This is a genomic window from Bacteroides sp. MSK.20.82, assembly GCF_019052485.1.
Taxonomy (GTDB): Bacteria; Bacteroidota; Bacteroidia; order Bacteroidales; family Bacteroidaceae; genus Bacteroides; species Bacteroides thetaiotaomicron.
Genome location: NZ_JAHQUN010000002.1, coordinates 229,644 through 460,329 on the forward strand (window position 1 = coordinate 229,644; position 230,686 = coordinate 460,329).

General features: G+C 47.8%; 209 protein-coding genes and 2 pseudogenes (2 of these 211 only partly in view). 108 read left to right on the top strand and 103 right to left on the bottom strand.

The genetic code is table 11. The features are described 5' to 3' along the window. The 27 genes from KTR07_RS03050 to KTR07_RS03180 all read right to left on the bottom strand — a co-directional run. Nucleotides 1-251, bottom strand: partial view of a DUF4313 domain-containing protein gene (locus tag KTR07_RS03050; RefSeq protein ID WP_217315063.1) — the beginning only. Its footprint begins 595 nt before the window's first position; 251 of the gene's 846 nt are visible here — the first part of the coding sequence; it begins with the start codon at nucleotides 249-251; its stop codon lies off the left edge, out of view. A 66-nt stretch (nucleotides 252-317) separates the two neighbouring features. Next, the gene (locus KTR07_RS03055; RefSeq protein ID WP_217315064.1) at nucleotides 318-1,196 is read right to left on the bottom strand and encodes a hypothetical protein; all 879 of its coding nucleotides are present in this window, start codon (nucleotides 1,194-1,196) and stop codon (nucleotides 318-320) included. 19 nt (nucleotides 1,197-1,215) lie between these two features. Beyond that, nucleotides 1,216-1,797, bottom strand: coding sequence for a hypothetical protein (locus KTR07_RS03060; protein ID WP_217315065.1), 582 nt, complete (start codon nucleotides 1,795-1,797; stop codon nucleotides 1,216-1,218). A gap of 11 nt (nucleotides 1,798-1,808) precedes the next feature. Continuing rightward, nucleotides 1,809-2,234, bottom strand: a complete 426-nt coding sequence (locus tag KTR07_RS28350; RefSeq protein ID WP_234133455.1) for a hypothetical protein — start codon at nucleotides 2,232-2,234, stop codon at nucleotides 1,809-1,811. Between the two features lie 313 nt (nucleotides 2,235-2,547). Beyond that, nucleotides 2,548-2,835 (bottom strand): hypothetical protein, encoded by a 288-nt coding sequence (locus KTR07_RS03070; protein WP_217315067.1) that lies wholly within the window; start codon nucleotides 2,833-2,835, stop codon nucleotides 2,548-2,550. A 12-nt stretch (nucleotides 2,836-2,847) separates the two neighbouring features. Beyond that, nucleotides 2,848-3,027, bottom strand: a complete 180-nt coding sequence (locus KTR07_RS03075; RefSeq protein WP_231945905.1) for a hypothetical protein — start codon at nucleotides 3,025-3,027, stop codon at nucleotides 2,848-2,850. After that, the gene (locus tag KTR07_RS03080) at nucleotides 3,002-3,187 is read right to left on the bottom strand and encodes a hypothetical protein (RefSeq protein WP_217315070.1); all 186 of its coding nucleotides are present in this window, start codon (nucleotides 3,185-3,187) and stop codon (nucleotides 3,002-3,004) included. The genes KTR07_RS03075 and KTR07_RS03080 overlap by 26 nt, the downstream gene beginning before the upstream one ends. Nucleotides 3,188-3,389: 202 nt before the next feature. Further along, the gene (locus KTR07_RS03085) at nucleotides 3,390-4,478 is read right to left on the bottom strand and encodes a ubiquitin carboxyl-hydrolase (RefSeq protein WP_217315072.1); all 1,089 of its coding nucleotides are present in this window, start codon (nucleotides 4,476-4,478) and stop codon (nucleotides 3,390-3,392) included. Continuing rightward, on the bottom strand, nucleotides 4,475-4,954 hold the full coding sequence (locus tag KTR07_RS03090; protein ID WP_217315074.1) for a hypothetical protein: 480 nt from the start codon (nucleotides 4,952-4,954) through the stop codon (nucleotides 4,475-4,477). The genes KTR07_RS03085 and KTR07_RS03090 overlap by 4 nt, the downstream gene beginning before the upstream one ends. A 176-nt stretch (nucleotides 4,955-5,130) precedes the next feature. Further along, nucleotides 5,131-5,502, bottom strand: a complete 372-nt coding sequence (locus tag KTR07_RS03095; protein ID WP_230325962.1) for a hypothetical protein — start codon at nucleotides 5,500-5,502, stop codon at nucleotides 5,131-5,133. A gap of 322 nt (nucleotides 5,503-5,824) precedes the next feature. Further along, a complete protein-coding gene (locus tag KTR07_RS03100) occupies nucleotides 5,825-7,090 on the bottom strand; it encodes a reverse transcriptase domain-containing protein (protein ID WP_217315076.1) in 1,266 nt (421 codons plus the stop codon). A 17-nt stretch (nucleotides 7,091-7,107) separates the two neighbouring features. After that, nucleotides 7,108-7,734 carry a hypothetical protein gene (locus KTR07_RS03105; protein WP_217315078.1) on the bottom strand — a complete coding sequence of 209 codons (627 nt, stop codon included), beginning with the start codon at nucleotides 7,732-7,734 and terminating at the stop codon, nucleotides 7,108-7,110. Nucleotides 7,735-7,777: 43 nt separating this feature from the next. Further along, nucleotides 7,778-8,434, bottom strand: a complete 657-nt coding sequence (locus tag KTR07_RS03110) for a hypothetical protein (RefSeq protein WP_196069332.1) — start codon at nucleotides 8,432-8,434, stop codon at nucleotides 7,778-7,780. A gap of 30 nt (nucleotides 8,435-8,464) precedes the next feature. Next, entirely contained in the window at nucleotides 8,465-8,710 is a 246-nt protein-coding gene (locus tag KTR07_RS03115) for a hypothetical protein (RefSeq protein ID WP_196045543.1), read from the bottom strand. A 12-nt stretch (nucleotides 8,711-8,722) separates the two neighbouring features. Further along, complete coding sequence (locus tag KTR07_RS03120) at nucleotides 8,723-8,902, bottom strand: hypothetical protein (RefSeq protein WP_196045545.1); 180 nt, start codon at nucleotides 8,900-8,902, stop codon at nucleotides 8,723-8,725. 10 nt (nucleotides 8,903-8,912) lie between these two features. Beyond that, on the bottom strand, nucleotides 8,913-9,134 hold the full coding sequence (locus KTR07_RS03125) for a hypothetical protein (protein ID WP_234062456.1): 222 nt from the start codon (nucleotides 9,132-9,134) through the stop codon (nucleotides 8,913-8,915). A 105-nt stretch (nucleotides 9,135-9,239) separates the two neighbouring features. Then, nucleotides 9,240-9,719 carry a hypothetical protein gene (locus KTR07_RS03130; RefSeq protein ID WP_217315193.1) on the bottom strand — a complete coding sequence of 160 codons (480 nt, stop codon included), beginning with the start codon at nucleotides 9,717-9,719 and terminating at the stop codon, nucleotides 9,240-9,242. A gap of 5 nt (nucleotides 9,720-9,724) precedes the next feature. Beyond that, nucleotides 9,725-10,000, bottom strand: a complete 276-nt coding sequence (locus KTR07_RS03135; RefSeq protein ID WP_032534369.1) for a DUF3846 domain-containing protein — start codon at nucleotides 9,998-10,000, stop codon at nucleotides 9,725-9,727. Next, nucleotides 9,997-10,275, bottom strand: coding sequence for a hypothetical protein (locus KTR07_RS03140; RefSeq protein WP_196045549.1), 279 nt, complete (start codon nucleotides 10,273-10,275; stop codon nucleotides 9,997-9,999). The genes KTR07_RS03135 and KTR07_RS03140 overlap by 4 nt, the downstream gene beginning before the upstream one ends. After that, entirely contained in the window at nucleotides 10,248-11,138 is an 891-nt protein-coding gene (locus tag KTR07_RS03145; protein ID WP_217315080.1) for a hypothetical protein, read from the bottom strand. The genes KTR07_RS03140 and KTR07_RS03145 overlap by 28 nt, the downstream gene beginning before the upstream one ends. 12 nt (nucleotides 11,139-11,150) lie before the next feature. Beyond that, the gene (locus KTR07_RS03150) at nucleotides 11,151-12,227 is read right to left on the bottom strand and encodes a hypothetical protein (RefSeq protein WP_217315082.1); all 1,077 of its coding nucleotides are present in this window, start codon (nucleotides 12,225-12,227) and stop codon (nucleotides 11,151-11,153) included. Between the two features lie 35 nt (nucleotides 12,228-12,262). Further along, nucleotides 12,263-12,790, bottom strand: coding sequence for a hypothetical protein (locus tag KTR07_RS03155; RefSeq protein WP_196045555.1), 528 nt, complete (start codon nucleotides 12,788-12,790; stop codon nucleotides 12,263-12,265). Beyond that, entirely contained in the window at nucleotides 12,787-13,035 is a 249-nt protein-coding gene (locus KTR07_RS03160; RefSeq protein ID WP_217315084.1) for a hypothetical protein, read from the bottom strand. The genes KTR07_RS03155 and KTR07_RS03160 overlap by 4 nt, the downstream gene beginning before the upstream one ends. Before the next feature lie 100 nt (nucleotides 13,036-13,135). Further along, nucleotides 13,136-13,417 (bottom strand): hypothetical protein, encoded by a 282-nt coding sequence (locus KTR07_RS03165; RefSeq protein ID WP_032534365.1) that lies wholly within the window; start codon nucleotides 13,415-13,417, stop codon nucleotides 13,136-13,138. A 28-nt stretch (nucleotides 13,418-13,445) separates the two neighbouring features. Beyond that, a complete protein-coding gene (locus KTR07_RS03170) occupies nucleotides 13,446-13,841 on the bottom strand; it encodes a hypothetical protein (RefSeq protein ID WP_101602776.1) in 396 nt (131 codons plus the stop codon). Nucleotides 13,842-14,363: 522 nt separating this feature from the next. Then, complete coding sequence (locus KTR07_RS03175) at nucleotides 14,364-15,101, bottom strand: molecular chaperone DnaJ (RefSeq protein WP_217315085.1); 738 nt, start codon at nucleotides 15,099-15,101, stop codon at nucleotides 14,364-14,366. Nucleotides 15,102-15,757: 656 nt separating this feature from the next. After that, entirely contained in the window at nucleotides 15,758-16,093 is a 336-nt protein-coding gene (locus KTR07_RS03180) for a hypothetical protein (protein WP_217315087.1), read from the bottom strand. 876 nt (nucleotides 16,094-16,969) lie between these two features. On the opposite strand from KTR07_RS03180, the gene KTR07_RS03185 reads away from it, so the two are divergent. Further along, nucleotides 16,970-17,749, top strand: a complete 780-nt coding sequence (locus KTR07_RS03185; RefSeq protein WP_048697869.1) for a hypothetical protein — start codon at nucleotides 16,970-16,972, stop codon at nucleotides 17,747-17,749. A 428-nt stretch (nucleotides 17,750-18,177) separates the two neighbouring features. Here KTR07_RS03185 and KTR07_RS03190 read toward each other — a convergent pair whose 3' ends face one another. Both KTR07_RS03190 and KTR07_RS03195 read right to left on the bottom strand, forming a co-directional pair. Next, nucleotides 18,178-18,606, bottom strand: a complete 429-nt coding sequence (locus KTR07_RS03190; RefSeq protein ID WP_230297121.1) for a hypothetical protein — start codon at nucleotides 18,604-18,606, stop codon at nucleotides 18,178-18,180. 36 nt (nucleotides 18,607-18,642) lie between these two features. Further along, complete coding sequence (locus KTR07_RS03195) at nucleotides 18,643-18,864, bottom strand: hypothetical protein (protein ID WP_048697934.1); 222 nt, start codon at nucleotides 18,862-18,864, stop codon at nucleotides 18,643-18,645. Between the two features lie 242 nt (nucleotides 18,865-19,106). On the opposite strand from KTR07_RS03195, the gene KTR07_RS03200 reads away from it, so the two are divergent. Further along, the gene (locus tag KTR07_RS03200) at nucleotides 19,107-19,346 is read left to right on the top strand and encodes a hypothetical protein (RefSeq protein WP_193390222.1); all 240 of its coding nucleotides are present in this window, start codon (nucleotides 19,107-19,109) and stop codon (nucleotides 19,344-19,346) included. Here KTR07_RS03200 and KTR07_RS03205 read toward each other — a convergent pair. Genes KTR07_RS03205 through KTR07_RS03215 form a run of 3 tightly spaced genes read right to left on the bottom strand, consistent with a single transcriptional unit; the run spans nucleotide 19,332 to nucleotide 21,256 of the window. Continuing rightward, on the bottom strand, nucleotides 19,332-20,468 hold the full coding sequence (locus tag KTR07_RS03205) for a phage antirepressor KilAC domain-containing protein (RefSeq protein ID WP_048697881.1): 1,137 nt from the start codon (nucleotides 20,466-20,468) through the stop codon (nucleotides 19,332-19,334). The genes KTR07_RS03200 and KTR07_RS03205 overlap by 15 nt on opposite strands. Continuing rightward, complete coding sequence (locus KTR07_RS03210) at nucleotides 20,455-20,793, bottom strand: hypothetical protein (protein WP_048697938.1); 339 nt, start codon at nucleotides 20,791-20,793, stop codon at nucleotides 20,455-20,457. Before KTR07_RS03210 ends, KTR07_RS03205 begins: the two co-directional genes overlap by 14 nt. 19 nt (nucleotides 20,794-20,812) lie before the next feature. Then, a complete protein-coding gene (locus KTR07_RS03215) occupies nucleotides 20,813-21,256 on the bottom strand; it encodes a hypothetical protein (RefSeq protein WP_181980442.1) in 444 nt (147 codons plus the stop codon). A gap of 286 nt (nucleotides 21,257-21,542) precedes the next feature. Between KTR07_RS03215 and KTR07_RS03220 the strand changes: the two genes are divergently transcribed. The 10 genes from KTR07_RS03220 (at nucleotide 21,543) to KTR07_RS03265 (ending at nucleotide 30,397) form a co-directional block, all read left to right on the top strand. Further along, on the top strand, nucleotides 21,543-22,865 hold the full coding sequence (locus KTR07_RS03220; protein WP_048697888.1) for a DUF935 family protein: 1,323 nt from the start codon (nucleotides 21,543-21,545) through the stop codon (nucleotides 22,863-22,865). 224 nt (nucleotides 22,866-23,089) lie between these two features. Continuing rightward, nucleotides 23,090-23,725: a phage minor head protein gene (locus tag KTR07_RS03225; RefSeq protein WP_217315195.1), complete on the top strand. Its 636-nt coding sequence runs from the start codon at nucleotides 23,090-23,092 to the stop codon at nucleotides 23,723-23,725. Then, a complete protein-coding gene (locus KTR07_RS03230) occupies nucleotides 23,703-24,287 on the top strand; it encodes a hypothetical protein (RefSeq protein WP_217315089.1) in 585 nt (194 codons plus the stop codon). The genes KTR07_RS03225 and KTR07_RS03230 overlap by 23 nt, the downstream gene beginning before the upstream one ends. After that, a complete protein-coding gene (locus tag KTR07_RS03235; RefSeq protein ID WP_048697894.1) occupies nucleotides 24,284-25,024 on the top strand; it encodes a hypothetical protein in 741 nt (246 codons plus the stop codon). The genes KTR07_RS03230 and KTR07_RS03235 overlap by 4 nt, the downstream gene beginning before the upstream one ends. Nucleotides 25,025-25,271: 247 nt before the next feature. Beyond that, the gene (locus KTR07_RS03240) at nucleotides 25,272-26,510 is read left to right on the top strand and encodes an ATP-dependent Clp protease proteolytic subunit (protein ID WP_217315092.1); all 1,239 of its coding nucleotides are present in this window, start codon (nucleotides 25,272-25,274) and stop codon (nucleotides 26,508-26,510) included. Between the two features lie 115 nt (nucleotides 26,511-26,625). Continuing rightward, a complete protein-coding gene (locus KTR07_RS03245) occupies nucleotides 26,626-27,675 on the top strand; it encodes a hypothetical protein (protein ID WP_048697900.1) in 1,050 nt (349 codons plus the stop codon). Between the two features lie 77 nt (nucleotides 27,676-27,752). After that, complete coding sequence (locus tag KTR07_RS03250) at nucleotides 27,753-28,088, top strand: hypothetical protein (protein ID WP_217315094.1); 336 nt, start codon at nucleotides 27,753-27,755, stop codon at nucleotides 28,086-28,088. Beyond that, on the top strand, nucleotides 28,088-29,440 hold the full coding sequence (locus KTR07_RS03255; protein WP_217315096.1) for a DUF2586 family protein: 1,353 nt from the start codon (nucleotides 28,088-28,090) through the stop codon (nucleotides 29,438-29,440). Before KTR07_RS03250 ends, KTR07_RS03255 begins: the two co-directional genes overlap by 1 nt. Before the next feature lie 3 nt (nucleotides 29,441-29,443). After that, nucleotides 29,444-29,899, top strand: coding sequence for a hypothetical protein (locus KTR07_RS03260; RefSeq protein WP_032534349.1), 456 nt, complete (start codon nucleotides 29,444-29,446; stop codon nucleotides 29,897-29,899). Between the two features lie 6 nt (nucleotides 29,900-29,905). Beyond that, on the top strand, nucleotides 29,906-30,397 hold the full coding sequence (locus KTR07_RS03265) for a phage N-6-adenine-methyltransferase (RefSeq protein WP_217315098.1): 492 nt from the start codon (nucleotides 29,906-29,908) through the stop codon (nucleotides 30,395-30,397). A 342-nt stretch (nucleotides 30,398-30,739) separates the two neighbouring features. Here KTR07_RS03265 and KTR07_RS03270 read toward each other — a convergent pair whose 3' ends face one another. From KTR07_RS03270 to KTR07_RS03280, 3 genes are all read right to left on the bottom strand, one after another. After that, nucleotides 30,740-33,073, bottom strand: a complete 2,334-nt coding sequence (locus KTR07_RS03270) for a S8 family peptidase (protein WP_217315099.1) — start codon at nucleotides 33,071-33,073, stop codon at nucleotides 30,740-30,742. A gap of 10 nt (nucleotides 33,074-33,083) precedes the next feature. Next, nucleotides 33,084-34,178, bottom strand: a complete 1,095-nt coding sequence (locus tag KTR07_RS03275) for an AAA family ATPase (protein WP_121972069.1) — start codon at nucleotides 34,176-34,178, stop codon at nucleotides 33,084-33,086. Nucleotides 34,179-34,698: 520 nt separating this feature from the next. Then, nucleotides 34,699-34,917, bottom strand: coding sequence for a hypothetical protein (locus KTR07_RS03280; RefSeq protein ID WP_146352288.1), 219 nt, complete (start codon nucleotides 34,915-34,917; stop codon nucleotides 34,699-34,701). Between the two features lie 281 nt (nucleotides 34,918-35,198). On the opposite strand from KTR07_RS03280, the gene KTR07_RS03285 reads away from it, so the two are divergent. The 5 genes from KTR07_RS03285 (at nucleotide 35,199) to KTR07_RS03305 (ending at nucleotide 42,003) form a co-directional block, all read left to right on the top strand. Then, nucleotides 35,199-35,555, top strand: coding sequence for a hypothetical protein (locus tag KTR07_RS03285; protein WP_121972070.1), 357 nt, complete (start codon nucleotides 35,199-35,201; stop codon nucleotides 35,553-35,555). 8 nt (nucleotides 35,556-35,563) lie between these two features. Next, on the top strand, nucleotides 35,564-35,752 hold the full coding sequence (locus tag KTR07_RS03290; RefSeq protein WP_226776871.1) for a hypothetical protein: 189 nt from the start codon (nucleotides 35,564-35,566) through the stop codon (nucleotides 35,750-35,752). A 94-nt stretch (nucleotides 35,753-35,846) separates the two neighbouring features. After that, a complete protein-coding gene (locus tag KTR07_RS03295; RefSeq protein ID WP_217315101.1) occupies nucleotides 35,847-39,689 on the top strand; it encodes a phage tail tape measure protein in 3,843 nt (1,280 codons plus the stop codon). A 14-nt stretch (nucleotides 39,690-39,703) separates the two neighbouring features. Continuing rightward, complete coding sequence (locus KTR07_RS03300) at nucleotides 39,704-40,681, top strand: DUF6046 domain-containing protein (protein ID WP_217315103.1); 978 nt, start codon at nucleotides 39,704-39,706, stop codon at nucleotides 40,679-40,681. Next, nucleotides 40,672-42,003: a hypothetical protein gene (locus KTR07_RS03305; RefSeq protein ID WP_217315105.1), complete on the top strand. Its 1,332-nt coding sequence runs from the start codon at nucleotides 40,672-40,674 to the stop codon at nucleotides 42,001-42,003. Before KTR07_RS03300 ends, KTR07_RS03305 begins: the two co-directional genes overlap by 10 nt. A 594-nt stretch (nucleotides 42,004-42,597) precedes the next feature. Here KTR07_RS03305 and KTR07_RS03310 read toward each other — a convergent pair. Beyond that, the gene (locus tag KTR07_RS03310) at nucleotides 42,598-43,569 is read right to left on the bottom strand and encodes a helix-turn-helix domain-containing protein (RefSeq protein ID WP_217315107.1); all 972 of its coding nucleotides are present in this window, start codon (nucleotides 43,567-43,569) and stop codon (nucleotides 42,598-42,600) included. Nucleotides 43,570-43,661: 92 nt separating this feature from the next. Here KTR07_RS03310 and KTR07_RS03315 point away from each other — a divergent pair, with 92 nt between their 5' ends. From KTR07_RS03315 to KTR07_RS03330, 4 genes and pseudogenes are all read left to right on the top strand, one after another. After that, nucleotides 43,662-44,267, top strand: a complete 606-nt coding sequence (locus tag KTR07_RS03315; RefSeq protein ID WP_121972073.1) for a nitroreductase family protein — start codon at nucleotides 43,662-43,664, stop codon at nucleotides 44,265-44,267. Nucleotides 44,268-44,386: 119 nt separating this feature from the next. After that, nucleotides 44,387-44,623, top strand: coding sequence for a GNAT family N-acetyltransferase (locus KTR07_RS03320; RefSeq protein ID WP_226776872.1), 237 nt, complete (start codon nucleotides 44,387-44,389; stop codon nucleotides 44,621-44,623). Nucleotides 44,624-44,675: 52 nt separating this feature from the next. Beyond that, the gene (locus tag KTR07_RS03325) at nucleotides 44,676-45,386 is read left to right on the top strand and encodes a pirin family protein (RefSeq protein ID WP_048695751.1); all 711 of its coding nucleotides are present in this window, start codon (nucleotides 44,676-44,678) and stop codon (nucleotides 45,384-45,386) included. 461 nt (nucleotides 45,387-45,847) lie between these two features. Further along, nucleotides 45,848-47,205, top strand: a pseudogene (locus tag KTR07_RS03330) (transposase). Between the two features lie 751 nt (nucleotides 47,206-47,956). Here the strand turns inward: KTR07_RS03330 and KTR07_RS03335 are convergent. The 8 genes from KTR07_RS03335 to KTR07_RS03370 form a co-directional block, all read right to left on the bottom strand. After that, complete coding sequence (locus KTR07_RS03335) at nucleotides 47,957-49,774, bottom strand: ABC transporter ATP-binding protein (protein WP_048695745.1); 1,818 nt, start codon at nucleotides 49,772-49,774, stop codon at nucleotides 47,957-47,959. A gap of 22 nt (nucleotides 49,775-49,796) precedes the next feature. Next, nucleotides 49,797-51,545, bottom strand: a complete 1,749-nt coding sequence (locus KTR07_RS03340; RefSeq protein ID WP_196044874.1) for an ABC transporter ATP-binding protein — start codon at nucleotides 51,543-51,545, stop codon at nucleotides 49,797-49,799. A 110-nt stretch (nucleotides 51,546-51,655) separates the two neighbouring features. Then, nucleotides 51,656-52,852, bottom strand: a complete 1,197-nt coding sequence (locus KTR07_RS03345) for a hypothetical protein (protein ID WP_217315109.1) — start codon at nucleotides 52,850-52,852, stop codon at nucleotides 51,656-51,658. Nucleotides 52,853-52,893: 41 nt separating this feature from the next. Further along, nucleotides 52,894-55,239, bottom strand: coding sequence for a TonB-dependent receptor (locus tag KTR07_RS03350; protein ID WP_217315111.1), 2,346 nt, complete (start codon nucleotides 55,237-55,239; stop codon nucleotides 52,894-52,896). 76 nt (nucleotides 55,240-55,315) lie between these two features. Then, on the bottom strand, nucleotides 55,316-55,555 hold the full coding sequence (locus KTR07_RS03355) for a DUF1858 domain-containing protein (protein WP_048695731.1): 240 nt from the start codon (nucleotides 55,553-55,555) through the stop codon (nucleotides 55,316-55,318). A 31-nt stretch (nucleotides 55,556-55,586) separates the two neighbouring features. Beyond that, entirely contained in the window at nucleotides 55,587-56,846 is a 1,260-nt protein-coding gene (locus tag KTR07_RS03360; RefSeq protein ID WP_048695727.1) for a DUF1302 family protein, read from the bottom strand. Further along, a complete protein-coding gene (locus KTR07_RS03365; protein WP_048695724.1) occupies nucleotides 56,846-57,628 on the bottom strand; it encodes an outer membrane lipoprotein-sorting protein in 783 nt (260 codons plus the stop codon). Before KTR07_RS03365 ends, KTR07_RS03360 begins: the two co-directional genes overlap by 1 nt. 68 nt (nucleotides 57,629-57,696) lie before the next feature. Then, nucleotides 57,697-60,066, bottom strand: a complete 2,370-nt coding sequence (locus KTR07_RS03370; RefSeq protein ID WP_217315113.1) for an RND family transporter — start codon at nucleotides 60,064-60,066, stop codon at nucleotides 57,697-57,699. Between the two features lie 270 nt (nucleotides 60,067-60,336). Between KTR07_RS03370 and KTR07_RS03375 the strand changes: the two genes are divergently transcribed. The 16 genes and pseudogenes from KTR07_RS03375 to KTR07_RS03450 form a co-directional block, all read left to right on the top strand. Then, on the top strand, nucleotides 60,337-62,592 hold the full coding sequence (locus KTR07_RS03375; protein ID WP_048695714.1) for a TonB-dependent receptor domain-containing protein: 2,256 nt from the start codon (nucleotides 60,337-60,339) through the stop codon (nucleotides 62,590-62,592). Nucleotides 62,593-62,644: 52 nt separating this feature from the next. After that, nucleotides 62,645-66,022 carry a SusC/RagA family TonB-linked outer membrane protein gene (locus KTR07_RS03380; protein ID WP_217315115.1) on the top strand — a complete coding sequence of 1,126 codons (3,378 nt, stop codon included), beginning with the start codon at nucleotides 62,645-62,647 and terminating at the stop codon, nucleotides 66,020-66,022. A gap of 10 nt (nucleotides 66,023-66,032) precedes the next feature. Continuing rightward, nucleotides 66,033-67,538, top strand: coding sequence for a RagB/SusD family nutrient uptake outer membrane protein (locus tag KTR07_RS03385; RefSeq protein WP_121972136.1), 1,506 nt, complete (start codon nucleotides 66,033-66,035; stop codon nucleotides 67,536-67,538). A gap of 38 nt (nucleotides 67,539-67,576) precedes the next feature. Beyond that, a complete protein-coding gene (locus KTR07_RS03390) occupies nucleotides 67,577-68,578 on the top strand; it encodes a putative zinc-binding metallopeptidase (RefSeq protein ID WP_121972078.1) in 1,002 nt (333 codons plus the stop codon). Nucleotides 68,579-68,583: 5 nt separating this feature from the next. Then, complete coding sequence (locus KTR07_RS03395) at nucleotides 68,584-69,612, top strand: DUF4302 domain-containing protein (protein WP_048695703.1); 1,029 nt, start codon at nucleotides 68,584-68,586, stop codon at nucleotides 69,610-69,612. Between the two features lie 16 nt (nucleotides 69,613-69,628). Further along, the gene (locus KTR07_RS03400) at nucleotides 69,629-70,297 is read left to right on the top strand and encodes a hypothetical protein (RefSeq protein WP_121972080.1); all 669 of its coding nucleotides are present in this window, start codon (nucleotides 69,629-69,631) and stop codon (nucleotides 70,295-70,297) included. A gap of 12 nt (nucleotides 70,298-70,309) precedes the next feature. Beyond that, the gene (locus KTR07_RS03405; protein WP_217315117.1) at nucleotides 70,310-71,494 is read left to right on the top strand and encodes a DUF4856 domain-containing protein; all 1,185 of its coding nucleotides are present in this window, start codon (nucleotides 70,310-70,312) and stop codon (nucleotides 71,492-71,494) included. Nucleotides 71,495-71,501: 7 nt separating this feature from the next. Then, on the top strand, nucleotides 71,502-72,650 hold the full coding sequence (locus KTR07_RS03410; protein WP_217315119.1) for a fibronectin type III domain-containing protein: 1,149 nt from the start codon (nucleotides 71,502-71,504) through the stop codon (nucleotides 72,648-72,650). Nucleotides 72,651-72,683: 33 nt separating this feature from the next. Then, complete coding sequence (locus tag KTR07_RS03415; RefSeq protein ID WP_121972083.1) at nucleotides 72,684-73,610, top strand: hypothetical protein; 927 nt, start codon at nucleotides 72,684-72,686, stop codon at nucleotides 73,608-73,610. Between the two features lie 332 nt (nucleotides 73,611-73,942). Then, complete coding sequence (locus tag KTR07_RS03420) at nucleotides 73,943-74,347, top strand: hypothetical protein (RefSeq protein ID WP_048695687.1); 405 nt, start codon at nucleotides 73,943-73,945, stop codon at nucleotides 74,345-74,347. Then, a complete protein-coding gene (locus KTR07_RS03425) occupies nucleotides 74,344-75,624 on the top strand; it encodes a DUF3440 domain-containing protein (protein ID WP_217315121.1) in 1,281 nt (426 codons plus the stop codon). Before KTR07_RS03420 ends, KTR07_RS03425 begins: the two co-directional genes overlap by 4 nt. A 5-nt stretch (nucleotides 75,625-75,629) precedes the next feature. Further along, nucleotides 75,630-76,151, top strand: a complete 522-nt coding sequence (locus tag KTR07_RS03430) for a ParB/RepB/Spo0J family partition protein (RefSeq protein WP_048695681.1) — start codon at nucleotides 75,630-75,632, stop codon at nucleotides 76,149-76,151. Nucleotides 76,152-76,257: 106 nt separating this feature from the next. Then, nucleotides 76,258-76,590: a hypothetical protein gene (locus KTR07_RS28360; protein WP_080979859.1), complete on the top strand. Its 333-nt coding sequence runs from the start codon at nucleotides 76,258-76,260 to the stop codon at nucleotides 76,588-76,590. 97 nt (nucleotides 76,591-76,687) lie between these two features. Then, a complete protein-coding gene (locus tag KTR07_RS03440) occupies nucleotides 76,688-79,024 on the top strand; it encodes a TonB-dependent receptor (protein ID WP_217315123.1) in 2,337 nt (778 codons plus the stop codon). Between the two features lie 42 nt (nucleotides 79,025-79,066). Then, on the top strand, nucleotides 79,067-80,083 hold the full coding sequence (locus tag KTR07_RS03445) for a hypothetical protein (RefSeq protein ID WP_217315125.1): 1,017 nt from the start codon (nucleotides 79,067-79,069) through the stop codon (nucleotides 80,081-80,083). 373 nt (nucleotides 80,084-80,456) lie between these two features. After that, a pseudogene (locus KTR07_RS03450) lies at nucleotides 80,457-81,668 on the top strand (tyrosine-type recombinase/integrase); the annotation flags it as partial. A gap of 572 nt (nucleotides 81,669-82,240) precedes the next feature. Here the strand turns inward: KTR07_RS03450 and KTR07_RS03455 are convergent. Next, a complete protein-coding gene (locus tag KTR07_RS03455; RefSeq protein ID WP_121972087.1) occupies nucleotides 82,241-83,086 on the bottom strand; it encodes an AraC family transcriptional regulator in 846 nt (281 codons plus the stop codon). Nucleotides 83,087-83,281: 195 nt separating this feature from the next. Between KTR07_RS03455 and KTR07_RS03460 the strand changes: the two genes are divergently transcribed. From KTR07_RS03460 to KTR07_RS03490, 7 genes are all read left to right on the top strand, one after another. Then, nucleotides 83,282-83,566 (top strand): hypothetical protein, encoded by a 285-nt coding sequence (locus tag KTR07_RS03460; RefSeq protein ID WP_121972088.1) that lies wholly within the window; start codon nucleotides 83,282-83,284, stop codon nucleotides 83,564-83,566. A gap of 12 nt (nucleotides 83,567-83,578) precedes the next feature. Further along, nucleotides 83,579-84,190, top strand: a complete 612-nt coding sequence (locus tag KTR07_RS03465) for a DUF3575 domain-containing protein (protein ID WP_117981437.1) — start codon at nucleotides 83,579-83,581, stop codon at nucleotides 84,188-84,190. A 55-nt stretch (nucleotides 84,191-84,245) separates the two neighbouring features. Then, nucleotides 84,246-85,748, top strand: a complete 1,503-nt coding sequence (locus KTR07_RS03470) for a hypothetical protein (RefSeq protein WP_217315127.1) — start codon at nucleotides 84,246-84,248, stop codon at nucleotides 85,746-85,748. 55 nt (nucleotides 85,749-85,803) lie between these two features. Next, the gene (locus KTR07_RS03475; RefSeq protein ID WP_217315129.1) at nucleotides 85,804-87,237 is read left to right on the top strand and encodes a hypothetical protein; all 1,434 of its coding nucleotides are present in this window, start codon (nucleotides 85,804-85,806) and stop codon (nucleotides 87,235-87,237) included. Nucleotides 87,238-87,431: 194 nt separating this feature from the next. Next, nucleotides 87,432-88,346: a FimB/Mfa2 family fimbrial subunit gene (locus KTR07_RS03480; RefSeq protein WP_217315131.1), complete on the top strand. Its 915-nt coding sequence runs from the start codon at nucleotides 87,432-87,434 to the stop codon at nucleotides 88,344-88,346. Next, complete coding sequence (locus KTR07_RS03485; protein WP_121972091.1) at nucleotides 88,346-89,758, top strand: DUF5042 domain-containing protein; 1,413 nt, start codon at nucleotides 88,346-88,348, stop codon at nucleotides 89,756-89,758. The genes KTR07_RS03480 and KTR07_RS03485 overlap by 1 nt, the downstream gene beginning before the upstream one ends. A gap of 35 nt (nucleotides 89,759-89,793) precedes the next feature. Then, a complete protein-coding gene (locus KTR07_RS03490) occupies nucleotides 89,794-93,048 on the top strand; it encodes a fimbrial protein (protein WP_217315133.1) in 3,255 nt (1,084 codons plus the stop codon). Between the two features lie 316 nt (nucleotides 93,049-93,364). Here KTR07_RS03490 and KTR07_RS03495 read toward each other — a convergent pair whose 3' ends face one another. The 11 genes from KTR07_RS03495 to KTR07_RS03545 all read right to left on the bottom strand — a co-directional run bounded on the left by KTR07_RS03495 (nucleotide 93,365) and on the right by KTR07_RS03545 (nucleotide 102,476). After that, nucleotides 93,365-93,967, bottom strand: coding sequence for a DUF6549 family protein (locus tag KTR07_RS03495; protein ID WP_121972093.1), 603 nt, complete (start codon nucleotides 93,965-93,967; stop codon nucleotides 93,365-93,367). Continuing rightward, nucleotides 93,960-94,166, bottom strand: a complete 207-nt coding sequence (locus tag KTR07_RS03500; protein WP_217315135.1) for a hypothetical protein — start codon at nucleotides 94,164-94,166, stop codon at nucleotides 93,960-93,962. Before KTR07_RS03500 ends, KTR07_RS03495 begins: the two co-directional genes overlap by 8 nt. Before the next feature lie 12 nt (nucleotides 94,167-94,178). Then, complete coding sequence (locus KTR07_RS03505; protein WP_048695795.1) at nucleotides 94,179-94,475, bottom strand: hypothetical protein; 297 nt, start codon at nucleotides 94,473-94,475, stop codon at nucleotides 94,179-94,181. 144 nt (nucleotides 94,476-94,619) lie between these two features. After that, nucleotides 94,620-95,141, bottom strand: a complete 522-nt coding sequence (locus KTR07_RS03510; RefSeq protein ID WP_121972095.1) for a hypothetical protein — start codon at nucleotides 95,139-95,141, stop codon at nucleotides 94,620-94,622. Further along, nucleotides 95,110-95,469, bottom strand: coding sequence for a hypothetical protein (locus KTR07_RS03515; protein ID WP_196045292.1), 360 nt, complete (start codon nucleotides 95,467-95,469; stop codon nucleotides 95,110-95,112). Before KTR07_RS03515 ends, KTR07_RS03510 begins: the two co-directional genes overlap by 32 nt. Then, a complete protein-coding gene (locus KTR07_RS03520) occupies nucleotides 95,466-96,233 on the bottom strand; it encodes a PolC-type DNA polymerase III (protein ID WP_196045293.1) in 768 nt (255 codons plus the stop codon). Before KTR07_RS03520 ends, KTR07_RS03515 begins: the two co-directional genes overlap by 4 nt. Before the next feature lie 6 nt (nucleotides 96,234-96,239). Continuing rightward, complete coding sequence (locus KTR07_RS03525) at nucleotides 96,240-98,417, bottom strand: DNA polymerase III subunit alpha (protein ID WP_217315137.1); 2,178 nt, start codon at nucleotides 98,415-98,417, stop codon at nucleotides 96,240-96,242. Further along, nucleotides 98,414-98,956: an HNH endonuclease gene (locus KTR07_RS03530; protein ID WP_217315139.1), complete on the bottom strand. Its 543-nt coding sequence runs from the start codon at nucleotides 98,954-98,956 to the stop codon at nucleotides 98,414-98,416. Before KTR07_RS03530 ends, KTR07_RS03525 begins: the two co-directional genes overlap by 4 nt. After that, entirely contained in the window at nucleotides 98,949-99,716 is a 768-nt protein-coding gene (locus tag KTR07_RS03535; protein WP_121972100.1) for a site-specific DNA-methyltransferase, read from the bottom strand. Before KTR07_RS03535 ends, KTR07_RS03530 begins: the two co-directional genes overlap by 8 nt. After that, nucleotides 99,682-101,439, bottom strand: coding sequence for a PHP domain-containing protein (locus tag KTR07_RS28705; RefSeq protein ID WP_217315141.1), 1,758 nt, complete (start codon nucleotides 101,437-101,439; stop codon nucleotides 99,682-99,684). The genes KTR07_RS03535 and KTR07_RS28705 overlap by 35 nt, the downstream gene beginning before the upstream one ends. Then, complete coding sequence (locus KTR07_RS03545; RefSeq protein WP_121972102.1) at nucleotides 101,436-102,476, bottom strand: toprim domain-containing protein; 1,041 nt, start codon at nucleotides 102,474-102,476, stop codon at nucleotides 101,436-101,438. Before KTR07_RS03545 ends, KTR07_RS28705 begins: the two co-directional genes overlap by 4 nt. A 233-nt stretch (nucleotides 102,477-102,709) precedes the next feature. Between KTR07_RS03545 and KTR07_RS03550 the strand changes: the two genes are divergently transcribed. Both KTR07_RS03550 and KTR07_RS28375 read left to right on the top strand, forming a co-directional pair. Further along, nucleotides 102,710-103,111, top strand: coding sequence for a hypothetical protein (locus tag KTR07_RS03550; protein WP_217315143.1), 402 nt, complete (start codon nucleotides 102,710-102,712; stop codon nucleotides 103,109-103,111). Next, nucleotides 103,108-103,443, top strand: a complete 336-nt coding sequence (locus tag KTR07_RS28375) for a hypothetical protein (RefSeq protein WP_298549926.1) — start codon at nucleotides 103,108-103,110, stop codon at nucleotides 103,441-103,443. Before KTR07_RS03550 ends, KTR07_RS28375 begins: the two co-directional genes overlap by 4 nt. A gap of 84 nt (nucleotides 103,444-103,527) precedes the next feature. Here KTR07_RS28375 and KTR07_RS03560 read toward each other — a convergent pair whose 3' ends face one another. Beyond that, entirely contained in the window at nucleotides 103,528-104,538 is a 1,011-nt protein-coding gene (locus KTR07_RS03560; protein WP_121972104.1) for a LuxR C-terminal-related transcriptional regulator, read from the bottom strand. Nucleotides 104,539-104,880: 342 nt separating this feature from the next. Between KTR07_RS03560 and KTR07_RS03565 the strand changes: the two genes are divergently transcribed. The 6 genes from KTR07_RS03565 to KTR07_RS03590 all read left to right on the top strand — a co-directional run bounded on the left by KTR07_RS03565 (nucleotide 104,881) and on the right by KTR07_RS03590 (nucleotide 112,331). Then, a complete protein-coding gene (locus KTR07_RS03565) occupies nucleotides 104,881-106,140 on the top strand; it encodes a DUF3575 domain-containing protein (protein ID WP_254306530.1) in 1,260 nt (419 codons plus the stop codon). After that, nucleotides 106,137-107,090, top strand: a complete 954-nt coding sequence (locus KTR07_RS03570; protein ID WP_217315145.1) for a DUF5119 domain-containing protein — start codon at nucleotides 106,137-106,139, stop codon at nucleotides 107,088-107,090. The genes KTR07_RS03565 and KTR07_RS03570 overlap by 4 nt, the downstream gene beginning before the upstream one ends. A gap of 38 nt (nucleotides 107,091-107,128) precedes the next feature. Continuing rightward, nucleotides 107,129-108,199: a fimbrillin family protein gene (locus KTR07_RS03575; protein WP_217315147.1), complete on the top strand. Its 1,071-nt coding sequence runs from the start codon at nucleotides 107,129-107,131 to the stop codon at nucleotides 108,197-108,199. Nucleotides 108,200-108,284: 85 nt separating this feature from the next. Next, nucleotides 108,285-110,993: a fimbrillin family protein gene (locus tag KTR07_RS03580; RefSeq protein ID WP_217315150.1), complete on the top strand. Its 2,709-nt coding sequence runs from the start codon at nucleotides 108,285-108,287 to the stop codon at nucleotides 110,991-110,993. 250 nt (nucleotides 110,994-111,243) lie between these two features. Then, complete coding sequence (locus tag KTR07_RS03585; RefSeq protein ID WP_121972108.1) at nucleotides 111,244-111,615, top strand: hypothetical protein; 372 nt, start codon at nucleotides 111,244-111,246, stop codon at nucleotides 111,613-111,615. A 386-nt stretch (nucleotides 111,616-112,001) separates the two neighbouring features. Beyond that, entirely contained in the window at nucleotides 112,002-112,331 is a 330-nt protein-coding gene (locus KTR07_RS03590; RefSeq protein WP_182424610.1) for an ATP-binding protein, read from the top strand. 74 nt (nucleotides 112,332-112,405) lie between these two features. Here the strand turns inward: KTR07_RS03590 and KTR07_RS03595 are convergent, their stop codons facing one another. The 7 genes from KTR07_RS03595 to KTR07_RS03625 form a co-directional block, all read right to left on the bottom strand. Continuing rightward, nucleotides 112,406-113,761, bottom strand: a complete 1,356-nt coding sequence (locus KTR07_RS03595; RefSeq protein WP_217315152.1) for a DnaB-like helicase C-terminal domain-containing protein — start codon at nucleotides 113,759-113,761, stop codon at nucleotides 112,406-112,408. Continuing rightward, the gene (locus tag KTR07_RS03600; protein WP_217315154.1) at nucleotides 113,758-114,375 is read right to left on the bottom strand and encodes a hypothetical protein; all 618 of its coding nucleotides are present in this window, start codon (nucleotides 114,373-114,375) and stop codon (nucleotides 113,758-113,760) included. Before KTR07_RS03600 ends, KTR07_RS03595 begins: the two co-directional genes overlap by 4 nt. Further along, nucleotides 114,353-114,955, bottom strand: a complete 603-nt coding sequence (locus tag KTR07_RS03605; protein ID WP_217315156.1) for an RNA polymerase sigma factor — start codon at nucleotides 114,953-114,955, stop codon at nucleotides 114,353-114,355. Before KTR07_RS03605 ends, KTR07_RS03600 begins: the two co-directional genes overlap by 23 nt. Before the next feature lie 144 nt (nucleotides 114,956-115,099). After that, nucleotides 115,100-115,585 carry a crossover junction endodeoxyribonuclease RuvC gene (locus KTR07_RS03610; protein WP_004293563.1) on the bottom strand — a complete coding sequence of 162 codons (486 nt, stop codon included), beginning with the start codon at nucleotides 115,583-115,585 and terminating at the stop codon, nucleotides 115,100-115,102. Then, nucleotides 115,560-117,884 (bottom strand): SMC family ATPase, encoded by a 2,325-nt coding sequence (locus KTR07_RS03615; RefSeq protein WP_217315158.1) that lies wholly within the window; start codon nucleotides 117,882-117,884, stop codon nucleotides 115,560-115,562. The genes KTR07_RS03610 and KTR07_RS03615 overlap by 26 nt, the downstream gene beginning before the upstream one ends. After that, a complete protein-coding gene (locus KTR07_RS03620; RefSeq protein WP_217315160.1) occupies nucleotides 117,872-118,939 on the bottom strand; it encodes a phosphoesterase in 1,068 nt (355 codons plus the stop codon). Before KTR07_RS03620 ends, KTR07_RS03615 begins: the two co-directional genes overlap by 13 nt. A 74-nt stretch (nucleotides 118,940-119,013) precedes the next feature. Beyond that, complete coding sequence (locus tag KTR07_RS03625; RefSeq protein ID WP_217315162.1) at nucleotides 119,014-120,279, bottom strand: hypothetical protein; 1,266 nt, start codon at nucleotides 120,277-120,279, stop codon at nucleotides 119,014-119,016. 14 nt (nucleotides 120,280-120,293) lie between these two features. On the opposite strand from KTR07_RS03625, the gene KTR07_RS03630 reads away from it, so the two are divergent. Further along, entirely contained in the window at nucleotides 120,294-120,452 is a 159-nt protein-coding gene (locus tag KTR07_RS03630; RefSeq protein WP_004322843.1) for a hypothetical protein, read from the top strand. Between the two features lie 108 nt (nucleotides 120,453-120,560). Here the strand turns inward: KTR07_RS03630 and KTR07_RS03635 are convergent, their stop codons facing one another. The 3 genes from KTR07_RS03635 to KTR07_RS03645 form a co-directional block, all read right to left on the bottom strand. Beyond that, nucleotides 120,561-121,055, bottom strand: a complete 495-nt coding sequence (locus KTR07_RS03635) for a hypothetical protein (RefSeq protein WP_048699037.1) — start codon at nucleotides 121,053-121,055, stop codon at nucleotides 120,561-120,563. Between the two features lie 114 nt (nucleotides 121,056-121,169). Continuing rightward, nucleotides 121,170-123,752, bottom strand: coding sequence for a hypothetical protein (locus KTR07_RS03640; protein ID WP_217315164.1), 2,583 nt, complete (start codon nucleotides 123,750-123,752; stop codon nucleotides 121,170-121,172). Further along, nucleotides 123,749-124,153, bottom strand: a complete 405-nt coding sequence (locus tag KTR07_RS03645) for a hypothetical protein (protein WP_254306531.1) — start codon at nucleotides 124,151-124,153, stop codon at nucleotides 123,749-123,751. The genes KTR07_RS03640 and KTR07_RS03645 overlap by 4 nt, the downstream gene beginning before the upstream one ends. 12 nt (nucleotides 124,154-124,165) lie before the next feature. On the opposite strand from KTR07_RS03645, the gene KTR07_RS28380 reads away from it, so the two are divergent. Further along, nucleotides 124,166-124,303, top strand: coding sequence for a hypothetical protein (locus KTR07_RS28380; RefSeq protein WP_230325894.1), 138 nt, complete (start codon nucleotides 124,166-124,168; stop codon nucleotides 124,301-124,303). Between the two features lies 1 nt (nucleotide 124,304). Here the strand turns inward: KTR07_RS28380 and KTR07_RS03650 are convergent, their stop codons facing one another. From KTR07_RS03650 to KTR07_RS03675, 6 genes are all read right to left on the bottom strand, one after another. After that, nucleotides 124,305-125,198 carry a hypothetical protein gene (locus tag KTR07_RS03650; protein WP_217315168.1) on the bottom strand — a complete coding sequence of 298 codons (894 nt, stop codon included), beginning with the start codon at nucleotides 125,196-125,198 and terminating at the stop codon, nucleotides 124,305-124,307. Continuing rightward, entirely contained in the window at nucleotides 125,195-126,127 is a 933-nt protein-coding gene (locus tag KTR07_RS03655; RefSeq protein WP_217315170.1) for a hypothetical protein, read from the bottom strand. Before KTR07_RS03655 ends, KTR07_RS03650 begins: the two co-directional genes overlap by 4 nt. Next, nucleotides 126,120-126,803 carry a hypothetical protein gene (locus tag KTR07_RS03660; RefSeq protein ID WP_217315199.1) on the bottom strand — a complete coding sequence of 228 codons (684 nt, stop codon included), beginning with the start codon at nucleotides 126,801-126,803 and terminating at the stop codon, nucleotides 126,120-126,122. The genes KTR07_RS03655 and KTR07_RS03660 overlap by 8 nt, the downstream gene beginning before the upstream one ends. 112 nt (nucleotides 126,804-126,915) lie before the next feature. Then, nucleotides 126,916-127,242, bottom strand: coding sequence for an RNA-binding protein (locus KTR07_RS03665; RefSeq protein WP_121972120.1), 327 nt, complete (start codon nucleotides 127,240-127,242; stop codon nucleotides 126,916-126,918). Next, entirely contained in the window at nucleotides 127,242-127,535 is a 294-nt protein-coding gene (locus KTR07_RS03670; protein WP_121972121.1) for a hypothetical protein, read from the bottom strand. Before KTR07_RS03670 ends, KTR07_RS03665 begins: the two co-directional genes overlap by 1 nt. Before the next feature lie 49 nt (nucleotides 127,536-127,584). Beyond that, entirely contained in the window at nucleotides 127,585-132,351 is a 4,767-nt protein-coding gene (locus tag KTR07_RS03675; protein WP_217315172.1) for a hypothetical protein, read from the bottom strand. Nucleotides 132,352-132,353: 2 nt separating this feature from the next. Here KTR07_RS03675 and KTR07_RS03680 point away from each other — a divergent pair, with 2 nt between their 5' ends. Together KTR07_RS03680 and KTR07_RS03685 are read left to right on the top strand one after the other, a co-directional pair. Continuing rightward, complete coding sequence (locus tag KTR07_RS03680) at nucleotides 132,354-132,614, top strand: hypothetical protein (RefSeq protein WP_121972123.1); 261 nt, start codon at nucleotides 132,354-132,356, stop codon at nucleotides 132,612-132,614. Between the two features lie 198 nt (nucleotides 132,615-132,812). Next, nucleotides 132,813-133,049: a winged helix-turn-helix domain-containing protein gene (locus KTR07_RS03685; RefSeq protein ID WP_121972124.1), complete on the top strand. Its 237-nt coding sequence runs from the start codon at nucleotides 132,813-132,815 to the stop codon at nucleotides 133,047-133,049. A gap of 265 nt (nucleotides 133,050-133,314) precedes the next feature. On the opposite strand, the gene KTR07_RS03690 is transcribed toward KTR07_RS03685, so the two are convergent. The 9 genes from KTR07_RS03690 to KTR07_RS03730 all read right to left on the bottom strand — a co-directional run bounded on the left by KTR07_RS03690 (nucleotide 133,315) and on the right by KTR07_RS03730 (nucleotide 146,039). Continuing rightward, the gene (locus KTR07_RS03690; protein ID WP_121972125.1) at nucleotides 133,315-134,625 is read right to left on the bottom strand and encodes a hypothetical protein; all 1,311 of its coding nucleotides are present in this window, start codon (nucleotides 134,623-134,625) and stop codon (nucleotides 133,315-133,317) included. Nucleotides 134,626-134,629: 4 nt separating this feature from the next. After that, complete coding sequence (locus tag KTR07_RS03695; RefSeq protein WP_217315174.1) at nucleotides 134,630-136,900, bottom strand: hypothetical protein; 2,271 nt, start codon at nucleotides 136,898-136,900, stop codon at nucleotides 134,630-134,632. A gap of 3 nt (nucleotides 136,901-136,903) precedes the next feature. Next, on the bottom strand, nucleotides 136,904-138,592 hold the full coding sequence (locus KTR07_RS03700) for a hypothetical protein (RefSeq protein WP_217315176.1): 1,689 nt from the start codon (nucleotides 138,590-138,592) through the stop codon (nucleotides 136,904-136,906). Next, complete coding sequence (locus KTR07_RS03705; protein ID WP_217315178.1) at nucleotides 138,589-139,479, bottom strand: hypothetical protein; 891 nt, start codon at nucleotides 139,477-139,479, stop codon at nucleotides 138,589-138,591. The genes KTR07_RS03700 and KTR07_RS03705 overlap by 4 nt, the downstream gene beginning before the upstream one ends. 369 nt (nucleotides 139,480-139,848) lie before the next feature. Next, entirely contained in the window at nucleotides 139,849-140,664 is an 816-nt protein-coding gene (gene zupT / locus KTR07_RS03710) for a zinc transporter ZupT (RefSeq protein ID WP_121972128.1), read from the bottom strand. Nucleotides 140,665-140,829: 165 nt separating this feature from the next. Further along, a complete protein-coding gene (locus tag KTR07_RS03715; protein ID WP_121972129.1) occupies nucleotides 140,830-141,015 on the bottom strand; it encodes a hypothetical protein in 186 nt (61 codons plus the stop codon). An 857-nt stretch (nucleotides 141,016-141,872) separates the two neighbouring features. Next, the gene (locus KTR07_RS03720) at nucleotides 141,873-142,892 is read right to left on the bottom strand and encodes a hypothetical protein (protein ID WP_195527356.1); all 1,020 of its coding nucleotides are present in this window, start codon (nucleotides 142,890-142,892) and stop codon (nucleotides 141,873-141,875) included. Nucleotides 142,893-142,908: 16 nt separating this feature from the next. Then, on the bottom strand, nucleotides 142,909-145,599 hold the full coding sequence (locus KTR07_RS03725; protein ID WP_217315180.1) for a phage terminase large subunit: 2,691 nt from the start codon (nucleotides 145,597-145,599) through the stop codon (nucleotides 142,909-142,911). 5 nt (nucleotides 145,600-145,604) lie between these two features. Further along, on the bottom strand, nucleotides 145,605-146,039 hold the full coding sequence (locus tag KTR07_RS03730; RefSeq protein ID WP_048699078.1) for a DUF5675 family protein: 435 nt from the start codon (nucleotides 146,037-146,039) through the stop codon (nucleotides 145,605-145,607). 136 nt (nucleotides 146,040-146,175) lie between these two features. On the opposite strand from KTR07_RS03730, the gene KTR07_RS03735 reads away from it, so the two are divergent. Then, on the top strand, nucleotides 146,176-146,457 hold the full coding sequence (locus KTR07_RS03735; RefSeq protein WP_217315182.1) for an HU family DNA-binding protein: 282 nt from the start codon (nucleotides 146,176-146,178) through the stop codon (nucleotides 146,455-146,457). 23 nt (nucleotides 146,458-146,480) lie between these two features. Here KTR07_RS03735 and KTR07_RS03740 read toward each other — a convergent pair whose 3' ends face one another. From KTR07_RS03740 to KTR07_RS03760, 5 genes are all read right to left on the bottom strand, one after another. After that, nucleotides 146,481-146,717 (bottom strand): hypothetical protein, encoded by a 237-nt coding sequence (locus tag KTR07_RS03740; RefSeq protein WP_048699083.1) that lies wholly within the window; start codon nucleotides 146,715-146,717, stop codon nucleotides 146,481-146,483. A 294-nt stretch (nucleotides 146,718-147,011) separates the two neighbouring features. Continuing rightward, nucleotides 147,012-147,188, bottom strand: a complete 177-nt coding sequence (locus tag KTR07_RS03745) for a histone H1 (RefSeq protein ID WP_048699090.1) — start codon at nucleotides 147,186-147,188, stop codon at nucleotides 147,012-147,014. A 211-nt stretch (nucleotides 147,189-147,399) separates the two neighbouring features. Further along, entirely contained in the window at nucleotides 147,400-148,677 is a 1,278-nt protein-coding gene (locus KTR07_RS03750; RefSeq protein WP_217315184.1) for a phage integrase SAM-like domain-containing protein, read from the bottom strand. 254 nt (nucleotides 148,678-148,931) lie between these two features. Then, entirely contained in the window at nucleotides 148,932-150,629 is a 1,698-nt protein-coding gene (locus tag KTR07_RS03755) for an ABC transporter ATP-binding protein (protein ID WP_117981152.1), read from the bottom strand. 3 nt (nucleotides 150,630-150,632) lie between these two features. Further along, a complete protein-coding gene (locus tag KTR07_RS03760) occupies nucleotides 150,633-152,378 on the bottom strand; it encodes an ABC transporter ATP-binding protein (protein WP_118214547.1) in 1,746 nt (581 codons plus the stop codon). 199 nt (nucleotides 152,379-152,577) lie between these two features. Here KTR07_RS03760 and KTR07_RS03765 point away from each other — a divergent pair, with 199 nt between their 5' ends. The 8 genes from KTR07_RS03765 to KTR07_RS03800 all read left to right on the top strand — a co-directional run bounded on the left by KTR07_RS03765 (nucleotide 152,578) and on the right by KTR07_RS03800 (nucleotide 162,581). Then, on the top strand, nucleotides 152,578-154,953 hold the full coding sequence (locus tag KTR07_RS03765) for a TonB-dependent receptor domain-containing protein (RefSeq protein WP_118214546.1): 2,376 nt from the start codon (nucleotides 152,578-152,580) through the stop codon (nucleotides 154,951-154,953). Nucleotides 154,954-154,971: 18 nt separating this feature from the next. Further along, on the top strand, nucleotides 154,972-156,153 hold the full coding sequence (locus KTR07_RS03770; protein WP_117981155.1) for a hypothetical protein: 1,182 nt from the start codon (nucleotides 154,972-154,974) through the stop codon (nucleotides 156,151-156,153). A gap of 139 nt (nucleotides 156,154-156,292) precedes the next feature. After that, nucleotides 156,293-157,273 carry an AraC family transcriptional regulator gene (locus KTR07_RS03775; protein WP_117981156.1) on the top strand — a complete coding sequence of 327 codons (981 nt, stop codon included), beginning with the start codon at nucleotides 156,293-156,295 and terminating at the stop codon, nucleotides 157,271-157,273. A gap of 88 nt (nucleotides 157,274-157,361) precedes the next feature. Further along, nucleotides 157,362-158,657 (top strand): hypothetical protein, encoded by a 1,296-nt coding sequence (locus KTR07_RS03780; RefSeq protein WP_117981157.1) that lies wholly within the window; start codon nucleotides 157,362-157,364, stop codon nucleotides 158,655-158,657. 26 nt (nucleotides 158,658-158,683) lie between these two features. Continuing rightward, complete coding sequence (locus tag KTR07_RS03785) at nucleotides 158,684-160,969, top strand: RND family transporter (RefSeq protein WP_117981158.1); 2,286 nt, start codon at nucleotides 158,684-158,686, stop codon at nucleotides 160,967-160,969. 112 nt (nucleotides 160,970-161,081) lie between these two features. Then, nucleotides 161,082-161,885: an outer membrane lipoprotein-sorting protein gene (locus KTR07_RS03790; RefSeq protein WP_254306533.1), complete on the top strand. Its 804-nt coding sequence runs from the start codon at nucleotides 161,082-161,084 to the stop codon at nucleotides 161,883-161,885. A 113-nt stretch (nucleotides 161,886-161,998) separates the two neighbouring features. After that, the gene (locus KTR07_RS03795) at nucleotides 161,999-162,232 is read left to right on the top strand and encodes a ribosome biogenesis protein (RefSeq protein ID WP_117981160.1); all 234 of its coding nucleotides are present in this window, start codon (nucleotides 161,999-162,001) and stop codon (nucleotides 162,230-162,232) included. A gap of 22 nt (nucleotides 162,233-162,254) precedes the next feature. Next, nucleotides 162,255-162,581, top strand: coding sequence for an RteC domain-containing protein (locus KTR07_RS03800; RefSeq protein WP_254306541.1), 327 nt, complete (start codon nucleotides 162,255-162,257; stop codon nucleotides 162,579-162,581). 219 nt (nucleotides 162,582-162,800) lie between these two features. Here the strand turns inward: KTR07_RS03800 and KTR07_RS03805 are convergent, their stop codons facing one another. From KTR07_RS03805 to mobA, 4 genes are all read right to left on the bottom strand, one after another. After that, nucleotides 162,801-163,247 (bottom strand): hypothetical protein, encoded by a 447-nt coding sequence (locus tag KTR07_RS03805; protein ID WP_117981162.1) that lies wholly within the window; start codon nucleotides 163,245-163,247, stop codon nucleotides 162,801-162,803. Nucleotides 163,248-163,319: 72 nt separating this feature from the next. Further along, nucleotides 163,320-165,335 carry a conjugal transfer protein MobC gene (gene mobC, locus KTR07_RS03810; protein ID WP_117981163.1) on the bottom strand — a complete coding sequence of 672 codons (2,016 nt, stop codon included), beginning with the start codon at nucleotides 165,333-165,335 and terminating at the stop codon, nucleotides 163,320-163,322. A 12-nt stretch (nucleotides 165,336-165,347) separates the two neighbouring features. Then, the gene (gene mobB, locus KTR07_RS03815) at nucleotides 165,348-166,580 is read right to left on the bottom strand and encodes a conjugal transfer protein MobB (RefSeq protein ID WP_117981164.1); all 1,233 of its coding nucleotides are present in this window, start codon (nucleotides 166,578-166,580) and stop codon (nucleotides 165,348-165,350) included. Beyond that, entirely contained in the window at nucleotides 166,565-166,978 is a 414-nt protein-coding gene (gene mobA / locus KTR07_RS03820) for a conjugal transfer protein MobA (RefSeq protein WP_024999196.1), read from the bottom strand. Before mobA ends, mobB begins: the two co-directional genes overlap by 16 nt. Nucleotides 166,979-167,527: 549 nt before the next feature. Here mobA and KTR07_RS03825 point away from each other — a divergent pair. From KTR07_RS03825 to KTR07_RS03925, 21 genes are all read left to right on the top strand, one after another. Continuing rightward, nucleotides 167,528-167,833 carry a hypothetical protein gene (locus KTR07_RS03825; RefSeq protein ID WP_147399450.1) on the top strand — a complete coding sequence of 102 codons (306 nt, stop codon included), beginning with the start codon at nucleotides 167,528-167,530 and terminating at the stop codon, nucleotides 167,831-167,833. A 1-nt stretch (nucleotide 167,834) separates the two neighbouring features. Further along, nucleotides 167,835-168,617, top strand: a complete 783-nt coding sequence (locus KTR07_RS03830) for a ParA family protein (RefSeq protein ID WP_117981165.1) — start codon at nucleotides 167,835-167,837, stop codon at nucleotides 168,615-168,617. Continuing rightward, complete coding sequence (locus KTR07_RS03835) at nucleotides 168,601-169,029, top strand: DUF3408 domain-containing protein (protein ID WP_117981166.1); 429 nt, start codon at nucleotides 168,601-168,603, stop codon at nucleotides 169,027-169,029. The genes KTR07_RS03830 and KTR07_RS03835 overlap by 17 nt, the downstream gene beginning before the upstream one ends. Before the next feature lie 25 nt (nucleotides 169,030-169,054). Next, nucleotides 169,055-169,408, top strand: a complete 354-nt coding sequence (locus tag KTR07_RS03840; protein WP_117981197.1) for a DUF3408 domain-containing protein — start codon at nucleotides 169,055-169,057, stop codon at nucleotides 169,406-169,408. Further along, the gene (locus KTR07_RS03845) at nucleotides 169,405-169,998 is read left to right on the top strand and encodes a hypothetical protein (RefSeq protein ID WP_117981167.1); all 594 of its coding nucleotides are present in this window, start codon (nucleotides 169,405-169,407) and stop codon (nucleotides 169,996-169,998) included. Before KTR07_RS03840 ends, KTR07_RS03845 begins: the two co-directional genes overlap by 4 nt. A 29-nt stretch (nucleotides 169,999-170,027) precedes the next feature. After that, nucleotides 170,028-170,768 carry a ParA family protein gene (locus tag KTR07_RS03850; RefSeq protein ID WP_117981168.1) on the top strand — a complete coding sequence of 247 codons (741 nt, stop codon included), beginning with the start codon at nucleotides 170,028-170,030 and terminating at the stop codon, nucleotides 170,766-170,768. After that, a complete protein-coding gene (locus KTR07_RS03855) occupies nucleotides 170,756-171,346 on the top strand; it encodes a conjugal transfer protein (RefSeq protein WP_117981169.1) in 591 nt (196 codons plus the stop codon). Before KTR07_RS03850 ends, KTR07_RS03855 begins: the two co-directional genes overlap by 13 nt. Before the next feature lie 174 nt (nucleotides 171,347-171,520). Next, nucleotides 171,521-171,820 (top strand): DUF4134 domain-containing protein, encoded by a 300-nt coding sequence (locus tag KTR07_RS03860; RefSeq protein ID WP_117981170.1) that lies wholly within the window; start codon nucleotides 171,521-171,523, stop codon nucleotides 171,818-171,820. A 4-nt stretch (nucleotides 171,821-171,824) separates the two neighbouring features. Further along, nucleotides 171,825-172,202 (top strand): DUF4133 domain-containing protein, encoded by a 378-nt coding sequence (locus KTR07_RS03865; RefSeq protein WP_117981171.1) that lies wholly within the window; start codon nucleotides 171,825-171,827, stop codon nucleotides 172,200-172,202. Continuing rightward, nucleotides 172,199-174,685, top strand: coding sequence for a TraG family conjugative transposon ATPase (locus tag KTR07_RS03870; RefSeq protein ID WP_117981172.1), 2,487 nt, complete (start codon nucleotides 172,199-172,201; stop codon nucleotides 174,683-174,685). Before KTR07_RS03865 ends, KTR07_RS03870 begins: the two co-directional genes overlap by 4 nt. A 149-nt stretch (nucleotides 174,686-174,834) precedes the next feature. Beyond that, nucleotides 174,835-175,464, top strand: coding sequence for a DUF4141 domain-containing protein (locus KTR07_RS03875; protein ID WP_181981925.1), 630 nt, complete (start codon nucleotides 174,835-174,837; stop codon nucleotides 175,462-175,464). A gap of 2 nt (nucleotides 175,465-175,466) precedes the next feature. Continuing rightward, on the top strand, nucleotides 175,467-176,543 hold the full coding sequence (traJ, locus tag KTR07_RS03880; RefSeq protein WP_117981174.1) for a conjugative transposon protein TraJ: 1,077 nt from the start codon (nucleotides 175,467-175,469) through the stop codon (nucleotides 176,541-176,543). A gap of 19 nt (nucleotides 176,544-176,562) precedes the next feature. Then, nucleotides 176,563-177,186, top strand: coding sequence for a conjugative transposon protein TraK (traK, locus tag KTR07_RS03885; RefSeq protein WP_117981175.1), 624 nt, complete (start codon nucleotides 176,563-176,565; stop codon nucleotides 177,184-177,186). After that, nucleotides 177,183-177,515, top strand: coding sequence for a TraL conjugative transposon family protein (locus KTR07_RS03890; RefSeq protein ID WP_117981176.1), 333 nt, complete (start codon nucleotides 177,183-177,185; stop codon nucleotides 177,513-177,515). Before traK ends, KTR07_RS03890 begins: the two co-directional genes overlap by 4 nt. Then, a complete protein-coding gene (gene traM, locus KTR07_RS03895) occupies nucleotides 177,466-178,824 on the top strand; it encodes a conjugative transposon protein TraM (RefSeq protein ID WP_117981177.1) in 1,359 nt (452 codons plus the stop codon). Before KTR07_RS03890 ends, traM begins: the two co-directional genes overlap by 50 nt. A gap of 131 nt (nucleotides 178,825-178,955) precedes the next feature. Then, nucleotides 178,956-179,876 (top strand): conjugative transposon protein TraN, encoded by a 921-nt coding sequence (traN, locus tag KTR07_RS03900; protein ID WP_117981178.1) that lies wholly within the window; start codon nucleotides 178,956-178,958, stop codon nucleotides 179,874-179,876. Between the two features lies 1 nt (nucleotide 179,877). Continuing rightward, entirely contained in the window at nucleotides 179,878-180,462 is a 585-nt protein-coding gene (locus tag KTR07_RS03905) for a conjugal transfer protein TraO (protein ID WP_117981179.1), read from the top strand. Nucleotides 180,463-180,464: 2 nt separating this feature from the next. Next, a complete protein-coding gene (locus KTR07_RS03910; protein ID WP_117981198.1) occupies nucleotides 180,465-181,319 on the top strand; it encodes a toprim domain-containing protein in 855 nt (284 codons plus the stop codon). A gap of 20 nt (nucleotides 181,320-181,339) precedes the next feature. Then, on the top strand, nucleotides 181,340-181,798 hold the full coding sequence (locus KTR07_RS03915; RefSeq protein WP_117981180.1) for a DUF3872 domain-containing protein: 459 nt from the start codon (nucleotides 181,340-181,342) through the stop codon (nucleotides 181,796-181,798). Further along, the gene (locus KTR07_RS03920) at nucleotides 181,782-182,291 is read left to right on the top strand and encodes a lysozyme (RefSeq protein WP_117981181.1); all 510 of its coding nucleotides are present in this window, start codon (nucleotides 181,782-181,784) and stop codon (nucleotides 182,289-182,291) included. Before KTR07_RS03915 ends, KTR07_RS03920 begins: the two co-directional genes overlap by 17 nt. A gap of 113 nt (nucleotides 182,292-182,404) precedes the next feature. Then, a complete protein-coding gene (locus KTR07_RS03925) occupies nucleotides 182,405-186,019 on the top strand; it encodes a hypothetical protein (protein WP_181981926.1) in 3,615 nt (1,204 codons plus the stop codon). 146 nt (nucleotides 186,020-186,165) lie between these two features. Here KTR07_RS03925 and KTR07_RS03930 read toward each other — a convergent pair whose 3' ends face one another. The 7 genes from KTR07_RS03930 to KTR07_RS03960 form a co-directional block, all read right to left on the bottom strand. Continuing rightward, nucleotides 186,166-186,411: a hypothetical protein gene (locus tag KTR07_RS03930; RefSeq protein ID WP_117981182.1), complete on the bottom strand. Its 246-nt coding sequence runs from the start codon at nucleotides 186,409-186,411 to the stop codon at nucleotides 186,166-186,168. Beyond that, nucleotides 186,401-186,655 (bottom strand): hypothetical protein, encoded by a 255-nt coding sequence (locus KTR07_RS03935; protein WP_117981183.1) that lies wholly within the window; start codon nucleotides 186,653-186,655, stop codon nucleotides 186,401-186,403. The genes KTR07_RS03930 and KTR07_RS03935 overlap by 11 nt, the downstream gene beginning before the upstream one ends. Before the next feature lie 27 nt (nucleotides 186,656-186,682). After that, nucleotides 186,683-187,957: a PcfJ domain-containing protein gene (locus tag KTR07_RS03940; RefSeq protein WP_117981184.1), complete on the bottom strand. Its 1,275-nt coding sequence runs from the start codon at nucleotides 187,955-187,957 to the stop codon at nucleotides 186,683-186,685. A 16-nt stretch (nucleotides 187,958-187,973) separates the two neighbouring features. After that, nucleotides 187,974-188,504, bottom strand: a complete 531-nt coding sequence (locus KTR07_RS03945) for an antirestriction protein ArdA (protein WP_117981185.1) — start codon at nucleotides 188,502-188,504, stop codon at nucleotides 187,974-187,976. Between the two features lie 69 nt (nucleotides 188,505-188,573). After that, on the bottom strand, nucleotides 188,574-188,936 hold the full coding sequence (locus KTR07_RS03950) for a PcfK-like family protein (RefSeq protein ID WP_117981186.1): 363 nt from the start codon (nucleotides 188,934-188,936) through the stop codon (nucleotides 188,574-188,576). A 12-nt stretch (nucleotides 188,937-188,948) separates the two neighbouring features. Then, nucleotides 188,949-189,167, bottom strand: coding sequence for a hypothetical protein (locus KTR07_RS03955; protein WP_117981187.1), 219 nt, complete (start codon nucleotides 189,165-189,167; stop codon nucleotides 188,949-188,951). 13 nt (nucleotides 189,168-189,180) lie between these two features. Beyond that, on the bottom strand, nucleotides 189,181-189,390 hold the full coding sequence (locus tag KTR07_RS03960; RefSeq protein WP_068906461.1) for a hypothetical protein: 210 nt from the start codon (nucleotides 189,388-189,390) through the stop codon (nucleotides 189,181-189,183). Between the two features lie 694 nt (nucleotides 189,391-190,084). Here KTR07_RS03960 and KTR07_RS03965 point away from each other — a divergent pair. The 11 genes from KTR07_RS03965 to ccsA are packed head-to-tail and all read left to right on the top strand — an operon-like array spanning nucleotide 190,085 to nucleotide 204,395. Then, nucleotides 190,085-191,173, top strand: coding sequence for an SMP-30/gluconolactonase/LRE family protein (locus KTR07_RS03965; RefSeq protein ID WP_008764572.1), 1,089 nt, complete (start codon nucleotides 190,085-190,087; stop codon nucleotides 191,171-191,173). 56 nt (nucleotides 191,174-191,229) lie between these two features. After that, entirely contained in the window at nucleotides 191,230-191,601 is a 372-nt protein-coding gene (locus KTR07_RS03970; RefSeq protein WP_008760087.1) for a hypothetical protein, read from the top strand. Nucleotides 191,602-191,614: 13 nt separating this feature from the next. Beyond that, the gene (locus tag KTR07_RS03975) at nucleotides 191,615-192,094 is read left to right on the top strand and encodes a hypothetical protein (protein WP_008760088.1); all 480 of its coding nucleotides are present in this window, start codon (nucleotides 191,615-191,617) and stop codon (nucleotides 192,092-192,094) included. Between the two features lie 28 nt (nucleotides 192,095-192,122). Beyond that, a complete protein-coding gene (xylB, locus tag KTR07_RS03980) occupies nucleotides 192,123-193,640 on the top strand; it encodes a xylulokinase (RefSeq protein ID WP_008764573.1) in 1,518 nt (505 codons plus the stop codon). Nucleotides 193,641-193,664: 24 nt separating this feature from the next. Beyond that, on the top strand, nucleotides 193,665-194,699 hold the full coding sequence (locus tag KTR07_RS03985; RefSeq protein WP_008764574.1) for a zinc-binding dehydrogenase: 1,035 nt from the start codon (nucleotides 193,665-193,667) through the stop codon (nucleotides 194,697-194,699). A gap of 39 nt (nucleotides 194,700-194,738) precedes the next feature. Continuing rightward, a complete protein-coding gene (gene deoC, locus KTR07_RS03990) occupies nucleotides 194,739-195,455 on the top strand; it encodes a deoxyribose-phosphate aldolase (protein WP_008764575.1) in 717 nt (238 codons plus the stop codon). Nucleotides 195,456-195,499: 44 nt separating this feature from the next. Continuing rightward, nucleotides 195,500-198,034: a hypothetical protein gene (locus tag KTR07_RS03995; RefSeq protein WP_011109257.1), complete on the top strand. Its 2,535-nt coding sequence runs from the start codon at nucleotides 195,500-195,502 to the stop codon at nucleotides 198,032-198,034. Then, entirely contained in the window at nucleotides 198,034-199,833 is a 1,800-nt protein-coding gene (locus tag KTR07_RS04000) for a YncE family protein (protein WP_008764577.1), read from the top strand. The genes KTR07_RS03995 and KTR07_RS04000 overlap by 1 nt, the downstream gene beginning before the upstream one ends. 36 nt (nucleotides 199,834-199,869) lie before the next feature. After that, complete coding sequence (locus tag KTR07_RS04005) at nucleotides 199,870-200,760, top strand: hypothetical protein (protein WP_008760094.1); 891 nt, start codon at nucleotides 199,870-199,872, stop codon at nucleotides 200,758-200,760. A 40-nt stretch (nucleotides 200,761-200,800) separates the two neighbouring features. Then, complete coding sequence (locus tag KTR07_RS04010; RefSeq protein ID WP_008764578.1) at nucleotides 200,801-201,946, top strand: PTS cellobiose transporter subunit IIC; 1,146 nt, start codon at nucleotides 200,801-200,803, stop codon at nucleotides 201,944-201,946. 13 nt (nucleotides 201,947-201,959) lie between these two features. Then, entirely contained in the window at nucleotides 201,960-204,395 is a 2,436-nt protein-coding gene (gene ccsA / locus KTR07_RS04015; protein ID WP_008764579.1) for a cytochrome c biogenesis protein CcsA, read from the top strand. Nucleotides 204,396-204,590: 195 nt separating this feature from the next. Here ccsA and KTR07_RS04020 read toward each other — a convergent pair whose 3' ends face one another. Together KTR07_RS04020 and KTR07_RS04025 are read right to left on the bottom strand one after the other, a co-directional pair. Continuing rightward, a complete protein-coding gene (locus KTR07_RS04020; protein ID WP_117981188.1) occupies nucleotides 204,591-206,390 on the bottom strand; it encodes a hypothetical protein in 1,800 nt (599 codons plus the stop codon). A 4-nt stretch (nucleotides 206,391-206,394) separates the two neighbouring features. Continuing rightward, nucleotides 206,395-206,808 carry an HU family DNA-binding protein gene (locus KTR07_RS04025; RefSeq protein ID WP_008760098.1) on the bottom strand — a complete coding sequence of 138 codons (414 nt, stop codon included), beginning with the start codon at nucleotides 206,806-206,808 and terminating at the stop codon, nucleotides 206,395-206,397. A gap of 694 nt (nucleotides 206,809-207,502) precedes the next feature. Here KTR07_RS04025 and KTR07_RS04030 point away from each other — a divergent pair. The 4 genes from KTR07_RS04030 to KTR07_RS04045 all read left to right on the top strand — a co-directional run bounded on the left by KTR07_RS04030 (nucleotide 207,503) and on the right by KTR07_RS04045 (nucleotide 210,216). Then, the gene (locus tag KTR07_RS04030; protein ID WP_008764582.1) at nucleotides 207,503-207,952 is read left to right on the top strand and encodes a hypothetical protein; all 450 of its coding nucleotides are present in this window, start codon (nucleotides 207,503-207,505) and stop codon (nucleotides 207,950-207,952) included. A 171-nt stretch (nucleotides 207,953-208,123) separates the two neighbouring features. Further along, nucleotides 208,124-208,585, top strand: a complete 462-nt coding sequence (locus KTR07_RS04035) for a hypothetical protein (protein ID WP_008764583.1) — start codon at nucleotides 208,124-208,126, stop codon at nucleotides 208,583-208,585. Nucleotides 208,586-208,645: 60 nt separating this feature from the next. Continuing rightward, nucleotides 208,646-209,353, top strand: coding sequence for a hypothetical protein (locus KTR07_RS04040; RefSeq protein WP_008764584.1), 708 nt, complete (start codon nucleotides 208,646-208,648; stop codon nucleotides 209,351-209,353). Between the two features lie 158 nt (nucleotides 209,354-209,511). Further along, nucleotides 209,512-210,216 carry an Ig-like domain-containing protein gene (locus KTR07_RS04045; protein WP_008764585.1) on the top strand — a complete coding sequence of 235 codons (705 nt, stop codon included), beginning with the start codon at nucleotides 209,512-209,514 and terminating at the stop codon, nucleotides 210,214-210,216. 74 nt (nucleotides 210,217-210,290) lie between these two features. On the opposite strand, the gene KTR07_RS04050 is transcribed toward KTR07_RS04045, so the two are convergent. Beyond that, nucleotides 210,291-210,977: a DUF4468 domain-containing protein gene (locus KTR07_RS04050; RefSeq protein ID WP_008764586.1), complete on the bottom strand. Its 687-nt coding sequence runs from the start codon at nucleotides 210,975-210,977 to the stop codon at nucleotides 210,291-210,293. 55 nt (nucleotides 210,978-211,032) lie between these two features. Beyond that, nucleotides 211,033-211,509, bottom strand: coding sequence for a hypothetical protein (locus KTR07_RS04055; protein ID WP_128832524.1), 477 nt, complete (start codon nucleotides 211,507-211,509; stop codon nucleotides 211,033-211,035). A 588-nt stretch (nucleotides 211,510-212,097) separates the two neighbouring features. Between KTR07_RS04055 and KTR07_RS04060 the strand changes: the two genes are divergently transcribed. Further along, nucleotides 212,098-212,478, top strand: a complete 381-nt coding sequence (locus tag KTR07_RS04060; RefSeq protein WP_008764589.1) for a DUF5640 domain-containing protein — start codon at nucleotides 212,098-212,100, stop codon at nucleotides 212,476-212,478. Between the two features lie 133 nt (nucleotides 212,479-212,611). On the opposite strand, the gene KTR07_RS04065 is transcribed toward KTR07_RS04060, so the two are convergent. After that, nucleotides 212,612-213,337 (bottom strand): hypothetical protein, encoded by a 726-nt coding sequence (locus KTR07_RS04065; RefSeq protein ID WP_128832523.1) that lies wholly within the window; start codon nucleotides 213,335-213,337, stop codon nucleotides 212,612-212,614. Nucleotides 213,338-213,629: 292 nt separating this feature from the next. On the opposite strand from KTR07_RS04065, the gene KTR07_RS04070 reads away from it, so the two are divergent. The 6 genes in view from KTR07_RS04070 to KTR07_RS04095 are tightly spaced (at most 26 nt apart) and all read left to right on the top strand, a layout consistent with a single transcriptional unit that may run on beyond the window. Next, nucleotides 213,630-217,805, top strand: a complete 4,176-nt coding sequence (locus KTR07_RS04070; RefSeq protein WP_113748714.1) for a tape measure protein — start codon at nucleotides 213,630-213,632, stop codon at nucleotides 217,803-217,805. Nucleotides 217,806-217,809: 4 nt separating this feature from the next. Continuing rightward, complete coding sequence (locus KTR07_RS04075; protein ID WP_217315187.1) at nucleotides 217,810-218,223, top strand: hypothetical protein; 414 nt, start codon at nucleotides 217,810-217,812, stop codon at nucleotides 218,221-218,223. After that, on the top strand, nucleotides 218,210-221,416 hold the full coding sequence (locus KTR07_RS04080) for a hypothetical protein (protein ID WP_008764593.1): 3,207 nt from the start codon (nucleotides 218,210-218,212) through the stop codon (nucleotides 221,414-221,416). Before KTR07_RS04075 ends, KTR07_RS04080 begins: the two co-directional genes overlap by 14 nt. A gap of 2 nt (nucleotides 221,417-221,418) precedes the next feature. Further along, the gene (locus KTR07_RS04085; RefSeq protein WP_008764594.1) at nucleotides 221,419-224,955 is read left to right on the top strand and encodes a hypothetical protein; all 3,537 of its coding nucleotides are present in this window, start codon (nucleotides 221,419-221,421) and stop codon (nucleotides 224,953-224,955) included. Between the two features lie 26 nt (nucleotides 224,956-224,981). Beyond that, nucleotides 224,982-225,254: a hypothetical protein gene (locus tag KTR07_RS04090; RefSeq protein ID WP_008764595.1), complete on the top strand. Its 273-nt coding sequence runs from the start codon at nucleotides 224,982-224,984 to the stop codon at nucleotides 225,252-225,254. A 1-nt stretch (nucleotide 225,255) separates the two neighbouring features. After that, nucleotides 225,256-230,686 carry the 5' portion of a leucine-rich repeat protein gene (locus KTR07_RS04095; RefSeq protein ID WP_062695547.1) on the top strand. The gene runs 1,157 nt beyond the window's last position, so only the first 5,431 of its 6,588 coding nucleotides appear in the window; its start codon is at nucleotides 225,256-225,258; the stop codon falls past the right edge of the window.

Below are 230,686 nucleotides of genomic sequence, written 5' to 3' on the forward strand. Positions count from 1 at the left end.
AGGCACAGCTCGTCAAGGAGCTGGAAAGGAGAGCGGATTACCCTGGCGGCGTCTTTTTTGTTCTCCTTTTCGAGAAGGCGGTAGATCTCTTCAAGGTCGTATTCGTTGTCTATCGGTTGCCCGTGCTCCGTATCCACGATGACCACACCGGTATTGGCCAGGTGGCATTCCGCTATTGTCTTGTCATAATCGCTCCATTCAGGATTGATTTCTTTTACCGTGTTGAATTCAAGTCCGTATGATGTTATCATTATATATGTTTTTTATAGTTATACTTTTGATTTGTATTTTTAGTTATTGTGACTGTTTTTCTTGTTCTACGGGATATCGTTCCCGTTCTTTTCCAGCCAATGATAATAGGCGAGCGCCTCGTCATAGTCTTCCCGTGCCTTGCGTAACCTGCATTCCCTGGCGTCACGGACCTGCTCATGGGACAGGTCATAACCGATGGTCTCGTCCATGAAATAGAAAACCGTGCGCCCGTAGCAGTGGTCCGTGCGGGTTTCCACCACACTACGGAAGATGTCGTCACACCGCCTGCCGAGTGTTCCGATTACGTCGCTGATATGTCGGTCATGGAACTCGTATCCGAAAAAACGGATGTAACTTTCATGTTCCTGCCGGTTTGTCTTTCCCGCGTAATACTCGTACCACCGTGCATCGCACCTGGTGTGCCGCCGGGTGACCTTGAATATGGCGTACTCTTCGCCGATCCATGTAAAACGTGAGAGTATCCCGCTTGCCTCTTCCTCATCGTAGCAATCCCGCCAGTTCAGCTCTTCGGTCCGGCTGAGCGGGAGGAATGACTGTTTGGTAATCCACTGCCCGAACCCCTTGCGTGTGACATGCGGAAGCCCTTTCACGACCTTGTCCCATGCCCCGTCGCATGCCTCGTCCAACGAAGGGAAACTTTCGGGAAAGCGTTCCCTGTCCATTCCGTCGCGCAGCACCTCGTTCCAGTCCTTGTCACATATGACAAGGGTGAGGTCCGCCCTTACATGGCAGTCCCTCTCGCAATATCCGTAGGGGGCGTCGCATAACGTGTACCACTCCTTCGGGCCATAACCGTCGTCACGTCCCAGATAGCGCCCGGGCTTGCCTTCCTCCGTCTGCACCTCCCACACTTCCGTGCAGTTTCCCCGGTCGATATGGTGCAGGCGTACCTTGATCTCCTTGTAATCCTGTTTTTTTTCCATGTCAATCATTTTTTTTATTCTATGCCGCCTTGTCCAGTCCGTCGATGATGTGCCTGCATTCGGCCTCCATCTCTTTCAGACTGTCCGTTCCGTAGAATCCCCAACAGCTGTCCAGTTCGTTGGAGTCGTCATCCTCCGGTGTTATGCAATATCCGAAGACCTCTCCGGTGTAGTAGTCGTCAAGGGTTTTGATTTCACCTTGCAGGTATTCCTCGATCCGCTTCCTGCGTTCCCCGGTGATGTTCTTCCACCCGTATTCCCGGCGCACCTTGTCCAACGGTACCGCGATGATGCCGAAAAATCCGGAATCCCACGGGCAGCTGAACGGCGAGGTGGATACCGTAGTGCCGCCATGGTCGTAGAGGTAGACCGGCAGGGCGATATATTCTTTCAGGAACGATTCCCGGAAATTTCCGATATGCCCTTCAAAAACCTTGTCGATATCGAAGTGGTCATCGAACTCCTTCTCCGGGCGGTAGCGACGATGTGCCGTATAAAGCGTACCGAGATTGTCATACGCTTCACGCGGGCTTCGGGCGTCATCATCATTGTAGATGTTGATGTGATACCCGTTATATTTGATTTGATTATATAGGTTCATTTGCCTGGGTATTATGTCTTGTTACAAAGTCTTACAAATTGTTCCGTAATCTCGTCCCGCTCGAACTCGTCGCTGTTCAGGTCGAAGAATATACCCGAAGCCGCGAGTATGTCACGGGCTTCCCCGTAGGTGAGGTCGTTCCTGTGCCTGTATCTGTCCACCATGTCCCGATGTTCGGCTTCCACCCGGTCGTGCAGCCTCATTTTATACTGCCTGTACCATGCGGGGAACTGTTCCTTGGAAACCATATGTTCCAGCTGCAAGTCCCGGTATCTTCCCGGTGCCAGCAGGATGTGGCTGTCAATGTAGGACTTCGCCTCGGCTATGATTCCCTCCCTGGTGAAGGGACGGTGGGAGCGTGCCGTGAAATGCACCCATCCGTCATGCAGCGGGTGTTCGATTTCAATCTGCACACCCTGCCTCCTGACATGTACCACGATATAGGCGGTCTGGCCGGGGAACATATCGTCCTTGAGGCTCACTTCCCGGCAGGCCGGCGGGTCAACATGGATGTAGTGGTCCTGCTTTGCGCCCCCGAGGAACCTTTCAAGCTGCCGCATCGACTGGCAGTAGATGAATGTTCCCACGCGGCACTGGCCGCGGCGAATATCGCCGTAATAGTACTTTCTTGCCTTTGCCCCGGTGATGCAGGACTCGTCCGATGCTTCGAAATAGCTCCGATAGGTATCGTCCGTACGACAGAAATCATATATTTCCTGAAAAGTCCTTGTTTTCATTTGTTACTCCTTTTTATGTATTGTCTTCTTCCGGCGGGGGAAATTCCCCCGTCCTGTAAAATATCTCTCCGAGACGGTCAGCCAGTTCCGCCAGACCTCTCTTCCGGACAGTCGACACGGCCTCGCGTGCGGCCTTCTCGTACATGCCCGGCAGCATCGCCTCGGGCAGGCGTTTCGTCCGCCACACCTCCTGTGCGGTGGCGAGCATCTCCACCTCGCAGCCCAGATGGGCGGCTGTGAGGATAATGACGGCATTGCCGATAAAGTTCGGTACGCGTTCTTCCTGTTGTTCTCCTTTCATTGTTCCATTCTTTTAATCCGGTTCAAACTCGTCCTCATGGACTTCGATCTCCTTTCCGCTCTCACAGATGCGTGCCAGCCAGGTGTATTGGAGCTGTTCCACCAGCTCTATGCGGCGATAGCCCTTGTAGGGCACTTTCAATGTTGCAATGTCTCCCGGTTTCATGTCAGGCAGGTATTTCAAACTGGACATGGAAATGGAACTCGCTTATTAGGCTGCAGATATGCGGTACTGATTTAGGATCCTCCCCGTAAGGGTAGAAGATGGTCCGGCAACGTGTCAGGCATCGGATATCCTGTTTTCGTAACCGGTGCAGCAGGTAGGCCCTGCGTCGTAGTTGTTTCTTGCTCATCGTAAAAAGGATTATGTCGTTTTGATTAGAATAGCAGTGTGGTCGTCAAACAGGGGCATCTCTTTACGTTTTCGATGTAATGCCTCCATTGAAAGATGCTCATCTTGTGTTAACAGGGATGAGCATCATTTCAATGGAGGGAGTACTGATTTATTCTGACCCGCCACACCGTGCCGCCTACCGGGCGGATGGAGATGACGGCCTATTTTTTACGCCATGCCGCCATCTTCTTTTTGATGTTGATATTGTTGTCCGCCAGCATTTTTTTCAGGACTGCCAGCAACCGCCATCCTTCTCCGTTTTTATACTCTTCCGCCTTGGCTGACAGGAACGCCAGTGACTGGTACTTGTCCAGCCTGCGCCCCGAGTCATCAATGGCCGTGCAGCCATGGAAACGGATCAGGTTCTGCATGGTAAAGAACGCCCCGGCGCCCTTATAAGCGTCCATCCATGCCTTGCTTTGAGGAGTGCTCCATGGCAGCCGGATACGGCGGTCATTGAACTGTCTGACCGCGTTGTAAAGCTGTGTGGCGTCCAGCGCGTGCCTGATGTGGGTTATCGCGATGGAAAGCGGGTAGTACAGTTTGGATTGCAGGTCCTCCACGAAAATATTACGGCCGTGTACACGCTTGTAGGGAACTCCCTTGCATTTTCTTGTTTCCAGGTTGCCCACGTGTTTTTTCAGCGCGCTGACATAGTCGCTCGCGATGGCCAAAACCACGTCACGGTTGAACCAGCGGTTTCTCTCGGCAAAACCCGTGATGTCCTTGTGTTCCATCTTCATCTGGGCGTGCAGCTCGTTCAAGAGCATTTTCCACTGGTAATCATAGCCTTTCCGGTGAATCATCTCGGTCACCCCTGCCGGCTCTTTTTCACGGTAATGCGTGTATGACATCATATGGAACATTTGTGCCATGACCCACCGGCGGAAGAGTCGGTTGTTGGGAACGGTACCCTGTGCCATGATGCTGCCGAATATCGGGTCGTTGTCATCCAGGATGGAAAGTTTCCCGTCTTTGTTGGAGGCGATATACTCGCCGCCCTCGGCTCCCTGCATGGCGAACAGGCAGCTCACGTCCACACCGGCACCGCGGAGTGCCTCGATACGCTCCCGCGCCCCTTTGGGAAGTCCGGCGGGAGGATTATGGCCGGCCACCGCCGGATAGACCGTGCCCAAACCCGAATTCTTGCCGATAACAGTACCCGTGGCGGTAAATTCCTTGTCCGCGATGGCGAATTCCGTGCCGCATCCGGGACACAGGATTTTTGTCTCTTGTTTCTTTCTGCTCATTGTGAATTTGTTAATAGTTGATTACTTCCGGGCTCCACCCATTCTCTGAGTATCACCAGGTCCTTGTCTTTTTCGCTTTGCCAGAACCATTTGCCCATCGTTTCGGGATTCCATGTGAACCCGCCCATAATCCGGCAGAGGATATAGAATTCCAGCTCGAATTGCGCGGTGTCCCGGTGTTGCCCGTACAGCATGTCCCCGTCCTCGAGGTCACTTTCGGGCAATGCCATGAAATACCGGCGGGACTTGCTCTGGCTGCGCTCCGATGGTATCGAATGTTTATAGCGGCGGTACAGCTCCTCCACATCCGTGAAAAAATCCCCGCAGCCGTACTCCGGCAACCACGGAGCGCCATCATGCCTGCCGTTCCGTATCATGTGTCTCCCGTTTACTTTTAAACTTCTGGACCGGAAATCAATCCGGAAATTTGCGCCGTTCTCTATGGCGGTGACGGTTTCTCGGTAAATATCTTCCATTTTCTCACCTGTTTACAATTAATGGCACTCAAACCCCTGACGCGTATCTTTATAGTCCTGATAAATACAGTATGACTTCGGTCCTGAACCAGGTAGTAGCCTGGCTCAGGACCAAGCTTGAATACTGTATCTTGAATTTGGGTTCCTCGTGCATATGCGGTCGCGTTACCTTCTGTTCAGGGGGGCTCATCCGGACGGCACATCCCTTTAAAAACCTGATACGGGCCGCGAGTACGGCTGGACCCTGTGTCATCTGTCGTGTTAGCAGGAGATGACAAAGGTTCCAGCCGCGTAAATCGCGGCTCTGTTGAAATCCCGGCCTTGCCCCCTTTGTCCTGTGCTGTTCTTTTTGCGGTTCCCGGAATGCCGGCACGTTCCTTTACAGGTCCGATGTCTGCTGTGGCGGAAGCCGGAATGGCGCCGTCGTATGACGTTAGGGATACGACGGCGCGATACGGGCTTATCGGGGACAGCGGGCTGAATCCATTCCCCCGAACCGCACGTTCCCGTGCTGGAAAAGACTGAAAGTTCTCATAATACCGGCACATGGCTTTATGCTTCCGATGTATCCCGCGTATGGGTCTTCTGCGGAGTCCGAAGGCGACGGTCAGCCGCCTTCAGACTCGGAAAGAAGACGTCGGTACGCGGGATGCCCAAACCTATTCCTTGAACTTTCCCGGTGTGCTCCGGTAACGGGTGCGGGACAGACGGCACATGACTCTAATTTCCCGATACATTACAGGCGCAGCCAGAATCAAGGTGGGATTAACCGGCTGTTAGACCGGTTAATTCCTATATGGATTCTGGTTATAAGCCTGTAACGTTGAATAACCTGCCCGTTCACCCGTTCTGCCGTGTGCCCGGCATGCCCTATAACGATGCTACCAGCGTATTGTACACCGCCCGGCTCGTCAATAAGGCGCCGCGCATGCATCCTATGGTCAGGTAGCCCGGAATGATTCCCGGGGTCTTGCCCCGGTTCGCCTTCACGTTGCGCCCTTTGCCCCGGACAATGCAGCCGTCCTGCCCGGTACTGACATATCCCAGGCCGCCTACCTTCCGCTTGCCCGTACTTACGGCCCGGAGGCAGTCCATCACGAACTTGTTCAGTTCGTCAAGGTCCCTGCGGACATTGCATACCGGAAGCACCTGGGTCGCCCAGCTGAACTCACCGTTGCCCTTATACAGGTAGCGGTTGACGGCATTTACCGCTTTTGCCAGGGTCGTGCGGGGATTACGGACCGTGCGAAGTTCAATCTCTTTCTGGAAGGTCTTGATACGGCTTGCCGAAGGGGAGATCATGTCCCCCTTGATGCTGAACCCGAGAAACTTGAACCAGCGGTCGGACATCAGGTATTCCACCTTCTTCGGGTTGAGTTTCATGCTTTTCTCACCGAGCTTTTGTTCCAGCACTTGCATTGCTTTCCCGTAGTCTTTCCCGATGAACAGCATGTCGTCCGAGTATCGGATGTAGTAGCCCGTCATTCCTGACAGTTCCCCGTCAAGATCGTGGAGCAGCACGTCGGCCAGCCAGCTTGCCACGGCACATCCCTGCTTGAGGGACTGGTACTTGGCTTGAAGGCGGTTGTCTTCATCGAAGTAAAGATCGTTGTGGTAGTACTTCCTGAGCACGTCAATTAAGGAGGAGCGTCCGTGTCTGGCCTCGACCTTGTCGAACGCCTCGTCAATGTACCGTATCGGCACACTATCGAAATATTTGCTCAGATCCGACTTCCAGCCCAGAATGCCGCCGCCTCTCGTTTCCGCTATCCGGCGGCTGGCCTCGGTGACTACGCTGCCACAGCCGATACCGCTCTGGTAGGACTTGCACGAGGGGTGTACCATTTCCGGCATGAGCTCAAAGAGCAGGTCGTTGGCGATGCCCAGCACTACCCGGTCAACGGGCTCGTTGATGTATACCGTACGGAACTCGCCGTTTTCCTTCGGTATCTGCGCGGTATGCGGGGGAGCGATTTCGTACTTCCCCTGTATCATGGCATCGGCCATGGCCATACGGGTATGCTCGTCGGTCAGCCGGATAAGCTGGTCTTTCCGGATGTCTTTCAGCACTCCTTTCTCAATGGCCTTTTTCCACCGGCCGATGTCGAAGAACATCTGTAATATCTTGTCTGACATGGTTCGTCTGTTTTTTATTATTTTTCCTGACAATACCGTTCAAAGCGTTGGAGGTTATAACTTTCTGTCTGCAGGTTCTCCCAGCAGTCCCGGATAAACTCCTCCCGTACCCCAGCTTTTGCCTGCGGGAATTCTTCCTCCAGCACTCTTCGGGCAAATTCTTTCCAGTTCCTGTTTTCTGCCAGTTCCTTGCGGATTTCAGGCAACAGCCGTTCGTATTCTTCTACCGTTCCGCACAAGGACAGCAGGTCGTCATTTGAGAGGTACTCTTCCGCGTCGTGGATTTTTCCGGCCTCGTCGGTAGGGATGAGGATTTTTCCTTCCGCAGTCAGCTCTACCGATACGGCACTGCTGCAGGCTGCAAAACCGTACTTGTCGTATATGGTCACCAAGCAGGGATAGAATCCCTTCCCGTCCAGCAGGTCACCGGCCGGATCACCCGTCGGAAGGATGAAGCGGACTTTCCGCCCGTATTTTTGCCCAAGGTATTCCTTGAGCAGGCGCATAAGTTTTTCACGGATAGCGGCCATATATTCTTTGCCGGCATCTTTTTCCTTGACAAGTCTCAGCAGGATGTCGTCCGGCATGGGAATGCCGGTATCCGATATGCCGTTTTCTTGCGTTTTACTCGGTTCTTTTTTCATTTTCAATTGTCTTTATCTGTGTATATCGTATCATTTCCCAGTTTCATCCCCTTTCTACAAATGCGGTGAGGCCTTCTTGCGGGAGGAGAAACTCCTTTTCCTGTTCACAGTAATAATAAATACCTTCGTCGATCCTTTCCGCGGCTTTTGAAACGGGTGCGCCGCTCCTGCGTCCGATGAGCTTCTTCTGCAACGCGGTGACCGATACGGTTGTTTCCATTTCCTGTTCCGTCCCCCGGAACAGTGTCAGCTTCCTTATGGGGTACTCCTTTCCCTGCCACTCGATGACGTCGAGCAGGCTTCCCTCTTCGGGATATACCCTGCAGAATGCAGCGTGCACGCTTGCCGACGCCTTGCCACAAAGCAGGCATATCTGTTCCCCCAGGCCCAGAGAGCCGTTTCTGATCATCGCTTCGAGCAGGTCCGTGCCTGCCCCGTTGTCCGCCGCCTGTGTGAGGGCCTCCCAGTATCCCCTGCCGAAGTGGCTTATGAAGGGCACGAGCTGCGAGGCCCTGACCGTCTTTTCCGACCCGTATCCCGATTGCAGCGCCTCTATTCCGGCGGATACCAGCTGTACCCTTGTGTCGCCCTGCACGGGAGGATATACGGGGCAGCACACCTGCATGGTTTCCATCAGGTCCTCGCTTTCGTTGTACCAGCGTACCTGTTCCCCGAATCTTATGAAATCATATCTGTCCATTTTTCTTTGTTTTCATTATTCTGTTGTTGTTTACAATTCTTCCGGTTCCCCATCGTTGATACTCCGGTAGAAACGGTCTCCGTCCGCCCATTTCTTGGCGGCGACAGCCAGCCCGAACGCTTCCTCTATGGAAAGTCCGTCGGCAGGAAGGGCATCAAGGAGTTCTCCCATGCATACGTCGTTCTCGCCATACTCTTCCTGCACCTTCCTGAGTGTCATTCTGCCTTTGTCCGTCTTTTTGCGGCGCAAAAGCATCTGTTGTATCCAATTTATCATGCGGTTCTTTTATTAAAGGAAATTCTTGGCATAACTGCGGGCTTCATTGAAAGTGTTGAAACCGATTCCACTCACGCAAGAGATTGCCCAGTATCTCAATTTCCTGCTTTCGGCACGGGCAAGATAGATTTGCCCGATACAAACCCCGTCTTTGAGGATGCCATGCCATTTGTCTTTTTTAATCCGTATCATGTTCCGGCATTCATTTGTCCATTTTCCAAAATCCGTAATCGGAGCCGTTACCGGGGTGGGCACCGAAATAGTAATCCTCCGGGGAGCAGCTGTCAAGCGTGTCGAACAGCGATTCCAGCAATCCGGCTGCGTCATCGCTGTTCCACCATTCAGCATCCTTGTCTTCCATGACATGGGCGGGGACGGCATTCATCATCTGCACGTACTCCGGTGTGTCACGGATAACATCCATGAACACCGGGATCAGGTCTTGCGCACGCATCGTGCTATGGGAAATGCTCTCGCCGGGGATGGCATGAATCCGGTTCTGTGTCCTCTCGTCTATGAACATGCCCTTTTAGATGAATGGAAGTCCGGTATCCTGTAACATGGGGGCCAGCATCCGGCACATTTCGTAAGAAGCCTCATTGCGCCCGTCGATACGGTGCGGGTCACGCTCCGCCATGGCGAGAATTCCGGCTTTTACAGTTCGGAAGAATGTCTGTTCCAGTGTCTTGTGGAAATAAGGAAGAGCCTGGGCGAAACGTTCGGACTTGAATCCCAAATCGTTCATGGCGTATTCCAGCTGTTTGGCCGCCTTGTACTCGCGGCTGTTCTCCAGGCTTTCCGGAATATCACCGAACTGTGCGGCCCAGAGCTGGCGTTCCAGTTCGATGACCGCCACCGAAAGCAACAGCTTGATGGCTTCCGGGTTGCCGATACCGTGTCTCTGCCCGTCAGCGGTATGAAATTCGATCAGGTTTACACTGTCATTCTCTTGTAATTCTTTGTAGCGCGCGAGGATTTCGCTGAGCACTTTTGCTTTTTCTTTATCCATAATTTTTATCTGATTTGATTGTTGTTGCATATGAGTACATTGCCGACGATAAAGTCTTTTGAAGAAGGAAAACGGGAATGGAATTCCCTGTCCGCCCCGGCATTGTAGGGCATGCCCAAAAGTTTCCCTTCCTCGTTCACGACCATCGTCGTCTTTTCGTCCAGTTCTACCAGTTCGATATTTCCGCCGACTATCGCTTGCATCTCCTTCAACGTGAAGTCGGTGCCGTTTGCGGGACATATTTCCTGGCGTGTCCCGTCTGTTCTGATGATTTGTGTCATTGTCGTTCAGGATTATGTTCTTTACAGAGTTCGACATGATATTTTCTTTCAGCAAGGAGCCGTTTGTGTTTTTCCGGGCTTTCCTCCTTACGTACCGTCGTAGGATTTCCACAGGCAAAATGTTCCACCATCACGCAACCGCAGGAGTGGGTGATCTTGATGGAAGTAGTGAGGTCTTCTATCTTTGCATCATCCTTGGGCACGGCATCACTTTCGATGATGCGCAGTTTGTCGAGCGTATCCATGGTTATCCTCCCTGCTTTTCCCTGCACCATGCGTGAAATCGTTTCACGGTGCGCAGTTGGTTAATGATATGGCCAAAAAGCTCGCGTGAATAGACGCGGTAATGGAACACGGCCGAATACTCACGCACGTTGCCGTGAAAGTCCACATAGGAACGGTCCGGAGCGAAGTCGAACAAGTCGCCCTGGACTTCCAGCGTGTATTTGTTCTGCCGCAGCCAGTCGAAGAACTCGAAGAGGTCCTTCTTTTGGGAGTAGAAAGTGCAGTATTCATAATCGTTACCGCGCAGGTTCCGCAGCAATGCCGCCAGTTCATTCCGATTACTGCGATCGTAGAATTCAACCCCCGTCCGTGTGGCGAGATTCCGGAAGAACCGCTTTTTCCCGTCCAGTATGAACGAGTACGGGATATAGGCCACGTCCGACCGATACCATGCCATGTAGCGCACCTCCGGCGTGCCCTTGACGAGAGTGGGACGGCGGTTCAGCCTCTCCGCATGTTCCCTGATCTGGCGGGAGAGTTTCCCGTCGGAAAGACGTATGGAACGTTCCGCCATGAAGAACCGCTCCTGCGAGCGGAAGCAGAACGGATATAGGTCACCATAGTAAGGTTCCCCGACAAAGAACCATCCGCTACCCATACGCGCCGGGGGCAAGCATTCCGACAGGTCGTAGTAGCGTTCCTCCGTAATTTCACGGAAGGGCTTGCATAGTGCCCGGGTATAACGTTTCACAAGCTGTGTCATGCGTCCCGGTGATACGGCGGCCAGGTGCGGGTTCTTCTCCCTTTCGCGCAGTGCTTCCAGCGTCTCGCCGCCGTAGTCGCTGTGCATGTCATCCGACATCGACGTGAGGCATGTCCCGTCGAAATAACGTGAATCTATGATGTATTTCATGATGCCGGTATGTTAGAAGTCGATACGCAATACGTGCCGTGCGGCGGATTCTGCCGCCAGTGTCAGTTGCCGCTGCCATGCCTGGTGGCTCGGCGCCCATTTGAATGCGGTCTTTTTCAACAGTGTCCGGGTCTGTTCGTCCGGTTTCCCGTCGAAAAGTATCTGCAGTCGGTTCTCCCCGTAATTCCATACCAGTCTGCCGCCGTCAAACGGTATTTCACGGTTCTCACGGCCGGCCTGTTCCTGCTGTTTCTCCCGCACCTTGCGGGCAATCTCGGGGTATTTGAAGATGGAATGACGCTCCGTGACGACGGGTTTCCCGCCCTTGCCGTTCCACTCGCGGAGGCGGGCGACGGCACGGTCGATTATTTCGACATTGCCATGGTTGGCATATGTGGAGAGCCGTCCGGCAAGATTGCCGACGAAAAGGGAGCGGCTATAACCGCGTAATGTGCCCGTATCAATGCCACGGATGGTGGCGGCCGTGTCGTCGATGTCAGCTTTGACCCTCTGCCATTCCTCTTCGGCACGCTGTTCTTCGGGCTTGGCGGCTTCGAGGGCACGTTCGCGCCACTCTCTGAATGCCGTAACGCTCTTGTTGTGGCTGTTGCAGGCCTTTTCGTTACGGGCGGTGTTAAATCTCCCAGGTCCCGTGATCATCGCGCTGGCACAGCGGCTGTTGGCGGCAATCATTGCCGAGAAATAGCGTTTGTAGTTTTCCATGTAACGTTCCCGCTGCTGTTCGGGCATAGACTGCAAATCCTCGTGCAGTTCCTTTTCGTGCGAGGCGATGTCCGTTTCACCCCGCTCTTCGGGTGAGAACGAGGTGAGGTTATAGGAGTCGCACGCCCGGCGGAAGTAGTCTTCCAAATAACCCGGATGCGCCACTTCCACAACCTCCCAGTCCTTGAAATTCGCCGGGGCGAGGATTTCTTCCCCACTCGGATTCCCGACAAGGTGGGAATAGCTGCAATACCCGTGTCTCTTTCCCCTGAAAAGAAACGCCACCGGCTCGCTTTCCGAGGCATCCACACGCCGCACCATGGTCACACGGTGGGCATTTTCCTTTGTCAATAATGTTGTTTTCATACCTTTCTTCTTGATTATTTGATTGTTTCCGATTTTTATTGTTGCTTTATCCGAGCAGCATGGCCCATTACGGAGGCGAGCCCCACCTCGATACCTATCTGGTATCCGCCCTCGATGGTCGATTCCAAATCCGCCTCGCTTTCGATCAGGGATTCCGAATCATCGGCATAAAGCCTGTACAGGGCAAAGACATCCGCCTCCCATAGCTTCCGGGCATTTTCCGCCGGTACAAGCAGCCACACGAAACCGTCTTCACGGGTTACCTTGACGGCGGCTTCGCCATGGCGCAGGGTCCTCCGTTCCCTGATGTCCAGTGCCGCCGTCCACACAATATACATCAGAGCGTCGTGGCGGCTTTTAACATCGGGGGAATCACACAGGCGGCTGACCGCGTCTTTGAGGGTCCGGAAAGAGTCCGCCATGAACTGCTCCACGACATACGGCTTCCCGGCAATGGCGGAACAGACTTCGTCTGCCCTGCCTGATTCTGGCACGGCCTGAATATCCTCCTCTTCAAGGAAGATTTCACGGTGCAGGCAGTCCATGTAGTAATATGATTTCATTCCGGTTGTTCTTTAGGGGTGAAAGTGATTCTTGTATGTCCGTCATAACCGAACTTGACCTGCAGCCCAAAGGCTTCGGCATCGCTCGATATGGCACAGATATCCCAGATACTGAGTTCCGCACCACAGGTTATGACGGTATTGTCTTCTGAAATCTGCGGTGACTTGTCTTTCAATGCGGCTCCGCCGCAGATACCGCGCAGGATTACACCACACCGGTGGGTGGATAAGTTGTTTGTTCCCATGGTTCTTCTGTTTGTTTTTCCGTTATTTTTGCCATTCTTTTTTTCTCCTGTTTGTAAAAGCATAGGGGCATTCCGCCCCCATGGTTGTTATTAATTCATATTATTTTGTACTGACTGTCTGTGGCGCCTGTTCCACAAGGGTGTACCGAAGTGCCGGCTTCCCGTTTCGGAATATGGTAAACGAGTTGCCTTGTACCTGCACGTCCTTTGCTTTTGGCCACCAGAGCCACGAGAGTTTCCCACCGCTGAGGAAAGCCACGGCATTGCCCTGTACTTTGCCGACCTCACGTACGCCCATATCCTCGTTGCCTCCGGACAGCCTGACGCAGTGCCAGTTGGAACCGAGTTCCATTTTTCTTTTTACATCTGCTAATGTTCTCATGTGATTATGTCTTGTTTTGATTATTGCATTATACCGCATGTATCCGGCATTTCCGGTTGCAACTTCTGAGATTGTCGGCATATGGCACCGGGTATGACCTGTTCATCCAGTCAGGAAACCCTTCACGGAAGCAGTGTTCCGGAGTCGGGTATTCTTTGCGCAAACGTTTCCTGTGGCGTCTTTTTGTCCTGTTTTCGACGGCATGGGGAACTTTGGGTATCCGTGGCGTATGCCATTTCCCGCCGGAATAAGTTGCGACATATTCCTGTTGCGGTTCGTCATTCTTGTAGCTGCACACCATGACAGCCGGTTTTTCGCTGAGTATCCCGGCATCGGCAAGCCCGCTGAGTGTACCTTTGGCAGCCTTGAAATTTACAAAGCAGCCCAGACTCATGGTACGGTCTGTGGAGAATATCTCTACCATGTTGAAATATATTATAAGTTATCTGTTTCCGGTGTTTCCTTTTACCTCACGTTCCAAACTGGGGATAACAGCGGGACGTAGCTCACCCAGTGAAGGGTGATTTGAAGGCAGCCCTGCTGCACTACGTCAACCGTGTTATGTCGGGGGTGGGAACGGCATCTCACGACGCAAAGAAGTAAATTGTGGAAGTTAAATTGGAAGTGTGGGTGTACGGGAATCGAACCCGTTTTCAGCCAAGACCTGAAGCACCCGTGAATTTAATCCGGCATCTCCCTGTAAAACGGGAGTTATGCTGATGGCGGCATTTTGACCGCAAGTGTTTGTCCGGATGTGCCACGCTGTATAACAATGGCGGTGATACGGTAAATAGCAACATCTTTACTCTCACAAACCACTTTGTTGCAGGATATACCATTGGCATACAGTGATATGTAGACAGTTGGACGGAAAAAGCCCGCAAAGTCGGCACACTGCCATACAATGCGGGCATGTTACCTGCAATTCACCGGAAATTCCAATGAATCAGGCGGCAGTTTTCATATCAGTGGAAGGTTGTTGTCCTGCCGCCTGTTCGGAAACAGCTCCGGCGGTTGTTTCAGCGGTTACTTCAGCAGGCTGTTCTTGGGACTGTCCGGCAGCCGGTTGTTCGGTTGCTTTGTTTCTGCCTGCGTTTCTGCCTTTGCCCTTGCTTTTGGCGCCCGCCTGTTCCGCCACGGTTCCGGCAGTCGTTTCTACGGTCACTGCTGCCGGGACTTCGGCAGGTTGTGGTACCGGTTGTTCCGCTTCTCTTGGCAGCGCCACACGGAAACCAAGCGCATCAAAGGACGCTTTTGCGGCGGCGTGGATAGCTTTCTTGTAGTCACGTGCCGTGCGTTCAAAGTCCTTTTTGGTCGGTACAAGACCGATTTTTGCCCATACGGACTCTTCCAACTCGAAGCGTTTCACCGTTTCACCCTTTTCGGTGCGGAAGATGACGGCACACGGAGTTGTGGCACGGAGTTTCGAGCGGATGCCGTCGTTCGCCTCACGCAATTTGATTTCTTCGGCTTTGACAGCCCAGAAAGTCATCACCACATTTTTCCATACACGGAAAATTTCATCCTGCGTCTTGTCTTTCGGTTCATAATCCGCACCAAAAAACTGTTGGGCGGTTTCTTTTTCATTGCCGTCACGGTCTGTACTTTTGTACACAAGGATCACGCCTTTCAACCCGTTCACCAAATTTACAAACTCTTCTGAATTTAATCTGCTTGTTGCCATAATGATAAAGTATTAGTTACTACGCAAAAGTGCGTATTGCGGGCACTTCCGGAATCGAACCGGAAATCTCACATTGCTGCGAAATGTGGCAGCCATTGCCACGTGCCCATAACCCGCCCATGTATTTCACCCTACATGCGCGGGTCTTAATTCATTTCCGCAACTTTCTTAACGTGCCCTATAGTTTGCTCGCAAAAAAATACTATATTTGCAATGTTAAATGACAAATACCTGTAACTTCGCATTATGGCAAACGCTCGCTTACTCCAATTTCGACAAGACGTTTCTTTGGCACGTCCCGAATCTTTTCCAATCCGGCAGATAACTTTAAGGTGAGGCATTTAGGCGTTTTGCCGAGCCGGGTATTGCGCATAGCATTGGCATATACATTTACCGGCGTCCCCTATACGGATAGTTTTTACCGTTACCGTGCATTTTATTCCGAGCGCACTGGGCGCAATTATGGCATTATTCTTACACGTCCTTTTTCATACAACTTGCACTCCCAAATTTGCGTGCTTTGTGTATGCGGTCTAAAAACACGTTTTTAGCCGTTCCAACTTGCTACATTGGTTTGTAGTCTTGCTCGGTGTGGTTATTTAACACCCTATTTAATCGCTCCAAAGCGAACAAGCGAATTTTTGATTTTCCAAGCCTCAAAAATAGGTTTCCCACAAAAAAGGCTTTTTGTTTCTCGCTCTTGGCGGTTTGGTCTGTCTGTTTCTTAAATCTTTTTTTTTACTATCTATTTTTTTATTCGTTTTTCTCCGTACTTGTTTGCCGTTTGTTTGGCTTTCGAGTACATGACTATTATAAAACCGTTTTTCAGAACTGCAAAACTTTTTGAGAAATTTTTTTTTGATTGTTTCAAAAACAACCCTTTTGCGAATATGGAACGCACGCACGCGAGGAAGGTTTATAAGTAATTGAATATCAATCAAATAGAAAAAGTGATTTTCTTTGAAAAAAAATTTTTCCTTTGCAAAAATCAAAAAAGCCCCGTTTCAATGTATGTATAAAATCAAAATTTGTTTTGTTTATTGATTATCAGACTATTATCTACTTAAAACGGATAAAATAGGACTGAAAAGTTTTTTTCGCTTTCAATTTGTAAGTAAAGATAATAAAAAAGACGTTTTTAGGCTTACTTTATATAAAAGTAAAACAAATAACTTATTATAAATCAATATAGTAACAATTTTAAAAAGAAACGGGTGGGTGTACTCCAAGGTGCGGATTCGATTTCTATCCTCGGGGCATTTTTCCAAATCCCGTTTTCTAAAACGACCCAATATGGGGCCATGTCATAAAATTGTAAGTAGACGTCAAAAAATATATAGTAACGGGACATGGACTTGCAGCGGATTTAAATACAACCATAACTGTTATTCAGGTATTTATAAGACATGCCAAGCCACAGATACAAATACTTCCGGTTTTCATGGATATACAGACTTTCAGAAGACTTTCGTTTCTTGCGGGTAAGGCCGGTTTTGGGGAATATCGGAAATGGAGGCATAAATATATAGTGCCAAAGTACTCCGGCTCTTGGTGTATATTCTTAATTGTACCGATAAGAAACGGCTTGTTGAATCCTGTAAAACAGCATGTTAAAAAGGGATTCCCATCGGTAAGGATTACAATGTAACAGCCTATTTATTAACCATATAGAATATATACAGTAATGCATGTGTATGAGTTTTGACTTTTTTGTATGTTTTTTGTGTTTTTGTATAAGAATCTTGATAATTGGTATTTAAACGCCTGTCTTTTTTGATGGATTTGTGTATATTTGCCATAATTTTTCTCTTATGTATAAAATATGGCTTTTGAATGTTACAGGAAGGAAGCGAAGAAAAGGATGAATAATGAAACCATATCGTAGAAAGGATATCAGGAATATTCCGGGCAAACTCTGCATAAGCAAGGGGGTGGTCGTGTTCAATGAGGCAACATTGGAGACGGGGCTTGTGGGGGATGTTTCCGGCGAGTGTATTTCAGTCCCGGTCAGGGTGACAGCGGACAGACAGCTTCTTACGGACGATGTCGTAATGCCCCTGAAAGATTGCCGGGAAGCGGATATGGAACAGAAGATTGCGGTACAGCGTCTGTTGAACAAACGGCATCTGGTATGGGACAGGCGCAAAGGCGCATTGTCGGAATCCATGTACATACCCAAAGACGGGCAGCAGGTGAAAGTGAGTCTTTTGGACGGGCATGTCATATTGGGGGCGTTCAAGGAGATCGACAGGAAAGGAAATCTTGTGCTGTATTGCCTGATGGAGGAGGACGGTACCCTGCGTCATTCGCTGCATGAGGAAATCGGCGTTGCGGAGAATTGGCAGATTACCCCGATAGGAACCAGTGCCCGCAGCCGGTTTGCCGATGCGCTGCACCGGGAAGGGATTGTGTGGAACGGACGGCTGAAACGCCTTGAACCGCTGGAAATACGTATTAACCGTGGCGGGAAATACTATTACCTGAATGATGTCCTGGAAATTTGTGAATGCAGGGACAGCAGCCGGCCGTCAGACAGAAAGCGCCTGGAATGCGGCAACTATTTCAGGGAGCGTAAGGATGCCGAACTGGTGTGTGACTGTGTGCGTTCCATCGTCAAGCTGAACCGGGGCAAGGATGTCAGGCGATAAGCACGACAGCAGGGGTAGAATATTATTTTATCGTTCTCTCCTTTAGGAATCTGAAGGGGGAGCAGCCCTTTCTTTTTTTGGTTCTTTCCCTTATAAAAACAAAAACAGACGGCGATGCCGTCTGACATCCATTTGTTTCTTTTTTGGTATCTTTTTTCTTTGCTCCAAAGAAAAAAGTACATCTACCATCTTCTTCTTGTATAATACTGCTTATAGTATTGTTGCTACATTTGTAACACCCCTCGTCTCAGTCATCCGGTACATTTGTATCATCTTCAAGGTAAAAAAACGGGGCGTCCGGGGCTTCTCTCCCTGACGCCATATTTTGTTTCAAATTGACATCTGTTGTTTGTCGCATATGGATACGGACATAAAAAAACAGACGGCAATGCAATGATACCGTCTGTTATTCTTCCATGTGCCTCTTTTCAGGGCGGACATGTTCCGTGCTTTTGTCCGTTCTCCTTCCAGCGGTAAACCTCCTTGTCAGAGACGGACATCACAGTTCTTTTTTCCACATCAAACACCTGCCGGCAGAATGCCTTGGTACAAAAGGATGTTTTCAGTTCCGCCAGTATTTTCACGAGTCTGTCATAAGCGCACATATCCCAGAGATAGTCATACATTCCGCCAAGCGGAACCCGTTTAAGCAACCCCATGCATGTTGCCTTCTTCACGCATTTATCAAAAAGGCGCGAACCGATCTCCATACTCTCCATATGATATCGTTTGCTACGCAAAGTATCATATCCCTTCTCCCGCAGACGCGTGCGTTCCGCCATGTACACCATGAATATGACCTCTTCCGGTGAAAACGCTCCCAGCAGTCCGCTGAAGCATTTCAGAAACGGTATCACGGCCGTTTTTTTTTCATTATGCCCTTTCATGGCGCGCTATTTCCCGGACACGTCCGTTTGTGAATTTCCCGTTTCATCATCCCTTATTGCGGGATTGACATAGAAGTGGCATATTTTGCCGTTTCGCATCGGTTTATACACGGAGTAACCCAGTTTCCTGGCATAACGTCCCACGGAAACCCGGTTGGCGAACTTGCCGGTATGTTCCCTCAGGTGTGCCGCCATCTCTTCGACGGTCATTCTGCTTTTTAATTCCATATCATTGCTTTTATTTGGTTTCATGGTAAGGATAGCCATGACTGGTGCAAATTGTTTTCAATTGATATGAATTGATAAAAGACGGCTCCATGAAATCGGCGCGGAGGAATTAACGGGTTATATCTTTGCATCATTCACGGAGCCGTCTCCTGACTATTTCTCCATCAGCCGGCAGGTCTCCCGTATCGTACCGGCATTCCGTTCGTCCAGCCCCACTCCCCGGCCTCGTTCCAGGAGAGTGATTGGCTGGATTTCAGGTTCTCCTTTGTGATGGTGTGTATGACGGTTTTCCTACCGTAGGTTTGAATCCGACGGAGTGCAGCCCGTATAAGCCGTCCCGGAAAAATGTACATCTTCCGGCGTACCAAGACACGGGGTGCGGCATTGCTGCCGGCATAGCGGACAGCGGCATTCCACCGGAGTCCTTCCTGTCTTGCGGATTATCCGCTGTAATGCTGTCTCCATCGTTATGCACCCGGTAAATGGTATTCCGGATTCTTTTTCCGCCATAACTCTATGATGCATTCACGGCCAGCCTGCGTCCAACGTTTTGTCGAACCGAAGGTATATACCTTTCCCCGGCTGTTCTCCCATGTGTAGGGGACATCACATTGCCATGCCCGGCAGGAGGGGAAGACCACCCACTGCCGTTTTTCGTACTTGCAGATTCCTTCCTCGGCAAGAAACTGATGCAGCTGTCGCGGGGAGATACCGAGCTCGTCGGCGATACGTGTACTCTTGAACCACTCCCTGTTCTCGATGAACTCCTCGTAGAAGACAATTTTGGGCATGGAGTCGCGCACCACTTTCCGTAGTTCCCGGATCAGTTCCTTTGCCCCCTCCATGTCTTGTGGCATAGGACAATCCAGACAAGGCATATTGGGTGGCGCCGGCTTCGGATGTTCACGAATGGCGGGCGTCGGGCGTCTCATGGACAGTTTTTCAATAGCTTCACCACACCATTCCGCCAGGGACAGGTCTTCCGGTGCGACCCACCGGGCCAACGGTATGACAAGGGGGGATTCCAGCCAGGTCGCTCCATGCCCACGTCCACGCGTGGTGAAGATTTGCGACTCATACTTTCCGGTACGTCCGTTACCCGCCAACTCCCTGCGGAGCATATCTGTAGAGGCAATGCGGAGCCACTCGGATGGTATCTTCCCGAAATGCATCGTGATCTGTGTGGCGTTGATCATCAGTTTGTCGCCGATGCGCCGGAATGTGACAGGAAACCCTTCCTTGAAATGAAGGATTATGTCATTCCGGGCTGCGGCGTGCCGATCATCAGACTCCTGTTCCAGAAGTTGGTTGCCCCATGCCTCCAATTCGTCGAGTATGTCGCGGGGTATAATAGTCTCCTTGCACACCATACGCAAAAGCCTGCGCATATCAACGGGCCGGAAACTCCACTGCTCCCGTCCGTTCTTCCGGAAACTGATCCTCAATGCCGTCGGGCAGATGCGGGCGATAGCCCCGTCTTCAAGCAGCTCGCTACGTTTAAGTATGTTACATACGTCCATGGCACAGATGTGCAGATGGCCGCTGTGGTCTCGGGAAACCCGTATGTTCCAGTCCCGAAACGGAATGTTCCTATTCTCTCTCATTGTCATTTCCTCCTTTCTTCCTGTTGTCAGATTTATGTTTATTTTCAAGCAAGGCCCGCTTGTGGGCCATTTTGCGTACCGGATAGTATGTACGTTTTTCACCGCAAAGGGCATCATAATCCTTCAGCATCAGCGTGCCAAGGTCGGACAGTTCGATCTCGACATCCGGATGCAGATGTCTGAAATAGAGCCCTCCGCTGCATACGTACTTGCCCGTGCAACAAAATGAAATGGCCTGCAAGTTGCCTTTTGTCAGTTCCGCCGCACTATGCAACGAGCGCGTAATGGCGACAAGAACCTGTGCCCCGTTGAAAATGAGCACCATTTTCGGCCGTTTAAATGTACTACGTCTCATGTTGTCCTAATATTTGCGTTAATTCCTCCTTTGTAAATCTAAGGCAGGCAGTCTGTACCAGCCAAGTGTCTGAAACGGTAAATCCACCGGACAGCAATTCGGACATGCGCTCCAGAAGGTAGGCACCGAATGCAGGATCGATGTAAACGACAAATAATAGAGCCAGACATTCATCAATTAACAGATGTCCCGACGCCTCGTCACGGATAATCATATTCTCCTTGTCTATTCCGTAAACATCCGTCAGCGCTGTTATCCAATGATGGAAAGAGGCGCGGAAGTCACGGACGTTGTGCCGGCATGCGTCTCCTCGGACCCGGATAAAATGTGTTGCGTCGAAATAGACCGGTCCGTCCTCCTGTGACGTTCCAAAAAGCAAATCGGGGAATTCCCTGTACCGGACTGTCCGGCAGGAAATCTTTTCTTCTTTCATGTTCTTTTTTCCTTTGTTTTCAATTTTGTATTCAACATTGTGCAAATATATATCTTTTTATGGTGAAATATCACAAAAAACAAGACTGTTTTTTTGTTTTCATTCAATTAATTGTCGTTGATAATAAGCAGTTTACATAAAATTTAAATCGAAATATCTATATATTTGGTTGTGTTATTTCGTTTTGCAAATCAAGCATTAATAAGCTTGTTTTTCATATACTTTTTTTTGTACAAAACTTCTCTCCTGCCTGCGCTCTACTCTTTAGGTAAAAAAGCAAAAAAATATGGTGACATCGGACAATTCATTCAACGGGGAGCTTTTGGAGAGCATATTCAGGACCTCCAAGAAAACCATTCAGGAGTATGTCCGCGAAATCGAACGTAACAACCGCTACCGTTCATGCCGCCAGGATATAAGTTCAGGATACATCCTTGATGACCGTGCCAGGCTCATTGACTTATACGAGGCCTGCCTGCAACAGGATGCGCATATACGGTCGGTGGTCGAGACTTTGGAGAGTCAGATACTTGGTGACCGTTATATGCTTGCGCATGTGAACGGGAAAGGGAAATATACCAAAGACGTGGTGAACTCGCAAAAGATACAGGGCTCGCAATTTGACAAGATAATCAAGGGTATCGTGGAAGCCAAGCTTTACGGGTATACTTTACTCGAAATCATGCCGTATGTTGATTCCGGAACAGGCAGGCTGGCGGAAGTCAACATCATCGAACGGCGCAATGTACTGCCGGACCAGAGAGTCGTATTGAAAAGGCAGGGGCTATGGGAGCCGCATTGGGATTTGCGCAATCCGGCCTACCACCGTTGTTATGTGCTGGTGACGTCGGGGGACCTTGGGCTTTTTTCTGCCACAACGCCATTGATACTCGCCAAAAAGTTCACGGTGGCCAATTATGTTAACTTCTCCCACACCTACGGACAACCGATCATTCATGGAAAGACGGTCAGTGAGAGCAATGCCGACCGCAAACGGCTGGCCGGTGAAATAGCCAATGCGGCACAGAACAAGGTCGTGGTCACCGGCATCGAGGATGAGGTGGACATCAAGACCTTCACCATGTCCAATTCGGAAAAGATATATACCGGACTGATTGACTTTGTCAACAAGGAGGTTGCCAACCTTGTGCTCGGCTCCGAGTCCATGGCCGGAGGAATGCAGTCGTATGTGGGTTCGACCAAGGCGCATCAGGACATTTTCCGTGACCGTATCGAGGTTTACCGCAGATATATCGAGAATGTCATGAATGAGGAGATAATCCCCCGGCTGGTAGCCATCGGATATATTCCTGCAGGACTGGAATTCAGGTATTCAAACCGGATAGAGATGAATAACGAGGACCGTATCAGGCTCTATTCGCTCATTACTGAAAAATACGAGGTCGCGGCTGACGAAATCGAGAAGGAGTTCGGAATCAATGTGGGCAGGCAGCTTAATGCCATCCCGGCTATGGGGCTTGAAGCGGATGGCGGCCGGTACATTCCCGGCCATAACGACCGTGGTATCATGTCAGACGAAGAGTATTTCCGGCGTTACGGGCATCCTCGGGGGAGTAAGGTTGAAAATTTTTTGCGGGGAACGGAGTGATGGCCCGGCTTCCGTTCCCAAACGGTGTTCCATATGGAGCTGTCAGGGCGTCCGCTTCTCAGGAATCCGGTACGGAAAAGGAGTACCGTGTCATATTTGAGGCATTCCGCAGGTTCATTCTCCACTACGAAAACAGTGCCGAACGCCTCGATATTATGGAGGATATCATCACTTTGCGTGCTTCTTTCTTGATAGACAGAGCGTTGACAGGTTTACGTATTGACCTGGACCATGCATTGGAGATTCTGAGAAACCATAATGACTTTACGACGGAGAGAGAGCGGCTGCAGCGTGATGTTCTCATCGCTGCCATAGACAACCTGGTTGATTTTGCGGCGGCCGAAGAGTATGCGATGTTCAAGGATATGCCTGAAACAGTGGATGAGCGGGATATGGAGGCATACGGAGAGATATGTCACCGGTATAACTTTATTTATGCGGAGAGAGAGAACAGCCAGGTGCTTTTCGCCGCTTCGATGGCGGCATGGTGGCTCACAGTGGATACGGACACGGTGCTGACCTATGTGACGCAGGGAGACGAACGGGTACGGGCGTGGCATCTGTCCCTCGAGGGACTCTCGTACCGTAAGTCGGAATTCCCGCCGGAGTTGATACCGCCCATTGAGTGGGGATGCCGTTGCTATCTGGTAGCGGACGGGTTCGCCGCAGTACGGGCTGCACTGCCCGTTCCGGAAAATTGCAGGAAGAGGATTGATCCTGTCTTCTGGGAGAGCCTGGCCACGGGCGGACGCATTTTTTCCAGGGCACACCGCTATTTCGACATGCCGCTGCCGGAGCACATGACTAAAATTGTAAAACGGATAAAAGAAAAATTTCATGCAAAAGATAACACTCGATGAATTTTGCGCCCATTGGGTGAGGGAAAGGGAAAAGGGAGGCTGGGATCCGTTCCTGCCCAGCCGTCTGGCGGGTAACACGTTTGATTTTGCCACCGAGGCCGGACAGTACAGCCGGCGGCAATTTCTTGCCTCCTTTCCCTCGGGAGGTTTCTGCGGCGGCACATGGACGCCACGTACCTCCCGTTGGGGGCGGAAGTTTACACATCCGGTCATGAATGACACGGGAGCTCTTGCCGCAGGTATCAAGGGAGAAGCGGACAGGACCGATATCAGGGGGCGGCGCAGCGACGGTAGCTGGATATTCCGTAAAGGGGCCCGCTACTCAATATGGACTACCGAGAAGAGCATTCCGGTCAAAGGCAAACGGGGACGTAGCAAGAACCGCTACGGGCATTATGCCGCCGTACACAATACCGACCCGAAATTTGGCCTGTACACTGTGAACCAGCATTCTGCACGGCGTCCCGTACACCGCCAGTTCATCGGTTTCTCCCCGAAGATAGAGGATTACATCGCTGATAACTTTATGGATATGATTTTTAAAGGATTTCCGGGCGTATGATAAAGGACAAGCATTCCGTAAGGCAACCGCATCAACCGGCTCCCGTGCAGGAAAGCCTGCCGGAAGAAGTGTCTGAAAATCCGTTTGTGAACATGTATCAGGCGGTGAAGCGGGCCATACAGACCATAAGGGAGGATCCGGACGATCCGCTCTCACCTCCCTTTTTCAAGACTATAGCCATTGACAACGGACAGTTCGCCCGTATCGTACGTGGGGAAAACACGGAATATGAGACCCTTTTTCCGGCCGTCTTTATCCATTTCGTCAACGTGAGGTACCTGGTGCAACAGCAGAGAATCGGCGAAGGACGCGCCACCATGCGTGTACGCTTCATTCTTAATACGCTCAACAATGGGGACGAGGATAGGGAGTGCGAGTCATTCATCGTATTCCAGAGGCTGAACGTGGCCATTCAGGATGCCAAGAACAGGGAATCCGCCCTTAATGAACGGTGTAACCTGACCTATTTTGACATGCCGACAACCACCAATATGCTCCAGGCGTATTGGGTGGACTATGAGGTATGGTTCCGGGAGTCTTCCGCATGGAAATACAGGGATTGGATAAGACGCTATCTGGTCATGCCGCCTTTCACGCAGCATGGCGATGCGCCGCAGCATGACGGCGGCGGGCACGGATATCACCCTGAACCGGGCTATGATAAGGTGACCGGATTCAGTCGGGCGGTGGAAACAGACGTACATGACGGAAACAAGGATGACATTTCCGGCATTTGATGGTTGGGGCTTTGCACATTCACGATATGGATATCCGAAGGGGTAGCCCGGCACTTAGTCTGTTCAAGTAATGCATGGTCATTTTTCGATTAAATGTCATTATTCCGGAAGGTAAGTCCCGCTGCCATATCCCAATGTCTTATAAAATGATCTTGAAGTTACGTGGAGTGCAGATGGAACAGCCTGTCCGGTACTGTTTTCAACCCATAATCTTGCTTGACGCCTACTCTTCCATAAAAAGAAAAACATGAGTACAGAAGAATTGCAATATGTGGTGGGTGAAGCAAAAACGGGTGAACCTTCCGTTATCCGTTTCTTCGGCCGCATAACGGAAGAAACCACCTCCCGGTTCAATGACGAGTTCGACTTTCTTGAAAATATTATCCGTCCCTCCTGTATCCGCGTGTTAATCAATTCGGAAGGTGGCAGTGTCCTTTACGGCATGTCCACTTATTCCACCATCGCCAATGCCAAAGTGGACACCGAATGTGTCATCGAGGGTGTGGCGGCGTCAATGGCTTCCGTTATCTGGGTTGCGGGCAAACGTTCCCTTATGAGGGACTACGCCATTTTAATGATCCATAATCCTATACTGCCGGACAATGACGGGGAGGAGCCTTCGGACATGCTGTTGGCTTTCACCTGGCAGATAGAAACGATTTATCGAAAAAGATTCGGTTTGAATAAGGAGCATGTGCGCGCCATTATGGACGGGCAGGCCGGCAAGGACGGGACTTATTTTGATGCGCAGGCTGCCGTAAAAGCGGGCATCATTCCATCAGAGAACGTTATTCGTACATCGAGGCAGCTCTGTCGCAAAGTACATGACGAGATCGCCGGACTGGCGGACATGGCGGCCATTCAGGAGTTGATGGACCGTGTCAGTAAGGGGAATAAACCTTTTGAGGATATTTTTCCTACTCTTACAGAAACAGAAAACGATATGACAAACGAAAACAAGACACAAGGTTTTGAATATGGGGCGATTGCCGCCTCGCTGGGCATGAAGGACAGAGAAGTCAAGGACGTGATGGCCCGTATCTCCGAACTGGCAGCCATGGAACCTAAATACAATGAGGTACAGAAAGCCCTGAGTGACGCACAAACGGTCATTGCCGGCAAGGATGCTGCAATCCGGAACTTGCAGAAGGATCTGTCCGCTGCCACGGCGCGTCTCTCCACTTACGAACAAAAGGAGAAGGACGAGAGGACATCCCGCATCGAAACGCTGGTGGAGAACGCCATTGGCGAAGGCAAGATTGACCGTGAGGCAAAAGCGCAATGGGTGGAGATGGCGGAGGCCAACTTCGAGTTGGCGGAAAAAACACTGGGTTCCATCCCCGCGCGTGAGATCATCTCCAAAGAAATCGCCAATGATCCGGCCAACATCCAGGCCACGGCGGAGGCGAGCAGGACGGCCGAGCAGATGATGGCCGAGAAGGTGGCCGAGGTGGTCGGCGCGGATTTCAAGTTCCGTAAACTCTGACAGGCAGATATCCGATCTTAATTGACATGCCGGAGGCCGCAGGGCCTCGCGCGGAAACACAAGTATCCGCCAGTCGGCCAAGTTTCACATTCCAACGGAAAAACTTAAAACGACAATGGCCGATACAGTAAATTTTCTTCAAAATGGATATAGCGGTGAGGTTCTTGAGGACCTGCTGACCTATACCGTGCAGGGTAATGATACGGTTCGTGAAGGACTGATCCATATCAAGACTGGCATCCAGCACCGTTATACACTCCCTGCCATCAAGCTGGGCAATATCATTCAGGACAATGTGCCAACCCCACAGCCCATTCACGGTTCCAAAGGGGATGACGGCTCGAACGAGTACCAGTTCACCGAACGGTATCTTGAGCCCTCTGATTTTATGGTTTACCTTGAGTTCAACCCCCGGGACTATGAAAAGTACTGGCGTTTCGCACAGCCGGAGGGCAATCTTGTATTCCGGGAACTTGACCCGAAAATCCAGGCCACGATGCTTCGCCTGCTCATGGACAAAAAGAACGAGTACATCGGTAATGCCATATGGACCTCCGCACGTGGCGGAGATACGGCAGCAAAAATTACCGCACCGGAAGGCTGTACGAAAATTGGCGCCAACAAGGAGAAGTATTTTGACGGTGTTGTTAAACGCATCCTCGACAATGTAAGCTCTAAGGACACACAGGTAGTTGCCGGCGGACAGTGTATCGTTTCGGGAACGACCGAGCTGACAGACGGTGCGGCAGTGGAAGCGGCTCTTTATGCGATGTGGAAAAAATGTCCCAAACAAATCCGCAAGAAGACATCCTTGGCCTTTGTGGTCGGATGGGATGCCTGGGACGCGTATGACCAATACATCTCGGACAAACAGGTCAAATACTCCGAAAACACCGAGGTCAACCGCTATCGCTTTAAAGGCAAGAGGATTATCCCGATCGTGGGAATTCCCGAACATACGATGGTGCTCGGAGAGTTTTCCACCGGGATGGACTCCAATCTTTGGATGGGGGTGGATTATGCCAACGATACGGATATTCTGAAAATTGACCGGTTGCAGGCCAACTCCGAACTGTTCTTTTTTCAGATGCGCATGAAAATGGACGTGAACATTGTCCGTCCCGCAGAGATCGTGGTGCATACCGCCTACAAAAAGAGCGAATAACACACCTTTCTTCATTTTTCAATATCCACCCGGGGAGCGGAGGTCAGAGCCCCGTTCCCCTTTTTTATTCCACTGGCATGGCAAAAAAAATAAATACGGAGGAGGAACCTCAAAAAGAAGGCAACAAGGTTGCCGCACCGGAACTTCCGGCGGAAGCAATACCGGAAATGTCCGAGAAAATACCCGCTACGGTTGAAGACAAACGGCCCGTCCCGGCTGAAAAGACAGGGAATACGGAGGACGAGGTGGCAGACCCGTATATACTGACTATTCTGGAAAAATTCCCTGCATATCCGTCCCTGTATATCGACAGGCATGGTGGAACCTACACTCCGGACACGGCGGCAACCGTCAGAGGCGGGGCTGTACTTTACAAAAACCCTTTTTATAACGAACTTAAAACAAAACCATAATGGCACTCGGCAATGTCTTTATCAAGGATGTGGACGGCAATATCCCTTACGACACCGGTTCTTCCAACGAGAAGGTGACGGGATTATTGTTTGATATTTCCCTTCAGTCCACACTCTTTACGGAAGGGTATGGCAAAACCAATGAAACGAAGCTCAAACCGGGGGATGTATGCTACATCACCACATTCAAGTCCGCCGTTAAGGATTTCGGTATTGTCGAGCGTGTAGCGGCTACCGGTGAGGAGGAGATGAACGTCAATTTTCTGCATGGCATTCCTGCCTACCATATCCGTGAGTTTTTCCGGATGTCAGGCAATCTGAACGGTTCGGGAAAACTCTATGTGATGTTTGCCGACTGTTCTGCAAACTGGGACGCACTCGAAATCATGCAACGTGCCGCCGGAGGCATGATCAACCAGATAGGAATTTGGACGGAACAGCCGCTGTGGAAAGCCAACGGGACTTCCGGAGTGTACAATCTCAACCTGGTAAAGGGACTTAATGATGTGGCTGTAGGGCTTGCCGGACAGAACCAACCCCTGTCAATCATACTCTCCGCCAATCCTTCCAATACTGGGGCGGATACGACTGCGGGGCGTCAGATTGACTTGAATAAAATTCCTTCATGTATCTGTGAATCAAGCCGTATCAGCTGTATATTCGGCCAGGCGCATCACGAAAGGATCTTCACGATGCAGATACGCAACAAGAACCACACGCCGGTAGGATTCTTGGGCGCGGTCATGGGCGCCATTGCCAAGGCGAACGTCCATGAATCCATAGCATGGGTCAAACAGTTCAACCTCTTCACGGATGATTTTCAGGAGATAGAGCTGGGGTTCGGTGATATCAGTCTTGACGAGGCGGAGGAGCATTTTATCAGCCTGAACCGGTATGAGTCGTTGTCCCCGTCATTGCTTGACGAACTTGATGACAAGGGCTATATTTTTCCCATCAAGTATGCCGGCCGTGAGAACGGTATTTATATTTCAAAGGACCGGACCTGTTCAACGGGCGATTTCCGCACCATCGCAAGGAACCGTACTATCAACAAGAGCCGTCGCGCCGTGCGTGCCGCACTGTTGCCGTATGTGAATTCCCCGCTGATGGTCAATCCTTCAACCGGGTTCCTTGCCCCGTCGAAGATTACGGCATTCAAGACGCTTATCGGGGATATATTGGCCAAAATGCAGGCAGCGCAGGAAATTTCAGGATATGCTGTCACTATCGATCCGAACCAGAATGTACTGGTGGACGATACGCTCCGCATCTCCTATGTCCTTGTGCCTGTCGGAGTGGCTGTGGAGATTTATGTAGAGGAAGGACTTTCATTAACCGCAAACAAATCATAGAAAATGGCAATAATTAATAATGTGGCATATTCATGGTCTATGATAACCCTGTCATCGACCGCCCTGGGAATTGACGAGGGATCTACAACCCTTGAAGGTGTGTCCGCTATCAAGTGGTCGAAAAAACGTAAGGTGGAAAGTAACTATGGCATGGGTGGAAAACCTGTCAGCCGCGGATTCGGAAACATTACCTATACGGCGAGTATCACAATGGACTATGCCACGCAACAATTGTTGCGTTCAGTCTATGGCTCGTTGCTCGAAATTGGTGAGTTCGACCTGATCATCAGCTTTGCCAACCCCATGGCCAGTGATGACTGGACGACCACAACGGTGACACTCAAAGGATGTATCTTTACGGAGGACTGTCTTGAATCGCAGCAGGACGATACCAACATCACGCATGAGTTCGACTTGAATCCGTTTGATATCCAGATAGGTAACGGCGATACAATCTGACTTGTCATGAATGTGACCTTTGAAGGAAAATCTTCCACCGGAAAAAATGAATGGCTTACACCTCCTTATTTGCTTGACAGGTTGGGAGAATTCGATTTGGACCCGTGCTCACCGGTAAACCGTCCATGGAATACGGCGAGGCATCACTACACCGTCGGGGATGACGGGTTACGGCAGCCATGGTTTGGACGGGTGTTTTGTAATCCTCCCTATGACACGCCACTGATTGTCCGCTTTATCCGTAAATGTGTGGAGCACCGGAATGCTATTGCGCTCACTTTTGCCCGCACGGACACCCGGCTGTTTCATGAACTGATATTCCCTTATGCGGACACAGTACTTTTCATCAGGGGGCGGCTCAGGTTCTATCATGTCACCGGAGAGCAGGGAGGCACTGCCGGGGCGCCATCCTGCCTGATCTCCTTCGACAAAGAAAATACTGCCGTTCTGGAAACCTGCGGTATCGAAGGAAAGCTGGTATACCCCAAGCTTTTGTAACCGGTTACCGGTTCTCGACTCGGGAACCGACCTGTTTGTGGGAAGTATAATTCCGGCAAATAAATCGGTTGTGTCTATGGCAGGATTGTTCTTTTTTAATATATACTGAAAACTATGTCCCCCTCATTGATAGAGATATATCTCATCTGGTTGCAAACATATCGGGTGTGGCCGATAACCTTGTTTATAGTACGGTAGAAATATCCACGAATCCAATATTCTATCGGTCTGTTTGCTGTAAAATCACCCGATTGAATAGGCAATGCATCGGCTTCATACTTAGAGAGCCACCGCTAAATAAGCAGATGGCTCTTATTACCTGCAAAGATAAAGAATCTTCATTTATAGATTTTCAGAAGCACTGTTCTCGATCTGTATTGTATTCCTAATCTCGATATCATTATGGGCATAACCTCTGATTGCCAGCAATTTCTTACATTCATTATAGATAACACCTCTTTTCTTAGGATCTTTTATAGTCACTATCAAAACAACCTTTTGCGATATGTCTGTTCCGTCCAATTCTCTGGATACCTCAGCTGCTTGTCTATAAAGTCCTACAAGTTTCAGTGCCCACTTTTTCTCTTGTTGCAATATATTCCTCTTATTGGCAGGTGTCATGTCGCCCAATGACACATGATACTTCTTAATCGGTTGATACTTGTTTCCTTTCTCAATAAGAATCCTTTCATTCGCTTTTTCCGCCTTAAAGGCAGCTTTCTTATAATACAAGTCATTCAATACATTGGCAGAATCCTTGGACATCCTCTCTTCATTCCTCATCATTGATGATTGTGAAAGATCTGCATGGTCAACTTCCGTAAACGTCTCTAAATAAACATCCACCTGACTTTGACAATATTCGCTTCCCTGACTTGCTATCAATACAGGATCAACAGCCAGTGTAACAGTAATATCCCCATAGTAGTATCCTTCATCGTCAACCATACTCTTCGGAAAAGGAAAGTCCAGCGACTGGACATCTATACCCTTATCCATTGTATGACAGAATATCATCGTACTTTCGTCAGAATCGTTCAATAACATGTTGTCCAGGGTGGCAGGGAGACCAAACCCCATCTCGTATTTGAAATTATCCGTTGATTTAGCTATATTTGAAGGATAGAAAGCATTATGTATTAAAATGGCACGAATCAGTAACGGATTAAAAGGAACGCCTAACCGATATTGAATATTTGCAGCCAACGATGCGATTCGTGGTGTGGAAAAGCTGGTTCCACTACACATACAGAACTGCCTGCCATAAATAGAAAAAGCAGAAATGTGAGTATCCCAGTTTCCACCATAATGGACAAGATCAGGCTTGGTATGATTCTCCACCCCTGGGCCAATACGAGAAAATGGACTCCTGTCATTTTCCTCTGCGTCCCGTTCCGTCGTTTTTGCATGAGCTATCGAACCGACCACAAGGCTCATGACAGAATCCGCCCCTTTGTTCAGCCGGAATGATTGACTGGTATCGGCTGGATTGTCAATATTTCCAGCAGACTTGCATATCAATATATTGTATTGCTTTTGAAGGCTGTCCAGCGCTACAGCCAGATCAGAAAAACGATTGTCTTCTATCTGGGCATTTATTCCTTGTGACAAGTTCCATACTTTAACGTCAGAATGGCGTCCCACCGCTTGCTGTATGTTCATCACCAGTTCATTCTCATAAATCCGGGTCTGACCATTGATGATACAGCTAAGTATCTTGCAAGGTCCGCATTGTGTCAAGTCTCTTTTTTCCAAGAAATCACCATAATTGATGATACTGGCTACAGCCGTCCCATGCCTTCTATCTATTTCATCAGGCAGTAGATCAGCTACATTTTCTTCTTTCAACAGCCACGGACGCATATATCCTATGTCTGTCACACCGGAATCAAGCAAACCTACTATGGGATAATCCTGTCCATCCTTAGGGAGCATTATCTCTATTTCACTATCTTCCGGTTCCGGAGCCGCCTGAAATTCGATAGTCGGCATTTTTCTGACAGACAGCACGCCATCCATTCCAACAAGTTCACCGGCATTCTCCCTGGAGATATTTTTCAACTTGAATAATCGCAGTTCACTCGCATAGTTTAATTCTTCGACTTCGACATTATTCTTATTGCAGAAATTAAGCAATAACCTCTTGGAGCGTAGATTCATCTCCGAATTTAAATAATCGACTAACTGAACTTTCAAGACTTCAGCAGATTCAATGGAAGTGTCGGTTATAGGAACATATTTAGTGATGTCCGCAACGGCGGCCAATCCTTTTTGCAGATTCTTGCTGAGATTCTTGTTTTCCGGATTAAATTTCTCAGCAATCGCCTTTAAATCGGCTCTTGTATCTATTTTAACAAGCAGTTTACCAATGTCAGTCGTACCCAAGACATTACGCTTTTTGTTCACATCCACCATGGAATGTATGGCGAACCTATGCGATTTCGCTGTAGCTTCCTTGTTGATATCAACTATAGTCAGGATTGGCAAAGATGTTTCATCCCGTTTTTCAAAGGCATGTTCCAGTTCGGCTATGTGTGCATTGACCCGAAGAATATTGGCTCTTATATTTTCCTCGTTGACCCATTTAGGTAGCCTGGATCCTCCGCCGCCTTCCGTTAGAAACTGGTCCCGTTCCCCACGGAAATGTACTTGCTGAATAGGTAATGTTTTTGACATCTTCTTTATCTTATTTTTTGTCCGACAATGCATTACGCACCTGACGTATGCTGATATTCAACATTTTTGAGATTGTATTCTGTGTAACTCCATAGGTATTGAGGTACACTATAAAATTATCCATAGGTTCATCTTTACCTCCAAATTCGTAAATAGATGCCAGAATCTGTTCATAGTTGATTTCCTTGCTGCCATCAATAATGCTCTTGACTTTCAGTTTGGTTAAAATCGTACAAATGTCCGAAGGGGACAGATCGGCCATGAGTTCAGATATAATCTTCATTCGGTTTTCGTCTTCAAGAATCACACTTTTGAAGCCCTTCAATGTATTTCTGACAATCTGCTTTCTACTGTCTTCATCAGGCAGGCCCACCTCAAGCCTTGTGTAGAAACGCCTCCATACGGCCTTGTCAAGCAGGTCTGGATGATTGGTAGCTGCTATCAGCACAGTGGATGGTGACATTGAATCAATATTCTGAAGAAGACTGTTTATCACACGTTTAAGTTCTCCCAATTCATGGTTGTCATCACGAGCTTTAGCCAGAGCGTCGAATTCATCAAGCAAAAGAATGCACGGCATACTGTTGACATAAGAGAATATCCTGCTTAAATTCTTCGCCGTACTACCCAATAATGAAGACACAATAGCATCAAGGCGGGATACCACCAATGGGAGTCCTGTTTTCTCACTGATGTAATGGGCAATGGAAGTCTTTCCACATCCCGGTGCGCCATAAAGCAGCAATGATTTCCTGATATTCAAGCCCGCCAGTTCCAATTCTGTATCATTCTTTATCAGTTTAATGAATTCCTCCACCTGCTTCTGTACCATATTTGATAATACGATATCAGCTCTGTTCGAGTTCTCCGGAACAATTTCCACTATTTGTAATTTACTGTCCATGTCCAGTGGAACCATGCGCATAGCATCAGCTGTAGCAACATTCTTATGCGTGGACGATTCTATCTGTTCAACTATACACTTAGATAGCTGAACATCTCCGTCGGCTTTCAGCCTCTCAGCCAAACGTATTGCGTAATTGATGATTTTTCGTTTGTCATTCGCCAATCCGCCTTCAATGATTCTTAATATATCTGTTGACATCTTACTGCTTATCGTTTATTTCGATACAAATATAGTATGACTTTTTCTATTATTAGTGTAAAATCAAAGATTTAACCCATAATTAACACAAATCGTAATATATAAAACACAAATCGTAATAATAACCAGAATTATCGTAATATTTAAGTAAACTGCCATTACGGGTAATAACATAAAAGTACTCTCGAGTTGCTTCAATGATTGTTCTTCTGTGCCCCCCTCTAACTCCTGCCGACTTGAAAAAATCAGCATTAGGCAATTCCTCTTTGACAACCTCACAGAAATCGTCAACATCTTTTTTGAGAGTATCGGGCACCATATAAGTGCCTGTCGGGGCAAGCATTGCGACCGGTCTGAAGACATCTTTCCTATGTTTGGCAATATGCCTGCTGTCCACCTGTTATCCCTTGTTTTTCCGTCCGATCATTCCCGGAAAAGTCTTGTATTTCAGATAGATAATGGTTTCAATATTTGCATATGCACCCATATTCCTGTCTGCTGTGGGCAATTGTAATCATCATCATCCGTCAGAATGGAGGACAAGCTTGACAAGTCCGAGATTTCTGGAAAAAAGTTTCACCTGATATGGGAATTCCGAAGCAGCCAACTCCTTGAACCTGTAATGCTCACGCCGCTGTTTCCCTTCGTCCGTTCCTTTTCGATGGGGGGCGCCAAAAACGGCAGCACCCTGTGTATCGTTGATATATTGGCTATTGGCTTGTTTTATGTATATAATCATTTGATTTGCACATAACCATTCATGTTTGAAAATGTGCAAATGCAGTGATTATTTCTTGTTTTACAAATAAATATAACACATTATCTGTTTTTATTTTCTGGGGATCTGGTTCAAACGGACTCTTGACAGGACATGCAGTGTTACGATCAGCCGGTAGTTGCATCACAATATTATGGATAATAAAACCCTATGTTTGGTCCATACCGGATAAAATGTATGCCCATATAATCTTTTCACCGTTCTTTGCCCTACTCTTTTGATGAATCAAAACAATATTCGACATGGACGAAAAAATGCTTTCACTGGAACAGGAAACTAAAATCAAGGAAAAAGCTCTCAAATTGAAAGAAGAGAGGAAGCTCCGTAAAATTTATCCGATGGTGGTCTTCGGAGACACGACCAACGGCGAGAAAGAGACCTACGTAGTTTATATGTCCGAACCGAACTTTCCACAATTCAGCAAATTCATGGCCGCATCCAAAAAAGACGAGGTCATGGCGATGCGCACACTTGCCCGGGACTGTTTTGTGGATGGTGACAAGGAACTTGTGGATGACGAGTCACTTTTCCTTTTCGGACTTATGGGACAACTTTCCGAACTTATCACCACGCGGCAGAGTCTTCTGGTAAACTTATAGGCCGGTGGGTGGTGACGGACGATCAGCGTATCCGCCAGCGGACTGTCTATATCCGCCACTACTTCCCCGGCGTCAACCTTGACACGATCTCTGACGAGGAGTTCGCCATGTTCTCCGAAGAGGCGCTGTGGCTGCACGAGCAGATGCTTGCCAGCCGCATGCCGTTGCCGGTTTCCATGCCGGAGAGGATACCCTGAACGGCCGCTGTAGTCCTCCGGGGGTACGGCGGCTTCGTTTTACCCCCGCCCTTTCCGGTGACACTGCTCTTTTAATGCGACATTCCCTTCAATCATGGTTCAGGAACAAAACTATCAGGTCAATTATACCATCAACGTCGACGCCTCGCAAGGCACCAGACAGGTCATAGCCTTCGGTGAGGCTGTGGGCAAGCTGGTGCAGGCGAAAGCCTCGCTGTCCCCTGCGGTAAACAACATCAAGACAATGATGGACGAAGTTGACCGTGTCTTCCGTACCAAGAATGGGAAGAAGCGTAGTTTTGACTATCGGCTGACTATTGACACGAGGAGCAGTGAGGAGAAGCTGGAACGTGTCAAGAACCTGCTTACGGACATTGCGGCCCTTTCCAAAGGAATCAGCCTGACCATTAATGCGGGACAGGTACTCGGCAGCAAAAAAATCAAGACCGCCGCTAAAAATCTCTACGAGAAGAAAGCGGCGGAGATTCGCAAGGCCGAAATTGAGAAAAATGCGGCCTCTTCAGTAGGTACGATGGTCGATGCCCAGAAGCGCATAACCAAGGCCATCGGCAAAATCAATTCCGCCCTGGTTTCCGTGGAACGCGGCAGGGAGCTGCAAATCAGGACCGATACAGCGGAAAACCGGCTGCAACGTGTGCTTTCCCTGCTGGAACGTATCAAGAGGGAATCCCGCCTGAGCCTGGGCATGCAGGGTGGAATGTCCGTGAGGAGCTTGTTCCCTTCCATTCCCGTGCCTTATGCCCCGGGAACATTCGTCATGCCGGAAAAGGAACAGAAGAAACTGATGGGGCGTCTTTATGTCCGGCAGCAGCTGCATCGCCAGAAACTTGCACATGCCGAGGAGGTTTTTGCTGCGGACCAGCGTCGCAAGACGGAATCGGCCCGGGCCGCCGCAGAGGAGAAACGGCGTGCCGACGAAGCCCGTATCAGGGAACGGGAACGTAAGGATGCCGCCCGCGAAGCGGAGAAGTTACGCCGGCAGACAGAACAGGCACGCCGGAAAGCCGAAACGGAACAGCGCAAGGCGGAGCAGGCAGCAAGAAAACAGGAACAGCGTAATGCGATACAGGCCGTACGGCTGATGCAGCGGGAACATACCGCTGCCGGGACACTTTACCGTAGCAAGCGACGTGCGGCCATCAACCGTATCCAATACTCGAAGGCACCCTCGCTGAGGAGTCTGCCTTTCGCTTCCATGCTGAACGCCTACATGGGCTACAGCCTGGTACGTTCGGAACTGTCTGACGCTGTCGAATATGCCAATATCATGAAGTCGGCCAGATCCATCCTGCGCGTGGCCGACATGGATCTGGGTTCTTTTGAGACCCGCTTCGATGACATGGCCCGCCATGTCCGCAAGATAGGAATCGATACGAAATATACTGCTGTGGAAATCGCCGGCGTCGTCAAGTTCCTTTCCATGGCCGGCATGGATATCGAGACAATCCACAAATCCATCCGGCCGGTCACGAACCTGGCGCTCATCGGGGACAATGACGTGTCCTATATTGCCGACCTGGCCACGAACATCATGGCCGGCTATGATATCCATAACGACAGTATGGATAGTGTGGCGGACATTATTGCGTCGACCATCTCCCGTTCGAATGTCAATATCGTCGAAATAGCGGAATCCTATAAAATGGCCGCCGGTTACCTGCGTATGGCCGGTGTGGAGTTCACGGAAGCCAGTGCCGCCATAGGTCTGCTGGGCAACATGGGGTTGAAAGGCACACTGGCGGGTACCTCGCTGCGGGCCATGTCCACCCGTTTTGCCAAGCCTACGAAAGAGGGGCAGGAGGTTTTGGACCGCCTGGGCGTCAAATTCACGGAAAAGCGGGACGTGGAGGGTGTGCGGGTGGAGAAGTTGCGCCCCATGGCGGACATCTTCGAGGAGCTGAACAGGAAAGGCGCCTCAATGGCGGACATACAGGCGATTTTTGGAAAAATCGGGGGGAATGCGGCTATGATGTTTGTCCGTAATTACGACCGGCTGCGTGCACTCAGTTCCCATAATAGAGGTTCCCAGGGAATATCGGCGGAACTGGCACTTGTAAAGCAGGGTACCACTAAGGGATTGTGGGCGCAGGTTACCTCCCGGATGAGCGAAGGGTTCATGCACGCATTCGAGGTGCTGGAACCCTCGGTACGTGCCGTTCTGCGTTCCTTTCTGGATAAATTCAAGACTCCGGAATTTACCCGCGGACTGGTTTCTGTCGGAAACGCCCTGTTGGACATCTTTGCCGTCATAGGTAATATCGGGGTCTGGGTGGCACGCAATTTCCATTGGATAGAACCGCTTGTTTTTACAGGAGCGGTGGCTGTCCGGCTGTTCAAGGTGGCCGGTGCCCTGACCAATATCGGTATCGCTATGGGCTTTATCGGCAAACAGTCAGCGGCGACGGCGGCCGTCGGCTCCGTACAGGGATTGTTGGATATGGGGAGTCTTAGCAAGATGTCTTTCGGACAAAAGAGGGCCATTGTCTCGGCCATGCAGTCCGCAGGCGTGGCAGGACGGGGAGCTATGACGCGTACCTTGATGTCCGGAGGCGGTGTTGTCGGAGCGAAAGGGGTATTGCAGTCGCTGTTCGCAACACAGGTGGCCACGGGTGGCAGCCTGACAGGCGCAGCCGCCTCTCTGAGTACCATGGGCACGGGGGCGGTGGCTGCCACGGCGGGAATCGCCGCATTGGCCGGTGCTCTGGGCTGGGTGGCATATAAAACCTGGAAGATAAAGGAGGCGAAGGATGCCGTACTGGAAGAAATCACCTCGAACCGCAAGTACCGCTATCCGTCCATAGAAGGCCTCCATTCCTCTTTGAGTAAGACCTACAATATGGCGCTCAAGACAAAACGTGCCGTGGACGAGGTTGTAGCGGGGAAGAGCATCGAAGAGGCTTCGGGACGTAAGATCGGTGCGTTCACATCCAACTGGTGGACGGGATTTCTGGGAGAGTTTGCCATTGCCTCCTCAGAAGGCATGGTGTCGCGCGAGCATATATACAATATGGACAAGGCACGTCAGGACGACATAAGGGAGGCGCTTGTGACCCTCGCCAAGCGGGACAGCCAGACACGCATTGACGCTGCCTACGCCGAATTCGGCAAGATGGGTACGGCACTGGACGTCGATGCCTTCCTTAAAACGGTACAGGAACGTTTCGGTCAGCAGGACAAGGATCTGGACAAGTCACTATGGAACGTAAGGGACGGTAAAATCGTCTATGTGGATGATATTGGTGACAAGCCGGAAGCGGTGGCCGCCCGGACATACGATTACGCCCGGTACATGAACACGCAGACCGTACCGGAGATTATACGGGCCGCAACAGCCTACCGTAACGCCATCTCGAGCGCTGCAGACGCGCAGGAGTTTATGCGTAAGGGCGGTTTCGATTTTAACAGGCTCAGGAGCTGGGGGTTCGAACAGGATGAGAAAGGCCGGTGGAAACAGCGGACATTGGGGCAGGATGCCACGGACGAGCAGCGTATAGACAATATTGCCAACCGTAAACTGGCGCACAATGTCCTTGTCAAATTCTTTTCATCACTCCGGCAAACGTTTGGCGGGTCAGCGGAGGCGGCCGAGAATATCCTTCGTGCAGCAGGATTTACACCCGGACAGTACAGCAACGAACCGGACTCCAACGATACCCGTCCGTTCGACACGAATCCGATCACCAATTCACACCTGGATGATGGAGGTGCCGGCGGAAACTACTCGGGCACGGGCAAACTGTCATCCGCAGCCCCCAAACAAGTTATCGTAAATATCGACAGCCTGCTGAGTGTAAGGACTATCGACCTGATGAAATCAAAGGAGGGACAGACGGAGGAGATACAGAACCTGAAGGAACAACTGGCACAGGCGCTTATTGATGTTGTCCACGACTTTGACGCATCATGGAACGCATAAAAAAACTATAAAAAATGGGAAGACTGATACAAATTGCATCCTCGACCTTGTTAAGCGGGGGGATACTTGGAAACGGTTCGATTGGCAGCTATATCAGCAACTCAGCCCGTCTTGCCATGGGCATGGGGCTGGCCGAGTTGCAGGACGGGCAGGTGCATTATTTCTCCAAACATCATGACCTGCTCAAACGGGCAGCGGTACAAATAACCTCACAAACGACCTACGGATTGTTGCGTTCATATCCCAGATACCTTAAATATTGGGAACAGCAGGTACGGGATAAATACCTTCAGACACAATCACAATCCAGCCTGGCCAACAAGACCGGACAATACTACCGTCTTATCAGCGAGCAGCAGGCCGTGGCACAGAAGAAAAGCCATACCGATTCCATTGTCGGACGGACGGTAGCGGATTTCCTGGAACTCTCCATATCCCAAGAGGGCAAATATTACGACAACAGTGAGTGCAAGGTGCTGCCCAACAGCCAATACGGTCTGGTTACATTCGTGGACCTGGGACCACAGATACAAGTCGGCAGCCGGAACAATATCCTGTTGACACAAGTGCAGGGGCGTGATTATACCCGTAAGGAATATATATCCGGCGGTGACCTTGAGATCACCATCAACGGTAAAATCACATCCAAATATCCGGATGTGTATCCGGAAGCGGAAGTTTCCAGATTTATTAAACTGGTACAATACAAGGGGGTTGTCGATTGTGACAATACGGTATTGCGCCAGTTCAATATCTCACAGCTGATTATACAGGGGTATACGCTTCACCCGACGGACTGTAGGAACGTGCAGCCATATTCACTCAATTGTGTCGCCGTTGAGCCGTCCGAAGCGGTGGAGCTCAAACTGGCCGGGCAGGAAAAGGCCGATACGGCTATCAGGCACACGAACAAATGGATCAAATATGTCAAATTCGGTACGGAGATCATCGATCCCGTCTCATTGCTTAAACTGACACGCCTATGGGTGTAGCCGCAATGGATGTTCTCTGCTGTCGTATTACCATTGGAGATGCCGATCCGTCCAATCCGATGAAGATTCGAAGCGGAGTAGGGATAACGGAGGTTCATACGCTTGAGATTAACGAGAGCTACAAGAAGCTGATCGGGACGGCCAAAGTCACGTTCCCGAAAGGTACCGTATGCCGTTCGACGATTATCGGCAATATGACACTGGAAGGGAAAGACGTGTCCCGGATAACGACAGAGGTCATGCAGGATGGTGTGATTATTGAAAAGCGCAGCACACAACGCCTGGTTGATGAGACGACTTTTAAAGTAGGGCAACGCATCAATATCAAGCTGGGGTATAACGGTGTATTGAAAAATATGTTTGACGGTTACATTACCGGCTACAACTCGGACAGTACATTGGAAATACAATGTGAGAATATGGCCTACAAACTTAAATTGAAACAGGCGCCCCATTTCGAAACTCCGGCAAAAGGGACAACCGTGAATGATGTGCTGGATGGGAAATACAATATCTTGAAAGATACCGGTTTCAAGATACATTCCGATACAAAACGGTTTGATATCCATATCGGCAAGATCAAGGTGACGGATAACTTTACGGTAGCGGACATTCTTTCCGAATGGTCGAAATATAAGATTTATTGTTTTTTGAAATACGACGCTGAGGACGAAGGCGTCATGCCTTCCATTGCTGTCGGACGTCCTTATTCGTCCAGCAAGGCGCAGCCGGTATTTCCGGAAGACGGCCCGGCCGGGCCGTTCAAGATATATTTTAACGAACATGTGGCGCAGAGCAACCTGAAAGTGGTCAAGACCGACCCGAAGTTTCTGGCGGTGACGGGCAAGGCGCTTGGAACGGACGAGAAGTTCTTTGAGGTGACGGTACGCATGAATCCGGAATATGATCCGGCAGTACCGGGCAGCAAGGAGTTCCAAACGGTAAATGCCACCCAAATTTCAAAAAAGACACATAAGGTGACTGGAAACACGACGGCTTCGGGGGCAAAGACCAAAACAAAGGTGGATTTGTCCACCTATACCATCGTACCGTATATGTCACCGCACGTAGGCATCAATTCAGACCGGCTTGTGGAAGAGACAACTGAGTACTTCCGGAATTACAACCTGAATGGAATCACCGGCAATGTGACCATATTCGGGGATTTCGGGCTGTCTCCTGCCGTACAGGTGGAACTGATCGATTTCCGTAACCCGTCCAAGAACGGCGTGTATCTCGTGGAGGAGGTCACGACTACGTTCGGGATTGGAGGGTACAGGCAGCAATTGAGTATTCCGTACAGGATTTATCAGAAGCCCTAATTTGTGGTAAGTAAATAATGAAAACCTGTTTCAGATATTATTCAAATCTGTGCACCTGGTATAATAAGTTTGCATAAATTATTTATATTATGAATGGTAATAGTACTCTGGTATAATGGATATATTTATGGATAGCTTGTCTTATAGTTTTAAAGGTCTTGCCAAGAAGGCTGCCATACGCTCCCGTGCTTGGAGTGATTCCGAAAAAAGGGTTTCTATTGGCTTTTTATCTGCAAGATATTACATATATAAAATTAAAAAGGATAAATATGGACACAAAGATTCAGGGTAGCTAAGGTCAGGTAAGTCCTTGTCAGGCAAGGGTGGCGCTTTTTCCTTTTGCCGGAAAGCATCGGACCTTGGAAGGTGGGACGGATGTCTGCATGAATGAGAATGAACGTCCCGACGATGGATGTTGTAGTGGTTATATCCCCACCTTTCGAATACAATGACTGACCGGCCTTTAATATGCCGGTCAGCCTTGAGTTTTATATATCACTTTTTTATCTTTTAGTGTCTTTGCTATTTAACCATGAATGATTGTTTATGAATATTCTGGATCTCAAAAAAACTCTTTGATATTTGCTGAAATCTCTACTTAGGATATTTTTCTAAACAGGAGTTCTTATTGTTTTTTATGTTGTTTCTGTATTCCGTGGGAGAAACCCCGGCGAATCGCTTGAAAAACTTGCTGAAGGACGCCTGGTCTGTAAAACCGAGGGCATCGGTTATTTTCTGGATGTCGTTTTTTGAACAGGAGAGCATTTTTTTAGCTTCCATGTAGAGTAATCTTGTGATATGTCCATGTATAGTCTCACCCGTCTCTTCTTTGACAATTCTCGACAGGTAAATGCCAGAGACGGACAGGCGTTCCGCGTAAAAACGTATCTTGTGTTGGCGGCGGTAATGCTCAAACAACAGCTCCTTGAACTTGTAGTATATCCAGCTTTTGTTGGATATGGCGGGTGAGGCGTCTTCGATGGAGGAAAAAAAAACGTCCCCCACGTTTAAAATAAAAAAATTACATAAATGACCGTAAATTCCTTCCTGGTGCAAGAGTTCTCCTGTACGGTATCCCCGAAATAGTGAAAAGGTCTTTTTAAAATAGGTGCCGGCATCATTTTTCAAATGTATGGACGCGAATGAATACCTTGTGACAAACTCACACAATTTCCCGTACAGGAATTGGCTGGAAGGCAAGCTGTAGAAAAACGGGGGAGTAAACACGAGGCAGTGCATGGCGTAATCTTCACTCAATTGTTGAAATGTGGCCGTCATGGATGCAGGAATAACAAGCAAATCATTTTTTCCGATATGACACGTGTAATCCCGCGTGTGCCGGGTGTAGACTTTCGCTTTCCCGCTTGTGACCATTAGAAAAAAGAAAGCGTTCTCGCACACGAGTTCTTTTGAGAAACCGGAATACATGATTGTATCGTAAAAAAGAGAGTCGGTCAAAATGCACTTGTCTTTTGACCGGGCAAAATGTTCGATGAGGTTCATAGTTCGATGAGACATGTTGGCGTTTTTTGTTTGCAAATATAGCTTTAGTTTTGTTTTTGACAAATTTTGGTTTGTAATATACTTGATAAAACAGGCCGCCATTCCGTATCTTTGAAAAAAAATACATCAACCTTGTTAAATTAATTATTGTTATTATGCAAATGAATTTTAAAGAAACATTGAAGTACCGGAGAAGTTATTATCACCTGACAAATTCTTCACCTGTATCGGACGAGGCAATAAGAGAGATTCTTGAGTTCGGATTGCTTCACGTTCCGTCCGCTTTCAATTCTCAATCCACCAGGGTCGTGTTGTTGCTGGGAGAACATCATAAAAAATTGTGGATGATCACGAAAGAGATTTTAAGAAAAATGGCGCGTTCTGCGGAAGATTTTACTAGGACGGAAGCGAAAATCGACACGAGTTTTGCCGCCGGTTACGGTACTGTTCTTTTCTTTGAGGATACGGCAGTCGTGAAGAAGTTGCAGGCATCTTTCCCGACATACAAGGAAAGTTTCCCTGTTTGGTCCCAACAGACATCGGCCATGCATCAACTGGTCATTTGGACCATGTTGGAGGACGCCGGTTTCGGGGCTTCCTTGCAGCATTACAATCCATTGATAGATAAAGAGGTGAGGAAAGAGTGGAAAATAAATCCGGATTGGGAGTTGATCGCGCAGATGCCTTTCGGCTCTCCCCTGCAACAGCCCGGGAACAAGGAGTTTACCCCTCTTGATGACCGCTTGATCGTGTTTGATTAAATGCTAATGACAAGAAAAACATGTTTGTTTTTTACCGGAAGACAAGAGATGAATGGAAGAAGATTATAAGTTAGTCGATAACAGCTACACTCGCCAGTATAAATTTCATACCGGCAGGCATGTGGCAAAAAATAGGATACATAAAATCTTCAAACGGAGTCGTGTATTTGACGCGTACCGAAGTCCCGCCGGATTTGAAAAGGCGTAGAATCGGCTACCGGCTTGTTGAAAAGGTTCTGGCAAATGTCGGGCGACAGAGCCGGCGGTTGGTTTCTTTATGCACGTTTGTTGTCATGTGTATACAAAAGTATCCGGGATGGAAACGGCTTCTGCCGGAAGGTTTCCGGGTAAACTGATTTGTTGTAAAATAGATCGAATTCATTAATTGAGAATTTAAAAATTGAAAATATGAAGTATATTGTTGATAAAGCAGAAACGAGAGGTTATTTTGATCATGGGTGGTTGAAAACGTATCACACGTTTAGTTTTGCCGATTATTATAATCCCGGGCGGATGCAGTTTGGCGCGTTGCGCGTGTTGAATGATGACACGGTTGCTCCCGGTAAAGGTTTTGGCATGCATCCGCATAACAACATGGAGGTTGTCTCTATTCCCCTGCAAGGGTATTTGCGGCACGGGGACAACGTGAAAAACGAACGTACCATAACTCCCGGGGAGATTCAGGTCATGAGTACGGGATCCGGCATGTTCCACAGCGAGTATAACGGGAGTATGACCGAGGTCTTGAAGTTCCTGCAGATATGGGTAGTTCCTGGGGTAAGGAACACGGAGCCCAAATATCACAATTATGATATCCGTCCCTTTTTGAAACATAATGAATTATGCACGTTTATCTCCCCGGAAGGCGGGGAGACACCGGCGCACCTGTTGCAGGATGCCTGGTTTTCCATGGGAACCTTCGATGCCGGGCAGGAGATAACATACCGGCTAAATAAAAAAAATACCGGAGTGTATATTTTTGTGCTGGAAGGCAGCATCAATGTACAGGATGTTCCACTTTCTCGTCGCGATGGCATCGGGGTGTGGGAAGTGGAGGAAACTCTGATCAGGTCCGTTTCCGGTTCAAGCGTCTTGGCCATCGAAGTCCCCGTAGAATAAATCACGGAAACATAAATACCATAGTGCATTTGACAAGGGACAGACACAGGGCTCCTTGTCGAATGTTATTTTTACACTGTTGGGTTCAAGTGGCAAATGAATAAACGGAAACTGGAAATATGGTTATATGCCGGACTTTTGTAAACATGAAGACGGGGTGTAAAAAAACAAACAGCCTACTTGGCGGACAGTTGCAGTACTTGTCGGTGCGTCAAGGACGCCAGCCCCCCTCAACAAAAAACTGCAGTTCCGTTTTTGGAACCGCGGAAAGTGGCATACACGTTAACGGCTCGTGTATTCGGGAAATGGACCATAATTAGGGATATTCATTAAATCCTATAAAATTAGCCAACTAATTCATACTAAAAGTATTGCGAGTTAGTTGGCTTTTTTTGTATCTTTAGGTATTCCCCCTAAAATACGGTTTGACAGCCAAAACGGGGGAATATCCACCCTAAGATATGGCGAAGATACAAAATATTTCAGAAATTCACCCTACTTTAGGGTTTACAGAATTCGATATTCTGGAAAAATATCGTAAGAGTTTTCATGCGAGTGAACTTGGCAGTCTTCATTCCGTGTTTCCGTTCGAGAGTATAGCTAAAGAGGTAGGCCTTTCACAATCCCGCTTGGGTCGCAGGAACAGTTTCAGTCCTTCCGCGAAGATAGCCCTTATGGTACTGAAGGCTTATACCGGGTTCTCTGACAGGCTGCAGGTAGAACATCTTAACGGAAACATACATTATCAGCTGTTTTGCGGTATCATGATAGACCCGTCCTTCCCTATAACCAACTACAAGATAATCAGCGCTATCCGTAATGAGGTTGCATCCCGTCTTGACATCGACTCCCTTCAGAAGATTCTTGCCTCACACTGGAAGCCTTATCTTGAGAACCTTCACGTGTGTATGACCGATGCTACATGCTATGAAAGTCATATGCGTTTTCCTACGGACATGAAGCTTCTTTTGGAAAGCATCAAATGGCTCTACCGGCATATCTGCATGCATTGTGGGAAACTCGGCATAAGGCGTCCCCGTAACAAATACACAGATATTGCAGCATCCTATCTGTCCTATTGCAAGAAGAGAAAGAGGAAGGCTTCGAGGACAAGAATGCTGAAACGTCGCATGATCAGACTCCTGGAAAAACTCATCACACAACAGGATGACATTCACAGAGAATACGGCTCTTCACTCACATATACACAGGATTATCAGAAACGGCTTTCCATCATCAGAAAGGTCCTTGTACAGGAAAAGGAACTCTTTGAAGGCAGGAAGGTCAGTAACCGTATTGTCAGTATTGACCGTCATTACGTACGCCCTATCGTAAGGGGCTAGGAGACAAAATCTGTCGAGTTCGGTGCAAAGGCTAATAACATACAGATAGACGGAATCTCGTTCATCGAGCACATCTCTTTCAAGGTATTCAATGAGGGCATACGTCTGAAGGATTGTATCCGTATGCATCAGAAACTGATAAATGTGAGGGTAAGATGTGTGGCCGCCGATTCCATATACGCCAATAATCGGGGCAGGAAGTCTGTACAAAATATGGGATATCAACCTCCTTTGTACGTAAGGGAAGAGCTGCAAAGGACGAGGCGGTGAGGAAGGTTCTCAGGAGTGAACTCTCCAGGGAAAGAGCCACCAGGCTTGAAGGCAGTTTCGGTACGCAAAAACAGCATTACTCACTATCGAAAATCAAAGCACGGAACAGGAAAACAGAAATCCTGTGGATTTTCTTTGGAATACATACGGCAAATGCCATATTGATGATTGATAAAATCAAATACAGACAGAAGAAAGCTGCATAGTATAAGTATAAAGAATCTATTAAAAGAAGTCTCAGGCTTCTTCCGGAACATCGTGCCCAAAAGGAGAAGATTTTAGGTCAGAGAGAAAAAATAGATAATAAAAATGGCATATGAGATGATATTAGCAAGTCATCTTCATATGCCATCTTACTGTTTAAAGACATTTACTGAATATCCCTAATTACCTGCCCGCTAAAATCTTCATGGTGATACAGAACATCTCCTGTTTTCAGGAACCTTCACGAATAACATCAAGGGAGGAGGGCAAACACAATGCCGCTCAGGCGGGAATTGGGGAGGTTACACGACGGGGAGGATGTATGACTTTGCTGTCAGGCTGCCCGTTGGTCCCCGTGAGTGCAAAACTCTCTCTTTTCAAGTTCGGCTTGCTTTACCGTCTCCTCCAAACTGCGCATGGATGTGAAAGCGAATATACCCGGCGTTCGGAAGTTTTTTCAAGATTCTTTCCCGAATTGGAAAAACTGATAACCTCATCAATAATGTCAGCTATTGATGCCTTGCGTTGTTCTGTAGAAGATTGTATTGATGCAATTCTTTCGAAACGAGTAATCTGCACAAGACTTCGGTTCTTCTTCAAACTTGGTGGCAAGTTTTCCTCTAGTTGTTTATCTGGTTCGGTCAGCGCTTGTTTTTTCTTATTAAAGTAAGTAAAAAAAGATAATTACCGACTTGAAAACGAGGTAAGAAATTTACCATCAATTTTGAAGAAGATACAGTCTTTTCATCGCGGTCATTGTTTTCTATGGGCATGAGTTTTCATCTGTTTCTTTCCCCCGATCGTCCATTCTTTGGTCCGGTTATACGTTTTCCACATTTGTGCGTACCGCGCCCCAAGGGCGAGCAACTCCTCGTGCGTACCCGCTTCGGCTATCACTCCTTTATCCATGTACAGGATGCGGTCGGCATTGGTGACTGTACCCAAACGGTGGGCGATGACCAGTACCGTTTTACCTTTTGTCAAATGAGAAAAGGCGTCCAATATCTTGCCTTCGTTTTCAGGATCGGCAAAAGCGGTGGCTTCATCCAGCAGAATTATAGGCGCATCTTTCAAGATGGCACGAGCCAAGGCGATACGTTGCGCCTCACCACCTGAGAGATATGTACCCCCTTCGCCCACCAACGTCTGGTAACCATCGGGCAAGGCTTCTATAAACGTATGGCATTGTGCTGCTTCAGCAGCCCGTGTCACCTCTTCAAAGGTTGCCTCTTGATTGCCCATGCGGATATTCTCTTCGATGGTATCGAAAAAGAGCGTATTGTCCTGAAAAACAAAAGCCACATTGTCCATCAATACCGGAATGGAAATTTCTTTGACAGGTACTCCTCCGACCAGTATTTCTCCTTCTTGAATATCCCAGAATCGGGCGGCAAGCATGGCAACGGTACTTTTGCCTGCCCCCGAAGGACCGACCAATGCTGTTACCGTGCCGGGATGAGCTATGAAAGAGACTGCTTTGAGAACCGGCGTGCTGTCATACGCGAAGGAGACGTCGCGAAACTCCACCGAAGCGTCTCGGGGTTGCCGGGGAACGGCAGGCTCTTCGATTTCATCCATGTAAAGAATATCGTCTATCTTCTGTATACCCATATTATTCTGGTTCAGGAAACCGCCTATCCACAAGAGCTTGAGCACAGGAAAGAAGATCGTCACCCCAAAAAGCAGGAACATCAGTATCACCGGCACGAAAGCCGTATACGAAGCACTTCTCACCAGTAGCCATACCGCCACGGGAATGATGAAAAGTAGTGCTGAAGAGAGTATGGTAAGGAAACCTACATATGTGGGTTGGTATTGTACGTTTACCTCGTTGGCAAATTTGCGGTACTCCTTGATGTCGTCATTGAGTTTGCGATAGGCATTAGTCGATTCGGTGAAGGTCTTCACCACCTGAATACCACGAATATATTCCACAATACTGGCATTCATTCTACCTAAGGTCTCCACGTATCGCCCGGAAACCTCCCGGATTTTTTTGCCGGTGTACATTCTTCCCATCACATAGAATGCCACCGCCAGCACAGCCAATACTACGATAGCCAACCGCCAGTCTACGGCAAACATATAGCTGACGAGAATCAGCGGAAAAAGTACGGCAGTTACGATGTCTGGGATATGGTGGGCAATAAACAGTTCGATACGCTCCACGTCGTCGCCCATTATCTTCTTCAGTTCTCCCGAAGCCCGGCGGGAAAAGAACCCCAAGGGCAAACGAACCATTTTTTGTGCTAGTTGCATTCGTATTTCATACAGAATGTTGAAAGCGGCAATGTGCGAGAGCATGAGGGAAGCAAACGTGAGCACTCCGAAAGCGAAGAAAGCTCCCAAGGCAATATACCCCCACTGCCAGATGTATGCCTTGTCAATTAATGAGGGATCAAGCGCATGCTCAGCCAACTCGATGAGAATATTGTACACCGCTATGATCGGCACAAACTGCATGATGGCGGTAATAACTGCCAGCAACATCGCTCCGATGAGTAGCCGACGTTTAGTGCCGGCAATTTCTATCAACCGTGCCAGCCCGGTCTTACGTTTATTTGTATCCATAGCCTTACTGTTTATTCGATTGTTAGAACTTCCATCCTTTTACCCGCTGTTGTTCCTCCCAAAGATTGCGATACAGTCCTTCCTCTGCCAAAAGAGCTTGATGCTTGCCTTGCTGCACCACCCGTCCTTGGTCTATCACTACAATATTATTAGCACCTATCACTGTGCCCAAGCGATGAGCAATGATGACTACAGTCTTTTCTTTCACCAAGTCGTTGATAGCATCTTGGATGTGAACCTCGTTTTCGGGATCAAGCGAAGCAGTTGCCTCGTCGAGCAATACGATGGGTGCATCTTTCAAAATAGCACGGGCAATAGAGATACGCTGTTTCTCTCCACCGGATAGTGTGCTGCCTCCTTCGCCCACCATCGTTTCGTAGCCGTCGGGCATGGCGGTGATGAAGTTGTGGCATTGCGCCTTGCGTGCGGCAGCTTCTATCTCTTCGCGGGTAGCTGTCTCACGTCCCACGCGGATGTTGTTATAAATGGTATCATTGAAGAGATGCACATCCTGAAAGACGATGGAAACTTGTTGCATCAGTGTATGCACGGTGTAGTCTTTGATGTTTCGTCCGCCAAATAGGATTTCCCCCTCGCTTACATCCCAGAAACGGGCAATGAGTCGTGTCAATGTCGTTTTTCCCGAACCCGATGGCCCCACAAAAGCGGTCAGTTCCTTTTCGGGAATGGTAAGCGATACATCCCGAAGTACGGGAGTGTCGGCATTATAGCCGAAGCTGACGTGACGGAACTCTATCTCCGAGTTGACAACATTTTCTATTATACCCTCCGGAAGTACGGGCGTTTTACAAAGAGCATCAATGCGTTCGGCTCCCAGCTTCATGTAGTTGATGAGGGCGATAAAGGTCAAGGCGTTGATGAGTGGGGCATAGATAGCCGACCCTGCCAGCAGGAACATGATGTACACGGGCATGGAGACTTTAGCATTTAACAACATTGAGAAGCCAAGTAGCATAATAAGAACCAGGCCGCCATTGAGTAGAGTGGAAGCCAGCGTGATGCTGGGTGCGGGAGCCGCTTCCAAACGGATGCTCTCCCGCTTGAGATCACGGAAAGCTCGTTCCAAGCGTTCAAACTTATTGCCGCTCAGGTTGAAAGCCTTAATCAGGCGGATACCTTGTATATACTCGATCATGCGCGAAGCGGCATTGGTCTTTATTTTTTGATGCCTCTTGCCCAAGGTTGCCACAAAACGATTGGTAAGCAACATCATAGGGTATGCCAATGGAATGACAGCTGCTGCTGCCAAAGCCAATTGCCAGTTGAAGAACAAGAGCGACACCAAAGCAACGATGGGCATCGCCAGCCCGCCAAAGAACTGACCGATAAGGTGAGTGGTAAGCATTTCCACATTGTTGTAGTCGCTGACAATGTATGCCCCGATGTCGCCGGGATCACGACTGTTGAAGAAACTCATCGGCAGGCGGCGCAAGTGATCGACCACAGCCAAACGGCCGTTACAACATATTTCGTAACCGTCGCGATAGGCTACGAGGTAGGCTTTCTTGGCAATTAACCAAAGGCAGATAAGAGAGATGAAGAGCAACAAGCACGCCCAACCGATGTTCACGAGGTTTATCGACATGCCGGGATCTTGCAGAGGTTTGAATACCTCCCACACCACGAGCAGCATTGCCCCGTACGGTGCGCCACGGAAAAAGTACTCCGCAATCGTCCAGCCTATCAGTGGACGCAAGCGACGGGGGTGCCCCATCGTGGCGGAATTGAGTATTTGAGAGAGAGCGTTCATAAAAATGTTATTTGAGTAAGAAGTGAAAAAGAAGAGGGCAAAGCCCAAACCGATGTTTAGCTTCCGGCTTTGCCCTCAACACACTTTTGTTATAATGACCTCTGAAGAACTCAATATTTCTCTCCGAAATGTCGGTATAGTATCGGCTTTCCAGCAGTTTTTACAACAGCTTCCTTGCTCGCTTCTTTGGTGGCGAGATTATACAGATAGAAACCCTGATCTTTGTCAGTGTCCAATCCGAATACGATTGTGTTCTGATGTAATCCTACCGATCCCCATACAGAAGTTCGAGGCAAGTCAAGCTTGCGAATGGTCTTTTGATACAAATCAACCTCCACCGCAATTGCCGAACGGCTACTCACCCAATCTGAGGATGAAGCATAAGCTGGAACATTGGCTATGGCATACATTTTACCATTGCCTGCATATTGCAACCAATGGAACGCTTCGATCGCTTCACTTACACCTTCAGCCTTCACGGAGGATGGGTCTAAGGCATAACTTCGGTCAAACTCTGTTTCGTCTTTCTTTATACGAAGGATTCCTGCCTTATGACCTTCTGCACCATATCCTCCATAGCAGTTGACATAGATGTCGCCTTTCTCATCCATGAAGATGGAACGTTGGTCAACGGCACGAGTAATATCGGAAAAGCCTGCTTCCTTCTGACTGATCAACTTTACCACTTTATCGGTCTTGGTATCGATGAGTAGCATATCTGCTTGGTGATGCTTCGGATAGTAGCCACTGCCAGTTTGCCTAAGCCCTACAAAGAGCAATCCATCCCTGATGATCATCGCCGCGGGGTTTGGATTCTTGTCGCTTACACCGTACTCCGTAATGTCAATCTCTCCGGTTTTAGCCATTGTGGATGGATTGAAAATCATGATTTTCCCGATATGAGCCAGCGACATATAAGCCTTTTCCGAACTTTGTACAGTGACCACTGAAGCCCCACTCTTTGGAGGGATGGGTAACGCCCCTTGTTTTTGCAATCTGCCATCTTTTGTTCGGGTGTATTTCACAACTTCTTGTTGAGAGTCCCAACCGGGCATTACATACACGTCATCGCCATGTAAGCAGGGACTCGCCATGAATGGGGTCGGAATAGCCTTCTTATTGTCGTAAGAAGAGGGGAGCAGGTCGCCTATCATTTGCATGTAATAGACGCCTGTTTCTCCTCCGGGATTAGGCAATGCCGTAATGATTAAGTTGTCCGAGACCGGCAAGGCAGGTTCGGGATTTTCTTTTTGGCAAGAGGTGAAACTCAGTACCAGTAACAACACGGAATAAATACTTTTTCTCATACTTTCTCTTTTTAATGATTAATACATCTTTATTTATAATGCTATTTCAGTATATAGCGAATTTTAGCCAGGAAACTTCGTCCGGGTAGCGGACGGTTAAGCTCCGAAAGGAGCTTGCTGTTAGTTACATTGTTTACTTGCACTCCAAGAATGACTTTTTTTGTCAGGAAGCTATGTTCCAATCCAAGGTTCAGCGTAAAGGAGCGGGGGATACGACGTTCTTGATAAATGCTTTGCTCAAAATCGTAAAAATACTCTTCGATGTACGCCCCTTCTGTATATAGGCGACTTTCTTGATCTTTACCCCCGAAGAGATTCTCTCGGTGAAGTTCTAATCCCACATTGGCAAACAAGTAAGGAATGTTGGGCATACGATTTCCTTTAGTAGGGTTGGGAGCAGATGACGACGCTTCATGTTTACGCGTATCCCGCAGATCCTGAAAGGTTCCATTACCGTAGAGGTAGAGGAAATTTGTGGCATCCCACTTGACCTCCAAATCAACGCCTAAAGTGCGCATCTCTCCGAAGTTTTGATAACGTGATTGCAATGCTCCGCCCGTGAGACGTATCATGTCCTTGAGGTACATGGCAAAAAAATTCATCTCTACCTGAAAGCGGTTGTCTTTTCGGTTGAACGTTTCCGCAAAGAATCCGACATTGAGATTCATGTTTCTTTCCGGCTTGAGGTCAGGAGACGGTACAACAAGAAATCCGTTGCCCAACAGTTCTAAATCGGAAGGGACTCTCACGTCGTACGCCAAGGACGCTTTGATTAGAAATTCAGGGATTATAGCATAGCGAAAGGCATCGCTCAATCCGAAATCTGTCTTGCTTAAATCTATTCCTTTTCTTCTGCCTGCCCCCAGCATATCCGCTGTTGTTGTTTTCATGTGGTAATAGTAGAATTTACCCGACAGTGCGTTCATCCACTTATTGTTGCTTGATGTCCATTCATGGGTAGCACCTGCTACCAAGCTGTGCATGTCGCTATTGAATCTCGTTTGATATCCCATAGCCTTGTCACGTAAGGGGTCTTTGGGCAATCCCTTGGTGTAGTTATATACAACGTTCAGGTTTAGGCTATGTCCGATACCTATGGGGTAATCCAAATTTATTTTCTGCAACACGGTGTGTTTACCGCTATGCAAATCACTGGGATAGGGTTTTATCTCTCCTCCAAAATCGCTAACCGGATTAGATGTCGTACCGTCCCAATTATAGCTATGAGGTGCTTTATCTACAAAACGAAACAAAGTATAAGAATACTGCGTATTGGCTTCGAATGACAAGCGAGGAAAAAGGAAATCCCTCTTCTCCAATTTTGCTCCAAAGATGTATGCTTCAGAAAAATTTCGAGCCTCTTGTATGTTGTACTCAATGCCCTGTATCTGCTGTGATGATTTGGTAAAGGCAGGTTCTAACTTTACTTCGTCAAACCACCATTTTTTCGACTTGATACTTCCTCCCACCATCACTTTGTTAAAGCGATCGTGGTCGCGACGGATCATCTGCCCTTTACGGAATGGCGATTCCATTGTGTAGCTGTTATCGGAATGTGAGAGCACCGCCCCCAAACCATACTCCAATCCACTCTTCTGATCGTTTCTTTTGAACACGGTATTGAATTGGTGTGTATTGAACGACTTGATACTGTAGCCCACATCTAGATACTTGGCTGGATATTCTTTGAGGACAATGTTGACCGCTCCTCCTACTGCTGAACCTCCAAGTTTTGCCGGTACAATGCCCTTGTAAATCTCTATCCGGTCTATCATGTCTGTGGGAATGTCGTTTAGGTCGATAAAATCGTTGTTATCGTTCATAGGCATTTCATCAATAAATACGCCGATACGCTTGCCTTCAAGCCCTCTTACCGAAAGCCTTGATACACTCCCCATTCCGCCGGATGACCTCAAGGTAATTCCTGCCATGCGTGAAAGGATGTCATCCACACTTGACACGACCCCTTTCTCTTCGTCCATTGCAATGACTGATACTGGCATAGGAGAATCTTTGAGTCTACGTGCTTTACTTTTAGCCCTTATCGTTACTTCGTCCAACTTCTTGGCTTCGGCTTTCAGGCTGATAATGGTTTTCTGTGCACTCTCCTTTGCCACAGTATGTTTTAGGATAGCCGTTTGGTAACCCATAAACTTTACGGTTAATGTATAAGTACCGAAAGGAACGCCTGAAAAAGAGAACTCGCCTTTTTTGTCGGCTACGCTGCCCTTTTTCAGTTCCTCAATAAAGATGGTTGCTCCAGGCAGTGGATCTTCGCCTGTGTTGTCAATGACCACGCCCGCGATTCGTCCTCGCCCTGTTTGAGCCGATACACTGATGCTCATAAGTATCGGTGCCAATAGATAAAATAGAATTTTCTGTTCCATTGTTTATTTATATAACAATTATCTCTTTTTGTACCTTTTTCGGGAGGGGGTGTTAAAGATGATTTTTCAGTCGTTATCAATACCTGAACTGAATGTCGTTACGTTCGATCTCTTCTTTGAGAAAAGTCAAGAGCGCGTCTGTGTCATCTCCCGCGAGAAAGGCAATGTTCTCGACGGTGGTGCGTTTACCCGATGCGCAGGTCGACGGTGAATTTTCCAGATAAGCATACCGGTGGTCTCGTTTTACCAACCGATGTATCAGTTGCGGATAAGCAGCCCAAATACGGTGTACAGGTGTATCTTTGTTTATTGTCATTGAAGATTATATTTTAGAGACATTATAAATTTTAAAAACTGTATTTTGCCTTCACCCACACTCCCGAATTATGTCTGTATAAGCCAAACATGCCCCCGTTGCCCCCGAGCCAGTCATAGCCAGCCGAGAGGCGGAGTTGGTCGCTCAAGGCATAATCGGCTGCAAAGCGGCTGAACCAGCCCGTGTGGTTGGGGTCGAAGTAGGTGAAGGTGGAAAGTTGCAAGGTGTTGACCAATAGTTTTTTCGACACGTTGAGCGTCAGGAGCGAGCTGTGCCGGGACTGGGCGATATAGCTTTCGCTCTTGAAAATATGCTCGGAAGAAAACTGGACTATCATTGTCCACTCGCGAGGAGCGTACCAGTCCACCCCCACCAGCCAATTTATGGTATTGAACCCCTTTTGGCGCGAGGATTCGGCTTGCGGCATGTAATTGAAATGTTTTCCCGTGTTGAAAGCCGCTTCACCGCGTAACACGAATTGCCCCAAGGGTTTTGAGACATCGCCTCCGACGAACCCCATGCGGTAATGGTGGGGCGAGACGGAGAGTTTCGTGGCTGAGGATTGGTACGTGAGAACGGGCATCTTGTTCCACGTGTGTAGTGCGGCCAAAGAGAAGTCTACTCCTGGCAAGGTGAAAGAGAGCCTTCCCCCGTATTCCATGTTGGATAGGCGGAGTTTGGGGAGGCTTCCCTTCTCGTTCCAGACAAGGGGCAGAAGATTTTCTTTAGGTAGCACGCTCCACGGGTTGGCGGCATCAGTGGACAGCCTGTATCCCTCGAAAGCGGGCACGACGAGCAATTCGAATTGCATCTTGTCCTTAAAGACAAAGAACCGTAAGGCGTTGACGGGCATGCGAATATCATCATAATCTTGTGCCAGAAACTCTGTCATATCCATGGGCGAAACCAAGTCGGTAACGCGCACTCCGTCTGCCGCTCCCCAAATGACAAACTGCCGCCCTAGACGAACCCCCCAATTCTCCTCCCGATGATCGAGATACGCCTCCCGTAATTCAACCCCCGTGCGCTCCTTCAGCAAAGCGTTGTAAGTGATGTTGAACGAGACGTAAAGCGATGATCCTCCAGAGCTTTTGCCTATCTCCCCCCTTACCCGGGCACGGGAAGACATGAGGTCATTCGGTTCCCTGGTGCGGAAGGCGTGGTAGGTATCGACAAACCCCTTGAACTGCCACGGTACCACTCCTTTCTCCTGGCCCCCTACGGCATGCACCGACAAGAACAGGAAAAGTACCGGCAGGAATCCTGTAGAGAAATTGCTTGCACTTGTCATTAGAGCCTGCCTTTCTCCAAAACGGTGACGTTGAACTTTGCTTCCTCCACGGGAATGTTGTATTTCGGATTCTTGATTTCAAGAATCGTCTGATGCCCCGTCTGCACGTTGCTCATGTGCATCTTCCGGGCGACCCAAAAACCGTCCACCCTGGCGATATCTGACATTTCGAGGCGGCGGTGCAGCCTGCCCAGCTTGTCGTAGTACTCCACCCTGACCGGTATCAGGCAATCCTGACGTATCAGGGCTATCTTTCTGGAAAAAATATCGCGCTTGTCTTTTGGAACAGACTCCAGTTTCCAGCACTTGTACCCATCGATGATTTCCTCCCCGAGTAGCTCGTGCGTATCTTCATCCACGGAGCGACTGCCCATATCGTCGTATGTAAAATCGCTACCCATGAAGTAATCCTGCCTGGCAGACGAGCCGCTGATGCGACGGGTCTTTTTCATCGCGGGCAGATAAAGCCACTTGTCGTCGTCTTTACCCGGTTCATCGTAATCCCACGTGAGGAATCCCGTGCCCTTTACATCACCGGGATACTCGAAGAACATGATGCTTTTGCGGTCTCTCTTCTCTTCGCCGACATCGATGGAATAGGAAACGAGCCTGCGCTCGCGCACCGCCCCGCGCTTGTTGATCAGTTTCATCGACAATTCCGATTGACGGGTGTCTCCATCGGGACGGTCTTTTACTTTTTGGGCGATATCTCTGCCTGTTTGTGCTGTTGCTACGGTCATGAATACCGCGACGATTGCAACGGCCAAGATTGTTCTTTTCATAATTCTTTATTTGTTAATTTGTTACTATAACTAGCACCTCGAGTGCGAGCTCTTGTCTTCTCTCTTTTTTATTGATCCGTTATCTGCTTGCCTTTATTTGTTTCTTGCCCGAACACGCGGAACTTTTGAAGCAAAACGGGCGTTACGCAAAGGTCGGCAAGCAATGCCGACACGATACCGGCCACGGAGAGCATACCCATGTGTACAAAGGAGAGGCCCTCGGAGGTGATGTAGGTGGCGAAGTTGCCACATATCACGATACTCGTTAGGATGATCGGCGTCCCACAGGTGCGGAACGATCTAAGAATCGCTTCCCGGTAGTTGCCCCCGCGTTCAAATTCCAAATGTCCGTGATTGATGAAGTGAATCGTGTCATCCACGGCCAAACCGAGAATCATCGGCATGATGGTTGCCGTCATCATATCCAGCGGGTATCCCAGCCAGCCCATCAATCCCCCGACAACCAGTGCCGGGGTGACATTCGGTATCATGCCGATAAGACCGACGGGCATGCTGCCGAAAGCAAAAATCATTAACACCCCGATGAGGAAGAGCGCGATGGCAAATGAAATCATTTGTCCGCGGGCCACGTACTGCATCATCACGGTAAATTGAGGAATGCTTCCCACGGCTGTAACTGTTGCCCGGGGAAAGAGTTTGGCGGCACGCGCCACGATATCGTCCAGGTCGCGTTCCGTCTCCCCCGAATCGTAGGTGTTCGTTTCCACCATCAGACGGAGACGCCGGTAATCGTAATCAATCCAATATTCCGCTTCACTACCTCCCGCGTTCTCGTAAAGAAGCAGTAACTGTGCCACCTCGTCGGGATTTCGGGGGAGTGTGTAATAGGCGGTATCACCATCGTGTAAGGTTTGATTCAGGTCCTTGAGGATGTTCAGCACCGACGTCGTGCGTTTGGTCAGTCTATAACCGTCGGCTTGTTGAATGAGGGAGTCCAGGCGTGCAAGAATTCCGGGAGATTTTGCCAACCCGTTCTCGGGCAACTCTATCATCACGTCATAGGCGTAGACAGAGCCAAGCTCGCTTTCCCCCACCCGTAATAGATTGTCTACATAGGCTATCTTTTTTCCCATGGTGCGTTCCACGTCAAAGGCCATCTCTATTTTGGAGAACTGGTAAATGAGAAATACTGTAAACAGCCCGAAAATGTATAGAATTAACGTGCCGTGCTTGAGTACCCACCCACCAGTTTGTCCCAACTTACGATCGAGCCACCGTTCTCCGGTTTCCCGCACCCCGGGGTGCGGCTTGCCATTTTTACCGAAACTCAACAGCACGGGCATCAACGTTATGGTGATGAGGAAGGCAAACATGACGCACGCGGAGGAGGCAATACCTATAAATCGCATGGGGCGCATCGGTATGGCAAGGAACGACAGCAAAGCAGTGAAAGTAGTCAGCGCGCTGAACAATACCGGCCAACCCATCTCCCCCACGGTCTCCTCAACGGCCCGCTTCCGTTCCCCGTGCATAAGGAATTGTCGCTTGAAATAAGAGTGCACGTGTATATTGTAAGCTATCGAGACGGCAAACGCCAGCAGCATCGGTATTGTCAGCATTCCGCTATCTATCGACAGGCCAAAGTATCCCAACATGCCATACACGGTTATGATGCTTCCCGTGGCGGTAACAAGCGGCACGACAACCCCTCTCAGGGAACGTGTTACCAGGAGCAGGATGAAGATGGATACAAGAGCGGCGATACCTAGCACGCGCGGCATCTCGCTGTTGAACCATTTCATCTTTACAGCCGTGACGTAAGGCAGCCCCGTCCCTCTGGGGTGGAGATCCTTGTATCTTTCTTTGGTGATGATATGCTCCAACTGGTTACCGGTGAGCACCTCGGGAGATACACCACCCCCCTTATTCCACACCGAATCTTCGGGAAAAGCGCGCAACTTGAGAATGATCCACGAGAGTGTGCCGTCTTTAGAGACAAGCCGCTCGGCGATATACGGTTTCTGGTAAGCCCTGAGGCGTATCTCCTCTAAACCCGCGGCGTCAGAGGGGATACTGTCGGGCACAATCTGTTCGATACTCATACCCTCTTCGGTACCAACCATGAACTCGATGTCGGTGAGTGAAGTGATTTTGTCTGCATACGAAAGACTATCCATCATCTCGTTCGTGAGTTCGCGGATAAGTTTCAAATTCTCTCTTGTAAACGAATCATCGCATTGGGTTAGCACCGCTATAAAATTATCGTTACCGAATATGGCCTTGAATTCATCGGTTTTGACAAGCATCGGATCGTCTTCGAGAAAGTAGTCTTCCCACGAAGCGGTCACCTTGAAGTGTTTTAACCCCGTGAGACCTATGGTAAAAACAAGGGTGAAAATCCCGAGAATCCACCAACGTTTCTGTATCATTTCTCTGCCCCGCAAGGCAAACCAGGCATTAATCTTTTTTATTTTCATATTTTCTCTTTTTCGTTCGCATGACACCGGACATGTCATTTTGTGCAAAGTTACCCATGTCTGCCTTCCTGCGCAATACCTAAAAAGGATGATTTTATTTATTGACAATAAGCGTTGAGTTGTCCGAGTCCCTCGTGTTCCCATGTCATTCAAGAACTGCCTGCCTCATACCTTCTTCCCGTGGAAAATACCTAAAAATAACGATTGACCGGTAATGTCATAATAAACTATCTTTGCGGCAAACATTATTACATAATAAACCGATTCTATATGACGAATTTGAGAAAGATAATCAGTATCTCTTTTTTCAGCATTCAAATGGTGAATCACTCTTTGAACGCGCAGCAGCAGGAAAAGGGAAACGAGGATATTGACAGGGACACCGTTTACCGGCTTGAAGAAGTGGTGGTATCGGGCCGACAAATATTAGGGAGTAAATTCAAGGCGAGAAACCGCACCGGTTCAGCATATTATATCTCTCCTGAAGAGATACGTAAATTTGGGTACACCGACATCAACCGGATGTTAAAAGCCGTTCCGGGGGTAAACATGTATGAAGAAGACGGGTTCGGGTTACGCCCAAATATCAGCCTGCGGGGGACGAAAGCCGAGCGAAGCGAACGGATTTCTATTATGGAAGACGGCATCTTGGCAGCTCCGGCCCCTTATTCCGCCCCGGCTGCTTATTACTTTCCGAATGCTGCCCGCATGGAAGCTGTCGAAGTGGTGAAAGGGAGTAGTCAGGTTCAGTACGGCCCGTTCACTACGGGAGGAGCCATCAACATGGTATCGACTCCCATACCGAACACTTTTTCTGGCACGGCGAACCTCTCTTACGGAAGCAAGAACACGTTCAAGTCGCATACGCACATCGGAAACATGTGGAAGCATTTCGGTTTTATGGTGGAATATCTGCGCTATCAGTCGGACGGATTCAAGAAATACGAAGACCATCCCGTCAAAGGATTCAACAGAGACGACCTCATAGCTAAAGTAATGATAAAAACGGATAAAGGCACGGGGGTAAACCATGCGCTGGAACTGAAGTTCGGATACGCGGGCGAGAACTCGGATGAAACGTATGTAGGGCTTTCCGAAGAGGATTTCAAACAAACTCCTTTCCTCCGCTATGCCGGCTCACAGATGGACGAGTTGAAAACCAATCACCGGCAATGGGTAGCCACTTACCTGCTCAACTTCTCCAACAAGCTAAAAATAGTCACCAGCGCATATTATAACCGTTTCCACCGCAACTGGTACAAACTGAACGACGTACGGGCGGGAATCACCTCTAAAGAGAAGAGGTCTATCGCCGATGTGCTCATCGATCCGGAAACAAACATCCGTTACTTCAACATACTGACGGGGAAAGTCGACCGTGAAGGCGAAGCGCTGCTGGTAAGAGCCAACAACAGGACATATCGTGCCAGAGGCATACAAACCAAAGCGGAATACCGCTTCAACCTGAATGAGTTCTTCTTCGATGTAGAGTTCGGACTGCGCTATCATCACGATGAGGAAGACCGCTTCCAATGGGACGACGCTTACTCCATGAAGAACAAGAAGATGGTGCTGTTTATGGAAGGCATCCACGGGACGAATGCTAACCGCGTCACATCGGCGGACGCACTGGCAAGTTACCTGCTCGCCAAATTAAGATATAACTCATGGACTATCACTGCCGGATTGCGCTACGAAGACATCGACCTGCTGAAAAAAGATTATACGAAAGCAGATCTGGAGCGTACGGGGAAAGTACGCATCGAAACCCCCAACCATGCGCGCGTTTGGATTCCCGGCGTGGGAGTAAACTATCAACTCGTTCCCGAAGCGTCGGTATTCTTCGGAGTTCACAAAGGATTCGCACCGCCGAGCGCGGAGTTGTATCAAAAACCCGAAAGCAGTGTGAATATGGAATTGGGAACACGCGTTTCCGCTGGCAACTTCAAGGCAGAGCTGATCGGTTTCTACAACAATTACAGCAATATGCTCGGAAGCGACCTCGCCGCCTCGGGCGGATTGGGAACGCTCGAACAGTTTAATGTAGGCGAAGCCCGCGTAAAAGGCGTGGAATTTCTTATGCAATACCAACCCTTGCCTGAAGCATGGAAAGTGCGCATGCCCCTGCAAGTATCATATACTTATACCGATACGGAGATGAGAAACTCGTTCTCAAGCCATTCATGGGGCAACGTGATGAAAGGAGACGAGATCCCCTACATCTTCAAACACGCACTGAACATACAGGTGGGAATAGAGCACAAATGGTTCGACGCGAACATAGGAGCACGCTACAACAGCGATATGCGCACATCTCCCGGACAGGGGAGGATCGCTGAAAGAGAGAAGGTGCCTGCGCACCTCGTGCTGGATGCATCGGCCAGCGTATATGTAAACAAATACCTGACGGTAAAAGTAAACGCCGTGAACCTGACCGATAAGGTCTATCTCACTTCACGCCATCCGGCAGGGTTGAGGGCAGGACATCCTTTCGGCATCTACGCAGGAGCCAACGTCCGGTTCTGAACAAATATATGCAATCATATATAAAAAAGAAGAAATATAACAAGATAAGGCAATGAATATATCATCGGTTATAAAATTAGTAATCAGCATCCTGTTCACGGCAATCTTCTCTCAGGTTTGTCCGGCACAGGAACTAATGGAAATAAAAGGCACAGTGTGTTCTGTTTCCGGAGAGCCTCTGCCGGGCGCCACTGCCATCGTGGCGGGTACGGCAAAGGGAGTCATCGCAGACGGCGACGGACGGTTCACACTCAAAGCCCGCAAAGGACAAATGTTGGAAGTGAGCTTCGTGGGAATGAAAACCCGGAAAGTGAAAATCACCTCCACCGTCATGAATATCACACTTCAGGAAAACGTGCAGGAGATAGAAGGAGTGGTAGTGACCGGTTATCAGAACATAAAGAACCGGGTATTTACGGGAGCAGCCGCTTCAGTGAAGCTGGACGACATCAAGCTTGACGGCGTGGCGGATGTATCACGCATGCTCGAAGGGCGTGTAGCGGGACTGTCGATACAAAATGTCACCGGCAGCTTCGGGTCGGCTCCCCGCATCAACATACGCGGCGGCGCTTCCATCATGGGAAACGTTCAACCTTTGTGGGTTATCGACGGAGCTGTATATGAAGACCTAGTGTCGCTCACGCTCGACCAATTGGCTTCGGGTGACGCCGTGACACTCATCAGCTCCGCCGTTGCCGGCCTGAACGCTTCGGACATCGAAGACATACAGGTGCTTAAAGATGCTTCCGCCACATCTATCTACGGAGCCAGAGCCCTGAACGGGGTAATCGTAATCACCACCCGTGCAGGTAAAAGAAACACGCCGAACAGATTTTCTTACTCATACGAGCTGAGTATGCGGGCCATTCCTTCATATACGGACTTCGATCTGCTCAATTCGCAAGAGAGCATGTCCATCTATCAGGAGATGGACAGGAAGGGATACTTCTCCGTACAAAACACATTATACGGACGCCGTAGTGGTGTTTACCACCAGATGTATAAGGCTCTCGGAACCGTTGATCCGTCTACCGGGCGATATTATCTGGAAAACACGGACGAAGCCAGGCGCGCGTTCATGCGCGAGCGGGAATATGCCAACACCAATTGGTTCAAGGAGTTGTTTACACACAGCCCCATCCATACGCACACCGTAACGTTCTCCGGAGGAGGAGAGAATTCTACCATGTATACCTCCATCGGTTTCTATAACGACAGGGGCTGGACGCTTGCCGATGATGTAAAACGCATCACCGCCAACATCAAAAACTCCTTCTACTGGAAAGAGGACAAGATAAAGGCTACCATATCCGCACAAGGAAACTTGCGTAACCAAAACTCCCCGGGTACGCTTTCTCAGCGAAAAAATACGGTAATCGGAACCTTCGAACGCGACTTCGACATCAATCCCTTTGCCTATGCTCTGGGAACAAGCCGTACCTTACGCCCCCGCAATGCCAACGGTGAACCGGAATACTACCGCAATAACTGGGCTCCGTTCAATATTCTGAACGAGTTTGACAACAATTACCTGAAAACCGAAGTGCTCGACTTCAAACTGCAAGGCGAACTTTCATACAGACTCAACGAGAACATCGAAGCGAAAGGATTGGCGTCGGTACGTCATGCGGTAACCAAAAGTTCGCATTTCATCACCGAACAATCGAACGTGATACAGGCTTTCCGCGCCAACGAAACTCCCTACGTGGCGCAAGAGAATATCTATTTGTTGAAGAATAAAGACAATCCCTTGCAACTGCCGCAAGTGGCACTCACCCACGGAGGCATGTTCAATAAGACCGAGACTTCTCTGCGCAGCTATCTGGGACGCTTTGCGCTCGACTACAACAAACAGATGGGCGAGCACGACATACGCGCTTTCGGATTTACCGAAATACGCTATGCCGACCGCATCATCAACCCTTTCCAAGGTTATGGGATACAATACGACAGAGGGAATCAGGTGTTCACCAATCCTTTGATTTTCGATAAGCTCACTAACGAAGGAAACACTTATTTCTCGCTTACCGAACGCTACGAAAGAGGGGTGACCCTCTCCGCCAGCGCTACCTACGGATATGCGGGCAAATACGTTTTCAACGGCGTATTCAACTATGAAGGGTCGAATACGGCAGGCAAATACAGCCGTTCGCGCTGGTTGCCTACTTGGAATATCGGAGCAAAGTGGAACATGGATCAAGAGAAGTTCATGAAAAAGTATCCTGCCGTTTCCAAGCTCGCCCTGCGTGCCAGCTACGGACTGACGGCCAAAATGAACGAACAGGCGATAAACTCCACAGCTGTGTTCAAGCATCTCATCATCAACCGCACACTGCTGAAGGATCGCGAGAATGCGTTGCACATCCTGCATCTTGAGAACCGAGACCTGACATGGGAGAAAATGTATGAGCTGAATCTCGGCTTGGAACTCGGGCTGTTCAACAACCGCATAAGCGCAACATTCGATGTCTACCAGCGAAGTTCATTCGACCTGATAGACCTCATCCGTACCTCCGGTGTGGGCGGACAGTATTACAAGTACGCAAACTTCGGAGATATGCGCACACGAGGAGTGGAATTGGCGCTGCAAACCAAGAATATCGTAACCGACAACTTCAGCTGGACTACGGCTTTCACCGTGAGCGGCATGAAGCAGAAGATCACCCGCCTGCTGAATACGCCGAACACCTTTGATATGGTGGCGGGAACCGGACGCGGCAATATCCTCGGATTCCCACGAGGGGCTCTATTCTCTTTCAACTTTCAAGGGCTCAACAACAATGGCCTGCCTACCTTCGACTTCGGACTTTACCCTTCCAACCAAGGTGTGAACAGCGAAATATCAGGAGCGGATTTCCTCGACGCGCAGTATTCGAAGTCGTACCTTATCTACCACGGGCCTATCGAACCCACTTACATAGGCGGAGTATCGAACACGTTTAAATACAAGAACTGGGAGTTTTCGTGCTTCGTCACCATGCAAGCGGGCAACAAGATACGCCTCAATCCGACATTCGATCCTTCGTTCGCCGATCTGAACGTGTTTTCGAAGGAGTACTACGACCGCTGGCTCAATCCGGGCGACGAGTGGAAAACGAACGTCCCCGTCATTCCTTCGCAGGATTTGATTCGCAACATCGGAAAAGAAAACATCGAAAAGGCTTACAACACTTATAATTACTCTCAGAACAGAGTGGCAGACGGAAGTTTCGTGCGCATGAAAAACATCTCGTTGGGGTATCGATTGCCCAAAAAGCTTCTTTCACAACTCAAGATCAGGCAAATGAGTGTGAAGGCAAACGTAACCAATCCGTTCCTGATTTATGCAGACAAGAAGTTGAAAGGGCAAGATCCGGAATTCTACAAATCGGGAGGAGTTTCATTGCCTACTCCCAAACAATATACGATGACACTGCATGTTGAATTTTAATCGCATTGAAATGAAAAGAATAATTTACTTAAGTATCATACTCACGCTGCTCACGGCATGCCAAGGCTATCTGGAAACAACCCCCGACTCTACGCTCGATGTGAAGATAGACAGTGAAGAGAAAATAGCCGAATTGCTCGCCGGAGCTTACCCCGAAGCCAGTTACTTCGCGTTCTTGGAAACACGTACCGACAATGTAGGCGAACGGGTGAACGGCACACATTCACGGCTGAACGAAGCCATGTATTATTGGGAAGATTACGATCAGGAAGACCTGGACACTCCGCTGAACTATTGGAACGCATGCTACGCGGGCATCGCACAAGCCAACCAAGCGTTGGAGCTTCTGAGCAAATATCCTAAAACCGACCGTGTGAAAGCTTTGTACGGTGAAGCATTCCTATTGCGTGCCTATCTGCACTTTATGCTGGTCAACATCTGGGCGGAGCCGTACGGTACATCCAAGTCGGAGACTGCACCCGGCATACCTTACCTGACAAAGCCTGAAAAGAATGCGCTGGTGGACTACAAGCGCGGAACCGTAAAGGAGGTGTACGAAAAGATCGAGAAAGACCTGAAACTCGGTATTTCACTGGTAGACGATAGTTATTATAGCAAACCGAAATTCCACTTCAATAAAAAAGCCGCATACGCTTTCGCTTCCCGCTTCTACCTGATTAAAGGAGAATGGGAACTCGTTATTGCCTATTCAGACTACGTGCTCGGCATAGACCCCAAACCTGTTCTTCGGAACTGGCAGAAGTACGAAAAAGAGTTTTACTTCAACCGCAAGCATCTCTATACCCGATACACAAGCACTGAAGAGCCCGCCAATTTGCTACTCTCCACAACAGAGTCAAGGGTAGCCCGCAACATATCCACAGAAAAGTACGGAGTGACAAGCAAAAGTGCAGACAAAGTATACAACCAGCATGGGATAGATGGATGCGCCAACTTCCGGAAAGTGAATATGGAACCGGTTTTCCTTTTCAACTATAATGACGGACGCATAGGCGACGGACAATATATCGGTAAATTCGACGAGCTTTCGTTATCGGGCTATACAGGCATACGACCGAAGGGACTGTATGTCACCAACGTTTTATTCTCCACCGATGAGGTAATGCTCAACCGGATGGAGGCATACGCCATGATCGGAGAATACGACAAATCCATAAACGACCTGCTTATCTATCTTTCTGCCAAATTCGGAATCACTCCTCCGTGCAGCCGTCCGGACTACACGCAAACAAGCAGCGACAATTACCAGACCTATACTCCGTTCTACGGAATGAGCATCAAGCAGCTGGCAATGGTAAAAACCATTTTAGGATTCAGACAACAAGAGTTCATTCACGAAGGATTGAGGTGGTTCGACATCCGCCGTTTTTATATATCGGTGAAACGTGCATCGAAATATAAGTTTTATAAGCAACTGGAAAAAGAAGACCCGAGAAAGCTCCTGCAAATACCTGCCGAAGCCATCAACCGGGGATTAGAACCTAACCCCCGTTGAGTATATTGACAATATAATGGACAGAGAATATTAAAAACATGAAAACAATAAGCAAAAGAATGAGATTCAGGTACTTTATCGGACGAAGCTTGTACCTGTTTGCCACATGCCTGCTGTTAGCGGGCTGCGAACAGGAAGCTGCCTTATCCGACCAAAGCGTAGTAGACTTGGGAGCAGTACAACGCAATAGGACAGAACTCGACGAGTGGATATTAAATACATTCACACGTCCTTACGGTATCGAAATCGAATATCGTTGGGATAAAAACGTGGCGCAGAACGGAAGCTACACCTATCCGCCGGAAGCCGCTAATGTAAAAAGTGTGCTCGAAACGATCAAAGCGTTGTGGATCGACCTCTATACAGCTTCCGATCTGGGTGGAGAAAAGTTCTTTCTGGGCAAGAACCCCGTTAAGATTTACATGTATGGCGGAAAGAACATAGACGGAAACGGAGTAGAGCTTTTAGGAAATACGGAAGCAACGACCAACGAGATGTTTCTGTACAACGTCAACGACTTCGACCCGAAAGATGAGGACAAGGTATTTATCCTGATGCGAAGCGTGCATCATCAATTCGCAAAACGATTGATGGAGTTGTTCCCTTACGACAGAAACAAGTTCCTGACCATCAGCAGAAACAGATATATCGAATCGACCAAACTCATTGCCGATATATTCAAAGGAGAGATACAAGGACGCAGATTGCTTACTTTCTCACCATATCCGAGCAAGAGAGGCTTTTTTACTTTCCACTCTTTCCTTTCTGCCGAGGATGATTTCGCCGAGATTATCAGCGCTAAGCTTACGCATACCCCTAAAGAGGTGCTTAAAGCGTTGGCAGAAGCCAAAACTCCTTACTCCGACGAAGATCCGGAAGTTCAGCGGGCGTATGATGAAGAGGCACGTCAAGCATATAAAGAACTGACGGAGAAAGAGGCGTTTGTAGAAGACTATTTCAATAAAGAAATCAAAATCTCGCTCGATTATCTACAAATGATAAGCATAAAACAATTAAAAGCATATATGAAACAAAAATAAAGAGTATGAAAACAGGATTCCAACTACTTATTCTGATAGCGGTCTGCTTCTCCTGCAAGGATGAGAATATTTTCGATTCATCTCCTTCCGAGCGGAGCGCAAAACATATCAGCGAACTGAGGAAGGAACTTATAGATGCTCCCCATGGGTGGTGTGTCACCTACTTTCCCCGGACAGACTCGCTACTGTTTACAAACGTGAACGAGCAGATAACCCAATTCGAATACCGGAACAAATATGGATATGGCGGACACTGCTTCTTCATGAAGTTCGCAGACGACGGAACGGTAGAAACCATAGCCGATTATGACGAGCAAAGCGGGAAGAACAGCCGCAAAAGCGAGTTTGAAGTAAGTCAGAACACATTCACTCAACTGAGCTTCACCACTTACAATTATCTGCATAGTCTGGTGAACGACCGATTCGCCGCCTCTTCCGATTTTCTTTATACAGGAAAAGACGCTGATGGTAATCTCGTTTTTCGAACAGCTTCATACATAGAACCCGCTCGCGAGTATATGGTATTCACAAAACTGAAAAGCGAAAACAGTTGGGTGGAAGACATGCATAAAGCTTATGCCAATAACCTGTTTTTCCAAGAGATGAAAAATCCGCAACTGGTCATCCGGAAAGCAGGCCGGATATATTTCCGCAGCGACATGCAGACCAGAACTATTATTGACAATAGAGATGAAAACTCAAAAAAAAGAAAAAAGCAGGAGGAATATCAACGCTATCATCTGTTTCTTTTTGCCAAAGACCCCTATGCGCCTCACGGATGGCCCAAAGAGGTAGTAGGTCTGGGATCGGGATATGTGGGCACAACAGACGGATTGACGTTCAGACCCGGCATACGATACAGCAAAAACTACACGTTTTACGATTTCCGCAGAGAAGGAAACCGCTTTGTTTGTGAACTCGTGAAGGTGTTCGACCCCTACAGCAAGACCGAGCGTTGGATAAGCAAACATCTTGCCCCCGGTGGAGAAGTAACCGGAGTTATAGCCGAAATTTGGGATAAATCTGATAATTAAAAAACAAAAAAACGACATGAAATATATATGGATAATGTGTGTATTGCTGCTGGTATGCAGTTGCAACACGGTGAAAGAAGACACCATAATAAACGAAGATTATGAAAAAATATTTCCACCAAAAGAAATAGAAAAACCGGAGAACAAACGAGGAGAGTTGACGATACAGTTATGTGACCCTGACTTGGCATTGAAAAACTACAAATATCCCGGTACCGAAACACCCGAGGGTGCAGAAAAATATAAAGTGACTTTGCTATGCCAATTTAATGAAACGGACCGAAGAGGAAATCTTGTAGATGATCCTAAAGTAACAGCTCGATACGGAGTAAAGTATATTAACGAAAAGAAAGAGCTGATAACCATCACTTGCTTCGAAAAGGACTCGGAGTCTGCAGAAGAAGATACGGAAGAGGACTACGATGAAGAAGAGGAAGAACAAAACATCAATGTAATGAGCAATGGCGAAGAATTGGAAATTACCTTTGAGGTCTACTCCGGATTTCCCTTATACCTCAGTGTCAGCGGAGTAGGTCCTCGGAATTCTAATGTAAGAGCAAGCATCAAGGCTGTTTCCGCCGACGGGTTGATTGAACTTCCCGAACTGCGGACGGAGCAATATCAGAATGAAGAAGGACCGAATATGCTGAAGCACCCTTATTGTGAATATTTTATTTTACCTTAGAAAAAGAGAGAAATGAATTACATAAAACAACATATACTATCCCTTTGTTTGCTGGCAAGCGTAACGGCCTGTACCGAAGGGACGAATGAAACGGTAGAAAGCGCATACCGGCCTCCTGTATTGCCGGAACCGTCGTACAAGTTTTCAAGAAACGGAGAGAGCAGCGTAAACACGTTGGAGTGTAAATTTTTGAAGGCTCCTATCGACAGAATCTTTTCGAGATACATGAGCGGAGCACGCATGGGCACGAAAATGGACTATGATGAAGCGATGCAAATGTTCCGCGAAGGAGAGTACGGTTTGAAGCCGCAAAATGAGATAGCCACTTCTACGCTACACCTTACCGACAGAGGAAAAATCCTGCAAGATTTCAACAGTTGGTTTGACATGTCGACACGTATAGCCGGATTAGGACAGGAAAAACCGCATGAACACAGAAGTACGGAAGCTCAAAAAGGAATAACGGGATATGTAGGAATCAATATAGGCGACAAAGACATTTGTTTTGTGGATGATAGAGGAATTGCCGTAGCCGAAGTTTACAGATATGCCGTCATGGGTGCCATATATCTGGACAAAATACTCAACGTGCACCTGAGTGAAGATGTAACGGAAAACCCGGAAGTACGCTCCGCGCACGACTTGACCCAACTGTCTGCGGGACACAACTATACAGAGTTGGAACACCACTGGGATTTAGCCTATGGATATTACGGATTCTGGAAACCGCTCGCCCAGTCTGAAGGCTTGCCGGCATTGAAAGATTCGCACCGCCGCATCTTTCAATGTTTTGTAAGAGGACGTACCTATATGGAAACATCACGTTACGATGAAATCAAGCTACAAGCTGATACTATCAGGCATGAGCTTGGACGTGTGGTGGCTGCCAGAGCAATGAACCTGCTGGTAGGAGCCAACACCTTTGCCAATCTGAAAGAAAACCCCAAACATGCTTTTCGACTTCTATCGCAAGCCTACGGACTCATCTATGCCTCACAGTTTGCCCGAAACGCACAAGGGCAACCATTTATTACATACCAGGAAACCCGGAAACTTTTACAGACATTGGAACAAGAAGGCGGGCTATGGGACAAGGAGCGCTTGCTGGGAGAGGAAAAAGACGAAGGCTCGTTACACTATCTGGCAGCACAGATAGGCGAGAGGTTCGGAGTGTCACCTGAAGAAATAAAAAAATAAAATAAACATGAGAACAATTCATAGAATAGCATTACTCGCAATGATGTGGGTGTGGATCATTCCCACAGCGAACGCACAAGAGAATTTATTGAAAAACGGAGATTTTGAAGGAGAATGGATCGGATCCGACTTCGAGAGAAAACCTAAAGGTTGGAAAGTGTACAAAGCTATAGGAAACTTTCAAAACGAAAAGCGTAACGGAGGAAGCGGAAGCAAAATATTCATGGCATATCTTGACAATGGAGGATCCATCAGCCCTATTGATGAGACTGTTGAGAGTTGGCGTATAGGAGCATTACCTGTCGAAAAAGGAGCTACTTATAAACTGACCGTTTGGCACAAATGCACAAACGAAAATTTGAAATTCAATGTCATATTCAACTTCTACCAAAGAACAGAGGATGACGATGACTGGAAGGGCGATAAAGAATACAGCTTCACTACCAAAAAAGACAAATGGGTGAAATTCGAGCAGGAGGTCAAAATTCCTAAAGACCAAAACATAGACGTAGCAGGAATGAGTATAATCTTCCCATCCAAACAAAACGGGAAAATTTATTTGGATGATATCTCTTTGACAAAATCAGAGGGAGGCTCCTCAACACCCGAAACACAAAAGCTGGAAAAGCCCGAGCTGAACTCTACCGAATGCTTCCAGCAAGAAATTACAGTATCATGGAAGAAAAGCAATATGCAAGGAACCACTTACGAAGTAAAAACCGATGCACATGTATTTACCGGAATCACCGGCAATTCGTTCACGATAGAAAAACTGACACCCGGACAGACGTACGATATCGAAGTATGTGCCGTAAAAGACGGAGTGAGGTCTGAATACGCGAAAACGACCGCCGGAACGAAAAACCTCGAAAAGTCGGTCGATTCAGAAGACCGTATCCCCTATCTGCGTACTATCGAAGCCGATGCTACATGCAAAGGACGTTTTCTCAAGCTCTACTACAACGAATTGGCGAATCCGAATGCGAAAATCTCTTATAAACTCGATGGAAAGTCTGTTCAACCTGCAAATAATACGCTGGAATTCCCCGCTTTCGAAGGATACTACAAAAATTTTCAACTGGAAATCCATATCGATGAAGGAGAAGGGCGAGAGTGGGAAATCCTGTATAATGAGTTGAGTGTGCAGAATTTTTAAGAATAAAGAAACTATTAAACTGTTTACAAACTTATGAGCAAGAATAGAATAACCGCACTGTGCGTTGCTTTCTCGATTATTTGCAGCTTTGCCTGCGAAGACCGGAAAGAGGAGTATCCGGACATCCGGATAGGAAAAGAAAAAAACGTTGACGAATTGTCGCTGAATAAGCAAACGGAAAAAAGGCTCCTCGTTTCGGGAGGAAACGGAAAATACATCGTCAACGTGGAGAACTCGCAAATAGCCACTGCGCAAATGAGCATGGACACGCTAAAGGTGAAAGGATTGCTGGAGGGCGAAACGTTTGCCACTGTCCTCTCGCACGACAAGCGTGTACGGCTGAAAATCAACGTGACTTTCCCCGAATTGGGCATAAGCCATCCCATTGTTCAACTCCGTCCTAAAGACATAAGCAAGTTCGTGAGCATTTCGGGAGGAGGAGAACGCGTCACACTACAGGAAAACGATCCGGCAGACGTAATGGATATAAAATGGGACGGCTCTACCGGCATGCTCGAAATAATGCCCAAATACGAAGGAGAGGCTGAAGTTACCGCCATATCCGAAGACGGAAAAGAACAGAAAACCATCCATATCAAAGTGAAGCCTGAAGGAGAATTGACCGTGCCCGGATGGTACGACACCCGCAACAGTTCATATTACGTGATGTTGAACAACAAAATGATAGTCAGAAGAAAAAGAGCAGGCACATGGATCATAGACAGCGCCCGCCCTTATGGCGGATTTATTACAACCTACGAAGGCTCTCACATCAAGATCGCCCCCATTGTGAATCCCGTACAAGGCGATTCCATCGACTTGAATGTCCTCAGTTACTCCGCTGCGCATGGAAAAATAAAAGTAGGGATACACCGCCTCTATGTAGAAGAGGTGCGAGAATCGGAAGTCATGCTGAGGGGGAAAGGGTATAAATTTTTACTACCTTACCAGAGCGAGTGATTATATAAAAAGACAAAATCAGGCGGTATATAACCATAGCAAGATTATACCAATTCTTGGGAGTAGTGTCGAATAAGCGTTAGGAAACGATCAAGCACATGTGGCGTTTCGGGCTTAAAGGATAGGACTATCCTTTATGAACTATTTAAAAGAATAACAATTCTTAACAATTAATACCCGTTCACGGAAGTTTGGCAACAACTATATTGATAAGTAATAGGGCTGAAATGATAATTGATTATTCTTTTAATTGGTTTTCTTTGTAATATATAATATCTTGTATATTACATGTTAATTAAGCTTGATTTATTCTGTTATAAAAAATTGGAGACATGAATATTCTAAAGTTGCAGGGGTTGGACAGCCGGCTTTTTAACCTTGTCGCCCCTTTAGTGATGAGCCCTGCCGTGCTGCGGCAAAATAATAATTACCCTTTCAAAACGACGCGTAACCATGTCTGGTACATTGCCGTGAACGAAGGACGGGTGCTGGGATTCATGCCCGTGAAAATGACCTTGATGAACAACTGCATAGATAACTACTATATTAGCGGGGATAACCCCACTGTTATAGAGGGGATATTGGACCGTATTATCCATGATTTTTCTTCTGACGGTTCTCTCGTGGCCGTTGTACACAAACGCCACGTGGAAGGCTTTTCCACGAAGGGGTTCATTCCCTATTTCGAATGGAAGAAATATATCAAAATGCGTTATCATGAAGGAGGTAGGTCATGATACGCCGGTTGGACGTCTACGAGGCCGCCAACCGGAGATTGAAGATCATTTTTGACTTTTTTGATTACGTGTATGTCTCTTTTTCCGGTGGCAAGGATAGCGGTGTCCTTCTTCATTTGTGCATGGATTATATTCGCAGGCATGCTCCCGGCAGAAAACTGGGAGTGTTCCACATGGATTATGAGGTGCAGTACCGCCAGAGCACGGAGTACGTGGAAAGGGTGTTTTCCAATAACCGGGATATCCTTGAAGTGTTTCACTGTTGTGTCCCCTTCAAGGTACCCACATGTACTTCCATGTACCAGCAATACTGGCGTCCCTGGCAAGAGGGGTACCAGAATATCTGGGTTCGCCAGATGCCGGGCACCGCCCTTACCGTGAAAGATTTTGATTTCTGGGACGCCAACCTGTGGGATTACGATTTCCAGTTCCTTTTTCCTTCATGGGTGCGTCGTGAAAAGGGATGCAAGCGCGTTTGCTGCCTCGTGGGGATCCGCACGCAGGAGAGCTTCAACCGGTGGCGGGCGATTCATTCCAACAAGAATTACCGTAAGCTGGGCAACTACAAGTGGACCCATCGGTTAGGGTATTATACCTATAACGCCTACCCGATATACGACTGGAAGACAACGGACGTGTGGACGGGGTATGCCCGGTATGGTTGGGATTATAACCGTTTGTATGACTTGTATTACCAGGCCGGGATTTCCTTGTCCCGCCAGAGGCTGGCCAGCCCGTTTATCTCACAGGCCGTTTCGACCCTGCATCTTTATAAAGTTATTGACCCGGATACCTGGGGACGCATGGTCAGCCGGGTCAACGGCGTCAGTTTCGCCGGGATGTACGGAAACACGGTCGCGATGGGCTGGCGTTCCATCAATCGCCCGGACGGGTTCACGTGGAAAGAGTACATGTACTTCCTCCTTGACACGCTTCCCCGGGCGACAAGGGAGAACTACCTGGAGAAGCTGAGGGTGAGCCAGAAATTCTGGAGGGAAAAAGGAGGCTGCCTGGGAGAGGAAACGATCGGGAAACTGCGTGCGGCCGGTGTACCGTTCACGGTGGAGGAATGCACGGCATACCGAACCGACAAGAGGCCCGTCCGCATGGAGTATATAGACGAGATAGATATCCCTGAATTTCGTGAAATACCCACTTACAAACGAATGTGCGTCTGCATCCTGAAAAACGATCATACCTGCAAGTATATGGGTTTCACGCAGACCAAGCGGGAGAGGGAGATGAAAGAGAGAGTTTTGAAAAGATATAAATTGTGATTGTCATGTCAAGTTTTAAAAGTCCGGCGTATAACGTCAAGGCCGTTCCGGTCGAGAAAATCGTGGCCAACAGCTATAACCCGAATGTCGTTGCTCCCCCGGAGATGAAACTGTTGGAACTGTCCATCTGGGAAGACGGTTACACGATGCCCCTCGTGTGTTATTACCGGGAAGAAGAGGATATCTACGAGCTGGTTGACGGTTACCACCGCTATCTGGTTATGAAAACATCCGTCAGGATTTACAGGCGCGAGAACGGATTGCTGCCTGTAACGGTCATAAACAAGGACATCTCGAACAGGATGGCCTCGACTATCCGTCATAACAGGGCCAGGGGAATGCACTCGCTGGAACTTATGACAGGTATTGTGGCGGAACTGTCAAAATCGGGTATGTCCGACAGCTGGATCATGCGCAACACAGGCATGGACAAGAACGAGTTACTCCGTTTCAAACAAATCTCAGGTCTGGCTGAATTGTTTCGTGACAGGAGTTTCGGGCTCTCAGACGAGTGGTTGGAGGAATAAAACGGTCTGTCTGGTATCCGTAGCAAATATACATGGTGTTTATGCTTGCAAATCATTATTTGTAGGTATTGCGAGTGATGATTAAAACTGTTAATTTTGTAAACTAATGGATCGTACGAAAAAAAGACAGAGACAGCGGGCTGTCATAGCATGCATGTTGTTGCTGACATTGATGCCCTTTTTCCTCGTGAAAGCTTTTCATGTTCACGGGGAACATTCGTGCGTATCCCATAACGAACAGGGGCACTCCCGTCACGATTCTCCTGAAAATTGTACCATCTGTCTCTTTACGCTCTCCCCGTTTGTCGAGGCAGGGATTTTTATATACGATTATATTCCGACTGGCAGGCCTGTCAGGTATCTTATCTCCGGGGAAACAGATGTCATCGTCACTCTTTTCCCGCATTTCCTCCGTGCACCCCCTGTGTGTTTGTCATAACTCCCTTGAGGGATTCGCATGCCATCACTGTGATTGCGTGCAGGGGCTTTTCATGTCCCGTCTTAACAGATTATAACCCGTTTATATTTTTTCAAGTATGACATTTCATGCATATCTCCAGTATGTGTGCCTGCTTGTTGTCTGCCTATGTACCCTCCCTTCTCCCATGGAAGCACGGGTACAGGCTGACCGGCAATCGACGGGTACACGCGATACTCTGCTGGTCATTGACCAGGAAAGCGGGCTTCCCATTGAAGGGGCCTATATCCTGACCGGGGAACGGTTACTTGTCAGTTCCCCCCGTGGAATGATTGTTTTCGGTCATGGAACGTGTTTCATGGATACGGTCCTCGTGCAGTGCCTGGGTTACAGTTCCCGACGTGTGCCTTTGAACGGGGCATTCAAAGAAAGCAGCATACATACCGTATGTCTCTCCCCGGACATACAAAAACTCGGGGAAGTGGTCGTGACCGGTGAACGTGCCGGGGTGTCACCCAACGTGGTGAGCCGGCGCCTTTCATCTCCCGAGATCAGGAACGCGCTGGGAACCTCGCTTGCCACCCTGCTCGAACGTGTCAGCGGGGTAAGTTCCGTCAGCACGGGAACCACTGTATCCAAACCCGTTATCCAAGGAATGTACGGGAACCGGATACTGATCATCCATAACGGTGCCCGCCAGACCGGGCAGCAATGGGGGGCCGACCACGCTCCCGAAGTGGACATGAACGGCAACTCCTCCGTTTCGGTAATCAAGGGCTCCGATGCGGTAAGATACGGTTCGGATGCCCTTGGAGGGATTATCGTCATGGAGCAGTCTCCGCTTCCTTTCAGAAAACGCTCCCTTCAAGGGGGAATCTCCGCACTTTACGGAAGTAACGGGAGTCGCTACGTGGCTACCGGACAGCTCGAAGGTGCTTTTCCCGGTGATTTCGCCTGGCGTCTGCAGGGAACCTGGTCAAATTCCGGGGACCGTTCCACCGCGCACTATCTTCTGAACAACACGGGAACCAGGGAGTATCACGCTTCCGCCTCCCTGGGCTATGACCGCGGGCGTCTGAGAGTGGAAGGTTCCTACAGCCGCTTCTACAGCCGGACAGGGGTGATGCTCAGCGCCCAGATGGGTAGCGAGGACCTGCTGGCGGAACGTATCCGGTTTGGTCGCCCCCTGCACACGGATCCCTTCTCCCGTGGTATCAGGCCTCCCTGCCAGGAGGTCACCCATCAGATCGCATTCGGCAGGATGCGGCTCGGCATGAAGAAGGGGGGAAGTATTCACTGGCAGAGTACCTGGCAGAAGGACGATAGGCATGAAAACCGTGTCCGGCGGCTGGATTCTAACATTCCGGCGGTTTCCCTGCACCTGAATTCATTCCAGCATCTTCTGCGCTGGAAGCGGGATTACCGCTCCTGGCAGGTCGAGGCGGGAGGTCAGGTCATGTTCATCGAGAACCACAGCCGCGCGGGTACCGGATTCGTGCCCGTTATCCCGAACTACACGGAGACACAGGCAGGGATATACGGAATCGGGAAATATCACCTGGCCAGGGGAGGCGTTGAAGCAGGCCTCCGCCTGGATATGCAGGAAACCCGTGCCAGTGGTTATGACTGGACGGGAAGCCCCTATGGCGGGACAAGAAAGTTTAACAACGTGTCCTACAGCCTGGGAGGACACTATCAACTTTCCAGACGCTGGAGGCTCATCTCCAACTTCGGTCTGGCCTGGCGTGCCCCTCACGTGTATGAACTGTACAGCAACGGGAACGAGCTCGGGTCTGGGATGTTTGTCAGGGGAGACTCTGCGATGCACTCGGAAAGAAGCTACAAATGGATATCTTCCCTCCGTTACGGCGACGGGATGTTCAGCGTCTGTCTGGACGGTTACCTGCAATGGGTGGACGGCTATATCTATGACGGGCCGGAGAAAGAGACGGTCACCGTGATTTCGGGGGCATACCCGGTCTTCCAGTACAGGCAGACCCCGGCTTTCTTCCGCGGTATGGACTTTGACCTGCGTTTCACTCCGGGCGGTTCATGGGACTACCATGCCGTCGTCTCCTTTATACGGGCAAACGAACGGACAAAGGGTAATTATCTTCCCTATATTCCCTCCTTCCGTTTCAGCCATGAACTTGCGTGGATCCACGAGACGAAATCGCATCTCAGGCTGCGCCTGAACATCAGGCACCGTTTCACCGCAAAACAGAGGCAGTTTGATCCGGACACGGATCTTATCCCGTATACTCCCCCGGCGTACCATCTCCTCGGGTTCGACGCCGGTCTTGAACTTCCCGTGAAACGGGGACACCAGGTCCGGTTCATGCTGTCGGCAGACAACCTCCTGAACCGTGAGTACAAGGAATACACCAACCGCTCGCGTTACTATGCGCATGATATGGGACGTGATGTGCGTTGCGGTGTAAACTGGATTTTTTAATTTATAACAACTATAATCAACACTAATAAATAAAAAGAAAAAATGAGAACAATTGCATGTAAAACCGTGTGGGCACTTCTGGTAGGAGTGTCCCTTGTCCTGTCGCTGAACTCTTGCAGCAAGGATCCTGTAATACCAGAAGACGAGACGAAGAACAAGCTGCATGAGGACCCGGCAAAAATGACCGTCCGCCTCGTTGAATGCCACCTGCACGCTGACTGGAACGAGATACAGAAGGCCGGAGGCCCCCACCAAAATCCGGAATCCCCGGCCAGGTATATGAAACGTGTCCAGGAGATCACTTATGAACTGAAGGCCGGCAGTGGATGGACCCTTGCTGAAGGAAGCCAGGGCAAGTTTTACGTTCAGAAAAACGGTGAATATAAAAATGGAAACAACTTTACCCCGGCCCCGGTTTACCTGATGTTTATCTATTACTACAATTCCAAAGGAGAGTTGATAAACGGCCAGTTCGTGGAGAACGGGCAGGAGAATATCCACCAGCATTTCTTCACCCCGGAAAACGTGAGACCTACCTTTGACGGGAAACCGGAAGCTGACGACAATGATCCGGAGGCACTGGTGGATTATCTCTACGTGGATACCACGCCCTGGGACAAGACCAAACATGACAACGAGGCGGAGATTACGGGAGGCACTAACCCGGTAGGATTAAAAGGAGTTATCCGGTTCCTGAAGGACCGCAAGGAGTTCGACCTGAAACTCCGCCTGTATCACGGCTACAACTCTAAAAAGAACCCGCAGACAAACGGCTTTGACCCGTTCTACAAGCCCTCCGGGGTATTGATCCAGCGTGGAACATGGGATATTAACCTGAGCATCCCGGTAGTGGTGTTTTGGAGCCGCGAGGAATTTGTTGATGTGGACCCGGAGGCAGATGTGAACCTGATCGGGGAGGATAGCCTGGATGAAGACAGCAACTGCACGCTACACTCCATCATGAAAACCTTCAATCTTACATGGAAGGAGGCACTTGAGGAGTTCATCTCCTATACCTACCAGGCAGGGGATGTGGAAGCTGGATCCATATGGCTTTGATCATCTCGCGTAGGATGGAATTCTCTCTTTATCAATCTACAGGCGGCAGGTGGGGCCGCCTTTTTTGTCTTGTGCAGCGAAAAAATCCCATCTGCCATGCTTAATCCCCGTGGTTTACTTGGGGATGTATTGGGACATGCTTTACCATCTCACCCTGTTCCATTTTTCATGTTTGGCAGGTTGAAAAAAATCCTATACATACAAGACGTACCGTTTCCTTACCGACGGGTCTGGAACCGACTTCCCCTCTTTCGTGCAATTTTCCCGCTTGGTTACTGAACTTTTTAGGCCTTTTTCCGATTTGATGCATATAAGTTTATGCTTCCTTTCCAGGAAACAGAGAAACGTCAAATGTCTAATTAATAAAAAACTTATGGCAACAGTTAAAACAGTATTGGTAAAAGGAAGGAGCGACCGGTCCGGCAAATTCCCGTTAGTCGTGCAGGTTCTTCACAAGCGAAGGAAAAAGGTTGTTTATACAGGATTCAGCATCCCGGATACCCTGTTTGATCCCGTAAAAGGGAGGGTTATTGAAGGCGGGGAAAACACCCCTGAGTCGATTCGGCGGATCAACCACAGGTGTGAAAGTATCTCAAGGGTACTGTTAAAGTGTATTTCAATGATAGAGAAGAAATCCCGGGAATATGAAATAGAGGACGTGTTCAGGACTTACGGCGTGTTAACCCGTGAAGCCGGTTTTTATTTCTATTTTTCACGGAAAATCCGGGAACTTCGTGAAAGCGGTCACGAAGGAACAGCCCGGGCATACGCCTCCAGCCTGCGTTCCATGCAGAGGTACCTGGGAAAAAAGGATTTTCCCTTCATAAAACTCTCTTCCCGGATCATTTCCGACTATCAGGGGAAACTGCTCGCTTCGGGTATATGTGATAACACCATTGGTTTTTATCTGCATAATATCAAGGCTCTTTTCAGGAAGGGATGTCGGGAGATGGACCTGGAACTGCCTTGCCCCTTTCGCGATATAAGCATTAAAACGGAAAAAACTCTCAAACGTTCCCTTGATCCGGTTGTGATTAAAACACTATCCGCAGTTGAATTGGAAAAGGACAGCCCGTTATCTCTTGCCCGGGACATTTTCATGTTCAGCTTTTACACGCGTGGAATGTCATTCGTCGATATTGCATTGCTAAAAAAGAGGCATGTTTTTCCGGGTGAAATCTGTTATAGGCGTCACAAGACCAACCAATTGATGCGGGTAGGTATAAACAGAGAGATCAGTCGTATCCTGGAAAGATATAAGAATGTACCGGGTGAATATGTCTTCCCGTTGTTTCCTGCAGGACGGGATCCGTACACCGGTTATAGAAGCGCCTACCATAGGATTCGTTACTCCCTGGGAAAGATTTCCCGGGTCATTGGTTTGGAATTCCCGCTGAGACTTCACGCGGCCCGCCATTCATGGGCCACGATAGCCAAGGTAAACGGGGCCCCGGTTCATGTTATTGGTGAATGTCTGGGGCATACGTCGGAAAAAACGACCCGAATCTATCTGAAAGAGCTGGATCATTCCGCACTGGATGCAGTTAATAATCAAGTGGCTGATTTCATTTTAACGGTGAATGATTGGCCGGGCCCGACCGCGAAAGATATCAGTTCCTATTCTTCATTTCCCGTCCAGACGATGGACGGCGGTTAATCACTCCCAAAGTGGTTTTAACCGCCGATAAATTTACCACTCCCGGATGTTTCTGTAAGTCCCGCCCTGGTGCATGTGGCGGGATATACATGCAAAAAAGGAAACACTTTTATTAAGCAAATTTATCCTATCCCCTCTTTCTATTGAAAATAGGCTACGAGAACGGTTTACAGGTTATGGGAGCTACGTATTGAACTGTCAACTGTTTAGTAAATAGGATTAATTGAACAAAACATTTTTTATATCGGAAAGAGTCGTACAAGACATTTTTGACTTTAATTTTGATATATTATAATAATATACGTATATTTGTTTCTGTCTCTTCACTCTCTCCGGTAGAGAGTGGAAAATAAAGGAATTATACATAACATGTAAAAAAAATAGCGTAATCCTTTTTTGTTTGGATTACGCTGCAAATTTAAAGACAATAATTTCATTAATTGTTTCCGTTTTGGCTCTATTATTTATCAAATTCTTATCAGCCCCCCTCCAGAGATCGTTTAACCGCCTTTTATCTGTTGTCTCAACTTTCTGGGAGAACATCCCAGGCATCTCTTGCAAAATCTGGAGAAGTGTGCAAGAGAGGAAAATTCCAGTTCATTGGCAATGGTTCCCAACGGCAGGTCTGTAACTGAAAGTTTGTATTTGATTTCTCCCAACATCTGTTTCTGCATCCATTCGGCTGGAGTCTCTCCAAACTCCGCTGAAAACTGTCTTTTGAAGGCGGAGAGGGAGATGTCACAGGCCGATGCAAGTTCTTTCACGGTCCTGCAACGTTTATAATTGTTCAAGACCTTGTTTTTGAAGTCTTGCGAACGGCCTATAATCGTATAGAAGAAATTCGCGAGTTCCTGCCTGGAGTAGTAAAAGCGAATATTCCAGAAAAGTTCCTTGAGTTTTATTTCGTGAAAATGGATGCAGTTCGCCCCGTCTTCCAGATAACACACCAGAAGTTCGAGAAATTTACGTAACCGATCCCTGATTTCAAGAGGTTCCATACGATATTCGACAATTTCCCTCAGGTGGTATAACTTTGAAAAGGAAGCCTTTTGACAGGGCCATGCCCCCCCTTCGAACAAGGCTGCCACGACTTCACATTTTTTTAACGATTGGGTGTTAAACAGGCTTTCACGGCAAAAAAAGACCATCTCTCCTGATGAAACGGTGAACTGAAAACCGTTGCAGGAGAATTGCAGACTTCCCTTAAGTACGAACAGGATACAATCTTTTACCAATTCCTCCTCGTGGTTCAATCCTTCATCAAATTTATAATACCGGAATCCCTCCTGCACAGATTTCGAGTAATTATAACAGGATGTGTGCTCGTTCAAATAAAAAAGTTCCATTGTTTCTGTTTTTGTAGCCTAATGAAAATATTAGTAATATTATTTTCAGCTAGTTATATAATAAAATCTGTTCATATTGCATCTTTTATTTCTTTTTGGCATCTACAACCGTTTCCAAAAGCGGATTTTGGACAATTTTCCACTCTCTACCGGAGAGAGTGGAAATAAGAAAATCATCCAAGAACGGTTGACATTATGCGAATGAGTCATGAGATATTCAACATGGAATGGTCCAACAGGGATTCGATTTACCTGCATACTCGGGACGGTGTCCACTATTCGGCTTTCGCCGGATCGGCTGAAAGGCTTTTAAGTCTCATGGGCGGGTTGCGTCCCCGCAGGTCTTTCTGGTGCGGACAGGAGTTTCCGGCTGTCCACTACGTACGCGCAAAGAAGATTTTGGAGTCTTTTCCGGGAAGCAGCATTTTTATTAATGATTATTACATAAGGATAGCTTTGGCTTGTCCTCTGATAAGATAAAATAACGAAACAATGAATAACAGTATGATGAAACCGTTTTTTCTTCTGGTGTTTTTGCTTTGTTCGGCTGGTGCCTTCTCTCAAAAGGTTGCCTTGAAGAACAATCTGGCCTACGATGCCTTGAAAACTCCCAACCTCTCCTTGGAGTTCTCCATGGGGCGTAAATGGACCCTTGACACACAGGTGGGCATGAATTTCTTTTTCTACACGCGGGACGCCACGTCTTCCCGGTACAAGGCAAAGAAGTTCAGTCACTGGCTTGTCCAGCCGGAGCTCCGTTATTGGACCTGTGACGTTTTCAACGGCTGGTTCTTCGGGTTGCATGCCCATGGCGGCCAGATGAATATCGGAGGTGTCGATGTCCCCTTCGTGCTTCAGAAAGGGGACGGAAACATGAAGGACCACCGTTACGAGGGTTATTTCTGGGGAGGCGGGTTGAGCGCCGGTTACCAGTGGGTGCTTTCCAACCGTTTCAATATCGAGGCCTCCTTGGGTATCGGTTACGTGCACGCCCGTTATGACAAGTACAGGTGTACCACCTGCGGGCAGAAGCTGGGCAAGGGGGATGCGGACTACATAGGTCCCACCAGGGCCGCCATTTCAATTATTTACATGTTGAAATAACTCCCTGAATCCGGGGACACAATTTTTTATTCTATCATGCTAAAAATGTATATCAATGAAACCTTACCATATTAACAAGAAGCAAATCCTTATCATGGGCTGCCTGGGAATGTTTCCCTTGTTTTCTTCCGCCCAGGACATTTTATCAACGTCAGGTACCTCGCGTTGGGATTATTCAAACAGCCGTGTGGAGCGTGAACCGGGTAGAGATGCGTTGGATATTACTTTCAGTGTCTTCCCCCTGGCAGGGCTTGGAAGCCAGGAAGTCGCTTACCTGTTCCCCGTCTATGTCTCGGCTGACGGGCGTGACAGCGTCCGCCTCGAACCGGTCTGCGTGGCCGGCAAGAGAAGATATAAGGTGATCAAGCGTCGAAAGGCGTTGGGCAACCTGAAACCCGGTAACTCCGGATCCGGCGAGGTCCGTTCCGCCAAGGTGGTGGAAAGTTCGGGCCTGACGGTGAAAAGAAGCGTCCCCTTTGAACGGTGGATGGCTGACGGGCGGCTCGTTGTCAGGGAGGTGTCGTACGGCTGTGCCGAGTGCGGCACGAACGAGAGCGAGGACATCGCCTTTCAAGCCGGTATCCCCCTCTTTGGGGAGAAGGATTATGCCTACAATTTCATTGAGCCGGAAAAGGTCATGATCAAATGCTACAAGGATTCCTTCGACTGCAAGGTGGTCTTTCCTGTTGCACGCCATGACCTGCAGGAACATTTCGCAGGCAACGCCCAGGAACTTGACAGGCTGAGGAAGTTCCTCTCGGAGAACCTGAATATTCAAGGAACGTCACTCACGGAGGTACATATAAAAGGCTATGCCTCTCCCGAGGGGAGTTTCGATTACAACAGGTCCCTCGCGCAACGACGCACCCAAATCCTTTCAGATTATATTTCGCGTCAATACCCCGCCTTGAAGAATGCGCCGATCTATCGTACCGAGGGTATCGGGGAGGACTGGGAAGGCCTCAAATCGGCGGTCAGCGGCTCCACCCTCGTCAACAGGGACGAAATTCTTTTTATCATCGGACATAACGGGCGTGACACGGAACGCGAGGAGGCCATCCGTGCTTTGGATGACGGCAGGAGCTATCGCCTCCTCCTCGAAGAGTTCTACCCGGGACTGCGGCGCACGACTTTCAGTCTCAGTTTTGACGTGAGACCTTACACGGTGGAGGAACTTCCCGAAATTTTTGAAACGAAACCCGAGTGTCTCAGCCAGCACGAGATGTACCAGCTGGCCGGACTGTACGCTTCCCGGGGGATGTCTCCCCTTCCGGTGTACGAGAGGGCCTACGGGCAGTTCCCGGATGACACCGTGGCAATCCTGAATTACGCCAACGCCCTGTTGAAATACGGGCAGGATGCGGACGGCGCGTTGCGGGTGTTGGAACCGGTAACGAATGACAGCCGTGCTTTCTTTCCCATGGCCGTTGCCTATAACATGAAAGGTGACTGGAGGAAGGCGGAAGAATTGATCAAGAAAGCCGGTATGGCCCAGGGCAAACAAAAACTCTCAGGGGAGTCCGGGGACGGTGGAAACAATCAGCAGATAGAGATGTAACTCAGACATAGTTATATATAGTATTAGTAATCTTAATTTAAAAACAATTCGAATTATGAAAGTAATGAAGTATTTTGCAGTGGCCTCGTTGGCGTTGTTCGCTGCATGTAACAACGAAGAGAATCCGGTAGCGCCGGAGAGTGGCAACCAACCGGTTGATGTGGTGATGTCAGTGGCATTACCCGGTCCGGGCACACGTGCCGCCATGGGCGAATTGCAGAACACCGCCAACCACCAGGATGCGGCATCGGTTGAAAAACTGCATGTGTACTTGGTGGCTGGGGAAGACATTGTCCTGTCGAAGGAATTTACAAAAGATACTGATGATTTTACCAAGCTGACTTCGGCTACTGCCGTGGGTGCAGAGGCAACGACGGGAGGTTATAAATTCCTTGACGTGGACAATGGCGTGACAAAGGCACTTGTTATCGCTAACCCTCAGGGAGCGTTGGTTGACGGTGAGGGAAAGACTGTTGCTGAAATCAGCAAACAACAGCTGAAAGCCCAAATTAATGAAGTGATTTATGCCGGTTCTGAAACACTTACCACTGTTGGCGCCGAGCCTTATGGCGTCAATCCTCAGGAAGACAAACGTACCGTGAAGAAGGCCGAGCTCACCTTGACCGCCAGCATGAACCGCTTCCAGGTGACCGGTACCAAGTTTGTCAAGGTTATCTGGAAAGACGGGAAAAAGACCGAGGCTGAACAATGGTGCACGACTTGGCTGAGCAAGGATGAAAATAAGGGAAAGAGCAGTGCCGAAGCGTGGGCCGCTTTCAAGGCTGATGCCGCAGGCTTCAACGGCCAGACATGGGACGGCAAGTCCGACATTGCCCAACAGGCCAGCCTGAGTCAATGGCTGCAGGTTGTCGAAGTGACCACTGCAAACCAAGGTATCCTGATGAACCGTTTCAGCAGAACGCTCTCTGTTCCTCAACTTACAGTGGAAGAAGAGGCAAACTGGTTCTGGGCCAAGACCTACGTTGGAGACCGCTATAAATTCGAAGACGGCACGTTCAAACCCGACGGTAGCACGGACTTGTCGGAAGTGGCCTCCTATTTCAATGCAGCGGGTTTCGATTTCGCACAGGGGGCAAAGGCCGCAGCGTTTAACTTCTTCGTGAACGGCATTACGGGTTACGGTAAGGAAAACAACGCTCCAAAACTTGCTTTCGTTTTCAAGACAGGTGACGACGGCGTATCCGCCGACAGACGTTTTGTCGTTATATCCGGTTACGCGAAGGCAGAAGGTGAAACTGCAGGCACGACGGATCTGGAAGCCGGCAAGGGCGGTTACCTGATCAATCTGGATCTCGCTGCGCTGAACGGGGGCCAGGGTATCCTCGTGGATGTTGACCCGAGCATTCCTGAAGGTGTGACTCCCGAACCGGGCGGACAGGGGGATTTGGAGGACGAGAACGTGAACGTCATCGTCCGTGTCGTGGTGCAGCCCTGGACCGCTGTTAACGTATTCCCCATCCTTGACTGATACAGATAGAGAGTAATAGCCACTTGCCGGAGCGCTTTTCCCGTATCGGCCCTGACAGGCCGGTACCGGAATCCGCCCCGCACTCTCGGGGAGGGGAAAGTTTGTCCCCTCCCTTTTTTATTACCCACGGGAGGGAAACGTGTCCTCTCTTTCGGGAAAATTACAGTATTGATTTATAATAATTAGTGTAAAGTATGAACATAAGAAACATACCGACCTGGCTGGGCCTGTTGGCCGCTTTATACCTCGTGACCGCATGTGACCGGGTGTATGACGACCTGAGCGGCTGCCTTGGCAACACGATCGTCTTCTCCTACCTGGCCGATGACAACCGGGAACATCTGCAGGAATACGTGGATGACATTGACGTCTTCATCTTTGACGTCGGGAACGGGGCCTTGGTGGAGAAACACCACCTGGAGGGAGAACAGCTGCTTTCACCGCTAGAGGTCAGGCTCCCGGAAGGTGATTATAAAGTAGTGGCTGTGGGCAACGCGTTGAACGAGACGGTTATCGGGGATGGTGCTTACGGTGAAGCGTCGGTTTCCCGGCCCGAACTGGCGGAAAAGGACGGACCGGCGGCCGGCACGTTTGACAGGCTATACCTTGGGGAAACCACCATCACGTCGAAGGTCATGAACGACTCCCGTGACGTGGTAAGACTTTATTCCCAGCACGTGAAAATCCATGCGGTAGTCCTTCCCGACGACGATGAGAACGCCGGGACCTGGTACGAACAGAACAAGGGGACGGGCTTCCGCCTGACGATGGAAACGCTCTCAGCCCGTTTCTCCTTTTCCGGGCAGCGTTCGGGAGAAACATCCTTCGACCTTCCGTTTTACACGGGAGGAAAAAACGACCGTTTCGTGCTTGATTTCAATACCCTGCGCTTCAAGGACGGGGACCCGCTGACGATCCGTCTTATGCAGGGAGATAAGGTTCTCTGCACGGTAGATGTCGCGGAATATATCGCTCTGTATCCCGACCAGATACGGATAACGGAGCGGCAGGAAGCGGTGCTTCCACTCTTCTTCCGCCAGAATCCCCGTTCTCTGACAGTAAGTGTAAAACCCTGGGAAGCCGTTGACGTGGTTCCCATAACCGATTGATGAATATTATGCTGAAAAATACTAAATATACTCGCACGGTAAGGGCTTTGAGGAGCTTTGTGATGACGGTGTTGCCGCTCTTTTTCCTTGCCCTGACAGGATGCCGGAACGAAGAAGATATCCCGGAACGGCTTTCCGGGGAGGGTGGCGTGACCGTCAGGCTGAATCTGTCAACCCGTGGCGTAACAGCCGGGGGAAGTGAGATGCTGGACATTTATTCCTCCAATCCGGCCAACTGGTATAAAACCGGCACACTGTTTCCCCAAGCCCCCGCACAGCCCAGAATAGCACTTATGGTTTTCAACAAGGAGCAGAACCGGTATGTGTACAGTCGCCTGCTTCCTTTCAGTTCGGGCAATACGGAGGGGGAATACCAAACCAAGATACGCATCCCCAAAGGCGAGAGTGATTTCTATGCTTTCTATGCCCCAAACCAGACAGGAAAGGATCTGCCCTATTATACCCCCGGAGGAATCCTGCAGAACGCGGTTCCATGGGACTTCCTCGGGGAAGGCATGGAGGAGGTGGACAGGGAGGATATTGTCGGAGCCGCATTCCCTGCCATCATCAGGGAGCAGGATGACGGCAGTCTCGGCATACCGATGGACAACCCGTACGATGGCGTGACTCCTTCCCCGTCGGATGAGAAGATTATAGATTGGACAACAACTTCCAATATGTCTTGGGATGACGCTCCCGGAATATCCAACAGGCTGCACATGGGCGTGCTTTCGGGAAAACTGACCACAACCGTCCAGCCCGCTTCCGGGGAGCAGGTGCAGAATATCACAATCCCGCTGTTCCGTGATTTCTCCCGTGTCAGGATATACATCGCAAGCATTGCTCCTTTCGAGCAGATCAGTTATAATTACAAAAGGATTGCCTTTCTGAACTTTCCGGTACTGATGTCCCCCTCTTTCAGGGAGAATGACTCGGACGGCGGCCAGCTTGCAGGATCCACCCCGGGAACGGGAAAGAACACGGAGCATACGGGCACGTATTCTTATGGAATAAAAAATGAAGCGCAAATGACCATCAGCGAGGCTCCCCTCGATGCCGGCGGAGAGATTGACTATACGAAAATGGACATCCAAAAATACGAGCAGTTCTTCCTGCCCCAGTACCTGGCCCCGTATATCCCGGAAGCCAATTCCTGGCAGAAAGGACACCTCCACCCGAAGATACTGCTGACAGTGGAGTATTATAAAGGAGGAGACATCTCACGGACTTGGACAAGGACCTTCTTGCTTGACATTGGCGAGGAGAGTTCTCCAGGGGTGTATTCCGGCCCCATTTACCCGAACCGGGATTATAAGGTATTCATAGTCTTGCCGGAAGCCGCGGACAGGGAGATTATCTACCGGGTCAAGTCTTGGGAGCGAAAGAACGTGGAGTTCCCTCCTTTCCAGTGATGTTCACGATTTTGTCATTATAAAATTTTATTATTATGAAGACATATAAGCTGAAAATAACTTGTTTCATTCTTTTGTTACTGCCCGTTCTTACCTGCTGTACGGACGAAGAACTGCTCCGGATCAGCGGTGTCCCGGAAGGCGTGCCCACGACGGTGGACATCAGTGTGGGTACGGCAGCCAACAGGGCCAAGACACGTTCGGGACTGCCGGAAGGCGAGGAGAGAAAGATATACGACCTTTACCTGTGGGTTTTCGATTCCCGTGGCAGCGTGGAGTTCTCCCGGGAGTATCCCCGTGCGGAGCTTTATCAGGCCGCAGCCGCCTTGGAAACGGCAACCGGCGAGAAGGACACGGATGCACCCACAAGCATGGGGTTGCTGAAAAACATCCCCATTACCTCGGGAGAGAAGACGCTGGTCCTGCTGGCGAACTATAAATCGGACGGTGACGGGCTGTTTCAGGTAGAGCCCGGTATCCTGGCTGGCGTGTCGTCCCTCTCGGACATTCAGAGGGTCAAGGCGGAGATGACCGCCCGTACCCTGTTCCGCCCGCACGGGAACCTGCTGATGTCAGTTACCAAGACGGAGGTGATCAGTCCCGACACCAGGCGTATCGAGGTCTCCCTGAAACGTGCGGAGGCGAAAATCACGGTCAACCTGAAAACCGGGAAGGGGCTCACGTTCGTGCCTTGGACATGGAGAGTCGGTAACGTGCCGGCCTCGACCTTTGTCACCGAACATGCCAAGGGCAGTGACGCCGAGGCTCCCTGGGATGCCGGCGGGATGGAGGCGGATTCGTATTGGTTGTCCGAATTATTCCGGTTCGAGGGCGACGCTACTACTACTACTACTACTACGTTTTACCTTCCGGAGAACCGGAAATTGGCAAAAAAAATGATAACTCCCGCCTCTCCCGGTTACAACGCGGAGAGGAAGGGATATGACCTGCGACAAAAACAAGTGAAGTCTCCCGTTCCCGGTGCTACGGAGAAGCCGAACGTGCAGAACGGAGCTACGGAATACGCTCCGGATCTGGCTCCCTACATCGAGTTCACGGGTGAGTTACGCCAGGATATGACAACCGGTGAAACCGTAACGGAGCGTTTCGGGAGGGTGACCTACCGCGTTTATCTGGGATACACGGCGGAGAATGATCCGGTCAACGATTATGATATAGAACGTAACGTGCACTATACCTATAACGTGACGATCAAGGGGATGAACGACCTGGTAGTGGAGGCGATGTCCGACAAGGACCGGGAAGAGGAGCCCGCTCCCGGGGTGGAAGGCCTTGTATATGACGCTCACCGCTCCTTCAATTTTGATTGCCATTACGAACAGGGCCTGATGCGTTTCAACAAGGACGAGCTTGCCATTTTCAATCCGGACGGCAGTTTGAAGGACGACGCGATGATCTCCTTTGCCATACGCACCCCGTTCTGTGACAAGATGGTCTCTTACACGAGGGCGGAGCTGGAACGGCTGAAAGATAACGGCTACGTTCCTTCAGGGGAGAAAAAGGCGGACACAGACTGGCTCACATTCTTCATCCACCCGAGCACCCTGTCTGACAATGGAAACGAAACCATGGAATATTACTCCAACACGGGGGCGCATCTGCTTTCGCTGGAACAGTTCCTTTACAGACTTGTCAAAGAGCCCGATTATGTATTTAATGCCTCCACGGGGCTTTGCAAGGTGACGGTTTACGCCAACGAGTATTTCTACGAGCGGAACCCCATGCAGGATGGCGCCCCCGAGGACAAGAACTTGTGGAAAACCTTTGCCAACGCCCCGGACCGGACTTTTGACCTGTTGGTGAACATGTCACATGGAATCTCCCCCGACGGACAGTCACGTTATCACCAGGCTGTCGTTTCCATCCGTCAGATGTCCATCAAGACGGTGTTCACGGAGAGTCCCGAAGGCATGCGTGTCTGGGGGGTGGAAAACGTGAACGAGACACCGGACCTGGACTTTATGGTGAAGGCTCCGACAGAACCGGACGGCTTTTATAATAAATATTACTCCAACGGCTGGTCGAATACCTGGAAGGTGATGGCAAGGTCGGGCGACTTCAGTCAAGAGGTCATGATTGACCCGATGAGAAAAAGTAAACAAGACCAGTTATGGCAGGTCATGACGAAGGTGGACAACGCGAAGCTGACTCTCAGCAGAGACCATTATAATAGTGGACTCAAGAATTACCACGCCGAATATGCCTGTTTTACCCCGTTTTTACGGAACCGGGATGATAACCGTGATGGCCGGATGCAGGCCTCCGAGATGAAGTGGTATATCCCCTCGGTGAGCGAGAGCGGTATGCTTTTCGTAGGGGAACAGGCGTTGCCGTTACACTCCAGGCTGCACGGGCACGCCCCCTCGGACAACGCCACGGCATTTTATACATCAAGGGCCTTTATGGGAAGTACAAACATGTCTTTATACTCTTCCAACCCCTTTATTTTTATCCTGGAGTCCCGCAGCGGGACCCCCCTCATGAACTTTGATTATTACAAGTGGGGGAAGTTACCCGGAGACCGTACTCCCTACTCGGAGGTCAGATTGATCAGGGATCTGGGGATATTGGAGTCTGGGGGAGAAAGCTATCATATCAAGGAGCTGGGCAAAGAACTGAACCTGTCTCTTGTCAATAACAGGACGAAAGAGGAATACTTGGTATTCAAGGCAGATAAATTGCACCATAGCATGACGAGGTCAACAAGGGCCATTTACGAGTTGCCCGCACATGACGAGGACTCCAAAAGCAATACCATTTACAAGAACGGGTTCGAGGTAGCCAAATATATCGCCAATAAGATAAACAAACCCAAGAAATTGAATAAGCCTAACATTAAGGAAGAGTATTACTACGAGAAGTGGAGCACGCTGATGGCGGACATCGAACAGGGAAACAGTCCGTGCGCCTATTATTATCAGGAGGCAGACAAGAGCGACCTGGGGACTTGGCGCGTGCCCAACGAGGTGGAATTGCGAATCATGTGCGGGAGCCTGTTCGACTGGGATGACGACGAGAAAGAGGAGGTTTACGAATTCAGGAACAGCCTTCCTTCTCTGAATATAACAGGTGCCCATGTTTACCATTCCCGGACGGGATTTTCCAAGCGCGACATGAACGGGGCAAGATCATTCCGTGCCGGTTACCAGATGTATCTCCATGGTTATGTCCGATGGGTCACGACCGTGGATACCTGGTGGGTTGGTGACAGAGACAGGCTTGTGAATAACAAGAAGGGATACGTGCGTTGCGTAAGGGATCTGCCGTAGGCGGTCCCTTACGCAGGAGAATGGTTCTCCCGAAGCGTGGCTGAAAGTGCCGGAGAGAAGTGTTGCAACATTTTTCTCCGGCTTTATTGTTTTAGCGGGGATCATCTTAGCAGTCCAGTCATTCCCGGTAGCCGATGTCCTGATAAGTAAAAAAATGAGACTTAACGATGTTCGCGAGAGATCGAAAGAATCATTTGCTACCTCTTCCAACCTGAAAGCCCTCTTCTGAGAATGTTTTTCTTCTCTTGTCTTTAATCAAAAAGGGAAGAAATTCCTAAAGCTAATAGTCTGCTCATATACGAATCCATCAAAATTTCTATTTTTTTTCAATCTTTATATATTCTGTATACTTTATATTCAAGTAAGGATTGTCACTAGAAATGGTCTGATGAACGGCTTTGATTCTTTTCCAAAGCCACCATCCCTTGTATTCCACCCAAATGGCCTGATTCAAGGTGACGGGAACACGGATTTGGCCTTTTAAGCGGCAGTTCTCGATTATCCCTGTAATTTGAATGTGCGGGGTGATCATTTCTACCTTCTGCCGGAGTAACGGAACTGTATCGTGTATAATGACTGTATCCTTCACGACGGCGTCGATTGGAACACCCATTTCCAACTGGTGTTTGGCGGACGCCTCAAGGTTTTTGATTTTTATCCCAAGCTTTTTTATAGTCTCAGCGTCCTGCGTCCGGAAACGCTTGTACTCCTCCACAGTCAGCCGCAACCCTTTGGCATCGACAGCGAGCGTCATGGAATCGATGCGCACACGGGTTAGTTCAGACAGCAAGGTTGAATTGTTAGCCTGGTAACGGTCTCTTTCGCTTGCCAGAAAGACGTTCCTACGATATTGGATATAGATGATGCCCGAAAGTGACAGTACGCCCACGAGTAAATACTTTGACAACCCTTTATTCATAAATTACGGCAGTTTCAGGAATAAACCATATAAACTCGTCCAGATATTTCTTCTCAAGAAGAACCATGCCACCTCTGGAATCTGATCCCATAAAGGAAAGGTCTTCGACCACAAGCCCTTTATGTCCAATCAGTCCGTCGAGAGACATTTCCGTCAGCTCGTCAGAAGCAACAATGGTCACGTATGTATTCTTTATCATAAGATACTTTTTTTAATGTTGTAACTGACATTTGAGCAATTCCCGTATATCCGCTCGGATCTCGTGCAAATCACTCTGAAGGGTATTGAATTGCCTCATGGTCGCTTCAAATACGGACTTATCCAGTTTCATGGCGTTTATACGGTCATACTGCTCTTTGATTGTCAATTCAAGGCCGGCGCATTTGATTTCAAGCGCAGCAATTTGGGCAGTGTTGTTGACGTGCTGGACATACAAGGCCAGCACGAATGTCAGTGTCGCCACTATGATCTTGAAATATTTGATTACAAAATCTTTCATCTGCTCCATAATGTTGGTATTTATTCGATTAGTATTGAAAAAGCTTCCTTTATCGCCCTCAAAAGCAATTCAGCTGCGACACTGTCCCAGAATCCATAAATTACAAGCGTGATTAGAATGACCAGATACACCCACCATGTCACTTCTTTCTTATCAATTTTTCGTTTCTTCATCTTTCGGAGAAATTGTTGGGACAATCACGTTAAATATCACATTCCCGTTACTCCCCTCAATGCGTAGACTGTTCTCTTCCTTGTGTTTGATCGGGAAAATGTCCATCAGCGCCTTGGCGGCATTGACCGAAACGGCCCTGAGCGGTGCCGGAGAGAGCGGCACACCGAAACGGTCGGTATAATCCGAAGTGGCCGTCTCGTCCATGACGGCTTTGAGTGTCTCGGTCACCTGCAGCTTTACGGCCATCGTCTCCATCTCGAACCGTTCCGAAGATAGCAATGCCTTGATATGTGCCAGCACATGCGGTTTGTTCATCAGGTAATTGGCCGAAGCATACGGGTTCTTCACCGTATCCTTACCGAATACCTCCACAAAGCATTTTTTCGGCCGTCCGGCATACTCCAGCCCACCGTTCACATAGAGGTTGCAGAATTGCATTTCCTGCTCCGTGAGCGGTTTCTCTTCCGCCCTATCCTGCGTGTTCGTTATCTTGTCTGACATCGGTTCTTCCTTCTTTTTCTGAAAGAGTAGCGGGTTTGTTTCCCGGAGGTTTTACAAAATCCGCCTTTTCGTTAATCAATTGTTCCAGCAACGCTTCATAGAACACTTGGGCCAATGCATCGGCACACGCCTCCGCATCTGTCAGCGAGTTGATGAGCCGCAGGTTAAACTTGATTTCCAGGTCGTAGCCCGATATGAATGCCATCAGTTCGTTCCCGTCATAGCCCAGTGCCCCGTAGGTCATGCGGTCCGCCGTACGAAATGTGATGGTTTCGGGGATCTGTTCCCTATCAATGCCTTGGGCTTCCTTATTCGTGTCCATACTCATATCTTGAAATATTTACGGGTTTTCTCTTTCCTCTGCATGGCGATTGCCGCCCCTTCCGTCTGGCGCAGACGGGAGGTATAGATCCCCAAGATGTCAAGCGTGGCCGTCACATCCGCAGCCGCATCGTGGGCATCGTCCAGTTCCACACCCAATTTTGAGGCTACCAGTTCCAGTTTATACGAAGTAACCTCCGGATCGGCAGCAAAAGCCAACCGTCCCACGGCAAGCGTGTCGATGTAGTGCGGCTGGAAGTTGCCGTAATAGTCCTTGGTACCGGAAAAGGTCTTTTCAAACTCGGCGGCCAGTCCGGCATAGTTCATCAGCTGTTGCAGGAATCCGATGTCGAAAGCGATGTTCTGTCCGACCAGCACGGGCTTGCACTGATAGCCCTTCGAGAGGGTGCTGCGTTTGGCGAAGGCGATGACTTCTCCGGCCACTTTCTTCATGTCCATACCCTGCGAGCGCAGCATCTCCATGGTAATGGCGGAATAGTCCAATGCCGTCTGTTCGTACTTCATCGGGACATATTCCGGTTCTTTCGCCTGCTCGTGGCGGGTACGCAACACCTTGCGTCGGGGAAGCCCCGCGTCCTGTTTCCCGTAGGGGGCGATATACGCCTGATAGCGGTCGAATACCTGCCATGTGTCGAAACGGACGGCTTGCAGGGCGATCTGTGTACAGGCGCATTCACGGCAGTCCAGCCCTCCGGTCTCGAAGTCCAGCCCGATGCCTACATATATCTTCTGTTCTGTCTTGGGTGCCATATCTTTTCAGGATTGAATGAATAACAATGAGTTCTTATAGGTCTGCAATGTATTGCAGCCGTTGTAGTCGCTGTAACGGATGACGGCAGTGAGGATGACCACCCGGTCTTTGAGCGACTGTATCTCGGTGCGGTGTTCCATGTAATAGTCGTTCCAGCATACACATTCCGCCAGACGGTTGTCCTGGGAGAGTGTCAACTTGGCGAAACGCTTCCGGCTTCCCGTCTCCCTGTCCTTGTAGGTATGTTCGGTTACATCCACCACCGTGGCGCAGACAGTCGCACGCCTGCCGTCGTTCTCGTCCCGTGCCACCTCGTCCAGAGTCAGGTAAGAGGCTTTTCCCTTGACCTGCCCGCGGGCTTCCGAATTGTCGAAGATGCGGCGGTAATCGATGTTGCCTATACCCGACACGGCAATCTGCTGCTGCGACCAGAAGAAATGCCGCCCGCGCATGTCCTGCGGGAAGTCTTTTTCAGAAAGGGAGAATCCCAGTTCCCGTGCGGCGCGTTCGAGCAGCGCGCAGCGTTCGGTAACCGCCCCGACTTTTTCGATACGGTCGAAGCATCCGGCAAGGATCATGTGCTTGACATGCCGGGCGTTCACGGGGACTTTCACGGCCTCTTCCGCATTGTCGGGGTCGTCCCAGTAACTGTATTTCTTGAGTTTGTAACGGAATATGCGGTGGATGAAGTTCTCGATACCGGTATATGCCCCGCCCCGGTCGCGTTCCGTGACGATGTATTCCACTGTCTTGACACCGACCTGTTTGATACGGGTAAGCGACCAGAAGATTTCATCGGTGGCATAGTCGGTGAAGAACTCCGTCCCGGAGCGGTTGATGTCCGGCGGCACGATCTTAGCCGACGAGCAGCGTTCCATCTCCGCGATCAACGAAGGAATCTCCTTGTCGTCCGCCCATTGCAAGGCCACCGTGTAGAATGCCGAGGGGTAATTGGCCTTGAGCCATGCCCCGCAATAGGCTGTAAGGGCGTATGCCGCGGCATGGGAACGGTTGAACGAATATTTCCCGGCCACCTCTATCTTGTGCCAGATTTCCTCCGCCTCATAGTTCGGGCATCCGTTTCCGACGGCTCCGGTAATGAAATCCGCTTTCAGCGTGGCCATCAGGTCGGCTTTCTTCTTTCCTATGGCCTTGCGCAGATAGTCGGTCTTCCCGGGGTCGAATCCCCCGAGCGTATGGGCAACGGACATGAACTGCTCCTGGTAGACCATGATTCCGAAAGTGTTCTTCGTCGCTTCATAACAGCCGTAGTTATAGACCGGGGCCACTTCGCCACGCCTGAAGCGGACATAATCATCGGTGGCGCCGATGTCGAGTGTGGCGGGACGGTACAGGGCATTGATGGCGATCAGGTCCTCGATACACTCCGGCTGTACATCCTGGATAAACCGGGTAATGCCCGGCGAAGAGAACTGGAACACATTCTGCGTGTTGCCGTCCGAGAGCAGCCGGTAGGTCTTCCCGTCTTCCAGCATATCCTGCGTGATACGCCCGATGGTGAGTTCCTGCCCGAAATTCCGGTTGACCAACGCGATGACGGCACTCAGTTTGGCTAGCTCCTTTGTCGCCAGCACATCCTCTTTCAGCAATCCGATCTCATCGACCGAATAGCCGTCGAACTCCGATACCAGTGCCCCATCCATCTTGCGGACCGGCAGGAAATCGAAGCATTCGGCGGGCCTGCCGTCCCGCGTGTCCGGTGTGACAACGATGGCCGAGGCGTGTATGGAGGCCGCTTTGGGCTGTCCGAGCAATCCTTGCACGTCCTCGATGACCAGCGGATAGGTCTGGATAAAGTCCCGAAGTTTCCTGTTGGATGCAGCCTGTCTGAACAGTCTTGTCCAGTCCGTGCCGTCATCTATCATGGCGGTGATATAATTCACGATGGAGTGAGGCACGCGGTGTACGCGTGCCACGTCCTTCAAGGCGGCTTTCAGTTTCATCGTGGTAAAGGTGCCGGCGGAAAAGACACGCTGGCGGCCGTCCGCGTTGTACCGTTCTTCCAGGTAATCCTTGATCTCCTGCCGCCGGTCGGAGGCATAGTCGACATCTATGTCCGGCAGCGAAGCGTGGCCGCCTTCCGTCAGTCCTTTGTCCACAAAGGCATCCATGACCGTCAGCGGCCCGTCTGCTTTCCTGATTCTTATATGTGTTACTTTCATCTGATATATTTCTTGTATCGTATTATCGCGCTTACCGTCTGGCGGCTGACACCGTACTGTTTTGCCAGGCTGTTCTGGGAAGCCTGGCCGGAGGAATATCTCACCCGTATCTCTTCCGCCTGCCCGTTGGTCAGTTTGGCGTTCACGCTTTTCTCGCCGTAATCCCGTTTGAGGCCACCCGCTATGGCATGTTCCATATTCCGCTGGTGCGTACACATTTCCAGGTTATCCGCACGGTTGTTGTCGCGGTTCCCGTCGATATGGTTCACCTCCAGTCCCGGATTCCAGTCGGGCAGGAAGTGCTGTGCCACCAGGCGGTGCACGGAGAACTTCTTCCCGACACCGCCCTTGTAGAGCCGGACACAGTCATAAAGCGAAGTCGTCCCGCACCAATGGCACATGATGCGTTCGGATTGTGTCCAGGTGATACCGTCATGCGAAACTTGCCGTTCCAGACTCTTGACACGCCCGAGGTTGCTGATCTTGTACTTTCCTTCATAGTTCTTGATATCCACCCAGATTTCCCGGGTATCAGTCATGGGCTATACGGTTTAGTGCTGTCTGAAAAATTTCCCGGTCTATCTCCACGCCGATGAACCGGCGTCCAGTATTCCGACAGGCCACGGTTGTACTGCCGCTGCCCATCGCAAAGTCGAGGACAATGTCTCCTTCATCGGTGTAGGTGCGTATCAGGTATTCCAGCAGGGCGACAGGTTTCTGTGTCGCATGCAGGCAGGACTGTTGCTTGTCGGTCTTGAATTTCAGCACGCTGCGCGGATAGCGTTCCGTGGATATGTAATCCCGGAAATTGTCGTGCTTCCGGTATATCTCGCCGGCATCGCATTTCCGCTGGTGTTCGGCCATCACGACCTTGCGCTTGTGCCCGTCCGTCTTGATCGGATGATACTTCGGCAACCTGTCGTAAAAGACCAGAATGTCCTCGTGCGCCTTCATCGGCATACGCCTGGCGTTTAGGAAACCTGTCGCCTGCGTCTTCTCCCATACCCAGGCATACCGTAGCCTGCGGAGATTGGAGCTGCCCAGCAGGCTCGTAAAAGGATGCTGGCAGAACAGCAGGATGGGAGTGTCAGGTCTGGATATGCCCTGTACGGCATTCCACATCCCGGGGATGTCTATCACGGCGTCCCATCGGCAATGTGTCGTACCGTATGGAGGGTCTGACAATACCATGTCGGCAGTGATGCCTTCTTCAGCCAGCAGGGGCAGCACATCGAGTGCATCGCCCTGGTAAAGGTCGCAACCGTCATAGGGACGGTGGTGTTCGTAGATCGGATTCATGGGTTTCGAGTTCCTTTAGGTTCCACAAGCAATCTCGGCGGTCAAAAAGGATTTCGTCGCCACACATCAATTCATCTGCGTATATCGTCCGCTCTTCTCCGTTACGGATTACCCGCATCCGGGCATCCGTGCACAGACGGTAAGTCTTGCCTTCGGATTCCATTTCCACATAGCGTTCGCCCTTGCCGAGTGTGATGTCCGGGGCAAGCACCGTCAGTTCGTCTTTCCAGCTGAGCCCGCAGCGTTCCGGCACGAGGAAGCGCGAGAAGATAAGGTCATATTTCAGCGGGTCGATGGAGGTTATGCCAAGCAGGTAGGAAACCAGCGATCCCCCGGCGGAACCGCGACCTATACCGGTTGCGATACCTCTCCGGTGTGCCTCCCGCACCATATCCCACTGCACCAGGAAATAGTCCACATTGTCGGTCGATTCAATGATATAGACTTCCTCGTCCAGCCGTTCCCTGTAGCGTTCCCGCTCCGGTTCCGGCACTTCCCGGTCCAGCCCGTCGTCAAGCAGTCTGAGGAACATCGTACGGCGGTCGCCATACCGTTCCCGCTCTTCCGGCCGCATACGGTATTCCGGCATGAACATGCGCCCGGTCTCGAATGAGGCGTCCGCACGTCCGGCAATCTCCACCGTGGGACGGCACATGCGCCTGAACAGGGAGTCGAAGTCCCATTGCCCGGAGAACAGAGGACGGAGCGTGTCGTACAATTCATCCGCTGTCTTGAAATACTGGTCATCGCTCTGTTCATGAGCGGCTCCCGTGGCAATCTTGTTCACTACGATTCTGTACCCTGCATCGTCCTTGTCCATGTAGTAGCAGTCCGGAATCAGGACTGGTTCTACTGTAAATGAATCCGTGTCGGCATCATAACAGTTGCCGAAATAATATTTCAGGGCTTCCAGTTGCTCTCGGTCGATGCGATCCGCCTTGTATTCGTTGGCGTCGACTTGGTAATAGACCGCTTCGGCTCCTTTTCGGATACGCTCCACCTGTTTGGAATGTCCGGCCATCCAGTAGACTGAACGGGTGGCAAAGACCGGCACACAACCTGCGGCATACATCAGCAGCTGTTCATAGCGGAGGGTGTTGTCTTTCGAATCGACCATGACAGCCCGTTGGATGCGCAGCAGATTATGCAGCCCCTCGTTATCCAAGGCATAAATCTTCAGCCCGACACGTTCTTCTTCGTGCATCATTGTCAGCGAGTAGCCGAATATATGTTTCAGCCCGGTATTGGCGCACTCCTTCTGAAGGTTCAGCGTGGCGGCCATTGTATTGCGATCGCAGATGCCGACAGCCGTATGCCCGAGCCATTTCGCCTTGCGGCACAAATCCTCCGGCGAACCGCAGGCGTTCAGCAGCTCGTAGGAGGTATGGATGCCGAGGTTCACGAAAGGTACATCGTGTACCGGGGGCTTGGGGCGGCCGATATATTTCAGCAGGTTGAAACTGAATTCTTCCCGCAGATCATAGTAGTACCAGTTCCTGCCGAACGGGAAGGCCACATGGAAGATTCCTTCTTCCATCAGCACATCCGGACTTTCCATCAAGTTGAACACGAGCCTGTCCCCGTCGCTGCGGAAGATGGATTCCACTCCCGACAGGTCGGCCGTAAAAAGCCGCCCGAAGCCGGGAATATCCACCACTTCCGTATCGACCGGGATATAGGTTATCCGTTGTGCATCGAGCCATGAGAAAAGTTTCTGTATCATCTTTCCTGTACTTTTTTGAGTTTGTATTCAAGGACGGACAGCAGGCGGCAGGCGAAAATCCCGTAGATTTCCGATTCCGTGAGTTCGTCCCAGTCCTTGGCTGCACCGGCAATGTCCGCGATGAAAACCTCGAAATAGGGTTTCAGCCGTTCCGCCGTCCGCTTTACCGACTCGACGGCATCGCTGTCGTAGCCGATAACCACGGTTCTCACGCCTTTCGATTGCAACTTGTAGATCTGGACATCGGAGATTTTCTTTCCGAAAGTGGCCACGGCTGCGACATGGGAATTGTCATAGAGTTCGAGTCTGCGGGTCAGGGCGATGACATCGAAAATACCTTCCGCAAGGATGACCGTATCTGTTTCATCCATACGGACGGCATCGTAGTTATAAAGAAGTATGGAAAAATCGTTTTCTGTGGAGTTCCGGTAACGCAGTATCTTGTACCCGCCGCTATGTCTGGTCTTGCGGTTGTGGGTGTCTATATCCTCTTTCGGCCAGGTATGGCGGGAGACATAGCCGACAACCGTACAGTCATCGATGACCGGAAAGACGACATAGTCCGCGTAGCGCGGATTGAGCCTGCCGGTTATCCCGACCGGAAAATACTCGTAATCGTCGAAACAGAAGCCGCGCCGCTGCAAATACGGATGCCGGAAAGTGCGCTTGTAAAAGTCCGGCAATTCGACCGGCATCAGTTCGTCGTCTATCTCTTCCGCCTCGTCCTCCTCCAGCAGGTGCAGGTTCAACGGTGAGGCTATGTCAGCTGTTTGCGAGACCATCAGGTCCGTGCGGCCGATAGCCTCCAGAAGTCGCTCCAATGTACGGGTGGATGCCCCGCAGGAGAAGCAGTGGGCCATGAAAGGTTGGCGGCGGGCAGTCTCCTTGCCGATATAGATACCGAACTTGCCGCCCGACTTTCCGCAGAACGGGCAGCACGGAACGATAAGGTTCTTACCGCTCCCGTCCCGTTTGGCACCCGTCTCGCGGGTTATTTCCGAAACCAGATATTGATATTCATGTACCGACAGTTCCATACTAAGGTATAGTCGCGACCGCTACAGGTTGGTTTGAAATGTATGGAAAAAGAATTCGGATTGGTACAATGAAATTATGAAAAAGGTCTGAACTCTTGAGAATGGACATAGTTATTTGCTCATTATGGTAATAGGTTACGATTGAGTTAGTTATCTATTGCAATATATTTCTATGCGTTGCGTAACCTTCAAAGAGCTCTTCAAGTACACAATTACAAATAAAACGGGAGATTATGACAGAATCAATGAAACAAGCCATCACCCACAGCAGGCAAACCGGGAAGAATGTTTTCACTCTCCCCGGCTGTGTTTCCTTTTCTTTTTGGATTTTATTGTTTTGTGGATTTCTCTCCTTGAAGTTTTTTCCGGATCTGCCTCTATTTTCGTTTCCCTCAATTTTTGTGCCTTTCAGCAGCCGCATTTGGCAGCCATTTCCGTTCTGGCTGCAAAGGTTATTTCGGGAATTGACGGGAATGCAAGGTCAAGCCTCCTGTTTTCTGGAAAAATCTCCAACCCTGCGGGTCGTATTTTTCCGAAAAACCTTGCATCCTCCACTCCCCTACCTTTTTAAGCGCCCGAACTCAACTCCTTCAGCTCTTGAATTCGCATTAAAACAAAAAACAAAACGGATGTGAGAGCAATGGTAGCAACAAAATTCGTAGCGTGGGAAGTCCCGAAATTGGAGAACCTGCAAGTCAGCAAAGTGTACAGACTTCGTATCAAACTGAACAATGGCGGAAAACTGAGCAGGGAGGAAAAGGACTGGCACACCCGTGCAGTGAACAGCAACTCCTATTTCAAAAGCGCAGTACCTAAACATTTTCAGAGACATGAAATCATCAGATTCCCCCAAGAAACTAGAAAAAACATCCTAACTTATACAGATGGATATTGTAAGAAAATAAAAATCAACATTGACTTTCGGATAGAACTTAAAACCTTCAATTTTTCCTCAAAAGAGTTTTGATTTAGAACATGGTATGTGAACTACTGCGAAACTAAAGATTTAGCAATAGTTCATGTAGTCAATCCTCATAAACAAGGAGTGTGATCATGTCGTTGATTCGTACTGTTCTTCATACTGTTTCATCCGTTCCTGTAAATATTCCTTTAGATTGTCTCCTTTTTTTAGTTTAAATTTTGCTCGGATATTCGCACGCTGACTGGTGATATTGCCGCTGCTCCTATGCAGTTCTTCACATATCTGACTGACGGTTTTATCCTGTAGAATCAGGCGACAGATGGATAATTCAGATGGAGAGAGTTCCGGATATATTTTTCTGATGATTTCAAGCCTACTCTTTTCTTCTTTGAGATGGGCGTGAAGAGCCATAAAAAGTGTCTTTCTTGTCTTTTCCCCGACAACATCCAGCAACGAGTTGATATTGTCCTCCGAAATTTCCTTACTTATCAATTCCGCGAGAGCAAACAATTCTTCCCTATTCACCTGAAGTACTTTTAGCAACGTTGACTCCTCCTTTTTCAGCATGTCGTTCTCCTGTTGCAGGCAACTTATGTTTCTGTGCAGTAAAATACCGAACAAGGATTTCACCGTGAATATAATAACAATGATAGGGAGATAGTTTGTAAGAAAGGGACCATTGGTGATAAATACGCAAACGGTGTACGACAAGACAGAAATAAGCGATATCTGAATGGTGGTCTTGCTCATGTAGGCACACACGGAAAACATAGTAAACAAGACGGATAAAATGATATTGCCCATGATCAACAATCTTTGATACGGATATTCGTCAATTGTGGAACAATAGATAATCTCCGTGCCAATTTCAATATGTATTGAAATCAGAATAAAATAGAAAGCGGTATTCAACTTTATTTTATTCGTGAAGTAGGCTATAACGAACAGGATTGTTGCAATAAAAAGTGCCCCGTTTAAATAATAATATATTTTATTGGGAAAAGAGATCATATACATGTATGCTGGTATGCACAAAGCCAGCAGGACCAGAAAAACATGAAATACACGTTTTTGCTGATATTCCATCAGCGTTCCTTGTTCGATAGAGTTGGAAATTATATAATTATACCATTTAAACATACAAATAATTTTAATGATAATAAGAAATTCAATTATGATTAAGCACACTTTTATGCTAATTTGAAACGTTTAATCTCAATATTCTACTGCAAAGATAGAGGAAAAGTATAAATAAGTATTTAGACTACATTCCTAAAGTATGTTTAAGTTTATTAAGATTAATTTTTAAGTACTTATAAGCAAAAAAAAGTTAATTGTTTCTTTTTTTTTATACCTGCAAACAATACATTTGCATGACAATAACAAAATCGAGTGAAGCAGATAGCTTTTCAGAAAAACAACTTTAAATATATAATATATAGAATGGTGAAAATAAACATAAGGTTATTTTTATTACTTCTCATGCCATTTTCGAATGTCAGGTATCTGACTGGGCAGGAGATGGTGTCCCGTGATACGGTAAGCGTGAAATTATATTTCCAACAAGGATATGATACGTTGTCTTCCTCCTTTCGGGATAACGGTATCCGCTTCGATTCCTTGCTGCACCACACGAGGCTGTTTAACAAGGAATCGGAACACCGCTTACGCCAGATTTGTATCGTTTCAGGAGCATCTCCGGAAGGAGGGACGGAGATTAACAGATACCTTTCCGACCGTAGGGGTATAGCTGCGAGGACATATTTAAAAGAAAGACTGGCACTGGATACCTGCTTTTTCAAGATGGAGTCCAGAGGAGTGGACTGGATTGGTCTGACGGGACAGATTGCCATGTCTGACATGCCTCACCGGACAGAAGTGTTGGATATCTTGTACAACACTCCCGAGTGGGTCATTCGTGACGGGGCAATTGTTGACAGTCGCAAAAATCGTTTACAGCGTCTGTATGGAGGACGGGTCTGGCGATATATGGAAAAGTTTTTCTTTCCTGAACTACGTAGGACAAAGATTCTTTTCGTTTATGAACCTTGTTCAGTCGGAATACTGAAACCGGGAATGGCTATTCCCATTTATCGGTCTCTCTTTAATGATTCGACAGGTTCTATATCCACCCCACTTTCGATACCGCTTCAACCAGTTGAACCTATAGGGGGACGCTCCATTTATATCGGACTGAAAACCAATTTACTCTATTGCGTTGCTCTCGTTCCAAATTTGGGTATGGAGTTTTATTTGGGGAAGGGATGGTCAGCTGGAGGGAGTTGGATGTACGCCTGGTGGAAAAATGATCAACGTCATCATTATTGGCGTATTTACGGAGGAGAACTGTTTTTTAGAAAGTATTTCGGTTCCCGTGCTAACCAAAAGCCGCTAACCGGACATCATCTTGGTATTTATTCGCAAGGGTTCACTTATGATTTCGAGACTGGAAGTCGGGGATATATAGGTGGTATACCAGGAGGTACACTTTGGGATAAGATGAATTATACAGTTGGAGTAGAGTACGGCTACTCTTTACCTATCAGACATCGTTTAAATCTTGATTTTGTTATCGGAGCCGGGTATTGGGGTGGAGAGTTTCAAAAATACTATCCAGAAAATAAATATTATGTTTGGAAAGAGACTGGACGGCGTCATTGGTTTGGTCCCACGAAGGCGGAGGTCTCACTTGTTTGGCTGCTTGGGAAAGGCTATTTTAATGAGAAAGGAGGCAGAAAATGAAAAAATGTGCATTTGCAATTATTTCAGTGGTGATGCTCGCTGTCATGCTTTCTTGTGAACACAAAGAACTTTATAATGGTATTCCTCATGTTGTGAATGCAAGAGTGATATTTGATTGGCAGAAGGCTCCTGATGCCAATCCGGCATCTATGTCGCTCTATTTGTTTCCTGTCGGAGGCGGCGAGGTAGTACGTTATGATTTTACCGACCGAAAAGGAGGAACTTTTCGTGTCTCTAACGGGGCATATAGCGTGTTGTGCCTAAACAGTGACACGGAAAATATTCGCTACCTGAACACGAGGCAAAGGGAAACTTTTTGTGTAACTACAAGGGAAGCAACTCTTACTTCAGGTTATGCCTTCATGAACATGATGGATGTAAAGAATATGCATGGAAGCGGAGCGGTAGAATCGGAGCCTATAATGCTCCCGCCTGATATGATTTGGAGCGATTACATAGTACATGTAGAGCTGACTCAAAAACAGTTGCAAACCATTACTTTATATCCTAAAGTATCTGTATGTCGTTATTCGATAGAGATTCGCAATGCCGAGAATCTTAAATATGTGTCGGGAATAAGTGGTGTGCTGTCAAGTTTGGCGAGTGGGTTATTTGCCGGCAGGGAAGAAACGACGGACGAGCGGGTTACAATACCTTTCGACGGAGTCATCTCTGATAATAAAACCATCGTTACAGGGGAGCTGCTCACTTTCGGACAATGCCACTCGAAACGGAACATGCATCATCTGACGGTCTATGCCGTTTTGTCCGACGGGAGCGAGTGGAAACATACCTACGATGTAACGGAGCAGGTCCACACGGCCCCGGATCCCCGTAACGTACACATCCTTTTGTACGGCCTTCCCGTGCCGAAACCCATCGCCAATGGCGGTGGATTTCGGCCAAACGTCAGCGAGTGGGAAACGGAGGAGGAAAATATAGAAATGTAAGAATCAATTTTATTTATTTAATTTAATATTATTTACGTATGAAAAAGCAATTATTTTTAACTGCTGTGGCTGCACTTGCCATGGTATCGTGTTCGGAAGAAAATGTGTTGGATACCAACAGGGGAAATGCAATTGATTTTCGAGCTGCTATGGGAACCCGTGCCCAGGAAACGACCACGGCGAATATGAGTAGTATTTACGTGACTGCCCTGAACGCACGCAATGAAAATCTTTTCTCGGATCAGTTGTTCTCAAAAGAATCATCAACAAGCTTCTTTGTTTCCGATCCTGTTTATCATTGGCCCGGAGATGGAAGCACCCTGACATTTTATGCCTACTCGCCTTCAAAAACTGATCTTGGTGGGACGTTGGAAATCACTTCTACGACCCAGAAACTTACTGATTTTTCACCCAAAGCAAGTATCACCGATCAGAAAGATTTCGTTACAATCAAGGCTACCGGTAATAAAACAAATAATGAAGCGACAGGTGTTTCGTTGCAATTCGAGCATCGATTGGTCCAGATCGAGGTCAAGGCCAAAAATGCAAATGACGGTTATGTGTACAAGGTGAAAGGTGTGCGTATCGGAAAGCCCGTTTCTAAAGGAACGTTCGATTTTGAGGCTAACGCATGGTTCTTGAATAATACGGAGAAGGCTAATTACGAGGCTGCCTGTGACGAGGAAAAGACCTTGACGGATTCGCCTGTTTCCATTATGAAAACGGCCGGTGATAACGCCATGTTGATTCCGCAGCAACTTATTGCATGGGCTGCTACTACAGACAAAACCAATGCTGCGGCGGGGGCTTATCTGGCTGTGAAAGTTAAAATCTCTACAGCGGCGGGGGCACGTGTCTATCCGGTTTCCCCTAATGTTGACTATGACTGGGTGGCCGTTCCTATCAACACGAATTGGGAGGCCGGCAAGAAGTACATTTACACGCTCGACTTCTCGAACGGGGCCGGTAAGGTCGATCCCGAGAAAGAGGTGGACCCGTCGGTTCCGGAGGATCATTACGAGCCTGGGGACAATATTTTGGGCGGACCGATCAAGTTTACTGTAAATGTGACTGGCTGGACCGATCAACCAGAAAATATTGGTATGTAGAAAATCTGTTCTCCTGTTGTACATGAGAGGATATTCTCATTGTGGTGTACGGAAAAACAACCACAAATAAAGGAAGTAAATGACGATGGAAAAGAATTTATACCGTTTTTTCAGGAGCGCGCTTTTTAGGAGGGTGGCGCTCCTGGTATTGCCAATCGTGATGGTGTTGCTCGGTTCGTGCCGGGATGAGTCGTTGACAACCATGCATCCGGGTCCTGAAATCAGTTTCTCTTTATCTGATGCTACAGTACGGCCGATTACCCGTACGGGCGGGGATCGGGAGGATACGTATATGGTTGTGGTGGATTCTCTTCTGGGGGTACTACCCTTGCAGACGGAGGATGGCGGGCGGGAGCTTTACCTGCATGCTTTCCTGTCCGGGAGCGACCGTGCCGGAGAAGGGCGGGTGCTGACCCGGGCCGCGCCTGTCGATGGTATGGGCTTCTACGATTCGTTCGGTGTGCTGGCCTCTGTGTATTCCGGTGCATGGGATGAGAGTTCATGTTTTCCGGATTACATGTACAATGTCATGGTCACGAAATCCTCTTCCTGGACAACCTCTTACTTCTGGCCCGGGGGTGGGCGCAACATTCGTTTCTTCGCCTATGCGCCTTACAATTGGGAGGGGATCGTCCTGTCGGGGAAAGACGTGGCGGGGACCCCGACAATCACCTGTTCGGTCCCGGATGGTGTCCCGGATCAAAAAGACCTGCTGGTGGCCGTTTCCGGTGAGATGCCCGGCAACACCTCGTCCACAGCTCCCCTGAATTTCAGACACGTGCTTACCGCCGTGCGATTTGTCACGGGTGATGACATGCTGGCCGGGCGTATCACGAAAATCACGCTAAAAAACGTGTACGGGAAAGCTGTTTACCCGATGGGCGGTACCTCCTGGCGGGATTTCGGCAGCGTGAAGAGCTTTTCCCAGACCCCCGACAAAGAAGTGAGCGGGCAGCCCGGCGAGGAGATTACAGGTGGAGTAACTACTTTTATGATGATTCCCCAACAACTTCCCTCCGGAGCTTCTATTGAGATTGTCTATACAGACGGGCTCTCATCGACATCACGCACCCTGAGAACCTCTATTGCCGGGAAAAGCTGGCCCATGGGTAAAACAATCACCTACCGGATTTCCACGACAAGTATATCTGTGGTCCCGGAATTTTCCGTAACATCTTCCGGTAATTTTACCCACGAAGGGGGAGCTGTAAATTATACGGTTCGTAGTTTTGCTACCGTTTCCGGTGGGGACGGTTCTTCACAGAAAGTCGAGATGAAATGGTCGGCTGAGTTTGTAGAGGAGGACGGCGTGGGTGGTTATCATGCAATTTCCCGCCCCTTCTGGTTCACGGGCTTCACCGAGAGCGGCAATGGTGGTGTATCGCAGCATAGGGCAACGGCCGAAGCCCAGCAGGGCGTGACAGAAAACCCGCACAACAGTAAGTTACAGATAGCAGAAGACATCAATGTCCAAACGGGAAAAACACCCTATAACCTCTCCAACAGCAGTGGAGAAGAGGCGGTGGAGAATACGGCAAATTGTTATCTGGTAAACGCTCCGGGCATCTATTCACTCCCGTTGGTTTACGGCAATGGAATCAAGAACGGGAATTTCAATACCCCTGCTTATAATAAGCCGCATTTCAAGAATCACCTCGATAAACAGATTTCTAATCCATATATCTATAATAATTCTCAATGTAATCCTACCGATGCTATCCTGCTCTGGCAAGACGAGGAGAATTTGGTGACAGAGGTCCGGCTTTCGTCTGACAAGAAGAGGTTGGAGTTCAAAGTGGATGGATCGACAATCAGGCAAGGCAACGCCGTTGTGGCCGTGAGGGGAAATGGGAAAATCATGTGGAGCTGGCATGTCTGGGTTACGGATTACAAACTCGGTGAGGATATCCGGACCATGTATAGTAAAAATTACAAAGGATATGCTATGATGCCGGTGAACATCGGCTGGTGTGACGGCGAGACCACGACTTATGCCGGACGGAAGGTGCTGGTGCGCTTCACACAGGCTGTGACTGGGATGACAAAGATTGTGCCACTTGTCCAGGAGGAACATATCGTCAAACAAAGCGGCAATAATCCTTATTTCCAGTTCGGACGTAAAGACCCGATGCCCGGTAGAGTAGTTACAGGATCTTCCTCTGTGACCTCTAAACTTTCTCATGGAGACTACACATTTAAAGTTAAAAAAGGTCAGGTCCCTATATCTACAGGAATTATAAATCCACATATTTTTTACACCGATTCGTATTCTATCCGTGCTAATGGGAGTTGGACTTCAGAGACAAAAGTTGATCTTTGGGGATGCAGTACTTCCAGCAGCACAGGTATCGATGTATCGGTTAGTAAAACCATTTATGACCCTTCGCCAAGTGGTTTTTGTCTGCCTGCATCAGGAGCCTTCTCGGCAACTACAATTAATGGAAATGATCAAAGTACAGACAGGAATATAAATGGCGATAGATTTATAACCCTATTTGCCAATAATCAGGGTGGTTACTTTTATTGTAAACCGATGAAAGTTTCCGGGAATTGGGATATTACAGGAGGGACCCTCTTTTTCCCAAACTCACTCAGCAGGAGCAATAAAAATGGGCAAATAATAACTACCGCCAGTTATTATTGGACAGCAACAGCATTGAATCGAGATGCAGCTCCGGTGCTTTGTTTACGCAACAATGTTGTTTCGCCTCCCGGGGGGAAGAGCCCGGGAAGTTCTTGGTCGGCGATTTTCGGACGGGCTGGCGGATTTTCTGTACGTCCAGTCAGGGAATAGCGTGAAAAGGCTTGTCTGGGACAGGATAAATACAAAGGAGAGAGGGGGCGCAACTCTCCCCCTCCCTTGCAAGCCTACAAGGAAAAGGCACACTGGGAAGTGTGCCGAGTGCGTGGTGAGTAACAATCAGGGAAAATGAAAGTCAATACATTTTTTAATTACCCATAAAATGTGATTGATCGCACTTAATAAAAGTATTATCTTTCAAAAAAATGTATAAGTACAATCTTGAATATTCAATAATTTCGATATGAGAAATAGTTTTTTCCTTTTAACAATAAGTATTCTTCTTTTTTCTTGTACGGATAAAGATGGAGATTGGGACCCTATGATTTGGAATAATAAAAACAATATAGAAGTTCCACAAGCAGGCAAGAGTTATATCTTTATGAACTATAATTATGAGAGTTTTTGGGTATACGCTATCAATGGAACTGAAAATATAATAGATAATGGGCAAAAATATGAAGATAACTGTATATCTATCAGGATTGAGAAAAATATAATGACTGTAACTGTTTTTCCCAATGAAGGGCATCAAATCCGGACCATTTCAATAGGAGTAAGTGCTGGAGACATCTTTGACTCTTTCCTTCTTAAACAAAAAGGAAAGGAAATCTAATATACTGGAATCCGCCTAAAGAATACATTTTCCTCTAAACGACTGCCAATGTAGTACTTTGGATATGTTTTCCGAAAGTATGTTTTTGCATGCTCTTTTCCATGTTCTTTTGGAGTTTCCATCCGAACGGCCTAATTGGCACTTGTTAAACTCAAACGGTGCAACAAGCTGTCAGTCAATGGGAATCTGTCCTTATCCAGATCAGTATCTTAGGTAGAAGATTACTGAATCAGCATTGGCTGATTATTAGGTGTAGAGGCGTTTTTTACATCCTGGAAGGGGAACTGGCTATCCAAATCTGTTATTCTCTTACCGATGCCGAGACTTTTTACTGTGAGATCAAAGTTTTACCCAAACTGCCGTCGGTCGTTTCTTGTGAAAACTCAATGGCAATTCATTTTATGTTATTGCAATTATTGCATTTTTCTAAAATGATCACACGCTACGATACCTTGTTCTATTACCACACAAAAAATGACACAGAGATTGATTTTGTACTCAAGGCCGGGTACAAGGTTTCTTGTCTGGTACAAGTGTCGTATGATATCTCGGACGCCAAGACCCGTGAACGTGAACTGAAAGCTTTGGAGGAGGCGGCAAGGGAATTGCAAAGTGAAACCCTGCTGTTGATAACATGGGGAACGGATGATATGGCGGAATACAAAGGGCATACAATAAAAATCGTATCTGTCCGGAATTGGTTTTTACGCATGTAATCTGCCATATATACTCAACATTCCTGTTACAGGTCAGAAAGCCACCGACACACTGCATCCGGATCGATGGCTTTTTATTCCCTATTCAGATTCAGCGTCCTCTGCCCGTCATAGAACACCTCGTTGTCGTAGTCGGTGGCAATCCTGATAGTGTCTCCTTTCTTGAAGAACCGGCTTTTGGCCACGTGCAGGCGCATCACGTTCTCCTTTCTTTCAGCCGATGACTGGTTGAGCGAAACAAGGTGCGTGCACGGGCGTACCAGACCTTTGGCCTCCGAACAGTTGTACTCGGTCAGCACGTTCCGCTCGTCATTCAGCCACTCCCGGTCTTCGATGGTAGACTGGTAAGTCACCACCATCCATACCTTTTCGTCCGCCGCCAGGTCCTTCAGGTCATTAGCCACCGCGATACGCTTCGCCCGTTCATGGTCGGCTCCCCATGAACGGCGGTTGGCATCCGTCAGCAAGTCCATCGAATCCACAATCACGATGTCCGGATTATATCCTTTGAGCTTCCTGTATTCCGAAATGCCGTTCTTGATGTCGAGTGTCGAGACCTGGGCATTGAAACGCGGGTAACTGCGCACCGTGATGCTTCCGGCATACGAGGCGACCAGTTTTTCCAGATGTCTCATCTCCGTATCCGAAATCTTTCCCCGCTCGTAATAGTAGGCGTTCCTGGAAATCAGTCCGCCGGAATAGGCGTTCAACGCCTCTTCTTCCGAACCTTCCAGCTGGAAATGCAGCACATGCAGCCCGTCATCGATGTCCGCCCTGACACCGATCCATTTGGCGATGTGTGACTTTCCCACGCCTGTGCTGGCCAGGAAACAGGTCAGCTGACCTCGCAGGTTACGTCCGGCATTGAGCGCATCCAGATACGGGATATAGAAGCGGGACACACGAGGGGCGGCCGAGCGTTCCTCTTCCTCCTCGCGCCGGCGGTTCCTCTCGAAACGCTCCTTGAAAGTCGCGGCCACATCGACGAACGAGGTGCTCTTCAGCGTGAACCCTGCCAGCCACTCGGCATATTCCCGAAGAGTCTTCTCCGCCTTGTCCTGTTTGTTCTCGTTATACAGTTTCCCGACCTCCGCATAGACCGACTGCAACCGGACCCCCTTGATGTAGGACTCCAGCATGTCGGTCATCACCTCGGCGCTCTGTCCCTCGTCATACTCCCGGAAAGTGTCTATCAGCTCGATGGCGTCGTAATCCTCATGGAAGGTCTGTGCCAGCACGGCATACGACGGCGGTGTCTTGTATGTCCTGAAATGTGCGGCTATCGCCTCCTGTACCCGCTGGAACGAACGGTCCGGCAGGTATTCCTTGCGCATATGCCGGGTAAGGACGGCACACAACGGTTCCTGCCTGAGCGCCGTGGCATAGAGTTCATACAGGAACTCGGCACTGAGCGGATTGACGGCACTCATGGCTTTGCCTCCTTTTTCCGCCACGCCTCACAGCGGATACGGTACAGTTCCGGATAGCGCGCCTGTGTCCTTCTGCGGCACGGCTCCGCTTTCGCACATTTTGAGCATGACGGGGAGAAAGGCGTCCACATCAGCGTGGAGAGCGCGCAGACGAGATATCCCGCTTCGGTGGAGAGCAGTCGCCGCTTGGTCGCCTCCTCGTATTCCGGATAGATAAAACGTCCGAACGGATGGCTGCGGCGATCTTCCACCGCCCGCACCAGATCCTGCCGTGACAGCCCGAAACTCTTCAGCCACCGGTCCTCCCGGTAGCGGCGTTCCTTTCCCGAGCGGAGATAGCGGCCGATGGCTTTCTTCCCGAATGAATGGGAGACGTTCCATTTCCTGCGATACGCGGTATCATATCCGGAAATGGCATATGTCTGGCAGATACAGAAGTCGGACAAGCGTTCCGCGCTGACGGAGACGACCTCCCGGCACAAGCCGTCGAAACACATCCCGAGCTGCCTGTCCGACTTGCCGCCGGCAGGGAACACAAAATCCGCCCACACCGTGGTGCGGACCAGCCGTGTAAAGAGCCTCCGGCATCCGTCAATCCATTCTTTTCTCTCCATCGCGTGTCAATAGTTTGCGCAGCTGCGTCTTGGCCAGGAAAATGCGGCTTTTTACCGTCTCTACGTTCCTGGTCTGCAAAGTACCGTTGTTATAGGTGATTTCCATGATTTCCCCGAGTTTGTAACCGGCCTGCTGCAAGAGCAGGGCTTCCCGGTAAATCGGTTTGAGCCGGTCCAATGCCCAGAGAATGTCATCGTTATAGAACTCGCGGTAGTTGTCCATCCCCATGCTGTTTCCCGACGGTTCGTCCTCATCCGACAGCGAAGAGGATATTTCCGAAATGTCGATATTGTCATCCGGGGGCATGCGGTTCCTGTTGCGGTTGTTCAGGTCCGCCACAAGCCGTTTGGTCACGGCATAGATCCAGGTCTTTACCGGCCGGGCCGGGTCATAACTGTCCATATACTTGAAGAAGTTGGCCAACGCCTCGAGGTAGTTGTCCTCGATGTCCTCCTGGTTATAGGTATATTTGATACAAATGCTGTATATCAGATTCCTGTGCGGCATCACATATTTTCTGAGAAGTTCCGCCCTCTGTCTCGCGGATTCGTCTTCAGGCTGGAGAACCGCAATAAACACATCTTTCTTTTCCACGTTTCCACTGACTGAAAATGTTGATAATGAATCTCATGTCCTAATCTGTCAGCTACCGTGAGCGTCAATTGAAAAAACGGGCGGCAGCATTACCGCCGCCCGGAAAAAATCCAAACCGTTGTCGGCTTGTCACAGCCTGTGCCTGCGGATATAATAGTAGAAGAGGTGGCAGGCATCCGCCGCGTTGTCATCCACCGGGACAATACCGTACCTGTCCTTGCAGGCCGCAACCATCTGCGTCTTGGTGGCGTGTCCGTCTCCCGTCGCCCATTTCTTGAGGACAGCCGGGTTGACGAACTCCGGTTCCGGGATATCCAGTTCATCGCACACTTCGAGCAGGATGCCCCTGAGTTCCGAGAGCCGCCGCATGTCGTAGAAATGGCGGTTCACGCTCACATCCTCGGCCACGACGCGGCGGATGCCGTAACGGCGGAGCAGCGAGAGCAGCGTAGTCCTGAAAGCGCCGTGCATCTTGTTGCCGTTGCGCCGTTTGCTTTCGGTGAAGTTCCATGTCCCGGCCTCATGCAGGGAGAAGTATCCGGTATGCGTGGCGATGTCCAGCGCCAGTACCTGCTCCCGGGTCAGTACGCTATTCTCCGAGTCTCGATTCGCCATTCTCTTTCACGATTACCAGTTTATGCGGATACCCCTCCGCCACATTCCCGTGCGAGACGACCAGCACGGTACCGCCGAGCGAGTTCAGCGCCTCGAACATGGAGGCCAGCCCCGCTTCATCGACCGCCTCGAGTATCTCGTCCAGCACGAGCAGGTCCAGTCCCTTGTCCCCGTCGCAGTTGCCGTTCACGAGTTTCTGCATGGCAAGGATGGTCGCCAGGTTCACACGGGCGGCTTCGCCTGCCGAGAACTTGCCGAACGAGCCGCAGTCCATGCCGTCGCGCAACAGCGAGATGGAGATTTTCTCCCTTACCTTACCGCTCTTGAGGACGGTATACCCGTCGAAGCGGATACGGATGTCGCTGCCGATGTCTTGCAGGAATTCGTTGGTGATACGGCTGAGCGCCTCGATTTTCGTGTTGGCCAGATAGGTCTTGAACTGCACGAACCGTTCCCGCTGTATCTCCAGGGCACGGACCCGGGCATCGACGGCCGTCTTGCGCCCTGCCGCCTCGTTGGATTTCCCGCGCGTTTCACGGAGAGTGTCCTTGAGCGATTGTATGAGGTCGGGTGAAGCCGCCTCATCCAGCTCCCGGATCGTGGCCTGCAAGGTGTCGATGGCGCAGGCCGCGGCCTGTATATCTTCCTTGCCTGCCCGTATGCCGCGGTTCAGTGCGGCATTGCGCTCGTCTATGAATCCGAACACCTCGTCGAATACCTTGCGGCGGACACCTTCGATTTCACTTTGCAGGGCGGTAATTTCGGAAGCGATGCGTTTATGCCCGCTTTCCACCTCTACCATGTGGCGGGTGGCATTCCTGACGGCCCGTTCGTGCCCGGCCAGCTGCTCCTCCCATCCGGTGCGTCTGCCTTCCAATGTCCGGCGCTCATGGTTCAGCCGGTTCTGCTGCAACTCCACGGCATCCGTCTCCTCCCGCTTCTCATCGATACGGCCGTTGATTTCCGTGAGCTGCCGTTGACGGAGTTTCAGTTCCTTCATGCCGGCCTTGATGTCGAACTGCGGTTCCGCCACCAGAAACTCATGCCCGCAGAAAGGACAGGTGATGGAGCCGGCCAGTTTGTTCGAGAGGCTGTCGATACCGGCAGAAACGATACGCCGTTTATGACGCAGTTCCTCGATGCTGCCGGACAGGTCGCGCAGACGGATGTCGATTTTCCTCAGTCTCTCCGCAGTCGTATCGGACTGATCCCTGTATGCCTCACAGAATGCGGCATACTCCTTCTTGAACTGTTCCCAGCCGTCAGTCCTGTTTTTCAGTCCCTGTTCCGCCTGCTTCAAGACGGCATCGCAATCCTTCAGCCGCTCTGTGGCGGTCTGTAACCGTCCTTTCTTTTCGGCAATGACCTTGTCCCACTTCGTCTGCCGGGCATCGGGAAAGAGGGACATCATTTCCGCTATCTTTTCCAGACACGCTTCCAATGCGGTATCTCCGGCTTCCAGTTCCTGCAAAGCCTCGTCCGCCCGCTGCACTCCGGCAAGCTGTCCCTCAAGCCTGTCCACGGTCTCGTGCCCGGTACGGATCTGCTCCCTCTTGGCCGCTATGGCCGCTTCCAGTCCCGCGATACGTTCCACACGGGTACGTCCCCGCTCGGCTCCGGCTTCCTCCTCCTTGCGTATCTGCTCCTGCAACATCCCGATACGGCCGTCCAACCCGGCCAGTTCCAGTTCCACCTGCCGTTTCTTTTCAGAGAGCGGCACGATGTCTTCCTCCACTTTGGCTATGGCTTCATCCACCAGGATACCGTTGGAAAAACGGTTGATGACCTCTTTCTTCTCCTTGTCCGATGACGAGAGGAAATCCTCATACCGGTATTTGGAAAGGATGAAATTGTTGAGCAGCTCGTCGCGTGTGACACCCAGTTTGTCAAGAATATACCGGTTATAGGCATCAACCGAAGGCTGTACCGCCTCGTCGGTCATCACCTGCCTGCCCCCACGGTAAAGCGTGCAGCTGACAGAGGAAGTCCCCTTGCGCGGGATACGGCGGTTGACGAGCAGTTCCTCGGTGGCGGAATCGTTGATGAAATGTAAGGCGACGCGGCATTCTTCCGCCGCATCGTTGATAATCTCCTCCGAGCGTATCTTTCTAAGCGGGCTGCCCGTAATACCCACGGCAATGCATTCCAACAGGGCAGACTTGCCGGCCCCGTTCGACTGCTGGGACTCATTGTCCCGGTTATCGCCGAAAATCAATGTCGTCACGCCTTGCCGCAGCATGTAGGACAGTGAACGGAAGGCGCAGAGATTTTCGGCTTCTATCGTCTTTAATTTCCACATGACCTGTTTTCTATTCTAGATAAATACTCCAATCCCATCGACACATCCTCGATCTGTTTCTCCCGGCAGAAGTCCTCGTAGGTTTCCCGGATGCGGCGGCTGTCGAATTTCTCGAAGAGCGAAGAGGATACCGCCTCCGGCAGCTGCTCGTCATCGGCAACCAGTTCCACCTTCGCCGCTCCGGCTTCCAGCAAGGCGGCTTTGTCCACCGATTTCATCGCGGCGGCAGGTGCATGGACACGCACCTTGACCTTGTAGCGGCCGTCGGCCTCCATTTCACGCAGCTCGTCCATCAGGTGCAACCCGGCACGTTCCGCCGGCACATCCATGACACGGTACCGCATGTTCACGCGGTTCTTGACAAACTCGTACGTGCCGTCCGTATACAGCACCGTGTATCCTTTCTCCTCGTCCTCCCCGAAGTTGTGCTGGCGCGAGGAACCGATATATTCGATTCCCGTCCCCGGAATGACGGTACGGTTGTGGTAATGGCCGACAAAGACCTTGTCGAAAGGAGAGAATATCCTGGCAGGCAGCTCCTTCTCCGAAGGCTGTGCCAATGCCCCGTTGATACCCTCATGGATGTAGAGGAAGTGCTTCGGTTTTCCGGAAAGCGCTTCCGCAGCCAATCGTCCGAGCCTTTCGGCAAAAGAGCCGTCTTCCGGAAAATAGCTCATTACATGGAGCGCGAACTTCCATTCCGGACGGCACAGGGTCAGGTACTCATCCACGACAGTCACATTCGGATGCCGGTCGAAGACATGACAATATCCGCGCAGGGATTCCTGGTTCACCTTGTCGTGGTTTCCTTCCGCCAGCGTGACATGGATGCCATGGTCCGCGGCGGATACAAGCATATCCCTGACGGCCAGCAGGACATCGAGTGTCTGGGCGGCACGGGAAAAGAACAGGTCTCCTCCGACAACCACTTCCCGGATACCCCGTTCCCTGCAAATCCCCATGGCCTCCTGCCAGTTGGCCTGGAATGCAGGGATGTTGTCTTTCGAGATGTGGATGTCATTCAATAACAAAAGGCAGGGTTTGTTCTCTTTCATACTAAGCGATTGTGATTAGGACGGGAGGCCCGGATGCCTCCCGTCGGATTAGAATTCAAGAACTTGTGAAAGGCTTATCTGCGGCGGCGGGGACGCCCGGCGCGTTCTTCCGTTTCCTCCGGCTGCTCTTCTTCTTCTTCCTCCCCGGGGGCATCCTCCGGTTCGTTTCCGGGCTTCGGACCCTCCATCTCGCTTTCGATCAGGTCGAGCAGTTCACGGTTGCTCGTGGAGCGTGTGACACGCACGGAGAGCCCTTCCTGCTCGATGTAGCCGCGGATCATCGCACGCAGCTCCTGGCCCTCCTCGGTCTTGTCACCGAGTTCCTGCCGCTGAAGCTCGTCATAACGTTCGAAAAGGTCGTCCAGCGAGACGCCTCCGCCTTCACGCCCGTTTTCCCTGTTATCTTTCGTACGGCGGTCGAACGAGAACGCGGATGTGTCCTCCTTGGGCAGTTCACCGTCCAGCGTGTCGATGACCGTCTTCATTTCATCCGTCTCCATGAGCGACATGCCGTAAATACCGTCGCACTGTTTGAGGAACTCGACGGTGGCTCCCAGATGATAACGGGTGTAGCGGTAGATGATTTCCGGGATACGCGGCGCACCCATCAGGGCGGTCAGCTCCTCCTTGGTCAACGGTACCGGTTCCGATTCGTTGTCAATGGAAATGACATACTCGGTCTTGGCTCCGTTCTTGCGCTTTTCAATCTCCACCGGATAGGCGTCATACACCGAGGAAACCGGGCACGGGTAAGACGGATTCTTGGCCAGTTTCTTGCTCCACAGCTTGAACTTCCTCTCATCCAGGTCCTTGAACTGGGCATGGGAAAGGGTCATCATCTGCACGCCTTTGGCACGTTCACCCAGGTCGAATACATAGAGACAGTGGCCGTAACTGTATTTCAGACCGCCGCCGAACGAGCCCCCGGCAATCTTTTCCGCCAGTTTGTCGTCCCCGTCCTCTTTTGCGGCTTCGACGGCCATGCGGCGGTAAGTCTCGATGGGATCAACGCTATATCCGGCATCGGTAGCGCGGGTGACAGTGACATACATCTTCTGGGGCTTGTTCCCCGTAGCGGGTTTCTCCAGCTCCAGAAGCAGCTGGTGGACGGGATACTCATAGCCCGGACGTGTCGGCGAGCCGTCCGGATTGGGAGCGATGGGCAGGATACGGAGACGGTAAGTCCCGAACTTGTCCATGCGGAAGAACTCCGTGCGGGCGAAAGCCCTGTTCTCCTCCTGGGCACGCAACTGTGCCTCCTGATAAGATTCCTGAACGCCGAGGAACATTTCCTCGACAGACATGCCTTCCATGCCGTTGTTCTTTTCTTCTTCTTGCATAAACGCTTTGTTTTATGGATTTAAAAATGCCCGAAGAATGCGACACGGCATACCCGCATCGCAAAGAAACTGGTAACAGGACGGACGGGTTCGGTTGCACCGTCCGCGTTCAACTGATAAAACTGGGAGAGGATGTCTCGCTGACCGTATCCCGAAAGAGGATACTCATTTGACAATATGGAAAGGTCTTGCAGCGACCGCGGAATACAAAATTAGGCAAATCACCCGGAACAGCCATACATGTACATGAATGTTTGTCACCGGCATTGTCCTTCAGCGCATTACCGTTTCATTTTAAGAATGTTTTTAATCTCCCCGAGCAGTCTGTCGCCGCCCGGCGCGTTCCGCGCTTCGGCAAGCAGCCTCCTGCGGTTCCGGCGGATATACTCTTCTCTCTTGTGGCGGCATATGCCTTCATAGTAGGCTTTGCGCCCCGGCGTGAGCCGTTTCCCGCGCCGGCAATAGACCCCGTCCCGGCGGTACTCGTCCAGGTAGCGGCGGAACTTCGCCTTGCCGCAGGAAGGGTCTTTCGATGCCTCCGCCACCGACCGTATGACCTGCCAGTCCGGCTCGAAGGGCTGCTGCGTGGCGCATAACCTGCGGAGCAGATGATAGACTACCGGCATCTCATACCGGAGCATGAAGCCTATCCGTGTCTCGTCGAATGGAAAGCGTTTAAGCGTCCCCTGCGGTCTTCCGTCTTCTCGCTTTCGGGGCTTCTGCTGCCGGGGAGACGGTTTCTTCTGCGGCTGCCGCCTGATTTTCTTCTGTTTCATGATGTTGTGGTTGAATGGTTTGCTGTACGGTTTCACGGACGGGAACGTTCCTGCGCTCCGCAATCCTCCGGCGGCTTTCGATATCGCCGTTTACATTGAGTTTATGTTTCATGACTATACAAAATAGGTGAAGTTGAGTTCTACATTGACATTGTACATACCGCGCTCGTAAAGCTGTATCCTGCGCGAACCGCCGTAGATGGTGAACGAGGAGCCCCGGTTGTACTTGTGGTCATCGTTCCAGTCAGCGGCGCTGCAGCGCACGCTGTATCTCGGGGGCTGTATCTTGTTCGGGATGACGGCCACGATGCCGCCCCAGTTGCTGCCGTCCCTGCGTGCGGTATTGATATACCCCTGTATGGACACGATATTCCCGATCTGGCGGACAAACAGCCCCTGGGTATCTGTTCCCGAACCGCTGTTTTCCATCCGTATCCATCCTGTATCCGCCAGCAGGGGCTGGTATTCTTCCGCGTAGGCGGCACCGATAGCGCGGCAGGCCTGCCGTTTCGCCTCCGCTGTCGGCAAGGACAGGTCGGAAAGTTTGCCGTCCTTGCGCAGGTAGTCCTTGACGATTTCGTCCTTGGACAACACGTCCAACTTGTTCCGCAGGAGCTGCCGGGCTTCCATGGGGGATTTCCCTTTCCCGGTCAAAAAGTCGATGTAATCCTGGAACAGGTTTTCAAGCGCGGCGAAGCGGGCGTCCGCCCCGGCCTTGGTATACAGGTTCAGGTTGGTGGCGATGGTATCCTTTTCGGAAGCGTTGTAGCCGCCCATCAGCCGTTCCGCCTTTTTCTTGAGTTCCCTGACAACCTGCGAGGTCATCACGTATCCCTCGACCTGCGCGTGCGAAATGCCACCTTCATCCATGTAGGCGAACGAACCGGTCTTGATTTCCAGCAGTTTGTCCCTGAGTTCGGCTGTGAAGACAATGCCCTCGTAAGCGGAGTCAGTCCCGAGCTTGCCGTCCATCATCCGGTCTATCTCGGCCGTGGAATAGACTTCGAGGTTCTTGCGTGCCTTGCCCTTGTCCGGAAGGTCGGACAGGTTAGAAATCTTGGCCAGTTTCAGCTCTCCGGTACCTTTCTTTTCGGCATCGAGGGTATCCCTGACGGCCGCCTGCCGCTTTGCTTTCAGTTCGGCGGCTTCCTCTGCCGTCAGCCCGCTGATCTCGTCCGCCGTCAGGCGCACCAGCTCCTTCAATCCTTCGGAGATTTCCAGAAATACCTCCCCGGCTTCCGCTTTGGAATACACATCGATATTCTTCCGGGCGGCAGCCTTGTCCATGACATCGGAAAGGTTCCCGTCGGCGGAGAGTTTCATTTTCAAGGCCGCCGCGACGGTTCCCGATGTGACATAACCTTCGCCGCCCTCCGTCAGTTCTCCGGTAGTGATAGCCGCCAGTTTCTTCCTGTATTCGGTCGTGAAGTCTTCGGTAGAGAGCTGTTTGCCTTCTACCGCATCCACTTTCTTTCCCATCGCCTCCGTAAAGGCTGTGACGGTCACATAGGTGTCGGACACGGATTTTCCGTTGATTTTAAGCGTACCGAGCACATCTACCGTTCCCAAAGGGGCAAGCACGATGTCGCCCAGAGCGTTCCTCAGCGCAAAACGGAAACTGTCAGCGGTGTCGAAGCCGACGGTGGCGAGCAGCGCGGCGGCACTGTCGCGCCAGGTAATCAGGTTTGTCAGCCTGGCATTGTCTTTCGTATAGGCGGTATTCTGAATATCGATACCCCGTCCGGTGCTTTGCAGGGAGAGCAGTCCGCCGACCTGCAGGGTGGCGGTACGCCCGATGACTTTCAAAACAGGTGTGGTGCAGGCTTTTCCGTCATGCACGGCGAAGTCACGGTATTTTGTTCCTCCGCCTTCCGTGCCGTGGTAATTGATACGGATACAACCCTCATCCGTCACATCCGAGGTGTTATAGATGTCGTATCCCTTGATGCGGACAGTCCCGATCCGGGCGTTTTCACTCAGCGAAGTACCGCAGGATATGCCGTCTTCCGTAACCCTGGCCAGTTCCTTTCCCTGTTTCATGAAACTGAACGTGCCGTCCGTCCGGATGACAATCTCGTTGACAAGCAGACCGTGCAGGTAGGCACCGATGGCGGCATGGCCGTCCGCCTTGACGATGCCTTTGAGCATGTAGCCGTTCCCGCCGCTGACGGAGACGGCAGTCTTGGAGTTGATTTCTTTCTGCCCGGTGAACGTTCCGGCCAGCACCAGATCCTTCTTGACGGTCTGCCGGGCAAAAGGTGTATCGAGCAGGACGGCATAGCGGCCGAAGAACTTGTCGATGAACCGGGGCGCGTAGCTCTCCGTCACCTCGATAGCCGCCGGCAGTTTGCCGGTAACCGGATCGACCGTATCCGGGACAGCCCTGGCCCCGGCACAGAGATAACAGGTACGCCCGCGCTTGTTGACCTCATTGGCGTAGACCACCGATTCATGCCGGTTGATTTCGTATATATAATAGGGATAAACGGCATCGGCGCAGCCGTCGAAACGGCGTACCTTTCCGCCGAGCCAGACATAACCCGGGGAGACGCGGGGACCCTCGATCTCGCATCCGGAGATGATGAAGTCCGAGCAGCCGTCAAAAACGGCACTCATGCTGAGAGCCAGTTCCTGCAAGTTCAGGATATCGTCCGAGTAGGTATACCGTCCGCCGGTTTCCGCAATATATTCTTTCATTGTCCTGTATTCTTATTGGGGGTGTATTCGTCTTCGTCGATCTTGATCAGGTAGGTCTTGCCTGCTGTCTTGTAAGTGTTCACCACATAGGAAAGCATATAGACCAGTTCCTGCGGAGGTATGGTGACAGGCGGGACGCAGACCATGAAGCTGACCTTGTTGATCAGCTTCTCTTCCTCCAGCAGATAGAACGGACGGGGGCGTTCCGCCTCGTTGTCCGTTGTAACCTGTTCCCCGTTGTACCATACGGTGAAAGGACGCTGGTATTCCGCCCCTTCGTGGTACAGGTCCACACCGACACCCGTGCTGTCCTTGATGAAGATGCGGTCCTTGCCGTCCTTGATGTATTTACCGAACCGGTAGTTCAGGAACCACTCGAAATAGATGACCTGCGAGGTCATGCGCGCCTCGATGTGCCGTTCCCTCGTGAAACTGCGGAACCACTCGTTGGTGCGTTGCAGCGGGTAGAGGCAGCTCTGCACGAACAGGATGAATTTCCGTCCCGACAGATAGTGCGGGACAAGGCGGTTTACGGTGCGGTCTATGGATAACTTATACCTCATGGTTCTCTATTTTCAGGATGATGGCCTCACGAAAGTTGGGCAGGCCGGCCTCCTCGTCCTTGCCGGATGATTCTTTCAGGTATCCCGATGCGGTATGGGTCATGCGGGCGACACGCTGCGGGGGCCGGATATGGCCGTCGGTATCGTGGCTGGCTATGAAGATTCCCTGTTCGGGTACCGCATCCTCGTCAATATGGACATCGGTCACATGTTCCGCACGATGTACGGCATCCGTCAGACGGGAGACATAGACGGCGGCATCGAAGTCGATTTCCATCATATAGGCGTTCAGCTGCTCCTCGATGGCGTCATATACCTCGGATTCGGGTACGGCCCCGTCATGGAAGACCGTCAGGCGCGGTATCAGCACATCGCCCTTGGTGGAGATGACCTCCACCCGTGTCCCGGCAAACTTCAACTTGCCGATATAGGCGTTGATGGGTACCAGGTCTTCAGGCGGTATGGCGGAAAGGTTGCCTTTCGTGCCGGTGGCCACTTTCAGGATCAGCTTGCTGTCCAGATTCCGGTCATCGGTACTCTCCACATACGATACCTGCGTGATGATGCGTTTGCTCTCGTCGACATTCGGATAGCCGAACGCCAGCCCGTCTTCCCGCACCGTCAGTTCGTCCCCCTGCTGGTACTGCAGCAGGGCATTGGCATAATAGGCAGGCGTACCGTTGATACGCCCGTTGATGGCTTCGGAAATATCCACCGCGAAGACATCCAGCAGGGTCTCGAAACTGTATATGGCTGCCGCCACTACCCAGAGGATGCCGTTCATGACAGACAGCTTGGAGTCACTGGCAAACTCTGCCAGCTCCAGCCTCCGGTTGCGTTCCGCAACGGCCTCGTTGTATATTTCCTTGATCGTACGGCTCATTCCACTGTATAGGTTTTATTGTCGATGATAAACTCCCAGGCTCCGCCCTCGTTCCAGCTCTCCTCATGCAGGATGACCCATATGGCCTCCATACCCGATATGATACGGTAACGCCCGGTCGTTTCGTCCCGGTCCGGCTCCCTGTAAGTCCCCGTCGGGGAGACAGGCAGTGTCATCCGGCAGTTGCGCCGGTTGCCGTAGCGTTCCACGATAGCCATCAGGTATTCGTCCAATACGGTCGGCCTGATCCGCGCCTCCGACAGGTCGAGTTCCATCAGGCCACGGCATTCGACGAGCGGCAAGAGGTCGGATATCATGCTTCCGGACAGGTCTATCCGGTAAGTGCCCGACAAAATCCGGAAACCGTCCAGTGCAAGGGCACAACCCCGGAGCGTCAGTTCTTCCACGTGCAGCTCACGGAGAAGGATGACGGACGAGGGGTTCATGCCGCTCCAGTCGATATGGCGGAACGAGGCATCGGCAAACCACCGGATCCTGCGCTTGTGGCGCACACGGCTGTTGAACGTATGGTGCAGCGTGTACGGTGTATGGCCGAGAATGACGGTTTCCGCTGCACTGTCATCGCCCCAGTCGATTTCCAACGTTCCCGTTCCGGAAACCTCGCACTGCACGGACACAAGTGCCGCTGACAACGAAAATACGGCCGCCTGCGGGAGGGTGAAATGTTTGGGATAGACATGCCGTTCACCGTTGGAGGGTACAATGCCGTGCATCCCGTTATAGGCGACCACATCGGCATTGATGATGAATCCGTCGGTATAGGTCAATTCCTGCCCGGTGCGGAGTTCCGTTTCCAGTGAAAGATCCGGATTGTTGATAAGCAGGTCCACAATCCCTTCGATGCTCCCGTACAGATGCAGGGCCACATCATAGATGTTCTGTCCGGTGATGACTCGGTAATTACCCATGGTTGTCCTCCTTCTCCTCGGTTTCCAGCAACAGTTCTCCCGTTGCCGAGTCTATATAGGCGTTCTTGATGACGACCTTGTCCGCACCAAACTCCGCCTGCAGTTTGGCGGCCAGGCCGTTGTTCTCCATGTTGGAGTGCAGGAAGTCTATCAGCCCCACACCGGTAGTCGGATGCTGGTAGAGATTGCCGGCCACGGCCTTGAGCAGGAATGTCCCGTTCTGCATCTTGGAGGCTCCGATCCCGAAGTCCGTCTCCTCGCCGCTGTAGACAACCAGGCAGTCTTCCCGGATCAGCAGGTTATAGAGGCCGTCTTCATTCAAGGCATAGAGCGAAGGCAGAGTCACCGCCTGCCTCGTCCCGTCATCATATTCCTGCATGACAGGGAACCAGCATTTGCCGGTAGCTGCGCAACGCACATATTCCACGCCGCCGGAACCGCTTTCCATGGCAATCCGTACCGTCAATAACCGGTTGTCGGGCGTATAGGAAATACGGATATGAATACCTTTTGCATCGCTATACGATGAGAGTAAGTAGTCTGCCGGTACGGTTATCTCCCCGTGGCGGAAGTCCGCATTGTCGGCATCTTCCACGCTGTCAAGCAGGCGGAAGTTATGGAAAGTCTTTCCGGCAACCCGTCCGGACATTTCCACTTCCCCGTATTCGGCATCCATTATGATATCCTCTCTGGCCATGGTGTTGATATAAAAATCCCGGCCGCACCCAAGAAAGAGTACGACCGGGGTACTCTTTGTGTAAAGAGTAGCGGCAGACAGAAATTTCGGTTTATGCGTCTTTGGAGATTTCGTTATAAACCGCCTCCACGGTGCCCCACATGTCGTCGGGCAGTTCCTCGTCCGAGATCTTCTCGCAGGCGGCTTGCAGGTAGGCCATCTCGTCGGCGGAGAACTCTACCTCCAAGGGATGCTCTTTCTCCACGTCCCACTCGATACGCTTGTCTTCCGCATTTTCACGAAGGTTGATGGCTTTACGTTCCTCGTCACCGATGGCGATTTTACGCAGGATTTCCTTTTTGAGGTTGAATTCCTTGAAGTTGCCGCGTGCCGGCAGAAAAGTTGGCAGGTAAAGGCGGTCCTTGACACTCAGTTCCATTATGATTCTTTTTTAGGATTGATACTTTCACGGATATATTGCTGCATCTTGTCGAAGTCCAGAAATATGGGGCCCAGTTCCCTTCCAGCGGGAAGATTACAGGAGATGTTCCCCTGTTCCATGTAGATAATCCCGACGGGGGGTATGTTCCCTTCCGTATCGGCTTCCTTCTCGTTCACGGAAACATGAAGACGGCTCAGCTCGTCATTGACAATGGAATACTCCAATACATAGGAGGCGTTCTCCGTCTTTTCTTCAGCGGTCTTGGTGACAGTGATGTTGGTAATGTTCATACGCTTTGGCTTTTTAATAAGTATAGGGCAAGGCTATGGATTCCGGTTACTAGCTGTTGTAATTTAATGCCTGATAGTGGAATGACGGGTAGTTGCAGCAAAGAAGGGTCAGTGAATCCCCTCTCTCCATACCGTAGTTTGTCGTGCCCCCGTTCTGGTTCCTCACATTCATGATATTCACGTGTCCTCCCCAGTTATAACTGTAGAACAATGTGAACACGTAAGCGAAATCCGATGGAAGGCTCGAATACCCGAACATGCTCGCGACTGACGATGCGTTCGGTAGATTGATGTTATAAGTGGCGTTGGCGTAAAGGCAAAAGATGTTATTGTCAGAAAAATCAATGCTATAGCCGGAACCTGTGAAATAGATCCTTTTCATTTTGAGACCGATGATGGCTGGTGCGACCAATGGGGCATTGGACCATACCCCATAGTTCCGGTGACCGTTCTTCACATCAATATACAGCCCGTAGTTGTTCGTATATGAATTTACCTTGCTGTTGACGATGCGCCCCGTTGCGCAGGTTCCACCCGAGGTGGCAGGAAAAGTGTTGGCTCCCAACAGAACGTAGGAAGTGGTGTTTCCCACACGGAACAAATCATTGTAGATGGCAAGCCCGCCACCGGAACCACTGCCCGAAGCGGTAGAGCCGATACGTCCCTGACCGATGGAGAAGCCCCCGACGGTTCCGGCGTTGGCATTGATGGTTCCGGTCATGGTCACGTTACCGCCGGCGTCCCACTTGATATTCTGGTTGGCAAGATACCCGGAACCGTCAGCTGCAAACGAGATCTTCCCGCATCCGAACGCGGCGGAACCGTCAGCCTTCAATCCCCAGTAATCTTTTCCCGAGGAAGGATTGTCATGATAGATATAGCCGGATGCACTGATGACAATGCGGTGTCCGGAACTTGGAGCCGATGCCGTAAGCGAGCTGGTACCTAACGCCCATCCGCCAATCTTGCCGGCCACGGCCGTGATGCCAGTCCTGTCAAGGGTGACCTTGACGGAATTGCCCGCATCTCTGACCGATATGCTGCCGTTATAGGAACTGCCGCCTACCACCAGTGCGCTGTCCACGACTATCTGGTTCGCCTTTACCGTACCGGTATAGATCCCGTTGGCATCGATGGTCGTGGTATACTTCTCCGTCGATGTCAAATCAAAAACTGTTGCATAGGCCACATACCAGGTCAGCGGTGCGGAAGCCGTTCCCTGTGCCCCGTCGATATAGAAGAAATGGGTGGTGGAGAAATTCAAGGTTCCGCAGACGACCTTGTAGACATACTCTTTCCAGTCTCCCGTTCCGGCTGTGGGGGTGAGCCAGCGGCTCGATCCGCCTGTACCGATATTGTTGCTCGCCCAACAGATGTTGCGTCCCGTCGGTATCTTGGCGATGATACGGGCTACCAGCACCTTGCGTGAGCTGCAAGTCGTTCCGAAATAGAATCCCCCGTTGCCGGGGCTGGCCGTACCCTTGGTCTGTATCTTCAGTACATACTTGCTGTCATTGGGTGCGGTCGAATTCTGCTCCCGGATAATCGTCACCATACCGTTACCGGAATTGTTATAGATACCGACACCATTGTTCCCTTTCCAGAAAGTGGGGTCACGGTAAAGCATCTTGCCGAACGCCATGGCCGAGGCGAGTTCCTGGGCGGTCGTAATACCGGTCGTCCACTGTGCCGACACGGAAGAGGCGAAGGTGACGGAACCGGAAGCGTTCCATGAGATGTTGCCGCCCGCAATCTGCCCGCTACCGTCGTGGTTCAGTTTCCATTTTGTACCGTTCGTGATCGAACCGTCCGAGCCCAACGAGATGTTGTTCTTCCAGATGTGGTTATGGTCGAATGCCCACCCGGCGATACGGTTATAGACCTCCTTCGCTCCGCTTTTGGTATAATTGGCCGACAGGCAGAAGTATTCCAGATGGTCCCAGGACATCATCTGTATGCCGATGAATCCCGTCTTGACCGTATTCCCGTTTGCCGCAATCTGTCCGAATACAATATGGCCGGCATTGCTGTTCTGATGCCAGGTCAGCGTAATGCCCAACGGTTTGTATCCTCCCGTGTACCAGTAACCGCTTCCGGCTGATGCCGAACGGATCTGCAAGGGTATGGCACCCGCTGTTCCGACACTGCCGACGGTGATGTTGTCGTTCCCGATGGTAAAGCCACCGATTTTCCCCTTGGTAAAAGTACAGCTCAGTCCGTTGATATAGGCCGTATTGATGATAGAGGACTTGATGCTGGCCGCATCGAGTTTGGAGGCATTGATACTGCCCGCCGCAATACGGTCAGCCGAGAGTGTCCCGGCCTTGATACTGGATGCGTTGATGCTGACGGCATTGACCTGCGCCGCCGTCAATGTTCCGGTGTAAATTCCCGTAGAACCGATATAGGTCAACGGATGGGCGGCAAGGGTGCTGTCGCTGCCCTGTGCCAGTGCGATAAAGCGCCTGCGCCGTATCTCTTCCTCCACGGAGGCGGTCAATGTACGTGGGGCCGGGGCATTTGCCTTCGTGGAGCCGCTCTGGAAAATCAAATCCGAGTTATAGGCGATCTGGGGAGCCGCCGGTATGGGGGACGGGCTCATGGCACTGCTGACAATCGGCTGGTCGGAATAGATATGGTAGACCGCACCGCCTGTCCCGCCGCCACGCAGGAACACGGCGAACATGCAGCTGTTGCCACATAGGGCTGCCCCGGCAAACATGCGGCAGTACATCTCGGAAAGTTCATAGATGTCCCACGAATAGGCAATACCACCCCAACCGCCGAAATTGGCTTTGATAAGCAGGATCAGTCCGCCTTTATGGGTGGAGGTGTTCCAACTGGCAGGAGCCTGCTCGCTGTAACCGCGACGGATCAGGATATCGCGCTTGACGGTTTGTTCGCCGCCTTTGAAAATGACCGGATAATATACATTTTCTTCTCCGTTGATGACGATTTTGTGGTAGTAGGGATAGCCGTAATTTGATTTCTTGGCCGCCTCTATGTCGTTTTTCCACAGCAGGGAGACAGCGGAGGAAAACGAGACTTTTCCGGCCGCATCCCACGAAATGTTTCCGGAAGCGATCTGACCGCTGCCGTCATTGTTCAGTTTCCATTTGGTACCGTTCGTTATCGAACCGTCGCTGCCCAACACCACGTTGCCTTTCCGGATGGAAGACACATCTATCGTCCACCCGGCGATATTGTTCTGTGAGCCGAGACGGGCAATACATGCCCCCGCGCTGTTGGTCGCGTACAGCCCGAAATCACTGTCGCTGCCATAATACAGCTGTACCCGTTGTCCGGATGTCGCGCTGGAGTTCAATCCATAGACCACCAAGCGCCTGTTCCCGCTGTCAAGCAGGATATGGCTGCCGCTCAATGCCGTCGCTCCGATCGTCCAGCCTCCTATCTTGCCTTTGGTGACATTCAGCGTAAGGGCTTCGATGTTGCCTGCCGTAACCAGCGAGGCTTTCACGCTGGCCGTATCCAGTTTGGAGGCGTTGATGCTGCCCGCCGCTATACGGTCGGCGGAAATGGTGCCGGCAGTAATCTGACCGGCGGTAATGCTCCCGGTATAAATACCTGCCGCGGTGATTTTTGTCAGTTTGGGATAGGTGTTACCACCCAGAGCGGTGGTTATGGAATCAATCGGGGCTGTCCATTGAAGGGAAACGGAAGCGGCGAAAGTAACATTTCCGGAAGCGTCCCACGCGATATTGCCGCCCGCCACCGCACCGGCTCCCGTCGATTCAAAACGCCACTTATAGCCACGGATACCCGTTGCCCCGACAGTCATCGATCCGGATGCTGCCGTATAGGTGTTGGCAGTATTCTTCTTCGTACCGCGATAGATGCTGTCACTGTCGATACTCCATCCTCCGATGGTTCCCTTGGTGGTCGTGAGGGTCAGGGCATTGATGTTTCCGGCGGTGATGAGCGAGGCTTTCAGGGAAACTACATCGATACGCAAAGCTGAAATTGTTCCCGAGATGATTTGCGAGGCATCGAGATGCAACACTTTCACGGTATCGGCGGAAAGCGTTCCGGTAAAGATACCGTCCTTATTGATATAGGTTGCACCGGCCCAGTTCAGGCTGACATCAGCTCCGAACTCGATTTTGCCGGTGGAAGCGTTGTATTTGATGGACTGGCTGCCGTTGCCTAACTGCACATTGCCCCCGTTGTCTACGTAAAAGGTCTTGTAACCGTCCTTGAAGCCATGGATGCCACCAACCGTTTCTACAGTAACCGTTCCGGAAGCTGTCTTGACGGAAAGCGGGAATGAACCGATGGCAATACCGGAAATAGTATCGTCGCTGTTCTTGATACCGGTGAACAGTTTCGGGGTAATGACCGTATTGCCATTGATGAGTGTCTTGCCCGTGTTCCACTCCTTGACCCAGCCGAGCATGGAGGCATCTGCACCGTCTTTTCCCGGCGTACCGGATTTGGCTTTCGACCAGGCAAATGACAGGGTATAGGTAGCTCCGGATATGATGACGGGAATGGAAACCGTACCATGGTCGGCCAGCGTGGCCGTACCCGCCGCAATAGTATAGGTGATGGTCTTGTTGCTGTTGTTGACGGATATGGAAGAGAACCCGGCAGGCTTGACGACCCTACCGATGGAGAAGCCGGTAAAGCCCGAATCCCCGAGCGTGACTTTGACGGCGGAAGTGACGGATACGGTGGAGAGGATCTTCCCGTCCGCATCCGCGGGGAAGACATATTCTCCAAGCGACTGGCTGATGGTATAGCCGTCTTTCTGTATGTGGATTGTCGCCTGGCCACGGGCGACCAATGTCTTTGCCATATATGTCCTTTACGGAAAGTATAGGGCGAAAGAATGGCGGCGGGTTGCCGCTAAACTGGGAAATCAACACGCAGAACATGAGGGGGAGTAGCAATATCAACACAACCGTGGCGGACAGGATAAGTTTCCCTTTGGACAGCGGAAAGACCAAAAGCCAGGGAATGGAGGATAAAAATTCAAGGATGGATACCATAAAAGCGGATATAAGTTCAGGTGTTTATTTGAATACGGACGGGAATAATATTATACAACAAGCCCTGTAAAAAGATAACTGTGCAACAGGAACATCCCCGGCTGACCGGTACATACATTCAATCTTATGAAATATCAAATTCTCCTTAAGACGTTAAAATAATATAAAGTTGGAGATTAAATTACAATCCAACAGTAAATCCGTGTCAATGGATTATAAATATCAGTACATTTGATGTATAAAAAACAACCTTATAAGAAGGAAAATTATGAACAAGCACATTATTGGCGAAAATGCAGGAATCTTATGGCGTTTCCTAAGTACAGACGCCCATAAAAGATGGGAAATCGCGGAAGTTAAAAAAGGTACTGGTATGGATGACATGGAACTGGCCAGCGCGATCGGATGGCTGGCACGTGAAGATAAAATTCAGTTTGAACTCCAGCATCCAAATGGAAAAGATAAAAAGGCATACATATATCTTATGCTGAACGTGTATTTCTAAAAACAGGCCTCCGGTGGTGAGCCGGATGAAAAAAGAAGGCATAAAACAGAAATGGTACCGGTTATTTCCTTATATAGCATACATGGAACTGACCGATCTGAACAATATCCGGTTTTACATTTTGGGAAGTAAAACCGGATATTTGTTTTCAAATTAATATTAATCAATGTTTTATAATATATAACAAGCGTCATGTCATGTCCATACACGGAGCCGGTGATAAGTCCGCATCAGTCGTCTCCATAAAAGACTGTAAAGTTTTCTGTTATTTCGATACCTCGCACATGAGCACGCCCTTACCGGTCACATCAGCTTTCGATACGGTGATGGATTTTCCCGTGTAAGTCTTGATGACGGATGTTCCGGTCGGGTTCCATAGTTTCCACGTGTAAGTGTAGGCTGTGCCGCCGGCATCCAGTTCCTCTCCGTTACGGTACAGTACCGCCTTGGCATCGACATCATTGCTGTTATTCTTGATTGTAAACCCTTTCTGGCTGACCAGATCCACCGTGATGGGATCCGACATGTCCGTAAACGAGATAATGTCACAAACGACCTTGTTTGCCGAAGCGTTGCCGGTTGAGGTGTCCGTATCCTTGATGGCGCATTTGAATGTCTCGAAATTCAGCACGGCATCCGCCGTAATGGTAATCTCGTTCGTGGTCCAGCCTGCCGTCACTCCACGGGGATTGGCGGAAGTCAGGCAGGCCCATCCGGCCCCCAGCATTGCATTGTAATACGGACAGGATACCGGACTGCCAGAAGCGCTGGTTCCCGTGAGTGCCGAAGTCAGCGTTACCACTTTGGTTGAAGCGCTTACCGCCGATATGGTGTACTGCGCGGACCCGATAGAGATTTTACCCCCGGCTTCCATATTGGTGACGGAAGCGACGGTAACGGTGGTCGCACCGGTTTTTGCCTCGGCTGTAAGGGTCGTGTTGGCGAATACCGCAGAGTCCTTGATGCCCCAGGCATAGGTTACATTGGTCGTATCGATGGTGGCGCCCCGCCACAGGTCGCAGTGCGCCTTGAGCGTAGCCACTTCATCGTTCTTGAAGACAATGCCGTCGGGGGCATAAGCCACGGCGGCAATCATCGCCCCCGCGTTCAGATGCTGGGTGAACTGTACCTCCGCACGGAAAGGAATCTCCAGCCCGTTGGCATCGATGTAGATTGCCTCGAAAGTATACCGTACCTGCGGGGCGGAAACGGTCATGTGGTTTGCCTTGACGGTCAGGGCGTATTTGGCGGAAGCGGCGCCGATCGTGCAGCTGTCCTGTCCGGAAGTTATGACCGTGCCGTCCTTGTACCATTTGGCGGAACCGCTCTTGACACCGGCTGTCAATGTCGCCGCGTTGCCGACGGATGAGATCTGGTCTACGGCCGCCTTGCCGCTGACAAACAGAGAAGGGGTCAATATCAGGTATGGGGATGCCGCCCACGAGGGGGCATACGCGCCGGTATCCTTGTTGAACACCTGGGTCAGCGGTTGCGAGGAACCGATAAACGCCTGTAAGGAGACAGCATCATTCTGGTCGATGATGGTGACTTGTCCGCGTGCTACTTTGATTGCCATATGCTTATTGTAATGTTGTTGATATATTCACTTCACAGTCGAAAACGGCCTTGCACCACACGTCCCCGCCGGTTATCTCTATCTCCCTGCCGTAACGCGGTGCGGCGTTCCATATCCTGTCACTCTCCGTATCGCGGCTCGTCCGTATCCAGCGGAAATTGCCGTCGGGAATGAGCGGTGTGATCTCTTCACCGCCCCTGTACACCCTGGCACGGAGTACCGTCGAGACGATTCCGTTGCGGAATGTCGTGCCGTTTTCAGACTCCACATAAACAGTATAGGAGGGAGATCCGTCGTAAAGTTTGAAAAAGGTATGGGTCGCACTGATTTTTTCATTACGGTATGTTGCCGTGTAGCGGAGGGTCAGCACGTCGCGCTCTTCCCAGCCATGAAACGGGGGTGTCATTTCAAATACGGCGGCATTGCATCCGGCATCTTTCCATATGCCGTCAACGGCAAGGTATTCCCACTGCCGGCTTTCCGGCTCGAAATTGTATTCGGTCGCCACAAGCGGGATATTCTCCGGCTCGCATGCGCCTGAAAGTTCGTCCTTGAAATGGAACGCCGTGCCGCCTGTCAGGGAGACGGAACGGGGCTTGAGCAGTTCCTGCGCCTCCTCGTCGAGGTCTTCCCAGCGGATGGTCACATCGCGCAGTTCGATGGTATCCTTGCCCCACTTGAACCGTCCTGAGGCGAAATGGCCCGTCCCGTCCGGATTGATGACGAAAGAACCGTCCCGTGAAGCGATCGAGCCGTCTTCGTTCAGCCGCAACAGGGGATTCTGTATGGTACCTCCGATACCTCCCTTATTGAACCAGGCACCGTAATCGTCCGTGTAGGACAAGGCTTCATCGGTCGCCTGATAGGGGGTCACGTTCTTTCCGGCCTCCAATTGGGGGGCGGACAACGACAAGGGGGCGGAAGCGGCAATGCCGAGATACATGACGGGGGAATCAGACCCGCGTATAAGGAACGGGATATTATAACGGCTCCACCCTTTGCCGGCATCTGCCGTCCGCTCTCCTACAAGGTGTTCATCCTGATAAAAGCGGATGAGCGCCGTATCTTCCGTTTTTATCCAGACCGAGAAGCAATAATGGATTCCGATATGAGCCTCACGCCATGCGGCACTTTGCGCATCAAGAAGGCTGTCTCCGGTTACCCGTACGCAGCACCCGAGTCCGGCGGGAGATGCCTCGTCCAGCTCTTCTGAATGACTGAACCGACAGGACAGGCTGTCGGGAATGACATTCTTGTGGATTTTGCCTACATAGAACGTGCTTGAAAAACCGTTCTTGTCTCCCGCGGTAAGCGTGCCGGTGATATTGACATTGCGTGTGGCATAGAGGTTCTGGAAATATGCCCCGTAACCGTCCAACATACCGAATACCGGATCGATGATGCCGCTGACCTTTCCCACACGTGCCTTACTCGCCTCGCTGAAGGCGGATACAGAGGCAAGACGGACAATGTTCAGATCGGCGACCTCGCACCAGCCTCCTTCGGCAGTCAGGCTTGATGTCAGGTCGAGAAACAGGCTCCGGCTGTACTGTGCCGGGTAATCCACCGTGATGCCCCATAACCTGTACTTCCAATCCTGACCGATGGAGACCTCATCTTCCGCATCCGTCTTTTCACGGTTCGTATAGCCGAACCGTATCGGTACGGAGTCCAATGCTTTGGAAGCCCTGGCCTTGAACGATACCAGCAGGCGTTCCGGGTATCCGACCGGTTCTTCCAATGTCAGCATCAGCCCGAAGGAATCGTTTCCTGCCGCTTCTGCGTTGCGGATGACGCGGACAATGCGTGTGGCTTCCGGACCGGCATTCAGGTATTCCGTTCGCAGCATGCCACCATAAACGGCGTACCTGGACTTGTCGGGCACTCCCGCCACACCTCCGTTCATGACGGGATAGCACAGGGAGCGTTCGGTCGCCATGCCGTCAATGACATCCATATAGGGTGAGTCGCTGTCAGAAGCCGTCAGGTACAAGGTCCCGCTGCGTGCCGTATCGAACAGGTTGGTAACCCGCACGAAGTCCAGCAGTTCACCGCCCTGCGGCTCGTCCCCGTCCAGTAATGCCCCGACGAAATAAGGGGCGTCCCTGTCCCCGACAAGCTCCGTTCCGGTTTCTGTCACGCACATCAGCGAATAGACGGTACGTACCCGTTCGGCATATTGCCTGCGGATGATATCCCCGGCTTGCAGTCCCTGTGTCTTCTGCGAGTCGGGGGCGATACGGATCTTGTATGTCGGATAACGGAATACGGACATGGATTATGACAACTTTTCCACGGTGTCTCCCGAACAGCTGTCGCTGATCCAGAAGGAACCGTTGGTTACCGAAGTCTTTTTGACCTCGAACTCATAGGCGCGGAACTTACGGCGGGCCACCACCTCGTCGAATGTGGCGGAAACGCCTCCTGTCGTCCGGTTCCGACGGATAGCCCATCCGCTTCCGGAAAGGCCCAGGGAAAAGAACTCCGAAGAGAGCGACCCGGTAAAGACGCTGTTCCCGTAATGCCGGATACCGTCCTCCACTGCTTGCAGGCGTAACGCCTCTGTCAAGTATAGGGTTCTGTCAGTAATCCGGGTGGGCGACGCATGGATTCCGATATGCCCGGCTGCTTCCAACGGAACGCCGGTCGTAACGAAATCGGCATCGGTGCGGATATGGAACGATTCGCTGTGTCGGTTCTGCGGGGCATAGTAACTCACAGACGGACGGTGTGAAAAATCGGTTCTGCAAGGGATAACCGTCCTTGTGCCTTCCTTCTCATAGAGTACATCTGAAGAAAACGACATGCGCTCCTTGTCGCCTGTGAGAATGAAGCCGTCTGCCGTGCCCATCCGTAAACGCTTGTGGATGACAATGCCTTCGTCAAAAGTGTCTACCCGGTATGAGGAGAGCAGGTCGGCGCCGTAGTTGTGTCGGACAGTCAGCGAGCCCGGGAAGCACGCCTTTCCGTAAGGGGAAAGCATCAGGCACTCACCGTCCACATCCGATATGCCGGAGAACAGGCGTATCTTCGGGGTATGGACACTGCCTAAAAGGAGATCACCGCCGATACTCCCGAACTGTATTTTGTCCTTGTCGGTACGGAGCAGTACAGGAACCCCGCCAATTCGAATGCCGGACCCATCCAGGAACGAGAGGAATCCGCCGAGCGCGACATCCTCTTCCGAGAACGAAAGCAGGCATTTTCCCTTGTCGCCCAGTTCCACGCCTTGCAGGGCTTTCAGTCCGCCATCCATGACCGTGTCCCCTTGCACCGTCAGATTCCGCCTCACCATACCGTCCCGCATCGTCCAATCCGCTGTATCGATATTGGCATTTCCATGATGGTAGACATCCAGTCCACCCACGGCCAGCCGTGTCGGGGAGATGGATATTCCTGTATCCTCGTCCCCGATAATCCATGCCCCTTTGGAATGTATCGTTGCTGCCAGGAAGTCTATACGGGAGGCATCAAGTATGGCTGTGCCCTTGTCCGAATCGTAGCGGAGCAACTGCCGGCCGCCGATATGCAGGCTGTCGCCCCCGACTTTCAGGTTACCGGTAATCCTGATACCGTACTCGACGGCAGTTACCACTCCCTCCGAATCGGCAATGTCCTGTGAATAGGTTTCCAGAATACGGGAATTTCCAATGCCGGATTCAAAACCGTAGTTGGCATTGAGCCTGCCTGTCATGCTCCCGCCCGATTTCTTCAAGTAATCCAACAGCAAGCCGCCGCTTCCGAAACCACCTTCTCCCGTTACGGCACCGGCAATGGCGGATGCAAAACCGTAAGCGGTATTCTTCAGTCTCAGGCTGGTCTCGTCGCCTTCCTCGATGCCGTAAGGATGCTCGTCGTCCTTTTTCTGCTGGGCATTGAAAAAGTTATGGTACAGCTGTGCGTAGATGGAATAGCACAGGCTCTCCTTGTCGATGGTTTCTATATCGGGATGCAGTTGTACGCTCATTTGGTGTAGCAGGTCTTGGAAAGAAATTTCTGGATACGTGATGTCAGCGAGATGAAGTTCGACACATTGATCGGAAACATCGTGCCCATCAGTGTGGGGGTCATGATTTTCGAACATTCCGTCAGGAAGTCGAGCATCAGCCGGGCAAGCTCATTACCCAGAACCAGCGGCTCGGTGGCATTCTCGTCACCGAGCGTCACCTTGTTGTCGGCAACGGCAACGGTCGTGGAATTGACCTTTTGTACCACTTTGTCCGCCGTCTGTCTGACTTCAGACTTGTCCACCGTATGCGTGATGCTTTCCGCATCGATAACGGTTATCGCTTCCTTGTTTTTATCATTCCTGACGGTTGTTGTGACGGCGGTCGGCGTATAGCGGGTGGAGGTCTCGTTGCCGGTAGAATCCAGTTCGTCGTAATCCGGAGAGGAATCGCTATCCGGATCCAAATCCTCCATTTCAGTCACACCGATGACGGTTGTCGTGCGGGCATTGAGCCGCAGGATGTCCACATGGGAGAAATTCACCACATAGGCATAACGGGTGGCAGCATCCATGAAGATGGTCACATCGGAAAAGAGTGTAGGTACGATCAGGAAGCCGCCTTCACTGTTGGTTGCAGCCGAAAGTAGCACGCCTTTATGGATGACAAGTTCGGCGGAGGCCGTCTCGTCCGGGTACTCGCCGACATCGATGGTGCCACCGTAGTCGGAAAACTCCTCGTCCGAAGGGTCATCGTGTATCTTGGCGACATAGCCGTGTATCATGCAGGCCGTACCGATACCGGACATACCACCCGGAGCCAGACTGATACGTTCCATGCTACGGCCGAGAGCTATTTTACGAATAGCCTCGCGGATAAGCAACTGATTTGATTTGTCTGAAGACATGCGTTTTTTTTGGAAAGAATAGATGTCGTATGGTCCGTTGGTTGCAGATTACCATGTCATTCCTTAAAATAAATATAGAAAATATACGTTTAAATGGGGCTGATGATGTATACACTATATTACAGGTAATCAAATGTGCGTCAAAACATTATTGAAAAATGCAGAAAAACCGGTAGAGCCAGTGTATTTACCAAGAATAAACAATTCGCATTATCCCTTCCTTTGTAAGATTATGCTATGTCTTAAAGCATTATATGAATCTTTATCACCATTGAGTCTAAAAAACTTATCGGTACTTTTCGCATAATGGGAGGAGTCATATCTTTTCTGTTTTTTAGTTATTCCTTGTTTTTATACCGTTTCGTTTGGCTAACCCGGCATCAACAGGACGAGTGCCATGACAGCCATGCCTGCCACCAAGCCATAGATGGCATGGTGGTGTTTGCCGTATTCTTCGGCAGCGGGCAGCAACTCGTCAAACGAGATAAAGACCATAATTCCGGCAATCATACCGAAAATGATTCCGAATACGTTGTCATCGAGAAAGGGAGACAATACGAGGTAGCCGATGATGGCTCCCACTGGCTCTGCCAAACCAGACAGAAACGAGAGCCAAAAGGCTTTCTTGCGGCTGCCCGTGGCGTAATAGACGGGTACAGAAACCGAAATACCCTCCGGAATGTTATGTAAGGCAATGGCGATAGTGATGGGGATGGCAATGTTTGCATCCTTCATGGCGGCAAGAAACGTAGCCATGCCTTCAGGAAGATTATGGACAGCCAGTACCAGGGCTGTCACCAAACCCACGCGCAATAATTTTGGCTTTACTTTCGGATGCGGTTTATCCTCTTGATTCATCTCTTCCACCCAATGCATCTCGTGCGGATTCTTGTAGGGGGGAATGAACTTGTCGATGAGTAAAATCAACGCGATACCTCCGAAAAAAGAGAGTGTCGCATAGAGTGCCCCATCGGTTTTGCCGTGTACCCCGACAAGGGTTTGCACGGAAGAGAAAAGGAATTCCATAAACGACACGTAAATCATCATTCCTGCCGAAAAACCCAACGAAAGAGAGAGGAACAACGTGTTGGTACGTTTGGCAAAGAAGGCGATGGCGCTACCTATACCGGTAGATAGGCCGGCAAACAACGTAAGAAGAAAAGCTGTGAACACAGGTTGAGGCATGGCTATGACGGATTGGGAGTTAGTGTATCAAAAGAGAACAAAATACGGTTATGTTTCGAAAACGGGCCGAACCACCTGCAAAGAATGGCACGCCCGACAGGAGGAATGGCCTGGTTTGGAGACAAAGCGTTTCATTCACGTGGCAACTAAGTTTAGCCAGAATAGTTAAGTCTGAAGTTGTTCCATGCTGATACCTTCATTTTTTATTTCAATGACTTCTTCGGGAAACGCCTCTTCCGACCGGGAAGCCGCCCTGCTTTGCGTAATCCATGACTCTTCGCAAAAAAAAAGGCCGTCGACTCCTTGCACGAGTGTAACTTCGTCGTTGCTGATGATGTTGGTGATACTCATATATGCTGATTATTTTTTAGAAATTCTAATTGTTCCGATACGGGCTTTAACTTTCGCACCAAACGTAAAGATTCCTGGCAGGGCCTTATGCAATTTCCCATACAGGCGACGGGAGTTGAATCGAACAAAAGATGCCTGACACGCCTCGTTTCGGGATCGACTACAAAGGAGATACGATTGTCCACGACTATGCAGTTCCCTCCACAAGGCTTACATTGCAGACAAGATGAAGAACGGATGTATTGATCCGTTATTTCACGGCTAACGGGATGTTTAAAACGATTTGCTTCCATCTTTCATTATTTATCATGGTTTTCTTCCGTCCCTCCTAAAGCAGAGGTATACGCGTTGGTGAAACACTTGTTCACCTCACCGAAAATAAATTCGTGCTGCACACTTCTTTTATCTTCTTGAAAAACTCTCCGCGCTATAGTCGGTAACAGCTCGCGTGTATAATTCTTAGTTGTTAGCATAGGCGGGAACGGGGTCCTTTTTTAGTTACAAAGTTCGTTACATATATTTTCTGTTGCAATACCTTAAAATAATGATTTGCCACCTGTCGTATCCCTATTTTTGTAGTAGCTTGACAATAAGTCTATAGCTTCCAATACACCGTTTCTACCCGTATCAAAGCCACAGACACGCAATTACGTCCAAGCCGTAACGCCCGCCGTTAATTTGATTTTCTTTCGCTATACGCCGGTGGCGGGCCTTGAATAACATCTTCTGATGAAAGTAATCAAGATGGAAGCGGAACTGTCAATCTTACTGCGGGAAGATGTCTTTTTCTTTTTAATCAAAGAGGAAAAGAAGACTGGTACTTGCCGTTTTTTTTGCAATGTAGATTCCGCTTTTAGCTATATCATCCAGGGGTTCTTGTATGGATCGTAATCAGTCTGGAAAGTAGCCAATTGCCAATCGGTTACCGGTTTTCTTGTTTCATCGAGTTTGCGCGGTATCTGTGGGGTAAGCCGCAGCTTGGCCGCATCACTCAACCATCTCATGCTATCTTCATAATCCCGGATTCTGACAACGCTTACGTTGTTCGGGGCAATAAGCTTGGTTAACTCATAGACAGCTAAGCGTACCAAGTGTTTTTTCAAGTTGTAATTTCTGGGGTCGTGAAGGGCCAAGTTGAAACCAACGGAGGGTTCATCCGCATTGATGTCGGTTTCCGGATAGAACACATGCCTGTCATAAACCACGTATTCATTTTCAGACAGTTCATATGCGTTATACGCTGAATCGTAATCGGCTATGGCTCCCCAGCAGCTTGAAGCCATCGGGTCAACGTTAGAGTCAAAGTTATCAAGCGATACCAGCGTGAAGAATCCATCTTCATACTCCACGACACTCCACAGGGGGTATTCAACGGGATGCCAGAGTGAGGTTTCGACTTCCAGCCAACCGGCTACCATCGGGATACGAATATCGTCGAACTTGTAGCCGTTTTCTGCGAGACAACTGTAGATCACCCCGTTGTAGTTCACCTTGTCGCCCGGGTAATAGGTCTTGAACTGGGTATAGCCCGACACCTGTTTCATATCGATACAGGTATCGACGCACTCCTCCCAGAAAGTCTTTGTTGCAGGTTTGCGGTAGCCGCTGATGGAACGAATGACCTCATGGATTTGTCCTTCGAAGTAGATATGCACGCCCACGGGATAGGTGACGCGCCGGTCGTAGTCGGCGATACACTTTCCTTTGGCCAGTTCTTTCTCGACTTCGTAGTTCTCCGAGAGATATTCCACGACCGATGCCTCGGCCGCTTCTTCCGCCCGGACAAAGTGTTCGCCGTTACCGCGGGTAAGTTGTGCGAGTACTTCGGGCGTGATGATACCCAGGTAATCGTTGTTATTGAGAAACCGTCTATACATATTTTTGCTTCATTATCTAGTATGAAAATCCTTCCTGGATGACCGAGGTCGATACGATATAGCCATTCGCATCACCGCTCTTGAATTTGTACCAACTGTCACGCAGATAGTAGCAAAGCAGGTAGTCCAGACAATCGGACAGATGACCGTAACGCTCGTACTTCACGCCTGTTTTCGGATCGGTTGTCTTTTGCTTGGACTTGGTGCCATCCTCGTTGCGGAGCTGGTAAATCAGATCCCGTGTGAGATTGCGACACTTGACGTCAATCTGGACTTCCCAACCGTTATACCCATCGAATACCTCATTGACGAACTCGCAACGGGTAACCTGTGGAGGTTGCTTACGCAGCAGCTTCACCTTCGGTCGCAGGACGCCTTTACCGAACGTCCCGACGATAATCGTGTAGTTGTTTACACCGTCCTCGTTCGTGGTAGAACGTTGCAACCCGGAAGGGTCACCGGTCACATCCACTCCGCCGATATGCTTGTCCCGGTAAAGTTTCAGGCGAACCTTCCGTGCCAGTGCCGGGGTGTTGTTCTCTTTCTCCTCCGGCCTGCCGAGTATCTCTTCCAATATATAGACCTTCTTGTTTTCATAATCTATCTGTGCAGAGAGTACCGACATTTGGGGAGCGACATTGAAGTCCCACACCGTGATGAGCGGTCTGGTCGGATCATACGCCCTTTCTTTCAGTCCGGTAACGAGATGCCGGGCGCCGTCGAAACTGCTGTAAATCGCCATATCATTGGCTTCCACGAAATCCCAGTTACCATAGAGCAGACGTTCCTTTGTCGCCTGGTCCCGGATCTTGTTCAGAGCCGCCTCGTACACCTGACGGAAAGCGATATTCGGGTTGTCGAACACGGAGAATGGAATGTACGCTTCACCCTCACGGCAGATGACTTTTTCTCCGTTCTCGCCCTGAACGAAGCGGGAACGCACCCAGTTAATCGTCGGGTTGGTAGTAAGCAGCATTCTCGGGGTCTTGAATGTCTCATGGGTCCTCCAGCGGAGACGGGAGAACAACACTTCGACAGCCCGCTCCGAGATTTCCGACACCTCGTCCACCATGGCGATGGTGTATTCGGAAGAACCGAAACGCTCGAAGTTGGGGTCGCTGGGAATATCCGACATCTCTTTCATGATGATGACCGAGTCGTTCCAGAATGTGAGCGTGCCTTCGAGATTGTTTATCTTGTAGTTTATGTCCTCTTTCAGTCCCCAGTCCTTCAGTATCGACTTGATGGTGTTCCATGTCGATTCCTTCAATGACTTGAGTGTCTTACGGGCCACCACCGCACGGATATTCTCGAACCGGATACATGAAGACACCAGCCAAACGCTGCCGATGAAGGAATTGTGCGTTACAGTAAAGTCGTCAGCGACATAAAGACCGCAAGGATCATCAACCGTGATACAGCGTCCCTTCCGTCTCCCGATATATTCGACATCGATAATCCTTTTCCCGGGTTCTGACGCTCCACCGTTGAACTCATACCGACATCTCGCTTTTTTCCTTGACAAACCGACCAGTTCCGGATTCATACGGGTACGGAAGTACACATTGTAACAATCCTTGCATTGGATGAAGTTTCCTGCCTTGTCCTTATATCCTGCAGGAGGCTTTTTGATTGTCGCTATACCTCCCAAAGAGCGTATGACAAATGCCACGTCCTCCGCTAACCGGCTGCTTGTCGTGCAGTAAGACATGTACCCCCTTCCAACGACATAGCCGTCGGTATCCATCAGCCCCCGGATGAGCTGTTTACGCTCTTCAACAGGGGCGTATTTATATTGCCGGGGAATGAACTTGTTGGCAGAATCACATCTTTCCAAGCCAAGCACCCTCAGCGCATCCACTAAGTTACGGTCATAAATCACATAACTTTGGGCTTTATTCCCGCTTTTTCTCTGATAATGGCCCATATCATATCCTGCGGACATGAATCTTTGGACAATTTCATCATCCGTTGTCGTGAGTAACACAGAATTGGCCGCCGTCACGGATTTCGTAATGCACCCATCGCCGAGAATAGCCCCGAGAATATAAGGTTCTATGGGGTTGGGATGTCTGTACCGTTTTCCCGAAGTAAACTGTACCGGGGCGCACAGGGGAATAGTCAAGTTACTACCTCTATGCATCCCGTGTTTCTTACGCTGCATCCAATCGTGAATAATCCGGGTACTCCAAAGTCTCTCGTTGTTCCGGTTCCACCCCGTATCTTTCCGTTCCGTCCTTTTGTGACTTTGATGAAGTTTCCACAAATGTCCCGCGGAACAGTCGAAATATGTCCCGTCGATAAAGTGGATACGGTAGTAATCATGTCTTTCAACAGGGTGTAGCCAGATTATCCGTTGCTGCCCTCCGGTTGTGGCAGAGGATATGATGTCCCCGACTTTCAAATCCCGAACTTTGCGGAAACCGAAAGGAGTACATACCGTTGAATCCAATGGCGCCGCTTTCCCGCCGCCTGCCGCTCCGCCTCCCAGTATCAGCTGTGGCAGGTTCTGCGACTTGCAATGCCTGCACTGCGGCCTGTACTGCGGGTTACCTTGCTGATCATAGCCAACAAGGATTTGCTCGATCTCCCCGCCACAATGGGGACAATAGTTTGGCTGCAAGAGTTTCCAGAGTTCATATTGCCGTGGGGACGGTTTGAACTCGATGCGCAGGTTTCTGGGTGGTTTGAGCCTGTTGATCGCCATTCGCTTTATACAATCTGAATGGTTATGTCCCCTTCGGACTCGAGTATGGCATACAGTTCTTGGAAAGTGGCACGGGATTCCAAAACTTTTCCTTTGACCGTATTCTTTCCCACGATGATACAGCCAGCGGAATCGACTTCTGTATTGCCGGAGTGGACCAAGATGCCGAGGAAATGTGGCACATCATGCAGATATGGCATTTTCTTCTTGTACCTGGGACTGTACTGAAGGGTGACTTTATAAGTCCCGGCAGGAATGGCTGTCTTGGCATAGACTTTTTCCGCGCAGGTACAGGAGCGACCACAGGAAGTGTCCGGACAGGTTGCCGGAAGTTCCCTCACGACATCTTCGATGGTGTTACAGAAAAACTTGCCATCGATAGACAGGTCGCCTATAGTGTAGGTCTGGCCTTTGAATTTGCGGTTGAGTGTCAGTTTCATACTTCGATACTATTTGTATCGAAAGAGTAGAGACCGACACCGGCTAATGTTTGTTATATGTGCTTATAAAAAGAGGATATTTCAGAAAATGATGTATCTTTGTAACCGGATTGACAGTATTTAATCAAGAATTGATATGACAAAAGCGGATATCGTCAGGGAAATAGCAATGCAGACCGGTCTGGAGAAGCAGGTCGTGTCGCAAATTGTTGAAGGATTCATGGATAGCGTAAAGTCTGCCATGATAAACGGCGAGGAGATTTATCTTCGCGGCTTCGGTTCTTTTATCATCAAATACCGTGCGGAAAAGACGGCACGCAACATAAGCAAGAATACCACGATAATAGTGCCTGCCCACAATATCCCGGCATTCAAACCGTCAAAAGCCTTTGTAGAAAGGATGAAATCAGATAAATAAGGTGATTATATGCAACAGGAGCGTTATTCAGATGCTCTTGTTACTTTATACAGGGCAACGAGGTTGGCATTGTCCGATTGGAACAGGAAACGGCCGTTGCTTAAAAGGCATTCGTGGATGGCGTTGTCATTAGGATCCGATTCCAATAAAGACTCCGCCTTGTTTTTATCGATAAGCAGCATTTCTATGCCTTGTACTGTGGCGGCAGTCGCATCAGCAGGAATTTTCATAAGTTCATCCATCAGATTCATGTCATTCATAATATCTCCGTATTTGGCTTGAGTCCCGTCAAGCGTTCAGTATACCAAGACCAAAAAGCGTGGGACATAACCCGTAGCACCGAGGTTCTGGTAAACCTATCCGCAAACAAGTTAAGCCCACGCAAAAGCATAGGCGAAAACTGTTTGTCCTGCGGATAAGTGAATTTTACCAGATTTCGATGCATGACAAAAGTTAACGCTTTCCGTTTTTTATTATGTCGTTCTGCCAATACACTTTTTATGCCGTATCTGCAGAAGACCGGCCATTATATGACAACGGCCGATGTGTTAAGGCTATTTCTTGGATTCTTCCAAAGAAACCTTGCGAAACTCCTTCATCAATTTTTCCAGTTCCAACGAAGCCTTGCGGGCACGGGTACCTGCGGCCTTGTTGCCTTTTTCAATCTGAAGTGCCGCATCCGTGGAGAATGTAGCATATACTTCCTGTATTTTTGAAACCAATTCTTTCATATAAATTCTATTTAAGTTATTGATTACAAAGGTAGTGAAATTATTCGAAAATAAAAGCGATTTTGTCAATATAATAACTATCTTTTTGGTAATCAGTAAGATTTAACACCCATTGTAGAGTGTAATTATTCACCAACACAGAAAATCCTCCGTATTCCGGAGGATTGCAGGGGAATTGCCAAGGTATTTGCGAGTATATGGACATGCACAATCAGAACATTTCTTCCATTTGCCGTTTGATTTCTTCCCGTTTCGTATTCTTGTAGTAGTGCTTATAGATGGTCAATGGACTGTTGCCCGCCATCTCTGCAATCACATATGGATTGTTACCGGCATCTACCATCTTTGATATGAAAGAACCACGGGCGGAATACCAGGTGATGTTTTCTTTAATGCGTAGTATCTTGCATGCTTTCGTCAAGGTTTGTGAAAGACGTGTGGAAATTTGCTTGACACGTGTAGTCTTCTTGGAAGTGGTCGTGTGTTTATGTGTAAAAACAGGAAATACATAATTTCCGTAACTTTGCCCACGGTATTTATTCATGATGGCTTTTGCTTTGCTGAGAAGCTCCGGTTTGGCTGTTTTGGGAAACTTGATACGTTCATAGACGATGCGGTCTTCCTGGACCAAATCCCATGTCAGGTTACAGACATCGACATTCGCCATACCTCCGGTATAGTAGCTGAACAGGAACAAATCAAGATGCAACTGCTCTTTCTTCGTAAACAGGGTACGGTCAACATTTGCAATTTTTGCTATGACTGTTTCCGGGACTGCTCTTGAAGTGCTTTCCGGCCAATTGATATCATCACCGAGACAGAGGAAGTTCTCCATATTCACCCCGTACATCTCTTTCTTTTCCGCCTGCCTGCATACGGCACGGAGCAACCTCAATTTGTGCGTGAGTCCGGCCTTGTTGCCGTTTCTGATACCTCTTTCTTTAAGCCAAAATGCAAAGTCAAGAAGAAACTCTTCTGTAATGTCAGCAAAGAAATAAGAGGAAAAGGCTTTTGCATATTTTTCTTTTGTAAACGCCTGCAGTTCACGCTTGAGATAGACATACCGTTTGGCATTGGTCGTACTATCGACGATCTGCCCGTTCTTGATGCGTTTCTTGTTTTTGAATGTCTCTTCAAGATAATCGATCATCTGCTGGACGCTCTTTACTTTGACCTCGGGTTTTGCCGCCTTGATTTCATCGAAGCAATGTGACAACTGGACGGGCGACCAGTTTCTGCCTTCCATCTCCCAGGTATCAGCGACATGCAGATATTTGGTTCGCAAATCGAAAAGCAGTTTGTTCTTGGTAGTAGCTTCCGCACTCCCTACACGGAAACTCTGAGACTTGACATCCCAGTCTTTTAATAGCCCTGTAATGTTTATGACCTTCGGCACACGGGCGTAACCGGTCTTGAAGAAAATCATCTCCAGCTTGACCATCTTGGTGTCTTTCGGGTTCTGCTTACCCCTAATGTTAATCGTATACATAGATTGATAACGAGTTAGTTAATGGCTTATTATTAATTCGTATTAGTAGGAATCAATTGGTATTAATTAACCTACATAGAAACCTACATGAAAAGAGTAGTTTCCTTAGCGAAATAATGTTTATACAAATAAATCCGTACGTGTGTCATTATCTAACTTGTTATCAATCAAATATTTCTGTCATTTACGAACGTTGTGTCCGAAAAAAGAGTGTGCCTCAAAGTCATACCTCTACATTCTTTATCTCTTTCAGTTTATTGCATCTTCAACAAGTTACAGTACAATCCTCCTTTAGCTTCGAGTTCGGCGTGCATACCCTTCTCCATAAGCTGTCCCTTGTCCATCACGATAATCTGGTGGGCATTGCGGATGGTCTGCAAATGGTGGGCAATGACCAAGACCGTGCGGTTTCGGATAAGCGCAGACATTGCTTGCTGTATTTTGTACTCATTGACGGGATCGACATTGCTCGTTATCTCATCCAACAGGAGGATGGGAGCGTCTTTGAGGAAGGCGCGAGCGATGGAGAGGCGTTGCTTCTGTCCGCCCGACAGTCCCAAACCGTTCTCCCCAATTTTCGTTTCGTAACCATCGGGCAGACTGACGATGAAGTCGTGTATCATCGCCCGACGTGCGGCTTCCTCGATTTCCGCCTGTGTGGCATTGCGGTTGCCCACCTTGATATTGTTGGCAATGGTGTCGGAAAAGAGGATGACGTTCTGCATCACCACACTTATTTTGCCGAGCAGGTCATCGTAATCCATCTCCCGAATGTCCACGCCGCCGATACGGATACAACCCGCCTGCGGTTCCCAAAAGCGGAGCAACAGATTGGTAATGGTGGTCTTGCCGGAGCCTGACGAGCCGACAAGCGCCGTTACCGTCCGTTCGGGTACGTTGAACGTGAGGTCTTTCATCTCAAAGCCCTCTTTTTCATAGTGGAAACCGACACCATCAAACGAGAGGTCGAAATGTTCCGCCGTTTTAGGTTGGTCGGGATTGACGATAACAGGAGCGTCCAACAAACGAGAAATGCGTCCGTAACTGTCCTTTACCTTGATGTAGTTCAGCCAGTGGCTCTCCATATTGACAAAAGGTTTGTAGAACTCCTTGGATACGATGATGAACATCAGATAAACAAAAAGGGAAGTTTCACCATGCCAAGTCCACCAAAGACCGAGCGTTGCCATCAGAGCGAAAGCCAATTCTATCAGAAAGGTGTATCTACCCACACTCACAGCTGCCAAACGAGAAGTATTCTTACTGCTTTCTCCAAATTCACTAACAGAGTGGTCGAGTCTGTCACGAAACATTCCTTTTCCTCCAAAAACTTTCAGCACGGGTATGCCCTTGACATATTCCACGAAGAGGCTAACCATATCTGCCAGACCGTCTTGTGCCTCCTGTTGCGCTTTCATTCCCGAACGGATGCCCCGATACAAGGAGAAGAGGGCAATAGGAAGGATGGCAATCATCGCCAACCCCATGTGCCAGTCCACCCAGAACAGCCCGATGCCGAGTATCAGCGCCACGATGAAATCGGCGGACATCCGCGTCCAAAGGTGCCCCACCACCATTTCCATATTGTCCACGTCTTTGTGAATGACGGTGCTTATCTCGCCCAGACGCTCATTGGTGTAGAAGCCGAGCGAGAACATTTTCAGTTTCAAGATGATTTTCTCACGGATGCGTTCCACGAGGTCGAAGCCGGCAAAGTGCTTGCTCATATCGGCTACGGCATTGGATATGGTTTTCAAAACCAGCAGACCACCGAGTATCCACGCTGTCGAAACGAATGAAACGCTTTCGCCCGATATATAGCGGTCGATAAGGAACAGGACGGTGAGCATAATCGCTGTGCCACAGAGGGCATAAACCACGAAAAACAGCGCGGAGATTATCAGATGCCGCACTCCACGGGCGGTCAATTCATTCAATATATTACGTATCATTGTTTATACCTCCTCCTCTTTCAGTTGCCATTTGCTTACCCGTTCCTGAGTTTCCGTCATATTGCGATATAGTGGGCAGTTGTCCATCAATTCTCCGTGTGTTCCTGTCGCCACGACCTGCCCCTTGTCCATCACGACAATGCGTTCCACCTCCTGAATGGTGTTGAGCCGGTGAGCGATGGTGATGACGGTCTTGTTGCGTTGCAATTCGTCCAAAGCCTCTTGAATAAGCTTCTCGTTCTCTCCATCCAAGGCAGCGGTGGCTTCGTCGAGAATGACAATCGGTGAGTCTTTGAGCAGCATCCGTGCAATGGAAATGCGCTGTTTCTCTCCGCCGGAGAATTTTACGCCCGCTTCACCTGCCGACGTATCGTAACCATTGGGCAGTCCCACGATAAAGTCGTGTATGCGTGCCCTTCGCGCCGCCATTTCCACCTCCTCTTGCGTGGCGGAGGGCTTGCCGATACGGATATTGTCCCGAATGCTCGTATTGAAAAGGAACACCTCCTGCTGCACCATTGAGAAGAAATCGGCAATGTTTCGTTCGGAGAGTTCTGCAAGGCTCTCTCCGCCTAGACGGACGGTTCCCGACTGCGGTTGCCAAAAACCCATCATCAGGCTTGCCAATGTGCTTTTGCCTGACCCCGATTCGCCCACAATAGCCGCATGGCTGCCTTTGGGAAATTGCAAATTGACATCACACAACGCACTGTCTTTCTTATTCGGGTAGGCGAATGTAACGTGCTCAAAACTGACATCGGTCTGCATGGCATCCGTATCCCTGTCTGCCGTATCCTTTGCGGGTACTTCGGTAATCGACTGAACCCTCGCCAACGACTGACCATAGACAATCTTGAAGTGCTGGAACGTAGCCAACTTAGCAAAGGCGGACGAGAACAGTCCGCCCAGTATCAGGGCAAGGATGAAACGTGCTACGGTCAGTTCGCCCGAACTCATCAGCCATAAACCGACAAGAGTCATCACCACGATGCCGCCCTCCAAAAACATCGTTATGAGTGTCATAGGTACGGTAACGCTGAACATACTCCGCTTCACCCAACAGATATAATCGCGCATACCACCGAGAACTCGCTCTGTCCGGGTCTCTTCGTGGCTGAATGCTTTAATGATTGGTATTGTAGCCACATATTCCAGAAGGTCTTCCGACATCTTCTGCGTACTTTCCATAAAGTGTCGGAAACTCTTGCCCCAAAGCGTTTTGACAGCCATCTGCAAGAGAAATGCCAACGGAAGAAGCGAAATGAGAGCCAACCCCAGCCGCCAGTCCAACACCATAACAATTGCCCAGAGCAAAGTAGGGAAAAGCGTTGCCGAGAGGATTTCGGGCAATCCGTGTGCCAAATAAATCTCGATTTGCTCTACGTCGTGGTTGATGATGTTCACCAAATCGCCCACCTTCCGCTCCTGAAAGAAGCCGAGCGGCAGCCGTTGCAAGTGGCTCACGATACGCAACCTCAACCGTGTGAGGGCGTTGTAAGCTGAGCGGTGCGACCGCCAGATCGACGTTCCGTAGAACACGCCGCGAAGCAGGGCAAACAGCACCATCGCCGCCCCGACAATCCAAATCATTGTAGAAGTGAGCGTGTCGCTCATCAGCCTGTCCACTGCCCACACCACAAGCAGCAGAGGCAGCGTACCGAAAACAAGATGCAGTATGACCATCGCATTGGAGAGCAGGCTGCGACTCTCCCGTTCCTCATCGAGAGGTTTGACTTTTTGTTTATCCATATATGTGTAGTTTTGATTTTTTCTTCTGCAAAGGTACGGCGAAGCACAGAGGCAAAATAGCCCGAATGAGTATTACACTACCCGAAAACAACAGCTTGACGCACATAAAACTCAATAGGGGTATAAGTGTGGACGATGGGGTTATTTATTTGTTCAACGGGCAAATAATTTTGCACGAGTTTTAGTAACAAATTTAGATATGCCAATCAACTCAATAGTTCATTTATACAAAAGAGTACTTATCATCAGCTTTCTATTGCTGTGGGCTTACCCGATGTTTGCACAACTGCATCCTACCGAGATAAAAGTGATCGATGCAGAGAATGGAAGCAACATAGAATTTGCCACGGTACAATGGAAAGGTCTTGGAGACCTTACATACAAGAACGGTACGACCACAAACAGAAATGGAGTGGCGAAGTTGAGCACGATGACCAATCAGATGCTCGTTGTCAGGGTAAGTTATGTCGGTTATCAAACGATAGCCGACACTATTATGACAAATGGAAAACTCCATACCCTAAAACTATATCCAGAATCAACGGAGTTGGAAAAAGTAGTAGTTTTCGGAAAGACGAAAGCACAAGTTATCAGAGAGTCGCCTGAGGCGGTCTCCGTGATAAACGCGAAAGAGTTGCAAGGTCGCTCCATATCATTGGAGACTATCTTGAATAAGACCATCGGTTTGAAAGTAGGACAAAGCGGTGGATTGGGGAGCAGTTCGAGGATTATCGTTCACGGTTTGGAAGGAAACCGCATTCAGATCCTTTGGGATGGTATTCCCATGAGTACCTCGGACGGAACGTTTTCTCTTGATGAGATTCCGATAGACATTATCGAACGGATAGAGGTCTATAAGAGCATTATCCCAGCGCGTTTCGGTTGTGACGGATTGGGTGGCGCCGTCAATATCGTTACGAAGGAGTTCTGTACGGACTATTTGGATGCTTCGTACGAACTGGGGTCTTACCGGACGCACAAGGGAAGTGTCTTCTCGCGCAAGAACTTTCCCAAGAGCGGTATTCTGCTCGGTGCGGGAGGGTATTATACTTCTGCAAAGAATGATTACTCATTTAGAGTTCCCGAAAGAGAGAACCTGTTGGTAAAGCGAGACCACGACCGTTTTCGTTCGTATATGCTGAAAGGAAAAATCGCTTTCACGAAACTCTGGTTCGATGAAATCAGTACCGAGTTCGGGTATTACAACCGTTTCAATGAGATACAAGGAGTATTGAAGAATATCCAGCACGCTGAAAACAAATCCGGGATGTTTATGCTCGAAAACAAACTGATAAAAAGTGGAATGCTAAACAATCGCCTTAACTTCGAGTCACATTTCTCACTGTCGCATACAACGAACAATTTTGTAGATACGGCACGGGTGAATCACGATTTCGAAGGAAACATCTATCCGAGTCCGAACGGGCAGGGAGAGACGGGAGATGTTCCTCACAACTCAAACGACAAAGGCTTGGAAATAAACGAACGTATCAATTTCGATTACAGATTGTCCGCCAATCACAGTCTGAACCTGAACACGCTTATCAACTATGCCCGAAGACAACCGAGCGATGACATTGCAAGCCAGCATGCCGGTTTTGTCATCGGAGGATTTCCAAGCAAGAAGACCAGTGTCGTTTCTGGATTGACTTGGGAAGCGAAACTCTTCGGCAGAAAACTGACGAATATGTTTTCTGCAAAGTATTTCCATCTCCATTCCGAGATAGAGGATTTGACGTCATACGAGATGATTGAAGCTCCGAAGAAAAAGAGCAATACGACATCGCAAATCGGCTGGATAGAGGCAATGAAGTACGAACCGTTCAGAGACTTTCATCTGAAGGCATCTTACCAACGGGCAATACGCCTCCCCAATTCGCAAGAACTGTTCGGTGACGGTATCATTACCTTTCCTGCCGCCGGACTGAAACCGGAGAAAAGCCACAACTTCAATCTGGGCTTCTTGATAGACAAAAACGATGTACTCGGACTATCGCGATTGCAATTTGAGGTGAACGGCTTTTATATGCAGGTGAGCGATATGATAAAACTGATGAAACAACACATGGCAGCCGGATATGTGAATGCGGAAAAGGTACATATCAAAGGTATAGAGACCGAGCTGAAGCTGGATATATCGCCGACGGTCTATGCCTACGGGAACCTGACTTATCAGGATGTACGCGATGTCTTGGACTATTTGCCGGGCACTCAAGCCCCTAATCCGACAAAAGGCTTACGACTTCCGAACATCCCCTACCTGTTCGCCAACTTCGGAGCGGAATATCACAGCGACCGATTATTCAATAATTGGCATGTCAAGGCATTCTGGGACGGGAAGTTCACGGAAGAGTTCTTCTACTTTTGGGAACTAACCGAATTGCAGAAACGGCGTATCCCACGCAGTTTCGTCAATGACATAGGTCTGTTGTTGACCTATAAAAACAAATATTCCATCGCCTTGGAATGCCACAATCTGATGAACAAAGAAGTTTGGGATCAGTTCCGCCAGCCGTTGGCAGGACGGACACTTCACCTGAAATTCAGATACGTCTTTTCGAAAGATATTTTATAACTCTAAACGTAAATAATAATGAAAACAACAATTTTCAATCGCATAGCCATTTCCGCTATGCTGGTCGGCTCCATAGGGCTGACGTCTTGCGACAAGAACGATGACCCCATGCCAACGCCCGACGAGGTGCCGCAGCACTTCGCCTTTGTGCATTATGTTGGGAATAGTGCGTATGTAGGGACATTCAGTGATTTGACTCCTCAAGCAACAGACAATAAGAAAACTTTTGAATTCGGCTTTGGGTGTTATCTCTTCGCAAAAGGAAACACGGTACTTGTGCCCGAAGGAAAATTCGGAGATAAGGTACACAAGTTTACAAGAGGGGCGCACGGCGAGCTTCTAAAAGCAGGTACGATGACCTTTGAACAGATGGCGCAACCCGGAGAAATCAACTTTATTGACGAACAGCGGGCATACGTCGCTTTGCATGGAAGGGGCAAGATTGCGTTAATCAACACTGTCACGTTGCAAAAAGAGGATGAAATCGACCTCTCTGCTTATGCCGTTCAGGACAATAATCCCGATCCAGGCTGCAATGTTATACGTGATGGTAAGATGTATGTAGCTCTCAACCAGCTTAATTCTCCCCATACTTCCGTACCGGGGACGGGTGCAGAGGTTGCTATTATTGATCTTAAAACGAAAAAGACCGAGGTCATCAAGGATAACCGCACAAGTGTGGTCGGATTGTTCCGGCATTCCGATGCCTTTATAGACGAACGGGGCGACATCTATTTTTACAGTACGGGCAATAATTTCAACGTTGCCGATAAGGAAGGTTTCCTACGTATCCGCAAGGGAAGCGACAAATGGGATACCGATTATCTGTTCAATCTGTCGAAAACGACCATCAAGGGAATAGGAAAGACCGGACAGTATATGATTAAGTCCTACTATGCGGGCAATGGCATTGTGTATAGTTGTCTGAAAGTGACGGACACGGAATTCGGAATACTCAAGAAAGACTTCCAACCCGTGAAAATCGACATTTGGAACAAAACCGTCGAAAAGCTCGATTTGCCGATGACCGACAGCAATGGCTCTTTTGCCATAACCCGCTACAAAGATTTCATCGTCTTTGGTATGACGTGCAATAATGGAACGGGCTACTATACCTACAATACCAAGACGGGCGAATGCTCTCAAACTCCCGTTGTTACTGCGGTGGGAGTACCTTCAAGTCTGGTGGTGTTTGAGTAAATCCCTATCGCAAGAGTATTCCCTCAAAAAGGAATACTCTTGTTTTTTATAGAGCATGTGATTCAACAAGGACAAAAGTATAAGAAAATCCTCTTTTTTATCCTTGTTTGTTTGTAAATTTGCAGAAAAGTATAATGATATGACCATAGAATTTTGTGCAATCAATAAGCCTGAAGATTGGATGGAGATGGTTGCCGAGCAATTCGGCACATCGGTAATGAACGATGGCTTTACTGTTCCGCCTTCGGCGGGTAACGGCTTTTTCAAGCAATACTACCCTTTGCCATGGCTCACATTGACCTATATCAGCTTCATGGCGTACGAACCGATGACAATGGTGCGTCGCTCGGTGGAAAACTCGAAATGGATTCCCGTCATGTTCTACATCAATGAGCATAAGCACGAGCAGATTATCGGCACAAGCACGAAAACGGTCGGGGTAGATACGCTCGACGGTATCTTTATGCCCTCGAGCAATATCCCTACGGAGTGGTCTTTCGCTCCCAAGCGACAGTATGAAAACATCACATTGACTTTCAACAAGGATTGGATAGAGCAAATGGATACGGCTCAAGAAACCTACATCGGCAGGTTGCTCCAGTCGGACAAGTCTTTTTATCTCTTCGAGACCATCACACCTGCGATGCAACAAGTATTGAACGGCATCAAGACGACAGCCGAAAGCGATGCGCCTTTCTCTCCCCTCCATCTGCACGGAAAGGCAATAGAATTGTTGACGATATTCCTTGAAAAACTTGAAAAACGGTCGGAGGTAAAATCTCTTTCCAACTTGAATTTGAACGATGTGGAGGCTGTCTTCCGTGTCCGTCGCCGGATTTTACATAGTTTGAACAATGTACCGAGCATTCCCGAATTGGCACGAGAAGCCAATATGAGCAGTTCCAAACTACAGAAATGTTTCAAGCAGGTCATTGGCAAGGCGATTGCCGAGTATGCTCTGTCCGAAAAGATGGAATGGGCAAAGCGCCTACTATCCACCCGTCTCTACTCGGTGTCTGAAGTGGGCTATAAAGTCGGATATACCAACCTCAGTCACTTCACGGAGGCTTTCCGCAAATATCACAGGATAAAGCCTAAGCAATATCTCGACTCTTTGTAAGTTTGATGCAATAGGGATATTGCTTACCATTTAAGGGGTATTTTGCCCTAAACAATCTTCCGAACTTTGCCTGCAAAAACATCAGGCAATGAAAATAACGACATTCAAGTTTCAGTTTTTTGCCGGAGTAACAATCTTTTCATTGTTTTCCGGTATTTCTGTTTGTGCGCAATCTCCGAATGAAACAGACTCTCTCCAGACAGAAGGGATTTCGTCGTATAACCGCATTAAAATCAACGGCTATCTCCGTGCAGGAATTTTCGGAGGAGAAAAAGAAATACGTAATTACTACGGAGAAGGTGCTTTGAATTTGGAAGTCCCCATCGGTACGAATGCTTCCGCCTTTTCGGAAGTGCGTTACAGAGCCGATGGCAACAACAATCATAAGTTCGACATCCGCGAGGCTTATGTAAATCTTAATCTTGGCAAGTTCGATTTTCGTGTGGGTGAGCAAATCGTTCTCTGGGGACGGGCAGACGGTTTCAATCCGACCAATAACGTTACCCCCCAAGACTTTTGTGTATTCTCACCGGAGGAAGACGATAAACGTCTGGGAAATTTTATCGTGAAAGGAGTCTTTAATCCTCATCCGTTCCGTATCGAAGTGGATTGGATACCCGTTTACAAATCGTCATTGTTCCCATTCATCGGAAAGCCTATGGGAGATGGGATTGTATGGAAGAATGAAAAACAGCCTTACCGATGGAAAGACCAGTCTTTCGGAGTGAAAATAGATTTGGAAAAACCGTCTTTCGACCTCTCTCTTTCCTATTACAACGGGTTACATAAATTTCCCGGCATCACTTATGAAAAGACTCCTTCTGAAATCCTTTTGTCGCAAAAGCCCTATCGGGTGCATGTTGTCGGAATGGACTTTTCCACCTCATTGGGCAACTACGGATTAAGAGGCGAGTTTGCCTGTTCACTCCCCGACAAAGGCAATAATCCCATCTATTCTGTTCCCAACAAGCAGATGGAATATACAATAGGGATTGACCGAAGTTGGGATGCTTTCAGCTTGATTGTGCAATATATAGGTAAGTATATTCCGGACTTAAAGTCTGACATCAAAGGCAACCCGATGGAACGGAAACTTAACTCGCTGAATCGTATCGTCTTCACGCAGCACGAGCGTTGGAATCATTCGGTTTCGGTCAGACCTGCACTGTCATTACTCCACGAAACATTGAACGTGGAACTGCTCGGACTGTGCCAGTTCAGTACAAAAGAATACTTCTTCCAACCCAAGGTTCGCTATGCCATAGCCGATGCCGTTACACTCACGGTGGGAGGTCAGTTGTTTTACGGACCGGACGACCGTCTGTTCGGGATATTGGAAAAGACCAAGAACTCGGTTTTTACGGAGTTGAAAGTTTCGTTTTAGATTATCTAATCTCAAAATAATATCGAATGAAGAAGTTAGCTGAATTTGTGATACGATACCGCTGGGCGGTCATCGTGTTCTTTCTTGCACTGACAGCCTTCATGGGCTTTCAGATGAAGAATGCAAGTTTTAATCCCGACCTGCTTACCTATCTGCCGGAGCATTTGCCTTCCCGTATGAACCAAAAACAGATAGAAAAGATGTTTGGAGGAACGGATATGGTGATGATTGTCGTACAGACGGATGATGTCGTAAACGACAAGACGTTGGAACGTGTAGAGCATTTCTCGCAGGATATGCAGAACATCAAAGGCATAGAACGGGTAATGTCTGTCTTTGAATTGAAAAATGTCCGCAGTGAGAATGACGCAATGACCGTTGATGCGGCCGTGAAAATGATTCCACGGACTGCTGAAGATATTGCCACTATCAAAAAGGAACTTGCAGGTAATGACCTTGTCTATGGAAGCGTAGTCTCCAAAGATTTTACGACCACAGCTATTATTGGATTGCTTGAACCCGGAGCAAAGGACAAGGATGTAATAGACCAAGTGGAAGCAATGATTGCCAAATATCCCGGTGCAGAGAAAGTTCTTTTGGGTGGCTCTCCGTATATGCGGATGCAAAATGCGGGAATGATGCAGAAGGATATGGCTCGGCTCATTCCTCTCGGATTGTTGTTAATGATGGTTTTTCTCTTTATCAGCTTCCGACAGTTCAGAGGCGTATGGCTTCCCATTCTAATTGTGGTTATGGCGATATTCACGGCATTGGGAGCAACACCTTTGTTGGGATGGAAGTTTGCCGTTACGACCATTATTTTAGTAGTATTACTGATAGCCACTGCCAATTCCTACGGCATACACATGTTTGCTCGCTACCAAAGAGACAATCTTCCCGGAAACAATTATACTCCCAAAGAGCTGTCTGTCAAGATGGTTACAAGTCTCGGTGCTCCCATCATTTTGTCCGGATTGACAACCATTGCAGGGTTGCTCTGTATGTTGGGACATGTGCTGATTCCCGGTGGGCAGATGGGCGTCCTCGGCAGTATTGGTATTGGACTTGCCTTGATTGGCAGTCTGTTCTTTATCCCAGCATTAAGTTCAATACTTCCCAAAACGAAGCCTCGATTGAGAGCGGATGACAATCCTAAAAACAAAAGAGGAATAGGGTTGGACAGATTGTTGGATTTTATTGCCAATTGGGTAACGAAAAAGCCCAAGACTATTTTGGTTTTGTTTGTAGTCATTTCTCTAATCGGAGCAGCCGGACTATTGCGTTTCAGCATCAATTCAAATCCCGCCGAATTGTTCCCTGACGGACATCCAGCCAAGGAGTCTGCACAAATTATCAATAAGGAATTGGGGGGCTTTTTCCCTCTCTGTATCGTATTCGAAGGTGACATCAAAGATCCTGCTCTATTGAAAAAAATCAATGATTTGGAAAAGAAGGTGCATGAAATCCCCGAAGTGGGAACAACGCAGTCCATCGCCAAAGTTACACGTCAGATCAGCCGTGCTCTTTACAACAAGGGGGAAGAAGGATATGATAAAATCCCCGACACCTATGATGCCGTATCGCAATACTTCGAGTTGTATCTGATGAGCGGCAGTCAGAGGGATTTGGAAAAGATGGTGGATTTCAATTTCGAGAAAGCCCTTTTGATGATTCGCTTCAAGGAATTGAACACGCCTGTATTGCGACAATGTGTTACTCAAATCAGGGAGATGGTAAAAGATGACCCTAATGTGAAACTTGTTGGCGGCAATGCCGATGTGTTTACGGATATGGACAAGCATGTCGTAAACGGACAGTTTCTTTCTCTGTTGATTTCCCTCGTTGTTGTATTTATCATTATATCTCTCGGCTTCAAGTCGTTTAAGGCAGGGCTACTGCAAATTGTTCCGCTCGTGTTTGCCATGTTGATGCTTTTCGGATTGATGGGATATTTCGGTATTGACCTGAACTTTATGACCGCCTTCCAAGCCTCTATCCTTATCGGTGTCGGCGTGGACTATACGATTCATGTCGTCTGGCGGTATCGGGAGGAACGACGTGCGGGTTATAACGATAAAGAGTCTGTACGTCGCTTGTTCAAGGCAACGGGACGCGGTATCGTATTCAATGCAATCGCCGTTATTATCGGATTTGTGGTTCTGCTCTTTTCAGGCTTCCTGCCCGTTCGTTTTTTCGGAATGATGATGGTGACAATCATCTTCGTATGCCTTATTGCGGCAGTACTGCTCGTACCTGCGCTATGTATGGTACTGAAACCGAAATTCTTGAGACAGAAAGCACATCGCAAATGACATAAAATAACTGAGAGAATAAAACCAATAAAAGAAACAATCAAAAGCACCTAAGCTTTTCAAAGAGGATTGATACACGAATATTCATCAAACAATAAATACAATAAATACAATGAAGAAAGTTTTTTTATCGGCGATTATAGCAATCGCAACTATGTGGGCAAATGTTGCTCATGCACAGGGAGGATTGTCTCCCCAACAAGTACAGCAGAAAGCCATTGAAACCACTCGTGTTGCCGGGATGGAAACACAATCGTCCATGACTATTTACAGTCCGTCGGGTGACAAACGGGTTCGCAAGATGACTATCGTCAGTAAACTCTACGAGAATGGAAGTCTGGAAAAGAAACTCATTCGGTTTACCGAGCCCGCTGATGTAAAAGGTACCGGATTCCTATCGTTCGATTATTTGAAGAAAAACGACGATAAGTGGATTTATATGCCAGCCCTTCGTAAAACCAGACGCATTGTGAGTTCTGAAAATGCAAAGAGCTTCATGGGGTCTGAGTTTTCTTACGCCGATATGTCCACACCTGCCGTAGAGGATTTCAACTATAAATTCTTGACTGAGCAGAAAGTCGATGGACATGATTGTTATGTCTTGGAAATCATACCTAAAAACAAGACAATTGCCAATGAAAACGGTTTCTCAAAGAAAATTTCCTATATCGATAAACGGATTTTCGTTGTTCGCAAGGCTACCTATTATAATCTTGCCGGTGAGAAAGAAAAGGAGATGACCGTTTCTGCAATTGCCGAAGTGGATACAAAGAACCATAAATACCGTTTCAAGGAAATGACAATGGTTAATCTGAAAAACAAAAGAAAGTCGGTATTGAATAACAACGTTATTAAGTTCACCCCTTCAATTTCGGACAGTTATTTCACCACTCGCACACTGGAACAAGGCAAGTAAAACTTCTCTTTTCCATTACCTCCATTTGTTGCAATCAGAAGTTGTAACAGGTGGAGGTTTTGTGCATTTATCATAAATACCAGAAACAATCACTTATATCAAAATATCGCAATATGAAAAGACTCGTTGAAAAAGAACTTTTTGAGATGCTGTCTTCTGATAAAAGCACGGAGGCTACCGATAATCTTATCAGAGAAATCATGGAATTGGGAGATGGCGAAGAAGATCTCGTTTCGTTGTTTCGCACATTAAACTTTACCCGCTTCCATTTGCGGACAATGTCTGAAAAATCAGGGATAACAACTGAAATGGGGAAAAAATGTGGCAGAACTGCTCTTTGTTATTGACACGGAGTTAGAATTGCTGAAAATGAGGATGCATGGAATTTTATCTGCCGTACGCCCAAAATCTGCCAAGAAGTTCCGTTGGACAGGCAAAGCGACAGATCTAGTTGAACTCCTTTACGCCCTCGATACCTGCGACTGTATCAACAATGGCGAAATTGGCGTAGAGGAATTGGCAGACGTTCTATCCGAAATCTTCGATGTAGAAATCAAGAACTGCTACAACGTTTATATGAACATGAAGCGTCGAAAGGACGACAGTCGCACCTATTTCCTTGACGAACTCCGAGAAAAGCTCAACAAGCGGATGATGGAGAGCGACCTGAAAGGCGGCAAGTATAAGAAACGGTAAATCGAAAAGGAAGAAACTCTGGTTCGGAGTATCTCCTTTGAACTGTTGCTGCAACTATTTCCTCAAATCTTCCTCAAATGCAGATTAGCAAATGAGAGTGTGTCAAAAAAAACTCAATAATGAGTTTTGAAATGGACTTTTCTTTGCTTGTAGAGAAACTCAACTTACAGATTAAAAGTTACCAAGTGATAAATTTACATTTTGACACACCCTCATCTTCTATCGGCGAAGTGCTCTTATGAACTTATATACAGTCCAAAATACAACGAAAGGAGCGACAAAGAAACCACCTACGAGATAAAGCAGGAATTTGAATACATAGTAGAAATTCCATTGCCCTGTCGTCCCTGCCGTCATCTTCCACGGCAGCACCTTGTTGATGAACACATACCCTGCCCAGAAAGCCATCAGAACATATCCCGACATCCACTGCATGTCAGGCATCCGTTTGGTGGTCATAAAGTCGAGTTTATAACCTATGACAAAGAATGCGGTGTATAGGATAAGGTAGTAGAGATTATCCCAAATGGCCCTGTCCTTTCTTTTCTGATAACACGGCGTACAAAGTATCGGCTGATACCTTGCTGCACATTCAGGACAGAGTCCTTTTCCGCAATCGGAACATTGGGCAACCGCCGGTTCTTGGGTATGATTGAAACAATTCATAGTGTAATCGTTTAGCGTGTTCAAAAATACGATTTTCTACTCTCTTCATCAAATAAAAGGCATACCCATTTCTTATGATTTTTTGCTACTGAGCAACTTGGAAAGTTCCGGGTCATCAGCAATCCGTTGCAACTCCCGTTCCACGATTTCCCGAACCTCCGTCTTTACCCGGTCGTAGTTTGCCTTGATTTCCTGCTCCATCATATCCTCTCCGTTTTCATTCGTGAAGTCCGTCAGAACGGGTATCGGTCGGTAAGCGGCTGTTTCCTTTGCTACTTTGGCATTGTCCACCACAATCTCACAGTGGAATATCTTCTGCTCGATACGTTCGGAGAAGTTGTCGGCAACCGCTCCCACAAACATTCCCTGCGTGAGCGTGGAAATCTTGCTCTGCGGAATCAGGCTGTCCATCTGCGTGGAGATGGAGGTCGTCTTGTCGCTTCGGGTAATACTCATACTTTGCCTCTTTTGAAGCACTTTCCCGAAACGCTCCGATAAGGTCTTTGCCGTCTCGCCGACTACCTGACCTGAGAAAATGTTTCCGACGGTATTCATCACTACGGCTGCTTCCTTGTCTCCATAGTCACGCTTCAGCTGGGAGAAGTCCTGAAAGCCCAAGCATACCGCCACTTTGTTGCTACGTGCGGTAGCTATCAGATTGTCAAGCCCTTTGAAGTATATGGTAGGCAGCTCATCTATCAGCACGGAACTTTTCAGCATACCTTTCTTATTGATGAGCTTGACGATACGGCTGTTATACAACCCCAATGCCGCTCCGTAGATATTCTGTCTGTCGGGATTGTTCCCCACACAAAGGATTTTAGGCTCCTTGGGGTTATTGATGTCGAGTGTAAAATCATCGCCCGTCATAATCCAATAGAGTTGCGGACTTATCATCCTTGACAAAGGTATCTTGGCAGAAGCAATCTGTCCTTGCAACTGGTCAGCCGCCCCTCCGAGCCAAGCGTCCATGAAAGGAGAAAGATAGTTCTCCAATTCAGGATAAGAAGTTAGTATCGGGAATATGTCTTCGTATTTACGACAGAGAAACTCGATGGCGTGCGGAAAGGTACAATACTTGCCACCCTCAAAGATGCGGAGATACCAGATGATCGCAGCGAAGAGGACAATGGGCGACTCCACGAAGAAATCCCCTTGCTTCTGCACCCACGTCTTGTTGAGGTTGAGCATGATGGTGTACGCTGACTCGTAGGCATCTGAAATGTCGCTCATGAAATCGGGGTGTATCGGATTGCAGCGGTGCGACCGACGAGGGTCGTCGAAGTTGATCACGTAAAACTTCGGCTTGACCTTATATCCTTCCGAGTGATGCCGCAGATGGTTGTAAACAATCATGGAGAGGTCGGGATACTTGAAGTCGTAGCAGTAGATGGCAAAACCTTTTTCGATTTGCTGCTTGATAAAATTATTGATGATGGCATAGGACTTACCACTGCCCGGCGTTCCCAAGACGGAGACCGCACGGAAAGGATTCACCACGTTTATCCAGCCTCTGTTCCACTTCTTGCGATAATAGAAACGGGTCGGCAGATTGACCGAGTACTCGTTTTCCAATAGCCTTGTTTCCTGCATAAAGGATTCGTTCTCTTGATTGAAGACATCTTCCATCAGGTTGTTTTTGAGTAGTCGGCTCATGTAGAGTCCTGCCATCAGCAGGCACACATATCCAACAGTTATCGTAAAGGTATAGAGAGTTGCATTCGCCTCTATGGGCAGTGGCAAGGCAAGTATCCACCAATTGAGGAAGAAAAAGACAAAGCCGACGCCCATGAATGCCCCTATCTTCGACCATGTGATATGCTCCTCTTTCACACCTTTCGTACCCAGACAGGAAAGCCCCATCAGTACCAGCGCAAAGAGTTTGGTATAGAGCATATTTCCGAACAGTCCCGCCGTGCGGTGGAAATTCATCAGTATCCTGTCCACCACACCGATGTTCAGACCCCATAATTTGATGGCTTCGTAACAATACCAATAGAGATGGGCAACCACCAATATAATACTTACGGCACGCAGAAAATCCATGATTTTCGCCAGTGCCCTCAAATCGTCTTCTTGTTGTGACATAATCCGTTGTTTTTATAGTTTACGTTGTTTTCTTTTCTTCCGCTGCATCCTTCTTCTGAACTGCTCTTCCTCCCAATCCGTACCGTGATCCTCCAACGGCAGGTCAAGCAGACCACCCAATACGGAGTCTTCATCCGAGGTCGGAGTTTGGGAAAGATTACTTTTTTCACTCTGCTGTACAGAATCGGACAGTTCGGGATGCGGACGGTCAAACCACTCGGCAACGGCGTTTGCCGAAAGTTCCTTGCCCAATCGCGAGCCATTGACAACACAGCCGTTGTTATGGTCTATAAAGGTGACACCATAGATCCGACCTTCCACGTTCTCTCGGAAGATGACATCAATACCCCTGCGATGAAGGTTTCCCCTGAAATCCTCTCTTGTGGCAGAACGCTTTAATGCTCCAACTACGGCTGCTTTGGTCTTGGGTGCAAGATGCTTTTCTTTCAGTTTCTCCTTTGAAGCCTTGAACCTGTTTTGCAGGGCTTCATATCCGACAGACTTCCCAAAGAGAGAGGATTTGAACACTTTCCCGACTTTATTCCCCTTGTTATCCGTGGCAAAGTAGAGAAGTCCCATATAAGTCTTTCCGTTTACCTCCCCCTTGACCTCCTCCACGCATATATTATAGGTGGAAAGTAAGGCTCGGTATTCTTTGAAGCTCGGACAATGGTAGAACTTCGCTGCCGGTTTGATAACCGAAGCCAGTTGCTTTTTAAGATTCTCTCCGTCGCCGTAGCAGACTTTTTTCAGGCGAAACGCTTCTCTTTCCTTCCGCACCTGTGCAGGAATCAAACCGTACTTCTGTTCCAGTTCTTTGAGAATACGGGTGCTGGTATAGAAATTATTGCCATCGTTAATCTTCTTTCCCCGTTCATCGACGGCTAAGGTGACAATATGCAGGTGATGCCTGTCTATGTCCTCGTGCTTATAAACGATAAAGGGTTGATTAGCGTAGCCCATCTTTTCGATATACTCCCGTGCGATGGCAGAGAACTGCTCATCGGTAAGGGTGTCATCGGGATGCGGATTCAAGGAGATGTGTATAACCGGTTTTTTAGTGAGGACATGACTCGGCATATATGCCATAAAGTCCTGCATACAGGCAGATATATTGTGTGTTCCATCAACCGGAGAGAACACTTTGTTGGTATCCAAAATCTTGGCAACGCCCTCGTTCACCTTCTCTCCATTGTACGCCAAAGCACCGTAAAGGGAATTGCCATAGTTTATCTTTGCGACCATTTCTCCTGAAATTCACGGGTAAGTTGTACGATTTCGCCTCCGATAGCCGCCAATTCAAGAGTCAGTTTCTCCAGTTGGGCAAGCATGGCGTAGGCTTTTTTCTCGGTGAAATTACTCTTTAAGGCGACCACAGCTTGGTTATAATTTACTCCCACGCTGCGAAACTGTCCGTACAAAGTCGTCAGTTTTTGGTAGTAATCGAGCAGCGAGCGATCCACTTTTATTACCCGAAAAGTCTCATCAAAGACCCTTGCTTTGATGAAAACCGCTCTGTTCGGGACTCCTGATTGCTCATAAAGCGTCAGGAAACGCGCAAACTCCGTGTCCGTAAACCGAACCATGCAACAATGGTTGGCTTTCTCTTTTTTCAAGGGTCTCCCCACATGTCTTTTTGTCATTTTACTTTGGATTTTAATGGTTTGTATTTCTCTCTAAGGGGACAGATGTGCAAAGCACGATGGAGTCCCTTTCGGGAGGTTTCACGGCATCACCGGCATTCAAGACAAGTCATTCTCTCTTCCAGGAAAAAACGACTTCGGAGTTTTTTCAGCCCTCTGCAAGAGCAAGAGTTCTGAGTTACCGAATTTATTTCGGGTAACGCAGGACATATCTTGCTATTTGCTCCGGCGCAAATAAATCCGTCTGCGAAGGACGGAAGTCGAGTCTCTCAAAAAAGAACGCTTCATGCCTCGAAAACTTCGGCTTACCGCTTGGGTGCAAAGTTACTAAGCCTTGTGCCTAAGTCACTTATCTTTTACGAAGCCACAAATACGCAAATCGAAGCCACAAGTACGCAGTTAGCAAAAAGGGCAGAAACAAGGGGGTAAAGGCTTCTATATTTGCCCCGTCGGATGGTTGTTTGCGGGGCGGTGGACATACCTGCCTGCCCAAGTCTAAAAACCAGTCCGCAGCCATTTGAACAGACAATTACGGAAATGGAAATAGAAATGAGAATATGTACAAGTTATTGCACCCGTCGCCCCTTGTACCCTTGCGCAAGGGTACAAGGGCGGACGTATGGATGGGTGGACGTGTGCAAGTATGACTCCCGTCATATAGCTCCACCCTTATACAGGGAGGGACATATCCCGAAAGGCGAGTCTGTGTTCCTTTATCGGAATGCCTCGCCGTATGCCTGTCCGGGGATTTATTCCCTCACAGACTCGTTTCCATATCTGCCTTTTCAAGGAAACAAGCCAAGGCGTGCATGCGCCTTTCCTCACATATATGTAGAACCATTAAACAGAAAATGAAATGAAAAAGAAACCTGTTTTCATTGCCTTCTCCACCCAAAAGGGCGGTGTCGGCAAAACGACCTTTACGGTCTTGACGGCGAGTTACCTGCACTATGCCTGCGGGTACAACCTTATTGTGGTGGATTGCGACTATCCGCAATTCAGCATCAATGCCATGCGCCAGCGTGACGCACAGGGCGTTGATCGCAACCCCGCGCTGCAAGAATTGGCAGCCACCCAATTCTCCGAGTTGCAAAAGCCCACATACACCATCCTTTGTGCCACGGCAGAGGCAGCCGTGGATACGGTCAGGGAGTATCTAGAGACGCACGAACCGGATACGGATTTCGTCTTTTTTGACCTGCCCGGAACCATCAACAATGACGGTGTACTGACCACCCTCTCCGGTATGGATTATATTTTCACACCCATTTCTGCCGACCGTATCTCCTTGGAAAGCACGCTGAGCTTTTCAGCCATCATCAAGGAGGCGATAACCGACAATACAGACACTGCCAACAAAGGGATTTACCTCTTTTGGAACATGGTGGACGGCAGAGAGAAAACACCCCTCTATGCGATGTATGAAAAGGTCATTGCCGAGTTGGGACTTCCTCTCTTGAAGACGGTAGTTCCCAATACGACCCGCTACAAAAAGGAAGTGATGGATGAGGGTACGACCCTCTTCCGTTCGACTATTTTTCCTGCCTCCCGCACGCTGCTCAGAGGCAGTCGTCTGAAAGAGCTTGTGGAGGAAATCCTGTCCATCGTAAAACCTGAAGTGTATGGCAGAGAAGAATAAAGGGGCGATAGATCCCGTCGCCATCCGGGAACTGATTTCGCAGGGTATCCCGATGAAAAAGAAAGAGAGTGAGATGATACCGCCTGCCTCCGTCGAAGAGGTGGATGTGTCTGTTCCGGAAACACGGAAAGAGGTCTCGGAAGAACTGCAACTTCCCATCCGAACACGTCGCAAGAATCCCGCCAAAGGAGATTACATCTCACTCTTCATGCACCGCAATGACCTGTATGACCGCAAGGCAATCTACATCTCCAAAGAGTTGCAGGACAAACTCTCGGAAATCGTCCTCTTCATCCGAAAGAGGGAGATGACATTGGGCATGTACGTGGAAAACATCCTGCTCAAACATTTGGAGGATTACAAGGAAGAAATCAACCGATTAAGTGAAAAGAACTTCAAGAAATTATTGTGATATGAAACAGAAAACAAACCGACCAATGGCAGGCAAAGAGTCCTGCAGAGAACGAAAAAGCGTCTCTTCCAAAGTAACCATCCGTAACTCCACCACGCTCATCGAGCATTCCGAGGGACATCCTACAGGTCTCCTTCAGGAAGAGAAGAGCGATTATGAAACCGCCTTTCTTCAGCCCCTGAACATCGGAGACCGAAAGGGGGTGTTCATTTCCAAAAAGACACAGGAAGAGATTGCCGAAATCGTCTATGTGGCAGCCGCAGGCAGACTGACGATTGGAGCATTCGTGGAACATATCCTCCGGCATCATTTGGAGATGCACCGCGACGAGATAGACGCCTTGTTCGAACAACAATTCCGTAAACGTTTCGAGCGATGAAGCAGGTCATCTTTATTCTGCTGTCGGTAGGCTTAGCCTATCTCGGCAGCGTACAGGTTGCCCGCTTCCTGTACGGACGCTATCGGAGTGCTGTAAGACTCTACCGTGACTTGCAACTCTTTTTCAGGGAACGAGGCAAGGGAAAATTCGTCGTCACCATCCGCATCCCTAGAAGGGAACTGTTCCAAGAGGAGAATGTCCTTTTAGCCGAGTTGCCCATTGAAGAAGAGCAACACGAAGAACAAGCGCCTGAAACGGGAATGTCAGAAGAAATCTCGCAAGTCGGTATCGAAGAGGAAGAAGATTATGTCTTGGTGGAAGTCCAAGGTGAAAGCTACTCCCTCTCGGAAAGCATCACAGCGGAAGAACTGCAACAAATGGGCAGTGTCCTCTCTTGTAAGAATGCCCCGATAGAGGAAGCCGCAAAAGCCGCCGAAACTATCTATAAGATACACGACTCACCGATGTTCCAAGCGATTAAGAAAGCAGCCGGGGAACGTGTCCGCGAGCTGCTGGAGCGCGTTGCCGAAGAAGCTCCGAAAGAGGTTCAGTCAGGCAACTTCGATTACAAACGATTTATCAAGACATAGTATTCACCCACTCAAAGAAAAGAGAAAATATGAGTAAACCCATTTATCTTGCCATCGCTTCCCCCAAGGGTGGTGTCGGCAAAACCTCGCTTACGGTACTTACCGCAAGCATTCTGCATTACCACAGAGGATGCGATGTCGCCGTCGTGGATTGCAACCATCCCGCCCATACAATCGCCCGTCTGCGGCAGCAAGAGTCGGAAGAACTAAATCATCAAAGCCTGATGCATCTGAAACATCGGACACCCTGCACCCCTTATCCGATTATCTGCACTCCGGTGCGGGAAGCCCTGAACCGAGTGGAGCGGCACTGTGTGGACAATCCTCCTCGCTGCATCCTCTTCGACCTCCCTCCATTGATGCGTACCGAAGGAACTGTAGAACTGCTTTCAGCAATGGATGCCGTCGTCTTTCCCGTTACGGGCAGTCCGATGGATATGGAAGCCGTCCGCCATTTCATCGACATCTTGGGAGAGCAGATATTGACTATGGGAAAGGGCAATATCCGTGAGCTTTACCTGCTCCGCACTATGATACAGGCTTGGGAACGTGAGGAAGCCGACGAACGCTGTCGCACCCTTGCCGATGAAACGGGAGCATTGCTGATGCAGACCTCATTGAGCCACTCCCGTTTGTATCGTCCGCTGCTTTCCGAGCATAGGAGAGGGGTCTGTACCCTCCTTCCGCCCTATGGAGGGAAGTTGAGCAGGCTCTGTAATCAGTTAGGTGATGAACTTCACGAAATCCTGCAACGCCTATGTACCGAATAGTCCTTGCCGCTCTCTTGCTCTATCTCCTGTGGCTATTTCTTTTTCTCTCGTATGAACGAAGAAAGAGAAAGAACAGAGCAAAAGAGAAAAAAACTTGTCAAGCGGTCAGTGAAGCGGAAACCATCGGTAAAAGTCGCTTCAAGCTCAGCCACTCGACGCCACAAGTACGCAGTTATCCAAAAGGCGAGGCGGAAGCAAAAAAGGCTTCTACATTTGCCCTCGAAAACGGACAAGAGCCATCGCAAGAGCCGGATGATCTGCCCGACATAGATGAGATTCCTTTAACGTATGAGTCCTCCGATTCTCCACCCTTTGAAGAGGAGGACGAGGAACTTCCCATACAGGGGGAAAGCGAATACGCCATGGGAATTGATTTTGAACGGGTGCTGGAAGCCTTGTCGGTCATTCACCGCCACGCCCACACCGAAGCAGAGCGACAGCGAACCGGCGATACGCTGAGTGAGTTGGAAGGAACCCGTCTGATGGAAACACTCCGAAGCGATGAGAAACGCTCGGCCACGATCGATGAGATCATCCGTGCCCGTTTCGAGGAACTTTACAGCGGTGAAAAGGCATAACGTCCCTTCCGAACGGTCTTGACCCAATCGTATGAACCCTTTAATGCAACAGAAGCAATGAAAGAAAAAGAGTACGGCTGACTCTCAGAGAGCCACCACTAACATCCGAAAGTAACAACAGTATTCATCCGTCGGGAGGACATATCCAATCCTCTCGACACAAAACAAAGATTTATGACCAAGAAACATTTTCTTATCGCAGCCATTCTGCTGCTTTCCATTTCCTCTGCCTTTGCCCAAGGCAACGGTTTGTCGGGTATCAACCAAGCGACAAGCATGGTGACGAGCTATTTCGACCCTGCCACGAAACTCATTTATGCCATCGGTGCGGTCGTGGGACTTATCGGAGGGGTAAAGGTCTACTCAAAGTTCTCGTCCGGAGATCCCGACACCTCAAAGACCGCCGCAAGCTGGTTCGGAGCGTGTATTTTCCTCATCGTGGCAGCCACCATCCTGAGAAGTTTCTTCCTCTAAGCCTATGGAGACCTATCCCATCAACAAGGGAATCGGTCGCTCGGTAGAGTTTCAGGGACTCAAAAGCCAATACCTGTTCATTTTCGCCGGAGGGCTTCTCGCCCTTTTCGTGCTGTTTGTCATCCTCTATATGGCGGGTGTCAATCAATGGATCTGTATCGGCTTCGGAGGGACTGCCGCATCCGTTCTGGTGTGGCAGACCTTCTCCCTGAACAGGAAGTACGGGGAACACGGGCTGATGAAGCGTTCCGCGCTGCGCAGCCATCCCCGCTATCTTATCAACCGACGACGCATTCCCCGTCTACTGCGGCACAAGGAACTGCCGAGACGAAAGAGAAGAGAGAATAAAAGAATGAACGAAGGAAAGGAGGAGAAAGAATGAGAAACATCTTAAAAGCCACCACGCTGGAAAACCGCTTCCCGCTGCTTGCCGTCGAAGAGGGGTGCATCCTCTCAAAGGATGCCGACATCACGGTCGCCTTCCGGGTCGAGCTTCCCGAACTCTATACGGTGACGAGCGCGGAGTATGCCGCCATTCATTCGGCTTGGGTAAAAGCAATCAAAGTGTTGCCGACCTACAGTGTCGTACACAAGCAGGACTGGTTTGTCAAGGAGGGCTACCGTCCGGACTTGCAGAAGGAGGAGATGAGTTTCCTCTCCCGCAGTTTCGAGCGGCACTTCAACGAGCGACCCTTCCTGAACCACGCCTGCTACCTGTTCCTGACCAAGACGACCAAGAACCGTAGCCGGCAGCAGAGCAATTTTTCCACGCTCTGCCGTGGGCACATCATCCCCAAGGAGGTACGAGACAAGGATACCGCCCGCAAGTTCATCGAAGCGACCGAGCAGTTTGAGCGGATTATGAACGAGTGCGGTTTTGTTCGTCTTACCCGACTGAACGACGAAGAGATTGTCGGCACGGAGGAAAAGCCGGGACTGATAGAGAAGTATTTCTCGCTCTCCCTCTCCGACACGACGGTATTGGAGGACATCGACCCGAGAGCCGACCGTATGCGTATCGGCAACAAGCGGCTCTGCCTGCATACGCTCTCCGATACGGAAGACCTGCCCGGACTGGTCGGTACGGATATGCGTTACGAACGTCTCTCCACCGACCGCAGCGACTGCCGCCTCTCCTTCGCTGCTCCCGTAGGACTGTTGCTGCCGTGCAGCCATATCTACAACCAGTATGTGCTGATTGACGACAGTGCGGAGAACCTGCAACGCTTCGAGAAGAACGCACGGAACATGCACTCGCTCTCCCGTTACAGTCGATCCAATCAAATCAACAAACAATGGATAGACGAGTATCTGAATGAGGCACACAGCTTCGGACTCACTTCAGTTCGCTGCCATTGCAATGTCTTGGCGTGGAGCGAGGATGAGGAGGAACTCCGCCGTATCCGCAACGATGTGGGCAGTCAGCTGGCTCTGATGGAGTGCAAGCCTCGGCACAACACGGTGGACGTACCGACGCTCTTCTGGGCGGCCATTCCCGGCAATGAAGCCGACTTTCCCGCAGAAGAAAGCTTTTACACGTTCATCGAACAGGCGGTCTGCTTTTTCAACGAGGAGACCAACTACCGTGATTCGCTCTCGCCGTTCGGCATCAAAATGGCAGACCGCAGCGGCAAGCCGATTCATCTCGACATCTCCGACCTGCCGATGAAGCAAGGCATCACCACGAACCGCAACAAGTTCATCTTGGGGCCATCGGGTTCGGGCAAGTCGTTCTTCACCAACCACCTGTTAAGGCAGTACTGGGAGCAGAACACCCATATCGTCTTGGTAGACACGGGAAACAGTTATCAGGGCTTGTGCGAGATGATACGCCACAAGACGCAGGGAGAGGACGGGGTTTATTTCACCTATTCGGATGAGAGCCCCATCAGTTTCAATCCGTTCTATACGACGGATAAGGTATTCGACGTGGAGAAACGGGAGAGCATCAAGACCCTGCTGCTGACCCTTTGGAAAAAGGACAACGAGCCTGCCACCCGTTCGGAGGAGGTCGCCCTCTCCAATGCCGTGTCGCTCTTTATCGAGCGTATCAAGACGGATGATGGCATCGTTCCCTCGTTCAACAGCTTTTACGAGTATCTCACCACCGATTATTCGGCTCTGCTTCGTGAGAAAAAGGTCAGGGAAAAGGATTTTGACCTTGCTAACTTTCTCAACGTGCTGGAGCCGTACTACAAAGGTGGAGAATATGACTACCTGCTGAACTCGGACAAGCAGCTTGACCTGCTTAACGCCCGCTTTATCGTCTTCGAAATCGACGCGATAAAGGATCATCCCATCCTTTTCCCCATCACGACCATCATCATAATGGAACTCTTCATCAATAAGATGCGAAGGCTGAAGGGAATACGGAAGGTCATCCTCATCGAGGAGGCTTGGAAGGCGATTGCCTCTGCAAATATGGCAGGGTATATAAAATACCTCTACAAGACGGTACGAAAGTTTTTCGGCGAGGCGGTCGTGGTGACACAGGAGGTGGACGACATCATTCAGTCGCCTATTGTCAAGGAAAGTATCATCAACAACTCCGACTGCAAAATACTGCTCGATCAGCGCAAGTACATGAACAAGTTCGACCAGATTCAGGCACTCTTGGGACTGACGGACAAGGAGCGAGGACAAATCCTCTCCATCAACCAGAGCAACGATGCCACACGGTCGTACAAGGAGGTGTGGATCGGACTGGGCGGCGTGCAGTCCGCCGTCTATGCCACCGAAGTGTCGAAAGCCGAATACCTCACCTATACGACGGAGGAGACCGAGAAGATGCGGGTGCTTGCCCGTGCCGAGCGGCTTGGCGGCAACATGGAACTTGCCGTCAGGCAGCTCGCCGAAGAAGAGTAATCAATGAAAGTTTAACCGCGTGATACTACAAGTCCGAAAAATATGACATCATATCCTCGAAAATATGACGTCATATTTCAAGAAAACAGACGTCATATTTTCCCGAGCGAGTCAAGCGGCATTGTATCCACGCAAAATCAATTCGTAAAATGAGAAAGAAAATTTTAATGCTTATCACGTGCGGTTGCCTCTGGGTAGGCAGCGCACACGCCCAATGGGTGGTCACAGACCCCACCAACCTTGCACAGAGCATCATCAACACGACCAAGGAAATCGTGCAGACCTCCAAAACGGTCAAGAACACGCTCGACAATTTCAAAGAGGTGGAGAAGCTCTACAATGAGAGCAAGAAATACTATGATGCCCTGAAAAGGGTGAACGACCTCGTGCGGGATGCCCAACGGGTGAAGGAGACCATCCTGATGGTCGGGGAAATCTCCGACATCTATGTGAACAACTACAAGAAGATGCTCTCCGACCCGAACTTCCGCCCGGAGGAGCTGGTCGCCATTGCCAACGGTTACACCAAACTGCTCGGAGAGAGCAACAACCTGCTCAAGGAACTGAAGCAGGTGGTGAACATCACCACGCTGAAGATGACCGACAAGGAGCGTATGGACGTGGTGGATCGCTGCTACAAGGAGGTGAGGGACTACCGTAACCTCGTGCGTTACTACACGAACAAGAACATCTCCGTAAGCTACCTCAGAGCCAAGAAGCAGCAGGATACCAACCGTGTGCTCTCACTCTATGGAACGGACAACGAAAGGTATTGGTAGTCATGGGAGCGGAATTTGACAACCTGCACCAAGTCCTCCGTACCCTTTATACGGAGATGATGCCGATGTGCGGCGACATGATTGGCGTTGCCAAGGGCATTGCAGGCTTGGGTGCACTCTTCTATGTGGCACTCAGGGTATGGCAAACGCTTGCCCGTGCCGAACCCATCGACGTCTATCCTTTGCTCCGTCCCTTTGCCCTTGGTCTCTGCATCCTCTTCTTTCCGATGGTGCTGGAGACCATCAACGGGGTGCTTAGTCCCATCGTGCAGGGTACGCACAAGATGCTCGAAAAGCAGACCTTCAGCATGGACGAATACCGCAAGTTACGGGACAAACTGGAATACGAGGCGATGGTGAAGAATCCCGAAACAGCCTATCTGGTCAGCAATGAGGAGTTCGACAAGAAGCTGGATGAACTCGGCATCGCTCCCTCGGACATGGCAACAATGGCGGGGATGTACGTGGAACGCAGTATGTACAACCTGAAGAAATGGTTCCGCAATATGGTGCGGGAACTGTTGGAACTGCTCTTTGCCGCTGCCGCCCTGCTCATCGACACGCTTCGGACATTCTTCCTGATAGTCCTCTCCATCTTGGGACCGATAGCCTTCGCCATCTCCGTGTGGGACGGTTTCCAAAGCACCCTTACGCAGTGGTTCACGAGGTATATCTCCATCTATCTGTGGTTGCCCGTGGCGGACTTGTTCAGTTCGATGCTGGCAAAGATTCAGGAACTGATGCTCAAGCATGACATCACACAGTTGCAGAACGACCCTGCCTATACGATAGACGCCTCGAACGGAGTGTACCTCGTCTTTATGATTATCGGCATCATCGGCTACTTCACCATTCCCACGGTTGCGGGCTGGGTGATACAGGCAGGTGGAGCGGGGAACTTCGGCAAGAACGTGAACTACGCGGCAGGAAAGGGTGCCGGTATTACGGGAGCCGTTGCCGGAGCCGCAGGCGGTTTCGCCGGAGGACACGGAAAACAGATGCTGCATAGTGCCGGACAAAAAGCCAAAGATGTGGCAGGAAGGCTTTTCCGCAGGAAAGGCGACAATCCTTCCGAATAATAAATTAGAACGAAACACTATGGAATTTAAGTCATTAAAGAATATCGAAACAAGTTTCAGGCAGATACGCCTCTTTACTTTGATCGTCGTCTGCCTGTGTGCCGCCCTCGCGGGCTATTCGGTATGGAGTGCCTACTCCTTCGCCGAAGCCCAGAGGCAGAAAATCTATGTGCTGGATGGCGGTAAGTCACTGATGCTCGCCCTTTCGCAGGATCTGTCGCAGAACAGACCTGCAGAAGCCAAGGAGCATGTGCGCCGCTTCCACGAACTGTTCTTTACCCTTTCGCCCGATAAGAGTGCCATCGAGGGGAATATCTCCCGTGCGCTGCTCTTGGCGGACAAGAGTGCCTACAACTACTATCGGGATTTCTCCGAGAAAGGGTACTACAACCGTATCGTTGCGGGAAATATCAATCAGGTCGTGCAGGTGGACAGCGTACTCTGTGACTTCGACCGCTATCCCTATGCGGTACGGACGTATGCCCGGCAGATGATTATCCGTGCTACCAACGTGACCGAGCGCAGTCTCGTGACCGTATGCCGTCTGCTCAATACGAGCCGCAGCGACGACAACCCGAACGGATTCAACATCGAGGGATTCGAGATTGTGGAAAACAAGGACATCAGTACCCGTAAGCGATGAAAAAGAAAAGTCTGTTCCAAATGATGCGGGAGGGTATGGAGTCTCACCTCCGCCGCCTGTGCGGACGCATCCCCGCTCATCTGAGGCTGTATGTCGTCCTGACGATGCTTCTCTTTTTCGCTTTCCTTGCCAACTATGTTTTCTTCAACGGTTTGTATCATATCTTTTCCGACGGAGACTCCGAAGAGGAAACGTTGCCGGCAATCGAGCATATTGAAGCCCCTGAAGTAAGGCGGCTCTATCCCAACGACAGTATCAACCTATTAAAGTATTACGATTATGTTCCCATTCAAAAGAAAGACAGCCTCCGATACGAGCACCTCGCCTGAGCTGACGGAGGAAGAGAGACAAAGGCGAAAGAAGTTTGTCATTTATCCTCTGATGTTCCTGCTTTTTGCAGGCTCCATGTGGCTCATCTTCGCTCCATCGGAGAAAGAAGAAGAGAAACAGGCAAAGGGCTTCAACACGGAAGTGCCCGACCCGATGGCAACCGAACTGATCGGCGACAAGAAGAAAGCCTACGAGAAGGAGATGATGGAACAGAAGGAACAGGAACGAAGTCAGGCGATGCAAAGCCTCAGTTCCATGTTCGGGGAGATGACAGGAGGACAACCGGTACAGAGTTCCGAAGAGTTGGCTTTGAAGACGGATTTGTCGGAAAGAGACAACGGCTTCGGCTCTCGCACCACTGCTCCGCAAGAGGGATTCCACGCTTCGGCTTCCGCTTACCAAGACATCAACCGCACGCTTGGCAGTTTCTATGAAGCACCGAGGGAAGACCCTGAAAAGGAAGAACTGCGTGCCCGATTGGCAGAGTTGGAAGCCCGCATGAGTAGCGAGCAGCAGACACCAATGGCAACCATCAATGACCAAATGGCTCTGCTTGAAAAGTCCTATCAACTGGCGGCAAAGTATATGCCATCAGGCGGAGGACAGCCATCTTCCAATATGATATCGGCATCGGACGGGGAGATGGCTTCTGAAAGGAAAGCGGTCGAAACCACCCGAAACGGGAAGGCGGTAGCCTTTCCCGTTGCCCCTGTGAGCGAGCAAGTGGTGTCGGCTCTGGCACAGCCGATGAGCGACTCGACTTTCTGCTCCGAATATGTCAAGGAGAGGAACTACATGTTCCATACCGCCATCGGAACAACCCCGCTGACGGAGAAGAATACCATTTCCGCCTGTGTGCACACCCGGCAGACGGTTACGGACGGGCAAACGATACGTTTTCGTCTCTTGGAACCGATGCAGGTATCCAGCAAGGAAATCCCTCGGAACACCTCGGTGGTCGGCGTGGCGAATATACAGGGCGAACGCTTGAACGTGCTCATTACCTCGCTGGAATATCTCGGGAATATCATCCCCGTGGAATTGGCGGTGTACGACACGGACGGACAGGCGGGGATATTCATTCCCGGTTCGATGGAACGCAGTGCCGCCAAGGAGATTGCCGCGGGTATGGGGACGTCCGTGGGCAGCAGCGTGAACATCTCTACCGATGCAGGGGCACAGCTTGCCGCCGATTTGGGTAAGGGGCTGATACAGGGTACGAGCCAATATTTTGCGAAGAAGATGCGAACCGTCAAGGTGCATCTGAAGGCAGGCTATAAGGTGCTGCTCTATCAATCCAAGGAGTAATTAGAAGAAAGGCAAAAACGATTCCTTGCTAACGACCGAAACGTTTCCTTAGGAAGTCCTCTTGCCGTTCCTTAGGAACGATTAAACAGATAATTCACAGTTATTATTCACCACTTTAATCCAAAGTAAAAATGAAAAGAACAGTTTTATCCATCGCCCTGATGCTGGGTGCATTCTGTGCCAACGCACAGGAAACGACTTCAACGGGAGACCTCTATGAGGGGCTGACCCGCAAGATTGCCTTTGAGCGGATGATACCGCCTCACGGCTTGGAAATCACCTACGACAAGACGGTGCACATCATCTTCCCCTCTGCCGTACGCTATGTGGATTTGGGTTCACCCAACCTTATTGCGGGGAAAGCGGACGGAGCGGAGAACGTCATCCGTGTGAAAGCGACGGTCAAAGACTTCCGTGAGGAGACGAACATGAGTGTCATCACCGAAGACGGGGCATTTTACACCTTCAATGTCAAGTATGCAAACGAGCCATTGCTTCTGAATGTGGAAATGGCGGATTTTATCCACGACGAGGCGAGCGTAAACCGCCCGAACAACGCTATAGAGGTCTATCTCAAGGAACTTGGCAGCGAGAGTCCGATGCTGGTAAGGCTCATCATGAAGTCCATCCACAAGGAGGACAAGCGGACGGTGAAGCACATCGGCAGCAAGTCCTTCGGTATTCAGTACCTGCTCAAAGGGTTGTACTCGCATAACGGACTGCTGTACTTCCATACGGAACTGCGTAACAAGTCCAACGTGCCGTTCGACATCGACTTCATCACGTTCAAAATCGTGGACAAGAAGGTCGCCAAGCAGACCGCCATGCAGGAACAAGTGCTGCTTCCGCTGCGTGCCTACAACTATGTTACCTGCGTGGCGGGGCAGAAGAGCAAACGCACGGTATTCACTCTGCAAAAGTTCACCATCCCCGATGACAAGCAGCTCATTGTGGAGATGCACGAGAAGAACGGCGGAAGACACCAGTCTTTCGTTGTGGAGAACGAAGACCTTGTGCGTGCGAGGGAAATCAACGAACTCAAAGTGAAGTAATATGAGAAAGCTCGCATTTTTCCTGTTTGTCGTGATGCTTGCCCTCTTTGCAGGGCAGGCGCACGCCCAACGCTGTCTGCCCAAGATGAAAGGCATACGCCTGACCACCGGTATGGCGGATGGTTTTTATTCTCCCTCTTCCAAGAATGAGACAGGATACTCATTCGGGGCTGCGCTTGCCACCTACACGAAAGGAGGATGCCAATGGGTGCTTGGGGCGGAGTATCTCCGCAGATACCACCCTTATCGGGAGAGCCGTATCCCTACGGAACAGTTCACGGGCGAGGGAGGTTTCTTCTTTGGCGTGCTTTCGGACGGGAGCAAGACCTTCTTCCTCTCTGCCGGTATCTCAGCCTTGGCTGGATACGAGACGGTCAATGGTGGAAAGAAACTGCTGTTCGATGGCTCTATGCTACACAATAAGGACCGCTTCCTTTATGGCGGTGCCGTTACCCTTCAGGCGGAGACCTATCTGTCGAACAGGTTGGTGTTGCTGCTTTATGGCAGGGAGCGTTGCCTATGGGGAAGCTCCACGGGGCGTTTTCATACGCAATACGGTGTCGGACTGAAAATAATGATTGACTGATGATGGAGGTAGAGAAGATGAGAGAAATTCCCATTGCGGACTTCCTGAACGCAATGGGAATTCATCCGACCAAACAGAAAGGAAACGCTTTGTGGTATTCCGCTCCGTACCGCACGGAGCGGACACCTTCTTTCAAGGTCGATACCGCCAAGAATGTTTGGTTCGATTTCGGGATGGGCAAAGGCGGCGACATCTTCGACTTGGCAGGAGAGTTTATCGGAAGTGAGGATTTCCTCCTGCGGGCGGCATTCATCGCGCGGAACGGATCTTGTCCGCTTCCCGTTATGGAGCAATCGCCAAGAGAAAAAGAACGAGAACCCTCCTTTGAGGATATTGAGGGGCGTCCCTTATTGAATGGCAGACTGCTGGACTACTTGAAAGAACGGGGTATCGATTCTCACGTTGCTATTCCCAACTGCGAAGAGGTGAGGTATCGTGTGAATGGCAAACGGTATTATGCCATCGGCTTCCGTAATATGGGAGGAGGGCTGGAGTTGCGCAACCGCATCTTCAAGGGCTGCATACCGCCCAAAGACATTTCACTGAAGCGTAACGGCTCTGACGTGTGTGCCGTATTCGAGGGCTTTATGGACTACCTCTCGGCGATGCAACTTGGCATCATCGCTTCGGATTGGCTTGTTCTTAATTCCGTTTCCAACGTAGAGAAGGCAGTAAGAGCCTTGCACGGCTATGAAAGGATAGAATGCTATCTCGACAATGACGATGCGGGGCGAAGGACTTTTCAAAGGTTGCACGACTGCTTCGGGGAAAAGGTCATCGACTGTTCCTCCCTGTATGCCGACCACAAGGATTTGAATGAGTTTCTGCTCTCCAAGAAAGCAGAAAACAATGTATAACAACAAAACGATAACGAACAATGAAGAAGAAAATATTGAATACGATTTGGGTAATGGGAGTGTTTGCCCTTGTGGGGTTTTGCCTATCTGCTTGTAATCACGAGTTGGATATTCAGCAGGCGTATCCGTTCACGGTAGAGACAATGCCGGTACAGAAGCACATTGTCAAGGGGCAGACGGCGGAGATACGCTGCACGCTCAAACGACAGGGACGGTTTGAAGACGCACGCTATACCATCCGTTATTTCCAACCCGATGGCAGGGGGAGATTGAGGATGGATAACGGCACAAACTTCAAGCCCAATGACCGCTATCCGCTCACAAAAGAGGAGTTCAGGCTATACTACACCTCCGCTTCCACCGACCAACAGACGATAGACGTGTATGTGGAGGACAATTTCGGACAGACGGCAAAACTCTCGTTTGAGTTCAACAGCCAAAAGGACGAGGAAAAGAAGAAGAATGAGGATAGGAAGTAAACTTGTCGTCTTGTACCTTGTCTGCCTTTCCTGCTTACGGCTTTCCGCTCAGGACGGCAGGAATGCCCTGCTCTCGTTGCCACCTTTTGAGCGTGCCGTTGTCTGCATCAAACATTTTGAGGGCTTACATACTTGGAAAGATTACCCATATGTAGGCTATGGACACAGACTTCTGCCCGGAGAGCGGTTCACGGCGGCGATGACGGAACGGCAGGCGGACTCCCTGCTTCGGACAGACCTGATGAAGCGTCTGATGATGTTCAAGGACTATGGGAAGGATGCCTTGCTTCTTGCCGTCTTATCCTATAATGTCGGAGTGGGCAGATTGCTGGGATACGGCAAATATGCTAAGAGCCAATTGCTGCGGAAGATAGAGTCGGGCGACAGGAATTTCTATCGTGAATTTATATCTTTCTGCCGATACAAGGGCAAAGTCCTCAGAGGGCTTGTCAAACGACGAAAAGTGGAGTTTGACCTGTTTTATGTACCCTGATTATCAAACACGCCTCTTGCGACAATTTTATGCTCCGCAAGGGGCGTTTTCTTGCTGTTTTATTCGTCCTTCTCACTATGAATGAGTATCTTTGTAGATAAAATATCGTTATTATGGCATTTCAAAAGATTTTGGATGAACTTATGTGTTTCTTACGGAATTTTATTTTCAGCAAGGACAAACTTCCTCATAAGGACAATGATCAAAGCGTTCTTACTCCGACGACTATTGATTTTAAAGAGAAGGCGTATAAAACAGTTGAGGATATCGCCATTCGCCTTGACAAGATGGATGCCAAAAATATAGCAGTAACAGGACCTTATGGCTCTGGAAAAAGTTCTGTTATCTTAACTCTAAGAAAAGATTATCCGCAATATAAATATCTTCATTTATCCTTAGCAACCTTAAAGGCTTATCAACAAGAAAGAGAGAATTTAGATGTCGATAAAGATAATGACAAGAATAACGAAAAACTTAACCGTTTAATAGAATATAGTATTTTACAGCAACTGATATATCGGGAAAAACAAAGTCTTATCCCGAATTCACGCATAAAACGCATTTTTCATATAGATAAATGGACACTGAGAAAAATCACTTTGGCGATTATTCTTTTTTTTATGGCTTTTATTATTGTCTTTGAGCCACATGTTTTTTATGTTGAATGGATTTGTAATTTACTAAGCGGTAAATGGTTAAATATTATCGGAGATTCAATTGCCATCGTGTACATGGTATGTGCTTTATTCCTTCTTATATCATACTTTATCCAAGCTCTTGGAAATAGTAAGTTAAATGTATTGAATTTGAAGAATGGAGAAATAAAACTATCAGAAGCATCTATTTTTAATGAACATTTAGATGAAATATTGTACTTCTTTCAAGTTACAGATTATAATGTAGTTATAATAGAGGATTTGGATAGATTTGAGACATCTGACATATTCTTGAAACTTCGTGAGCTGAATTTGCTATTAAATGAATCTAAAGTTGTTGAACGAAAAGGTAAAAGACCTATTGTTTTTATTTATGCAATCAAAGATGATATGTTTTTAGATTCCGAGCGGTCTAAATTTTTTGATTATATCACTACTGTCATTCCCACCATTAACCTCTCTAACTCGAAGGATAAATTAAAAGGAGAATTGGAAGCAAAGGGATATAAAGACATTGCAGATGTAGATTTAAAAGAAATGGGATTCTTTATTAATGATATGCGCTTGCTTAAGAATATTGCAAATGAATATCAACAATATAGAGAAAGGCTCTCGAAAGATTTACTGCCTCAAAATTTACTTGCAATGATTATTTTCAAGAATTACTATCCTCGTACATTTGCTGAATTGCATCGTTGTGAAGGCAAAGTATATAAGTGTTTGCAATTAAAGCCTATTTTTGTAGAACTTATAAATGAAGAAATAAGACAAAAAATAGACAAAGCAAAAGAGTTTAATGAACTTATATTGCAAAATCGTCATTTGTCAGAAAGAGAACTACGACAACTATATGTTGATGAATATCGGAACCGACTAAATCTGGGGGCGACAAAAGTAGAAATTAATAGCAATTTATACGATTTTCAAAGAATAAGTGAGGAAGAATCTCTTTTTGAAACTCTCATATCTAATTCTAATATAGAATATCGATATACTGATTACTATAATAATGATAGTTCAGCATCTATAAGTATTTCTTTTTCGGATATTGAAAAGAGGATATGTAAAACTCCGTACCATCAAAGGTTAAAAGCAATGCAAATTAATTTTGAAGAATTGTCAAAAAATATATCTGAATTAGAAATGGAACTTTCTGAATTAAACTCTTTGAAATGTTCTGAACTCATGCAGAAAGTTAATCTTCAAGAATGCAATGAGTATAAGGATTTAAAATTAGAACCAATGGTAGAACTTTTCTTGTTGAGGGGCTATATTGATGAGAATTTCTATGACTACATTTCATATTTTTATGGGAATATGATTTCCCAAAATGACTGGAATTTCGTTTTAGGAGTTAAGTTGAATAGAAAGATTTCTTTTGACGCACACCTTGATAATGTTGAGAATTGCATTGCAGAGATTCCCGATTATGCATATAAAACGAAAGCTATATTAAACATATGGGTTCTACACTATTTAAGCAACTCGGAAAAATGCGAGCAGAGAATGCGCCAAGTTGTCAAGACCACAATAAAAAATAAGGCTTGGGATTTTTTTGCGCAATATTATAATACTTTCAAAGAAGATGCCGATGTTGTATTCTCATATTTATTTTCACAGAAGACTAATTTCTGGGAAGCTTTTATTAACTATACTGATGAATCTCGGTCAATTTTACTTGAAATTTGGATAAAGTATGCTGAAATTGATAAATCTACTGCGAACAGCAAGAAATGGTTTGCTGCAAACTATCCTTACTTCTTATCTTTGTTACCAAAGGTTGGAATAGAACATCTTCAGAATCTCGTAAATGCACATAAATATCAATTTGTCGAGTTAAATAAAGAATCAGAAGAACTTCTTGATACTATTGTTAAAACCAATTCGTATGAATTCAACCAGAAAAATATTTTGCTCATAGCAAACTATCTTTCAAAGAAAGAGATGCCAGCCCCCTCTTTAAATCTTACATTGGTATACGAAACAAACAATGACACATTTATTAAAAATGCAATCAATCATATTACAGTTTGTCTTAAGAACATATTTTCAGAACCAGCTTCAAAAGAAGAATCTCCAGAGTCTATTATTGAGCTGATTGAAAATGAATCAATAGACGAGGAAACAAAGAAGTCTTATTTGAAAAATCAATCAAATTCTATAAGTCTGAGCGAAATAGAAGATGAAAAGAACAAGGAGTTTGCTGTCAAACAATTTCTTATTGCTCCAACTTGGAATGAAATCTATGAATATTATTTATTAAAAGGTAACAGCGTTACAGAGGAATTAATTCGATTCATAGAAAACTCCATAGGCGATTTAATTAAGTCTCCTTTCGCATCTAAAGAGATAGAAAAAGACTTACTTCATTGTCTTATTGCCACTGACTCTCTTCCAATAAATGTATTTAGAGAAATCTTACCAGTATTCAAAAGGTGGAGATTTGGAGGAACGGATTTATCTAAATTACCCCATGACAAAATGGAGTTATTATTGCGAAATTCAATGCTTAAATACAATGAATTTAATACAAAGCAGCTATTGCCTTTTGGAGATAAAATTTTTGTACAATATTTGTTAAACCAAAAGTCTGAATATCTAAAGACCCCATCGGATATTAGTTACTCAAAGGAATTAGTATCAATATTATTTAGTTCAACAGGTCTAACAATAAAAGAGAAAAGCTTGCTGATTCCATGTGTACAAGAAAATCATCTTGAGGATAATCAAGATTTAGCAGAACAGATTGTCATAGTATTACAACAAGAAGGTGTAGATTTGGATTATGCTGTGTTATGTGAAATATTGGCTAACTCTAAACAGATTGAAGAAAAAATCCAAGTTATAAATCAGACAATCCTTAAAAAGGATGATGTAACGGAAGAAGAGATAGATACTTTCCTCAAAACCCTTCCCGAACCTTATTGTGTGATAGCTAAAAGAGGGAAGAACCCAGCGATACCGAAGAACGATTATTCAATGCAATTAGTTGAAATCCTTGATAAGAAAAATTATATATCATCTTTTGTACCAGAAAAAGATATGATACGTATCTATACTAAGAAAACATAATACACCATTGGTTTTTTGTTACTTTTGAGCCGTCTCAACTTACTGTCAAAAGTAACGAGGTGTTTTTCATTGGGGTTTCTTTGCTCCTTTCTTTATCCGCTTAGGCTCATGAAAGAAAGGAGCGGTCGGCAAATCTGCCGACCGCATTACTTAGTCTGTTCTTCTTGAACGGTTATCTGTCCCGTCCTTACTTCGGGCTGGGTGGAGAAAGCCCAATTGATTTCCTCATCGGGAAGGGTGCTGTGAACGTTTCCACCCATCACCGTTCCGCAATCCTGAATGACCTTTTGTCGTGCTTCTGCTCTGCTCTCGGCAACCACCTCAAAAACTCCCTCGAAAATGTATCGTGTCCGTACTCTGTAAACTCTCTTCTTCGTATTCTCAAAATTCAACCTTTAATAATCTGTATTCCATCGGCTCACCATTCGATAATCTGCGGTGGGTAAGCCAAAAATGATGTGTGCCGTAACCATAGACAAAGAACTTGTCAAGTTCCGTTTCTTCGGCTATCCGCTTGACGGCGACCCTTAGTTCCTCTTCATTGGTGGATAGAGTAATGGCATTGATTACCCTTATAAGGATATGAGGTATCTCGTCCGCCCAATTGCATACGATGCTTTCTATTTCTACTTTCATTGCTGTGATAGTTTTATGGTTTGTACTTTATGCTGTTTGTCTCATTCGCTGACGGATTAGCCGTTTATTAGCATTTACGAGGTTTACAATTTGGTCGTGGTATTCCGTGTTTTGATTGCACACGCCACGACTTTGTACCACTTTGAGCGTGTCCAAATTGACCTCAATCGTTTCTATCCGTCTGCCCTCAATGGTTGCCGAAAGGATAAGCGAGTTTTCTTTGAGATGGTAGGCATTGTCGAATACGCAATGGTGCATTGCCATTCCCTCCTCCAAATGTTCCTGCACGCTCTCCAAAACGTGGACTTGTATTGTGCCGTCCGTAAAACGGATACCGAAGAACTTGGATTTGAGTTCGTGGAAACGCTCCTCATCCTCCATTGCCTTTTTGCGTTTCTTCTCCTTTTCTTCCTTTTTCCTTTGTCTGCGGAGTTCGTTTTGTCTTAGGTCGTGTTCCCTATGCAGGTCGGTGGGGCAAACATACTTCGGGCTGTGTATGTCCTTGCCCAACCTTCGGAGCATATCCACATAATCGCACCATATCGAAATGTCCTTTATGTCATATCCGTTGCGAGTGGCTACTTTATAAGACTGCCAACAAGCGTCAAATGTCCGTGAATTATCAAGAAAGTATTTCAGATGCTCGGTTCTTCCTGCTTTCAGCAAGGTTTCTGCACGACTGTCGAACAATAGGGCAGGAATGAGAACGGTTGGTGCGATGTCGTGAAAATCGTCCCTAAAACCATTTCTGCGGAGTGCTTCCGTTGCCTTGAACTTCGGATATATCGGAGAGTATGATATATGGCGATAGGCTTCGTTGTCGTTTCTCACTGCCATAGGCGAGCAATAGGAAAAGGTGTCAATATATTTGCCCAATACTCTCTGAACGGCAACAATCGTCTTTCGCCCTTGTGCATTCCACCAATACTGACTGATTTCAATAGTATAGGGGACTGCCTTGCAACCTTTCTCCATTTCCACAGAAAGAAGAAACATTCTTAGTACTTGGTATGCTCCATAAGTGGTTAGAATGGTAAAATACTGCTTCTGCCTTATCTTGCGTTCAAAGGTTTCCCTGACCTGCAACCTTGCCCTGCAATGAGGGCAGGTACAAGTGTCCTTCGGCTTTTCCATTGTCCAACTATGCCCACAATCCATACACGTTGTGCGACCTTTGGGCAGGCGATAGGCGAAATGGTCTATGCACGCACGAAATGCCCACTTGCTCTGCGTCTTGGTTATTGGTCGTAAGTTCTTGCTCTCTGCAAGTACTGCTTTCTCAAACTTGTTTCTCGGTTTCATAATCTTTCCTCCTTAATCAGTTGTTACGAAATACATAGCCGTCCTTATACCAAAAGTCCGTGTCGAAAAGGTTATCGGCATATTTGGAGAAGTCGAAGTAACTCAATGCAAAATCGGATAATTCATTCTCCATTTTCGCAAGTTCCTCCGCAAAATCTTCCTTGCTTGCATAATTTCCGATGTAGTCGGATTGGAAAGATTTTACAAGGCTGTAAGCGTCTTGTGTGAGATGGGCGTTGTTGCCGTCCGCCCACACCCAAAAGGCTTCTTTCTCCGTGTCGTTCAGTCTGTCCAACTCGTCCCGAAGTTCAAAGAAATTTTCCTCCAAATGGCTCTCGTCTATCAGACCATCGGGGATTTCCTCCCACGCTTGGAACATGTATTCGGGTTCTTCCTCATCCTCGTGTATCTCGGCACAACGCTCCATAAAGCCGTCCAAATCGTAAAAGTCCGCAAGTTCCACCCATTCGCCCTGCAATGAGCCGTTGTTGTACTTGGCATAAGTGCCTACATAAATCCGTGCTTCATTCAAATCCATTGCTTCCATATCCTTTTCTGTTTAGGGTTAAAACTCGAATAATGAGGGTTGGGGGTGGTGTTCCTCCTGCTTTTCCGCTTAGGGTTTCTTGGCGGTCAGTTTGCGGTATTCCTCCGCTTGGTATCGCTCGACAGCCTTTTTCCGTGCTTCTGCTTTTTCCTCCTCTGTAAGTTCGATAGTATGGTTTACCACGACTTGGCAGTTGATGGACTTGCCCACCTCGATGTTATCCTCATCGTAGTAGTGGACGGCAAGGGAATATACCTCCTCATCGGACAGACCTGCACATCCCATTCTTTGGACTTCCGTCAAGATGTAGGTAATGCACTCATCTATGTTCTTGTTCTCCTTGCGGAAACTCTCTGCAAAGAGTTCATCGTATGATGCTCTCGTTTCCAAATAGTTTTGGATAACGTCCTTGAAATGTTCTGTACCTTTCATTGTCTTATATAGTTAGATGATTGCTAAAATGATTTCTTGGATATGAATGGATTCGACCTCTGAAAAGAGATAGGAGAAAAATTCCTTTCTGTCCTTTCGTTTGAGTTCCTTGAATAATTCCCCAAAAGCGGAGATATTTCCGTTGAGGTAAACCGATACCATATACTCGAAGATATTGTCCACCTCATAGTATCTGCATTGCTGTGCGATAGTTTTGCTTCTTCTTTTCATATATCTGTCTGTTTTAAGAAATGAGTAACCAAAGTATTGCCCCGATAATGAGGGCATAAGTCAGAATGTAAACTGCGATAGCCAAAGCGATGGTAAGGAGTAGTCGAATGAGGAATTTTACTGCACATATCCCTGCCAGCCAAAGCCAGACGCTTCCGCCACAAAGGAGAGAGCCTGCGAGTGCAAGCACCATCCAAATTGCTATTTTGTATCTCAGTTTCATCTTGTCTGATTTTTTGATTTTATGCGGATTCCAGAGGTGAGGGAGTTGAGTTTCCATTTTTCATTTTCTCTGTCCTCGTGTTTCCGACATTTTTTTTTGCGTCTTTCCGTCGGATCGGTTGTTCGTTGTCAGCGGCAAAGGTAGTTCCGGGCTTTCACGGACAAAAAAGGTCGGAACTACCTTTGCCGCTGACAACGAACAACCGATCCCGATGCGAATACATAGGGTAGAATGTGGAGAGGAACACCGCAGAGGACAGAGCGAAAAGATGAAAGGCAGTCTTCACAAGTAAGACTGCTACAATAATGAGTAATAAGACGAAAAAAATAAACTCAGCTATCTGAATAAAGAGCCGTCAGAAAAGAAAAACGGAGAAAGTTTCGTCTTTCTCCGTAGATAATATTACCTTTGCAATAGGTTATTCGAGTTATGCAAAGCGTTGTATATCATTGCAGAAGATAGGTCGCTAAATCATTACCTACTGCATTTCATAACTCATAAGGCTGTTCATAGCCAATTACTTAGACCTAAATGATAGATTTTTAATGAAAAAAGGGGCGTTTTTGCGTCATAATGAACAAATTTTGTCCTTTATTGATTTGTCGTTTTCCTTCTTTGCTGAGATTTTCCAGTAAGTTTGCGTACCGAACTAACGGACTCAAATTATAAACATAAACATTTGTATCAGCTAACCATGAAAAAGTATTATTTACTATCTCTGATTTCTGCTTCTTTGATTGGAGCAACTTGTATTCAATGTACTTCTCCCAAACAAAAGAGTGGAGAGAATACTCTTCCGCAAAAGAGTGAACTGTTTGTATCATTGCCGGACTATTGTCCGACACCGGATGGCATGGCCATTGCTCCCAATGGAGATTTGATTCTGGCATGTCCCAATTTTGCAGATATCACACAGCCTGCTTGCCTGATGCGTATTACTAAGGATGGAGCCGTTTCAAAATGGCTGGATGTGCCTGTATTGGAAGAAACCGGATGGGCTTCTCCGATGGGACTTGCCTTCAATGAAGAGGGCGACCTGTTTATCAGTGACAATCAGGGCTGGAGCGGTGCAGAGAAAGCAAAGAACAAAGGACGTGTACTTCGTCTGAAGTTTGAAAATGACCAGTTGAAGGAAACTATTACAGTAGCATCCGGCATGGAGCATCCCAATGGTATCCGTATCCGTAACGGAAAATTATATGTGACTCAAAGCTCTTTGTCACAGATCAAAGACCCTTCCGGTCTGCTTGTCAGCGGTGTATATTGCTTTGATATGAACGACCGTGACATTGCAGTAACCAATACTTCGGCAGATCAGAATCTGTTGACTACGGTAATCACCAAGAACCCGGAAGTACAATACGGACTGGATGGAATCGTGTTTAACGAAGCGGGCGACCTTTTTGTAGGTAACTTCGGTGATGGCGCAATCCATCGTATCAAGATGGACGCGGAAGGAAAAGTTGTCAGCAACGATGTCTGGGCACAGGATACGACTCAGCTTCGTACCACAGACGGTATGTGCATCGATGATAAAGGAAATATTTGGGTAGCAGATTTCTCTGCAAATGCCGTTGCCCGTGTAGATAAGGACGGAAAGATTCAGCGTATCGCCCAAAGCCCCGATTGTGATGGAAGCGATGGCGGACTGGACCAACCGGGCGAACCCATCGTATGGAACGGTCAGGTGATCGTATCCTGTTTCGACCTGGTGACCGGACCGGACAAGGTAAATACCAAGCACGACAAGCCTTTCACACTAGCTAAACTGTCACTGGAATAAGCCTTGATTACCAATCTGAAAACACATTATCAACCCAAGAACACATTATCTATAATATGAAATACTATCTATCGACCTTTGCCGGCTCCGCCATCTGTGGTGGTTTCGCTTTCGGCATCTGGCCGGAACTCTGGAAGACTTACGGTCTGATGGGCGGCTGGCTGGCGGCAACGCTGATTATCGGCATCATGTGGTATATGAATCATTATAACGGAGCGATCTTGAATCCTCCGGGAAAAATATGGCTCGATCAGGGCTGGTGTATCGGTTCTGCCGGTATAGCCTGGGGAATCGTCCGCTTTCAGGGAGACATTACCAATTTCTTTTATGCAGTGCCTACACTGGTCTGTTGTCTGATAGGCGGTGCACTGGCGGGAATTGTAGTTTGGAAAATCCGTTCGTGCGACTGTGCCCGAAAGATAAAATAAGGAGGAGAACACAATGAGCGAATGGTTACAAACCTATAATGAGATGTTCGGTATGTATCATGCCGGAATCATTACCACTATTTTCGGAGCTTTTGCCGTGACATTTACCGTATTGATGAGCTGGCCCAAGCTGGTGAAGGACTTCGGTCCGATAGGCGGATTCATGGCAGCCGCCCTTATCATCGGAACATTCTGGCTGGTCAATCATAAACTGCCCGGATTCGGCTTCTCTACCGGATTGCTGAATGATGCCGACGGCTTGCCGATGCAATTCAGCCTGATCCATCAGGGGAATCGCGGCAGTGCCCCCTGGGTAGACATGGGATGGGCGATTGCGATGGGATTCATCTTTGCAGACGTGCTCTGCGCACCGAAAGGCACACGCGGCGGATTGCTGAAAGAAGCGTTTCCCCGTTGGGTAGTTATTATACTGGGCGGCATCGTCGGAGGAATCTTCGTCGGCCTTACCGGATACACGAATGCGGCACTCTAATTCAATTAACTGAAAAGGAAAATATAAAATGTATATATTAGCACATGACTTGGGTACCAGCGGGAACAAAGCCACTTTGTTCGATGAATCGGGGCTGTTGATAGCTTCGCGTACCGCTGCTTATCCTACCGACTATGCTTCCGGCAACCGGGCGGAACAGAATCCGCACCATTGGTGGAAAGCCATCGTTGACACAACACAGGCACTTCTCGAACTGGTATCACCCAATGATATTGCCGGAGTAGCTCTTAGCGGACAAATGATGGGATGTCTTTGCATAGATAAAGACGGTAATCCGCTTCGTCCGCACATGCTCTATTGCGACCAGCGTTCGCAGGAAGAAGAAGCAAAGTTGACCGAAAAGATAGACCCGCTCCATTTCTACGAAATCACGGGACATCGGATCAGCGCCTCTTACTCTGTGGAGAAACTGATGTGGGTAAAGAAGCACGAACCGGAAATCTTTGCGCAGACTGCCAAAATGCTGAATGCGAAAGATTACATCAACTACCGTTTGTGCGGTACTATCGCCACAGACCCTTCGGATGCATCGGGAACCAATGCCTACGATTTGAACCGTTGGCAATGGAGTGAAGAGATCATAGAAGCCGCAGAGCTCGATCTTTCTTTATTCCCCGAAGTCCGTTCGTCGATTGACGTGATCGGAGAAATCACCAACGAAGCTGCCCGTGAGACAGGACTGCTTGCCGGAACACCCGTCATCTGTGGCGGCGGCGACGGTAGCTGTGCCGGAGTAGGTGTCGGCTGTGTGGCTCCGGGCACTGCGTACAATTATCTGGGCTCTTCTTCCTGGGTAGCACTGACGGTCGAAAAGCCGATTGTAGACGAACAACGCCGTACCATGAACTGGGCGCATGTAGTGCCCGGTATGCTGCATCCGTCGGGAACGATGCAGGCGGCAGGATCATCCTACAACTGGATGATCAACCAGCTTTGCCAGAATGAACAGGCACTGGCAGCTCAATCGGGACGCAGCGTGTTCGAACTGATCGACGAGCAGATCATTGCTTCTCCGATAGGTGCGAATAAACTCCTGTTCCTTCCCTATATGCTGGGTGAACGTACTCCCCGTTGGAACGTTGATGCCAAAGGGGCTTTCATCGGTCTGACGCTGGGACACAAACATGGTGATATGTTGCGTGCCGTAATGGAAGGAGTAACCTTGAATCTCGGATTTATCATCAATATATTCCGCAAGCATGTTCCTATCGACCGCATGACGGTGATCGGCGGCTGTGCTCAGAATCCTGTCTGGCGTCAGATGATGGCGGACATCTATCAGGCGGAAATCCGTGTGCCTAACTATCTCGAAGAGGCAACTTCGATGGGAGCGGCCATCCTTGCGGGTATCGGTGCGGGTGTTTTCCCTGATTTCTCTGTAATCGACCGTTTTGTCCGTATCGAGCAGACGGTGCAGCCTATTCCCGAAAACGTGAAGAAGTACGAAGCGTGGATGCCTGTTTTCGATCAGGCTTATCACGCCTTGTGTGAGATGTACACAGAGATAGCAAAAACTGAACTATAACCTATAAAAATGAATAAGAATACGATGAAATCTGTAATTGTGCCGGCTCCCGGCAAAATAGAAATACGAGAGGTCGAAACTCCTGTCATCAATGCTTATCAGGCGTTGGTGAAAACAGAAATGGTGGCACTGTGCAATGCGACCGACAGCAAACTGATTGCGGGACATTTTCCCGGAGTAGATACTTATCCTCTGGCTTTGGGACACGAGAATGCAGGAATTGTAGTGGCTGTAGGCGAGAAGGTACGCAACTTTAAAGTAGGCGACCGTGCTATCGGCGGTCTGATCTCCGACTTTGGCGCGCAGGGTATTAACAGCGGCTGGGGCGGTTTCAGCGAATATGTAGTGGTGAACGATTTCGAGGTACTGAAAGAAGAAGGACTGGCTACCCCCGAACAGGGATGCTGGGACAGCTTTGAAATTCAGAACTCGGTTCCTGCTCATGTGCAGCCGGAAGAAGCGGTGATCTCTTGCACCTGGCGTGAAGTGCTGGGCGCTTTCAAGGATTTCAACCTGACTCCGGGAAAGAAAGTGATAGTGGTAGGCTCCGGTCCTGTAGGACTGAGCTTCGTCAAGTTGGGCAAGCTGTTCGGCTTGGGTCAGATTGATATCGTCGATATGCTTCCTGCCAAACTGGAAGTAGCCCGCCGGATGGGAGCAGACAACGGATATACACCTGCTGAAATCAGCACGCCGGAGTTTATAGCTGCTGCCGGTCGTTCATACGATGCCGTGATTGATGCCGTAGGGCTCGATGTAGTAGTCAATTCCGTATTGCCGTTGGTAAAAATGGGCGGTGATGTCTGTGTATATGGTGTCATGACGAAGAATCCGACATTCGATTTGTCGAAAGCGCCTTACAACTTCGACCTGCATATGCACCAGTGGCCTACCCGTTCGGAAGAGAAAGCGGCTATGACCACGCTGGCACAATGGATTGAAGAAGGCACACTTTCCGCTTCCGACTTCATCACACACCGTTTCAAAATCGAAGAAATAGAAGAAGCCTTCGCTGCCGTGAAGCGGGGTGAAGTATTGAAATGTGTATTGACTTTTTAAGAACTAACAATTAACTAACATATTAAACGACTCAAAACAATGGAAAAGAAAAATATAAACGAAGTGATTGCAAATTTATCAGTAGAACAACTGGCAGGAATGATTGACCATACCTTTCTGAAACCTTTCGGAACGGCGGAGAACATCGAAAAACTCTGTGCAGAAGCCCGTCAGTATCAGTTTGCGATGGTAGCCATCAACCCTGCGGAAGTGGAAACCTGTGTCAAACTGCTGGAAGGTTCGGGTGTACGTGTAGGAGCGGCCATCGGTTTCCCTCTGGGGCAGAATACCGTAGAGTGCAAGGCATTCGAAACCCGTGATGCCATTGCCAAGGGAGCTACCGAAATTGATACGGTCATCAATGTCCGTGCTTTGCAGAAGGGACAGACAGACATTGTAAAGAAAGAAATCGAAGATATGGTTTCTATCTGCAAACCTGCCGGTGTGATCTGTAAAGTGATTCTTGAAACTTGCTACCTGACTGACGAAGAGAAAGAAACCGTATGCCGCATTGCAAAGGAAGCAGGTGTGGACTTCGTAAAAACGTCTACCGGATTCGGTACGGCAGGCGCCAACGTGCATGATGTTGCATTGATGCGTCGTGTGGTAGGTCCGGTGATCGGTGTGAAAGCTGCGGGCGGTATTCGCGACCTCGATACGGCACTGGCATTGATTCAGGTGGGTGCTACCCGCATCGGTACTTCAAGCGGTATTCAGATTGTAGAAGCTTACAAAGAGTTGAAGAAAGGTCTGTAATATCCGGTTCAGAAAGGTAAATTTAAGGTAAACAGGAATTTGAAATGATAAGATCGAAATTAATAAAGTGGTTGAAGTGGGGGATGGTATGTTGCATGCTCGTCCCGTTCCTTGCCTGGCAGGCGAAGGACACTTCTTTCCAGCCAACCGACACAAAAGGTTTTATCGCCGAAATGCAGAAGCAGTTTGCAGAGGTTCAGACGATAAAGAAGAAAGAGAATCACAGGGAAGAGCTGGAACGTAAAGTGAGAGATACACACCGGATGTTGATGCATGATTATCCGGTTTATTATGACTGGTGGCTACAGGATGGAAATGATGCGAAAGACATAAAGGACGGAAAAGATGTAAACTGGTTCAGAGGTTCTTTCAGCCGGCAGCTTTCCCTTCGTATGCAGAAACTGAATATTACTACTGCTGTCAATGATACTCCGGAAAGTATTGAAGCGGCTTTCCAGTCTTATCTGAAAGCGTGCGAGAGAAGACGTGCCGAACGTCTGGAAACTTTCACTGCCAATCAGCCGGAGATTGTTTTTACGAAGTTCAGAACGTTGCGTCCTTCTTTCTTTGCTTATACCGAAGGCGTTTCCGATGCCCGTGCCGAGTGCAACTACTTTGCAGGCGGTTCGCTGTCGAAGATTAAGATGAACGGTATCTGGGCGGAGGAAGAAACACTGCTGACGGACGAAGACGGTGTATATCGTGACCCTAATCTTCATTTTGACGGTCAGCACCTGCTTTTCTCCTGGAAGAAGTCTGCAAAAGACGATGATTTCCATTTGTATGAGATGGATTTAAAGACACGTGCGGTCAAGCAACTGACTTTCGGAAAAGGACATGCCGATATCGAAGGCATCTACCTGCCGGATGAGAATATACTTTTCAACTCTACCCGTAGCGGGAGTGCGGTGGATTGCTGGTTTACCGAAGTCAGCAATATGTACCTCTGCGACCGTGAAGGCCGTTATATGCGTCAGGTAGGTTTCGACCAGGTGCATACTACTACGCCGACTTTGCTTGACGATGGTCGGGTAGTTTACACTCGTTGGGACTATAATGACCGTGGTCAAGTATGGGCGCAACCTCTGTTCCAGATGAATCCTGACGGAACGGGACAGGCCGAATATTACGGAATGAACAGCTGGTTCCCGACAACGGTAGCGCATACCCGTCAGATTCCCGGTACACGTAAAGTGATGACTGTCTTCATGGGACATCATAATCCCCAGCACGGTAAATTGGGTATTATTGATCCCGAAGCCGGAAGAGATGAGAATGAAGGTGTCATGTTTGTTGCTCCGGTGCGCAAGCCCGAGGCAGAGCGTATAGATAGCTACGGACAGTTTACTGACCAGTTCCAGCATCCTTTCCCGCTGAACGAGACGGAATTTCTGATTTCCTATACTCCGCTGGGATACCATATCGGACATCCGATGGAGTTTGGCATTTATTGGATGAATGCAAACGGAGAACGCGAATTACTGGTTGCTGATTCGAAGATATCCTGCAATCAGCCTATCTTGCTTGCTCCCCGTAAACGTCCGTTCCACCGCTCGACTTCTGTAGACTATACGAAGAATGAAGGAGTATATTATATGCAGAATATCTATGAAGGGAATGGCTTGAAAGGAGTGGCTCCCGGAACGATCAAACAGCTTCGTATCGTAGAAATTCAATTCCGTGCAGCCGGTGTGGGCGAGGTGAATGGTAATGATGAGGGAGGTGGCGCATTGGCAAGTTCTCCGGTAGGAGTCGGCAATGCCGCTTGGGACGTGAAGAGAGTGATCGGAGTGACGGATGTATATCCCGACGGTTCCGCTTTCTTTAAAGTACCTGCCCGCAGACCGCTTTACTTCCAGGCGTTGGACGATAAGGGAAGGGTAGTGCAGACGATGCGCAGCTGGTCTACCTTGCAGCCGAACGAAGTTCAGAGTTGTGTAGGATGCCATGAACACAAGAATACGGTTCCGGTGGCAGGTCATCGGGTATCCATGGCAATGGACAAAGGAATCAAGGCATTGGCTCCGGAAGATGAAATGGGAGAACGTAACTTCAGCTATCTGAAAGAGATTCAGCCTATCTGGGACCGAAATTGTATCTCTTGTCATGACGGAGTGAAACACCCGATGAGCTTGAAAGGAGAACTGAAGGTAGTGGACAAACAGAGTAAAAGAAAATATACGGACTCATATCTCAGTCTGACGCATGCCCGTCCGGATGGTCCCGACAGAGCATGGAGAGGCGATGCCCATCATCCTGAAGTAAACTGGATCAGTGCTTTGTCCCAGCCTACTTTGTTGCCTCCTTATTTTGCAGGGTCCAACAAGAGTAATCTGATCAAGCGTCTGGAAGAGGGTCATGGAGGTACGAAGCTGACACCGCAGGAGATACGTAAAGTTTCTCTCTGGATCGACTTGCTCGTTCCTCAGATCGGTGACTACCGGGAAGCGAACAACTGGTCGGATCATGATCGGGAGTTTTACGACCGCTACGATAAGAAGCGGAAACAAGCCCGCATGGAGGAACAGGAGAATATTCGCCAGTACATTCAATCTCTTCAAACTAAACAACAGAAATAATGAAAAAGATATTGATACCTGTTAGTATCGTAGCTATACTTCTTTGCGCTAGTTGGAAAGAAGATGCAAAGACGGTTTCGCCGGATCGTTTGTTTCTGGCGGACAGTGGAAAGTCCTTGTTTGTAACGAACAGGGCAGGCAATGAATTAATCAAAATGTCGTCCGACGGACAGAAGGCGGAACAGAAAGTGACCCTTTCCTCGCCCGTCAACGCCATGACACAAGACCCGTCCGGCAACCTTTGGGTGGTATGCGACGGAAACACCGGCATGATGTACGAACTGGATGGAAAGAAACTTTCGGTGCAGTCAAAAACAAAGAGCGGTGCTACGCCTTCGGATATCTTGTACAGTCCGGTGTCCAAATCGCTTTGGGTGACACAACGCTTCAACAATGAGTTGTGGGAAATTGATCCGGCAACCCGTAAGGTAAAGACAAAGATTGCGGTCGGTCGTGAACCGGTGGCTATGGCTCCGTTTGCGGGCGACTCTTGCCTGCTGATTGCCAATAATCTGCCGGAAATGTCCTCTACGGCTTATCCTATTGCAGTGCAGCTCGATATCGTAGATGTCCCTTCAAAGAAGGTGACGGGACGCATCATGTTGCCGAACGGCGCTACCGATGCGAAGTCTGTAGCGGTAGATAAAAATCAGACGTATGCGTATGTCACTCACTTGATTGCCCGTTATCAGTTGCCTACCAATCAGCTGGACCGCGGATGGATGGCTACGAACACGCTGTCCATTATCGACCTGAAAGCTGGAAAACTGCTGACTTCCGTATTGTTGGACACTCCCCAGAAGGGAGCCGCCAACCCGTGGTCGGTGATTGTCACTCCGGATGATAAACAGATTATCGTAGCTGCTGCCGGAAGTCAGGAGCTGGTTCGTATTGACCGCATTGCTTTGCACGAACGTTTGGCGAAGGCAAAGCAGGGGGAGATGGTGACTCCTTCCGTGAAGTCATGGAATAATATTCCGAATGATGCGGGATTCTTATATGGTATCCGCGACTTTATCCCGACACAGGGGAAAGGCCCCCGTTCGGTGGTTGCTACCGGAGATAAGATTTACACAGCCAACTATTATACTTCGGAACTGGTGTCTATGGATTTGAACGGCAAGAATCTGAAGAAGCAGGTTTTGGGTGCACCGCTGGCTTTCACGAAAGTCGGAAAGGGTGATATGTATTTCCATGACGCTACTATTTGTTTCCAGAACTGGCAGAGCTGTGCTACCTGTCATCCGAATGACGCCCGCATGGACGGACTTAACTGGGACTTGCTGAATGACGGCATGGGAAATCCGAAGAATACCAAGACACTCTTGCTTTCGCATCAGACTCCGCCCTGTATGGCGACCGGTATCCGTAAGAATGCCGAAGTAGCGGTACGTTCGGGTGTGAAGTATATTCTGTTTATGGAAGGTGAAGACGAAATATACGAATCCATCGACGAATATCTGAAATCCCTGAAACCGTTGCCAAGCCCATACCTTGTGAACGGTAAACTTTCCGGTAAGGCAAAGAAGGGAAAGAAGATTTTTGAAGAAAACTGTGCGAGCTGCCATTCCGGAGAGTACTATACAGATCAGAAACAGTATAAGGTAGACTGGACAACGGGTCCGGACAAGGGACTGTCTATGGATGTTCCGGCACTGAATGAATGCTGGCGTACAGCTCCCTATCTTTATGACGGGCGCAGCTATTCAATGAAGGATATGCTGAAAGTTCACGGACCTCATAAGCCTGTCACTGAGAAGGAATTGGAAGAACTGGAAGAGTATGTGTTGTCTTTGTAAAGAAGATATCTGTTTATATTAATACTTAGAATAATAATGATAAAGATATGTAGTGTTGCGTTTTTGTCGCTTCTGCTCTCTGCCTCTTCTCTGTTTGCACAGACCAAGACGTTTGCCGGAGCCGATTATTCGCAGGGAATCGTATTTGTGATGGAAAACAACCAAATGGTGTGGAAGCACAAAGCGCCCGATTCCAATGATTTGTGGATATTGCCTAACGGCAATATCCTCTTCACCACCGGACACGGAGTGCTCGAAATGACCCGTCAGAACGATACCATTTTCCATTATGAATCAAAAAGTCCGGTCTTTGCCTGCCAACGCCTGAAAAATGGTAATACTTTCGTTGGCGAATGTGTTACAGGACGGATGCTGGAGATATCCCCCAAAGGGAAGATTGTGAAAGAAACCTGCATCCTGCCGAAAGGTGTGAAGGATGGCGGATTCGCATTCATGCGTAATGCACGGCGGCTGGATAACGGTCATTTCCTCGTAGCTCATTATGGAGACCAGTGTGTGAAGGAGTATGATGCAAACGGCAAGGTGGTGTGGAAGCTGGATGTTCCCGGCGGTCCTCATTCTCTGACTCGTCTGCCTAACGGACATACGCTGATAGCTGTTGCCGATAAAGATCAGAACCCCAGATTGATAGAAGTGACTCCAGAAGGAAAAACGATCTGGGAAATATCGAATGCGGATATTCCCGGAAAGCCTTTGAAGTTTCTCGGAGGTTTTCAGTACTTCTCCGACGGACGTTTCCTGATTACGAACTGGACGGGACACGTGAACCCGAAGGAGAAAGTACATCTGCTGCTGGTAGACCGCCAGAAGAATGTGCTCTACTCTCTGGAGAATACTCCGGAACTACAGACGATGTCTTCCGTATATAGTACAGACAAACCGGCGGGGGTAGCTTCGTATCATTAATTGATGTCTGTGGCATAAAAAAAACATTGAAGTTTGCAATATGAAATATTATCGGATAAAATGTGAAATCTATAAAGCGGCAGGAAAGAGCTGGGAACGAATGGCGGAAGAATTACTTCTGTCAGCCGTTCGCGGGGAAGGAAAGGAACATGGGGGAAAAGTGGTCCGTCTTGTATTCTTTACATTCTGTGAGGATAATCGGGAATATCAGCTCCAACGGTCTTTTCTGGAACAATGGGTGGACGATCATTTCGTTTCTCCCCGTCCGGTTCTTTCGCTCGTAGCCCAAAAGCCTTTGGTGGGAGAACTGGTCATGGAAGTCCATTCGTTGCCGGCAACTGCCGGTGAGGAAGTGACGGTAGAAGAACAGATGACTTCTTCCGTCCGCTACCTTCGGGTTACTTCCGGTCATTATCGGGAAATAATAGCGGGAGGACTTTATGCCGACGATTTGACTCTTCCTGTCCGCGAACAGTCGGAGCAGGTGTTCGGGAAAGCGGAAGAAATTCTGAAAGCGGAGCAGATGAGCTTCGGTGATATTGTCCGCCAGTGGAATTATCTGGAACGCATCACGGATATTGTGTACGGCAATCAGTGTTATCAGGATTTTAATGATATACGTTCGCAGTTTTATGCTTCTTCGGAATGGGCTTCCGGATATCCGGCAGCCACAGGAATCGGGACGCAGCATGGTGGAATACTAGTCGATTTCAATGCCGTCAAAGGAGGAATAGAGATTATCCCGTTGGATAATGACTGGCAGAGAGCTGCCCATGTCTATTCGGATGAAGTCCTGATCAGCCACCGGACGGATGCGGAGAAGGGAACTCCCAAGTTTGAAAGAGGCAAATCGTTGTCCGATCATCAACAGGAGATGATTTATATATCCGGCACAGCCGCCATTCGTGGTGAAGAAAGTATCGTGACGGGCGACGTGCTTGTGCAGACGGAAATCACACTGGAGAATATCCAGCATCTGATTGGTCTGGAAGAAGGGAGAGAGAAACTTCCGGAACATTCCGGCAAGCTGGAACTTCTCCGTGTGTATCTGAAGCATGAAGAGGATGCGAAGATTGTAAAAGAAGATATGGACAAACTTTGTCCCGATGTTCCTATTGTCTATCTTTATGCCGATGTATGCAGGGAAGAACTGCTTGTAGAAATAGAAGGTATTGCTTATTTGTAAAAACAGAAAACTGATGAAACTGATTCGATTGATCGCTTCTCCGATTTTGATGTACGTATTAGCGGGAGTTTATGCGTTGGTACTGGCAATCGCCACTTTTGTGGAAAATTCGTCCGGTCCGGCCGTTGCGCGCGAATACTTTTATTATGCTCCGTGGTTTATTTTGTTGCAACTCTTGCAGGCTGTCAATCTGTTGGCCATGTTTCTTCAGGGAGGTTATTTCAAAAGAATCAGTAAAGGAAGTCTGATCTTTCATGGGGCTTTGGTTTTTATTTGGTTGGGGGCGGCTGTTACTCACTATGCAGGAGTAACAGGAATCATGCACATCCGTGAGGGGGAAACGGTGGACCGCATGATGCGCGATGAAGGGGCAGGGATGGGAAATGCCTCCCTGCCTTTTTCTGTCACTCTCGATGATTTCCGGTTAAAGCGTTATCCGGGCTCTCACAGTCCGATGTCTTATGAAAGCGATCTGGTGATAAAGAAGGAGAATGAAGCTCCTTTGCAGGCTACGGTCCGGATGAATAAGGTGATTGAAGTGGATGGTTATCGCTTGTTTCAGTCTTCGTTCGATCCGGATGAGCAGGGAACGGTGTTGTCCGTAAGTTATGACCGTCCCGGTATGCAGATTACCTATATCGGCTATTTCCTGCTGTTTGCCGGCTTTGTGCTGACTCTGTTCAGTAAGAAGTCCCGTTTCGGGCGTTTGCGCAGGGAACTGGGGGAGATGAAAAAGAATGCTCCTTTCTGTCTGCTTCTCTTTTTAGGTTTATCCGGTGCTTTGGGTACACAGGCGTCATATGCGCAGGAAACGCTTTCTTCTTCGCAGCTACCTTGCATTCCTGCCCCGCACGCCCGGAAATTCGGCAGTCTGGTACTGCTCAATCCTAATGGTCGCCTTGAACCTGTCAACAGTTACACTTCCGCCATTCTGCGCAAACTTTACGGAGCGGACAAGCTGAACAGCATCAATTCAGACCAGTTCTTTCTGAATCTTCTCGCTTTTCCGGATGAGTGGGGTGGCTATCCTTTTATCAAGGTCGATAATAAAGATATTCTTCAACGGTTCGGAAGAGACGGCAAATACATCGCATGGCAGGATGTCTTTGATGCCGACGGCAATTATGTGCTGACCGATGAAGTGAATGCCATCTATGCAAAATCCGCTTCAGAACGGAAACGAATGGATTCGGATTTGTTAAAACTGGATGAATCGGTGAATATTGTCTACCGTATTATGCAACATCAACTTCTGCCTCTCTTCCCGGACGAAAACGACGTTCAGGGAAAATGGTACTCGGCAGGTGACGAACAAACCGTCTTTCATGATAAGGATTCCCTGTTTGTTTCTAAAATCATGGATTGGTATATCTACGAATTGGGTAATGGTGTCCGCACTAATAACTGGAAAGAAGCGGACAAGATTGTCGATATGATGCATATCTTCCAGCAAGCTAAAAGTAAAACTCCCGCTATTGACAATCAGAGAGTAAAAGCGGAGCTTCTCTATAATCAGTTAAACCTGTTCTTCTGGTGTCGTCTGGCTTACCTGATTTTGGGCGGAATCTTACTTTTCATAGCCTGCGGAGAGATTATCGCGGATTTCAAATGGGGGAGCAGACTGAGCAGCATACTGATTGTTCTTCTGATCGCTGCTTTCCTTGCACACACGACCGGTGTCTTACTGCGCTGGTATATCTCCGAACGTGCACCGTGGGCGAATGCTTACGAATCAATGATCTGCACTTCCTGGCTGCTCGTTGGCGGAGGCCTCTTGTTTGCCCGGCGTTTCCGTATTCTCCCTGCGCTTGCCGGACTGTTAGGCGGAATCATGCTTTTCGTGGCAGGACTGAACCATCTGAATCCGGAAATAACTCCTTTGGTTCCGGTGCTTCAGTCGTATTGGCTGATGTCTCATGTCGCCATTATCATGATCGGCTATGTATTCTTCGCACTTTGTGCGCTGACGGGACTGTTTAATCTTATCTTGATGAATCTGCTTTCTGCCACCAATCGGGTGAAGCTTCTCTTCCGTATCCGTGAGTTTACCTTACTGAATGAAATGGCAATGATTCTCGGCTTATTCTTTATGACGGCAGGAACCTTCCTCGGTGCCATCTGGGCAAATGTCTCATGGGGCAGATACTGGGGATGGGACCCGAAAGAAACATGGGCTTTAATCTCTATTGTTGTCTATGCACTGGTACTTCATATCCGTTTTATCCCGCTGCTGAAAGGTAAAACAACTTGGTGTTACAATTTGCTGTCCGTAGTCTCCATTCTCTCCATTATCATGACTTGGTTTGGAGTAAACTACTACCTGAGCGGCTTGCACTCTTATGGAAAGACCGAAGGGGGAGATTTACTGTTATGGATATGGGGAGCGGGTTTGTGTGTTGTGCTTGCTTTGGCCCTCTTTGCACGCAGGCGTTTGAAAAAGTATTCATGATTCGGTAAATAATAGAATTAGCCGCTTGTGACATTTTTGTCTTTATTCTAAGTATTATACGGGGATAAACAAAAATGTCACAGCGTTTGTAATCAGTGGTTTACCCCTGAAAATGACTTGTTTTTAAAATAAGTTTGCAAAAAACTATAGGATGTTTTTGTCTTTTTCCGGATCAAAACTGCATTTTTCTTTCATTTATTTGTGTTTCAGTATTTTAATCATTCTGGCTTCGCGATTCCTGCTGTTTTCTATTTCCGCATATTGTTCCAGTTCTTTCGTCGTTATGCCCCGTCCCGTGTTTAATCCCATCTTTTTATATACCTGTCTGAGCATACTTTTCGCTTCCTGCACGGATATTTCAGCACCCACAGGAAAAGCACGTTGGATATATGTCCGCATTTGTCCGGACTTCTTAATCGTATGCTCGCTACTCACATTTAGTGCTGTCCGCAATTTATTCTCATTATAATCGGCTTCCCTTACAAATTCCGCTCCGAAGCGGCAGAAACAGTCGTATATATACCTGTCGGCGGTAGAAGTAATCAGATTCATCAACATACGCTGATACCTTTTCTGTATTTTCTTGTCGGTAGCTTTGCTCATCTTTTCCATCTCTTCCAGTTTCCGGACGATCAGTTCTGCCCGTTTTTTCTTTGCCAGACGATGCTGGATAGCCATGCGTTCATTATCCGAAACCGGCATCAGGCGTTCTTCGTGCGAGAAGACAAAATATCCGGTCTGCTCGTAAGCAAGGTGCAGCAGATCGGCAGAGGTGTACAAGCGTTTCACTTGTTCCTTTTCATAGAAGTTGGCTATCAGAAACGAATCCGGCTTTCCGTTTTCGTCCAGATAAGGGAGGTAAGAGTTTTCTCCGATGGCTTCCTGTAGTAAGGTGCGTTCGCCTATGTTGGTAGTTCGTGCCAGTTGCGCTTTCCAGCCGTTGAAAATGGTGGAAGCTCCCTGAATCCAGTGATCGATTTCAGAAGAAGACATACATTCCAGTTCCGGTCGGATAGAAGCGATGTGTGTCACACTGTTGACTCCGCCCCGGAAACGTCCGATAATCAGGATTGCCTCGGTGGCAGGGTCAATAACGGATTGCGCGGCACCATACAAGTCACTGACGAAAATCACATGAGGCGGATTTTTGCAGAGTATGTCTACCGCCGAGTAGAAGCGGGAGGTGAAGAAATTGTAGCGTTCCAGTTCGGTGATCATCATTGACTTTTTGCGGCGGTTTCCTTTCCAGAGCTTGTATTGTCCGTCTTCGCTACAGAATGTGCAGGCATTGCTTAGTTCGGGTATCAACCGGTAGAAGCTGTCTATCGAATCTATACTGTTACAGAAAATACAGACAGTTCCTCTCTTGGCTTCAATCACTTCCTGCAGGGTTTCCAGCACATTGTTGGTAGTAATCAGTTTCAGTTTCTGCCGATAGACATAATCCGGCTGAATCAATACCCGCATGAAACCGTCAAAACGACTGTCCTTTTCGGGTACGATAGGTGTAGCGGAAATCAGTGCCTTGTTCTGGAAACGAAAGAAATCATTCATCGGTTCGCGGATAGAGTCACGGTAGTGCACGTCCTGTACCAGCTTCTCGCATTCATCAAACAAGATGAAGCATTCGGTATACATATCTATATCCACCGTTTGCATGGCTTCCTTTATCTTGTTGAAGCCTTCGGGGGTAGTCAGTAGTTTATAATCCTTCTCCCGGTTTGCTTCCAGAAAGTCGGCGATCTGCCGGATGCTTACACCTTTATAGACAGCAAGTGCATTCTTATGTACCTTTGCTTTCGACTCGATGACGGGTACATTCGGTTCGATGATAATGGATTTGCGTGGTGCTGTGAGTTCACAGTGCGTGGCACCCAGTCCCGGCAGCAGTTTGTTGATGATGCAATTGGTAGGAATAAAATCTTTTCCTGCACGTTTTAGCGCATCCGCAAAGTATTCTCCTTTCCGGATGGAGTAAATTCGATCGTATTCCATGCAATTAATATTTCCGTTTATTGTGTTTCTTTGGATTGTACTTCTCAAATCCGGCAGCTGAAATACGTTTTTTTAGATTCTTGTCCGCTTTAAAAACTACGTTTTTCACTTGGATGGATTCTGCCCTGTGGTTTTCGTCAGGCTCTTTGTCTTCACAGAAATTTCCGTTTAGAGAGAAACTGCCGAAGTCGTCCAGATTGAGTATGTTTCCGTCTTTCAGTACGGCTTCCATTCCTTCCAGTACTATGCTGAGGCTTTTGTATGCTTCTCCTTTGGATAGGTTGTATTTGGTTGCCAGATATTCTACGAATGCTTTGGTGTCCAGTGTATCCCATGATAGCAGTTGTACCCGGACATTTGTCTCCTTATCTCCTGTGAATGTATCCGCGAAGCGGGTTGTTTTGTAAAGTATGCTCATAATAACTCCTTTCAATAGCCATTGTTTGCGGTGCAGTTGAGTAATAGCCGGGATAGACAAGTGTAACAGGAATATTGCACAAGTATAACAGGACGGTTGCTCAAGTGCAACAGATTAATTCATACAGATGAAGTTGCTAAAAGATAAGGGATTATTTTTAGTTTGTGTGGGAAAAACAATTAACTCTTCCTTATGAATTGGTAAAAACATCTTGTCGGTTAAGACGATGCAAAGGTAAGAATAAGTACCGGACTAACAAGAGAATAAATCTATTTTGTGACTTTGTCTTTGATGTCATGGTTTGGTATAGTAAATTTTATTCAAACATTAATAATGATAGTATTTTTATCGGATTATCAACAAACAATGCATACAATAGATGAAAAGATGGCACGACCTTAAAATATAATATGCTAATTGACTGCTAATTAATATTCTCAACATCTAGTTTGTATTATTGAATTGAACAACCAAAATGAATGTCTTTATGGATATAAAAAAGAATTTGCGGACCGTTGCGAGGAATGCAGCGTTTAGGGTAGAGTTTCTCACGAGTGGGAGAGAGATTCTTTTGTACACGAATGCTATTTACTCTGCTATGATGTGGGGGTGGACTAAGCGCATCGAAGAGAAAGAAAAAGAAACTCACATAAGAGAAGAGTTAATAAAGTAATAATCTTAAAAACGACAGGCTATGTTACAGGAATTTTTAGAAATTGAAGAACTGAAATCAATACATGAAGAGAAGCTCAGATTGATGGAGAGGGAAATGGCATTATCAACTCCTTTACTAACAGAATTGGAGTATATACCCATGCTGTATAAATGGTATTGTGAATTGTCCGGTTGCTGTGAGGAAGCAGGAGTACAGAATACCGATCAGAAAGGACAATTTCTTTTCGTTATCTTATTTTTTTATTCTCCTATTGCATTAGTTGGCGGAAGAATAGTAAGTGGTGTTCGGGATAAGCTGGCACAATTATTCGGATTTACTTCCCCGTCTGCTGTTTCCAATCTTTGCAAATTAATAAAATCGTTTTATACCACTTACAAAGGGTATAGAAAGATTGTAAATCAGCTATGTGACGAATTTATGAGTCGTCTGAAAGAGAACGGAATCATACCTCAAAATCCTATTTTATGACTTCGGGTAAGATGTCACGGCTGGGGGAACTGAAAATTTACCAGTCATTGATATTGGCAGTACTTTTACCAGCGAATTAGAAAACAGGACCTGTGATTCAAAAGAAAGAACAGTTTAAAGCTAGCTTTTTTATATATTATTTATTAATTAAAAATTTAAACAATTTAAATTATGGCACAATTATCTTGGGGAAAACCCACAATTGAGTTTGGAAAATGTGTGAACGGAGCTACACCGTCAGAATGGACAAAACTAGGTTGCGACCCGGTGGAAAGTTCAACGAAACTGACTCCTACCAAAGGTGAAAAGAAAGAAGCAAAGGTAGAGGGAGGCGAAAATGAAGCAGTGAAGTATGCCAGAAATACTTATGCGTTCGAGTTTGAAATCCGTGCGGCTAAAGGTCGTGAAAAACCGATCAAGGACTCTGACGGAGTAGTTGAAGGCGAGTATGCTTTCCGTCTTACTCCGGAAGATGAAACATGCGAAGGTATCCTGATCGAACGTTCTGTGGTTTCTGTAGAAGAATCATACGACACCGCCGAAGGTAAGAAGTGGAAATACACGGTAGATGTATTGAAACCTGCCACCGGTGATCAGGTGAAACCTTATACTCCTGCTACTCCGGCAGAATAAGATTCTTTTTACGTCAATGGAGAGCGCTAGTCATGGCGCTCTTCTTTTATAAATTCCGCTATGAACATAAATAAAGAAATCGAAATCAACATATCCGATGCTATCGTGGAAAAAGCGATCAGTTTTAGTATCGGTAAGAATAAACTATGTCTCTATCCTTCTACTTTGGGTAAGATGCAAATACTGAAGAACTTGTATCTCTCGATGGATGTCAATATGGAGCTTCTGGCCATTAATCCGCTTGTTGAGACGCTGAGAATCTGCCAAGAGAAAACGGAATCTGTCTGTCAGGTCATTGCTTACTCTACATTCAACGATAGAAAGAGTATTCTGGATATGGAGAAAGTACTTCGGCGTGCCAGGCTTTTTCAGGATGAAGCGTCGGTGGAAGATTTGGCTACCATTTTGACTATTATCCTTTCGAGTGATAAGATAGAAGAGTTCATCCGATATTTTGGTATCGATGCAGACCGGGAAATGAAAACACGAATCAGCAGGATAAAGGGAGAGGGGAGCAGCATCACTTTCGGGGGAAAGAGTATCTATGGACTGCTGATAGACTTTGCCTGCCAGCGCTATGGATGGACAATGGACTACGTACTTTGGGGAATTAGCTATGTCAATCTGAATATGTTGTTTGCCGATGCTGTTACTACTGTGTATCTTAGCGAAGAAGAACGTAAAAAGTTAGGTCGGGGAGATGGCGAGGTGATCAATGCGGATGATCCGGGGAATAGAGATTTGATAAGGAGAATGATTAGTGAGTAATTTATAGAAATAATTATTACGGATTAGTGTTGTTATGTTGTTGTTATTTGTATCTTTGCCAAATGTTTATCACGTTTTACATAAAGGATTCATAGGTGGGATATGAATTGGTAAAATGAATGCACAAACGAAATAAGCTGGCTAAATATTAACAAGTAATGAAAAAGATTTTATTTTTAATGACGGCTGTTTTAGTGATTGCCGGATGTAGTAAAAGTGAAGATGGGAAACTAACTCTGAGTGCTAATCAAGTTTCTTTGTATTCGGGCGACACAAAACAAGTAACGGTAAACGACAATGCTACTTGGAGTTCAAAGAGTGAATTTGTAGCTGAAGTAAGTGAGGATGGAATAATCAAAGGAAATCATGTTGGAAAAACAATTATCACTGCAACTTCAGATAATGGAGAGGCGCTGTGTGAAGTTGTGGTAAATGCTAAATATAGCACTTACACAGAACCTGTATTGGAATTTGGTGTGGATAAGGCAACTGTTAAGGCTAAAGAGAAACGTACTATTCTGGAGGATAAAACAAGTACATTGGGATACAGAGGCGAGAATAGTGCTGTAAAGAGCGTTGCTTATCTGTTTGAGAATGGAAAATTAACTTCTTCAGCTATAGCTCTTTCCTATTCGTATACTGAAGAAATAGCTAAATTTCTGTCAGAGAGATATCAGGTAATAGGGAAGGATAGTGATGGTGCATATTACTTCATCAATAATGATTCGGATAAATATAATATGGGGGTTAGATTATCCGTTGAAAGTGGTTTCATTATGGTGGTGTATGTTCCTCAGTCTCCTAAATCAAGGAGTATTCAAGCTGCAGATCTGCAGGAACTTAAGTCTATATTGGGAATTTAATATATAAATCTATAAGCTTATTTCGGTGGGATATTTAGCGCACCTCGTTCGTTCGAGATGCGCTAATTTATTAATTACCAATTATCAGATTCATTGCCGGCAAGACCATTTTTCACAGCCTCCTCAATCTTATCCATAATTACATTAGAGTATGCATGAGTCATTACTAATGCTTTTGAAGAAGTCTTTTTCGCTTTATGTTCATCCTTCTCAATGAAAGGGTAACAGGTTTCAAGCGGCCATTTTTCTGTGGATATGGAAGGTCTGGTGTTTGACAGAGCAGACATGACACCGCCTCCTACAGCTTTCTCCACCTCAAAACATTGTACGGTATAGGTCACACGAATTTTTTTATCTTTGATGTCCACTTTAATAATAGGGTGAACGCTGACATTATATGCGTTCATTCCGCCTAAGTGTCCTGCAATATCAGAAAGGTAACCTTTGCCGATAATAACTCCTTCTTCTTTGTCATTAAGTTGAATGACAGAGTTTGCGTCATTAAAAGATTCTACAAACCAATGGTTAAGAGTAACATACAATTTTTCTTTGGTTTGTTCTCCACATTCAATAACCTGAGTATATGTCAGAGAGTTGTTTTTGTCCAGTGCAAGTTGTGAACCTATGTTTGCTGCCGCATCTACCCATTTGTCGCCAAATTTTTCTTTAGCGTACTTTTCCAGTTCTTCACTGCGCATAAGTTGTGCGCTTGCACTAATTGCCATTAATCCAATTAGAGCACTCAAAATAATTCTTTTCATACAATAGCTGTTTGTTTTTCTTAGATTCTAAGAAAAGGGTTAATATTAATTCTGATTACCAGTTTTGATATACATACAATCCTTGGTCTTGCATAGAAGTTTGAAAGACCTTCTTTTCACTTTTCCCTCTATAATCGTGGTTTACGCTGATTGCTTTGTAAGATGAATAGGTACGCCCCCCATATTCTTCCCTATAGGTAACCCATAATATGTATTCTCCATTGGGCATATTTTCAATATTGAATACACCGGATTGAAATTTAGTAGCATATTTGGGTTTGGAAGATTTGCTTCCGTCCGTATATGTGATTAGTCCGTCATTAACAACAGAGATAGTGCTTTGGCTGTTGTCGATACTTTTGTTCTCATTTTCGTAAATGTACAGAAAGGCTTTTTTAGCAACTTTTTCTTCTGAGTCTTCCCATTTAGTGTACACGTTTACAAAGAAAGTTTGTTCGGTGGATTCGTCATCATTAGAACATGATGTCATGAACATTGGCAATATAGCCAATAGTAGTAAGATTTTCTTCATTTTTATATGCTTATTAAAAGTTTGTTTTGCAGGTTCATTACCAAAGATCTGGTTTTAAATCTTTGGTCGAATTTTTTGAATATGTTTAATTGATCTAATAACTATGGAGATAATGCACGATTATTGAGGTATGTGTATAATTATCTCATTGCTTAGAAATTAAGCGGAATTTCTTTTTACTTTAGTCATGTTTATATTAAGCTTTATATAGGCAAATAGCATTTCCCACTATCTATTTGTCCCACAATGTATATTTCCCTATGTTTGTTTTGCCGCTTTGCTGGCAAAGCATCAGTGTTAATTTATGCTGCAAAGGTAGGTAGAATATATTGAATGCCAAAAAGATTCTCTAATAATTTTCATGTATTAAATGGATATTATAGCTTGTGCTCTTTTCTATGTGAAATTATATATCAGGTATTAATACTTGAGTTGTCGAGTATTAATACCTGATATATCAAGAGTTAATACTTGAGAAGTGAGATGTTAATGCTTGATATGTTATATGTTATTGCTTGAAAGATAATTGGTATGACATTAATATTATTCCTACCTTTGCCGAACAAACAAATTAAATATCTATACGTAATGAAAAAGATTCTTTTTTTTATGATTTTATTGTGTCCAATAGTATTGGGGGGATGTTCTTCTGATGATGATGATTGGATGGACTTAGATTCGAAACACTTGGTAGGAACATGGTCAACGGGTACGGAAGGAACTCACAAATACTTAAAATTTGAGAATGATGGAACCGGGTATTATGCGCTTCTTAACGGAGCTAGCTTTTTAACTAACTATTTATTTACGTATGAAATCTCAGGTGATAATATAAATATTGAAATTACCTATTCTGATGATGGAAATAAGCTCAAAGGACAGAAAAAAGTATGGGAGTGTTTATTTTCAAAAGATATATTAAAGATAAAGAACGGTTCAGAAGATGGAACTTACAAGAGGGTAGAATAAAGATAGGCTTTCCTAACGTTTAACAAGATCTATCCCAACTAGATGTATAGGGAATTTTATGTAGTAACTCTGTTTTAAGAATCGAAAAAGGGCAACTAGTTCGTTGTGAGTTAGTTGCCTTGTATTTTAATGATTAGAAGGAGTTTTCTTTTATTTCTTTAGCTTCTTTCATTCTTCTTTGTTCCTCTTTCTTTTCCTTTTCTGTTTTCACATGTTTCTTTTTGGGGAACTTGTCATTTTCAATGTATATGATATAATAATAATTACCTCCATCATAAAGTTCTCCTAATTTTATGACAATATTTTTGTCTTTCATTTTGAACTTTGCATAAGTAAACTCCTTTCCGACAGTAAAGTCCAGTATATTGGTTTTGCCTTTTTGAAATGAGGGAGAGCCATGCTTTTTAGTAAATTCTTTGGCAAAAATGTTACAATCCATTATTAGCTCATTTATATAATTAGCTCTTACATAATAAGATTTAATGCTGATTCTTTTTAATTCATTTTCTTGATAATAAGCTGAAATTCCCGCTAAATTATTAAGTTCGAAGAGCTTTTTAAATTTGAACTCTTGATCAAAATTCATTGTAATTTCATCTACACCATGTTGTTTTCTCCCATTTTTGAATGCATTAGTAGATAAAGTTTCTTTCATACTCATACCAAATTTAGCATCTCCCCAAGCAATTAAGGCCAAAGAGTCTAGTCTTGCTTGCTGTAATGAGTCTTGTATTTCTTGATTTCTAATTTCTGCATCGGTAAAGATCATAGAATCGTATTGTTCAATTTGATTCGACTGCTTTTTAGTACAACTGACTATTAGCAATGTGATTATAAATAGTTGTAGTGCTTGTTTCATGGTTTTTACTTTTGATTTTAATAGTAATGTGATCATTTGTTTCTCTAGGCAAAAATAATGATAATTATTGGAATTCGATAATTGCCAAGATAAATACTGAGAGTAGATGCTACTTTTCTTGAGTAATGATTCTCCTATCAATAGAATAACTTGCTTGATATTGCATGAAATATTGATATAATGATAAATTATGTGACAAATATCTTTATGTCACGAGCTTGAGGACATTTTTTTTTATATTGATTAAGCTTTGCAATAGTTTTGGCTAATAATAATTTGAAAGATTAATAATATGGGAAATTTAACATTTAACATTGGAGTAAATAGTGATGATTTTATCATGAAGGCTGAACAAATGCGCTTTTCTATTCATGCTTTAGCGCTTGAATCTAAAAAGGCTAATAATGCGAACAGTGACTTTGCAAATATTTTAAAGAAAACATTGGATATTATTGGTGGAACAGAAACTTTAAAAGATTTTGCTAGTGACGTTGTTCGTGTACGTGGTGAGTTTGAACAGCTTGAGATTTCTTTTGCAACTTTATTGAAAAATCGAGAAAAGGCGAATGTATTAATGTCTCAGATAATAAAGACAGCTGCAGAAACTCCTTTTAATTTAAAGGAGCTAGCTATTGGAGCAAAGCTATTGATTGAGTATGGTGCAGAATTTGAACAAGTTAATGATACATTAATTCGATTAGGTAATATTGCATCAGGTATGGGGTTGCCACTAGAACAGTTAATTGAACTGTATGGAAATGTAATGGAACAAGGAAAACTTTATGAACAAAATATTGACCAGTTTACGATATTTGGCATTCCTATGCTTCAAGGTCTTGCAGATATGTTGGGAGTAACAACTGCTAAAATAACTGAACTGGTGTCTGTAGGTAAAATAGGTTTTCCTGAAGTACAGAAAGTTATAGGTAATTTAACAAATGAAGGCGGTCAGTTTTATGGTTTAATGGACGAACAATCTAGAACTATTTCTGGCAAGATTGAGAACATACGTGACGCATGGGAGTCAATGCTTAATGAAGTGGGCCAATCTCAGGAAGGAATTATAAATGAATCTCTTAATGGAACTCAATATATTTTGGATAATTATGAGCAATTAGGTAAAGCAGTATCAGAATTGGTAATAGTATATGGGTCATATAAAGCAATTCTAATAACTATTACTGCTTTGCAAAGATTGAATCTTATAGTGATGGAGCAGGCTAACTTGGAGATGTTGTTAGCTGCTAAAGCAGGAATGGTTGTATCCCAATCACAAGCATTAGCTGCTGCAAAAACAAAACTGTTTACAGGAGCAATAAAGGCAAATACTATTGCGCTTCTTCAAAATCCATACACTTTTATTGCGGCAGCTGTAGTGGGACTTGGGTACGCAATTTATAAAGTGACTACTGCTGAAACTGAGTTGGAAAAAGCTCATAGTCGTTTGAATGAAGCAAATATGAATGTAGAAAAAAGTCTGACTTCTGAAGTTTCTAAATTATCTTCTTTAGAAAGAAAATTGATAGAAGTGAAGAAAGGAAGTGAAGAGTATAATAAAATAAAAAAAACTATAGTTGATAATTACGGTCAGTATTATATTGGTCTTGACGAAGAGATTGATCGTGTCGGTAATCTTTCAACTTCGTATGCTCAATTAGTTGAAAATATGCGTTTGTCAATTGGGCAACGAAAGTTTGAGTTTTTCTTTAATACTGAACAAGAGAATCTTGATAAAACAATTAGTGAAAAGTTAGATGTTGCATATGATACATTGATTAAAAAGTTTGGTCAGACTAGAGGCGGGAACTTATATAATCAATTTTTTGATAGTGCGATGAGTGGAAAAGCTTTGTCTCCGAATGTGATAAAGGATTTGAAAAGTGCAACTTTTTGGGATATGAAATGGGGAGACAATGCAGAAGATGGTTTAGTTGACTTTAGGAACAATGTGTTTAACTTGCGTTCAGAGATAAGTAAGGAAACTAAGGCTACTGAAACTGTTCTTGAAGAATATAAATCTAAGTTCAGAATCACCGATGAAGAGGTTGCAGGTATATTGTTTGATAATGCGGAGAAAACGGATAACGGTGAAATTAAAGGTCTTAAGACGTTAAAAAAATTAGTTTCTGAGATAGAAAAAGTAAAAGAAAATATAAATAATCAACGAAAAAAAGCACAAGACGGTCTTGCTGATGATAGTGAATTACAAAAAGCAAACGAAACGCTTAATAAGTTAAAAGAACTGTATAAGCTTAGGACTGGTGCTGATTATGATAAACAGGCTTCCTTTTCTGGAGATAATAAACAAAAGCAGGAAGATTTACACAATAGGCAGGACTTAGAAGGATCAAATTTAATAGAAGATCTAGAGAATAAAAGTGCTCAGGCTGAAATTGATGCTATGGAAGAAGGAGAAGAGAAAAAGCTAGCTCAGATGGAGTTAAATCATCAAAAAGAAATAGCAGAACTAAAAAGATTAAAAACTGATTATCTCCAAAAGAAAATTGATTTGGAAAAAACTATATTCGAAGCTAATTCAAAGAATGAAGGTAAAACTTTTGATGAATCGACTGTATCTCTGAATGAAAATGAAAAGAGTGCATTTGCTAATATATTGAAACAAACTGTTGCGAGACAAGGGAATGATATATCAGTATACTATAAAGAAATATTGTCAAAATATCAAGGTTATACAGAAAAACGTCTTGCTGTACAACAGAAATTTGAACAGGAAAGAGAAGCATTAAGAAAAGCAGGAGCTTCTAAAGAAACACTTGCAGAACATGATTATCAGAAAGAAGGAGCCTTGGAGGCTGTTGATAGTGAGTTTGCTATGCGCGAGGATTCTTTTCAGTCGTGGACTAATAGCATAGCAAATATGAGTTTGGAACAGTTACAGAAATTACTGTTTCAAGCAGAGCAGGAGCTCCAGCGATCTGAATTTCTAAGTCCCAATGATCCTAAACTGGCGGGACAAAGAGCAAAGGTATCTTCATTAAAAAATGAAATTAGTGAGAAAACTAACGAGACTCAGACAGCTCCTGAAAAGCGGGGTATAAAAGAATGGCAAGAATTATATAAGACATTAGGAAATGTAGAAAGTGGATTTAATGAGATTGGTGATGCAGTAGGAGGTACTGCCGGAGAGATCATATCTGCTGCCGGGGGGATAGCATCATCTACATTGCAAATGATTGATGGTATTGTAATGTTGGCTAATGGTTCTTCGACGGCAATGAGTGGAACAGCACAGGCAGCATCCACTTCTATACAAACTGTAGAGAAAGCTTCTGTTATCTTAGCTATCATTGGCGCGGCATTACAGGTGGCTACCAAAATAGCAGATATGTTTGGTGCTGATTATTCTGATTATGACACAGCCAAGGAAAACTACGAGAGCTATGTGAAAGTGCTTGATGTAATTATTGGCAAGCAGAAAGAACTATTGGAAACATTGACAGGAAAGGCTGCTGTAGAAGCCTCTCAGAAAGCAATAGAGCTTATTGAAAAACAAGCAGATGCAGCAAGAACACTTGGCAAGGAGCGTTTGAATGCTGGAGCATCAGCAGGCTCTCATTCTATCGGCGTACGAATGCGTAAGGGTATGAATAATGAAGGATGGGCAGAGTGGAACAACTTTGCCAATTCAATAGGAATGAATCCCGATGATATTGGGAATAGAATGACTGGATTATTTGATTTAACAGCTGAGCAGCTTGCAACACTACAAAGGGATGCTCCTACTTTTTGGGCAAAATTAGATGGGGATGTACGCGAATATTTAGAGCAAATAATTGCATGTAATGAGGAAACGGAAGAAATGAGAGATCTTCTGAATGAATCGTTAACCCAAGTATCTTTTGATGATGTCTTTAGTAGTTTTCTGGATGCATTGTCTGATATGGATTCTTCCTCAGAAGAGTTTGCCAATAATTTTGAGAAGTATATGCAGAAAGCTATTCTTAATTCCATGCTGATTGACAATTATAAGTCTAGAATTAATGAATGGTATAAAGCTTCTGCTAAAGCCAATGAATCAGGCGGTATTGATGAAAAGGAATATGCAGATTTGCAAGAAAGCTGGAATGGCATTGTTTCCGATGCTTTGGAAGAGCGCAATGCTTTAATGCAACAATTCGGTTGGTCTTCTGGTGAAGAGTCGTCTTCTCAATCTTCCACTCAGAAAGGATTTGCTGCGATGTCTCAGGATACAGGAGATGAACTTAATGGACGTTTTACTGCTTTGCAGATATCTAATGAGGAAATCAAGAATTCAATGCTGTTTGTTTTGGGGAGCTTGTCTTCATTATGCACCACGGCTTCTGATAGTAACCTGCTTCTAACCGATATGAGGAATTTGGCTGTTATGTCAAACGGGCATCTGGAAGATATTGCAAAGTATACAAAAGTACTACTGGGATTTGGAGAGAAACTGGATAATATAGATAGAAATACAAAAAACATATAATGATATGAAAGACGAATTGCGCATTAACGGTAAAGATGCCTACACTACTTGGGGCATAAGCATGGATAATAATGCATTATCCGAACTAATGACACCATCCTCCAACAAAACTTTTATAGAAAACGAGAGTCGGCTGGAACATGGAAAACGGGTGGTCATCGCCAATCCAAGGGTAGATGTGAGAAACCTGACTCTTCAGATTAACCTGACGGCTTCCAGTGAGGAACAGTTTTTTGAGAGATACAATAGCTTTTGTGAAGAACTGGCAACAGGCGCACTTGAGATAGAAACCAAATATCAGCCTAAAGTCGTGTACAAAACGATTTATCAATCGTGCAGCCAATTCAGCCAGTTTATGCGCGGCATTGGAAAGTTCTCACTGAAACTATATGAACCGAATCCTAATGATAGATATTAAAGACATATCCGGAAATATACGCTTTTCTACTCCCATAAATCAAGGGAGCAAGCGTAAGTTCCTGTTGATGAAGGAGGATTATATTACTTTGAAGTTCTCTTTGGATAAGCTTATTCCTTTTTCTCTGGGAGATAATGTAGACCATGAAATTGGCATGTTTGAGCTTGTAGATTTGTATAAGCCGGATTATAACATAGAAACGGGTGCTTATGAATATAATCTGCGGCTGGATGCTTATTATTGGAAGTGGAAGAATAAAATGTTTTTCTTTACTCCTGAAAATGGAGGACGTGAAGCCAGTTGGAATCTTACTGACAGTCTAAAAGTACATATGCAGGTTTTTCTTAAGAATCTGGAGGTGCTTGGGTATAAATATCAAGGCGAAGCATTCGAATGCACAATAGACGATTCGGTAAATACTTCTTCGAAGTTGATTTCTTATGACAGCACAAATCTGATTGACGCCCTCTCTCAGATGGCAGAAGCTTTTGAATGTGAATGGTGGGTAGTTAAAAATGAGATTCACTTTGGTCGTTGCGAGAATGGTGATCCGGTAGATTTCGAACTTGGAATGAATGTTGGCAAGATGGATCGAAGTGATAGCCAGAGTACGTACGCAACACGTATTTATGCTTTCGGATCTACCCGCAACATACCGCTAACGTATCGTAAAAAACTGGTTTTTGATGTAAAGGATATTAATGGCAGGGATTTATCTGATACGGCAAGGTCACTTGTAACTGACTTTTTCCCTAGTGATATAGTAACAGAAGAAAAACACGTTATTGATCCTATCATAACAGGGACGTTAAACAGTAATCATAGAGAATTCTCCAACAATAATGATTTAGTTGATACATTAGTCGGCAGTATTTATAAGATCATTGATAAAGGTAACGGTATCAGTTTTGGTACTGGTACTTATTATATGCCTATGCCTGGTCAGCCTTCATTTCCTCGGGATTATCTTCCGGCAGGCGAGTACGTTTTTCGTGTATCTTTTATTTATTTGCAGGATGGCATTGAAAAGGAAATCCTTATAGGTAGCAATACTGTTACGTTAAATGAAAACCAACAACATGAAATAAATTTATCATTTCCCATAGCAAAAGAATTTGCACCGGGATTGGGAGCATCACTGTTTAAATTACGTACCTATCTGCTTGTTCCACAGTTTGACAACACTTTGATTGGGATGGGAATTGGACTTTTTGCTAGGGTTTCACTAGACATGGAGCTTGTTGCCGGAAAGTCTGCCGCCACATCAGTGACCTTTCTTTCTGGAGTAAATAGTGGAAAGACATTTGATGCTATCTATAATCCGGATTTTCATATTGGAGAGACAGCAAATATTTTACGTCTTCCGGAAGGAGTTACAGCTTCTATTGGTGACAAATATACGATTGATAATATCGTAAAAAGTAAGGTTCCGGTAAGTTACTTTTCAGATGATAAAGATACTCAAATCGCTGAAGGAATTGCAACCCGACATCTCCTGATGCCCGAAGGAGTGACATATATTGATGCTTACCCGGATATGAAAGCTGAGGAGGCTGTAGAACAGATCGTTGTTTTTGATGATATCTATCCAAAGCGTGAAGGGGTAACGGATATGGTAACAACTCATACATATACTGATACTATAGATAACCCAGATGGAACAAAAACGTCAAAAGACTGGTTGGCATGGAGGTTTAAAGATGACGATCCCGGATTTCACTTTTCGAAGGATTACAAACTGGATTCTGAGGAACTGAGAATAGAATTCTTGTCAGGACCTTTAGCGGGTATGGATTTCGAAGTCTTATTTAATCCTTATGATAAAGTAAGAGATGATGCGCCCAAACCTGAACATTTAAAAGACGGTACCTGGAACCGGGATGCACAAGTCTACGAAATTAAACGCAACGATAATTACGGAAGAATGCTTCCTGATGACATTTTACATCCTACGGATCAAGGTGGAGACACATATGTTCTCTACGGGTATGATCCTCAATTTGTTTCCGATGTAATGATTCCCAATGCCGAAGTGGAGGTGGAAGAACGGGCTAAAGAGTACATTGAGAAACTGAAACAAGATCCTTCGACCTATACCAATACCATGATGTCGGACTATATTTATGGCATTAATCCCGAAACAGGGGAGCAGGATGAAGGGTTTGCAAAAAGTTTTACTGTAGGTCAGAAAGTAAAGCTAATCAATAAAGCATATTTTGAAGAAGCCCGGATTTCCCGTATTATAGGGTTTGAATATAGTCTTGATATCCCTTATGATTCTCCTGTATACACTGTGGGAGAAACCGCACCATATTCACGTCTCGGTGAGATTGAAAGCAAAATCGACTCTTTGACTTATAGAAAGGAGAAGGACAGGTTGTCGATAATTGCCGGTGGAGGAACTTCTTCCGGTATAGAAGGAACAAACGCTGTATTCCCAAGGAATATAGAAGTGACAGTGGATAGAGTAGGCTACTTCAAGGCTGGTGATATAATACTTGGAGGAACTACGGTAGTAGATGCATTTATAAAACTGATATCGCAGAAATCAACAGGGGAGTTGAGAAGTGAGATATCTACAAATAAGGATGTTGAATATGGTAGTCCGAAAGGTTTTATAACATATACTGCTGTTAGAAATAGTCAAGGTCCTATGGAACAAGCTTACTATGATGGTAATCCGAATAATAAACTCAATTTTTCGGAAGAAGTAGGTGGTGTGCAGACAGCGACAAGGCAGTTGGATGGTTTTTATACGCAGAAAGAAACATATATTGCCAATGTCATTTATGCAGCCAGTGAGGATGATGTATTGCCCAGAAAGGTATTGAGTGATTCTATCAATGTGAATGTACATCGTAAGTGGTTTGCCGGAGTATGCTCCTCCATCCCTAAAACATCGGACGATGTGCGGGCGCTAGGATCGAATGATTTGTACTCAGGACCTGGCACGTACCAGTTTCCGGTATCTAACTGGAAAATTGTTGTTGTATGCGTGCCATCTGACAGTGTTTGTGACATTTCTATTGCCTCATCTTATGGAAATTTTATCGAAAATGGCAAAGTATGTTCGGGACCGAAAGCGATATCCGTAGCTGGTGCGAATGGTAAAGACGAAATAAATTATAAAATGTGGGTGATTCAGACACCGGGTCTGAATGATCCCGATTCATTCACTTTTAAAACAGTATAGTAATGGTTAAGATAAACGGAAGTTCTTTCCCCCATCAATATAGACGTACGAATCCCTATCCTATAGATTCTACGGAGACATGGGCATCTATAAAAGAGGCTACGGAATATGCCCGCAACACAGATGCGGAACCTTATATGCCGTATGCAGGTCAAGTAATATCTATTGAAGGGCAAGAGGATATATATGTACTGGTTGAGGATAAGGCTATATCCAAATCTGACGGTCGAGAACATTTTAAGCTACATAAGATTTCCACTCAGGAAACTGCAGAAGGAATCTATTTGAGTAAACTCGTAGAAGATACAGCTCAAAAGTTAATACATTTTTTGGAAGGCATCAATGTCAAAGGTGAAGCAAAGATGGAGACACTTAAGGTCTTAGGGGCTGCGATATTCTCTGATACTGCCACATTTGAAAAGTCATTGTCTTCCTCTGAGTTTATATCAGGGAATCCGAATGGTCAAGGATGGGCTATATACTTGAAGGAGTTTGTTAACTCCGGGGGCATCAAAGAATTGCGTACTATTCTTGAAATAGATGAACTGGACATACGCAAGAGAATGCGCGTCTATGAAATGATAGTCTCGCAACTTCTCGGAGAGAATGGTACACGGCTGACTACGGATATGATTGAAGTACTCCGCATTGATAAGACAAATATGCGAATCTACATAGATACTCAAAACGGAAAATTATACAACCCTTTTCGGACGGGAGACTATATCATGGTCCAGCAATTTGATGAAGGAAACTTTTCTGTTAACAAGGAGTATGAATTTGTCGTTTCAGGAATTAGTGCTGATTATATTACTTATTCAAACTTCGTCGGCTCTGAAAATGATGTAAGAGAAGGCGATACGCTTGTTCGCGTAGACAGTATGACTGATGTAGATCGCAAAGGATTGATCAAACATACCTCTGTAGAAGCGAATGGTCCTTACATCGACATAGTCTATGGTATGAAAACTGATCCTGAAAACGCAACAAGAACACGTATAGGAAATCTCTCTGGCATTACCACTCCGTATTGGAGACAATTAAAGGATTACGGTATATTCTGCGATAATGGATATTTCAGAGGAGACTTTATGCTCCGATCCGGGGAAGACATTTTTACGAAGTTTCAGGTTACAGATGCAAACATTCGTGCTGAGATTAATTCTGTGCGCTATGATGTGTCTGAGAAAGATAACTATTTAAAAAATGCCTCTTTTGTCTATGATATGACATATTGGGAACATTCCACAGCAGTGAACGTTTATTCGGCTTCCGGAGAAATGGTCAATGTCAATGCCAACTTATACTCTGAGAAATCAAATGTTTCTGATATCGTCTTGTACAATAATCAGTATATGCTGCGTGTCAAAAGTAGCGGTGTTAAACAACTAAATAAAGACTTAAATCACAAACCTGATAAGGTGGAGAAATTTGATATCTCTCTGCGGTATCTATGTAAAACATCTGGTACAATAAAGGTCGGTTTTACCAGTTCTGCTCTTTACGTGGAAGAAAGTATTTCAGCTAACAGTGATTTTACAACTAAATCATGGTCCGGTGATTGGGATGGTACAGGAGATTTTATACTGGAGTTTTCAGGTGATATTTATATCAAGACGCTAACTCTGACTACCGATTCTCTTGAATCTTTTAAGACTGAGATGAATACGGTTATTTCTACTATTGATGGACGTATAGATGCTTATGTCGAAAAGACTGATAACCTTGAACAGACGACTACCCAAATGGGAATTTCCATCAATGGTCTGACGGAGGATTTAAAGTTGTACTACAAGAAGTCTGACGCTCAGAATTACATAGATTCTGAAATCGGAGTAGCAATTGACGGAGTGAACAGTACTCTGGAAAGTTATTACCGTAGCTCGGAGGTTGACTCGATGTTTCTCAATATCGGTAATCGAATTGATGGCATTGATGAAAGTCTGACTTTGTATGCTTCTAAAACAGACACTCTTGAGAGAAACTATACGGATGTCGGGACCCGCCTTTCTGCTGCCGAAGGTACTTTGACTAATTACGCTGAGTTTAAATCGGTTACAGAAAATAGCTTGACACAAGTCAATCAGCAACTTAATGCTCTTGAAGGTAGCTTAGAGACAACTGTCCGGGATATGGTAGCTGGAGAGGTATCCGGAGCAGCACAGAATCTTGCGGCACAGTTGTATGCCAGTTCGGAGGATATCTTGTCTAGAATCAAAGGATACTCTCAAGACGGTCGTATCACACCGGCAGAGAAAACAGATATTATTTCTATATATGAGAGTATTAAATCTGAAATGGCTGACACGGCAGTCGATGCGGGTACACCTAGCATATTAGAAGCCAACAGTCCTGTTATCAGCCGGGTTCTTGCTTTTCTTGATGCGGGCATCAATACCGGAGAAACGATCAAAACGAATCTTCGTACTGCAATTAATGCTCTGAAAACAAAGTATTCGAATCTTAAGATGGGATTATTCTCTACGACCTATACCCTTGAAGGTAGTTCGGCTGCTTATCCTTTACTTTCTTCCGATTCATTACAAAGGATCTCCTTGCTAGACGCTGACAAACAGATATATCCTTTATTCAAGGAGTATGTAACAGCACGCAACGAGCTTGCTAACCTGGGAGTAGAAGCCTCCCGTGAATGGATTGTCAAGAATCAGACGACTATTGACCAGACTAGCACGTCCATTGGTCTGTTGGTGAAGAAGACAGAAGGTGGGGAAGTCGTTAATGCAGCTTCGATCATTGCTGCTATCAATGAAAGTGGTGATGGTGAAATTAAACTGGTAGCTGATAAGATAACTCTAGAAGGTTTTGCTACTGATAATAAGGGGTTTAGTATTGAAAATGGATATATGACTGCTAAGGGAGGAAAAATTGGAGGGTTTGAGATAGATGGATACGGATTGTCAAATTATAGTAATGCAGATGCGTTTATTAGTATTGAAACACAAAAAACACGGACATCAGGAAATCAAACTTTAACCGCCATAAGGAAAGCGATACTCGGTAATGGCATACCTTCTATTGCAGGATTTGAAACAGCGTCTATGTTTCAGGCATCAGGTGACGATGAAAATATAGCTGTCAAGATTAATGCTTATGGCAGTTCTACATATGATTATAAGTATGGAGGAAAGGCTAATTATGCTCTTGTTGCTTCTGGAGGATGCCAATGGAAATTATCAGAAGCTGGAGATACTTGGTGTATGCCCGGTGTACTTGGGTGTGTCGAGATTTATACTACCAATAGTGGCATTAACCTTAATAGGAAATGGGGAAATGGTATTTCTATTAACCGTATTGCATTAAACGCAGAACGGGAGTATGAATTTTACCATAACCTTGGACATACAGATTATTATTTCTTGGCAATGCCATCAGTAAATTGGGTGGATGGATACCATGAAGCAATTCCATCTTATACTAGCATTGAAAATAATGTTTTTCGGATATTGTTTAGATCTGGGAATAATGATAAGGCAAAACCCGCTTATTTTATGGTTATAATTTTCGGGAGACCTGCTTAATAAATGATTTATTAATAAGAAAAATTATGAAAGTAGATTTTACAAAAGCAAAAGTAGAAGTGACATTTGGTGAATACAAGGAAATGGATATCGCCAAAGCAGTAGGTAATGCAATTCATCAGAATACTTCTGATATCGGTGTTGATGAAACAGCACGCAACATTTATCATTCCGAAGGAGAGCTTGAAATCCCTGATGAACAAATCAGTGCTATTATATATGCCCTCTCTAATGCAAGTACCATTCTGGTATCTGCAAAGAAGGCTGCTTTAAATTTATTAAAACTAACACAGGAATAATATGGAACTGACACAAGAGCAAATTAATGATATAGTAACGGCTGTATTTTCGTTGATGGAATCTCAAGGAATGCTGCCTGAGTCGCAACTGGACGTACTAGCTCAAAACGTGAAGCGACGCCTGCAACTCGACTCTGTAGGAGTTGATGAAGTTCCTCTTGTTGATTCGATAGAGGGAATTAACTCTCTCCCGTGTGTACGCCAATCCGGATCGGTATTTGATGTTGTCCGTACTCCGTTGGAACTACTTAAAGGTAAATTGGCAGCTTTACCTGTCTTTCGAATTTCGTCAGGCTATTGGCAAGTATCGGAAGATAACGGGAATACATGGAAAGATATAACTGATTCTTTAGGGAATCGGGTGTCTGCTCAGGGAGAAAAGGGAGAACAGGGAAATCAAGGAGATCCGGGTCAGACAGGAGAGAAGGGAGATCCGGGAGATAAAGGTGATAATGGAGAAAATGTCTATCTTCAGTCTAACGGAACAGAATTGCAATGGAAGATGGGAGAGGATGGAGAATGGCAGACCCTGATTTTACTTTCTGAAATAAAAGGTGCTGCTTCAATGGGAGAATTGACCAATGTGTCTCAAGAAGCTGATATAGCAGAAGATGGTTCCGTTTTGATGTATAGGGACAATGAATGGAAACCGGCTGCGGAATGCTTTATTCCTACCGGAACGGCTGAGGACGGTTCTATCATTACCACTTTTTCTGACTTAATGAATTATATCTCCACTCATGGAGAAGGTGGTGGCGGTACTGGTGTGCAACGGAATATTCGTATCACAAATAACCTGGAATCGAAAAATATTTCTGCTAGTAAGGGAGAGCCTTGTTTATTGGATTTTACCTTTATCAGCCAGGAAAGATATAGCTCTAATGAACCATATGAAGACACAGGAGAACGTGGTATGTGCCAGATTTCGGTCAAGAATAACATTAACTCTGAATATGTTATAGTGAAACAATTGTATATCAATTCTAGTGTTCCGTTCAAAACGGATATTGCCGAGTTTCTGACATCCGGAGCTAATAATGTCATGATCAAAGTTACCGGAGAAGTGACTGAGGTAACAACTCCCGCATTTGTATATGCTGTGCAGCTTACGTCTCTGTCCATTAGCGCAGTAAACTTTAAATGGTGGACGGCATTTAATAATGACATTACAGTTCCGTTCAATATATCAGGGAATGTTTCTAAAAGTCTGTATGTGAACATTTCCGGAACAGATTATTCTGAAGGGTATGAAGTAGCGTTGGGCACGGGAGTTTATGTCGAAACTGCTTACAATTACTCTATTCCACATCCACAAAAGAGCGGAATTTTTAAGATATCGGCTTATGTTTCCAATGCGGACGGTAGTATTCGTACTAAGACCCTATCATTTAATGTGATATGTGCAGTCGCCGGTGAGCAGGCTAAACTGATCGCTATCAATAATGTGGCGGAAAGAATAACCAACTGGAGTGAAAACATCTTGTTTGATTATACGATGTATGATGGTGATAATGTTAGTACTTCTGCCTTGTTTGAGATTACGAAGGGGAATGAAGTAGTATTCAGTTCTACTGAAGAAAGCATTTCTACCTCTACTAAGTATTCATTCTCATTGCCTCTTGAAATAGACACAATAGATAATCAGGATTTCTCTATTATTGCTAATGTCAAAGATAGCGGCGTTCTGCTTACCGATCCATTAGAGTTTCCCGTGAATAACTCGTTGGGATATTCTGCCGTAGCAGGAGCTGTGATGTATATCAACCCTAAAACACGTACCAACAGACAAGGAAATAGGGAATGTATGATTAATGAAGTCGACGGAACGCAGATCGAAGCTATATGGAATGGAATAAACTGGGGAAACGACGGATGGACAAACGATAATCTAGGGTATAAAACGCTCCGTCTGCTTGCCGGATCAAGCGTTGATATCAATTACAGTCCGTTTGGAAAAGAGAGTGCCCGGACCGGCAAGACATTTGAAATAGACTATCAAATCTCTAACGTTACTGATTTCTCAAAACCGGTTATCACAGTCTCTACTCCTGCAGGAGATTTATTTGTCGGATTGAATATTTATCCAGACAACGTGATTATGTACTCACAGTCTCTAAAAGATAAGGATGTACAAAGTCTTCACACCTTTGAAGAGAAGCGGACCCGGCTGACACTTACAATCATGCCGGATGCTTATGGAAATAGTGGATTTAATCTCTGCATTCTCTATATAAACGGAATTAAGAACCGTGAGTTTACTTATGAGAATAATGATTATTTTGCTCATAACGGAACGATTGTCATAGGCTCTGATAATGCGGATGTAGATGTATACGGTATTCGTGAATATGATTCGGCATTAACCTCGCAAGGTGTACAAACGAACTATGTCAATTGGCTTTCTACAGCAGAAGAAAAAAATAGTTTCAAAACAGAGAATGACATCCTTGATACAAACGGTTCTGAAATAGACTTCGATAATACGGTTGACCAATATAATGTCATAGTGTTTGACAATACGATTCCAAGTATGGCTGACCAGACGCAACGTATTGGTACCCTTGACGTTTACTTCTACGACCATCCGGAGTGGAATGTATCTATCAGTGATGTCACTGCAAAAGGACAAGGTACTTCATCTATGAAATACTGGATATGGAATACCCGTTATCAACTAGACAAGAATTTGTCTGTCATTACTCATGCTGATGGAAGTACCAGTAAAAAAGTATGGCAGATGGTACCTTGGATTCCGGCAGGACAGAAATTTACAGCAAAAAAGAATTTTGCCTCTTCCATGCAATCTCATAAAATCGGCGCAGTCAATTCTTACACTGATTTATATAAACAAGTAGGTTTGTCGAACGAAGCAATGCAGAGGGAGGGGTATTCGGATGTACGTGTATCAGTATACGAGCTTCCTTTCTTTTGTTTTGAAAAGTCAATTAATGACGACGGAGAACCTGTATATGTTTTCAAGGGTTTATATACTTTCGGACCGGATAAAGGGGATAAATATACGTTCGGCTATGATACGGACTATTTTCCTGATCTTTTGTCTATCGAAGGTTCTGATAACTCGCCTCTTCTGACTTTGTTTCGTGTTCCGTGGAATACTGATAGCGGGAGAGTCGTATACGATGAGGACAAAGAAGCATGGCAGTATAATGGTGCCAACTCTTTCGGTTTTGGAGCTGGAGATATAGCAAATATAGTCAACTGGATTCCAACCTACAATCACGTTTATCAATGTTCCCCCCGTTTGCTTCCATTCGATGGTACTCCCGATGAACTGAATGATGACCTGGATATATATCGTACGCAGCCTTATGAGTTTTGGATTGCAAAAGTTGGTGATTCGCATCGGTTTGATGTCTATTATTATGAGGCGTCGGTAGGTTTGTTTATACCATCGGACATTGGAGAAGGACCAATTAATCTGGTATCTCAACTGGTAGACAAAGATTATGGACTTGCTTCTGCTGATATTGAGAATAAAACAAATGATAGTCTGAATACCCTTTTTATCAATGCCCGTGTGGCTAAGTTCAGAAAGGAAGCCGCTTTGTACTGGGATATCGATGATTGTTTGTACTTTATGAACAATGTAGAGTTTAATGCTGGAACAGACGAACGAGCAAAGAACACCTATCCGTATAGCTTTGGAATCGAAACTTCAAAATGGAGATGGCGTGTTGATGATGCTGATACTCGTTTTGATACAACCAATCGTGGTTTACCGGATAAAGAGTACAGTGTTGAAACTCATGATTTGGATGAGACCGGGGCGGCTGTATGGAACGGAGAAACAAATAATTTTTTTAACTTGATGGAACTTGCTTTCCCGGAGGAGAAGATAATAAGTATGCGCAAATCTATGGCAGCCATGCAATCGCTCGGAGGTTTAAAGAGTGGAAATGACCTTGAAAAGATATACGCGTTTTACAAAAAGTATTTCTTTGACCAAGCGCAGGAATATTTCCCGTCGGACGGTTATAATGCTGATGCTAAGTATTGTTATGAAAATGGTAAATTAGCTTATAATGCAGGTATTTATTCAAATGATACTGATCCGATTACTCAAAGTTTAGGCGATCATTATCTGGCGGAGCAGAGGTGGATTACTAAGCGTATTTTGTATATGATGTCGAAGTATAACTTCGGACTATTCTCGGCTTCTGGAACCGATACAATTACTGTACGTGCTGCAGGTAACACGATTAAATATCAGTTGACACCCGCAATGGATATGTATCCGGCAATTGCGAACGGTACAAGTATCATACAAGGAAAGAGAACGAAAGCTGGAGAAGTGTGTGAAATGGAAATTGAACTTTCGGGCTCCGGTGATCAGCAGAATGCAATACAGGGAGCATCATATCTGCAGGATATAGGTGATTGGTACAATAAGAATGTAACTGGATCTATGATTATTCAAGGAAGAATGCTAAGGGATATACGACTTGGAAGCAAAAATAATCCGGTTATCATTTCAATATCCTCTTTGACATTATCGAATTGTGTGAGCCTTCAGAGATTGCTATTATCGAATATTACCACTTTGTCCGGTACATTGAACTTAACCGCATGCGAGCACTTGCAAGAAATTTATGCAGACGGTACTTCTTTGGCGCAGATTGTGCTGCCGTCGGGTGGAGGACTTCGTGTAGTTGAATACAGCAGATTTAATCAATACTTGTCATTGTCTAATTATCCTCTTCTTACAGATGATGGAATCGGGATTGACTTGTGCAAGACAGTGATCAGTGACTTTTTCATTGTTGATTGCGCACTGGTTCGACCTATGAAAATTCTTGTTGATATAATGAATGCACAAATGGAACAAGGAGATAACCATGCATTGAAGAGGATTAGAGCCGTTGGCTTTGAAGAGTCATACAATAACTCGTTCATATTAGACAAATTGGTTGACCTGACAAACGGTACTTATAGTGGATTAAGTAGTGAAGGGCTTTCCGGAGAAGATGAATTACCTGTGTTAGATGGAACTCTCAACATCAATGCGAGTGTTTATGGAGATACTGTAGAAGCGCTCAGAGCAATGTTCACAAGACTAACCTTAAATATCAATGGGGAATTTTATGTTCGTTTTGCAGATGATATTGTAACAATGTTATGCGCAGAAAATTGGGGTGACGGTATAGGAACAAGCAAAAGACAAATGGGAAATATTACTGAACTAGGAATTATTTTTGCAGGAACAGGTATCAAATCGTTTAAAGAGTTATCTTTAAGTAAGATTGAATCATTAACAAATGAATTTACAGGTTGTTCGCAACTTAGTTCTATTGCATTTCCTGAGACACTGCGGATATTGAACACAACGGCATTTGCTGGTAGTATGGTTGCATTAGACTTGTCTGATTGCACACATATAACTGATTTACTGATTGATTCAGACGATACTATTG

Excerpts from the sequence above, each read along its gene's own strand:
- KTR07_RS03055 (WP_217315064.1), bottom strand. The coding sequence starts at position 1,196 with ATGGAAAAAAAACAGGATTACAAGGAGATCAAGGTACGCCTGCACCAT.
- KTR07_RS03060 (WP_217315065.1), bottom strand. The coding sequence starts at position 1,797 with ATGAACCTATATAATCAAATCAAATATAACGGGTATCACATCAACATC.
- KTR07_RS03070 (WP_217315067.1), bottom strand. The coding sequence starts at position 2,835 with ATGAAAGGAGAACAACAGGAAGAACGCGTACCGAACTTTATCGGCAAT.
- KTR07_RS03075 (WP_231945905.1), bottom strand. The coding sequence starts at position 3,027 with ATGTCCAGTTTGAAATACCTGCCTGACATGAAACCGGGAGACATTGCA.
- KTR07_RS03080 (WP_217315070.1), bottom strand. The coding sequence starts at position 3,187 with ATGAGCAAGAAACAACTACGACGCAGGGCCTACCTGCTGCACCGGTTA.
- KTR07_RS03085 (WP_217315072.1), bottom strand. The coding sequence starts at position 4,478 with ATGAGCAGAAAGAAACAAGAGACAAAAATCCTGTGTCCCGGATGCGGC.
- KTR07_RS03090 (WP_217315074.1), bottom strand. The coding sequence starts at position 4,954 with ATGGAAGATATTTACCGAGAAACCGTCACCGCCATAGAGAACGGCGCA.
- KTR07_RS03095 (WP_230325962.1), bottom strand. The coding sequence starts at position 5,502 with ATGTGCCGGTATTATGAGAACTTTCAGTCTTTTCCAGCACGGGAACGT.
- KTR07_RS03100 (WP_217315076.1), bottom strand. The coding sequence starts at position 7,090 with ATGTCAGACAAGATATTACAGATGTTCTTCGACATCGGCCGGTGGAAA.
- KTR07_RS03105 (WP_217315078.1), bottom strand. The coding sequence starts at position 7,734 with ATGAAAAAAGAACCGAGTAAAACGCAAGAAAACGGCATATCGGATACC.
- KTR07_RS03110 (WP_196069332.1), bottom strand. The coding sequence starts at position 8,434 with ATGGACAGATATGATTTCATAAGATTCGGGGAACAGGTACGCTGGTAC.
- KTR07_RS03115 (WP_196045543.1), bottom strand. The coding sequence starts at position 8,710 with ATGATAAATTGGATACAACAGATGCTTTTGCGCCGCAAAAAGACGGAC.
- KTR07_RS03120 (WP_196045545.1), bottom strand. The coding sequence starts at position 8,902 with ATGATACGGATTAAAAAAGACAAATGGCATGGCATCCTCAAAGACGGG.
- KTR07_RS03125 (WP_234062456.1), bottom strand. The coding sequence starts at position 9,134 with ATGGATGTTATCCGTGACACACCGGAGTACGTGCAGATGATGAATGCC.
- KTR07_RS03130 (WP_217315193.1), bottom strand. The coding sequence starts at position 9,719 with ATGGATAAAGAAAAAGCAAAAGTGCTCAGCGAAATCCTCGCGCGCTAC.
- KTR07_RS03135 (WP_032534369.1), bottom strand. The coding sequence starts at position 10,000 with ATGACACAAATCATCAGAACAGACGGGACACGCCAGGAAATATGTCCC.
- KTR07_RS03140 (WP_196045549.1), bottom strand. The coding sequence starts at position 10,275 with ATGGTGCAGGGAAAAGCAGGGAGGATAACCATGGATACGCTCGACAAA.
- KTR07_RS03145 (WP_217315080.1), bottom strand. The coding sequence starts at position 11,138 with ATGAAATACATCATAGATTCACGTTATTTCGACGGGACATGCCTCACG.
- KTR07_RS03150 (WP_217315082.1), bottom strand. The coding sequence starts at position 12,227 with ATGAAAACAACATTATTGACAAAGGAAAATGCCCACCGTGTGACCATG.
- KTR07_RS03155 (WP_196045555.1), bottom strand. The coding sequence starts at position 12,790 with ATGAAATCATATTACTACATGGACTGCCTGCACCGTGAAATCTTCCTT.
- KTR07_RS03160 (WP_217315084.1), bottom strand. The coding sequence starts at position 13,035 with ATGGGAACAAACAACTTATCCACCCACCGGTGTGGTGTAATCCTGCGC.
- KTR07_RS03165 (WP_032534365.1), bottom strand. The coding sequence starts at position 13,417 with ATGAGAACATTAGCAGATGTAAAAAGAAAAATGGAACTCGGTTCCAAC.
- KTR07_RS03170 (WP_101602776.1), bottom strand. The coding sequence starts at position 13,841 with ATGGTAGAGATATTCTCCACAGACCGTACCATGAGTCTGGGCTGCTTT.
- KTR07_RS03175 (WP_217315085.1), bottom strand. The coding sequence starts at position 15,101 with ATGGCAACAAGCAGATTAAATTCAGAAGAGTTTGTAAATTTGGTGAAC.
- KTR07_RS03185 (WP_048697869.1), top strand. The coding sequence starts at position 16,970 with ATGAAACCATATCGTAGAAAGGATATCAGGAATATTCCGGGCAAACTC.
- KTR07_RS03195 (WP_048697934.1), bottom strand. The coding sequence starts at position 18,864 with ATGGAATTAAAAAGCAGAATGACCGTCGAAGAGATGGCGGCACACCTG.
- KTR07_RS03205 (WP_048697881.1), bottom strand. The coding sequence starts at position 20,468 with ATGAGAGAGAATAGGAACATTCCGTTTCGGGACTGGAACATACGGGTT.
- KTR07_RS03210 (WP_048697938.1), bottom strand. The coding sequence starts at position 20,793 with ATGGTGCTCATTTTCAACGGGGCACAGGTTCTTGTCGCCATTACGCGC.
- KTR07_RS03215 (WP_181980442.1), bottom strand. The coding sequence starts at position 21,256 with ATGAAAGAAGAAAAGATTTCCTGCCGGACAGTCCGGTACAGGGAATTC.
- KTR07_RS03220 (WP_048697888.1), top strand. The coding sequence starts at position 21,543 with ATGGTGACATCGGACAATTCATTCAACGGGGAGCTTTTGGAGAGCATA.
- KTR07_RS03230 (WP_217315089.1), top strand. The coding sequence starts at position 23,703 with ATGCAAAAGATAACACTCGATGAATTTTGCGCCCATTGGGTGAGGGAA.
- KTR07_RS03235 (WP_048697894.1), top strand. The coding sequence starts at position 24,284 with ATGATAAAGGACAAGCATTCCGTAAGGCAACCGCATCAACCGGCTCCC.
- KTR07_RS03240 (WP_217315092.1), top strand. The coding sequence starts at position 25,272 with ATGAGTACAGAAGAATTGCAATATGTGGTGGGTGAAGCAAAAACGGGT.
- KTR07_RS03245 (WP_048697900.1), top strand. The coding sequence starts at position 26,626 with ATGGCCGATACAGTAAATTTTCTTCAAAATGGATATAGCGGTGAGGTT.
- KTR07_RS03250 (WP_217315094.1), top strand. The coding sequence starts at position 27,753 with ATGGCAAAAAAAATAAATACGGAGGAGGAACCTCAAAAAGAAGGCAAC.
- KTR07_RS03255 (WP_217315096.1), top strand. The coding sequence starts at position 28,088 with ATGGCACTCGGCAATGTCTTTATCAAGGATGTGGACGGCAATATCCCT.
- KTR07_RS03260 (WP_032534349.1), top strand. The coding sequence starts at position 29,444 with ATGGCAATAATTAATAATGTGGCATATTCATGGTCTATGATAACCCTG.
- KTR07_RS03265 (WP_217315098.1), top strand. The coding sequence starts at position 29,906 with ATGAATGTGACCTTTGAAGGAAAATCTTCCACCGGAAAAAATGAATGG.
- KTR07_RS03270 (WP_217315099.1), bottom strand. The coding sequence starts at position 33,073 with ATGTCAAAAACATTACCTATTCAGCAAGTACATTTCCGTGGGGAACGG.
- KTR07_RS03275 (WP_121972069.1), bottom strand. The coding sequence starts at position 34,178 with ATGTCAACAGATATATTAAGAATCATTGAAGGCGGATTGGCGAATGAC.
- KTR07_RS03280 (WP_146352288.1), bottom strand. The coding sequence starts at position 34,917 with ATGATTATATACATAAAACAAGCCAATAGCCAATATATCAACGATACA.
- KTR07_RS03285 (WP_121972070.1), top strand. The coding sequence starts at position 35,199 with ATGGACGAAAAAATGCTTTCACTGGAACAGGAAACTAAAATCAAGGAA.
- KTR07_RS03295 (WP_217315101.1), top strand. The coding sequence starts at position 35,847 with ATGGTTCAGGAACAAAACTATCAGGTCAATTATACCATCAACGTCGAC.
- KTR07_RS03300 (WP_217315103.1), top strand. The coding sequence starts at position 39,704 with ATGGGAAGACTGATACAAATTGCATCCTCGACCTTGTTAAGCGGGGGG.
- KTR07_RS03305 (WP_217315105.1), top strand. The coding sequence starts at position 40,672 with ATGGGTGTAGCCGCAATGGATGTTCTCTGCTGTCGTATTACCATTGGA.
- KTR07_RS03315 (WP_121972073.1), top strand. The coding sequence starts at position 43,662 with ATGCAAATGAATTTTAAAGAAACATTGAAGTACCGGAGAAGTTATTAT.
- KTR07_RS03320 (WP_226776872.1), top strand. The coding sequence starts at position 44,387 with ATGTGGCAAAAAATAGGATACATAAAATCTTCAAACGGAGTCGTGTAT.
- KTR07_RS03325 (WP_048695751.1), top strand. The coding sequence starts at position 44,676 with ATGAAGTATATTGTTGATAAAGCAGAAACGAGAGGTTATTTTGATCAT.
- KTR07_RS03335 (WP_048695745.1), bottom strand. The coding sequence starts at position 49,774 with ATGGATACAAATAAACGTAAGACCGGGCTGGCACGGTTGATAGAAATT.
- KTR07_RS03340 (WP_196044874.1), bottom strand. The coding sequence starts at position 51,545 with ATGAACGCTCTCTCTCAAATACTCAATTCCGCCACGATGGGGCACCCC.
- KTR07_RS03345 (WP_217315109.1), bottom strand. The coding sequence starts at position 52,852 with ATGAGAAAAAGTATTTATTCCGTGTTGTTACTGGTACTGAGTTTCACC.
- KTR07_RS03350 (WP_217315111.1), bottom strand. The coding sequence starts at position 55,239 with ATGGAACAGAAAATTCTATTTTATCTATTGGCACCGATACTTATGAGC.
- KTR07_RS03355 (WP_048695731.1), bottom strand. The coding sequence starts at position 55,555 with ATGACAATAAACAAAGATACACCTGTACACCGTATTTGGGCTGCTTAT.
- KTR07_RS03360 (WP_048695727.1), bottom strand. The coding sequence starts at position 56,846 with ATGACAAGTGCAAGCAATTTCTCTACAGGATTCCTGCCGGTACTTTTC.
- KTR07_RS03365 (WP_048695724.1), bottom strand. The coding sequence starts at position 57,628 with ATGAAAAGAACAATCTTGGCCGTTGCAATCGTCGCGGTATTCATGACC.
- KTR07_RS03370 (WP_217315113.1), bottom strand. The coding sequence starts at position 60,066 with ATGAAAATAAAAAAGATTAATGCCTGGTTTGCCTTGCGGGGCAGAGAA.
- KTR07_RS03375 (WP_048695714.1), top strand. The coding sequence starts at position 60,337 with ATGACGAATTTGAGAAAGATAATCAGTATCTCTTTTTTCAGCATTCAA.
- KTR07_RS03380 (WP_217315115.1), top strand. The coding sequence starts at position 62,645 with ATGAATATATCATCGGTTATAAAATTAGTAATCAGCATCCTGTTCACG.
- KTR07_RS03385 (WP_121972136.1), top strand. The coding sequence starts at position 66,033 with ATGAAAAGAATAATTTACTTAAGTATCATACTCACGCTGCTCACGGCA.
- KTR07_RS03390 (WP_121972078.1), top strand. The coding sequence starts at position 67,577 with ATGAAAACAATAAGCAAAAGAATGAGATTCAGGTACTTTATCGGACGA.
- KTR07_RS03395 (WP_048695703.1), top strand. The coding sequence starts at position 68,584 with ATGAAAACAGGATTCCAACTACTTATTCTGATAGCGGTCTGCTTCTCC.
- KTR07_RS03400 (WP_121972080.1), top strand. The coding sequence starts at position 69,629 with ATGAAATATATATGGATAATGTGTGTATTGCTGCTGGTATGCAGTTGC.
- KTR07_RS03405 (WP_217315117.1), top strand. The coding sequence starts at position 70,310 with ATGAATTACATAAAACAACATATACTATCCCTTTGTTTGCTGGCAAGC.
- KTR07_RS03410 (WP_217315119.1), top strand. The coding sequence starts at position 71,502 with ATGAGAACAATTCATAGAATAGCATTACTCGCAATGATGTGGGTGTGG.
- KTR07_RS03415 (WP_121972083.1), top strand. The coding sequence starts at position 72,684 with ATGAGCAAGAATAGAATAACCGCACTGTGCGTTGCTTTCTCGATTATT.
- KTR07_RS03420 (WP_048695687.1), top strand. The coding sequence starts at position 73,943 with ATGAATATTCTAAAGTTGCAGGGGTTGGACAGCCGGCTTTTTAACCTT.
- KTR07_RS03425 (WP_217315121.1), top strand. The coding sequence starts at position 74,344 with ATGATACGCCGGTTGGACGTCTACGAGGCCGCCAACCGGAGATTGAAG.
- KTR07_RS03430 (WP_048695681.1), top strand. The coding sequence starts at position 75,630 with ATGTCAAGTTTTAAAAGTCCGGCGTATAACGTCAAGGCCGTTCCGGTC.
- KTR07_RS28360 (WP_080979859.1), top strand. The coding sequence starts at position 76,258 with ATGGATCGTACGAAAAAAAGACAGAGACAGCGGGCTGTCATAGCATGC.
- KTR07_RS03440 (WP_217315123.1), top strand. The coding sequence starts at position 76,688 with ATGACATTTCATGCATATCTCCAGTATGTGTGCCTGCTTGTTGTCTGC.
- KTR07_RS03445 (WP_217315125.1), top strand. The coding sequence starts at position 79,067 with ATGAGAACAATTGCATGTAAAACCGTGTGGGCACTTCTGGTAGGAGTG.
- KTR07_RS03455 (WP_121972087.1), bottom strand. The coding sequence starts at position 83,086 with ATGGAACTTTTTTATTTGAACGAGCACACATCCTGTTATAATTACTCG.
- KTR07_RS03460 (WP_121972088.1), top strand. The coding sequence starts at position 83,282 with ATGCGAATGAGTCATGAGATATTCAACATGGAATGGTCCAACAGGGAT.
- KTR07_RS03465 (WP_117981437.1), top strand. The coding sequence starts at position 83,579 with ATGAATAACAGTATGATGAAACCGTTTTTTCTTCTGGTGTTTTTGCTT.
- KTR07_RS03470 (WP_217315127.1), top strand. The coding sequence starts at position 84,246 with ATGAAACCTTACCATATTAACAAGAAGCAAATCCTTATCATGGGCTGC.
- KTR07_RS03475 (WP_217315129.1), top strand. The coding sequence starts at position 85,804 with ATGAAAGTAATGAAGTATTTTGCAGTGGCCTCGTTGGCGTTGTTCGCT.
- KTR07_RS03480 (WP_217315131.1), top strand. The coding sequence starts at position 87,432 with ATGAACATAAGAAACATACCGACCTGGCTGGGCCTGTTGGCCGCTTTA.
- KTR07_RS03485 (WP_121972091.1), top strand. The coding sequence starts at position 88,346 with ATGAATATTATGCTGAAAAATACTAAATATACTCGCACGGTAAGGGCT.
- KTR07_RS03490 (WP_217315133.1), top strand. The coding sequence starts at position 89,794 with ATGAAGACATATAAGCTGAAAATAACTTGTTTCATTCTTTTGTTACTG.
- KTR07_RS03495 (WP_121972093.1), bottom strand. The coding sequence starts at position 93,967 with ATGAATAAAGGGTTGTCAAAGTATTTACTCGTGGGCGTACTGTCACTT.
- KTR07_RS03500 (WP_217315135.1), bottom strand. The coding sequence starts at position 94,166 with ATGATAAAGAATACATACGTGACCATTGTTGCTTCTGACGAGCTGACG.
- KTR07_RS03505 (WP_048695795.1), bottom strand. The coding sequence starts at position 94,475 with ATGGAGCAGATGAAAGATTTTGTAATCAAATATTTCAAGATCATAGTG.
- KTR07_RS03510 (WP_121972095.1), bottom strand. The coding sequence starts at position 95,141 with ATGTCAGACAAGATAACGAACACGCAGGATAGGGCGGAAGAGAAACCG.
- KTR07_RS03515 (WP_196045292.1), bottom strand. The coding sequence starts at position 95,469 with ATGAGTATGGACACGAATAAGGAAGCCCAAGGCATTGATAGGGAACAG.
- KTR07_RS03520 (WP_196045293.1), bottom strand. The coding sequence starts at position 96,233 with ATGGCACCCAAGACAGAACAGAAGATATATGTAGGCATCGGGCTGGAC.
- KTR07_RS03525 (WP_217315137.1), bottom strand. The coding sequence starts at position 98,417 with ATGAAAGTAACACATATAAGAATCAGGAAAGCAGACGGGCCGCTGACG.
- KTR07_RS03530 (WP_217315139.1), bottom strand. The coding sequence starts at position 98,956 with ATGACTGATACCCGGGAAATCTGGGTGGATATCAAGAACTATGAAGGA.
- KTR07_RS03535 (WP_121972100.1), bottom strand. The coding sequence starts at position 99,716 with ATGAATCCGATCTACGAACACCACCGTCCCTATGACGGTTGCGACCTT.
- KTR07_RS28705 (WP_217315141.1), bottom strand. The coding sequence starts at position 101,439 with ATGATACAGAAACTTTTCTCATGGCTCGATGCACAACGGATAACCTAT.
- KTR07_RS03545 (WP_121972102.1), bottom strand. The coding sequence starts at position 102,476 with ATGGAACTGTCGGTACATGAATATCAATATCTGGTTTCGGAAATAACC.
- KTR07_RS03550 (WP_217315143.1), top strand. The coding sequence starts at position 102,710 with ATGACAGAATCAATGAAACAAGCCATCACCCACAGCAGGCAAACCGGG.
- KTR07_RS03560 (WP_121972104.1), bottom strand. The coding sequence starts at position 104,538 with ATGTTTAAATGGTATAATTATATAATTTCCAACTCTATCGAACAAGGA.
- KTR07_RS03565 (WP_254306530.1), top strand. The coding sequence starts at position 104,881 with ATGCCATTTTCGAATGTCAGGTATCTGACTGGGCAGGAGATGGTGTCC.
- KTR07_RS03570 (WP_217315145.1), top strand. The coding sequence starts at position 106,137 with ATGAAAAAATGTGCATTTGCAATTATTTCAGTGGTGATGCTCGCTGTC.
- KTR07_RS03575 (WP_217315147.1), top strand. The coding sequence starts at position 107,129 with ATGAAAAAGCAATTATTTTTAACTGCTGTGGCTGCACTTGCCATGGTA.
- KTR07_RS03580 (WP_217315150.1), top strand. The coding sequence starts at position 108,285 with ATGGAAAAGAATTTATACCGTTTTTTCAGGAGCGCGCTTTTTAGGAGG.
- KTR07_RS03585 (WP_121972108.1), top strand. The coding sequence starts at position 111,244 with ATGAGAAATAGTTTTTTCCTTTTAACAATAAGTATTCTTCTTTTTTCT.
- KTR07_RS03590 (WP_182424610.1), top strand. The coding sequence starts at position 112,002 with ATGGCAATTCATTTTATGTTATTGCAATTATTGCATTTTTCTAAAATG.
- KTR07_RS03595 (WP_217315152.1), bottom strand. The coding sequence starts at position 113,761 with ATGAGTGCCGTCAATCCGCTCAGTGCCGAGTTCCTGTATGAACTCTAT.
- KTR07_RS03600 (WP_217315154.1), bottom strand. The coding sequence starts at position 114,375 with ATGGAGAGAAAAGAATGGATTGACGGATGCCGGAGGCTCTTTACACGG.
- KTR07_RS03610 (WP_004293563.1), bottom strand. The coding sequence starts at position 115,585 with ATGGCGAATCGAGACTCGGAGAATAGCGTACTGACCCGGGAGCAGGTA.
- KTR07_RS03615 (WP_217315158.1), bottom strand. The coding sequence starts at position 117,884 with ATGTGGAAATTAAAGACGATAGAAGCCGAAAATCTCTGCGCCTTCCGT.
- KTR07_RS03620 (WP_217315160.1), bottom strand. The coding sequence starts at position 118,939 with ATGAAAGAGAACAAACCCTGCCTTTTGTTATTGAATGACATCCACATC.
- KTR07_RS03625 (WP_217315162.1), bottom strand. The coding sequence starts at position 120,279 with ATGCAAGAAGAAGAAAAGAACAACGGCATGGAAGGCATGTCTGTCGAG.
- KTR07_RS03630 (WP_004322843.1), top strand. The coding sequence starts at position 120,294 with ATGGATTTAAAAATGCCCGAAGAATGCGACACGGCATACCCGCATCGC.
- KTR07_RS03635 (WP_048699037.1), bottom strand. The coding sequence starts at position 121,055 with ATGAAACAGAAGAAAATCAGGCGGCAGCCGCAGAAGAAACCGTCTCCC.
- KTR07_RS03640 (WP_217315164.1), bottom strand. The coding sequence starts at position 123,752 with ATGAAAGAATATATTGCGGAAACCGGCGGACGGTATACCTACTCGGAC.
- KTR07_RS03645 (WP_254306531.1), bottom strand. The coding sequence starts at position 124,153 with ATGACCTCGCAGGTCATCTATTTCGAGTGGTTCCTGAACTACCGGTTC.
- KTR07_RS03650 (WP_217315168.1), bottom strand. The coding sequence starts at position 125,198 with ATGAGCCGTACGATCAAGGAAATATACAACGAGGCCGTTGCGGAACGC.
- KTR07_RS03655 (WP_217315170.1), bottom strand. The coding sequence starts at position 126,127 with ATGGGTAATTACCGAGTCATCACCGGACAGAACATCTATGATGTGGCC.
- KTR07_RS03660 (WP_217315199.1), bottom strand. The coding sequence starts at position 126,803 with ATGGATGCCGAATACGGGGAAGTGGAAATGTCCGGACGGGTTGCCGGA.
- KTR07_RS03665 (WP_121972120.1), bottom strand. The coding sequence starts at position 127,242 with ATGGAACTGAGTGTCAAGGACCGCCTTTACCTGCCAACTTTTCTGCCG.
- KTR07_RS03670 (WP_121972121.1), bottom strand. The coding sequence starts at position 127,535 with ATGAACATTACCAACATCACTGTCACCAAGACCGCTGAAGAAAAGACG.
- KTR07_RS03675 (WP_217315172.1), bottom strand. The coding sequence starts at position 132,351 with ATGGCAAAGACATTGGTCGCCCGTGGCCAGGCGACAATCCACATACAG.
- KTR07_RS03680 (WP_121972123.1), top strand. The coding sequence starts at position 132,354 with ATGTCCTTTACGGAAAGTATAGGGCGAAAGAATGGCGGCGGGTTGCCG.
- KTR07_RS03685 (WP_121972124.1), top strand. The coding sequence starts at position 132,813 with ATGAACAAGCACATTATTGGCGAAAATGCAGGAATCTTATGGCGTTTC.
- KTR07_RS03690 (WP_121972125.1), bottom strand. The coding sequence starts at position 134,625 with ATGGCAATCAAAGTAGCACGCGGACAAGTCACCATCATCGACCAGAAT.
- KTR07_RS03695 (WP_217315174.1), bottom strand. The coding sequence starts at position 136,900 with ATGTCCGTATTCCGTTATCCGACATACAAGATCCGTATCGCCCCCGAC.
- KTR07_RS03700 (WP_217315176.1), bottom strand. The coding sequence starts at position 138,592 with ATGAGCGTACAACTGCATCCCGATATAGAAACCATCGACAAGGAGAGC.
- KTR07_RS03705 (WP_217315178.1), bottom strand. The coding sequence starts at position 139,479 with ATGTCTTCAGACAAATCAAATCAGTTGCTTATCCGCGAGGCTATTCGT.
- zupT (WP_121972128.1), bottom strand. The coding sequence starts at position 140,664 with ATGCCTCAACCTGTGTTCACAGCTTTTCTTCTTACGTTGTTTGCCGGC.
- KTR07_RS03715 (WP_121972129.1), bottom strand. The coding sequence starts at position 141,015 with ATGAGTATCACCAACATCATCAGCAACGACGAAGTTACACTCGTGCAA.
- KTR07_RS03720 (WP_195527356.1), bottom strand. The coding sequence starts at position 142,892 with ATGTATAGACGGTTTCTCAATAACAACGATTACCTGGGTATCATCACG.
- KTR07_RS03725 (WP_217315180.1), bottom strand. The coding sequence starts at position 145,599 with ATGGCGATCAACAGGCTCAAACCACCCAGAAACCTGCGCATCGAGTTC.
- KTR07_RS03730 (WP_048699078.1), bottom strand. The coding sequence starts at position 146,039 with ATGAAACTGACACTCAACCGCAAATTCAAAGGCCAGACCTACACTATA.
- KTR07_RS03735 (WP_217315182.1), top strand. The coding sequence starts at position 146,176 with ATGACAAAAGCGGATATCGTCAGGGAAATAGCAATGCAGACCGGTCTG.
- KTR07_RS03740 (WP_048699083.1), bottom strand. The coding sequence starts at position 146,717 with ATGAATGACATGAATCTGATGGATGAACTTATGAAAATTCCTGCTGAT.
- KTR07_RS03745 (WP_048699090.1), bottom strand. The coding sequence starts at position 147,188 with ATGAAAGAATTGGTTTCAAAAATACAGGAAGTATATGCTACATTCTCC.
- KTR07_RS03750 (WP_217315184.1), bottom strand. The coding sequence starts at position 148,677 with ATGTATACGATTAACATTAGGGGTAAGCAGAACCCGAAAGACACCAAG.
- KTR07_RS03755 (WP_117981152.1), bottom strand. The coding sequence starts at position 150,629 with ATGATACGTAATATATTGAATGAATTGACCGCCCGTGGAGTGCGGCAT.
- KTR07_RS03760 (WP_118214547.1), bottom strand. The coding sequence starts at position 152,378 with ATGGATAAACAAAAAGTCAAACCTCTCGATGAGGAACGGGAGAGTCGC.
- KTR07_RS03765 (WP_118214546.1), top strand. The coding sequence starts at position 152,578 with ATGCCAATCAACTCAATAGTTCATTTATACAAAAGAGTACTTATCATC.
- KTR07_RS03770 (WP_117981155.1), top strand. The coding sequence starts at position 154,972 with ATGAAAACAACAATTTTCAATCGCATAGCCATTTCCGCTATGCTGGTC.
- KTR07_RS03775 (WP_117981156.1), top strand. The coding sequence starts at position 156,293 with ATGACCATAGAATTTTGTGCAATCAATAAGCCTGAAGATTGGATGGAG.
- KTR07_RS03780 (WP_117981157.1), top strand. The coding sequence starts at position 157,362 with ATGAAAATAACGACATTCAAGTTTCAGTTTTTTGCCGGAGTAACAATC.
- KTR07_RS03785 (WP_117981158.1), top strand. The coding sequence starts at position 158,684 with ATGAAGAAGTTAGCTGAATTTGTGATACGATACCGCTGGGCGGTCATC.
- KTR07_RS03790 (WP_254306533.1), top strand. The coding sequence starts at position 161,082 with ATGAAGAAAGTTTTTTTATCGGCGATTATAGCAATCGCAACTATGTGG.
- KTR07_RS03795 (WP_117981160.1), top strand. The coding sequence starts at position 161,999 with ATGAAAAGACTCGTTGAAAAAGAACTTTTTGAGATGCTGTCTTCTGAT.
- KTR07_RS03800 (WP_254306541.1), top strand. The coding sequence starts at position 162,255 with ATGAGGATGCATGGAATTTTATCTGCCGTACGCCCAAAATCTGCCAAG.
- KTR07_RS03805 (WP_117981162.1), bottom strand. The coding sequence starts at position 163,247 with ATGAATTGTTTCAATCATACCCAAGAACCGGCGGTTGCCCAATGTTCC.
- mobC (WP_117981163.1), bottom strand. The coding sequence starts at position 165,335 with ATGTCACAACAAGAAGACGATTTGAGGGCACTGGCGAAAATCATGGAT.
- mobB (WP_117981164.1), bottom strand. The coding sequence starts at position 166,580 with ATGGTCGCAAAGATAAACTATGGCAATTCCCTTTACGGTGCTTTGGCG.
- mobA (WP_024999196.1), bottom strand. The coding sequence starts at position 166,978 with ATGACAAAAAGACATGTGGGGAGACCCTTGAAAAAAGAGAAAGCCAAC.
- KTR07_RS03825 (WP_147399450.1), top strand. The coding sequence starts at position 167,528 with ATGAGAATATGTACAAGTTATTGCACCCGTCGCCCCTTGTACCCTTGC.
- KTR07_RS03830 (WP_117981165.1), top strand. The coding sequence starts at position 167,835 with ATGAAAAAGAAACCTGTTTTCATTGCCTTCTCCACCCAAAAGGGCGGT.
- KTR07_RS03835 (WP_117981166.1), top strand. The coding sequence starts at position 168,601 with ATGGCAGAGAAGAATAAAGGGGCGATAGATCCCGTCGCCATCCGGGAA.
- KTR07_RS03840 (WP_117981197.1), top strand. The coding sequence starts at position 169,055 with ATGGCAGGCAAAGAGTCCTGCAGAGAACGAAAAAGCGTCTCTTCCAAA.
- KTR07_RS03845 (WP_117981167.1), top strand. The coding sequence starts at position 169,405 with ATGAAGCAGGTCATCTTTATTCTGCTGTCGGTAGGCTTAGCCTATCTC.
- KTR07_RS03850 (WP_117981168.1), top strand. The coding sequence starts at position 170,028 with ATGAGTAAACCCATTTATCTTGCCATCGCTTCCCCCAAGGGTGGTGTC.
- KTR07_RS03855 (WP_117981169.1), top strand. The coding sequence starts at position 170,756 with ATGTACCGAATAGTCCTTGCCGCTCTCTTGCTCTATCTCCTGTGGCTA.
- KTR07_RS03860 (WP_117981170.1), top strand. The coding sequence starts at position 171,521 with ATGACCAAGAAACATTTTCTTATCGCAGCCATTCTGCTGCTTTCCATT.
- KTR07_RS03865 (WP_117981171.1), top strand. The coding sequence starts at position 171,825 with ATGGAGACCTATCCCATCAACAAGGGAATCGGTCGCTCGGTAGAGTTT.
- KTR07_RS03870 (WP_117981172.1), top strand. The coding sequence starts at position 172,199 with ATGAGAAACATCTTAAAAGCCACCACGCTGGAAAACCGCTTCCCGCTG.
- KTR07_RS03875 (WP_181981925.1), top strand. The coding sequence starts at position 174,835 with ATGAGAAAGAAAATTTTAATGCTTATCACGTGCGGTTGCCTCTGGGTA.
- traJ (WP_117981174.1), top strand. The coding sequence starts at position 175,467 with ATGGGAGCGGAATTTGACAACCTGCACCAAGTCCTCCGTACCCTTTAT.
- traK (WP_117981175.1), top strand. The coding sequence starts at position 176,563 with ATGGAATTTAAGTCATTAAAGAATATCGAAACAAGTTTCAGGCAGATA.
- KTR07_RS03890 (WP_117981176.1), top strand. The coding sequence starts at position 177,183 with ATGAAAAAGAAAAGTCTGTTCCAAATGATGCGGGAGGGTATGGAGTCT.
- traM (WP_117981177.1), top strand. The coding sequence starts at position 177,466 with ATGTTCCCATTCAAAAGAAAGACAGCCTCCGATACGAGCACCTCGCCT.
- traN (WP_117981178.1), top strand. The coding sequence starts at position 178,956 with ATGAAAAGAACAGTTTTATCCATCGCCCTGATGCTGGGTGCATTCTGT.
- KTR07_RS03905 (WP_117981179.1), top strand. The coding sequence starts at position 179,878 with ATGAGAAAGCTCGCATTTTTCCTGTTTGTCGTGATGCTTGCCCTCTTT.
- KTR07_RS03910 (WP_117981198.1), top strand. The coding sequence starts at position 180,465 with ATGGAGGTAGAGAAGATGAGAGAAATTCCCATTGCGGACTTCCTGAAC.
- KTR07_RS03915 (WP_117981180.1), top strand. The coding sequence starts at position 181,340 with ATGAAGAAGAAAATATTGAATACGATTTGGGTAATGGGAGTGTTTGCC.
- KTR07_RS03920 (WP_117981181.1), top strand. The coding sequence starts at position 181,782 with ATGAGGATAGGAAGTAAACTTGTCGTCTTGTACCTTGTCTGCCTTTCC.
- KTR07_RS03925 (WP_181981926.1), top strand. The coding sequence starts at position 182,405 with ATGGCATTTCAAAAGATTTTGGATGAACTTATGTGTTTCTTACGGAAT.
- KTR07_RS03935 (WP_117981183.1), bottom strand. The coding sequence starts at position 186,655 with ATGAAAGTAGAAATAGAAAGCATCGTATGCAATTGGGCGGACGAGATA.
- KTR07_RS03940 (WP_117981184.1), bottom strand. The coding sequence starts at position 187,957 with ATGAAACCGAGAAACAAGTTTGAGAAAGCAGTACTTGCAGAGAGCAAG.
- KTR07_RS03945 (WP_117981185.1), bottom strand. The coding sequence starts at position 188,504 with ATGGAAGCAATGGATTTGAATGAAGCACGGATTTATGTAGGCACTTAT.
- KTR07_RS03950 (WP_117981186.1), bottom strand. The coding sequence starts at position 188,936 with ATGAAAGGTACAGAACATTTCAAGGACGTTATCCAAAACTATTTGGAA.
- KTR07_RS03955 (WP_117981187.1), bottom strand. The coding sequence starts at position 189,167 with ATGAAAAGAAGAAGCAAAACTATCGCACAGCAATGCAGATACTATGAG.
- KTR07_RS03960 (WP_068906461.1), bottom strand. The coding sequence starts at position 189,390 with ATGAAACTGAGATACAAAATAGCAATTTGGATGGTGCTTGCACTCGCA.
- KTR07_RS03965 (WP_008764572.1), top strand. The coding sequence starts at position 190,085 with ATGAAAAAGTATTATTTACTATCTCTGATTTCTGCTTCTTTGATTGGA.
- KTR07_RS03970 (WP_008760087.1), top strand. The coding sequence starts at position 191,230 with ATGAAATACTATCTATCGACCTTTGCCGGCTCCGCCATCTGTGGTGGT.
- KTR07_RS03975 (WP_008760088.1), top strand. The coding sequence starts at position 191,615 with ATGAGCGAATGGTTACAAACCTATAATGAGATGTTCGGTATGTATCAT.
- xylB (WP_008764573.1), top strand. The coding sequence starts at position 192,123 with ATGTATATATTAGCACATGACTTGGGTACCAGCGGGAACAAAGCCACT.
- KTR07_RS03985 (WP_008764574.1), top strand. The coding sequence starts at position 193,665 with ATGAAATCTGTAATTGTGCCGGCTCCCGGCAAAATAGAAATACGAGAG.
- deoC (WP_008764575.1), top strand. The coding sequence starts at position 194,739 with ATGGAAAAGAAAAATATAAACGAAGTGATTGCAAATTTATCAGTAGAA.
- KTR07_RS03995 (WP_011109257.1), top strand. The coding sequence starts at position 195,500 with ATGATAAGATCGAAATTAATAAAGTGGTTGAAGTGGGGGATGGTATGT.
- KTR07_RS04000 (WP_008764577.1), top strand. The coding sequence starts at position 198,034 with ATGAAAAAGATATTGATACCTGTTAGTATCGTAGCTATACTTCTTTGC.
- KTR07_RS04005 (WP_008760094.1), top strand. The coding sequence starts at position 199,870 with ATGATAAAGATATGTAGTGTTGCGTTTTTGTCGCTTCTGCTCTCTGCC.
- KTR07_RS04010 (WP_008764578.1), top strand. The coding sequence starts at position 200,801 with ATGAAATATTATCGGATAAAATGTGAAATCTATAAAGCGGCAGGAAAG.
- ccsA (WP_008764579.1), top strand. The coding sequence starts at position 201,960 with ATGAAACTGATTCGATTGATCGCTTCTCCGATTTTGATGTACGTATTA.
- KTR07_RS04020 (WP_117981188.1), bottom strand. The coding sequence starts at position 206,390 with ATGGAATACGATCGAATTTACTCCATCCGGAAAGGAGAATACTTTGCG.
- KTR07_RS04025 (WP_008760098.1), bottom strand. The coding sequence starts at position 206,808 with ATGAGCATACTTTACAAAACAACCCGCTTCGCGGATACATTCACAGGA.
- KTR07_RS04030 (WP_008764582.1), top strand. The coding sequence starts at position 207,503 with ATGTTACAGGAATTTTTAGAAATTGAAGAACTGAAATCAATACATGAA.
- KTR07_RS04035 (WP_008764583.1), top strand. The coding sequence starts at position 208,124 with ATGGCACAATTATCTTGGGGAAAACCCACAATTGAGTTTGGAAAATGT.
- KTR07_RS04040 (WP_008764584.1), top strand. The coding sequence starts at position 208,646 with ATGAACATAAATAAAGAAATCGAAATCAACATATCCGATGCTATCGTG.
- KTR07_RS04045 (WP_008764585.1), top strand. The coding sequence starts at position 209,512 with ATGAAAAAGATTTTATTTTTAATGACGGCTGTTTTAGTGATTGCCGGA.
- KTR07_RS04050 (WP_008764586.1), bottom strand. The coding sequence starts at position 210,977 with ATGAAAAGAATTATTTTGAGTGCTCTAATTGGATTAATGGCAATTAGT.
- KTR07_RS04055 (WP_128832524.1), bottom strand. The coding sequence starts at position 211,509 with ATGAAGAAAATCTTACTACTATTGGCTATATTGCCAATGTTCATGACA.
- KTR07_RS04060 (WP_008764589.1), top strand. The coding sequence starts at position 212,098 with ATGAAAAAGATTCTTTTTTTTATGATTTTATTGTGTCCAATAGTATTG.
- KTR07_RS04065 (WP_128832523.1), bottom strand. The coding sequence starts at position 213,337 with ATGAAACAAGCACTACAACTATTTATAATCACATTGCTAATAGTCAGT.
- KTR07_RS04070 (WP_113748714.1), top strand. The coding sequence starts at position 213,630 with ATGGGAAATTTAACATTTAACATTGGAGTAAATAGTGATGATTTTATC.
- KTR07_RS04075 (WP_217315187.1), top strand. The coding sequence starts at position 217,810 with ATGAAAGACGAATTGCGCATTAACGGTAAAGATGCCTACACTACTTGG.
- KTR07_RS04080 (WP_008764593.1), top strand. The coding sequence starts at position 218,210 with ATGATAGATATTAAAGACATATCCGGAAATATACGCTTTTCTACTCCC.
- KTR07_RS04085 (WP_008764594.1), top strand. The coding sequence starts at position 221,419 with ATGGTTAAGATAAACGGAAGTTCTTTCCCCCATCAATATAGACGTACG.
- KTR07_RS04090 (WP_008764595.1), top strand. The coding sequence starts at position 224,982 with ATGAAAGTAGATTTTACAAAAGCAAAAGTAGAAGTGACATTTGGTGAA.